The 230,686-nt window shown below is 72.5% G+C and carries 196 protein-coding genes, 6 tRNA genes and 21 pseudogenes (2 of these 223 only partly in view); 90 read left to right on the top strand and 133 right to left on the bottom strand.

Annotation, left to right across the window (positions count from 1 at the left end; all coding sequences use genetic code 11):
- Nucleotides 1-86: the 5' portion of a type II 3-dehydroquinate dehydratase gene (locus ET495_RS04950; RefSeq protein WP_129203113.1), read on the bottom strand. The gene continues 358 nt to the left of window position 1, outside the view; the window shows 86 of its 444 coding nt (coding positions 1-86); its start codon is at nt 84-86; its stop codon lies off the left edge, out of view.
- A 59-nt stretch (nt 87-145) separates the two neighbouring features.
- On the opposite strand from ET495_RS04950, the gene ET495_RS04955 reads away from it, so the two are divergent.
- Entirely contained in the window at nt 146-760 is a 615-nt protein-coding gene (locus tag ET495_RS04955) for a DJ-1/PfpI family protein (RefSeq protein ID WP_129203115.1), read from the top strand.
- A 33-nt stretch (nt 761-793) separates the two neighbouring features.
- Here ET495_RS04955 and ET495_RS04960 read toward each other — a convergent pair whose 3' ends face one another.
- Together ET495_RS04960 and ET495_RS04965 are read right to left on the bottom strand one after the other, a co-directional pair.
- Nucleotides 794-2,191, bottom strand: coding sequence for an MFS transporter (locus ET495_RS04960; RefSeq protein WP_129203117.1), 1,398 nt, complete (start codon nt 2,189-2,191; stop codon nt 794-796).
- Between the two features lie 42 nt (nt 2,192-2,233).
- Nucleotides 2,234-3,514: an alpha-hydroxy-acid oxidizing protein gene (locus tag ET495_RS04965; protein ID WP_245993316.1), complete on the bottom strand. Its 1,281-nt coding sequence runs from the start codon at nt 3,512-3,514 to the stop codon at nt 2,234-2,236.
- A gap of 48 nt (nt 3,515-3,562) precedes the next feature.
- Between ET495_RS04965 and ET495_RS04970 the strand changes: the two genes are divergently transcribed.
- Together ET495_RS04970 and ET495_RS04975 are read left to right on the top strand one after the other, a co-directional pair.
- Nucleotides 3,563-4,612, top strand: coding sequence for an alpha/beta hydrolase (locus tag ET495_RS04970; RefSeq protein WP_245993317.1), 1,050 nt, complete (start codon nt 3,563-3,565; stop codon nt 4,610-4,612).
- Entirely contained in the window at nt 4,609-5,418 is an 810-nt protein-coding gene (locus tag ET495_RS04975) for a glycerophosphodiester phosphodiesterase family protein (RefSeq protein ID WP_129203120.1), read from the top strand. The genes ET495_RS04970 and ET495_RS04975 overlap by 4 nt, the downstream gene beginning before the upstream one ends.
- Before the next feature lie 15 nt (nt 5,419-5,433).
- Here the strand turns inward: ET495_RS04975 and aroB are convergent.
- The 13 genes and pseudogenes from aroB to ET495_RS05040 all read right to left on the bottom strand — a co-directional run bounded on the left by aroB (nt 5,434) and on the right by ET495_RS05040 (nt 19,148).
- Nucleotides 5,434-6,581, bottom strand: a pseudogene (gene aroB, locus ET495_RS04980) (3-dehydroquinate synthase).
- Nucleotides 6,578-7,114 carry a shikimate kinase gene (locus ET495_RS04985; RefSeq protein WP_129203122.1) on the bottom strand — a complete coding sequence of 179 codons (537 nt, stop codon included), beginning with the start codon at nt 7,112-7,114 and terminating at the stop codon, nt 6,578-6,580. The pseudogene aroB and the gene ET495_RS04985 overlap by 4 nt, the downstream one beginning before the upstream one ends.
- Nucleotides 7,111-8,328: a chorismate synthase gene (aroC, locus tag ET495_RS04990; protein ID WP_129203125.1), complete on the bottom strand. Its 1,218-nt coding sequence runs from the start codon at nt 8,326-8,328 to the stop codon at nt 7,111-7,113. Before aroC ends, ET495_RS04985 begins: the two co-directional genes overlap by 4 nt.
- A gap of 68 nt (nt 8,329-8,396) precedes the next feature.
- Nucleotides 8,397-9,272: a shikimate dehydrogenase gene (locus tag ET495_RS04995; protein WP_129203127.1), complete on the bottom strand. Its 876-nt coding sequence runs from the start codon at nt 9,270-9,272 to the stop codon at nt 8,397-8,399.
- Nucleotides 9,273-9,276: 4 nt separating this feature from the next.
- Complete coding sequence (gene mltG, locus ET495_RS05000; RefSeq protein WP_129203129.1) at nt 9,277-10,422, bottom strand: endolytic transglycosylase MltG; 1,146 nt, start codon at nt 10,420-10,422, stop codon at nt 9,277-9,279.
- A gap of 61 nt (nt 10,423-10,483) precedes the next feature.
- A complete protein-coding gene (gene mltG / locus ET495_RS05005; protein WP_129203131.1) occupies nt 10,484-11,620 on the bottom strand; it encodes an endolytic transglycosylase MltG in 1,137 nt (378 codons plus the stop codon).
- A 25-nt stretch (nt 11,621-11,645) separates the two neighbouring features.
- Nucleotides 11,646-12,134 carry a Holliday junction resolvase RuvX gene (gene ruvX, locus ET495_RS05010; protein ID WP_245993318.1) on the bottom strand — a complete coding sequence of 163 codons (489 nt, stop codon included), beginning with the start codon at nt 12,132-12,134 and terminating at the stop codon, nt 11,646-11,648.
- A 37-nt stretch (nt 12,135-12,171) separates the two neighbouring features.
- Nucleotides 12,172-14,945: pseudogene (gene alaS / locus ET495_RS05015) on the bottom strand (alanine--tRNA ligase).
- 92 nt (nt 14,946-15,037) lie between these two features.
- The gene (locus ET495_RS05020; RefSeq protein ID WP_129203133.1) at nt 15,038-15,385 is read right to left on the bottom strand and encodes a hypothetical protein; all 348 of its coding nucleotides are present in this window, start codon (nt 15,383-15,385) and stop codon (nt 15,038-15,040) included.
- Nucleotides 15,385-15,756 (bottom strand): DUF948 domain-containing protein, encoded by a 372-nt coding sequence (locus ET495_RS05025; protein ID WP_129203135.1) that lies wholly within the window; start codon nt 15,754-15,756, stop codon nt 15,385-15,387. Before ET495_RS05025 ends, ET495_RS05020 begins: the two co-directional genes overlap by 1 nt.
- 175 nt (nt 15,757-15,931) lie before the next feature.
- Nucleotides 15,932-16,558, bottom strand: a complete 627-nt coding sequence (gene rpsD / locus ET495_RS05030; RefSeq protein ID WP_129203137.1) for a 30S ribosomal protein S4 — start codon at nt 16,556-16,558, stop codon at nt 15,932-15,934.
- 180 nt (nt 16,559-16,738) lie between these two features.
- Nucleotides 16,739-18,101 (bottom strand): annotated as a pseudogene (locus tag ET495_RS05035) (replication-associated recombination protein A).
- A 9-nt stretch (nt 18,102-18,110) separates the two neighbouring features.
- Nucleotides 18,111-19,148: a LacI family DNA-binding transcriptional regulator gene (locus ET495_RS05040; protein WP_129203139.1), complete on the bottom strand. Its 1,038-nt coding sequence runs from the start codon at nt 19,146-19,148 to the stop codon at nt 18,111-18,113.
- Nucleotides 19,149-19,304: 156 nt separating this feature from the next.
- Between ET495_RS05040 and ET495_RS05045 the strand changes: the two genes are divergently transcribed.
- The 4 genes from ET495_RS05045 to ET495_RS05060 all read left to right on the top strand — a co-directional run bounded on the left by ET495_RS05045 (nt 19,305) and on the right by ET495_RS05060 (nt 22,796).
- Nucleotides 19,305-20,342 carry a substrate-binding domain-containing protein gene (locus ET495_RS05045; protein WP_129203141.1) on the top strand — a complete coding sequence of 346 codons (1,038 nt, stop codon included), beginning with the start codon at nt 19,305-19,307 and terminating at the stop codon, nt 20,340-20,342.
- A 66-nt stretch (nt 20,343-20,408) separates the two neighbouring features.
- Complete coding sequence (locus ET495_RS05050) at nt 20,409-21,347, top strand: ABC transporter permease (protein ID WP_245993319.1); 939 nt, start codon at nt 20,409-20,411, stop codon at nt 21,345-21,347.
- On the top strand, nt 21,344-22,168 hold the full coding sequence (locus tag ET495_RS05055) for an ATP-binding cassette domain-containing protein (RefSeq protein ID WP_129203145.1): 825 nt from the start codon (nt 21,344-21,346) through the stop codon (nt 22,166-22,168). The genes ET495_RS05050 and ET495_RS05055 overlap by 4 nt, the downstream gene beginning before the upstream one ends.
- Nucleotides 22,155-22,796, top strand: coding sequence for a nucleoside/nucleotide kinase family protein (locus tag ET495_RS05060; RefSeq protein ID WP_129203147.1), 642 nt, complete (start codon nt 22,155-22,157; stop codon nt 22,794-22,796). The genes ET495_RS05055 and ET495_RS05060 overlap by 14 nt, the downstream gene beginning before the upstream one ends.
- A 5-nt stretch (nt 22,797-22,801) precedes the next feature.
- On the opposite strand, the gene ET495_RS05065 is transcribed toward ET495_RS05060, so the two are convergent.
- The 9 genes from ET495_RS05065 to ET495_RS05105 all read right to left on the bottom strand — a co-directional run bounded on the left by ET495_RS05065 (nt 22,802) and on the right by ET495_RS05105 (nt 34,512).
- Nucleotides 22,802-23,563 carry a GNAT family N-acetyltransferase gene (locus ET495_RS05065; protein ID WP_129203149.1) on the bottom strand — a complete coding sequence of 254 codons (762 nt, stop codon included), beginning with the start codon at nt 23,561-23,563 and terminating at the stop codon, nt 22,802-22,804.
- The gene (gene aspS, locus ET495_RS05070; protein ID WP_129203150.1) at nt 23,560-25,374 is read right to left on the bottom strand and encodes an aspartate--tRNA ligase; all 1,815 of its coding nucleotides are present in this window, start codon (nt 25,372-25,374) and stop codon (nt 23,560-23,562) included. The genes ET495_RS05065 and aspS overlap by 4 nt, the downstream gene beginning before the upstream one ends.
- Nucleotides 25,375-25,445: 71 nt before the next feature.
- Complete coding sequence (locus ET495_RS05075; protein ID WP_245993320.1) at nt 25,446-26,825, bottom strand: DUF1576 domain-containing protein; 1,380 nt, start codon at nt 26,823-26,825, stop codon at nt 25,446-25,448.
- Nucleotides 26,826-27,038: 213 nt separating this feature from the next.
- Nucleotides 27,039-28,400, bottom strand: a complete 1,362-nt coding sequence (gene hisS / locus ET495_RS05080; RefSeq protein ID WP_129203152.1) for a histidine--tRNA ligase — start codon at nt 28,398-28,400, stop codon at nt 27,039-27,041.
- Nucleotides 28,401-28,441: 41 nt separating this feature from the next.
- Nucleotides 28,442-29,125, bottom strand: coding sequence for an MBL fold metallo-hydrolase (locus ET495_RS05085; protein WP_129203154.1), 684 nt, complete (start codon nt 29,123-29,125; stop codon nt 28,442-28,444).
- A 36-nt stretch (nt 29,126-29,161) separates the two neighbouring features.
- A complete protein-coding gene (locus ET495_RS05090; protein ID WP_245993321.1) occupies nt 29,162-30,007 on the bottom strand; it encodes a type 1 periplasmic-binding domain-containing protein in 846 nt (281 codons plus the stop codon).
- Nucleotides 30,004-31,218: a WxL protein peptidoglycan domain-containing protein gene (locus tag ET495_RS05095; RefSeq protein WP_129203156.1), complete on the bottom strand. Its 1,215-nt coding sequence runs from the start codon at nt 31,216-31,218 to the stop codon at nt 30,004-30,006. Before ET495_RS05095 ends, ET495_RS05090 begins: the two co-directional genes overlap by 4 nt.
- Before the next feature lie 70 nt (nt 31,219-31,288).
- The gene (locus ET495_RS05100) at nt 31,289-33,109 is read right to left on the bottom strand and encodes a purple acid phosphatase family protein (protein WP_129203158.1); all 1,821 of its coding nucleotides are present in this window, start codon (nt 33,107-33,109) and stop codon (nt 31,289-31,291) included.
- 128 nt (nt 33,110-33,237) lie between these two features.
- The gene (locus ET495_RS05105; RefSeq protein WP_245993322.1) at nt 33,238-34,512 is read right to left on the bottom strand and encodes a HupE/UreJ family protein; all 1,275 of its coding nucleotides are present in this window, start codon (nt 34,510-34,512) and stop codon (nt 33,238-33,240) included.
- A gap of 227 nt (nt 34,513-34,739) precedes the next feature.
- Here ET495_RS05105 and ET495_RS05110 point away from each other — a divergent pair, with 227 nt between their 5' ends.
- From ET495_RS05110 to ET495_RS05125, 4 genes are read left to right on the top strand one after another with little or no spacing between them, the layout of a single operon-like run.
- On the top strand, nt 34,740-35,489 hold the full coding sequence (locus tag ET495_RS05110; protein WP_129203160.1) for a peptidylprolyl isomerase: 750 nt from the start codon (nt 34,740-34,742) through the stop codon (nt 35,487-35,489).
- Complete coding sequence (locus ET495_RS05115) at nt 35,486-37,102, top strand: DUF349 domain-containing protein (RefSeq protein WP_129203162.1); 1,617 nt, start codon at nt 35,486-35,488, stop codon at nt 37,100-37,102. Before ET495_RS05110 ends, ET495_RS05115 begins: the two co-directional genes overlap by 4 nt.
- 57 nt (nt 37,103-37,159) lie before the next feature.
- On the top strand, nt 37,160-37,711 hold the full coding sequence (locus tag ET495_RS05120; RefSeq protein ID WP_129203164.1) for a hypothetical protein: 552 nt from the start codon (nt 37,160-37,162) through the stop codon (nt 37,709-37,711).
- Between the two features lie 9 nt (nt 37,712-37,720).
- Nucleotides 37,721-38,800: a DNA polymerase domain-containing protein gene (locus tag ET495_RS05125; protein ID WP_129203166.1), complete on the top strand. Its 1,080-nt coding sequence runs from the start codon at nt 37,721-37,723 to the stop codon at nt 38,798-38,800.
- A gap of 7 nt (nt 38,801-38,807) precedes the next feature.
- Here the strand turns inward: ET495_RS05125 and ET495_RS05130 are convergent, their stop codons facing one another.
- From ET495_RS05130 to ET495_RS05230, 22 genes and pseudogenes are all read right to left on the bottom strand, one after another.
- Entirely contained in the window at nt 38,808-39,941 is a 1,134-nt protein-coding gene (locus tag ET495_RS05130) for an ATP-dependent DNA ligase (RefSeq protein ID WP_129203168.1), read from the bottom strand.
- Between the two features lie 57 nt (nt 39,942-39,998).
- Nucleotides 39,999-42,322: pseudogene (locus tag ET495_RS05135) on the bottom strand (RelA/SpoT family protein).
- Between the two features lie 33 nt (nt 42,323-42,355).
- On the bottom strand, nt 42,356-42,949 hold the full coding sequence (locus ET495_RS05140; protein ID WP_129203170.1) for an adenine phosphoribosyltransferase: 594 nt from the start codon (nt 42,947-42,949) through the stop codon (nt 42,356-42,358).
- Nucleotides 42,946-44,028: a protein translocase subunit SecF gene (gene secF / locus ET495_RS05145; protein ID WP_129203172.1), complete on the bottom strand. Its 1,083-nt coding sequence runs from the start codon at nt 44,026-44,028 to the stop codon at nt 42,946-42,948. The genes ET495_RS05140 and secF overlap by 4 nt, the downstream gene beginning before the upstream one ends.
- 1 nt (nt 44,029) lies before the next feature.
- On the bottom strand, nt 44,030-45,967 hold the full coding sequence (gene secD, locus ET495_RS05150; protein WP_129205893.1) for a protein translocase subunit SecD: 1,938 nt from the start codon (nt 45,965-45,967) through the stop codon (nt 44,030-44,032).
- A gap of 148 nt (nt 45,968-46,115) precedes the next feature.
- Complete coding sequence (yajC, locus tag ET495_RS05155; RefSeq protein ID WP_245993323.1) at nt 46,116-46,496, bottom strand: preprotein translocase subunit YajC; 381 nt, start codon at nt 46,494-46,496, stop codon at nt 46,116-46,118.
- 75 nt (nt 46,497-46,571) lie between these two features.
- A complete protein-coding gene (ruvB, locus tag ET495_RS05160; protein WP_129203176.1) occupies nt 46,572-47,699 on the bottom strand; it encodes a Holliday junction branch migration DNA helicase RuvB in 1,128 nt (375 codons plus the stop codon).
- Nucleotides 47,692-48,315 (bottom strand): Holliday junction branch migration protein RuvA, encoded by a 624-nt coding sequence (ruvA, locus tag ET495_RS05165; RefSeq protein ID WP_129203178.1) that lies wholly within the window; start codon nt 48,313-48,315, stop codon nt 47,692-47,694. The genes ruvB and ruvA overlap by 8 nt, the downstream gene beginning before the upstream one ends.
- A 163-nt stretch (nt 48,316-48,478) precedes the next feature.
- Nucleotides 48,479-49,066 carry a crossover junction endodeoxyribonuclease RuvC gene (ruvC, locus tag ET495_RS05170; RefSeq protein ID WP_129203180.1) on the bottom strand — a complete coding sequence of 196 codons (588 nt, stop codon included), beginning with the start codon at nt 49,064-49,066 and terminating at the stop codon, nt 48,479-48,481.
- A 59-nt stretch (nt 49,067-49,125) separates the two neighbouring features.
- On the bottom strand, nt 49,126-49,884 hold the full coding sequence (locus ET495_RS05175; protein WP_129203182.1) for a YebC/PmpR family DNA-binding transcriptional regulator: 759 nt from the start codon (nt 49,882-49,884) through the stop codon (nt 49,126-49,128).
- A 25-nt stretch (nt 49,885-49,909) separates the two neighbouring features.
- Complete coding sequence (gene pdxT / locus ET495_RS05180) at nt 49,910-50,551, bottom strand: pyridoxal 5'-phosphate synthase glutaminase subunit PdxT (RefSeq protein ID WP_129203184.1); 642 nt, start codon at nt 50,549-50,551, stop codon at nt 49,910-49,912.
- Between the two features lie 36 nt (nt 50,552-50,587).
- A complete protein-coding gene (locus ET495_RS05185; RefSeq protein WP_129203186.1) occupies nt 50,588-51,148 on the bottom strand; it encodes an NUDIX hydrolase in 561 nt (186 codons plus the stop codon).
- Nucleotides 51,149-51,157: 9 nt separating this feature from the next.
- On the bottom strand, nt 51,158-52,006 hold the full coding sequence (gene pdxS / locus ET495_RS05190; RefSeq protein ID WP_245993408.1) for a pyridoxal 5'-phosphate synthase lyase subunit PdxS: 849 nt from the start codon (nt 52,004-52,006) through the stop codon (nt 51,158-51,160).
- Nucleotides 52,007-52,090: 84 nt separating this feature from the next.
- Complete coding sequence (locus tag ET495_RS05195) at nt 52,091-52,687, bottom strand: hypothetical protein (protein ID WP_129203188.1); 597 nt, start codon at nt 52,685-52,687, stop codon at nt 52,091-52,093.
- Nucleotides 52,684-53,370, bottom strand: coding sequence for a glycosyltransferase family 4 protein (locus tag ET495_RS19355; protein ID WP_342770151.1), 687 nt, complete (start codon nt 53,368-53,370; stop codon nt 52,684-52,686). Before ET495_RS19355 ends, ET495_RS05195 begins: the two co-directional genes overlap by 4 nt.
- Nucleotides 53,259-53,888, bottom strand: coding sequence for a glycosyltransferase family 4 protein (locus ET495_RS19360; RefSeq protein ID WP_342770152.1), 630 nt, complete (start codon nt 53,886-53,888; stop codon nt 53,259-53,261). Before ET495_RS19360 ends, ET495_RS19355 begins: the two co-directional genes overlap by 112 nt.
- Complete coding sequence (locus ET495_RS05205; protein WP_129203190.1) at nt 53,885-54,901, bottom strand: phosphatidylinositol mannoside acyltransferase; 1,017 nt, start codon at nt 54,899-54,901, stop codon at nt 53,885-53,887. The genes ET495_RS19360 and ET495_RS05205 overlap by 4 nt, the downstream gene beginning before the upstream one ends.
- Nucleotides 54,894-55,526 carry a phosphatidylinositol phosphate synthase gene (pgsA, locus tag ET495_RS05210; RefSeq protein WP_129203192.1) on the bottom strand — a complete coding sequence of 211 codons (633 nt, stop codon included), beginning with the start codon at nt 55,524-55,526 and terminating at the stop codon, nt 54,894-54,896. Before pgsA ends, ET495_RS05205 begins: the two co-directional genes overlap by 8 nt.
- On the bottom strand, nt 55,526-56,125 hold the full coding sequence (locus ET495_RS05215) for an HIT family protein (protein ID WP_129203194.1): 600 nt from the start codon (nt 56,123-56,125) through the stop codon (nt 55,526-55,528). Before ET495_RS05215 ends, pgsA begins: the two co-directional genes overlap by 1 nt.
- On the bottom strand, nt 56,122-58,128 hold the full coding sequence (gene thrS / locus ET495_RS05220) for a threonine--tRNA ligase (RefSeq protein WP_129203196.1): 2,007 nt from the start codon (nt 58,126-58,128) through the stop codon (nt 56,122-56,124). The genes ET495_RS05215 and thrS overlap by 4 nt, the downstream gene beginning before the upstream one ends.
- A 195-nt stretch (nt 58,129-58,323) precedes the next feature.
- Entirely contained in the window at nt 58,324-58,590 is a 267-nt protein-coding gene (locus tag ET495_RS05225) for a YtxH domain-containing protein (RefSeq protein ID WP_129203198.1), read from the bottom strand.
- Nucleotide 58,591: 1 nt separating this feature from the next.
- Nucleotides 58,592-58,783 carry a hypothetical protein gene (locus tag ET495_RS05230; protein ID WP_129203200.1) on the bottom strand — a complete coding sequence of 64 codons (192 nt, stop codon included), beginning with the start codon at nt 58,781-58,783 and terminating at the stop codon, nt 58,592-58,594.
- A gap of 302 nt (nt 58,784-59,085) precedes the next feature.
- Between ET495_RS05230 and ET495_RS05235 the strand changes: the two genes are divergently transcribed.
- Nucleotides 59,086-59,535 carry an aromatic ring-opening dioxygenase LigA gene (locus ET495_RS05235; RefSeq protein WP_129203202.1) on the top strand — a complete coding sequence of 150 codons (450 nt, stop codon included), beginning with the start codon at nt 59,086-59,088 and terminating at the stop codon, nt 59,533-59,535.
- Nucleotides 59,536-59,917: 382 nt separating this feature from the next.
- Nucleotides 59,918-62,641, top strand: a complete 2,724-nt coding sequence (locus tag ET495_RS05240) for a cation-translocating P-type ATPase (RefSeq protein ID WP_129203204.1) — start codon at nt 59,918-59,920, stop codon at nt 62,639-62,641.
- A gap of 46 nt (nt 62,642-62,687) precedes the next feature.
- Here the strand turns inward: ET495_RS05240 and panB are convergent.
- The 5 genes and pseudogenes from panB to ET495_RS05265 form a co-directional block, all read right to left on the bottom strand.
- Nucleotides 62,688-63,517, bottom strand: a pseudogene (gene panB, locus ET495_RS05245) (3-methyl-2-oxobutanoate hydroxymethyltransferase).
- 83 nt (nt 63,518-63,600) lie between these two features.
- A complete protein-coding gene (panD, locus tag ET495_RS05250) occupies nt 63,601-63,996 on the bottom strand; it encodes an aspartate 1-decarboxylase (RefSeq protein WP_129203206.1) in 396 nt (131 codons plus the stop codon).
- A complete protein-coding gene (panC, locus tag ET495_RS05255; protein ID WP_129203208.1) occupies nt 63,996-64,856 on the bottom strand; it encodes a pantoate--beta-alanine ligase in 861 nt (286 codons plus the stop codon). Before panC ends, panD begins: the two co-directional genes overlap by 1 nt.
- A complete protein-coding gene (locus ET495_RS05260; RefSeq protein WP_129203210.1) occupies nt 64,853-65,596 on the bottom strand; it encodes a DUF2520 domain-containing protein in 744 nt (247 codons plus the stop codon). The genes panC and ET495_RS05260 overlap by 4 nt, the downstream gene beginning before the upstream one ends.
- Nucleotides 65,597-65,607: 11 nt before the next feature.
- Complete coding sequence (locus ET495_RS05265) at nt 65,608-67,080, bottom strand: MDR family MFS transporter (protein ID WP_129203212.1); 1,473 nt, start codon at nt 67,078-67,080, stop codon at nt 65,608-65,610.
- 68 nt (nt 67,081-67,148) lie between these two features.
- Between ET495_RS05265 and ET495_RS05270 the strand changes: the two genes are divergently transcribed.
- Nucleotides 67,149-67,766: a TetR/AcrR family transcriptional regulator gene (locus tag ET495_RS05270; protein WP_129203214.1), complete on the top strand. Its 618-nt coding sequence runs from the start codon at nt 67,149-67,151 to the stop codon at nt 67,764-67,766.
- Between the two features lie 365 nt (nt 67,767-68,131).
- A complete protein-coding gene (locus ET495_RS05275) occupies nt 68,132-69,475 on the top strand; it encodes a M15 family metallopeptidase (protein ID WP_245993324.1) in 1,344 nt (447 codons plus the stop codon).
- Nucleotides 69,476-69,567: 92 nt separating this feature from the next.
- Here ET495_RS05275 and ET495_RS05280 read toward each other — a convergent pair whose 3' ends face one another.
- On the bottom strand, nt 69,568-71,220 hold the full coding sequence (locus tag ET495_RS05280; protein ID WP_129205896.1) for an AMP-binding protein: 1,653 nt from the start codon (nt 71,218-71,220) through the stop codon (nt 69,568-69,570).
- Between the two features lie 236 nt (nt 71,221-71,456).
- Between ET495_RS05280 and ET495_RS05285 the strand changes: the two genes are divergently transcribed.
- Complete coding sequence (locus ET495_RS05285; protein ID WP_129203216.1) at nt 71,457-72,134, top strand: GntR family transcriptional regulator; 678 nt, start codon at nt 71,457-71,459, stop codon at nt 72,132-72,134.
- Nucleotides 72,135-72,195: 61 nt separating this feature from the next.
- Here ET495_RS05285 and ET495_RS05290 read toward each other — a convergent pair whose 3' ends face one another.
- Genes ET495_RS05290 through ET495_RS05310 form a run of 5 tightly spaced genes read right to left on the bottom strand, consistent with a single transcriptional unit; the run spans nt 72,196 to nt 77,914 of the window.
- Entirely contained in the window at nt 72,196-72,984 is a 789-nt protein-coding gene (locus ET495_RS05290; protein WP_211340917.1) for an HpcH/HpaI aldolase family protein, read from the bottom strand.
- A complete protein-coding gene (locus ET495_RS05295; RefSeq protein WP_129203218.1) occupies nt 72,969-73,754 on the bottom strand; it encodes a fumarylacetoacetate hydrolase family protein in 786 nt (261 codons plus the stop codon). The genes ET495_RS05290 and ET495_RS05295 overlap by 16 nt, the downstream gene beginning before the upstream one ends.
- 12 nt (nt 73,755-73,766) lie before the next feature.
- Entirely contained in the window at nt 73,767-74,840 is a 1,074-nt protein-coding gene (hpaD, locus tag ET495_RS05300; protein WP_129203220.1) for a 3,4-dihydroxyphenylacetate 2,3-dioxygenase, read from the bottom strand.
- A 3-nt stretch (nt 74,841-74,843) separates the two neighbouring features.
- Nucleotides 74,844-76,364, bottom strand: coding sequence for a 5-carboxymethyl-2-hydroxymuconate semialdehyde dehydrogenase (gene hpaE, locus ET495_RS05305; protein ID WP_129203222.1), 1,521 nt, complete (start codon nt 76,362-76,364; stop codon nt 74,844-74,846).
- Between the two features lie 32 nt (nt 76,365-76,396).
- On the bottom strand, nt 76,397-77,914 hold the full coding sequence (locus tag ET495_RS05310) for a fumarylacetoacetate hydrolase family protein (RefSeq protein ID WP_129203224.1): 1,518 nt from the start codon (nt 77,912-77,914) through the stop codon (nt 76,397-76,399).
- 171 nt (nt 77,915-78,085) lie between these two features.
- Between ET495_RS05310 and ET495_RS05315 the strand changes: the two genes are divergently transcribed.
- The 8 genes from ET495_RS05315 to ET495_RS05350 all read left to right on the top strand — a co-directional run bounded on the left by ET495_RS05315 (nt 78,086) and on the right by ET495_RS05350 (nt 87,444).
- On the top strand, nt 78,086-79,474 hold the full coding sequence (locus ET495_RS05315) for an MFS transporter (protein WP_129203226.1): 1,389 nt from the start codon (nt 78,086-78,088) through the stop codon (nt 79,472-79,474).
- Nucleotides 79,475-79,520: 46 nt separating this feature from the next.
- Nucleotides 79,521-81,482 carry an FAD-dependent monooxygenase gene (locus tag ET495_RS05320; RefSeq protein WP_129203227.1) on the top strand — a complete coding sequence of 654 codons (1,962 nt, stop codon included), beginning with the start codon at nt 79,521-79,523 and terminating at the stop codon, nt 81,480-81,482.
- 8 nt (nt 81,483-81,490) lie between these two features.
- Entirely contained in the window at nt 81,491-82,969 is a 1,479-nt protein-coding gene (locus ET495_RS05325; protein ID WP_129203229.1) for an NAD-dependent succinate-semialdehyde dehydrogenase, read from the top strand.
- Nucleotides 82,970-83,087: 118 nt separating this feature from the next.
- On the top strand, nt 83,088-83,999 hold the full coding sequence (locus tag ET495_RS05330) for an ABC transporter ATP-binding protein (RefSeq protein WP_129203231.1): 912 nt from the start codon (nt 83,088-83,090) through the stop codon (nt 83,997-83,999).
- Complete coding sequence (locus ET495_RS05335; RefSeq protein WP_129203233.1) at nt 83,996-84,874, top strand: ABC transporter permease subunit; 879 nt, start codon at nt 83,996-83,998, stop codon at nt 84,872-84,874. Before ET495_RS05330 ends, ET495_RS05335 begins: the two co-directional genes overlap by 4 nt.
- Nucleotides 84,871-85,782, top strand: coding sequence for an ABC transporter ATP-binding protein (locus ET495_RS05340; RefSeq protein WP_129203235.1), 912 nt, complete (start codon nt 84,871-84,873; stop codon nt 85,780-85,782). The genes ET495_RS05335 and ET495_RS05340 overlap by 4 nt, the downstream gene beginning before the upstream one ends.
- Complete coding sequence (locus ET495_RS05345) at nt 85,779-86,507, top strand: ABC transporter permease (protein WP_129203237.1); 729 nt, start codon at nt 85,779-85,781, stop codon at nt 86,505-86,507. Before ET495_RS05340 ends, ET495_RS05345 begins: the two co-directional genes overlap by 4 nt.
- A 61-nt stretch (nt 86,508-86,568) precedes the next feature.
- Nucleotides 86,569-87,444: a hypothetical protein gene (locus ET495_RS05350; RefSeq protein WP_129203239.1), complete on the top strand. Its 876-nt coding sequence runs from the start codon at nt 86,569-86,571 to the stop codon at nt 87,442-87,444.
- A gap of 107 nt (nt 87,445-87,551) precedes the next feature.
- Here ET495_RS05350 and ET495_RS05355 read toward each other — a convergent pair.
- Nucleotides 87,552-87,626, bottom strand: a tRNA-Val gene (locus ET495_RS05355).
- Nucleotides 87,627-87,670: 44 nt separating this feature from the next.
- A tRNA-Gly gene (locus ET495_RS05360) sits at nt 87,671-87,743 on the bottom strand.
- Between the two features lie 113 nt (nt 87,744-87,856).
- Here ET495_RS05360 and ET495_RS05365 point away from each other — a divergent pair.
- Nucleotides 87,857-88,369: a GNAT family N-acetyltransferase gene (locus ET495_RS05365; protein ID WP_129203241.1), complete on the top strand. Its 513-nt coding sequence runs from the start codon at nt 87,857-87,859 to the stop codon at nt 88,367-88,369.
- 177 nt (nt 88,370-88,546) lie between these two features.
- Here the strand turns inward: ET495_RS05365 and ET495_RS05370 are convergent, their stop codons facing one another.
- Nucleotides 88,547-89,377 (bottom strand): hypothetical protein, encoded by an 831-nt coding sequence (locus tag ET495_RS05370; protein WP_129203243.1) that lies wholly within the window; start codon nt 89,375-89,377, stop codon nt 88,547-88,549.
- 285 nt (nt 89,378-89,662) lie between these two features.
- Here ET495_RS05370 and ET495_RS05375 point away from each other — a divergent pair, with 285 nt between their 5' ends.
- Entirely contained in the window at nt 89,663-90,025 is a 363-nt protein-coding gene (locus tag ET495_RS05375; RefSeq protein WP_129203245.1) for a VOC family protein, read from the top strand.
- 249 nt (nt 90,026-90,274) lie between these two features.
- Nucleotides 90,275-91,408, top strand: coding sequence for an ACR3 family arsenite efflux transporter (arsB, locus tag ET495_RS05380; protein ID WP_129203247.1), 1,134 nt, complete (start codon nt 90,275-90,277; stop codon nt 91,406-91,408).
- Between the two features lie 76 nt (nt 91,409-91,484).
- Here the strand turns inward: arsB and ET495_RS05385 are convergent, their stop codons facing one another.
- From ET495_RS05385 to ET495_RS05415, 7 genes are all read right to left on the bottom strand, one after another.
- Complete coding sequence (locus ET495_RS05385; RefSeq protein ID WP_129203249.1) at nt 91,485-92,405, bottom strand: PfkB family carbohydrate kinase; 921 nt, start codon at nt 92,403-92,405, stop codon at nt 91,485-91,487.
- Nucleotides 92,402-93,655: an AGE family epimerase/isomerase gene (locus tag ET495_RS05390; RefSeq protein ID WP_129203251.1), complete on the bottom strand. Its 1,254-nt coding sequence runs from the start codon at nt 93,653-93,655 to the stop codon at nt 92,402-92,404. Before ET495_RS05390 ends, ET495_RS05385 begins: the two co-directional genes overlap by 4 nt.
- A complete protein-coding gene (locus ET495_RS05395; protein ID WP_129203253.1) occupies nt 93,652-96,207 on the bottom strand; it encodes a glycoside hydrolase family 2 protein in 2,556 nt (851 codons plus the stop codon). The genes ET495_RS05390 and ET495_RS05395 overlap by 4 nt, the downstream gene beginning before the upstream one ends.
- The gene (locus tag ET495_RS05400) at nt 96,204-97,064 is read right to left on the bottom strand and encodes a carbohydrate ABC transporter permease (protein ID WP_129203255.1); all 861 of its coding nucleotides are present in this window, start codon (nt 97,062-97,064) and stop codon (nt 96,204-96,206) included. The genes ET495_RS05395 and ET495_RS05400 overlap by 4 nt, the downstream gene beginning before the upstream one ends.
- Nucleotides 97,061-98,014: a carbohydrate ABC transporter permease gene (locus ET495_RS05405; protein ID WP_129203257.1), complete on the bottom strand. Its 954-nt coding sequence runs from the start codon at nt 98,012-98,014 to the stop codon at nt 97,061-97,063. The genes ET495_RS05400 and ET495_RS05405 overlap by 4 nt, the downstream gene beginning before the upstream one ends.
- Nucleotides 98,015-98,073: 59 nt before the next feature.
- Nucleotides 98,074-99,390: an ABC transporter substrate-binding protein gene (locus tag ET495_RS05410; protein ID WP_129203259.1), complete on the bottom strand. Its 1,317-nt coding sequence runs from the start codon at nt 99,388-99,390 to the stop codon at nt 98,074-98,076.
- A gap of 112 nt (nt 99,391-99,502) precedes the next feature.
- Complete coding sequence (locus ET495_RS05415) at nt 99,503-100,366, bottom strand: LacI family DNA-binding transcriptional regulator (RefSeq protein ID WP_129203261.1); 864 nt, start codon at nt 100,364-100,366, stop codon at nt 99,503-99,505.
- A gap of 79 nt (nt 100,367-100,445) precedes the next feature.
- Here ET495_RS05415 and ET495_RS05420 point away from each other — a divergent pair, with 79 nt between their 5' ends.
- The 4 genes and pseudogenes from ET495_RS05420 (at nt 100,446) to ET495_RS05435 (ending at nt 105,758) form a co-directional block, all read left to right on the top strand.
- On the top strand, nt 100,446-101,672 hold the full coding sequence (locus ET495_RS05420) for an ROK family transcriptional regulator (protein WP_211340918.1): 1,227 nt from the start codon (nt 100,446-100,448) through the stop codon (nt 101,670-101,672).
- A gap of 201 nt (nt 101,673-101,873) precedes the next feature.
- Nucleotides 101,874-103,568, top strand: a complete 1,695-nt coding sequence (locus tag ET495_RS05425; protein ID WP_129203265.1) for an NERD domain-containing protein — start codon at nt 101,874-101,876, stop codon at nt 103,566-103,568.
- A 64-nt stretch (nt 103,569-103,632) separates the two neighbouring features.
- Nucleotides 103,633-104,338, top strand: a pseudogene (locus tag ET495_RS05430) (IS5 family transposase); the annotation flags it as partial.
- Nucleotides 104,339-104,606: 268 nt separating this feature from the next.
- On the top strand, nt 104,607-105,758 hold the full coding sequence (locus tag ET495_RS05435) for a thermonuclease family protein (protein ID WP_162616373.1): 1,152 nt from the start codon (nt 104,607-104,609) through the stop codon (nt 105,756-105,758).
- Between the two features lie 247 nt (nt 105,759-106,005).
- Here the strand turns inward: ET495_RS05435 and ET495_RS05440 are convergent, their stop codons facing one another.
- Nucleotides 106,006-107,121: a restriction endonuclease gene (locus ET495_RS05440; RefSeq protein ID WP_129203269.1), complete on the bottom strand. Its 1,116-nt coding sequence runs from the start codon at nt 107,119-107,121 to the stop codon at nt 106,006-106,008.
- Nucleotides 107,122-107,314: 193 nt separating this feature from the next.
- Between ET495_RS05440 and ET495_RS05445 the strand changes: the two genes are divergently transcribed.
- The 6 genes and pseudogenes from ET495_RS05445 (at nt 107,315) to ET495_RS05470 (ending at nt 113,007) form a co-directional block, all read left to right on the top strand.
- Nucleotides 107,315-107,602 carry a hypothetical protein gene (locus tag ET495_RS05445; RefSeq protein WP_129203271.1) on the top strand — a complete coding sequence of 96 codons (288 nt, stop codon included), beginning with the start codon at nt 107,315-107,317 and terminating at the stop codon, nt 107,600-107,602.
- Nucleotides 107,603-108,185: 583 nt separating this feature from the next.
- Complete coding sequence (locus tag ET495_RS05450) at nt 108,186-109,289, top strand: YcjF family protein (protein ID WP_162616374.1); 1,104 nt, start codon at nt 108,186-108,188, stop codon at nt 109,287-109,289.
- A 368-nt stretch (nt 109,290-109,657) separates the two neighbouring features.
- Nucleotides 109,658-110,155, top strand: a complete 498-nt coding sequence (locus ET495_RS05455; RefSeq protein ID WP_211340919.1) for a thioesterase domain-containing protein — start codon at nt 109,658-109,660, stop codon at nt 110,153-110,155.
- A 125-nt stretch (nt 110,156-110,280) separates the two neighbouring features.
- On the top strand, nt 110,281-111,363 hold the full coding sequence (locus ET495_RS05460) for an IS110 family RNA-guided transposase (RefSeq protein WP_129203275.1): 1,083 nt from the start codon (nt 110,281-110,283) through the stop codon (nt 111,361-111,363).
- A 509-nt stretch (nt 111,364-111,872) separates the two neighbouring features.
- Nucleotides 111,873-112,575: pseudogene (locus ET495_RS05465) on the top strand (SCO6880 family protein); the annotation flags it as partial.
- 40 nt (nt 112,576-112,615) lie between these two features.
- Nucleotides 112,616-113,007, top strand: a pseudogene (locus ET495_RS05470) (VOC family protein).
- A gap of 142 nt (nt 113,008-113,149) precedes the next feature.
- Here ET495_RS05470 and ET495_RS19635 read toward each other — a convergent pair.
- Entirely contained in the window at nt 113,150-113,794 is a 645-nt protein-coding gene (locus ET495_RS19635; protein WP_425471231.1) for an alpha/beta fold hydrolase, read from the bottom strand.
- Between the two features lie 195 nt (nt 113,795-113,989).
- On the opposite strand from ET495_RS19635, the gene ET495_RS05480 reads away from it, so the two are divergent.
- The 9 genes from ET495_RS05480 to ET495_RS05520 all read left to right on the top strand — a co-directional run bounded on the left by ET495_RS05480 (nt 113,990) and on the right by ET495_RS05520 (nt 121,214).
- On the top strand, nt 113,990-114,187 hold the full coding sequence (locus ET495_RS05480) for an MmcQ/YjbR family DNA-binding protein (RefSeq protein WP_129203278.1): 198 nt from the start codon (nt 113,990-113,992) through the stop codon (nt 114,185-114,187).
- Nucleotides 114,188-114,449: 262 nt separating this feature from the next.
- On the top strand, nt 114,450-114,659 hold the full coding sequence (locus ET495_RS05485; protein ID WP_129203280.1) for a hypothetical protein: 210 nt from the start codon (nt 114,450-114,452) through the stop codon (nt 114,657-114,659).
- Nucleotides 114,660-114,670: 11 nt separating this feature from the next.
- Nucleotides 114,671-115,270 (top strand): hypothetical protein, encoded by a 600-nt coding sequence (locus ET495_RS05490; RefSeq protein WP_129203282.1) that lies wholly within the window; start codon nt 114,671-114,673, stop codon nt 115,268-115,270.
- 63 nt (nt 115,271-115,333) lie between these two features.
- Nucleotides 115,334-116,464, top strand: a complete 1,131-nt coding sequence (locus ET495_RS05495; RefSeq protein ID WP_129203284.1) for a peptidoglycan-binding domain-containing protein — start codon at nt 115,334-115,336, stop codon at nt 116,462-116,464.
- The gene (locus ET495_RS05500) at nt 116,457-118,328 is read left to right on the top strand and encodes an ABC transporter ATP-binding protein/permease (protein ID WP_129203286.1); all 1,872 of its coding nucleotides are present in this window, start codon (nt 116,457-116,459) and stop codon (nt 118,326-118,328) included. The genes ET495_RS05495 and ET495_RS05500 overlap by 8 nt, the downstream gene beginning before the upstream one ends.
- A gap of 91 nt (nt 118,329-118,419) precedes the next feature.
- Entirely contained in the window at nt 118,420-118,953 is a 534-nt protein-coding gene (locus ET495_RS05505) for an RNA polymerase sigma factor (RefSeq protein ID WP_129203288.1), read from the top strand.
- On the top strand, nt 118,950-119,732 hold the full coding sequence (locus ET495_RS05510) for a hypothetical protein (protein WP_129203290.1): 783 nt from the start codon (nt 118,950-118,952) through the stop codon (nt 119,730-119,732). The genes ET495_RS05505 and ET495_RS05510 overlap by 4 nt, the downstream gene beginning before the upstream one ends.
- 46 nt (nt 119,733-119,778) lie before the next feature.
- Nucleotides 119,779-120,198 carry a transposase gene (locus tag ET495_RS18060; protein WP_211340920.1) on the top strand — a complete coding sequence of 140 codons (420 nt, stop codon included), beginning with the start codon at nt 119,779-119,781 and terminating at the stop codon, nt 120,196-120,198.
- On the top strand, nt 120,195-121,214 hold the full coding sequence (locus ET495_RS05520) for an IS3 family transposase (protein WP_129203292.1): 1,020 nt from the start codon (nt 120,195-120,197) through the stop codon (nt 121,212-121,214). The genes ET495_RS18060 and ET495_RS05520 overlap by 4 nt, the downstream gene beginning before the upstream one ends.
- A 19-nt stretch (nt 121,215-121,233) precedes the next feature.
- Here ET495_RS05520 and ET495_RS17550 read toward each other — a convergent pair whose 3' ends face one another.
- The 3 genes from ET495_RS17550 to ET495_RS18485 are packed head-to-tail and all read right to left on the bottom strand — an operon-like array spanning nt 121,234 to nt 122,646.
- Nucleotides 121,234-121,395: a hypothetical protein gene (locus tag ET495_RS17550; protein WP_162616375.1), complete on the bottom strand. Its 162-nt coding sequence runs from the start codon at nt 121,393-121,395 to the stop codon at nt 121,234-121,236.
- Nucleotides 121,362-122,330 carry a sensor histidine kinase gene (locus ET495_RS05525; protein ID WP_129203294.1) on the bottom strand — a complete coding sequence of 323 codons (969 nt, stop codon included), beginning with the start codon at nt 122,328-122,330 and terminating at the stop codon, nt 121,362-121,364. The genes ET495_RS17550 and ET495_RS05525 overlap by 34 nt, the downstream gene beginning before the upstream one ends.
- Nucleotides 122,331-122,385: 55 nt before the next feature.
- On the bottom strand, nt 122,386-122,646 hold the full coding sequence (locus ET495_RS18485; RefSeq protein ID WP_245993325.1) for a hypothetical protein: 261 nt from the start codon (nt 122,644-122,646) through the stop codon (nt 122,386-122,388).
- Here ET495_RS18485 and ET495_RS05530 point away from each other — a divergent pair.
- The 4 genes and pseudogenes from ET495_RS05530 to ET495_RS05545 all read left to right on the top strand — a co-directional run.
- A complete protein-coding gene (locus tag ET495_RS05530; protein ID WP_245993326.1) occupies nt 122,617-123,153 on the top strand; it encodes an undecaprenyl-diphosphate phosphatase in 537 nt (178 codons plus the stop codon). The genes ET495_RS18485 and ET495_RS05530 overlap by 30 nt on opposite strands.
- Nucleotides 123,154-123,213: 60 nt before the next feature.
- Nucleotides 123,214-123,960, top strand: coding sequence for an ABC transporter permease (locus ET495_RS05535; RefSeq protein WP_129203298.1), 747 nt, complete (start codon nt 123,214-123,216; stop codon nt 123,958-123,960).
- Between the two features lie 184 nt (nt 123,961-124,144).
- A pseudogene (locus ET495_RS05540) lies at nt 124,145-124,570 on the top strand (bifunctional DNA primase/polymerase); the annotation flags it as partial.
- Nucleotides 124,571-124,754: 184 nt separating this feature from the next.
- Nucleotides 124,755-126,206: pseudogene (locus ET495_RS05545) on the top strand (ATP-binding protein); the annotation flags it as partial.
- A 407-nt stretch (nt 126,207-126,613) separates the two neighbouring features.
- Here the strand turns inward: ET495_RS05545 and ET495_RS05550 are convergent.
- From ET495_RS05550 to ET495_RS05585, 8 genes are all read right to left on the bottom strand, one after another.
- Nucleotides 126,614-127,576: an ADP-ribosylglycohydrolase family protein gene (locus tag ET495_RS05550; protein WP_129203300.1), complete on the bottom strand. Its 963-nt coding sequence runs from the start codon at nt 127,574-127,576 to the stop codon at nt 126,614-126,616.
- 93 nt (nt 127,577-127,669) lie between these two features.
- A complete protein-coding gene (locus tag ET495_RS05555) occupies nt 127,670-128,671 on the bottom strand; it encodes an ADP-ribosylglycohydrolase family protein (protein WP_129203302.1) in 1,002 nt (333 codons plus the stop codon).
- A complete protein-coding gene (locus ET495_RS05560; protein ID WP_245993328.1) occupies nt 128,668-129,540 on the bottom strand; it encodes a PfkB family carbohydrate kinase in 873 nt (290 codons plus the stop codon). The genes ET495_RS05555 and ET495_RS05560 overlap by 4 nt, the downstream gene beginning before the upstream one ends.
- A gap of 32 nt (nt 129,541-129,572) precedes the next feature.
- Nucleotides 129,573-130,496 (bottom strand): carbohydrate ABC transporter permease, encoded by a 924-nt coding sequence (locus ET495_RS05565; protein WP_129203306.1) that lies wholly within the window; start codon nt 130,494-130,496, stop codon nt 129,573-129,575.
- Nucleotides 130,493-131,425 (bottom strand): carbohydrate ABC transporter permease, encoded by a 933-nt coding sequence (locus tag ET495_RS05570; RefSeq protein ID WP_170220570.1) that lies wholly within the window; start codon nt 131,423-131,425, stop codon nt 130,493-130,495. Before ET495_RS05570 ends, ET495_RS05565 begins: the two co-directional genes overlap by 4 nt.
- Nucleotides 131,426-131,433: 8 nt before the next feature.
- Entirely contained in the window at nt 131,434-132,861 is a 1,428-nt protein-coding gene (locus tag ET495_RS05575) for an ABC transporter substrate-binding protein (RefSeq protein ID WP_129203307.1), read from the bottom strand.
- A 26-nt stretch (nt 132,862-132,887) separates the two neighbouring features.
- A complete protein-coding gene (locus ET495_RS05580; protein ID WP_211340921.1) occupies nt 132,888-134,252 on the bottom strand; it encodes an ADP-ribosylglycohydrolase family protein in 1,365 nt (454 codons plus the stop codon).
- 32 nt (nt 134,253-134,284) lie between these two features.
- Complete coding sequence (locus tag ET495_RS05585) at nt 134,285-135,265, bottom strand: LacI family DNA-binding transcriptional regulator (protein ID WP_162616532.1); 981 nt, start codon at nt 135,263-135,265, stop codon at nt 134,285-134,287.
- 702 nt (nt 135,266-135,967) lie between these two features.
- On the opposite strand from ET495_RS05585, the gene ET495_RS05590 reads away from it, so the two are divergent.
- The 4 genes from ET495_RS05590 to ET495_RS18490 all read left to right on the top strand — a co-directional run bounded on the left by ET495_RS05590 (nt 135,968) and on the right by ET495_RS18490 (nt 140,498).
- Nucleotides 135,968-137,173: an IS110 family RNA-guided transposase gene (locus tag ET495_RS05590; RefSeq protein WP_129190590.1), complete on the top strand. Its 1,206-nt coding sequence runs from the start codon at nt 135,968-135,970 to the stop codon at nt 137,171-137,173.
- A gap of 315 nt (nt 137,174-137,488) precedes the next feature.
- Complete coding sequence (locus ET495_RS05595) at nt 137,489-138,694, top strand: IS110 family RNA-guided transposase (RefSeq protein ID WP_129190590.1); 1,206 nt, start codon at nt 137,489-137,491, stop codon at nt 138,692-138,694.
- A 314-nt stretch (nt 138,695-139,008) separates the two neighbouring features.
- Complete coding sequence (locus ET495_RS05600; RefSeq protein ID WP_129190590.1) at nt 139,009-140,214, top strand: IS110 family RNA-guided transposase; 1,206 nt, start codon at nt 139,009-139,011, stop codon at nt 140,212-140,214.
- 32 nt (nt 140,215-140,246) lie between these two features.
- Entirely contained in the window at nt 140,247-140,498 is a 252-nt protein-coding gene (locus ET495_RS18490) for an SDR family oxidoreductase (RefSeq protein WP_245993329.1), read from the top strand.
- A gap of 32 nt (nt 140,499-140,530) precedes the next feature.
- Here ET495_RS18490 and ET495_RS05610 read toward each other — a convergent pair whose 3' ends face one another.
- Nucleotides 140,531-141,781, bottom strand: a complete 1,251-nt coding sequence (locus ET495_RS05610; protein WP_129205876.1) for an IS256 family transposase — start codon at nt 141,779-141,781, stop codon at nt 140,531-140,533.
- A 269-nt stretch (nt 141,782-142,050) separates the two neighbouring features.
- Here ET495_RS05610 and ET495_RS17555 point away from each other — a divergent pair, with 269 nt between their 5' ends.
- Entirely contained in the window at nt 142,051-143,445 is a 1,395-nt protein-coding gene (locus ET495_RS17555; protein ID WP_162616312.1) for a hypothetical protein, read from the top strand.
- Between the two features lie 246 nt (nt 143,446-143,691).
- Here ET495_RS17555 and ET495_RS05620 read toward each other — a convergent pair whose 3' ends face one another.
- Complete coding sequence (locus tag ET495_RS05620; RefSeq protein ID WP_129203312.1) at nt 143,692-144,909, bottom strand: tyrosine-type recombinase/integrase; 1,218 nt, start codon at nt 144,907-144,909, stop codon at nt 143,692-143,694.
- 54 nt (nt 144,910-144,963) lie between these two features.
- Here ET495_RS05620 and ET495_RS05625 point away from each other — a divergent pair, with 54 nt between their 5' ends.
- On the top strand, nt 144,964-146,214 hold the full coding sequence (locus ET495_RS05625; RefSeq protein ID WP_129205902.1) for an IS256 family transposase: 1,251 nt from the start codon (nt 144,964-144,966) through the stop codon (nt 146,212-146,214).
- A 293-nt stretch (nt 146,215-146,507) separates the two neighbouring features.
- Here ET495_RS05625 and ET495_RS05630 read toward each other — a convergent pair.
- The 4 genes from ET495_RS05630 to ET495_RS05645 form a co-directional block, all read right to left on the bottom strand.
- Nucleotides 146,508-146,579 (bottom strand) — tRNA-Val (locus ET495_RS05630).
- Nucleotides 146,580-146,711: 132 nt separating this feature from the next.
- Entirely contained in the window at nt 146,712-147,572 is an 861-nt protein-coding gene (locus tag ET495_RS05635; RefSeq protein ID WP_129203314.1) for an aminotransferase class IV, read from the bottom strand.
- Nucleotides 147,573-147,576: 4 nt separating this feature from the next.
- Nucleotides 147,577-148,191 carry a dihydrofolate reductase family protein gene (locus ET495_RS05640; protein ID WP_129203316.1) on the bottom strand — a complete coding sequence of 205 codons (615 nt, stop codon included), beginning with the start codon at nt 148,189-148,191 and terminating at the stop codon, nt 147,577-147,579.
- The gene (locus ET495_RS05645) at nt 148,188-149,327 is read right to left on the bottom strand and encodes a chorismate-binding protein (RefSeq protein WP_129203317.1); all 1,140 of its coding nucleotides are present in this window, start codon (nt 149,325-149,327) and stop codon (nt 148,188-148,190) included. Before ET495_RS05645 ends, ET495_RS05640 begins: the two co-directional genes overlap by 4 nt.
- Nucleotides 149,328-149,441: 114 nt before the next feature.
- Between ET495_RS05645 and ET495_RS05650 the strand changes: the two genes are divergently transcribed.
- From ET495_RS05650 to ET495_RS05665, 4 genes are all read left to right on the top strand, one after another.
- A tRNA-Gly gene (locus ET495_RS05650) sits at nt 149,442-149,514 on the top strand.
- 41 nt (nt 149,515-149,555) lie between these two features.
- Nucleotides 149,556-149,626, top strand: a tRNA-Cys gene (locus tag ET495_RS05655).
- Between the two features lie 22 nt (nt 149,627-149,648).
- Nucleotides 149,649-149,723: transfer RNA gene (locus ET495_RS05660), tRNA-Val, on the top strand.
- A gap of 119 nt (nt 149,724-149,842) precedes the next feature.
- Nucleotides 149,843-150,121 (top strand): hypothetical protein, encoded by a 279-nt coding sequence (locus tag ET495_RS05665; RefSeq protein WP_129203318.1) that lies wholly within the window; start codon nt 149,843-149,845, stop codon nt 150,119-150,121.
- A 3-nt stretch (nt 150,122-150,124) separates the two neighbouring features.
- Here the strand turns inward: ET495_RS05665 and ET495_RS05670 are convergent, their stop codons facing one another.
- Nucleotides 150,125-150,370, bottom strand: a complete 246-nt coding sequence (locus ET495_RS05670) for a hypothetical protein (RefSeq protein ID WP_245993330.1) — start codon at nt 150,368-150,370, stop codon at nt 150,125-150,127.
- 98 nt (nt 150,371-150,468) lie between these two features.
- On the opposite strand from ET495_RS05670, the gene glgX reads away from it, so the two are divergent.
- The 3 genes from glgX to ET495_RS05685 are packed head-to-tail and all read left to right on the top strand — an operon-like array spanning nt 150,469 to nt 155,205.
- On the top strand, nt 150,469-152,658 hold the full coding sequence (gene glgX / locus ET495_RS05675) for a glycogen debranching protein GlgX (RefSeq protein WP_129203320.1): 2,190 nt from the start codon (nt 150,469-150,471) through the stop codon (nt 152,656-152,658).
- A gap of 46 nt (nt 152,659-152,704) precedes the next feature.
- On the top strand, nt 152,705-154,276 hold the full coding sequence (locus ET495_RS05680) for a hypothetical protein (RefSeq protein ID WP_129203322.1): 1,572 nt from the start codon (nt 152,705-152,707) through the stop codon (nt 154,274-154,276).
- A gap of 14 nt (nt 154,277-154,290) precedes the next feature.
- Nucleotides 154,291-155,205: a PPK2 family polyphosphate kinase gene (locus ET495_RS05685; RefSeq protein ID WP_129203324.1), complete on the top strand. Its 915-nt coding sequence runs from the start codon at nt 154,291-154,293 to the stop codon at nt 155,203-155,205.
- A 7-nt stretch (nt 155,206-155,212) separates the two neighbouring features.
- Here ET495_RS05685 and zapE read toward each other — a convergent pair.
- Nucleotides 155,213-156,192, bottom strand: a pseudogene (zapE, locus tag ET495_RS05690) (cell division protein ZapE).
- 146 nt (nt 156,193-156,338) lie between these two features.
- Here zapE and ET495_RS05695 point away from each other — a divergent pair.
- From ET495_RS05695 to murJ, 3 genes are all read left to right on the top strand, one after another.
- Nucleotides 156,339-157,169, top strand: a complete 831-nt coding sequence (locus ET495_RS05695) for a dihydrofolate reductase family protein (RefSeq protein WP_129203326.1) — start codon at nt 156,339-156,341, stop codon at nt 157,167-157,169.
- Between the two features lie 9 nt (nt 157,170-157,178).
- Nucleotides 157,179-157,709 carry a hypothetical protein gene (locus ET495_RS05700; protein ID WP_129203328.1) on the top strand — a complete coding sequence of 177 codons (531 nt, stop codon included), beginning with the start codon at nt 157,179-157,181 and terminating at the stop codon, nt 157,707-157,709.
- Between the two features lie 243 nt (nt 157,710-157,952).
- Nucleotides 157,953-159,725 (top strand): murein biosynthesis integral membrane protein MurJ, encoded by a 1,773-nt coding sequence (gene murJ, locus ET495_RS05705; RefSeq protein WP_245993331.1) that lies wholly within the window; start codon nt 157,953-157,955, stop codon nt 159,723-159,725.
- Between the two features lie 42 nt (nt 159,726-159,767).
- Here murJ and ET495_RS05710 read toward each other — a convergent pair whose 3' ends face one another.
- The 4 genes from ET495_RS05710 to gndA are packed head-to-tail and all read right to left on the bottom strand — an operon-like array spanning nt 159,768 to nt 164,766.
- Nucleotides 159,768-160,781 carry a lipid II:glycine glycyltransferase FemX gene (locus ET495_RS05710; protein WP_245993332.1) on the bottom strand — a complete coding sequence of 338 codons (1,014 nt, stop codon included), beginning with the start codon at nt 160,779-160,781 and terminating at the stop codon, nt 159,768-159,770.
- 11 nt (nt 160,782-160,792) lie between these two features.
- The gene (locus tag ET495_RS05715) at nt 160,793-162,016 is read right to left on the bottom strand and encodes a peptidoglycan bridge formation glycyltransferase FemA/FemB family protein (protein ID WP_129203334.1); all 1,224 of its coding nucleotides are present in this window, start codon (nt 162,014-162,016) and stop codon (nt 160,793-160,795) included.
- Nucleotides 162,013-163,299, bottom strand: a complete 1,287-nt coding sequence (locus ET495_RS05720; protein ID WP_129203336.1) for a carboxylate--amine ligase — start codon at nt 163,297-163,299, stop codon at nt 162,013-162,015. The genes ET495_RS05715 and ET495_RS05720 overlap by 4 nt, the downstream gene beginning before the upstream one ends.
- 3 nt (nt 163,300-163,302) lie before the next feature.
- Nucleotides 163,303-164,766, bottom strand: a complete 1,464-nt coding sequence (gndA, locus tag ET495_RS05725) for an NADP-dependent phosphogluconate dehydrogenase (RefSeq protein ID WP_129203338.1) — start codon at nt 164,764-164,766, stop codon at nt 163,303-163,305.
- A 239-nt stretch (nt 164,767-165,005) separates the two neighbouring features.
- On the opposite strand from gndA, the gene ET495_RS05730 reads away from it, so the two are divergent.
- The 4 genes from ET495_RS05730 (at nt 165,006) to ET495_RS05745 (ending at nt 170,418) form a co-directional block, all read left to right on the top strand.
- On the top strand, nt 165,006-165,584 hold the full coding sequence (locus tag ET495_RS05730) for a DUF3000 domain-containing protein (protein WP_129203340.1): 579 nt from the start codon (nt 165,006-165,008) through the stop codon (nt 165,582-165,584).
- A 4-nt stretch (nt 165,585-165,588) separates the two neighbouring features.
- Nucleotides 165,589-166,827, top strand: a complete 1,239-nt coding sequence (locus ET495_RS05735; protein ID WP_129203342.1) for an HRDC domain-containing protein — start codon at nt 165,589-165,591, stop codon at nt 166,825-166,827.
- Nucleotides 166,828-167,026: 199 nt separating this feature from the next.
- On the top strand, nt 167,027-168,274 hold the full coding sequence (locus ET495_RS05740) for a thiolase family protein (protein WP_129203344.1): 1,248 nt from the start codon (nt 167,027-167,029) through the stop codon (nt 168,272-168,274).
- Nucleotides 168,275-168,279: 5 nt separating this feature from the next.
- Nucleotides 168,280-170,418: a 3-hydroxyacyl-CoA dehydrogenase NAD-binding domain-containing protein gene (locus tag ET495_RS05745; RefSeq protein ID WP_129203346.1), complete on the top strand. Its 2,139-nt coding sequence runs from the start codon at nt 168,280-168,282 to the stop codon at nt 170,416-170,418.
- A 111-nt stretch (nt 170,419-170,529) separates the two neighbouring features.
- Here the strand turns inward: ET495_RS05745 and pflA are convergent, their stop codons facing one another.
- The 3 genes and pseudogenes from pflA to dxs all read right to left on the bottom strand — a co-directional run bounded on the left by pflA (nt 170,530) and on the right by dxs (nt 176,005).
- Nucleotides 170,530-171,558, bottom strand: coding sequence for a pyruvate formate-lyase-activating protein (pflA, locus tag ET495_RS05750; protein WP_129203348.1), 1,029 nt, complete (start codon nt 171,556-171,558; stop codon nt 170,530-170,532).
- An 11-nt stretch (nt 171,559-171,569) separates the two neighbouring features.
- Complete coding sequence (gene pflB, locus ET495_RS05755; RefSeq protein WP_129203350.1) at nt 171,570-173,831, bottom strand: formate C-acetyltransferase; 2,262 nt, start codon at nt 173,829-173,831, stop codon at nt 171,570-171,572.
- Between the two features lie 273 nt (nt 173,832-174,104).
- Nucleotides 174,105-176,005: pseudogene (gene dxs / locus ET495_RS05760) on the bottom strand (1-deoxy-D-xylulose-5-phosphate synthase).
- A gap of 240 nt (nt 176,006-176,245) precedes the next feature.
- Between dxs and guaB1 the strand changes: the two are divergent.
- Entirely contained in the window at nt 176,246-177,694 is a 1,449-nt protein-coding gene (gene guaB1, locus ET495_RS05765) for a GMP reductase (protein WP_129203352.1), read from the top strand.
- Here guaB1 and ET495_RS05770 read toward each other — a convergent pair.
- Nucleotides 177,661-179,841 (bottom strand): HelD family protein, encoded by a 2,181-nt coding sequence (locus ET495_RS05770; protein WP_129203354.1) that lies wholly within the window; start codon nt 179,839-179,841, stop codon nt 177,661-177,663. The two genes, guaB1 and ET495_RS05770, sit on opposite strands and share 34 nt — an antisense overlap.
- Nucleotides 179,842-179,926: 85 nt before the next feature.
- On the opposite strand from ET495_RS05770, the gene ET495_RS05775 reads away from it, so the two are divergent.
- From ET495_RS05775 to ET495_RS05785, 3 genes and pseudogenes are all read left to right on the top strand, one after another.
- Complete coding sequence (locus tag ET495_RS05775; protein WP_129203356.1) at nt 179,927-180,628, top strand: NUDIX hydrolase; 702 nt, start codon at nt 179,927-179,929, stop codon at nt 180,626-180,628.
- A 228-nt stretch (nt 180,629-180,856) separates the two neighbouring features.
- A pseudogene (locus ET495_RS19370) lies at nt 180,857-180,949 on the top strand (phosphotransferase); the annotation flags it as partial.
- Nucleotides 180,950-181,181: 232 nt separating this feature from the next.
- Nucleotides 181,182-181,604, top strand: coding sequence for a DUF1801 domain-containing protein (locus ET495_RS05785; protein ID WP_129203358.1), 423 nt, complete (start codon nt 181,182-181,184; stop codon nt 181,602-181,604).
- 127 nt (nt 181,605-181,731) lie between these two features.
- Here ET495_RS05785 and ET495_RS05790 read toward each other — a convergent pair whose 3' ends face one another.
- From ET495_RS05790 to ET495_RS05825, 8 genes and pseudogenes are all read right to left on the bottom strand, one after another.
- Entirely contained in the window at nt 181,732-182,493 is a 762-nt protein-coding gene (locus tag ET495_RS05790; RefSeq protein ID WP_129203360.1) for an ABC transporter permease, read from the bottom strand.
- A complete protein-coding gene (locus ET495_RS05795; RefSeq protein WP_129203362.1) occupies nt 182,490-183,461 on the bottom strand; it encodes an ABC transporter ATP-binding protein in 972 nt (323 codons plus the stop codon). Before ET495_RS05795 ends, ET495_RS05790 begins: the two co-directional genes overlap by 4 nt.
- Nucleotides 183,462-183,649: 188 nt before the next feature.
- Entirely contained in the window at nt 183,650-186,472 is a 2,823-nt protein-coding gene (locus ET495_RS05800) for an aconitate hydratase (RefSeq protein ID WP_129203364.1), read from the bottom strand.
- A 192-nt stretch (nt 186,473-186,664) separates the two neighbouring features.
- Nucleotides 186,665-187,171 (bottom strand): P-loop nucleotide/nucleoside kinase family protein, encoded by a 507-nt coding sequence (locus tag ET495_RS05805; protein WP_129203366.1) that lies wholly within the window; start codon nt 187,169-187,171, stop codon nt 186,665-186,667.
- A 29-nt stretch (nt 187,172-187,200) separates the two neighbouring features.
- Entirely contained in the window at nt 187,201-187,416 is a 216-nt protein-coding gene (locus ET495_RS05810; protein ID WP_129203368.1) for a hypothetical protein, read from the bottom strand.
- A 100-nt stretch (nt 187,417-187,516) separates the two neighbouring features.
- Nucleotides 187,517-188,802, bottom strand: a pseudogene (locus tag ET495_RS05815) (hemolysin family protein).
- A 129-nt stretch (nt 188,803-188,931) separates the two neighbouring features.
- Nucleotides 188,932-190,266: a class I SAM-dependent RNA methyltransferase gene (locus tag ET495_RS05820; RefSeq protein WP_129203370.1), complete on the bottom strand. Its 1,335-nt coding sequence runs from the start codon at nt 190,264-190,266 to the stop codon at nt 188,932-188,934.
- A gap of 53 nt (nt 190,267-190,319) precedes the next feature.
- Nucleotides 190,320-192,323 (bottom strand): APC family permease, encoded by a 2,004-nt coding sequence (locus ET495_RS05825; RefSeq protein ID WP_129203372.1) that lies wholly within the window; start codon nt 192,321-192,323, stop codon nt 190,320-190,322.
- A gap of 91 nt (nt 192,324-192,414) precedes the next feature.
- Here ET495_RS05825 and ET495_RS05830 point away from each other — a divergent pair, with 91 nt between their 5' ends.
- On the top strand, nt 192,415-193,068 hold the full coding sequence (locus tag ET495_RS05830; protein ID WP_129205904.1) for a potassium channel family protein: 654 nt from the start codon (nt 192,415-192,417) through the stop codon (nt 193,066-193,068).
- A complete protein-coding gene (locus ET495_RS05835) occupies nt 193,068-193,742 on the top strand; it encodes a potassium channel family protein (protein ID WP_129203374.1) in 675 nt (224 codons plus the stop codon). Before ET495_RS05830 ends, ET495_RS05835 begins: the two co-directional genes overlap by 1 nt.
- Nucleotides 193,743-193,768: 26 nt before the next feature.
- On the opposite strand, the gene ET495_RS05840 is transcribed toward ET495_RS05835, so the two are convergent.
- The 4 genes and pseudogenes from ET495_RS05840 to dut form a co-directional block, all read right to left on the bottom strand.
- Nucleotides 193,769-194,521, bottom strand: coding sequence for a DUF3159 domain-containing protein (locus ET495_RS05840; protein ID WP_245993333.1), 753 nt, complete (start codon nt 194,519-194,521; stop codon nt 193,769-193,771).
- Nucleotides 194,518-194,886 (bottom strand): OB-fold nucleic acid binding domain-containing protein, encoded by a 369-nt coding sequence (locus ET495_RS05845; RefSeq protein WP_129203376.1) that lies wholly within the window; start codon nt 194,884-194,886, stop codon nt 194,518-194,520. The genes ET495_RS05840 and ET495_RS05845 overlap by 4 nt, the downstream gene beginning before the upstream one ends.
- A 17-nt stretch (nt 194,887-194,903) precedes the next feature.
- On the bottom strand, nt 194,904-195,632 hold the full coding sequence (locus tag ET495_RS05850) for a DUF3710 domain-containing protein (RefSeq protein WP_129203378.1): 729 nt from the start codon (nt 195,630-195,632) through the stop codon (nt 194,904-194,906).
- 101 nt (nt 195,633-195,733) lie between these two features.
- Nucleotides 195,734-196,275, bottom strand: a pseudogene (gene dut / locus ET495_RS05855) (dUTP diphosphatase).
- Here dut and ET495_RS05860 point away from each other — a divergent pair.
- A complete protein-coding gene (locus ET495_RS05860; protein WP_129203380.1) occupies nt 196,274-196,789 on the top strand; it encodes a DUF3093 domain-containing protein in 516 nt (171 codons plus the stop codon). The pseudogene dut and the gene ET495_RS05860 sit on opposite strands and share 2 nt — an antisense overlap.
- A 51-nt stretch (nt 196,790-196,840) precedes the next feature.
- Here ET495_RS05860 and ET495_RS05865 read toward each other — a convergent pair whose 3' ends face one another.
- The 3 genes from ET495_RS05865 to ET495_RS05875 all read right to left on the bottom strand — a co-directional run bounded on the left by ET495_RS05865 (nt 196,841) and on the right by ET495_RS05875 (nt 198,880).
- Nucleotides 196,841-197,140, bottom strand: a complete 300-nt coding sequence (locus ET495_RS05865) for a DUF4193 domain-containing protein (protein ID WP_129203382.1) — start codon at nt 197,138-197,140, stop codon at nt 196,841-196,843.
- Nucleotides 197,141-197,348: 208 nt separating this feature from the next.
- Nucleotides 197,349-198,197 (bottom strand): inositol monophosphatase family protein, encoded by an 849-nt coding sequence (locus ET495_RS05870; protein ID WP_129203384.1) that lies wholly within the window; start codon nt 198,195-198,197, stop codon nt 197,349-197,351.
- Between the two features lie 2 nt (nt 198,198-198,199).
- On the bottom strand, nt 198,200-198,880 hold the full coding sequence (locus tag ET495_RS05875; protein ID WP_245993334.1) for a trimeric intracellular cation channel family protein: 681 nt from the start codon (nt 198,878-198,880) through the stop codon (nt 198,200-198,202).
- A 142-nt stretch (nt 198,881-199,022) separates the two neighbouring features.
- Here ET495_RS05875 and sepH point away from each other — a divergent pair.
- Nucleotides 199,023-199,586 (top strand): annotated as a pseudogene (gene sepH / locus ET495_RS19640) (septation protein SepH); the annotation flags it as partial.
- 290 nt (nt 199,587-199,876) lie between these two features.
- On the top strand, nt 199,877-200,356 hold the full coding sequence (locus tag ET495_RS18500; RefSeq protein WP_245993336.1) for a hypothetical protein: 480 nt from the start codon (nt 199,877-199,879) through the stop codon (nt 200,354-200,356).
- 21 nt (nt 200,357-200,377) lie between these two features.
- Here the strand turns inward: ET495_RS18500 and ET495_RS05885 are convergent, their stop codons facing one another.
- The 4 genes from ET495_RS05885 to ET495_RS05900 all read right to left on the bottom strand — a co-directional run bounded on the left by ET495_RS05885 (nt 200,378) and on the right by ET495_RS05900 (nt 205,688).
- Complete coding sequence (locus ET495_RS05885; protein ID WP_129203390.1) at nt 200,378-201,025, bottom strand: thymidine kinase; 648 nt, start codon at nt 201,023-201,025, stop codon at nt 200,378-200,380.
- A 15-nt stretch (nt 201,026-201,040) separates the two neighbouring features.
- Nucleotides 201,041-202,273 (bottom strand): alkaline phosphatase family protein, encoded by a 1,233-nt coding sequence (locus tag ET495_RS05890; protein ID WP_129203392.1) that lies wholly within the window; start codon nt 202,271-202,273, stop codon nt 201,041-201,043.
- A gap of 1 nt (nt 202,274) precedes the next feature.
- Nucleotides 202,275-202,880, bottom strand: coding sequence for a DUF5998 family protein (locus ET495_RS05895; RefSeq protein ID WP_245993337.1), 606 nt, complete (start codon nt 202,878-202,880; stop codon nt 202,275-202,277).
- Nucleotides 202,881-202,955: 75 nt separating this feature from the next.
- Nucleotides 202,956-205,688, bottom strand: a complete 2,733-nt coding sequence (locus tag ET495_RS05900) for a bifunctional acetate--CoA ligase family protein/GNAT family N-acetyltransferase (protein WP_129203394.1) — start codon at nt 205,686-205,688, stop codon at nt 202,956-202,958.
- 140 nt (nt 205,689-205,828) lie between these two features.
- On the opposite strand from ET495_RS05900, the gene ET495_RS05905 reads away from it, so the two are divergent.
- Nucleotides 205,829-206,722, top strand: coding sequence for a DMT family transporter (locus tag ET495_RS05905; protein ID WP_129203396.1), 894 nt, complete (start codon nt 205,829-205,831; stop codon nt 206,720-206,722).
- Between the two features lie 53 nt (nt 206,723-206,775).
- A pseudogene (locus ET495_RS05910) lies at nt 206,776-209,270 on the top strand (DNA gyrase/topoisomerase IV subunit A).
- Between the two features lie 48 nt (nt 209,271-209,318).
- Here the strand turns inward: ET495_RS05910 and ET495_RS05915 are convergent.
- The 3 genes from ET495_RS05915 to ET495_RS17560 all read right to left on the bottom strand — a co-directional run bounded on the left by ET495_RS05915 (nt 209,319) and on the right by ET495_RS17560 (nt 211,869).
- Nucleotides 209,319-209,645, bottom strand: a complete 327-nt coding sequence (locus ET495_RS05915; protein ID WP_129203398.1) for a hypothetical protein — start codon at nt 209,643-209,645, stop codon at nt 209,319-209,321.
- A gap of 10 nt (nt 209,646-209,655) precedes the next feature.
- Nucleotides 209,656-210,366, bottom strand: a complete 711-nt coding sequence (locus tag ET495_RS05920; RefSeq protein ID WP_129203400.1) for an alpha/beta fold hydrolase — start codon at nt 210,364-210,366, stop codon at nt 209,656-209,658.
- Nucleotides 210,367-210,432: 66 nt separating this feature from the next.
- Nucleotides 210,433-211,869 carry an RNA-guided endonuclease TnpB family protein gene (locus ET495_RS17560; RefSeq protein WP_162616376.1) on the bottom strand — a complete coding sequence of 479 codons (1,437 nt, stop codon included), beginning with the start codon at nt 211,867-211,869 and terminating at the stop codon, nt 210,433-210,435.
- Between the two features lie 171 nt (nt 211,870-212,040).
- Here ET495_RS17560 and ET495_RS17565 point away from each other — a divergent pair, with 171 nt between their 5' ends.
- Nucleotides 212,041-212,769 (top strand): IS5 family transposase, encoded by a 729-nt coding sequence (locus ET495_RS17565; RefSeq protein ID WP_245993338.1) that lies wholly within the window; start codon nt 212,041-212,043, stop codon nt 212,767-212,769.
- A 14-nt stretch (nt 212,770-212,783) separates the two neighbouring features.
- On the opposite strand, the gene ET495_RS05930 is transcribed toward ET495_RS17565, so the two are convergent.
- From ET495_RS05930 to ET495_RS05945, 4 genes are all read right to left on the bottom strand, one after another.
- Nucleotides 212,784-213,665 carry a lysoplasmalogenase family protein gene (locus ET495_RS05930; protein WP_211340922.1) on the bottom strand — a complete coding sequence of 294 codons (882 nt, stop codon included), beginning with the start codon at nt 213,663-213,665 and terminating at the stop codon, nt 212,784-212,786.
- Nucleotides 213,666-213,791: 126 nt separating this feature from the next.
- Nucleotides 213,792-214,040: a hypothetical protein gene (locus ET495_RS05935; RefSeq protein WP_129203404.1), complete on the bottom strand. Its 249-nt coding sequence runs from the start codon at nt 214,038-214,040 to the stop codon at nt 213,792-213,794.
- Nucleotides 214,041-214,062: 22 nt separating this feature from the next.
- On the bottom strand, nt 214,063-215,973 hold the full coding sequence (gene feoB, locus ET495_RS05940) for a ferrous iron transport protein B (RefSeq protein WP_129203406.1): 1,911 nt from the start codon (nt 215,971-215,973) through the stop codon (nt 214,063-214,065).
- On the bottom strand, nt 215,970-216,218 hold the full coding sequence (locus ET495_RS05945) for a FeoA family protein (RefSeq protein ID WP_129203408.1): 249 nt from the start codon (nt 216,216-216,218) through the stop codon (nt 215,970-215,972). Before ET495_RS05945 ends, feoB begins: the two co-directional genes overlap by 4 nt.
- Nucleotides 216,219-216,372: 154 nt before the next feature.
- Between ET495_RS05945 and metH the strand changes: the two genes are divergently transcribed.
- From metH to ET495_RS05960, 3 genes are all read left to right on the top strand, one after another.
- Nucleotides 216,373-219,957 carry a methionine synthase gene (metH, locus tag ET495_RS05950; RefSeq protein WP_245993339.1) on the top strand — a complete coding sequence of 1,195 codons (3,585 nt, stop codon included), beginning with the start codon at nt 216,373-216,375 and terminating at the stop codon, nt 219,955-219,957.
- Nucleotides 219,958-220,141: 184 nt separating this feature from the next.
- Nucleotides 220,142-220,861 (top strand): type IV toxin-antitoxin system AbiEi family antitoxin, encoded by a 720-nt coding sequence (locus ET495_RS05955; protein WP_162616377.1) that lies wholly within the window; start codon nt 220,142-220,144, stop codon nt 220,859-220,861.
- Nucleotides 220,862-220,871: 10 nt separating this feature from the next.
- The gene (locus ET495_RS05960; RefSeq protein ID WP_129203412.1) at nt 220,872-221,501 is read left to right on the top strand and encodes a nucleotidyl transferase AbiEii/AbiGii toxin family protein; all 630 of its coding nucleotides are present in this window, start codon (nt 220,872-220,874) and stop codon (nt 221,499-221,501) included.
- Nucleotides 221,502-221,523: 22 nt separating this feature from the next.
- On the opposite strand, the pseudogene ET495_RS05965 reads toward ET495_RS05960, so the two are convergent.
- Nucleotides 221,524-221,766, bottom strand: a pseudogene (locus ET495_RS05965) (transposase); the annotation flags it as partial.
- 55 nt (nt 221,767-221,821) lie between these two features.
- Here ET495_RS05965 and ET495_RS05970 point away from each other — a divergent pair.
- Nucleotides 221,822-222,226, top strand: coding sequence for a hypothetical protein (locus ET495_RS05970; protein WP_129203414.1), 405 nt, complete (start codon nt 221,822-221,824; stop codon nt 222,224-222,226).
- A gap of 451 nt (nt 222,227-222,677) precedes the next feature.
- Complete coding sequence (locus ET495_RS05975; protein WP_129203417.1) at nt 222,678-223,352, top strand: integrase core domain-containing protein; 675 nt, start codon at nt 222,678-222,680, stop codon at nt 223,350-223,352.
- Between the two features lie 10 nt (nt 223,353-223,362).
- Here the strand turns inward: ET495_RS05975 and ET495_RS05980 are convergent, their stop codons facing one another.
- Both ET495_RS05980 and ET495_RS05985 read right to left on the bottom strand, forming a co-directional pair.
- Complete coding sequence (locus tag ET495_RS05980) at nt 223,363-223,782, bottom strand: type II toxin-antitoxin system PemK/MazF family toxin (protein WP_342770153.1); 420 nt, start codon at nt 223,780-223,782, stop codon at nt 223,363-223,365.
- Entirely contained in the window at nt 223,713-223,970 is a 258-nt protein-coding gene (locus ET495_RS05985) for an antitoxin (RefSeq protein WP_129203421.1), read from the bottom strand. Before ET495_RS05985 ends, ET495_RS05980 begins: the two co-directional genes overlap by 70 nt.
- A 54-nt stretch (nt 223,971-224,024) precedes the next feature.
- On the opposite strand from ET495_RS05985, the pseudogene ET495_RS18505 reads away from it, so the two are divergent.
- Both ET495_RS18505 and ET495_RS05995 read left to right on the top strand, forming a co-directional pair.
- Nucleotides 224,025-224,186, top strand: a pseudogene (locus tag ET495_RS18505) (PrgI family protein); the annotation flags it as partial.
- Between the two features lie 40 nt (nt 224,187-224,226).
- A pseudogene (locus ET495_RS05995) lies at nt 224,227-224,618 on the top strand (VOC family protein).
- 33 nt (nt 224,619-224,651) lie between these two features.
- On the opposite strand, the gene ET495_RS06000 reads toward ET495_RS05995, so the two are convergent.
- A complete protein-coding gene (locus tag ET495_RS06000; protein ID WP_162616378.1) occupies nt 224,652-225,458 on the bottom strand; it encodes a MerR family transcriptional regulator in 807 nt (268 codons plus the stop codon).
- A 130-nt stretch (nt 225,459-225,588) separates the two neighbouring features.
- Between ET495_RS06000 and ET495_RS18510 the strand changes: the two genes are divergently transcribed.
- A complete protein-coding gene (locus ET495_RS18510; protein ID WP_245993340.1) occupies nt 225,589-226,188 on the top strand; it encodes an MmcQ/YjbR family DNA-binding protein in 600 nt (199 codons plus the stop codon).
- A gap of 19 nt (nt 226,189-226,207) precedes the next feature.
- On the opposite strand, the pseudogene ET495_RS19645 reads toward ET495_RS18510, so the two are convergent.
- The 6 genes and pseudogenes from ET495_RS19645 to ET495_RS06030 all read right to left on the bottom strand — a co-directional run.
- Nucleotides 226,208-226,450, bottom strand: a pseudogene (locus ET495_RS19645) (HipA N-terminal domain-containing protein); the annotation flags it as partial.
- Nucleotides 226,443-226,694, bottom strand: coding sequence for a helix-turn-helix domain-containing protein (locus ET495_RS06010; protein ID WP_129203428.1), 252 nt, complete (start codon nt 226,692-226,694; stop codon nt 226,443-226,445). The pseudogene ET495_RS19645 and the gene ET495_RS06010, both read right to left, overlap by 8 nt.
- A 607-nt stretch (nt 226,695-227,301) precedes the next feature.
- Entirely contained in the window at nt 227,302-228,075 is a 774-nt protein-coding gene (locus ET495_RS06015) for an ABC transporter permease (protein WP_129203430.1), read from the bottom strand.
- Nucleotides 228,072-228,875: an ABC transporter ATP-binding protein gene (locus tag ET495_RS06020; RefSeq protein ID WP_129203432.1), complete on the bottom strand. Its 804-nt coding sequence runs from the start codon at nt 228,873-228,875 to the stop codon at nt 228,072-228,074. Before ET495_RS06020 ends, ET495_RS06015 begins: the two co-directional genes overlap by 4 nt.
- Before the next feature lie 579 nt (nt 228,876-229,454).
- The gene (locus ET495_RS06025) at nt 229,455-229,859 is read right to left on the bottom strand and encodes a hypothetical protein (RefSeq protein ID WP_129203434.1); all 405 of its coding nucleotides are present in this window, start codon (nt 229,857-229,859) and stop codon (nt 229,455-229,457) included.
- A 331-nt stretch (nt 229,860-230,190) separates the two neighbouring features.
- Nucleotides 230,191-230,686, bottom strand: the end of a protein-coding gene (locus ET495_RS06030) for a branched-chain amino acid ABC transporter permease (protein ID WP_129203436.1). The gene runs 659 nt beyond the window's last position; 496 of the gene's 1,155 nt are visible here — the last part of the coding sequence; its start codon lies beyond the right edge, outside the window — the gene reads right to left on this strand; the stop codon is at nt 230,191-230,193.

The following is a 230,686-nucleotide window of genomic DNA, read 5'->3' on the forward strand; positions in this document are numbered from 1 at the left end:
GCGAAGGTGTCGGCGCCGTAGATCTCGGGCTCGCGCACACCGAGCCGGCCGAGGTTGGGTCCGTTGAGGACGAGCACGCGGGTCACGGCGCCAGGGTAGCCGCGCCGCTCGCCGGACGCTCACGCCGTGCCCTACGGTGTCGCCCGTGACCACCAGGCGCATCGACGTCGTGCTCTTCGACGGGTTCGAGCTGCTCGACGTCTTCGGCCCCGTCCAGCTCTGGAGCGTGCTGGGCGACGCGGTCGACGTCGCCCTCGTCGGGCCTGCGCGCGGGCCGGTGCGCAGCTCCCAGGGCACGCGCGTCGAGGTCACGACCGCCTACGCCGACGCGCCGCCGCCCGACGTCGTGCTCGTGCCCGGCGGGGCCGGCACGCGGGCGCTCGTGCACGACGCCGGCTTCCTCGCGTGGCTCGCCCGGTGGAGCGCCGACGCATCGCTCGTGACGTCGGTGTGCACCGGCTCGGCCGTGCTCGCCGCCGCCGGACTGCTCGACGGGTACCGGGCGACGTCGAACAAGTACGCGTTCGGGTGGGCGAGCACGCACGGCGACGACGTGGCCTGGGTGCCGCAGGCGCGCTGGGTCGAGGACCGTGACCGCTGGACGTCGTCGGGCGTCGCCGCGGGCATGGACATGACCGTGGCCCTGATCCGGCACCTGTTCGGCCCGCAGGCGGCCGAGGCCGCGGCGACGTTCACCGAGCTGGACGTGCATCGCGACCCGGGCTGGGACCCGTTCGCGTCGCGCCACGGTCTCGTCTGAGCGGACCGGCCGGCCCTGCGCCCGCCGACGTCGTCAGCGCGCGTCCGACTGGTCGCCGCGCAGCGTCAGGAACAGCACCAGGCCGACGAGGATCACCAGGAGGATGCCGAGCGTGCCCCAGATGGTGCGGCCGGTGATCGTGACGAACAGCGTCCACATGGCCGGGGCCATGAACGACGCCGCCTTGCCCGTGGTCGCGTACAGCGCGAACATCTCCGACTCGTGGCCGGCCGGGATCTGGCGGGCCAGGTAGGAGCGCGACGCGGACTGCGCCGGGCCGACGGTGCAGCACAGCAGCAGGCCGCCCACCCAGAACACGACCGGGCCCAGCGGGTGCAGCGCCACGATCAGCAGCCCGGCCACGATGAGGACCGACAGCGCGCCGATGATGACGCGGCGGGCACCCAGGCGGTCGTCGACACGGCCCACGACGATCGTCGAGATGCCGGCCACGAGATTCGCCGCGATGCCGAAGATCAGCACTTCGAGGCCCGAGAACCCGAACGCCGCCGAGGCGATGATCGCCCCGAAGGTGAACACGCCGCTCAGCCCGTCGCGGAACACCGCCGAGGACACCATGAACCAGAACGTGGTGCGCGACGTCCGGAACAGGGTGCGGACGGTGTGCAGCAGCTCGACGTAGGCCTGGACGACGCCGAGGCGCGGGCGCGTCTCGACGACGACCTCCGGCACGTACCGGAACAGCGGCCACCCGAACACGACGCCCCACACGACTCCCGCGACCGCGATCCAGCGGAAGGTCATGCCGTTCGGGGCGTCGAGCGACGCCAGGCCGGTCAGGTCGCCGACGGCGATGAGGATGAGCGCGGCGACACCGCCCGAGTAGCCCAGACCCCAGCCGAGGCCCGACACCCGGCCGATCGTCGTGGGCGTGGCCACCGACACGATCATCGCGTTGTAGTTGGTCTCGGAGATCTGGTTGAGCACCACCCCCAGGGCGACGAGGCCCGCGCCCAGCCAGAAGAAGTCCGGGCTCGCCTGGACGAACCACAGCGCCGCCATCGACCCCAGCAGCGCCAGGGTGGACCAGAACAGCCACGTCTTGCGGCGGCCCGTCGTGTCCGCCCACTGCCCGAGCACGGGTGCCACGAGCGCGATGGCGATCCCGCCGATCGTCGTGGCGAGCCCCAGCCCCGACGAGAGCTGCGCGAGCGCCGCGACCTTGCCCTGCTCCGCCAGGACGACGGGATCGGCGAACGTCTCCGAGACCAGGTACATGGCCGTGAACACGAACGTCTGGATGACGGTGTTGAACGGCTGCATGGCCCAGTCGAAGGCGGCCCAGGACCACACCTTGCGCGGCGCGACGGGGCCGCCGGTCTGGAGCTCCAGCCCGGTGACCGGCCTGGCCGGCACGGCGGGGTTCTTGGCGGCCGGCGACGACCCGCTCGCGGGCGTGGGTGTGCTCATGCGTGAAGTCTGCCCGAACAAGGCGAACAACAGGAGGCGGAGTCACACCGGCGTCCGCGGCGCGGCCCCGTCCCGTGGCGCGAGGTGACCCGCTGCGATCTCGGCGACGCCCCGGACCCCGGCCAGCGCCATCGTCAGGTCGAGCTCGGCGAGCACGTGGCGGACGACGGCGCGCACGCCTGCCTCGCCGGCCAGGGCGAGCCCGTAGACCCACGGGCGGCCGAGCAGGACGGCGTCGGCGCCGAGGGCGAGCGCGACGAAGACGTCCGCTCCGGTGCGCACGCCCGAGTCGAACAGGACCGGAGCGGTGGGGGCGGTGGCGCGCACGGCGGACACGACCCCGGGCAGCGCGTCGAGCGAGGCGATCGCGTTGTCGGCCTGGCGGCCTCCGTGGTTGGACACGACGACGCCGTCGGCACCCGCGTCCAGGGCACGGCGGGCGTCGTCGGGGTGCTGGACGCCTTTGACCAAGATCGGCAGTCTGGTGCGCTCGCGCAGCCAGGCGAGGTCGCGCCAGGTGAGGGTGGGGCGCGAGAAGACGTCGAGGAAGGTCTCGACGTCGGCGCGGGTGGCGCCGCGACGGCGCATGGCGGCCAGGGCGCGCACGGCCGCGAGGGTGGGGCGCCGTCGTGCGGGTGTGCTGCGGCGCGTCGACGCCAGCCGACGGAACGCCGGGTCGCTGGTGTACTGCGCGATGCCCTCGCCGCGCGCGAACGGCAGCGAGCCGAGGTCGAGGTCGCGCGGCCGCCAGCCGAGCACGGGCGTGTCGAGCGTGACGACCACGGCCCCGGCCCCGGCGGCCTCGGCGCGCGCGACGAGCGAGGCGGCGACGTCGTCGTCGTTCGACCAGTAGAGCTGGAACCAGCGCGGGGACCCGCCGAGCTCGGCGGCGGTGGCCTCCATGGGCGTGGACGCCTGGGAGGAGATGACGACCGGGACGCCGAGCTCGCGGGCGGCACGCGCGACGAGCGGCTCGGCGCGGCCCGGTCCGCCGCGCACGGCCAGCTCGAGCGCCCCGACGGGCGCGAGCAGGAGCGGTGCGGGCAGGTCGCGGCCCAGCAGCGTCGTACGCAGGGACCGTTCACCGACGTCGGCCATGATCCGGGGCACGATGCGGTGCCGGGTGAACGCGGCGGCGTTGGCTGCGACGGTGCGCTCGGCACCGGCGCCACCCGCGACGTAGGCCCAGCCGCGGGCGCTCATGCGCCGCCGCGCGGCCGCCTCGAGCGCGGCCGGCGCGACGGGGACGACGGGTCGCGAGCCGTACACCCCGTCGCGGTAGATGTCGCTCTGCACCGAGTGGCCCACGTCGCGGAGTGTCACGGCGCCGATCGTGCCACAGCGGTGCTGGTCAGGGCATACAGTGCGAGCGTGACCGCGAACGGCGTGGGGGCGGATGCCCTGGCCTGGCGCACCGATGACCTGCTCGGTGCGCCGTTCGAGCGGGCGTCCCTGGGACCGGCGACGCTCGTGCGGCTGCCGTCCTCGCCCGCCGAGGTCGCCGCGGCGCGCGCGGTGGTGCTGCACGTGCACGGGTACAACGACTACTTCTTCCAGGCCCACCTGGCGCGGGAGCTCGCCGCGGCCGGGTACCTCTTCCACGCGGTCGACCTGCGCGCCGCCGGGCGCTCGTTGCGCCCGGGCGAGCTGCCGCACTACGTGACCGACCTGCGCGAGCAGGCGACCGACATCGCGGCGGCCGCCGCGGTGCTGCGCACCGCGTTCCCGCACCTGCCGCTCGTCGTGCACGCGCACTCCACCGGCGGGCTCACCGCGTCGCTGTGGGCGCACGCGCACCGGCACGCGACGGGGACGGCGGCCGGACCCGACGCGCTCGTGCTCAACTCGCCGTTCCTCGACCTGCCGGGCTCGGCGCTGGCGCGCGCGGTCGGCACGCCCGTGCTGGACCGCCTGGCGCTCGTGCGGCCGCAGACGACGCTGTCCCACGGCCCGTCCTGGTACGCGACGGCACTGCTGCGCGCGAACGGCGGGGCGTGGGACTTCGACACCGCGCTCAAGCGCCCGCAGGGCGTGCCCGCGCGGGCGGGCTGGCTGCGGGCCGTGCGGCGGGCGCAGGCGCGGGTCGCGAGCGGGCTGGCGATCGGGTGCCCCGTGCTGTTCGCCGCGTCGACGGCCTCCAGCCACGACGGGCCGGACAACCCGCTCGTCGGCTCGACCGACACCGTGCTCGACGCCGACCAGATCACGGCGCTCGCCCCGCGCCTGGGCCGCGACGTGACCGTGCTGCGCATCGCAGGCGGCGTCCACGACCTGTCGTTGTCGGCGGACGGGCCACGGCGCGCCTACCTCGACGGCATGCTCGACTGGCTTGCGGCGCACCTGTCGGCGCACCCGGGGGCGGGCACGGGGGCGGGCACGGGGGCGGGCAGCCGGACGGCGACCGAGGAGCGTCCCGCATGACCCACCCGTACTTCGACACGGCGCAGCCCGACGGCCGCCGCCGGATCGCCGCGCTCGCGCACCGCGGCTTCGCCCGGCCCGGCGGCGTCGACAACGGCCTGGAGAACTCGATGGCCGCCTTCGCCGCGGCCGTCGCGCTCGGGTTCCGCTACGTGGAGACCGACGCGCACGGGACGTCCGACGGCGTCGCCGTCGCCCTGCACGACGTGTCGCTCGACCGCACCACCGACGCGCACGGGCTCGTGGCCGACCTGCCGTGGTCGCAGGTGCGGCAGGCGAGGATCGGCGGCGTCGAACCCGTGCCGGCCCTGGAGGACGTGCTGGGCACGTGGCCCACGCTGCGCGTCAACATCGACGTCAAGGCCGCCTCCGGGATCGTCCCCGTCGCCGACGCCGTGGAACGCACCGCCGCGCACGAACGTGTGTGCATCACGTCGTTCTCCACGCGCCGCCGCAAGGCCACGCTCGCCCGGCTGTCGCGGCCGGTGGCCACGAGCGCCGGCACGAGCGAGGTGGCGGGCTTCCTCGCCGGGGCACGCCTGCGTGTCCCGGCCCTGGTCCGGGCCTCGCTGCGGGGCGTCGGCGCCCTGCAGGTGCCCGAAGCGCACAAGGTCGGACCGCTGCGGCTGCCCGTGGTCGACGCCCGCACCGTCGCCGCCGCGCACGCCGCCGGACGGCAGGTGCACGTGTGGACGGTCAACGATGCCGAGCAGATGCGGCACCTGCTCGACCTGGGGGTCGACGGCATCGTCACCGACCGCGCCGACCTGCTCAAGGACGTCCTCGAGGCCCGTGGGGCGTGGTGACCCCGGCGTTCGGCGTCAGCCGAGCGGGACGCTGACCCCGGGCCGGCCCGTCGGCGGCTCCTTGCTGACCTCGGCGTAGGCCGCCGCCAGCAGCGCCGGGTCGGGACCCTCGAGACGCACCGGCTTGGCCACCGCGTCCAGGACGACGAAGCGCAGCAGGTCGCCGCGGGACTTCTTGTCCCGCCGCATCGCCGCCAGGAGCTGGTCCCAGCGGTCGCCGCGGTAGGTCGTCGGCAGCCCGAGCGACGTGAGGATGTCGCGGTGCCGGGCCACGACGTCGTCGGGCAGCTTGCCCGCGAGCCGCGCGAGCTCGGCCACGAACACCATGCCGACGGCGACGGCGGCGCCGTGACGCCACTGGTAGCGCTCGACGAGCTCGACCGCGTGCCCGAAGGTGTGCCCGTAGTTGAGGATCTCTCGCAGGCCCTGCTCGGTGAGGTCCTCCCCCACGACGCGCGCCTTGACCGCGACCGACCTCTCGACGAGCTCGGCCAGGACCGCCCACGTCTGCGGGGCGGCGTCGGCGCCCTTCCAGTCGCGCAGGTCCGCGGCATGCTCCTCGACCAGCTCGAGGATGCGCGGGTCGGCGATGAACCCCGTCTTGACCACCTCGCCGAGCCCTGCGACCAGGTCCCAGCGGTCGAGCGACGCGAGCGAGGCCAGGTCGCACAGCACACCGGCCGGCGGGTGGAACGCCCCGACGAGGTTCTTACCCTCGGCCGTGTTGATGCCCGTCTTGCCGCCCACCGCGGCGTCGACCATGCCCAGCAGCGTCGTCGGGACGTGGACCACCCTGATGCCGCGCAGCCACGTCGCCGCGACGAACCCGGCCAGGTCGGTGGTGGCCCCGCCGCCCACCGCGACGATCGCGTCCGAGCGGGTGAAGTCGGCCTGCCCGAGCACCTGCCAGCAGAAGGCCGCGACCTGCGCGGTCTTCTGCTCCTCGGCGTCGGGCAGCTCGACGGCGAACGCCTCGTAGCCCTGCGCCGCCAGGTCCTCGCGCACCGCCTCACCCGTCGCGGCGAGCGACGCCGGGTGCATGACCAGCACGCGGCGCACCTTCGCCCGAGCAGGCCGGGCAGCTCGCCCAGCAGGTTGCGGCCGATGACGACGTCGTAGGGCGCGGCGCCCCGAACCGTCACACGGGTGGTCTCGACGGTCATGCGGGCAGCTCCTTGTCGATGGACTCGCGGACGGTCTCCGCGACGGCCTCGGGCTCGCGTCCGTCCGTCAGGACGTGCAGCGTCGACACCCGTTCGTAGACCGGTCGCCGCTCCTCCATGAGCGCGGCCCACCGCGCACGCGGGTTGCCGAGCAGCAGCGGCCGGGACTGGTTGAAGCCGACGCGCGGCGCGGCGTGCGCGAGGGTCACGTCCAGGAAGACGACGACGCCGCCGCGCGCCGCGTAGTCGGCCAGCAGGTCCTGCGTCGCCGGGTCGAGCACGGCCCCGCCGCCCAGGGCCAGGACACCCTCGTGCTCGGCGAGCGCCGTCGCGACGGCGGCGCTCTCCAGCGCACGGAACGCCGGCTCGCCGTCGTCGACGAAGATCTCGGTGATCGGCTTGCCCGCGACGGCCTCGACGTCCTGGTCGGTGTCGCGGAAGGCGACGCCCGCCCCGCGCGCCAGGTGCGTGCCGACCGTCGTCTTGCCGCTGCCCGGCGGCCCGACCAGGACGGCCAGAGGCCGCGCGCTCACCGCAGCGTCTCCGGGATGGCCGCCAGGTACGCCTCGGCGTTGCGCCGCACCTCGGCCACCGAGTCGCCGCCGAACTTCTCGACGACGGCCTGTGCGAGCACGAGCGCGACCATCGCCTCGGCCACCACGGCCGCCGGAGGCACCGCGCACACGTCCGAACGCTGGTGGTTCGCGGTGGCTGCCTCACCCGTCGCGGTGTCGATGGTGCGCAGCGCGCGCGGCACGGTGCTGATGGGCTTCATCGCGGCGCGCACCCGCAGCACCTCGCCGTTCGACATGCCGCCCTCGATGCCCCCCGCCCGGTTGCTCAGGCGCTCGACACGCCCGTCGGCGCCGCGCACGATCTCGTCGTGCGCCACCGAACCGCGCCGGCGGGCCGTGCGGAAGCCGTCGCCGACCTCGACGCCCTTGATCGCCTGGATGCCCATGAGCGCCCCCGCCAGGCGCGCGTCCAGGCGGCGGTCGCCCTGCACGTAGCTGCCCAGGCCGGTGGGAACGCCGTACGCGAGCACCTCGACGACGCCGCCGAGCGTGTCGCCGTCCTTGTGGGCCGCGTCGATCTCGGCGACCATCGCGCCGCTCGCCGCGGCGTCGAAGCAGCGCACCGGGTCGGCGTCGAGCCGCTCGACGTCCGACGGCGCGGGCAGCGCGGCGCCCTCGGGCACCTCGGCCTGCCCGATGGCCACGACGTGCGACACCAGCCGCACCCCGGCCACCTGCTCCAGGAACCGTGCGGCCGCCGTGCCGAGCGCGACCCGCGTGGCCGTCTCGCGGGCGCTGGCCCGCTCCAGGACGGGGCGTGCGTCGTCGAAGCTGTACTTGCGCATGCCGACCAGGTCGGCGTGCCCCGGGCGGGGCCGGGTGAGCTTCTTGTTGCGCGCCACCTCGCGTGCGTCACCGGTACCGGCGTCGACGTGCAGCGCGTCCGCTGCGACAGGGTCGGGCGCCATGACGTCGACCCACTTGGGCCACTCGGTGTTGCCGATCTCGATCGCGAGCGGCCCACCCTGCGTCACCCCGTGGCGCAGACCGCCGAGCACGCGCACCTCGTCCTGCTCGAACTTCATGCGGGCGCCGCGGCCGTAGCCGAGCCGGCGACGGGCCAGGGCGGCCTGGATGTCGGCCGTCGTCAGCTCGACCCCGGCGGGCAGACCCTCGATCACCCCCACCAGGGACGGACCGTGCGACTCCCCCGACGTCAACCAGCGCAGCATGCGGCGATTCTCGCACGGGCGCCCCGCCGGGCGGCGCGCCCGTCCACGCTCGCGCGGGCGCCGCGGCGTCAGGACACGGGGCCCGGCCGGTACCCCAGCGCCTCGCTCAGCGTGGCGTCCATCGCCGCGAGCGGTGCGTTGCGCCCCGTCATCAGCCGCACCTGCTCGGCGGCCTGGTGCAGCAGCATCCGCTCACCGCCGACCACGACACCGCCCAGCTCGCCCCACGCTCGCGCGAGCGCCGTCGGGCGCGGGTCGTAGACCACGTCGAGCAGCACCCCTGCGACCGTCCCGGCACGCCCGCGCAGCGTCGCCGCGACAGGGTCCGCAGCGTGCGCCGGAAGCGTCGAGATGACGACGTCGGCCTGCCGCAGCGCACCGAGGGCGGCGACGGCGTCGAGCACCTCGAACCGCGGGGACGCGCCCAGCCGCTGTGCGGCCTCGTGCAGCGTCGCGGTCCGCGCGATCGACCGAGCCAGGACGCGGGGCGCCACGCACCCGAGCTGCAGCAACGCTGCCACGGCCGAGGCCGCCGTCGCTCCCGCCCCGAGCACCACGGCCCGCTCCACCGCACGGCCCGCCAGGCCCTCGCGCAGCGCATGAACGAGGCCGTGCACGTCGGTGTTGTAGCCGCCCAGCGCGATCCCGCACGACGACGGTCGCACGACGACGGTGTTGACCGCCCCGGTCGCTGCGGCGACAGGGTCGATGTCGTCGAGCATCGGGATGACCGCCTGCTTGAGCGGCATGGTCAGGCTCAGGCCAGCCCAGCCCAGGTCGAGGTCACCGACGACGTCGCGCAGCGTCTCCGACGTCGTGTCGAGCGCGGAGTACTGCCAGCCCTCCAGGCCCAGCGCGTCGTACGCGGCGGTGTGCAGCACGGGCGAGAGCGAGTGCGCGATGGGGTGGCCGAGCACTGCGGCTCGGCGGGTGACGTTGGGCATGGCCTCAGCGCTGCCCGTTGGCGGCCTGCCAGGCGCGCAGCTCGGCGACGTTCGCCTGGTGCTCCTGCCACGTCACGGCGAACTTGGTCTCGCCCGTGTCGAGGTTGACGGCCGTCCAGAAGATCCAGCCGCCGTCGGCGGGGTGCATCACGGCCTCGACCGACGACGCGCCCGGGTTGGCGATCGGGGTCGGGGGCAGGCCCTTGTGCGCGTAGGTGTTGAACGGGTTGCTCGGATCCTGGGTGTCGGCGGTCGTCAGGTCGGTACCCGGCTTGTTCAGGCCATAGGCGACCGAGGCGTCGATCTGCAACGGCATGTCGGCGGCGAGCCGGTTCTCGATCGCGCGCGCCATCATCGGCCGGTCCGGGGCGTACTTGGCCTCACGCTCGACGAGCGACGCCTTCGTGAGCACGGCCTCGCGGTTCTCCGGCGCGACACCCTGTGCGTCCAGCTCGGCGACCGTCTTGCCGATCATCGTCGCCAGCAGCGTCACCGCGGTGTCCTTGGGCTGGACCGTGTAGGTCGCCGGGTAGAGCCACCCCTCGACCTGGCCGCCGGCCTCGGCGGGCAGGCCGATCGAGGCCGGGTCCGCGACGGCCGCGTCGAGGTCGTCCTTGGTGATCGTCGTGACCGACGCGATGCGCTCGAAGACCTGAGCCGCGGTGAACCCCTCGGGGATCGTCACCTTGGTCTCGACCTTCTCGTTCTTGACGAGCGCGGCCACCGCGTCGGAAGCCTTCATCTCCGTGAGCAGCGAGTAGGTGCCGGGCTGGATGCCCGCGGCTGCCGGGTTGTGCGAGAACGCGTCGGTGAACGCGCCGACCGAGGCCACAACGCCCGCGCTCACGAGGACGTTGCCCATCACGGCGCCCGTCGCACCCGCGGGGATCTCGACGTCGACTGGCTCGCCCCCGGGGCCGGGGTAGTCCGCCGACGCCCGTGAGAACGGGTTCCACGTCGACCCGGACAGCTCGCCCCAGGTGCTCCACCCGACGGCCGCGACGACGGCCAGCACGACCACCACGATGATGGCCGAGCGCACACGCCGACGCCGGCGACGCTTGGCGGCGGCTCGCAGTCGAGCAGCGGAACGGCGCCCGCTGGGCCCAGGCGGCTGTGCGAGGGCGGGGTGCTCGAAGAGGTCGGTCACGCGTGAAGCCTAATCGTCTCGGGCCGCAGGGCCTTGGATCTGCTCTGACAAGTGCTCCGGCTCAGAAGCCGTTGGCGGCGGCCCAGGTCTGGAACTGCCGTCGGTAACCGAGAAAAACGTTGTAGTCGTCGGTGAACTTTGTCTCTCCCGTGTGCAGGTCGACAGTCACAAACCATAGCCAGTCCCCCGGCGTCGGCGCGGATGCAGCCTGGATCGCGGCGACGCCCGGGTTTCCGATAGGCGTCGGGGGCAGGCCACGGTGCACGCGCGACGCGAACGGCAGATCCGGGTCGTTGAACTGCGCTCGGGTGATCAGGTGTGCCGGGATCCCGAGTCCGTAGGAGTCGATCGCGTCCATGCCCAGCGGCATGCCGATCGCGAGCCGGTTCGTGATGACGCGGGCGACCTTGCCACGATACCCCTCGGGCGCCTCACGCTCGATGATGGACGCCTCGGTGATGATCGACTGACGCCGTTCGGCCGGGACGCCCAGCCGGTCGAGCTCGCGCGTCGTCTGCGCCACCATCCGCGCGAGCAGCGACGTCGCCGTGTCGCCCTGCTCGACGGTGTACGTCGCCGGGAAGAGCCAGCCCTCGACCACGCCACCGGCCATCTCCGGCAGGCCGATCGAACCCGGATCGGCGACGGCGGCGTCGAGGTCGGAGCGGCTGATCTCGGTCTGCGCGGCAACCCGGTCGAGCACCTGCTCCAGGGTGAACCCCTCGGGAACGGTGACGCGCACCATGATCCGGTCGTTGCGCAGGAGGTGCTCGACGGCGTCGGCCGCACGCATGCCGGTCAGCAGCTCGACGGTGCCGGGCTGGATGCTCGCGGCGCCGGGGTGCCGCGCGAACGCCGTCGTGAACGCGGCGACCGACGCGACGACGTCGGCGTCGGCGAGGATGCCGCCGATCGTCGCTCCCGTCGCCCCGGCGGGGATGTCGACCAGGACGGGCTCCTCCCCCGGCCCCCCGAAGTCGGCCGCGGTCGCCCGATCCACCAGCGTCCGCACGGCGGCCACGTCGCCGGCGACCGCGCCCACCGCGACCCCTGCCACCAGCGCCACGCAGGTGGCCACCGTGAGGCAGATCCGGTGGCGGCGCCGCCTGCGGCGCGCCGCGGCCCGGTCGCGGGCACCCGCGCGGCCACGCGACGCCGTCGGCCTGGGGCGGACGCGAGGGTCGGAACGGTCAGTCACGCGCAGAAGGTCCCGTCGGTCGAGGTCAGGTCGGCGGCGGCTCCACGAGCTCGCCTGCGCGCGCCCCCGCGGACCGCTCCGCGTCGAGCGCGGACTGCAGGATGATGACGGCCGCCGCCTGGTCGATGACCGGGCGGTGACTCTTCGACGTGCGTCCTGCGGCGCGCAGCTGGCTCGTCGCGGTCACGGTGGACATGCGTTCATCCACCATACGGACCGGCACCGGGGCCACCGCCACCGCCAGGCGCATCGCGAACGCGCGCGCGTCCACAGTCGCCGCACCCTCGGCCCCCGACAGGTGGCGCGGCAGCCCCACGTAGACGACGGCCGCGGAGCGCTCGCGCGCCTCGTCGGCGATCCGCCGCACGTCGGCGCTGCCGGCCCCCGTCGCGTCCAGGACGCGCGGCACCGTCGCGACCGGCGTCGCGACGAGGCCATCCGGGTCGCAGGCGGCGAGGCCGACCCGGGCCTTGCCGACGTCGACGCCAAGGCGGGCGCCGCGAGGCAGTGCCACGCGTGCGCCCGCCGGGTCGCTCCAGCTCACGGCGGGCTCAGGCCGCGACGACCGCGCGCACGCCAGCCGTCACGCCGTCGAGCGCTGCGGGGAGGGCAGAGGCGTCCGAGCCGCCACCCTGGGCCAGGTCCGGCTTGCCGCCGCCACCGCCACCCAGGACGCCCGCGGCGGCCTTGACGAAGTCACCCGCGCGCAGCCCCGCCTCGCGCGCCGCGGCGTTGGTCGCGACGACGACGAGCGGGCGCCCGGAGGCCACGCCGCCGACGGCGACGACCGCGGGGCCCGCGTCACCGAGTCGGCCGCGCACGTCGAGCGCCAGGGCGCGCAGGTCGTCCGCCGAGGCGACCTGACCGGCGTCGTGCGCCACGACCCGGACGACGGACTCGCCGCCGCCGACCTCGATCGGTTCCGCGGCGAGCCGGCCCGCGGCGGCCAGGACCCGCGCCTGCCGCAGCGCCGCGAGCTCCTTCTCGGTCTCCTTCAGGCGCGCCAGAAGCGACCCGACGCGGTCGGAGAGCTCCTCCGGACGCGCGCCCAGCAGGCCCGTGAGCTGCCCCACGAGGGCGTGCTCCTTGGCCTGGAACCCGTACGCGCCGTCGCCCACGAGCGCGTCGACACGCCGCACGCCCGAGCCGATGGACGCCTCGCCCAGCAGCGCGACGCGGCCGATCTCGCCCGACGCCTTGACGTGGGTGCCGCCGCACAGCTCGCGCGACCAGTCGCCGCCGATCGACACGACGCGCACGATGTCGCCGTACTTCTCCCCGAACAGCGCCATCGCGCCCAGTTCGCGCGCGGCGGCGATGGGCATGAGCTCGTCGGTGACCTCGAGGTTCTCCGCGAGACGCACGTTGACGCGCTCCTCGATCTCCCGAGCGCGGAGGCCGGGACGGCCGCGGGCGAGCGGAAGTCGAAGCGCACACGGCTCGGGGCGTTCTCCGACCCGGCCTGCGTGCGGTCCTCGCCGACGAGCTCGTGCAGCGCCTTGTGGATCATGTGCGTGGCCGAGTGGGCGCGGCTGATCGCCACGCGACGCTCGACGTCGATCGTCGCCGTGCCCGGGTCCCCGAGCGCGACCGTGCCCTCGACCAGCCGGCCGCGGTGCACGTTGAGGCCCTTGATGGGCCGCTGCACGTCGTCGACCTCGATGGTCGCGCCGCCGTCGAGCACGATCGTGCCCTGGTCGGCGAGCTGACCGCCCGCCTCGGCGTAGAACGGGGTGCGGTCGAGCACGACCTCCACGTCGACGGGTGCGCCGTCGCGCACCGTCGCGGCCGGCGCGGGCACGCCGTCGACCAGCAGGCCGACGACGACCACGGCCGAGTCGGTGTGCGTGTAGCCCAGGAACTCGACGGGCGCGTCGAGCTCTCCCGCGATGGTCTCGTAGGCGCGCAGGTCGGCGTGCCCCGTCTTCTTGGCCAGCGCGTCGGCGCGCGCCCGCTGCTTCTGCTCGGCCATCAGGGCGCGGAACGCCTGCTCGTCGACCTGGACGCCCTGCTCGGCGGCCATCTCGAGCGTGAGGTCGATCGGGAAGCCGTAGGTGTCGTGGAGCGCGAACGCCTCGGCACCCGAGAGCACGGGCACCCGCAGCCCGCCCGGCGACGCCTCGCCGAGCGTGCCCCCGGCCCGCGATCCGCCGGTGCGCGCCGCGGTCTCCTTGGCCTTCCCGACGGCGGCGTCCAGGATGGTCGTGCCCGCCGCCAGCGTGCGGCGGAACGCGTCCTCCTCGCCGTAGGCGACGTCGCTGATGCGCGCGAAGCCCGTCTCCAGCTCCGGGTAGGACGCCTTCATCGCTTCCATCGAGACCGGGAGCAGCGCCGGCATCGCCTCGGCGTCGTAGCCGAGCAGGCGCACGGCGCGCACGGCCCGGCGGATCAGGCGGCGCAGCACGTAGCCGCGACCCTCGTTGGACGGGCGCACGCCGTCACCGATGACCATGAGCGAGGACCGCACGTGATCGGCGATGACCCGCATGCGCACGTCGTCCTCGGGGTCGGCGCCGTACCGCTTGCCGGTCAGCTCCTCGACCGTCGAGATGACGGGGTAGACCTCGTCGATCTCGTAGAGGTTCTCCTTGCCCTGGAGCAGGAACGCGATGCGCTCGAGGCCGGCACCCGTGTCGATGCTCTTCTTCTCGAGCTCGCCCAGCAGCGGGTAGTCCTTGCCGGTGCCCTCGCCGCGCACGAACTGGTCGAACACGAGGTTCCAGATCTCCAGGTAGCGGTCGCCGCCCGGGTCGACGTCACCGCCGACGGCGTCCGGGCCGTAGGCGGGGCCACGGTCGTAGTGCCACTCGGCGCAGGGGCCGGCCGGTCCGGGCTGGCCCGTGTCCCAGAAGTTCTCGTGCCGCGGCAGGCGCACGATGTGCTTCGGGTCGAGGCCGATGCCCTTGGTCAGCGCGTCGAACGACTCGTGGTCCTCGTTCCAGAGGGTCACCCACAGGCGGTCGCCGTCGAAGCCGTAGCCACCCTTGTCCTGGGGCGAGGTCAGCAGCTCCCACGCGAAGTCGATGGCACCCGTCTTGAAGTAGTCCCCGAACGAGAAGTTGCCGTTCATCTGGAAGAACGTGCCGTGCCGCGTCGTGCGGCCCACGTTCTCGATGTCGTTGGTGCGGATGCACTTCTGCACGCTCGCGACGCGCGGCCACGGGGCGGGCTCGGTCCCGAGGATGTAGGGGATGAACGGGACCATGCCGGCGATGGTGAACAGGATCGAGGGGTCCGGGGAGACCAGGGGCACGCTCGGGACGAGCTCATGGTCCTTCGAGCCGAAGTAGTCGAGCCATCGCTGGCGGATGTCGGCGGTGCGCATGGTGTCCTTCACAAGTCAGTGGGGTGCTCGCGCCATTGTCGCGCGCGTGGCGCGGCAGGCAGAAGCGAAAGGTCGTGGGAGCGGCACCCGGCTCAGAACGAGTAGCCGAGCTCCGCCTCGTCGTCGTCGACGTCGGGGCCGCCCGCGGCGAAGGAGCCGCGGGCGCCGCTAGCTCGGGCGGCGCGCGTCGCGGCCGGGTCGGCCTGGCCCTCCGCCAGCAGCGCCGCGGTCAGCTCGGCCTCGCGGCGCTCACGGGCCTCGGCGAACGTCGCACGGAACTCGTGCGCCGCACTGCCCGCCCGCTCACCGGCCTCGTGCGCGGCCTTCTCGGCACGCTCGGCGATCGTCGCGGGCAGGTACTGCCGCACGATCGTGCGACCTCGCCGGTACACGACCACGGTGACCGCGACGCCGACGCCGATCCAGAACAGGCGGCGCATCAGCGCGAGCCCTTGCCCTTGCGCGGGAAGGCCCCGGCGAACGCCTGACGCGTCGCGTACGAGAACGCGGCGACCTTCACGAGCGGGCGCCCGAGCGTGGCCGCGTACAGCCCGGCCAGGGCCGACACGTTCTCGCTGACCTGCGCTGCCGACGTCGTGATGGTGTCGACCTTGCTCAGCTGTGCGTTGGCGCCTGCCACGGTGCCGGCGGCCTCGTCGAGGATCGGCACCGAGTGCTCGGTGACCTCACGCAGGGAGCGCGTCGCCTCGTCGAAGACGCGGCCGAGCTTGACCAGCGGCACCGCCAGCAGGCCGACCAGCAGCACGAAGGCGATGGCGGCGATCAGGCCTGCCACGTCACCCACGGTCATCGGATTCTTCCCCTCTCGGTGCGGACGCCCTGGTCACCCTATCCGACGCGCCGCGTCGGCCCGGTGCGGCCGTCGTGCCGCATGACGCCGACGGACGACGCCCCGCCGTCCTGCGGCGGGCAGGGCGACGGGGCGTCATGACGTCGGTGGTCAGGCGGAGCCGACCACGCCTCGGTCAGCGCGCGTAGAACTCGACGACGAGCTGGACCTCGCAGGTCACGGGGACCTCGGCACGCTTGGGGCGGCGGGCGAGGGTCGCCTGGAGCTTCTCGAGCGAGACGTCGAGGTAGCCGGGGACTGCCGGCAGCACGTCGCGGTGGGCGCCGGCGGCGGCGACCTGGAACGGCGTGGTGGCCTGCGACTTGGGCTTGACCTGGAGGGTCTGGCCGGGCTTCACGCGGAACGACGGGCGGTCCACGATCTTGCCGTCCACGAGGATGTGGCGGTGCGTGACCGCCTGGCGCGCCTGCAGGATCGTGCGGGCGAACCCGGCGCGCAGCACGAGCGCGTCGAGACGGGTCTCGAGGTCCTCGACCATGACCTCACCGGTCAGGCCGGCGGTCTTGCGGGCGTTCTCGTAGACCTTGACGAGCTGCTTCTCGCGCAGCGCGTACTGGGCGCGCAGACGCTGCTTCTCGCGCAGACGCACCGCGTAGTCCGACTCGGTGCGACGGCGGGCGCGGCCGTGCTCGCCGGGCGGGTAGGGGCGCTTCTCGAAGTGCTTGACGGCCTTGGGGGTCAGGGCGATGCCCAGGGCGCGGCTCAGGCGGACCTGGCGGCGCGAACGGGTCACAGAGGTCACTGTGCTTCCTGTCCTGTTGGAGGATCTGATGAGGTCACACCCGTACCGCGGAAGGATCCACGCCGGGTGCGGGACCAGCCGATGCCCCCTCGAAGAAGGGAGACGGGGCCGAGGTCCCAGGAGTCGCCGCCGGTCTCCCGGGTAGGCAACCTGGCCATCCTACCCCAAGGCCGATTCCGCTCAGGCCTGGTCCAGGATCTCGCGGATCCTCGCGAGGCGTTCGGTCACCTGCCGCTCGTACCCGCGGTCCGCCGGCTCGTAGTAGTGCCGGCCGGCGAGCTCGTCGGGCAGGTACTGCTGCGGGGCGATCGCGTGCGGGGCGTCGTGCGCGTACTGGTAGCCCTTGCCGTGGCCGATCCGGTCGGCGCCCGCGTAGTGCGCGTCGCGCAGGTGCATCGGCACGACGCCGGCCCGCCCCGCCCGCACGTCCGCGAGCGCCGCGTCGATCGCGGTGTAGGCGCGGTTCGACTTCGGGGCGGTGGCGAGGTGGACGACGGCCTCGGCGAGCGGGATGCGCCCCTCGGGCATGCCGATCATCTGGACGGCTTGTGCGGCGGCGACGGCGGTCTGCAGCGCGGAGGGGTCGGCCATGCCGACGTCCTCGGACGCGGAGATGATGAGCCGGCGCGCGATGAACCGCGGGTCCTCCCCGCGGCGATCATGCGGGCGAGGTAGTGCAGGGCGGCGTCGACGTCGGAGCCGCGGATGGACTTGATGAAGGCGCTGATGACGTCGTAGTGCTGGTCGCCGTCGCGGTCGTAGCGGACCGCTGCGACGTCGACGGCGCGTTCGACGGTGGCCAGGTCGATGCGGGTCGCGCCCTCGGACAGGGCGGTGCCGGCTGCGGCTTCGAGGACGGTGAGCGCCTTGCGGGCGTCGCCGCCGGCCATGCGCACGAGCTGGTCCTCGGCGTCGTCGTCGAGGGTGACGGCTCCGCCGAGGCCGCGGTCGTCGGTGACGGCGCGCGTCACGAGGGTGCGTACGTGCTCGCTGGTGAGGGGCGGAGGGTGAGCAGCAGGGAGCGGGACAGCAGCGGGGAGTTGACGGAGAACGACGGGTTCTCGGTGGTGGCGGCGACGAGGGTGACCCAGCGGTTCTCGACCGACGGCAGCAGGGCGTCCTGCTGCGACTTGGAGAAGCGGTGGACCTCGTCGATGAACAGCACGGTCTCCTCGCCGCCGGTCGCCAGGCGCCGGCGGGCGTCGTCGACGACGGCGCGCACGTCCTTGACGCCGGCGGTGACGGCGGACAGCTCGACGAATCTCCGGCCCGAGACGGTCGCGACGAGGTAGGCGAGAGTCGTCTTGCCGGTGCCGGGCGGCCCCCAGAGGATCACGGACCCGGGTGCGGCGCGGCGGGCGGCGCCGTCGGCGGGTTCGACGAGGCGTCGCAGCGGCGAGCCGGGGGCGAGCAGGTGCTCCTGCCCGGCGACCTCGTCGAGCGTGGCCGGGCGCATGCGCACCGCGAGCGGGGCTCCGGGGCCGGGACGCGAGACCTCCGGGGTGCCGTGCTCACCGGTGGTGATCGCGTCGAACAGGTCCATGGGCTCACCCTACGGACGCGCGGGGACACGGGCGTCGCGTTCGGCGGCTTGTCGGCAGCCGCACGACTCGCGGTGCTGGAGGGACGGGGTGATGCGTTCGAGGACGGGCGGGTGGTCGTCGCCTGCGACTCGCCCGAGCAGCAGGCGTACGGCGCGTCGCGCCATGGTGGTCAGGTCTTGCCGCACCGCTGTCAGGCGTGGTCGGAACAGGTCGGCCCACTCGAAGTCGTCGTAGCAGACGAGGGCGACGTCGCCGGGCACGGCAAGGCCGAGCCGGTCGAGTGCGCGCAGGGTTCCGATGGTCATCGCGTTGTTGAGGACGACGACGGCGCTGGGCCGGTCCGGCCGCGCGAACGCGTGGAGCACGGCGTCCTCGGCCGCGTCGGCGCGCGAGTGCCCGGGCAGGACGAGCGCCGGGTCCTCGTCGAGGCCGCGTGCCGCGACGACGGCGCGGTACCCGTCGAGCCGTTCGGTGGTGGTGTCGAGCCCTGCCATGCCGCAGACGGCGGCGATGCGGGTGTGCCCGAGGTCCGCGAGGTGGTGGACGAGGTCCTCGACTGGCTCGCGGTTGAGGGGCACGACCTGGTCGCAGTCCGCGTCGGTGTGCCGGTCCACCAGGACGAGCGGCACCCCGTGGGCGAGCACCTGCGGGACGGTGCCCTCGCCGGCTCGTGCGCTGGGGGCCAGGAGGAGTCCGGCGACGCGCTGGTCGAGCATGCGTTCGACGACGGTCGCCTCGTGGCCGGGCTCGTCGCCGGTGTCGCCGAGGATCACGGCGTACCCGCGCGACCCGAGCTCCTCGTTGACGGCCGAGACCAGGGTGCCGAAGTACGGGTTGGTCAGCGCGGAGATCGCCACCCCGACGGTGCGCGTCTTGCGCTGGGCGAGCGAACGGGCGACGTCGTTGCGCCGGTAGGCAAGCCGCGCCATCGCGTCCTCGACGCGTGAGCGCGTGTCGGGTGCGACGGCACGCGTCGAGTTGAGCACGTGGGAGACGGTCGAGACCGACACTCCGGCGAGTCGGGCTACGTCGTCCATCGTCGCCATGGCGGACCTCCTCGGGTCGCGGTCCGGCCCGGCGTCAGCGCCGGCGAACCGTCACGGTTCAGCATCGGCGACGCGCAAGCGGTTGCGCAAGCGCTTGCGCGCTTCTAGCGTGACGTCGGTCACGTCAGTGCCAGCGATCGGACAAAGGAGTTCGCCATGCTCGCCTCGCGCAAGACCACCCCCTCGCGCCGGATCCGCGCCCTCGCGGCCGGAACCGGGGTCCTCGCCCTTCTCGGCCTGGCCGGGTGCTCGTCGCAGCCCTCCGGGGGCTCCGGCGACGGCGCCTCCCCCGGCGACGCCGTCAAGGTCGGGCTCATCACGAAGACGGACACCAACCCCTTCTTCGTCCGCATGCGTGACGCCGCGAAGGAGGCGGCCGACGCGCAGGGCGCCGAGCTCATCGCGCTCGCGGGCGCGTTCGACGGCGACAACGAGGGCCAGGTCGCCGCCATCGAGAACCTCGTGTCCCAGGGGGTGCAGGGCATCCTCATCACGCCCAACTCCTCGACCGGGATCCTGCAGGCGATCGCCGACGCGCGGGACGCGGGCGTGATCGTCATCGCGCTCGACACGGCCACCGACCCGGAGGACGCCGTCGACGCCACGTTCGCCACCGACAACCACCAGGCGGGCGTCTACCAGGGTGCCTGGGTCAAGGCGAAGCTCGGCGACTCCGAGCCCGTCGTCGCGATGCTCGACGGCACCCCCGGCGGCACCGTCGACACCTTCCGGCACGACGGCTTCCTGGAGGGGATGGGCCTGACCGAGAGCTCCCCGCAGATCGCCGCCAAGGAGAACACCAACGGCGACCAGACCAAGGCCCAGACGGCGATGGAGAACATCCTGTCCGCGCACGCGGACGTCAACGCCGTCTACACGATCAACGAGCCCGCGGCCCGCGGTGCCTTCCAGGCGATCTCCGACGCCGGGCTGGCCGACGGCGTGACCATCGGCTCGATCGACGGGTCGTGCGCCGGCGTGCAGGCGGTGGCCGACGGCCAGATCGGGGCGACGGTCATGCAGTTCCCGAACGAGATGGCCGCGCTGGGCGTCAAGGCCGTCGTGAAGTACGCCGCCGACGGCACGAAGCCGACCGGGTTCCACGACACGGGAGCGCAGCTGATCACCGACCAGCCCGTCGAGGGCCTCGACTCCCAGGACAGCGCATGGGGTCTCGAGAACTGCTGGGGCTGACCGATGGGTGCCGCATCTGACTCCCCCGCCCCGGCACGCACGCGAGGCGGAGCGACGCGGTGGGCCGTGCTGGCGAGGAGCCCGCTCGTCGGGCCCCTCGTCGCCCTCCTGGTCGCGGTCGTCGTGTTCGCCGTCATCACCGACACGTTCCTGCGGCCCACGAACCTGTCGCTCATCCTCCAGCAGTCGGTCGTCATCGGGATCCTTGCGGTGGCGCAGACGATCGTGATCCTCACGGCCGGCATCGACCTGTCGATCGGTGCCGTGGCCGTGCTCGGCACGATCGTCCTCGCCAAGGTGGGCGGTGAGCACGGCCCGCTGGTCGCCATCGTCGCGGCAGCCGCCGTGCTCGCCGTGGTCGGGCTCGTCAACGGCGCCCTGGTCGCCTGGGTGCACCTGCCACCCTTCATCGTCACGCTCGGGGTGTTCACCGCCATGTACGCCGCCACCCAGCTGTACGCCGGGTCGCAGGTGTATCCCGTGGCCAAGGGGCCCCTGACCTGGCTCGGCACCAAGCTGTCGTTCGGCGGGCTGACCATCACCACGGGCGTCCTGGCGATGCTGCTGCTGTACCTGCTCGCGTGGTACGTGCTGTCGCACACGGCCGCAGGCCGGCACCTGTACGCCGTCGGCGGTGCACCCGAGGCGGCCAGGCTGACCGGCATCCGCTCGGGTCGGGTCCTCGTGATCACCTACCTGGTCGCCGGCGTCGTCGCGGTCGTCGCGGCGTGGGCCGCGCTGGGCCGCATCCCCAACGCGGACCCGAACGCCTACCAGAACGCCAACCTCGAGACGATCACGGCCGTCGTCATCGGCGGCACCAGCCTGTTCGGCGGGCGCGGGTCGGTACTGGGCACACTGGTGGGCACCTTGATCGTCGCCGTCCTGCGCAACGGGCTCACGCAGGCGGGCGTCGACAACCTCTACCAGAACATCGCGACCGGCGCCCTCGTCATCGCGGCCGTCGCACTCGACCAGGTCTCCCGCAGGAGGGTCCAGACATGACCACCCAGGTGCCGGAACCCCCGGCCCCGACCGTGACCCCGGTGACCCCGGTGCTGGCAGCGACCGGGCTGACCAAGCGCTACGGGTCGGTCGTCGCGATGGACCGCGCCGACTTCGAGCTGCTGCCGGGCGAGGTGCTGGCCGTCATCGGGGACAACGGCGCCGGGAAGTCGACGCTCATCAAGGCGTTGTCCGGCGTCCTGACCCCCGACGCCGGCCAGATCCTCGTCGACGGCGAGCCGGTCGCCTTCCGCACCGCGCGCGACGCCCAGGCGCACGGGATCGAGACCGTCTACCAGGACCTCGCCCTCGCCCCCGCCCTGGACATCGCCTCGAACCTCTTCATGGGTCGCGAGCTGCGCCGCCCGGGGCTGCTCGGCACGGTCGCGCGCATGACCGACAAGCCCGCCATGCGGCGCCGCTCCCAGGAGTTCTTCGACGAGATGCAGATCCGCGTCACGTCGGTGACCCAGCCCGTCGAGGCGCTCTCCGGCGGGCAGCGGCAAGGGGTTGCCGTCGCCCGCGCCGCCGCGTTCGGCAAGCGCGTGATCATCATGGACGAGCCGACTGCGGCACTCGGCGTGCGCGAGTCGGGCACCGTCATCGACCTGATCAAGCGCATCCGGGCGCGCGGCATCCCCGTCGTCCTCATCAGCCACGACATGCCGCACGTGTTCGAGGTCGCCGACCGCATCCACGTCCACCGCCAGGGTCGGCGCGCGGCGGTCGTCCGTCCGGGGAACCGCACGATGGCGGAGGTCGTCGCGTTGATGACCGGCGCGCTCGAACCGACACAGGACGAGCGCCGTGGGATCGCGTGAACGCCTGGCGACGGGCGCGCTCGTCGAGCGTGCCCGTCGCCTCGCGGCTCGCCCGGGGCGCACGATCCTGGGGATCACCGGCCCGCCCGGGGCCGGCAAGTCCTGGCTCGCGCGCGCCGTCGTGGACGCGCTCGGCCCACGCCTGGCGGTGGCCGCGGGGATGGACGGGTTCCACCTGTCCAACGACGTCCTGAACGCGCTCGGACGCCGTCAGCGCAAAGGGGCGATCGACACGTTCGACGACGCCGGGTACGCCTCGCTCATCACGCGGCTGGCCCGGCAGGTGCCGGGCGACGGCGTGGTGTACGCCCCGGTGTTCCACCGGGAGATCGAGGAGCCCGTCGCCGCCGGCGTCGGCGTGGACGCCGACGTGCCGCTCGTCGTCACCGAGGGCAACTACCTGCTGGCCACGTCGGGAGCGTGGCCGCTGGCCCGCGCCCACATGGACGAGGTGTGGTTCCTCGACCCGCCCGACGACCTGCGCATGAAACGTCTCGTCGACAGGCACCACGCCTTCGGCAAGTCACGCGACGAGGCGCGCGCGTGGGCGTCGGGGACCGACCAGGTCAACGCCGACCTCATCGCGCGCACGCGGGCGAGCGCCGACCTGGTCGTCGAGATCGTCTGAGCGGCTCAGCGCGAGCTCTCGTTCGCCTGCACCACGACGAACCCGACGCGCGCGTACGTGCGGCGGGCGGCGTCGTTGTCGGCGTACATCCCGAGCGTGACGATCGGCGCCTCGGCGAGCCCGGCGCGCACCGCGACCGCCGTGGTCGCCGCGGCGACGCCGCGACGCCGCCACGCCGGGTCCGTCCCGACGGACCCCAGCACCCACGGCGCCCCGGGCACGCGCCGGTCGGCGCCGACGACGCCGCGCAGCACGCCGTCGTCGTCGCGCCAGCCCCACCAGCGGGAGCGCGGCTCACCCACGGCGAGCTCGCCCTCGGGGTGCGCGACGCCGAGCGTCGCGGCCGCCTCCCGGAGGCCGGCCCGGCCGGTGAGCTCCTCCACGCGCTCCTGCCCCGGGAGGTCGGCGGGCGCGCGATCGGTCATCAGCCAGTCCCAGTGGGCCTGCGCCGGTCGGTCGAACGGTGCGGGGACGGCGGCGGTCAGCCGGGCGAGCGCCGCACGCGTGCCGCGCGGGACCGTCGTGCGCCCCACCGGCGCGAGGTCGCCCGCGGCCAGGACGAGGCGCGCGACGGCGTCGGGCGAGCCGACGCCGTAGACCCCGTATCCGTCGGGCTCGGTGGCCGCCAGGCGGCGCAGCCGCAGCAGCAGCGCGTCGTCGTCCCACCACGCGTGCGACGCGTCCCACGCGTGGTGGGCGGACTCCGTGACGACCAGCGGGTGGGACGCCCACCGCTCGGGCAGGTCGACGCCGACCGTGGCGATCACGCCGGGTCGTCGCCCTTCTGCTGACCGCCCTTCGCACCCTTGGCGGTGGCGACGGCGTCGACGCCGGCCTCCTTGCGCTGCTCCGGCGTGATCGGGGCGGGCGCCTCGGTCAGCGGGTCGAAGCCGCCGCCCGACTTGGGGAACGCGATGACGTCGCGGATCGACGGCGACTTGGTCAGCAGGGCGACGATGCGGTCCCACCCGAAGGCGATGCCGCCGTGCGGCGGGGCGCCGAACGCGAACGCGTCGAGCAGGAAGCCGAACTTCTCCTGCGCCTCGGCCGGGCCGATGCCCATGACGTCGAAGACGCGCTCCTGCACGTCACGGCGGTGGATACGGATCGACCCGCCACCGATCTCGTTGCCGTTGCAGACGATGTCGTAGGCGTAGGCGAGCGCGTTGCCCGGGTCCTGCTCGAACGTGTCGATCCAGTCCGGGTTCGGCGAGGTGAACGCGTGGTGGACGGCGGTCCAGGCCGAGTGCCCCAGCGCGACGTCGCCCTCGTCGGCGGCCTCGCCGGTCGGCTTGAACAGGGGGGCGTCGACGATCCACACGAACGCCCAGGCGTCGTCGTCGATCGCGCCGGTCTTCCTGGCGATCTCCAGGCGTGCCGCACCCAGCAGCGCGCGCGCCTCCGACGTCTTGCCGGCGGCGAAGAACACGGCGTCGCCCGGCTGGGCGCCGGTCGCGGCCGCGAGCCCGGCACGCTCGGCGTCGGACAGGTTCTTGGCCACGGGGCCGCCGAGCGTGCCGTCCTCACCGAACGTCACGTAGGCCAGACCGCGAGCGCCGCGCTGCTTGGCCCACTCCTGCCAGGCGTCGAACTGCCGGCGCGGCTGCGAGGCCCCGCCGGTCATGACGACGGCGCCGACGTACTCGGCCTGGAACACGCGGAAGGGCGTGTCGGCGAAGTACCCGGTCAGCTCGACGAGCGGGTTGCCGAAGCGCAGGTCGGGCTTGTCGGAGCCGTACAGGCGCATCGCGTCGGCGAAGGTCATGCGCGGGATCGGCGTCGGGATGGTGTAGCCGATGAGCTCCCACAGCGCGACGAGCACCTTCTCGGCCATCGCGATGACGTCGTCCTGCTCGACGAAGCTCATCTCGACGTCGAGCTGTGTGAACTCGGGCTGCCGGTCGGCGCGGAAGTCCTCGTCGCGGTAGCAGCGCGCGATCTGGTAGTAGCGCTCCATGCCGGCGACCATGAGCAGCTGCTTGAACAGCTGGGGCGACTGCGGCAGCGCGTACCAGGACCCGGGGGCCAGGCGCGCGGGGACCAGGAAGTCTCGGGCGCCCTCGGGGGTCGAGCGGGTGAGCGTCGGGGTCTCGATCTCGACGAAGTCCTCGGCGTCGAGCACGCGGCGGGCGGCCTGGTTGACCTTGGCGCGCAGGCGCAGGGCGTGCTGGGAGGCGGGGCGGCGCAGGTCGAGGTAGCGGTGCTTGAGGCGTGCCTCCTCGCCGATGACCTCGGTGCCGGGCAGCGCGGTGGAGACCTGGAAGGGCAGCGGGGCCGACTCGTTGAGGGTGACGACGTCGGTGGCGATGACCTCGATCTCGCCGGTGGCGAGGTTGGCGTTGGCGTTGCCTTCGGGACGCCGGGCGACCTCGCCGGTGACCTGGAGCACGAACTCGGAGCGCAGCGGGTGGGCGACGGACTCGTCGCGGACGACGACCTGGGCGATGCCCGAGGCGTCACGCAGGTCGATGAAGGCCACTCCTCCGTGATCGCGGCGGCGGTCGACCCAGCCCGTGAGGGTGATGGTCTGACCGATGTGCTCGGCCCGCAGGGAGCCGGCCGTGTGGGTGCGCAGCACGGAGAGGTCCTTCCTTTCGCTGGTGGACACGCGGGTGGGGCGCGCAGAGGTGGCCGCGCCGACGCGCGATTCTACCCGGGGGTCGGTGGCGGCGGCTCCGCGACGGCGGGGCACGTGTGGTGGTCGGGCTCGGCCGTCTTGACCCCCTTGACTCCCTTGCCGCGGATGCGCAGCTTGGCGTTGAAGACGGGGAACAGCACGAACGCGACGAAGCCGGCGGAGAACCCGTTGTTGTACAGGTTGAGGCCGCCGTGCAGCAGGCCGACGTTGGCGACCAGCGCCATGTGCAGGAAGCCCGCGACCACGCCGTAGGCGCTGCCGAAGACGCCGCTGACGGGTGCGAGCGTGGTGCCGAAGAGGGCGGCGAGCAGCACGTGCGTCGAACCGATGTCGGTGTTGGTGAACGCGGTGGCGAGCGCGACGCCGACGAGGATGGGCAGGCAGTTGCGCGGGTGCTTGCCGTACGCGCCGAACCCGATCACGGTGAAGATGCCGCCCAGCACGGGGCCGTTGAGGTCGCCGCCGACGATCAGCACGTACGCGGTGGCGAGCACGCCCATCAGGCCCATGTTCATGACGGTGCGCCCGATGCCCTCGAGGGCGACGAAGTCGCTGGGCGCCTGCCCCGTGCGCCGCAGGAACCCGGCCATGCCGCGCACGGACCGCCCGTTGAGGAGGAACCCGCACACGAGCAGCGCGAGGCAGAAGGTGAACGTCAGGACGCTGAGCTCGAACGTGTAGCCGGAGGAGACGTTGTAGACCTCGACGACGTCGTACTCGAGCAGGTTCATGACGGCGACGATGACCATGCCGACGATGCCGGCGGTGAACCCCACGTTGTACAGGCTCAGGCCGTGGTGGAACTTGGCGAAGTGGCGGGCCATCGGCGGGATGACCAGGCCGATGAAGATGCCGAGTGCGTACCCGAGCAGGATCCCCTGCCACAGCGGCAGGCCCTTGCCGAACGCCATGAAGCTCACGGCCGGGGCGAGCGCGGTGCCGAACAGGCTCTCGACCTGGTAGTCGGAGAACCGCTTGCGCTCCAGCTTGGCGTACAGGAAGACGCCGAGCGTGATGGGGATCGAGTTGAACAGGTTCTTGCCGAACAGGGCGAACCCGAACACGGTGAAGAGCCCGGCGATGACGGGCCCGGAGAACTCGGTGCGTTCGAGCCGCACGAGCACGACCGACAGCAGCGTCAGCAGCCCGGCGTTGAAGAACGTGGCGCCGACGGAGGCGATGGCCATGTAGTCGGTCAGCAGGCCGCTCGGCGAGGACAGGATGGCCAGGGTGCCGCGCATCAGCTCGGCCGGGGTGTCGACGACGAACCCGAGGACGACCGCGCCGAGGCACAGGGTCACGAGCAGCCGGAACTTGACCTTCTGCAGGTCGGTCTCGACGTCGTCGCGCATGCGCCGGCCCACGGAGGTCGCGAGAGCGGTGAGCGTCACGGCGGCTCCCCTCGCTGGCCTCCTCGATCGTTGAACCGTCGACGATACCGATCGTTCCGCCGCCGATCCAGGCGGCACCGGCCCGCTGTCGCATCGTGTCGGCACCCGCGGACAATGGCGAGCGATCAGCCCCGCCGGCGCCCCGAGGAGGCCCCCGCCGGCCCGCGCCGAGCGCAGCGCGCGGGCCCGGCGGGCGGGTGTGCGCGCCCGGCCTCAGGCGCCCGGCACCACCCGGGGCCACCAGTCCTCGGCCGGCGGCGCCCACTCCCCCGCGTCCGCCGCGGCCTGCTCGCCCGAGCGGATGTCCTTGACCTGGTCGGTCTCGCCCGGGAACCACACGAACGGGATCCCACGCCGGTCGGCGACCTGGATCTGCTTGCCGAGCTTGGCCACCTTGGGGGCCACGTCCGCGGGGATGCCGCGCGCCCGCAGCGCGTCCGCGACGGCGTCGGACGCCGCCCGGTCCTCCTCGCTCATGACGGCGACCAGCACCGCCGTCGGGACCCCGCGCGTGGCGCGCACCAGGCCCGCCGACAGCAGCCGCGACACCAGCCGCGAGACCCCGATCGACAGCCCCACGCCCGGGTAGGTGCTCTTGCCGTCGGACGCGAGCGTGTCGTACCGCCCGCCCGAGCAGATCGACCCCAGCGCCTCGTGCCCCACCAGCACGGTCTCGTAGACCGATCCGGTGTAGTAGTCGAGGCCGCGTGCGATCTTCAGGTCGGCGACCACGACGCCCGGCGCGCGCACCGCGGCGGCCTCGATCAGGGCACCGAGCTCGGTCAGGCCCGTCTCCAGCAGGTCGGTGACCGCCCCGTGGGAGGCCGCGAGCGCCCGCACGGCGTCGGTCACGGACGCGTCGGAGCCGGAGATCGCCGCGAGCTCCAGGCAGGCCGTGGCCTGCTCGGTCGTGGCCCCGCACTCCTGGACGAGCAGCGCGGCGACGGCGTCGGGGCCGATCTTGTCGAGCTTGTCGATGTGGCGCAGCACGCCCTCGACGTCGTCGAGGCCCAGCCCGCGGTAGAAGCCCTCGGCGACCTTGCGGTTGTTGACGAGGATGCGCACGGGCGGAAGGCCGACGCCGGCCAGGGCGCCCAGCGCGGCGGCCATGACCAGCGGCAGCTCGACCTCGTAGTGGTAGGGCAGCTCCCCGGCGCCGACGACGTCGATGTCGGCCTGGACGAACTCGCGGAACCGGCCGTCCTGGGGGCGTTCGCCGCGCCACACCTTCTGGATCTGGTAGCGCTTGAACGGGAACGCCAGCCGGCCGGCGTTCTCCAGGACGTAGCGCGCGAACGGCACGGTCAGGTCGAAGTGCAGGCCGAGCTGCTTGTCGGCCTGGGTGTCGGGGGCCGCGGCGTCGTCCTGGGCCTGCAGGCGGCGCAGCACGTAGACCTCCTTGGAGGTCTCGCCCTTGCGCAGGAGCTGGTCGAGCGGTTCGACCGCCCGGGTCTCGATCCCGGCGAACCCGTGCAGCTCGAACGTGCGGCGCAGCGTGTCGAGGACGTGCTGCTCGACGACGCGGCCGTCGGGGAGCCATTCGGGGAAGCCGGAGAGGGGGGCGATGCGAGCCATGCGCGCGATTCTCCCAGACGGTGCGCCCGGTCCGGGCGCGCTCAGCCGCCGAGGTACGGGTTGGTCGCCAGCTCGTGGGCGACCGTCGTCGTCGGGCCGTGCCCGGGCACGACGCGAAGCCCGGGGTCCAGGCGCCCGACGACGTCGCGCAGCGTGGCGCGCATCGCGGCCGGGTCGCCGCCGGGCAGGTCGGTGCGCCCGACGCCGCCCGCGAAGAGCACGTCGCCCGCGAGCACGACGTCGCCGGCCACGTAGAGGGTTGCGCCCTCGGTGTGGCCCGGGGCGGGCAGCACGCGCAGGCGCACGGCACCGGCGACGAGCGTGCCGTCGTCGTCGGCCTCGGCGCCGAAGGGCACGACGGCGGACGGCGCCCGGTAGTCGTCGGCGTGCAGGCCCTGGGCGGTCAGCGCCTGGACGAGCGCGCCGCTCACGCCCGGCCCGGTGAGCCCGAGCGTGCCGAACGGGTCGGCGAGGCGGTAGGTGTCGGCCTCGTGGATGCGCAGCGGCACGCCGAAGGCGTCGCACAGCGCGGCCGCGTCCCACGTGTGGTCGACGTGTCCGTGGGTGGCGAGCACGGCCCGCACCGTCCACCCGTGCTCGCGCACGAGCCGCTCGACGGTCGCGGCCACTCCGGCGCCCGCGTCGACGACGACGCAGTCGCCGTCCTGCACGACGACGGTGCAGTTGGTGGCGAACACGGGCGCGACGACGAGGTGGACGTCCATGGCCCGAACGCTAGCGCGCCCGGCGGGCCGCCGAGGTCAGCGCAGGTCGAGCACGATGCCCGTGACGCCGTGCAGCACGCTCGCCACGCCGGCCCCGATCGCCTCGGCACCGCGCGCGGCCGTCACCGTGGCGGGGTCGCGGTCGCCGTCGGTCGCCAGACCCGTGCCGCGGAACGTCGCGCCGGGCCACACGACGGCCGTGACGTTGTCGGTGGGTTCGCCGAGCTGGGCGCCCAGGACGAGGAACTGCTGGTCCAGGTGCTGGGCGGTCAGCAGCGCGAAGACGTCCACGACGCCGTCACCCGCCCCGACGATCAGGTCGGGGGCGTCCGCGGCGGCGTGCTCGAGGCGGGCGGCCACCTCGTCGTCGCCGTGCGCGGTCAGCGTCGTCAGCGCGACCTCGTGCGCCGCGGCGTACCGCGTCACGGCGGCCGCGAGCGTCGTGGTGGCCGGGTCGTCGCCCTCGGTGACCAGCACCATGCGGTAGCCGGCCGCGGGCACGACGCCGTCCCACGAGCCCGGCTCGGGCGAGACCGTCGACTCGGGCGCGGGCGTGGGCGTGTCGCCCAGGAACCCCGCGCCGAGGGGGCGCGGCGACGGCCCCGGGGCGGGCCGGTCGGGCGCCGCCGACGGCGCGGGCGCCGCCCCGGACGGGTGCGAAGCCGCAACCCGGGCCACGTCAGCGGCCGCGTGCGGGGAGCAGCCGGATACCAGGCCCGTTGCCAGGCCCGACGCCACAGCGGCGGCCAGCGCCACCGTGGCCGCGCTGCGGCGCCCGGCGCGCGAGACCCGCACCTTCGCGTCGGCCCGGCGGGTGGCGGCGCGCCGTCGCCCGGCGGCAGCCGGGGCGCCGCTCGGCGCGGAGGCCCGGTCCGCGCTCATGCACCGCGCTCCGGCGTTGCGCGGGGCGCCGCCCCGGCGAGGGCGTCCACGCCCTCGGGCCCGGCCTCCGCTCCAGGCCCGGCGTCCGCTCCGGGCCCGGCGTCCGCCTCGCGTTCGGCGTCCGCCTCGCGTTCGCGCAGCGCCGCGGCGACGGCGGTCTCGACCCGTGCCGACTCCGCGCGCCGACGACGTCGGCTGCGGACCACGAGGAGCACCGCGAGCGCGGCCAGCAGCACGAGCGCCGCGAGCGCCGTCCACGGCACCGCCCACCCGGCGGCGGTCGCGCGGGCGCCGTCGACGCCGGGCGTCCGCCCTGCGACGTCGGGCAGACGCGGCGAGAGCGCGACCGTGGCCGTGACGTGGACCAGGGGCCACACGTGCGCGACCGGAACCTCGACGTGCCACGTCTCCCCCGGCAGCAGCTCGGGCACGTCGGCCGCCGCCGCGTCGGCGCGACCCAGCCCGAACGGACCGGCCACGGAGACCGCCTGCCCGGCCGACAGGCGCACGTTGCCGGTGTTGCGGACCGTGTAGGAGACGGTCGCGTCGCCCGGGACGAACGGGTCGGCGGTGCCGTCGTAGCTCACCCGTGTGTCCTCGATCGCGACGGAGGGCGCGAGGTCGCCGTGCACGCGCAGGTGGATCCGCACCCCGAGGCGCCGGTCGACCGACACGCCCTCCTCCTGGTGCGGGCGGGGCAGCGAGGTGACGATGGCGCCGACGTGGTCGCCGGGGGTCGCGTCGCCGGGCACGGTGAGGGTGAACGGGACCTCGGCGTTCGCCCCGGCCGCGATCGTCACGTGCCCGGTACCCGGGGCGACCCAGGCGCCGACGTCGGTCGACGTCTCGGCGCGGGGCAGCACGTCGAGCTGCCCGCTGGTCGTGGTGAACCCGTCGGCGGCGTACACGTCGAGATCGAGCGGCTGGTCGCCGTGGTTGGCGATCACCAGCGTGTCGGTGGCGGACGCGCCCGGGTCGAGGTCGAAGGCGAAGCTGCCGCGCTCGGCGCCGTCGGCGCCGGACGCGGTGCGCACGCCCCAGGTGACGTCGTCCTCGGGCGCGGTGCGCGCGGCGGCCGCAGGCGTCGAGCCGGCCGGCAGGAGCGCCCCGGCGGCGGGGGCGGCGGGGGCGAGGAGCGTCGCGCCGGCCAGCAGGAGCGCGGCGACGCGCGCCGCGGCGATGGTGTGACGCCGTCGAACGGGGGCGTGCATGGATGTCCTCTCGCGGTGGTGGGGTGGCCGGGGCGGTGCGCTGGTGCGCGTTCCCGCCCCGGCCGGTGCGTCAGCTCAGCGCGGTCAGCGTGAGCGTCGCGGTGTAGGTGCCGTCGGCGACGTCACCGGGGACCTTCAGGTCCAGGTCGGCGCCGAGCCGGCCCGTACCGCGGTCGTGGCCGGCCACGGCCGAGGCCAGCGTCGACGACACCGACAGGCCGGCGCCGCCGTCGTCGAAGCCGGAGACCACCTTGGCGCCCGCGGTGGCACCGCCGCCGGGCTGCGCCAGGCGCGGGGTCCAGCCGAGGTTCGAGCCGGCGAAGGTGGACTCGCCCGAGGTGAAGTCGCTCACCTGCGCCGAGACCGACCAGGCGGCGCCGGAGCGGCGCGTGTCGGTCACGGTGATCGGGTTGATCGCACCCGACGCCACGAAGTGGTCGCCGGACTCGACCGCCGTGCCGAGGTCGACCAGGCCGTTGCCGCCGTCGATGCTCCAGGCGAACTCGCCGGGCTGACCCTTCGGAACCTCGACCTGCAGGCGCTGGTCGGCCTGCTCGGCGCGACGCAGCGTCACCTGGTCGACGACGGAGTTGACGGGCTTCTCGTCGCCGTTGGCCTGCGAGCGCAGCGTCTTGACGGTGATCGCCTCGTCCTTGACCTCGACGGCGGTGTAGTTGCGCACCTTCTCCTGGTTGGAGGCCGACAGCCACCAGAAGCCCTGCGGCTGCAGGTCGTAGTACTTCGAGCCCGACGACGAGTTGCTCGTCACGTACAGCACGCCGCCCGGGCCGGCCACGACCTGGTCGGCGCCCGGCTGCTCGGCGGCGTCGGCCTTCTCGCCGTTGCGGATCAGGTACGAGCGCGCGTACGAGTGGTCGTGGCCCTGGAGCACCAGGTCGATGCCCAGGTCGGAGAAGAGCGTGGGCCACACGTTGCGGCGGTCGGCCACGTCGCTGTCGGTGGCGTGCGGGCCCGGCGAGTAGATCGAGTGGTGGAAGGCGACGACCTTCCACTTCGCCTCGTCGCCGTGCTCGGCCACGACGTCACGCACGAACTTCTCGTGCGAGGCAAAGTCGCGGCTGTTGGAGTTCAGGTCGATGAACAGCACGTCCTTGTAGGTGAAGTAGTAGTCGCCGCCCGAACTGGTGGCGTTGCCCGGGCCGGCCGCACGGTCGGTGTTGGGCGTGTTGAAGTGCTGCTCGTACGCCTTGTTGCCGACGTCGTGGTTGCCGTTGGTGGCCACGAACGGGATCTGGCGCAGGGCGTCCGGGGTGAGGAACGCGTCGTACTCGTTCTCGTTGTCGGCGTGCTCGACCTGGTCACCGGCGGAGAACAGCATCTCGGCGTCCGGGTAGGCCGTCGTCGCGACGTCGAGCGTGTCGGCCCAGCCCGCCGCGTCGCTCGCCACGTTCCCCGACGACCCGATCTGCGGGTCGCCGAAGAACAGGAAGTCGAAGTCGCCCGAGAACTCCTGGGTGCGGAACGTGTACACGTCCGACCAGCTGCCCTCGGCGCCCACACGGTAGGCGTACTGGGTGTTCGCCTTCAGGCCGGTGATGGTCGCGAAGCGGTTGTACTCGCGGCTCGTCGTCGCACCGCCGCTCGCGGTGAACGTCGTCGTGCCCTTCGCGGGGAACACGCCGTCGGCGACCGCCGCGGAGGGCGCGACCTGCACGACCTGGGAGGTGTCGGCGGGCGTGTACCAGGCGAGGTTGCGCTGCGACTGGTCGGCGCCGATCCCGAGCACCAGGTCGGAGACGTCGGGGGTCGCCGCGACGGCGGGGCCCGCCGCGAGGGTCGTGCCGCACAGGGCGGCGAGGCCCACGAATGCGGCCGCCACGCGCGGGCGTCGGTGCACAGGCCGCGGGGCCTGCGTGTCGTTTCTCTCCATGAGAGTGGTTCCTGTGCCTTTCGGTTCAGGGTGGATGCGCGATTGCGCACCCACAACCTCGCGTGCCCGGATGAACCAAGACTGAACGGTCAGCAACCGTTATCTAGACACCGTCGAAAGTCTCCTCGTCACAGTCCGAGCACCCGCTGGACGAACCAGACGAGCCCCATGACCGCCACTCCCGCCGCGACCACGCCGCCCGCCACGCGGCCGGTGCGCGGCGCACGGCGGCGCAGGAGCGTCAGCAGCGGGAAGACGATCGCGATGATGCCCAGCTGCACCACCTCGATGCCGACGTTGAACACCAGCAGCGACCACAGCAGCGTCCACGACCACGGCTCGTCGATGCCGAGCGCGCCCGCGAACCCCAGCCCGTGCACGAGCCCGAAGCAGAACACCACGCCCAGGCGCAGCCAGTCGGCGCCGTCGAGCAGCGCACGCGAGCGCTCCGGCTCGAGCCGCGCGACGACGTCGCGCCGCCGGCGCAGGTTCCACAGGTGCCAGGCCGCGACCACCGCGATCGACAGCGCGATGACAGGCTCGACGACGGCGCCCGGCGCGTGCACCGTCCCGAGGGCGGCGAGCAGGAACGTGATCGAGTGCGCGAGGGTGAACGCGGTCGCGGCCAGCACGATGTCGCGCAGCCGTCGCGAGCCCACGATGAGCGCCAGCAGGAACAGGACGTGGTCGATGCCGGTCAGCAGGTGCTCGGCGCCCAGCACGAAGAACTCGCCGAAGCGCTGGCTCCAGGTCTGCCCGGTCGAGAACTCGGGGCGCCCGGCGTCGAGCGCGGCCGACCCGCTGCGCCCGTCGATCTGGTAGGTCACGATCGTCGTCGTGCCGCGCACGTACCCTTCCCCGTCGGGGAACAGCGCACTGCGCACCACGTGCCCGCCGGGGCCGTGCGCGCCCTGCGCGGCCGGGCACGCGTGGTCCAGCGAGAGACGCACGTACGGCACGCCGTCGCGTTCGTGCACCGTCATCGCACCCACCTGCCGCGGCGCGCACGCGCGGCCGTCGGTCGTCACCTGGAACCTGCCGGCCACGTAGCCGACCACCGGCTCGGCGAAGCCGGACAGCGCGCGCGCCAGCTCGGCGTCGTCGGCCTGCGCCTCGAACGGCGCCATCGCCGCGTCGAAGAGCTCGGGCGCGTGCTGGTTCTCGGCCGCCGAGACCACCAGCAGGTCGTACTCGAGGTCCAGGTCCGTGCGCACCGTGACGTCGTCGACCGCCGTGACGTCCGCGTACACGGTCGAGGAGAAGCCGTGGGCGTGAGCCGGTGCCGCGGTCGGCACGACGGCGCCGACCACGCAGGCAAGGACGGCGGCAAGGGTGAGCAGGGGGCGCGCAGGGCGCGCGACGCCGCGAGCGCGCCGCGGCGGGCATGAGTCGGAGAGGGTCACCCGCGCACTGTGACGACACGCGGTGAACGACGCGGGTCAGCGGGGTGAAGACCGGGCGAACACGACTCTTCGGGCCCTGGCAGCCACCTCGCGCACCGGCACCCGCACCGAACGCGCTCCGTGCGCGTGTGACCTACGCCGCGGCGCCTAAACTGTGCAGCGCGCGCGTTCGCGCGCACCCGTCGGCCGCCGAGGCGGCCGGTCCACGCAGTCCGGAGGAGCACGGTTTGGCGTCCACCAAGCGCGAGCGCGAGCTCGCCCAGAAGCGACAAGCCCGCTGGGAGGCGAAACAGGCGCGCGCCCGCAGGCGTCGGCAGGTCGTCGCCGCGAGCGTGGCGGGCGCCCTGGTCCTGGCCCTGACGGGCGCGGTCATCGCGATCGGCCTGAACGACGACGACACCCCGTCGTCGGCCGCCACGACCACGCCGACGCCCGCCCCGACGCCGACGGTCGCCCCCCCGGATCCGTCTCTCGCCGAGAACCGCACCTGGACGTCGACGATCGCGACGTCGCAGGGCGACATCACGGTCGAGCTGTTCGGCCAGGAGGCCCCGCAGGCCGTGGCCAGCTTCGTGACCCTCGCGCAGCAGGGCTTCTTCGACGGGACGCCGTGCCACCGCCTGACGACGGCCGGCATCTTCGTCCTGCAGTGCGGCGATCCTACCGGCACGGGCTCTGGGGGCCCCGGCTTCGAGTTCGGGCCCATCGAGAACGCCCCGGCGGACGACGTCTACCCCGCGGGCACGCTCGCAATGGCCCGACGTGGCGGCGACGGCGCGTCGATGGGCTCCCAGTTCTTCCTCGTGTACCAGGATTCCACCATCCCGTCCGACAGTGCGGGCGGGTACACCGTGTTCGGACGGATCACGTCCGGCCTGGACGTCGTCCAGGCAGTCGCTGACGCGGGCGTGACCGGCGAGGGCTCCGACGGCCCCCCGGCCAAGCCGGTCACCATCGAAGGAGTTGACACCAAGTGAGCGATCCCGCTGCTGCCACGAACGACCTCTCGCCTGCCGAGGGCGTCGTCGAAGGCGAGGTCACCGTGACCACGGACGCGCCTGTCGCCGACGCGCCGGTCGCGGACGCGCCGGTCGCCGAAGAGCCGGTCGCCGAAGCGCCGGTCGCCGAAGCGCCGGTCGCGGACGTGCCTGCCGCGGACGTGCCTGCCGCGGACGTGCCTGCCGCGGACGTGCCTGCCGAGACTCCCGAGACCCCCAAGCCGGTGGCGCCCAAGCCGTCGGGCCTGCCCAAGCCGTCGTCGCTGCGCCGGCCCGCCCCCGTGGCCGCCGCCGAGTCGGCGCCCGTCGTCCCCCCGGCCCTCGACGCCGCCGCGGTCACGGCCGCCGAGGCGTTCGGCCGGGTCGACGACGAGGGCAACGTCTACGTCCGGGAGGCCGCCGGAGAACGCACCGTCGGCCAGTTCCCGGGCGTGACGGCGTCGGAGGCCATGAGCCTGTACGTGCGCCGCTACCTCGACCTCGCGGCCAAGGTCACGTTGTTCGAGACGCGCCTGTCGAGCGCCGACCTGTCCATCAAGGAGATCGACCAGACCCTCGCCAAGCTGGGCGAGGAGACGGCCGAGCCTGCCGCCGTCGGCGACCTGGACGGCCTGCGCTCGCACGTCGAGGCACTGCGCGCGGTCGCCGCCGAACGCCGCGCGGCCCTCGACGCGGCGCGCGCCGCGGCCAAGGCCGAGGCGATCGCCTCACGCACCGCGATCGTCGAGGCGGCCGAGAAGATCGCCGCCACCGACCCGCAGCGCATGCAGTGGCGCCCCGCCGGCGCCGAGCTGCGCTCGCTGCTCGAGACGTGGAAGGAGGCGCAGCGCACCGGCCCGCGCATCGACCGCGCCACCGAGGAGTCGCTCTGGAAGCGGTTCAGCCACGCCCGCACGGCGTTCGACCGCGAGCGCCGGCACTACTTCGCCGAGCTGGAGCAGCGCAACTCCAGCGCCAAGTCGGTCAAGGAACAGCTCGTCGCCGAGGCCGAGGCGCTGTCCTCGAGCACGGACTGGGGTGCCACGGCGGGCGCGTACCGCGACCTCATGACCCGCTGGAAGTCGGCGGGCCGGGCCGCGCGCCGCGACGACGACGCCCTGTGGGCCCGGTTCCGGGCGGCGCAGGACGCGTTCTTCGCTGCCCGCGACGCGCAGAACGCCGCCGTCGACGCCGAGTACGGCGCGAACCTCGCCGTCAAGGAGGAGATCCTCGTCGAGGCCGAGGCGCTGGTCCCGATCCGCGACCTCGCGGCGGCCAAGACGGCGCTGCGCGGCATCCAGGAGCGCTGGGAGGCCGCGGGCAAGGTGCCGCGCGGCGACGTGCAGCGGGTCGAGGGGCGTCTGCGAGCGGTCGAGCAGGCCGTGCGCGACGCCGAGCAGGCCCAGTGGGTGCGCACCAACCCTGAGACGCGGGCACGCGCCGAGGGCGCGGCGGCGCAGCTCGAGGCCGCGATCGAGGGCCTCGAGGCGGACCTCGCGCGGGCGCAGGCCGAGGGCGACAAGCGCAAGGCGGACGAGCTCGAGACGGCGCTCGCGGCACGGCGTTCGTGGCTCGAGCAGGTGGTGCGCGCGGCCGAGGAGTCGCGCGGCTGACGCACGCGTCCACAGGCGGGCTCCGTGCCCTCGGCCACGCGACTAGCGTCCGGGGGCATGGAGCCCGTCCTCGTCTCTGAGCTGCTTGCACCGCACGGCCCCCCGCCCGTCTACCGGCCCGTCGACGTCGGCGGACCCGCCGCCTGGTTCGACCTGCTGCGCCGCGGTGCGCTGCGGGCGGTGACCGACGAGGTGTCGGTGCCCGCGCTCCGGCGCGTGACGCCCCAGGTGCGCGCCCGTGCGATCGCGTCACGGGTGCCCGCCGGCCACGTCGTGTGCGACGCCTCGGCGGTGTGGGTGCACTGTGGCGGCCGCCCGCCCGCGCGTCTGGACGTCGCCCGGCGCGCCGGCACCCGGCGGCTGGCGTCGGACTCTGCCGAGATCGGGGGCGTCCTGGTCACCACGCCCGTTCGCACCGCCGTCGACGTGGCGGCGCGGCTGGAGACGGAGCAGGCGGTCGAGCTGCTGCTCGCCCTCGCGGCGGCCGGCACCGACCTCGCCGCGGTGGGCCGCCGGCTCGAGGGCCGCGCCCGCGTCGTGGGCCGGCCGGCGGCACGGGTCGCGCTGGACGCGGCGCGAAGGCTCGCCGCGGGCGGAGCAGGCGCCTAGCGTGGACGCATGGCCCCGTCTGCCGCGCCTGCCGTCGAGCTCGACGCCGGCGGTCGCACCGTTCGTGTCTCGAGCCCCGACCGCGTCGTGTTCCCCGCGCGCGGCCTGACCAAGCTTCAGGTCGTCGAGTACTTCCTCGCCGTGGGCGACGGGATCCTCGGAGCGCTGCTGCACCGCCCGACGACGCTCGAGCGTTGGCCCAAGGGGTTCTTCGACGGCGCGGTCATGGCCACGCGCGCCGACGGCCGGGGCGACGCCTTCTACCAGAAGCGGGTGCCGCAGGGCGCGCCCGGCTGGGTCGAGACGGCGACCATCGCGTTCCCGTCGGGCCGCACGGCGGACGAGGTCGCCCCGGGCGAGCTCGCCGTCGTCGCATGGGCCGCCAACCTCGGCACGCTGACGTTCCACCCGTGGCCCGTGCGCCGTGACGACGTCGAGGCGGTCGACCAGCTCCGCATCGACCTGGACCCGCAACCGGGCACCACGTTCGACGACGCGGCCCGGGTCGCGCCCGCGCTGCGTGACCTGCTCGGCGAGCTGGCGCTGACCGGGTACCCGAAGACGTCCGGCGGCCGGGGGCTGCACGTGTTCGTGCCGCTCGCGCCGCGGTGGAGCTTCGTCCAGGCCCGGCGCGCCACGATCGCCATCGGACGCGAGCTCGAACGCCGCCTGCCCGACGACGTCACGACCAGGTGGTGGAAGGAGGAACGCGGCAGCAAGATCTTCGTCGACTACAACCAGATGGCCCGCGACCGCACGATCGCGTCGGCCTACTCGGTGCGCGCCAACCCGCGGGCCAAGGTCTCCGCTCCCCTGACCTGGGACGAGGTCGGCGAGGTCCACCCCGACGACTTCGACGTCACGACGATGCCGGGCCGGTTCGCCCAGGTCGGAGACCTGTTCGCGCCGTTGCGCGCGGACCGCGACCCCGCGCTCGACTGCTCGCTCGACGCGGCGCTCGACCTCGCCCACCGCGACGAGGCCGAGCACGGGCTGGGCGACCTGCCCTACCCGCCGGAGTACCCCAAGATGGCCGGGGAACCCAAGCGGGTGCAGCCCAGCCGCGACCGCGACCGCACGAGGTCGTGAGCGCCCGTCAGGCCGTGCCCGGCGCGCCCGGCAGCAGGGTCGCCAGGTCGTAGCCCACCGGCTCCTCGAGCTGGGCGTACGTGCAGCCGTCCGGGTCGCGGTCGGGGCGCCACCGCACGAACTGGCTCGTGTGCCGGAACCGCGTGCCCTCCATGTGGTCGTAGCCGACCTCGAGGACCCGCTCGGCGCGCAGGGGCGTGAACGACAGGTCCTTGCCCGCGCTCCACCGCGACTGCATCCCCGGGCGGCGCTCCCCCGCCCCAGGCTCCTGCTCGTCCCGGTGCGGTCCCGGCCCCGCGGCACCCACCCACGGATGGTCCTCTTCCGGGGCGACCGCCAGGGGCGCCAGCTCGGCATGCAGCGCGGCACGCCGCGCCGTCGGGAACGATGCGGCGACGCCGACGAACTGAAGGACTCCGGCGTCGTCGTACAGGCCCAGCAGCAGCGACCCGACGAGCGGCCGCTGCGGCGTCGACGTCTTGTGCTCGCGGAACCCGGCGAGCACGACGTCGGCCGTGCGCGCGTGCTTCACCTTGAGCATGGCGCGCTTGCCGGGCTGGTAGGGGTCGGCGAGCGGCTTGACGACGACGCCGTCCAGGCCGGCGCCCTCGAACTCCTCGAACCAGCGGCGCGCGAGGTCCGCGTCCGCGGTGCGCGGGGTCGCGAAGATCTGCGGGCCGGCCAGGCCTAGCGCGTCGAGCGCCGCCAGGCGCTCGGTCAGCGGGCGGCCCGTGAGGTCGTCGTCGCCCAGGGCGAGCACGTCGAAGACGACCAGGCTCGCCGGGACGGCGTCGGCCAGCATCCGCACGCGCGAGGCCGCCGGATGGATGCGCTGCGACAGCAGCTCGAAGTCGAGGCGCGCGCGGCCCTGCCCCGGTCGTGCGAGAACGATCTCGCCATCGATGACGCACTGCGGCGGCAACGCGGTCCGCACGGCCTGCACCAGCTCGGGGAAGTACCGCTGCATCGGGCGCCCGGTGCGTGAGTCGATCCGCACGTCGTCGTCGTCGCGGTAGACGATCGCGCGGAACCCGTCCCATTTGGGTTCGTAGTTCCAGGCGGCGACCGCCGACTGATCGGGGACGACCGCGACAGGTCTGGCCAGCATCGGGAGCACCGGGGGGCCGATCGGGAGCGTCATGCGCTCGATCGTGCCACCAGGGGGGCACGTCGGCCCGCTGCCTGCGCGGCGTGCCCGCTACGCCACGGGCAGGTGCGGTTCCCCCGCCGCCTTCGCGCCCGTGATGCGGTAGACGTCGAACACGCCGTCGACCTTGCGCACCGCGGCGAGCACCTGCTGCAGGTGCGCCGGCTCGGCCATCTCGAACACGTACCGCGACATCGCGATGCGGTCCTGGGTCGTGGAGACCGTCGCGGACAGGATGTTGACGTGGTTGTCGGACAGCACGCGAGTGATGTCCGACAGCAGCCGGGACCTGTCGAGCGCCTCGACCTGGATCTGCACCAGGAAGGTCGTGCTCGCGCCGGTCGTCCACGACACGTCCACGATCCGCTCGGGCTGGGAGCGCAGCCCCTCGACGTTCGCGCAGTCCGCACGGTGGACGGACACGCCCGCGCCGCGCGTCACGAACCCGATGATGTCGTCACCCGGGACGGGCGTACAACACTTGGCCAGCTTGACCCAGATGTCGCCGACGCCCTTGACGACGATGCCCGGGTCGCCGCCGCGCGTGCGGCGCGGCGTGGTCGGCACGCCCGGCACGGCGGCCTCGGCCGTGTCCTCCTCCGTGCCGTCGGCACCCCCAGCGACTTGACCAGCAGCTCGACGACGTGGGGGGCCGAGACGTGCCCCTCGCCGACGGCCGCGTACAGGGCCGAGACGTCCGCGAACCGCAGCTCGGTCGCCAGCCCCACGAGCGCCTCGTGCGACAGCAGCCGCTGGATCGGCAGGTTCTGCTTGCGCATCGCCTTGGTGATGGCGTCGCGCCCCTGCTCGATGGCCTCCTCGCGCCGCTCCTTGGTGAACCAGGCGCGGATCTTGTTGCGAGCCCGGGCCGACTTGACGAACGCCAGCCAGTCGCGGCTCGGGCCCGACGACTCGGCCTTGGACGTGAGGATGTCGACGACGTCGCCGTTCTGCAGCTGCGAGTCGAGCGGCACGAGCCTGCCGTTGACGCGCGCTCCCATGGTGCGGTGGCCCACCTCGGTGTGCACCGAGTAGGCGAAGTCGACCGGCGTCGCCCCCGCCGGCAGCCCCATGACCTCGCCCTTCGGGGTGAAGACGTAGACCTCCGCGCCGCCGATCTCGTAGCGCAGCGAGTCGAGGAACTCGCTCGGGTCGGCCGTCTCCCGCTGCCAGTCCACGAGCTGGCGCAGCCACGCCATGTCGTTGGTGCGCGGGTCGTCCCCCGGTGTCGCGCCGGAGCGCCCACCGCGCGCCGTCTCCTTGTACTTCCAGTGCGCCGCGACGCCGTACTCGGCCCGCCGGTGCATGTCGTGCGTGCGGATCTGGATCTCCACGGGCTTGCCGCCCGGACCCACGACCGTCGTGTGGAGCGACTGGTACAGGTTGAACTTGGGCATCGCGATGTAGTCCTTGAACCGGCCAGGGACCGGGTTCCAGCGCGCGTGCAGCGCGCCCAGCGCCGCGTAGCAGTCGCGCACCGTGTCCACCAGGACGCGCGTGCCCACCAGGTCGTAGATCTCCGCGAAGTCGTGCCCGCGCACGATCATCTTCTGGTAGATCGAGTAGTAGTGCTTGGGCCGCCCCGTCACGGTCGCCTTGATCTTCGCGGTGCGCAGATCGGCCTGGACCTGCTCACGCACCACCGACAGGTACTCCTCGCGCGCCGGGGCCCGCTCGGCCACCAGGTGCACGATCTCGTCGTACACCTTGGGGTACAGGGCCTGGAAGGACAGGTCCTCCAGCTCCCACTTGATGGTGTTCATCCCGAGCCGGTGGGCCAGCGGCGCGTAGATCTCCAGCGTCTCGCGCGCCTTGCGCTCGGCCGACGACGAGGGGACGTACTTCCAGGTGCGGGCGTTGTGCAGCCGGTCGGCGAGCTTGATCACCAGCACCCGGATGTCCTTGGCCATCGCCACGACCATCTTGCGCACCGTCTCGGCCTGCGCCGCCGCTCCGTACGTGACCTTGTCGAGCTTGGTGACGCCGTCGACCATGAGCGCGACGTCGTCACCGAACTCGGCACGCAGCCGGTCCAGCGAGTAGTCGGTGTCCTCGACGGTGTCGTGCAGCAGGGCCGCCGCGATCGTGGTGCCCTCGAACCCGAGCTCGGCGAGGATGGTCGAGACGGCGACCGGGTGCGTGATGTAGGGGTCGCCGCTCTTGCGGACCTGGCCGCGGTGCGCCTCCTCCGCGACGGTGTAGGCACGCTCGATCACAGACAGGTCCGACTTGGGGTGCGCCGCGCGCACGGCCTGCAGCAACGGTTCCAGCGCGGGGCTGACGCCGCTGCCACCGCCCCGCACGCCGAGCCGCACCAGACGGTTGCGCACCCGCACACCGGTTCCGGGCGTGGCGGTGAAGTTCTCGTCGTTCATGCGCGCCTCCGTCCGCCGGTGAGAGGCGCCAGTCTACGACGTGGGCCGACCCCCCACGCGCAGCAGCGTCTCGACCGCCGTGCCCGCCAGCCGCGCACGGCCCCCGAGCCCGTCGAGCTCCATGAGGAACGCCGCCGCGACCACGTGGCCGCCGCACCGCTCCACCAGCTCGACCGCCGCAGCCGCCGTCCCGCCCGTCGCGAGCACGTCGTCCACCACCAGAACACGCGCACCCGCCCGTATCGTTCCCGACCGCAGCTCCAGGGCCGCCGAGCCGTACTCGAGGTCGTAGGAGACGCGATCGACCGGCGGCGGCAGCTTGCCCGCCTTGCGCAGCGGGACGAACCCGACACCCAGGCGCATCGCGAGCGGCGCCCCGAGCAGGAAGCCTCGCGCCTCCATGCCAGCGACGACGTCGACCCCGTGCCCGTCGTCCCCTTCGCACAGGCGGGCGAACGCCTCCACGACGTCAGCCAGCGCGGGCCCGTCGGCCAGCAGGGGCGTGATGTCGCGGAAGACGATCGGCTCGTGCGGGTAGCCCGGGACGTCGCGGATCAGCGACCGGATCTCCGTCGCCCTCTGCGGCCCCAGGCCGCGGAGGGCGACGAGCGAGATGTCGTCCGTCATCGACGCTTGCGCCGCGGCTGCGCCGCCTGGCCCAGGTGCTGGCCCGGGGCGAGCTGGAGGACGCCTGCCTCGACGGGCACGTCGCCCCCGGCGGCGGCCCCGGCACGGGCCGCGAGAACCTTCGCCGTGTGCGCCTTGATCTTCGGCTCACGCTCGCGCAACGCCACGTCGAGCGGCGTCGCCAGGAACAGCGAGGAGGCGGCGCCGACCGCGATGCCGACGAACAGCGACAGCGACAGGTCGCGCAGCGTGCCTGCGCCCAGCAGCAGCGCCCCGACGAACAGGATGCCGCCCACGGGCAGCAGCGCCACGACAGAGGTGTTGATCGAGCGGACCAGCGTCTGGTTGACGGCGAGGTTCGCGCGCTCGGCGTAGGTCGTGCGGGTCTGGTCGAGCACGCCGTCGGCGTTCTCGCGGACCTTGTCGAACACGACCATCTTGTCGTAGAGCGAGAAGCCCAGGATCGTCAGGAACCCGATGATCGTCGACGGCGTGACCTCCCAGCCGACCAGCGCGTACACGCCGGCGGAGATGAGCAGGTCGGCGAGCATCGAGACGATCGCGGCCAGGGACATGCGCCAGGCGCGGAAGTAGATCGCCATGAACGCGGCCGCCGCGAGGACGAAGACGACGACGCCCCACAGGGCGCGGGTCGAGACGCCCTGCCCCCACGTCGGACCCACCGACGACACCGTGACGTCGGTCGCCGGGTCGATGCCGTACGCCTCCGCGAGACGCGCCGAGATGTCGGCGACCTGCTCGGGCTCGAGCTTCTGCGTCTGGATCCGCAGCGCGCTGCTGCCCACCGACGCGACACGCGGCTCGTCACCCGGCACCACGGCCTGCACAGCCGCGATCGCCGGGCCCTGGTCGGTGCTGGTGGTGTTCTCGACGGAGATCTCCGTGCCGCCGCGGAAGTCGATGCCCAGCGACAGGCCCTTGAACCCGAGGATCGCGATCGAGGCGATCGCGAGCGCCGCGGCGACGGCGAACCACCGCTTGCGCTTGGCGACGATCGCGTAGGAACGGTGGCCCGTGTAGAGGTCGTTGCCCCAGGCGGCAAAGCTGAAACCGGCCATGTCAGCGGCCCCCCTCGTTCTCGTCGATGCCCTCGGCCGCACCGGCCGCGGCCCTGCGCTCGGCGGCACGCCGCTCCGCGATGGTCAGCCGGCGACCCGACTCGTCCGTCGCGGGCGCCGGAAGCGCCGACGACGACCTGACCGTGGACAGCGCAGGCTCCTCGCGGGGCACTGCTCCCTCGGCCTCGGCGTTCACCTCCGCCGCCGCGGCCTCGGACACCGTCGCCGGCATCGCGACGCGGCCCGCGCCGGCGTACCGCGGCCTGGCGGCCGAGATCGTCAGGCGCTCCCGGTTCAGGCCCGAGGCGATGTGCCCCTCGCGGAAGAACCGCAGCTTGGTCAGCAGCTCCATGACGGGGTGGGTGAACCAGACGACCACCATGACGTCGATGATCGTCGTCAGACCGAGCGTGAACGCGAAGCCCTGGACGCCGCCGACGGCGAGGTAGTAGAGGATGACGGCCGAGATGAGGTTGACGGCCTTGGCCGCGTAGATCGTGCGGCGCGCACGCTCCCAGCCTCGCTGCACCGCGAAGTGCAGGGTGCGCCCGTTGCGCAGCTCGTCGCGGATACGTTCGAAGTACACGATGAACGAGTCGGCGGTGAAGCCGATCGCCACGATCATGCCGGCGACGCCGGGCAGCGATAGGCGGTAGCCCATCCCCCAGCTCAGCAGAGCGATCGTCACGTACGTCATCGCGCCCGCGACGACGAGCGAGGCGACCGTGAGCAGGCCCAGCGTGCGGTACTGGAACAGCGAGTAGACGACGACGAGCAGCAGGCCGATGAGGCCGGCGATGAGGCCCTTCTCCAGCTGCTCGGAACCGAGCGTCGCCGAGATCTCCTGCTGGCTCTGCACGTCGAACTGCAACGGCAGGGCTCCGAAGCTCAGCTGGTTGGCCAGCGTCGCCGCGGTCTCGCTCGTGAACGAGCCCGAGATCTGCGCCCGGCCGTCCGTGATCGGCTCGTTGATGCCGGGAGCCGACACCACCAGGCCGTCCAGCACGATCGCGAACTGGTTCTGCGGGTTGCCGTCGCCGAAGGCGAACAGTCGCTGCGAGGTGGCCGCGAACTGCTTCGCGCCCTCGGAGTCGAGCTCGAGCGACACGCCCCAGATGTTGCTCGTGGTGTTGTTGGGGCCGGGCAGCAGGCCCGACGTCGCGCGCTTGATGTGCGTGCCCTCGACCTCGACGGGCCCGAGGACGTACTTGAGCATGCCGTCCTGCGAGCACGCCACCAGCGGCGTGGCCGGGTCGTCGCCGCCGCCCCCGCGCAGGTTCTCCGGGTCCGAGCAGTCGAGCTGGTCGAACTGCTCCTGGATCTCCGGCGTGATCTGCGCCAGGTCGCTCGGGTTGGACGCCGTCGCAGGCGTGTCGTCGGTCGCGGCCGCGTCGGTCGGCGAGTCGGTCGGCGAGTCCGTCGGCGATGCCTCGGCTCCGGCGTCCGTCGCCGGGTCGGTCGCGGCGTCCGTGGGCGCGGGAGAGGCGGCCGCGTCGTCCGCGCCTGCACCGGCAGCGGCGTCGTCGGCCGCCGGCGTGGACTCGTCCGTCGGCGAGGGGGTCTCGGTGGGCGTCGGGACGCCGTAGCTGTAGGTCAGCACCGGCCGGAAACGCATCTGGGCGGCCTGGCTCACCAGGTCGATCGTCGCCTGCGACGGCTTGCCCGGGATGCCGACGACGATGTTGCGCCCGCCCTGGCTCGTGATCTCCGCCTCGGAGACTCCGTTGGCGTCGATGCGCTGGCGGATGACGTTGATCGCCTCGGTGACGGTCGCGTCGGTCACCTGCGATCCGTCGGTCGTCGTCGGCGTCAGGATGATCTGCGTGCCGCCCTCGAGGTCGAGGGCCAGGCCTGGCGTGAGGCTCGCGCCGTCCGGGTTGTCGGTGCTGCGGCCGTCGACGATCGTGCCGGCCACGAGGCCGGCGAACGGCAGGAGCATCGTCAGGATGGCGAAGATGACGAGCGTACGTACCGGCCGCGAGCGCCGCGTGCTGGAGTTGGCCAACTTCTGTCTTCTCTCGTGTGCGCGCCGCCGGGGTGGTCGGCGCGGGTGACGCCGGCCGGGAGGGACCCGGCCGGCGCTCGCGTCACTTGCCTTCGTCGTCCTTGCGCTGCTGCTCGCGGTACTCGCGCTGGGCGGTGTCGAGACCGGAGATGTCGTCAGGCACGTCGATGGCGTCTGCGGGCGCGATCGTACTCGCCTCGGCCGCCTCGATCGTGTCGGCTGCGTCGTTAGGCGAACTGTCGACGCGTTTTGCGATGGCGGCGCGCAGCCAGATCGAGCGCGAACCGGCGGAGTCGAGGGTGATCCGGTCGTTCGCCTCGTCGATCTCGACGATGGTGCCGAACAGCCCCGACGCGGTCATGACCTCCTGGCCGGCGGCGAGCTCGTTGCGGAACTCCTGCTGGGCCTTCTGCTGCTTGCGCTGGCGTGACGACATGAAGAACATCAGGCCGAGCAGCGCCACGATGAGGATGAGGAACGTAGGGTCCACGAGGCTTCCTTGCGGTAGGGGGTCCCGCCGGGTGACGGCGAGGCCGAATCAGTCTATTCGGTCGCCCAACGGCCCGGCGCCCGCCGGGGTTCCCGCATCGTCGCCCGAGTCTTCGAAGAGCGTGCCCGCTGTCGCCCCGAGCGCGCCCGCCGGGACGGCCAGCCCGAGGTGCTCCCAGGCGAGCGGCGTGGCGACGCGACCGCGCGGCGTGCGGGCCACGAACCCTTCGCGGACCAGGTAGGGCTCGGCGACCGTCTCGACGGTGTCGGCCTCCTCGCCCACCGTCATCGCGAGCGTGGACAGGCCGACCGGGCCGCCGCCGAAGCGACGGCACAGCGCGTCGAGCACGGCCCTGTCGAGCCGGTCGAGGCCCACCGGGTCGACCTCGAAGACCTCGAGCGCCGCGTGCGCGGCGGCCAGGTCGAGCCTGCCGCTGCCGCGCACCTGCGCCCAGTCGCGCACGCGCCGCAGCAGGCGGTTGGCGATGCGGGGCGTGCCGCGCGAGCGGCCGGCGATCTCGTGTGCCGCCGCGTGCTCCAGGTCGACGCCGAGCAGCCCGGCCGAGCGGACGATGACGCGTTCCAGGTCTGCCGCGTCGTAGAAGTCCAGGTGCCCGGTGAAGCCGAACCTGTCGCGCAGCGGAGCGGGCAGCAGCCCCGAGCGTGTGGTCGCACCCACGACGGTGAACGGCGGCAGCGCGAGCGGGATCGCGCTCGCCCCCGCCCCCTTGCCGACGACGACGTCGACGCGGAAGTCCTCCATCGCGACGTACAGCAGCTCCTCGGCCGGGCGGGCGAGGCGGTGGATCTCGTCGATGAAGAGCACCTCGCCCTCCTCGAGCGAGGACAGCACGGCCGCGAGGTCGCCGGCGTGCTGGATCGCCGGGCCGCTCGTCACGCGCAGGGACGTGCCCAGCTCGCCCGCGATGATCATCGCCAGCGTCGTCTTGCCGAGGCCGGGCGGTCCGGAGAGCAGCACGTGGTCGGGTGGGGCGCCGCGCGCGATCGCGGCTTGCAGCACGAGCGAGAGCTGGTCGCGCACGACCGGCTGGCCGACGAACTCCGCGAGCCGCTTGGGGCGCAGCGCCGCCTCGGCGGCCCGCTCGACGTCGTCGGCCGACGCCGTGACGATCCGCTCGCTGGTGAACTGGGGCTCCTCGTAGCGGCCGTCAACCACGGCGGCCGCCCAGGGAGCGCAGCGTCGCGCGCAGGGTCGCGGCGACGTCGGGCTCGGCCACCGTCTCGGCGCCGGAGTCCTTCAGGGCGCGGGCGACGGCGTCCTCGGCGACCTTGCTGGGGTAGCCCAGACCGACCAGGGCCTCGACGACCTTGCCCCGCTGGTCGCCGGCAGCGGCGGGCGAGCCTGCCGTGGCGCCGTTCCCGGCCCCCGTGGGTGCGCCGAGCTTGCCGCCGAGCTCCAGCAGGATGCGCTGGGCGACCTTCGGCCCGATGCCCGGCACGCGTGTGAGCGCCTTGACGTCCTGGGTGTGCATCGCGGCGCGCACGGCGTCGGGCGTGTGGACCGCGAGGATCGCCAGCGCGATGCGCGGGCCGACGCCCGAGACGGACTGCGCGGTCTCGAACACGTCGCGCTCGTCGTCGTCGGCGAACGCGTACAGGGTCATGGACTCCTCGCGCACCACCATCGTCGTGTAGAGCATGGATGCCTCGCCGATCCGCAGCCGCGCGAGCGTGCCCGGCGTCGCATGAACGAGGTACCCGACCCCTTGGACGTTGATCACGGCCCGGTCGAGCGACACGCGCTCCACGATCCCGGTCAGCGACGCGATCACCGGCACTCCTCCTTGTCGAACACCCGTACGAGGCCCCAACCTACCAATCCTGCGCCGCCTCCCGTCGACGACACCCCCAGGACGGCACCCGGACGCGCGCGACGATGCGCACGCCGCGCGCGAACCGCGCCACCCGCCGACGGGGAGCCTCCCCGGGGCGGGGCTATCTCGGGGCGGGCCGAGCGGCGGGGCGGGGCGCGTGCCGGGCCGCGTGCTCGGCGGCGGCCCACGCACGCTGGGCCGGGGTGAGCTCGTGGCGGTCGCCGCCCTGGAGTGCGCCGGCGGGGCGCCACAGGTGGGTGATCGCGAGCGCGAGCGCGTCCGCGGCGTCGGCCGGGCGTGGCGGGTCGGCAAGACCCAGGAGCGTCTGCACCATGCGCTGCACCTGCGCCTTGCCGGCGCGACCCGAGCCGGTGACGGCGGCCTTGACCTCCGACGGCGTGTGCAGCGCCACCGGGACCCCGCGGCGCGCGGCCGCGACCATCGCCAGCCCCGCCACCTGGGCGGTGCCCATGACGGTGCCGACGTTGTGCTGGGCGAAGACCCGTTCGACGGCGACCACGTCGGGCACGTGCTCGTCGAGCCAGTCGTCGAGCTCGCGTGCGAGCGTCAGCAGCCGCAGGTCGACGCTCGCGGCCGGGTCGGAGCGGATGACGCCGACGGCGACGAGCCGCGCCCGCCGCCCGGGCAGGGAGTCGACCACGCCGACGCCGCACCGGGTCAGGCCAGGGTCGACTCCGAGGACGCGCACGCTGTCACCCTACGGAACGCGGCGCCGGACGCGGGCAGCCACGCCCCAGGGCGCGGCGATCAGTCGTCCTCGAGCTCCGCGAGCACCTCGTCGGACGCGTCGAAGTTGGCGTAGACGTTCTGCACGTCGTCGGAGTCCTCGAGCGCGTCGATGAGGCGCAGGATCTTGCGCGCACCCTCGGCGTCGACCTCGACCTGCATCGACGGGTGGAAGATGACGTCGGCGCTGTCGTAGTCGATGCCGGCGTCCTGGATCGCGGTGCGCACGGCGACCAGGTCGGTCGCCTCGCACAGCACCTCGACGGTGTCGCCCTCGTCCGTGACCTCCTCGGCGCCGGCCTCGAGCGCGGCGAGCATGACCTCGTCCTCGCCCACGCCGTCCGACTTGGGGACCACGACCAGGCCCTTGCGCGAGAACAGGTAGGACACCGAGCCCGGGTCGGCGAGGTTGCCGCCGTTGCGGGAGAACGCCAGGCGCACCTCGGAGGCGGCACGGTTCTTGTTGTCCGTGAGGCACTCGACCAGCACGGCGATGCCGTTGGTGCCGTAGCCCTCGTACATGATCGTCTGGTAGTCGACGGCGTCGGCGCCCTCGCCCGAGCCGCGCTTGACGGCGCGGTCGATGTTGTCGTTGGGGACCGACGACTTCTTGGCCTTCTGGATGGCGTCGAACAGCGTCGGGTTGCCCGCGGGGTCTCCGCCGCCGACGCGGGCCGCGACCTCGATGTTCTTGATGAGCTTCGCGAAGAGCTTGCCGCGCTTGGCGTCGATCGCGGCCTTCTTGTGCTTCGTCGTGGCCCACTTGGAGTGACCGGACATGGACTACCTGTCTCCTTCGCGATTCTTAGCCGGCGGCGACCATGCGGACGAACAGCGCGTGAACGCGCGCGTCCCCGGTGATCTCCGGGTGGAACGAGGTCGCCAGCAGCCGCCCTTGACGTGCAGCGACGATCTTACCGGCGCCCACCCGCACGGGGCTGCCGTCCGTCGCGCGTGCGGGGATACGCGCCAGAACCTCGACACCGGGGCCCGCCTGCTCGATCCACGGCGCCCGGATGAACACCGTGCGCACCGGTGCGCCGCCGGGCTGGTCGGAGATGCCGGCGACGTCGAGGTCGGCCTCGAACGAGTCGACCTGCCGGCCGAACGCGTTGCGACGCACCACCACGTCCATGCCGCCGAGGGTCCGCTGCCCCTCGATGCCCGCCTCGATGTGGTCGGCCAGCAGGATCATCCCCGCGCAGCTGCCGTAGACGGGCAGCCCGCCCGCGACGAGGGTCCGCAGCGGCTCGTCGAGCTCGAAGATGCGCAACAGCTTGTCGATCGTCGTCGACTCGCCGCCCGGCAGGACGAGGCCGTCGACCGCCGCGAGCTCACTGCGGCGGCGGACGGGGACCGCACGGGCGCCCGCCCGCTCGAGCGCGCCGGCGTGCTCGCGCACGTCGCCCTGCAGCGCGAGGACGCCGATGGTGGGGGTGGAAGTCACGCCCGGCAGTCTAGGGCGCACGGCACGCCCCCGTGCTCAGTCGTCGTGCTCCTCACCGAGGTGCAGCACCGTGCCGTCCCAGCCGGACGCCAGCCTCTCGACGACGTCGGGCAGCGCCGTCGGGAACACCTCGAGCGGCTGCTCGCGCAGCTCGACGGGCGACAGCCACGCCAGCCCCTCGAGCACCTCGCGTTCGACGTCGGTCCAGCCGGAGGCGTCGGGCTCGATGCCCGCCGGCACCCGGGCGAGGAAGAAGACCTCGTCCTGACGGCACGTCTCGGCGAAGAAGTGGAAGTAGCCCGAGCGCGTCATCACCGGCCCGGTGAGATCGGCCGGGTCGAGCGCGATGCCGGCCTCCTCGCGCAGCTCGCGCAGCGCAGCCTCGACCTCGCTCTCGCCGTCGTCGATGCCTCCGCCGACCGTGAACCACCACGCACGCTCGGGCTGGTCGGCGTCGTGCCCGCGCACGAGCAGCGCGCGGCCCGCGTCGTCGAGCACGACGACGCGGGCCGCGCGGCGGTACCGCAGGCCGTCCTCGCCGCGCACCCAGTCGGGGCCGAGCGAGGAGGCGGTGGTGGCCTCGACGGGCTCACCCACCGGGACGACTCACCAACCGCGCTCGGCGAGCCGCACCGGGGCGGGCTCGGCCTCGACGTTGATGCCGACCATGGCCTCGCCCAGCCCGCGCGAGACCTTCGCGATGACGGACGGGTCGTCGAAGAACGTCGTCGCCTGGACGATCGCCTTGGCCCGCGCGACCGGGTCGCCCGACTTGAAGATGCCCGAGCCGACGAACACGCCCTCGGCGCCGAGCTGCATCATCATCGCCGCGTCGGCCGGGGTGGCGATGCCGCCCGCGGTGAACAGCACGACGGGCAGCTTGCCGGTGCGCGCGACCTCGGCGACGAGCTCGTAGGGCGCCTGCAGCTCCTTCGCGGCGACGAACAGCTCGTCCTGGGGCAGCGACTGCAGGCGGCGGATCTCCTGGCGGATCTGTCGCATGTGGGTCGTCGCGTTCGAGACGTCGCCCGTGCCCGCCTCGCCCTTCGAGCGGATCATGGCGGCGCCCTCGGTGATGCGGCGCAGCGCCTCGCCGAGGTTGGTGGCCCCGCACACGAACGGCACCGTGAACTGCCACTTGTCGATGTGGTTGGTGTAGTCGGCCGGCGTCAGCACCTCGGACTCGTCGACGTAGTCGACGCCCAGCGCCTGGAGCACCTGCGCCTCGACGAAGTGCCCGATGCGGGCCTTGGCCATGACGGGGATCGAGACGGCTCCGATGATGCCCTCGATCATGTCGGGGTCGCTCATGCGCGCGACGCCGCCCTGGGCCCGGATGTCGGCGGGCACGCGTTCGAGGGCCATGACGGCTACCGCACCGGCGTCCTCGGCGATCTTGGCCTGCTCCGGGGTGACGACGTCCATGATGACGCCGCCCTTGAGCATCTCCGCCATGCCGCGCTTGACGCGCGCCGTGCCGACCTCGCCCGCCGCGCCCGACGGGGTGTTCACACTCTGGTTGTTCTCCACGCGGTCATCCTACGGCTGGGCCGGTGCGTCGAGCCCCGCCGGGAGCAGGTCGTCGAGCTCGACGGTCTGCGGCACGGGCGCCCGGCCGGCCAGGTGCAGCGCCCGGATGTACCAGTGCCGGCGCGCGCGCTGCGCCTGGGCGACCGCCTCGTTGTGGAACCGTCGCGCGAGCTGCGCGCGGTACCAGCCGGCGCCGAGGTTGGCCACGAGCGCGTCCCCCGCAGGCGTCGAACGCAGGTCCTCGAGCGTCCCGGCGTCGTCGAGGGCCGAGCGCAGCGTCGCCGACAGGGCGCTCTCCGCGCGCTCGCGCGCCGCGCCGAGGCCGTCCATCGCGAGCGCCTGCCCGGGTTCGGTCACCGGCCCCGCGTCGTCGACGACGGCGTAGGCGGCGTCGGCCACCAGCACCGCCGAGGCCGGGTCGAGCAGCCCGCACGTCGCCAGGTCGGCGGCGGCACTGGCCCTGCGCACGAGCTGGGCGTCCAGGGCGATGCGCGAGGCGGCGACCTTGCGGTGCAGGCGGTCCAGGCGCGAGGCCCAGATCCACGCGAGCCACAGCAGCACCCCGAACGTCACCAGCACGACGAGGGTGATCTCGGACCAGCTCATCGGTCGCCTCCTTCACCGAGCAGCCGCAGCGCGCGCGACGCCCGCCACGCGGCGTCGGGGCGCACCGGGATCGCCTCGCCCGCGGCCACGGCCATCTCGTAGACCGCCTCGACCTGGTTGGTCACGCTCGCCCAGTCGAAGTGGCGCACCCAGGTGGTCGCGTGGGCCCGCCGTGCGGCGGTCGCGGCCGGGTCCTCGAGCGCGTCGCAGACGACGCGTGCGAGGTCGGCCGGGTCCTCCGAGCGGAACACCGCGCCCGCGGCACCGTCGTCGAGCACCCGGCGGAACGCGCCGAGGTCGCTCGCGACGACGCCCGCACCGGCGCTCATGGCCTCGACCAGCACGATGCCGAAGCTCTCGCCGCCGGTCTGCGGGGCGATGTACAGGTCGACGGACGCGAGCAGGGCGGCCTTGTCCTCGTCGCTGATGCCACCGAGGAACGTCACGGCCGCGGCGTGCTCCCCGAGCGCCGCGAGGGCGTCGTCGCGCCCGGCGTCGCCGCGACCAGCGATGAGGAACCGCGCGCCCGGGTGCCGGGCGAGCACCTGCGGGATCGCGGCGGCCAGCACCATCAGGCCCTTGCGCGGCTCGTCGAGCCGGCCCAGGAACGCGATGGTCGGCGCCTGCGGCGTGCCCTGCCACGCCGGGTTGGGCTCTGCCGCGGCGAACGTGTCGACGTACACCCCGTTGGGGATGACGACCGCGTCGCCCCCACGTGGTCGATGAGCATGCGCCGCGCGTCCTCCGAGACGGCGATGCGCGCGGCGATCTTCTCCAGGCTCTGGCGCAGCAGCGGGTAGGCCACCTGGAGGGCGCGCGAACGCACCTGCGCGGTGTGGAACGTGGCGACGACGGGCCCCTCGGCGATCCACAGCGCGAGCATGGACAGGCTCGGCGTCATGGGCTCGTGCAGGTGCAGCACGTCGAACCGGCCCGCGTCGACCCAGCGCCGCACGCGGGCCGCGGCGCGCGGGCCGAACGTCAGCCGCGCGACCGACCCGTTGTAGCGCACCGCCACGGCCTTGCCCGCGGGCACGACGACGTCGGGCACGGGCGTGTCGTCGTCGGCCGGTGCCAGCACGGAGACCTCGTGGCCGCGCGACTGGAGCGCCTGGGCGAGGTCGCGCACGTGGAACTGGACGCCACCGGGGGCGTCGAAGGAGTAGGGGCAGACGATGCCCACACGCAGCGGCCGGGTCATTCCTGCACTCCCGCCGCGTGCTGTGACGGGGTTGCGGACGCCGGCTCGCCCGAGGCGGCGCGCGTGCGGGCGTACCGCGCGGGATCGAGGTCGTCGACGAAGACCCTCTGGAGCATGTGCCAGTCCTGCGTGCTCTCGCGCAGCGTGCGGGCCAGCGTGTCGACCCAGCCCTGCGTCATGGCGGCGACCTGCGTCCGGCGCCGCACGTGGCCGGGCAGCGAGGGGTCGACGTCGGGCACCGGGACGGGCGGGTGGAACGTGATCACGATGCCCCACGGCGTGCCCGCGGCCCGGCGCCGGGCGCCGTGCAGCCGTTCGTAGGTGATGCTCGTCGGGAGGAGGTCGACGCCGCCCGCGAGCGCCAGCGTCGCGGGGCCGGCGGCGACGCGCGCGCGGTGCCCGGCGAGGTCGACCTCGACGCCCGTGGCGGTCAGGTCGCGGTCGGCGAGCAGGGGCACGAGCCGGCCGCCCGCGGCGACGCCGCGCACGAGCCGGCGGAACACGTCGGCGTCGCCCAGGCCCAGCACCTCGATGCCGATCGAGCGGCGGAAGCCGACGAACTCTTCGTACAACGCCTCGGGCTGGAGCTTCTCGGCGACGGTCAGCACGGGGGCGAGGTGCGGGGTGGCCCACGCGCCCGCGAGGTCCCAGTTGCCCAGGTGTCCGAGGGCGAGCGAGGCGGCGGCGCCGTCCTCGGCGACCGCGCGCACGTTCTGCGCTCCCTGGACCCGCACGCGCGCCGCGATCTGCTCGGGGGTGGCTCCCTGGAGCGTGAACGCCTCACGGAAGTAGCGCATGTAGGAGCGCATGCCGGCGCGGGCCAGACGGCGCAGCGCCCGCGCGTCGAGCTCGGGGCGAACGCGCGCGTAGTTGGCTTCCAGGCGTCGCACGCCGGCACCGCGCCGCAACCACGCGACGTCGGCCACGAGCGTGAACGCCGCGCGCAGGACGGGTTCGGGGACGCGTGGCGCGTGACGCCACGCGAACGTGTACGCGCGGGCGACGTCAACCACGGGCGGCCTTCCGGCCCGGTGCGAGCTGGCGGTGGACCGCTGCGACGCGCTGCGCGACGGTCACCAGGCTCGCCAGGGCGAGCAGCGTGAGCACGACGACGAGCACGACGACGGGCAGCCCGAGCGGCACGAACCCGGTCGGGACCAGGGCGATGACGAGGCGGTCGGAGCGTTCGGCGATGCCGACGTGCGCGTCGGCGCCGACGGACTCGGCGCGGGCGCGCGCGTACGGCACGACGCCGCCGAGCACCAGGCACGCGAGCGCCGCGGCCGCGCCCCACCGCTGGTGGGCGACGTCGGGGTGCAGCACGAACCACAGGGTGATGCCGGCGAACACGGCCCCGTCGGAGATGCGGTCGAGCGTCGAGTCGAGGAACGCGCCCCACGGACCGGACCGCCCCGACAGGCGGGCCAGCACGCCGTCGAGCGAGTCGAACAGGGCGAACACCCCGATGAGCAGCGCCCCCAGGAACAGGTGCCCGGTGGGCAGCAGGCCCAGGGCGAGCCCGGTGACGACGACGGTGCCGGCGATCGTCACGGCGTCGGGGCTCACCCCCAGCCGCATGAGGCCCTTGGCCATCGGCGTGAACAACGCCTGCATGGTCGAGCGAAGGCGGGAGAACATCAGGAAGGCTCCTCGTCGGGGTCTTCGGCAGGGGCGGGCCACGCGGCGGCGAGCCGGGCGCGGGTGTCGGCGAGCAGCTCGGGCACGGCCTTGGTGCGGGCCACCACCGGCAGGAAGTTGGCGTCGCCCTGCCAGCGCGGGACGACGTGCTGGTGCAGGTGCGCGGCGATGCCGGCGCCGGCGACCTCGCCCTGGTTCATGCCCAGGTTGAACCCCGCCGGGTGGTAGACGGCCGTCAGGACGCGGATCGCCGTCTGCGTCATCGTCGCGACCTCGACGGTCTCGGCGGGCGTCAGGTCGACGTAGGAGGCGACGTGACGGTAGGGCACCACCATGAGGTGGCCCGGGTTGTAGGGGTACAGGTTGAGGATCGCGAGGCAGGTCGCCCCGCGTGCGACGACGAGCCGGCGCTCGTCGTCCTCGGGCGCGACCCCGCAGAACGGGCACGACGACGCGGTGGCGTCCTTCGGCTTGTCCTGTCCCCCGACGTAGACCAGGCGGTGCGGGGTCCACAGCCGCTGCAGGTCGTCGAGCGGCGGGGGGAACGCCGCGGCCGGCTCGACCGTGGCGCCCCCCTGCGCGTCGTCCGTCACGCTCACACCTGTGCCCTGTCGCGCACCGCGGCGACGATGCGCTCGATCGCCTCGGCGACCGGCACGCCGTTGTCCTGGCGGCCGTCGCGGTAGCGGAAGCTGACCGCGCCCGCCTCGGCGTCCTCGCCGCCGGCGATGAGCACGAAGGGCACCTTCTCCTTGGCGGCGTTGCGGATCTTCTTGCCGAACCGGTCGTCGGACAGGTCGATCTCGGCCCGGACGCCCAGCGCCGTGAGCTGGGCGACGACGTCCTTGAGGTAGTCGTCGAACGCCTCGGCGACGGGCACGGCGAGCACCTGCACGGGGGCGAGCCACGCGGGGAAGAGCCCCGCGTAGTGCTCGATGAGCACGCCCATGAACCGTTCGATCGAGCCGAACTTGGCCGAGTGGATCATGACGGGCTGCTGCTTGGACCCGTCGGGTGCCGTGTACTCCAGGCCGAAGCGGGCCGGCTGGTTGAAGTCGTACTGCACGGTGCCCATCTGCCAGGTGCGGCCGATCGCGTCCTTGGCCTGGACGGAGATCTTGGGGCCGTAGAACGCGGCGCCGCCCGGGTCGGCGACCAGGTCGAGGCCGGACTCGACCGCGACCTGCTCCAGGACGGCGGTCGCCTTGGCCCAGTCCTCGTCGGAACCGACGAACTTGTCCTTCTTCTTGTCGTCGCGGGTCGACAGCTCGAGGTAGAAGTCGTCGAGGCCGAAGTCCTTGAGCACGCTCAGCATGAAGCCCAGCAGGTGCTTGACCTCGTCGGGCGCCTGCTCGGGCGTGACGTAGGAGTGCGAGTCGTCCTGGGTCAGGCCGCGCACACGGGTCAGACCCTGCACCACGCCCGACTTCTCGTAGCGGTAGACGGTGCCGAACTCGAACAGCCGGATGGGCAGCTCGCGGTAGGAGCGGCCGCGGCTGGAGAAGATCAGGTTGTGCATCGGGCAGTTCATCGCCTTGAGGCGGTAGTGCCCGTGGTCTCCGACGTCCTCCAGGTCGAGCGCCGGGAACATGGTGTCCCCGTAGTAGGGCAGGTGCCCCGAGGTGTAGAAGAGCTCTTCCTTGGTGATGTGCGGGGTGCCGACGTAGGAGAAGCCCTCTTCGATGTGGCGCTGGCGGACGTAGTCCTCCATGACCCGCTTGATGACGCCGCCCTTGGGGTGGAACAGGGGCAGGCCGGAGCCGACCTCGTCGTGGAACGAGAACAGGTCCATCTCGGTGCCGATGCGGCGGTGGTCGCGCCGCTCGGCCTCGGCCAGGCGCTCGAGGTGGGCCTTGAGCTCGTCCTTGGACGGCCACGCGGTGCCGTAGACGCGCTGCAACGACGCGTTCTTCTGGTCGCCGCGCCAGTACGCCGCGGCCGAGCGCATGAGCTGCACGCCCTGCCCGATGAGCTTGGTGCTCGGCAGGTGCGGGCCGCGGCACAGGTCCTTCCACACCACGGTCTCGCTCTCGCGGCCGGCGCCGCGCACGTTGTCGTAGATCGTCAGCTCCGCGCCCCCGACCTCCACGTTCTCGCCGTTGTCGTCGCCCGCGCTCCCCTTGAGGCCGATGAGCTCGAGCTTGTAGGGCTCGTTCGCGAGCTCGGCGCGCGCCTCGGCCTCGGTGACGACGCGGCGGCGGAACGTCTGGCCCTCGCGGATGATGCGCGACATCGCCTTGTCGAGCGCCTTGAGGTCCTCGGGGGTGAACGGCGTCGCGACGTCGAAGTCGTAGTAGAAGCCGTCGCGCACCGGCGGGCCGATGCCGAGCCTGGCGTCGGGGTTGACCTGCTGCACGGCCTGGGCGAGCACGTGGGCCGCGGAGTGGCGCAGCACGTTCAGGCCGTCGGGCTCGTGGACGGTGACGGGCTCGACGGTGGCGCCCGCGGGCAGCTCCCGGTCGAGGTCCCACAGCTCGCCGTCGACGCGCACGACGACGACGTCCTTGCGGTCGGCGAAGAGCTCGGCACCCGTCGTCGGCGTCGTCTCGACCTGCTGCGGGGCTCGGGTTTCGGCGGTCGGTGACTGCGCGGCGTCGGACACGTGCTGCTCCTTCGGTTCACCGGGCGACGGACGAAGGCCGCCCGCGTGGGTGGTGGATCCCTGCGTGCGGGCGCGGTACGGCCCGGGACGCGTCAAGGGGCGCCGCCCTCGGGCGGCGCCCCTCGATCGTACCGACGCGACCGGGCTGCGCCGACGCCATCCGGCGCGGTGCGGCGGTGTGGCGCCGTGCGCGGGTCAGGCCCCGGCGGGCGGACCGCCGCGGTCGTTGAGCTGCTGGGCCTTGTCGGCGAGCGCGTCGATCTTGGCGTCGACGGCGTCGGGGGCGACGCTCTTGAGCTTCTCGGCGGCTCGCTCGATGTTCTCGTCGCTGGCCAGGTCCTTGGCCTTGTCGGCCACGTCCTCCGCGACGTCCTGCACCTTGTCGGCCACGTCCTCGGCGACGTCCTTCACCTTGTCGACCGCGTTCTCCGCGGCGTCCTTCATCCGGTCGAGAAAGCTCACGTCACTCGCCCCCGAAGTCCTTGGCCTTCTGCGCGACCTGGTCGACGATGCCGTCGACGGCGTCGGGTGCGATGTCCTTGATCTTGTCCGCGACCTTGTCGACGTTCTCGTCCGTCAGGAACGACTTGGCCTTGTCGAGGTTCTCCTCGGAGGCGAGGTCCTTCGCCTTGTCGAGGAAGTCATCCAGCCCCATGGCTGCTCCTTCTGTCTCGGGGCGCCCGTGACCGCGCCGCCTGTGAGTCACTGCCGATCGCCGGCCGTGCGGCGAACGTACCTCTCGCCCTTCGCCGCCGCGAGGGCAAGCACGACCCCCCGAACGACACCCGCTGAATCCCGGCCCCCGACGTCCGGGCGATGTCGCTGTGAGGCACGTCATGTGGCGCGGACTTGCTGTGGTCTGACCACACAGTTAACGTTTCATCTATCAGGTCGGACCACACCGGCCCGACCGCCACGAGCGCCGCCACGAGCGGCTCGTCACGAGGGGACACCACCATGAGCACCACCCACAAGCCCGTGCGCATCCTCGGCATCGTCGGCCTCGTCGCCGGCCTGGCCATGATCGTCATCGGAGGCGCCACCTGGGGCGTCGTCTCCGCCCAGCTCGACGACCAGCGCATCACCGTCGCTGCGGACGCCTCGTTCATGGCCGGCACCGCCGTCAACAACCCGCTCTCGGCGTTCGCACAGGCACAGGTCATCGACAAGCACACGCTCGACATCACCGGAGGCAAGACGTTCGCCGAGCTCGACCGCGAGGACCCGCTGCGCGCCACGGCGCAGCAGGGCGCGTTCCTGCGCGCGTCGCTGTTCACCTCGGTCATCGCCTACGGCGTCGCCGCCCTCGTCATGGGCCTCGGCGTCCTCGTCGCCGGCAACGGCTACGCCCTGACCCGCATCGCCGCCGGGGCGAAGGTCGCCCAGCCCACGCCGGTCACCGTCTGACCGCCGCCGCACCGAGCGCCTCGTCCCCCAGCGGGACGGGGCGCTCGCGCGTTCGCGCGACACGACCAGCGCACACCGCTCGCACCGCTCGCACCGCGCACACCGCGCACACCGCGCACACCGCTCGCGCCGCGCACACCGAGCGACTGCCGCGCATGCCCTTCACGTGGGCCGCGCTCGAACCCGTCGTGGCGCGGGCGCGGCCCGACGCCGCGGCCGGCACGGGGACGAGCGGCCGAGCAGGCAGATCGGTGCATCGTTGCTGGTCGAACGATCGCATCGCGCCCCGTCGTGCATGTGGTCCGGCCTCGCACATGCCCTTGCCCCCGGTCGACGGCAGGATGGGCGCGGGGAACACGTCGGATCAACGGGAGGGATGCGCATGGCCGCTCCATGGGCCCAGACGGCAAACGATGTCCTCGATGGACTCGACGCACGTCTGGAAGGACTGACCACGACGGAGGCCGAGGCTCGCCTGGCGAGCACGGGGCCCAACCGCCTTCCTCTACAACCACGCGACCCGTGGTGGAAGAAGCTCGCCGGACATCTCAACGACGTCCTGATCTTCCTGCTGCTCATCGCGGCACTCATCAAGGCCGCGATCGCGATCTACACGGGCGACGCGTCCAACTGGATCGACGTGTCCGTCATCGCGGCGGTCGCGATCATCAACGTCGCCATCGGCATGATCCAGGAGGGCCGCGCCGAGAAGGCGCTCGACGCCATCAAGGGCATGCTCTCCTCGCGCGCCCACGTGATGCGTGACGGCACGGTCAGCGACGTCGACGCCGAGACGCTCGTCCCGGGCGACGTCATCAAGGTGCGTCCCGGCGACCGCGTCCCGGCCGACGCACGCCTGCTGGACGCCTCCAACCTCCAGGTCGAGGAGGCGGCGCTGACCGGCGAGTCCGTCGCGTCGGTCAAGACGGTCGACGTCGTCGCCGAGAAGGCGAACGTCGGCGACCGCACCTCGATGCTGTTCTCCTCGACGCTCGTGGTCGCCGGGACCGGTACCGCCGTCGTCACCTCGACCGGCTCGACCACGGAGATCGGCCGCATCCAGACCATGATCTCCGAGGCCGACGAGATGGACACGCCGCTGGCCAAGACCATGGCCGTGTTCGGCAAGCGCCTCGCCGTCCTCATCCTCGGCATGGCGGCCGTCATGGTCGTCATCGGCCTCGTGCGCGACATCTCCGGGCCCGACCTCGTCTCGGCGACCATCGGCTTCGCCGTCGCCGCCATCCCCGAGGGCCTGCCCGCGCTCGTCACCATCACCCTCGCGCTGGGCGTGCAGGCCATGGCCCGCCGCAACGCCATCAGCCGCAAGATGGCGTCGGTCGAGACGCTCGGCTCGGTCTCGACCATCTGCTCGGACAAGACCGGCACGCTCACGCAGAACGAGATGACCGTGCGCCACGTCTCGACGCGCAGCGGCCAGTACGACGTCGAGGGCACCGGGTACGCGCCCGTCGGCCGTGTCGTCACCCAGGACGGCGCCCAGGCGGCGACCGCCGACCTCACCGCGGTGGCCGAGGTGATGGCGCTGTGCAACGACGCCCACCTCGAGCAGGACGGCGAGCGGTGGAAGCTCATCGGGGAACCGACCGAGGGCGCCGTGCTCGTCCTCGGGCGCAAGGCCGGCGTCACCGGCGACGGCTGGGAGCGCGTCGCCGAGCTGCCGTTCGACTCCGCGACCAAGTACATGGCGACGCTGGCGCAGGACCCCGCCGGGGCGCGGCACGTGCTGGTCAAGGGCGCGCTCGACTCGGTGCGCGCCCGCTGCACCACGCAGCTCGGCCCCGACGGGACCCCCGAACCCTTCGACGCCGGCTTCTGGGACGCCGAGATGGCGGCCCTGGCCGGCCAGGGCCTGCGCGTGCTCGCCGCCGCACGCCAGGAGGTGCCCGACACGCTGGGCGAGCTGCCCGAGGACGGCCCGCGCGGGCTGACGATGGTCGGCATCACCGGCATCGTCGACCCGCCGCGCCCCGAGGCCATCGCGGCCATCGCCGAGGCCCGCGAGGCAGGCATCGCGGTCGCGATGATCACCGGCGACCACGCCGACACCGCCAAGGCCATCGCCCTGGAGATGGGCATCATCGACTCCCCCGACGCACCCACGCTCACCGGGGCCGAGCTCCAGGCGATGTCCGACATGGACCTCGCCGAGGTTGTGCAGTCCGTCCACGTCTACGCACGCACCAGCCCCGAGCACAAGATCCGCATCGTGCGCGCGCTGCAGAAGCACGGCGAGGTCGTCGCGATGACCGGTGACGGCGTCAACGACGCCCCCGCGCTCACGCAGGCCGACGTCGGCGTGGCCATGGGCATCAAGGGCACCGAGGCGACCAAGGAGGCCGCCGACATCGTGCTGGCGGACGACAACTTCGCCACCATCGAGCGCGCGGTGGCCGAGGGCCGGCGCATCTACGACAACATCCGCAAGGCCGTGCTGTTCATGCTGCCCACCAACGGTGCGCAGTCGCTCGGCCTGCTGTTCGCGGTGCTGCTTGGGTGGACGGTCATGCCGCTGCTGCCCGTGCAGGTGCTGTGGATCAACATGGTGACCTCCGTGACGCTCGCGCTGCCGCTGGCCACCGAGCCGGCCGAGCCGGGCGTCATGCGGCGGCCCCCGCGCAACCCGAAGACGCCGCTCATCACGCCCGACTTCCTGCGGCGCATCCTGTTCGTGTCCGTGCTCATCGGCGGCGCCTCGCTGCTGGTCTTCGCGGCCGAGTTCTACGGGTTCTTCGGGATCGGCGGGCACCGCAACGGCACGCTCGCGCAGTCGGCCGGCCTGACCATGCTCGCGCTCGGGCAGGTCGCGTACCTGTTCAACTGCCGGTTCATGCACCGCTCGTCGCTGACGGTCGACGTGCTCAAGGGCAACAAGGCCGTGCTGTGGGCGGTGGCCGCGCTCGTGGCGCTGCACGTGTTCTTCCTCTACACCCCGTTCATGCAGACGCTCTTCCGCGTCACCGGGATCGGGATGCGTGAGTGGCTCATCTGCATCGGCCTCGCCGTCGTCATCTTCCTGGTGATGGAGCTCGTCAAGGCGATCGACCGCAGGCTGCACCCGGAGACGGCGCAGCAGCGGTCCTGAGCACACCGGTGCGGCGTCGGCCTCTGGCCGGCGCCGCACCGCTCGCTCATGCCGGCCGCACGCTCCGGCCGGTGCCGTCTTCGTCCTGCCGCCGCGCAAGCCCTTCGCGCACCGCGTCGAGCACGCCGTCGGGCATCGCGTAGCCGTGCTCCGGCCCGGGATAGACGCCCGTGCGGACGTCCCGCGCGTAGGCGGCGACGCCATCGGCCATCGCGTCCAGCAGCGACGCGTACCGCTTGACGAACTTGGCGGCACGTCCCTCGGTCAGCCCCAGCAGGTCGTGCATGACCAGCACCTGCCCGTCGACGGCGGGCCCGGCGCCGATGCCGATCGCCGGGATCGTCAGGCGTGGCGTGATCTCGCGCGCGAGGTCGGACGGGATCGCCTCCAGCACCAGCGAGAACGCTCCCGCCTCCTCGACCGCGAGCGCCTCGCGCAGCACGCGCGCGGCCGCGGCCGCCGTGCGGCCCTGGGCCGCGAACCCGCCGAGTGCCGTGGCCGTCTGCGGCGTGAGGCCGACGTGACCCATGACGGGGATGCCGGCGTCGGTGATCGCGCGGATGCGCGAGGCCGGCACCCGGCCTCCGCCTTCGAGCTTGACCGCGTCTGCACCTGCCTCCTTGACGAACCGGACGGCGGTGGTGACGGCCTGCTCGTCGCTGACCTCGTAGGACCCGAACGGCAGGTCGGCCACGAGGAGCGGAGCCGTGAGTCCTCGGCGCACGGCCTGGGCGAGCACGAGCATCTCCTCGACGCCGACCGGGACCGTGGAGGGGTATCCCAGCACCACCTGCGCCCCGAGTCGCCGACGAGCACCAGGTCGACGCCGGCCCGCTCGGCGGCACGCGCCGACGGGTAGTCGTACGCGGTGACCATGACGAGCTTGTCCCCCGCGGCGACCCGGGCCGCCAGGCTGGGCACCGTGACGCGTGCGCGGGGCGTGTCGCCCGGCCGGGCGCTCACGGGCGCGGCCCGTCGAGCAGCTCGGCGACGGCGTCGTCGACGCGCAGGGCACGGTTCGTGCCGCGCTCGACGTGCACCACGGTGGGCCGGTAGGACGCGAGCTCGGCGGCGTCGTACTGCGCGTAGGAGATGACGATGACGGTGTCGCCCGTGTGGACCAGGCGCGCCGCGGCGCCGTTGACCTGGACCGTGCCGCTGCCGCGCTCCCCCGCGATCGTGTACGTCTCGAAGCGTGAGCCGTTGTCGACGTCGACGACGTGCACCTGCTCGTGCTCCAGGATGTCGGCCGCGTCGAGCAGGTCGGCGTCGATCGTGATCGACCCGACGTAGTGCAGGTCGCTTCCGGTGAGGGTGGCACGGTGGATCTTCGACTTCAGCATGGTGCGCTGCATCAGAGGGCTCCGGGGGCGTCGGGGGTGACGGTCACAGTGTCGATGAGGCGGACGGGCCCGACGCGCGCGGCGACGAGCACGAGGACGGGACGGCCCGGCTCGGCGGGCTCGAGCGTGTCGGGGTCGACCAGGGCGAGGTACTCGGGATCGATGCCCTCGGTCGCGAGCTCGGTCAGGCCGGCGTCGCGCGCCGCAGGGACGTCCGCTCCGCCCCCGAGCGCGTCCTGCACGGCTCGCAGGGCGCGCGAGAGGGCGAGCGCGCGGGTGCGGTCGGCCGGGCCGAGGCGCACGTTGCGGCTCGACATGGCCAGTCCGTCGGCGTCGCGGACCGTCGGCCCGACCTCGATCCGCACGGGGATGCCGAGGTCGGCGACGACGCGTCGCACGACGACGACCTGCTGGGCGTCCTTCGCGCCGAACCACGCGGCGTCGGGCGCGACCGCGAGCAGCAGCTTGGTGACGACGGTCGCGACGCCGTCGAAGTGGGCGCGCCCGCGCTGCGCGCCCTCCAGGCTCTCGGCGAGCGGGCCGGTGACCGCGACCGTCGTCGCGTACCCGCGCGGGTACAGCTCGGCGGGCTCGGGCGCGAACACGAGGTCGGCTCCCGCGGCGGCGGCCAGGGCGACGTCGGCCGCCTCGGTGCGCGGATAGGCCGCGAGGTCGTTGGGGTCGTCGAACTGCGTGGGGTTGACGAAGACGGAGACCACGACGACGTCGCTGTCCGCGCGCGCGGCGCGCACCAGCGACAGGTGGCCCTCGTGGAGCGCGCCCATGGTGGGCACGAGCCCGATGCGCTGCCCCGCCGCGCGGTGCGGCGCGAGCGCCTCGCGCAGGGCGGCGACGGTGCGGACGGTCCTCATGCGGTGTCTCCCAGGTCTCGGGTGGCGGCGACGAGCGCGTCGAACAGCTCGAGCGCGTCGGGCGCGCGTTCGGCGACCGCCGCGCGGTGGGCGGCGACGACGTCGTCGTCACCGCGCGCGACGGGGCCCGTGAGCGCGTCCCGCGCCCCGAGCCGCGCCCAGTTCTCGACGCTCGCACGCACCAGCGGCACGAGCGCCTGGCGTCCGACGCCGGCCGTCGCGGCGAGGCGCTCGGCGAGCCCTTCGAGCGTGACCAGGAAGTTCGAGGCGACGGCGGCTGCGGCGTGGTAGGCGACGCGGTCGGCGTCGGCGACCTCGAACGGGCGCAGGCCCAGCACGGCGGCCAGGTCCAGGGCGACGCCCAGCGCGTCGTCGTCGGAGCCGGCGACGGCCGCCGGCACGCCGTCGAAGCGCGCGCCCGCCGCCGTGACGGTCGTGAGCGGGTGGAGGCTGAAGGCGCGGTGGCCCGTGAGCGGGGCGAGCGTGGTGGCCCCCGACAGGTGCCCGACGAACGCGCCCACGGCGACGCAGGAGGCGGCGTCGGCGATCGCGGCGTCGGGGACGGCCAGCAGGACGACGCGCGCACCGGCCGCGTCCGCGCCCCGCCCGAGCGGCCCGGTGACCGCGACGCCCGCCCCGCGCAGGGCTTCGGCGAGCGCGCGGCCCATGCGGCCGTCGCCCACCACGCTCACGCGCGCGAGGGCGCGCGCACGCGGGGCGGCGTCGTGCACGGTGGGCATGGGCGCTCAGGCTACCCGTTCGCGGCCGCACCCTCGGGCGCCCGAGCGCCCTGTGCCGCTGTCTGCTGCCTGCCGGGGGGCTCGGCCGGCAGCAGGAACGAGAGCGCCACGGCGAGCATCGTGAACGCGACCGCCACCCAGAACGCCTGGTCGAACCCGTCCGCCATGTCGGCGACCGTCCCGGCGCCCGCCGTCGCGCTCGCGAGGACCGTCGCCAGCACGGCCGTGCCGAACGATCCGCCGAGCTGCTGGATGAGGCGGCTGACGATCGACGCGTCGGGGACGTCGTCGTGCGCGAGCCCCGCGAACGCGTGCGCCATGAGCGGGATGATCGCGGACCCCAGCCCGAGCCCCCGGAAGAACAGCACGACCATGAGCCACGCCTGGCTCGTCGCGGCGCCCGCCAGGGCGAACGGCACGGTCGCCAGGGCGACCATGGCGAACGAGGTCAGAGTGATCCAGCGCGGCCCGACCTTGTCGATGACGCGGCCGAGCGCGACCCGGCTCGCGAGCGCCCCGACGCCCTGCGGCACGAGCAGCAGCCCCGCGCCCAGGACGTCGTGGCCGCGCACCCCCTGGAAGTACAGCGGCAGCAGGAACATCGCCCCGAACAGGCCGAACCCCGACAGCCCCATGAGCACCGACGACGTCGCGAGCGGCCGGTGCGCGAGCAGCCGCACGTTGACCAGGGCCGCGCGCCCGCGCGGCACCGCCCACAGGCAGAACGCGGCGACGAGGACCAGCCCCGCGGCGGCGGGCGCCCAGACGTCGGTCCGCGTGAACCCGCCGTCGCGCGAGACGTTGCTCAGGCCGTACAGCACGCCCACCAGGCCGGGAGCGAGCAGCGCGAGGCCGACGACGTCCAGGCGCACCCGCTGGACGGGGCCGTCGGGGGCGAGGAAGCGCCGGGCGAGCACCAGGCCCGCGACGCAGAAGGGCACGTTGACCCAGAACAGCCACGACCAGTGCAGGTTCTGCAGGATGAGCCCGCCGATGACCGGGCCGATGATGGGTCCGAGCGCGACCGGCAGGCCGATGATGACGGCCATCCGGCCGAGGTTCTGGCCGCGGGCCGCTTGCATGATGATCGTCATCATGAGCGGCATGAGGATGCCGCCGCCGAGTCCCTGCACGACCCGGAACGCGATGAGGCTGGCCGCGGACCATGCCAGCGAGCACAGCACCGACCCGAGCAGGAAGATCGCCAGCGCCGTCATCCACAGCCGTTTGGCGCCCAGGACGCGCTGCGCCCAGCCGACCAGCGGCACCGCGACGCCGAGCGCGAGCAGGTAGGCCGTGCTCACCCACTGGATCGTGGTGAGCCCGACGTGCAGGTCCGTGGCGAGCGTGCGGATCGCGACGGCGACGATGGTGGTGTCGAAGAGGACGGCGAGGCCGCCGACGAGGACGGTCCAGGCGGTGCGGGTCACCTCGGGGTCCATCCCGGTGCGGGACGGGCGCGCCTCCGCGGGTGTTGTCGTCATGCTGTGGCTCCTGTGCGATCCTTTGGATACAACCCGGATCTTATTCCGGCTCGACTGAAAGGTACACCGTGTCTCTTGGAAAGGACGAGCAACCGGTCCGGCGCCGCCGGCGCGGCCCCGCGCTGGAGTCCGCCCTGCTCGACGCCGCCTGGCAGGAGATCGTCGAGCACGGGTACGACGGGCTCACCTACGAGGGAGTGGCCGCGCGCGCGTCGACGAGCCGCGCCGTCGTCTACCGGCGCTGGCCGACCAGGCCCGAGCTCGCCCAGGCCGCCGTGCTGCACGGCGCACGCGGTGTGCCCTACCACCCCGTCGACACGGGCACGCTGCGCGGGGACCTGCGCGCGCACCTGCTGTGGGCCAACGGCGCCCGCATCAGCGTGGCCGTCATCGCCGCCACACGCCTGGGCGGGTACTTCGCCGAGACCGGCACCGGGCCGGGCGACCTGCGCGAGCTGCTGCTCGACGGCCGGGCGCCCCGCACCGACGCGCTCTACGCGAACGCCGTCGCACGGGGCGAGCTCGACCCCGCCCGCCTGACCCCGCGCGTGCGGGCGCTCGCCTTCGACCTGTTCCGCGCCGAGCTGCTCATGACGCTGAGGCCGGTCGCCGAGGAGACGATCGACGCGATCCTCGACGAGGTCGTGATGCCGCTGCTGATCCCGCCGGTCGCCGACGGCCGGTAGGTCGTAGGCTCGCAGGTCGCCGTCTCGCCGCAGCTCGCGCACACGGGCCACGAGGGCCCGCGTGCGCGAGGGAGCTGGCCTACGGCGTCACCACGTTGTGCCACCGCGACAACCCGACGTTAACGACAAGTCCGTCGAATGTGTACGTCGTGTCCACATCTGAACGCATCCGCGGCTCTCCGTCTCGCCGGGCGGGCCCAAGGCATGACGCGTCGGGCCCCGCCCGGCACCGCCGTGACGGACACCACCACCGTTCGTGGCGCACACGAGGACGCATCGTGAGCCCGCGGAGCGACAAGGCGCTCCGCGCCCTGCGACGCGCACCTAGTGTCGTCGGGTCCCGTCGTCGACCCGAGGCTCTGGCCATGCCGAAGCAGTACCCGACGCGCGCCTCGCTGCACCGGCCCGTCGCACCCGCTGCCGACCACGCGACGGCGGCGGACGAGACGGCATCCCACGCGGCGCCGTCCGGCACCCGCGCCCGGGCAGCGCACCAGATTTCCGCAGCACCCACCACGCGAGCCGAGCGCCGCACCGCCGAGCGCGGACCCGTGCGCCGCCGACCCTCGCTGCACCTGCTGACCCCGACGGGTGGCCTCGCCATGATGGCGTCCGCGTTCCTCGTCGCGACCGTCGCAGCCGACCCCGCCCACGTCCCACCCCGCAGCGAGGCTGCCGCAGCGGAGCACGCCGCCACGCCGGTGCCGCCCGCCGACCGCTCGGCCGGCGCCGGTCGCGCAGGAGACCGCACCCCGCTCGTCGTCGACGGCCATGCGCAGCCCGACGTCCACCCGGTCGACGCGGCGACAAGCGCGCTCGAGCGCGCCGCGGAGGTCGTCGTCACCGAGGCGCGTGCCACGCCGGCACAGCGCGAGGAGGTCCTGGCGGCGTCCGCGGTGCTGCGCGAGCTGGTCCAGCGGGCACACGTCGGCGAGGCTCCGGCGCCCGCCGACCCCGACCTCGCCGACGCCGTCAGGGCCGCGCTGCAGTCCGCCGCCGACCACCAGGCCGGGCTGGCCGCCGATTCCGACGGCGCGACCCTCCTCTCGGCCGCCACCGCGATCGACGTCGTCGAGGACGAGTCGGCGGCACCCGACGCAGACTCCCCTGCCACCCTCACGTTCGCCATCGAGCGGGCCACGGCCCACCTCTCCGGCCTCCTGAGCAGCATCGAGCCCGCGGCGGTCGCCGTCGAGCCCGCGCCGCTGACGCCCGACGCGATCCTCGCCCAGCAGATCGCCGAGGGCCGCGCCGACAGCGAACGCCTGCGCGCGTACGCGGGCGTCACGGCCGGTCACGCGAACGGGCGACTGCCGGCCCGCGTGCTCGCCGAGCTCTCGTGGGCGCGCGGTCATCGCCTGCGGCCCGACGCCGCCGCGCAGCTCGAACGCCTCAACACCGCCTTCCGGGCCCGTTTCGGCCACGACCTGCACATCACCGACTCCTACCGCTCGTTCGACGGGCAGGTCCGCGCCCGCGCCCTTCGTGGCCGCCTCGCCGCGACACCGGGCACCTCCAACCACGGTTGGGGCGTCGCCGTCGACCTCGGCTCGGGCGTCAACCGCTTCGGCACGGCCACCCATCGGTGGATGCGCGAGAACGCGCCGTCGTTCGGGTGGCACCTGCCAGGCTGGGCCCGGGAGAACGGCTCCAAGCCCGAACCATGGCACTGGGAGTTCGAGGGCGCACCCGAGTCCTTCGCCGACTGAGCCGGCAGGCGCATCGCGCGCGCCGGCGGTTGCCGTCGCGCGCAGCACCGGGGACAGGGCACGTCGCCGCGGGCCGGGACGTGCCCGCGACGTCAGACTGCCGGGCCCGCGAGCAGGCTCTCGCGCACCGCGCGGCGCAGCACCTTGCCGATCGCCGAGCGCGGCAGCTCGGTCATGACGACGACCGAGCGCGGCACGGCGTAGCGCGCCAGGGTGTCGCCCACCCACTCGCGCACGGTCGCCAGGTCGAGCGAGGCGACGTCGCGGGCCAGCACCACGGCCGCCACGACCCGCTCGCCGAGGTCTCCGCCCGGCATCCCGACGACGGCGACCTCCTCGATCTGCGGCATGTCCCGCAGCCGGTCCTCGACCTGCGACGGGTAGACCTTGTACCCGCCGGTGACGATGACCTCCTTGGACCGGTCCACGAGCGTGACGAACCCGTCGTCGTCGACCACGACGACATCGCCGGTGCGCAGCCAGCCGCCGGGCAGCAGCACGGCCGCCGTCTCCTGGGGGCGCTGCCAGTAGCCGGCGAACACCTGCGGGCCGGCGACCTGAAGCTCTCCGCGCTCGCCGGGCCCCACCTCGCGCTCCGGGTCGTCCGGGTCCACGACGCGCATGCGCGTGGAGGGGAACGGCACCCCGAGCGCACCGGGGCGGCGGCGGGCGTCGAGCGGGCTGCCGAGCGCGACCGGCGAGGTCTCGGTCATGCCGTAGCCCTCGATCACGAGGCCGCCCGTCGCGGCCTCCCATGCGCGCGCCGTCTCGAGCGGCAGGGCCATCGACCCGGAGATCGCGATGCGGAAGCTCGTCAGGTCGACGCCGCGCTCCTGCGCGGCCGCCGTCAGGCGCGCGAGCATCGGCGGGACGGCCGGCAGGAACGTGCCGGGCCGGCGCTTCTGGGCGGCGAGGACCGCACCGACGTCGAACTTGGGCAGCAGCACCACCGTGGCCGCGATCCGCGTGGCGTAGGCGAGGCACAGCATCATGCCGAACGCGTGGAAGAACGGCAGCACGCCGTAGACGACCTCGCTCTGGGCGGCGCTCTGGCCGGTCCACGCCTGCCCCTGCACGCAGTTGGCGACGAGGTTGCGGTGGCTGAGCATCACGGCCTTGGGCTCGCCTGTCGTGCCGCCGGTGTAGATGAGCAGCGCGAGGTCGTCGGGCGCCGCGTCCACGGCCGGGACGCCGGTGCCGGCGTCGCGCAGCAGGCGGTGCCACGGCGTCGTGGTCGGCGGTGTGCCCCGCAGCGCGCGGCGCCGACGGCGCAGCGCGGGCACGGGCAGGCGCAGCGCCCATCGCTTGGCCGCGGGCAGGTCGTGGGTGAGGTCGACCGGGACGACGGAGGCGTCCGTCGCGTCGAGCGCACCGGACAGCGCGGCCGCCGCCGCGGACCAGGCGATCACCACCCGGGCTCCGCAGTCGCCGACGAGGTGTGCCGCCTGCTGCGCGCCGAGCGTGGGGTTGAGCTCGACGACGACGGCGCCCAGCCGCAGCACGGCCCAGAAGGCGACGACGTGGCTGGGGCAGTTGGGCAGCGAGATCGCGACCCGGTCGCCCGGCCGGACGCCGAGGCTCGCGAGGGCGCTCGCGGCGCGGTCGACGTGCTGGTCGAGCTCGCCGTACGTGGTGGTCGCACCGAGAAAGTCGAGCGCGACGCGATCGCCGTGGCGCGCCGCCGCCCGGTCCAGCGCGGAGGTCAGCGGCTCGTCGGGAACCTCGACGGTTGCCGGGGTGTCCATCGGGCGCTGCGGCGCCGGTGAAGTCTTCACTACGCCACCGTAACCTACGGTGGCGTAGGTTACTGGGCGGCTCCACGACCTCTTCACGCGCCGAGCACCCCACGGCGCGCACAGAACGTCGTCCACCGACCGGACAGCGGCGATGTCGCGGCGCCCGGCGCCCCTGCGCCGCAAGCAACGTATACGATCGGGTCGATCCGTCGTACGACGGCCCGCGCAGGCATCGAGGAGGACAGGTGGACACGGCAGCCCGCTCCACGCTCTCCAAGTCCGAGCGCGTCTACCAGACGCTGCGCGGACGCATCGCCGACGGCACCTACGTCGGCGGCTTCCGCCTCGTGCTCGACAAGCTGGCACGCGAGCTCGACGTCTCGCCCGTCCCGGTCCGCGAAGCCGTGCGCCGGCTCGAGGCCGAAGGCCTGGTGACCTTCACCCGCAACGTCGGCGCGGAGGTGCGCGGCATCGACGTCCACGAGTACGTCGACGCCATGCAGACCCTCGCCTACCTCGAGGGCGCCGCGACAAGCCTGGCAAGCCCGCACCTGACGCGCGAGCACCGCCTGCGGGCACGCGAGCTCAACCGCGAGATGCTGCAGCTGCTGGCGCACGGGTTCGACCCCGTGCGCTTCACCGAGCTCAACGAGCAGTTCCACCGCACGCTGTGCGCCGCATGCCCCAACGCGCACCTCATGTCGGTGCTCGAGCGCGAGTGGCAGCGCATGTCGCTCATCCGCCGTTCGAGCTTCGCGGCGATCCCCGCCCGCACCCAGGAGTCGGTCTGCGAGCACACGCGCATCCTCGACCTCATCGAGGCGGACGCACCGGCGAACGAGGTCGAGAGCGCCGTGCGCGACCACAAGCTGCGCACGATGGCGCAGTACCTCGCGACACGCCGCGGCGTCGCAGCCTCCTGAGGTCGGGCGTCCCGAGGCCCCGGGCCACGCGCCGGCGCGCGATCCGGGACCCTGCGGAGCGTCAGGCGCGCCCCGCCACCCAGGTGTCGGCGAGCGCCTCGCTCCCGCGCGCGAGCAGCGCGACGTCGGCCCCCACGAGCACGAACGTCGCGCCCGCGTCGAGGTAGGCGCGCGCGGCGACCGGGTCGAACGCGTTGACGCCCACGGGCGTCCCCGCCGCGCGCACGGCCTCGAAGGTCGCCAGCACGGCGGCGACGACGTCGGGGTGGGTCTGCTGCCCGAGCAGCCCCATCGACGCGGCCAGGTCGGACGGGCCGACGAACACGCCGTCCACGCCGTCGACGGCGGCGATCGCGCCCGCGTTCGCCACCCCGGTCTCCGACTCGATCTGGACGACGACCGCCACGTGCGAGGCGGCGTTCGCCAGGTAGTCCTCGACGCGGCTCCAGCGCGCGCCGCGCGCGAGGGCGCTGCCCACCCCGCGGATGCCGCGGGGCGGGTAGTGCGCCGCCCGGACGGCCGCCTCGGCCTGCTCGGGCGTGTCGACCATGGGGACCACGAGCGTCTGCGCCCCCAGGTCGAGGTACTGCTTGATGGTCACCGGGTCTGCCGACGGCACCCGCACCACGGCCGTGGCCGGGTACGGGGACATCGCCTGGAGGAGCGACGTCGTCGTCTCCAGGCCCACCGGCGAGTGCTCGGCGTCGACGAGGACCCAGTCGACGCCCGAGCCGGCGCAGATCTCCGCCACGACCGGGCTGCCCGAGCAGACCCACATGCCCGCGAGGGGGCGGTCGGTGGCGGCGAGACGCTCGCGCAGCGTCGGCGGCAGTGTCAGACGAAGCGGCACGAGACGGTCCCCAGCTCTCGGTAGTCGGCCAGCACGGTGTCCCCCGGCTCGACCCACATGGGCCGGGTGAACGACCCGGCGAGCACGATCTCGCCGGGTCGCAGCACGTCGGAGTGCTGCGCGAGCTTGTTCGCCAGCCATGCCACGCCCGTCGCCGGGTGGTTGAGCACGGCGGCGGCGACGCCCGACTCCTCGATGACCTCGTTGCGGTACAGCAGGGCCGAGACCCAGCGCAGGTCCCTCTCGCCGATCGCGACCGGGTTGCCGCCGTACACCATGCCGCCCATGGCGGCGTTGTCGCTGATGGTGTCGACGATGGTGCGCCCGGCCAGCTCGATGCGCGAGGACAGGATCTCCAGCGCGGGCACGACGTACTCGGTCGCGCGCAGCACGTCGAAGACCGTCACGTCGGGCCCTTCGAGCCCGTCGCGCAGGACGAACGCGAGCTCGACCTCGATGCGGACGTTCGAGAACCGCGCGTGCTCGATGACCGAGCCGTTCTCGAACACCATGTCGGCGAAGATCGCGCCGTAGTCCGGCTCGGAGATCCCGGTGGCCGCCTGCATGACCTTCGAGGTGAGGCCGATCTTGCGGCCCACCGGCCGTCTCCCGGCCTCGATCCCCCGGTGCCGCCAGGTGGCCTGGACGGCGTAGGAGTCCTCGACGGTCATCTGCGGGTAGCGCCGGGTCAGCAGCGGCACCGTGGTGCGCTCGGCCTCCGCCCGCGCGAGCTCGTCGGCGATGGCGATGCGCGTGGCCTCGTCAAGCACGGAACCCTCCGGTCACAGCTGGTGGCCCAGCTTGTACTCGGGCTGCGCCTCGCCCTGGCGGGTGTAGGAGAACCCGTCGGCGCCGATCGTCACGGCCATCTCGCTGCTCTCGGTGCGCGCGGCGACGGGCTGCGGGTTGCCGTCCAGGTCGAGCACGAGCGACGCGTCGGTGTACCACGAGGGCACGACGGGGTTGCCCCACCAGTCGCGGCGCTGGTTGTCGTGCACGTCCCAGGTGACCTTCGGGTTGTCGGGGTCGCCCGTGTAGTAGTCCTGCGTGTAGATCTCGACGCGGTGCCCGTCGGGGTCGCGCAGGTAGAGGTAGAACGCGTTGGAGACGCCGTGGCGGCCCGGCCCGCGCTCGATGCGGTCCGACATGCGCAGCGCGCCCAGCTTGTCGCAGATCGCGAGGATGTTGTGCTTCTCGTGCGTGGCGAACGCGACGTGGTGCATGCGCGGGCCGTCGCCGCCGGTCATGGCGGTGTCGTGCACGGTGGGCTTGCGGCGCATCCAGGCGGCGTAGGTGGTGCCCTCGTCGTCCTGGATGTCCTCGGTGATGCGGAAGCCGAGGCTCTCCATGTAGCCGACGGCGCGCGGCACGTCGGGCGTGACCTGGTTGAAGTGGTCGAGCCGCACGAGCGCTCCGGGCGTGTGCAGCTCGTAGCGCCAGGTGAGCCGCTCGACGTGCTCGACGTCGTAGAAGAACTCGTAGGGGAAGCCGAGCGGGTCGGTCACGCGGACCGAGTCGCCCAGGCCCTTGACGAACCCGTCCTTGCGGCGCTCGACGCGGCAGCCCAGCTCGGTGTAGAAGGCGACGGCGTTGTCGAGCTCCTGCGGGCTGCGCACGCGGAAGGAGAACGCGGCGACGGCGGCCACCGGGCCCTTGCGCAGCACGAGGTTGTGGTGGATGAACTCCTCGAGGCTGCGCAGGTAGATCGTGTTCTCGTCCTCCTCGGTGACGACGAGGTTGAGCACCTCCACGTAGAAGCGGCGCGAGGCCTCGAGGTCGGTGACGACGAGCTCCATCGAGGCGCAGCGCAGGATGTCCGGCGGGCCGGACACGGGCGTAGGGATGGGCGTGGTCATGGTTCAAGCTCCTTTGCCGAACGTCGGGTTGTGAACCTTGCCGAGCGTGATGTGCACTGCTTGCTGGTCGGTGTAGAAGTCGATCGAGCGGTAGCCGCCCTCGTGACCGAGCCCGGAGGCCTTGACGCCGCCGAAGGGCGTCCGCAGGTCGCGCACGTTGTTGGAGTTGAGCCAGACCATCCCGGCCTCGATCGACTGCGCGAAGTTGTGGGCGCGCTTGAGGTCGTTGGTCCAGACGTACGCGGCCAGGCCGTACCGGGTGCCGTTGGTCAGCGCGAGCGCCTCGGCGTCGGTGTCGAACGGCGTGATCGCGACGACGGGGCCGAAGATCTCCTCCTGGAAGATCCGCGCGTCGGGCTTGACGTCGGCGAAGACCGTCGGCGACACGTAGTTGCCGTGCGGGAAGCCCTCGGGGCGCCCGCCGCCCGCGACGAGCCGGCCCTCGTGCTTGCCGATCTCGACGTAGCTCATGACCTTCGCGTAGTGCTCGGGGTGGACGAGCGCGCCCACCTCGGTCGCGGGGTCGGCCGGGTCGCCGACGACGACGCGCCGGGCCTGGGCCGCGTAGCGCTCCACGAACTCGTCGTACACGGACCGCTCGACCAGGATCCGCGAGCCGGCGGTGCAGCGCTCCCCGTTGAGGGAGAACACGCCGAAGATCGTCGCGTCGATCGCGGCGTCGAGGTCGGCGTCGGCGAACACGACGGCCGCCGACTTGCCGCCCAGCTCCATCGACAGCCCCTTGAGGTAGGGCGCGGCGTTGGCGAAGATGAGCTGGCCGGTGCGCGACTCGCCCGTGAACGAGATGAGCGGCACGTCGGGGTGCTTGACCAGGGCGTCCCCGGCGTCCTCGCCCAGCCCGTTGACGAGGTTGAACACACCTTCGGGCAGGCCGGCCTCCTCGAAGATGCCCGCCCACAGCGACGCCGACAGCGGCGTGAACTCGGCGGGCTTGAGCACCACCGTGTTGCCCGTGGCCAGCGCGGGGCCGAGCTTCCAGGACTCGAGCATGAAGGGCGTGTTCCAGGGCGTGATGAGCCCGGCGACGCCGATCGGCTTGCGGTTGACGTAGTTGACCTGGCGTCCCGGGACCTTGAACGTGTCGTCGGCCTGGGCGACGATCAGGTCGGCGAAGAACCGGAAGTTCTCCGCGGCGCGGCGCGCCTGTCCCAGCGCCTGCGTGATCGGCAGGCCCGTGTCGAACGTCTCGAGCTCGGCCAGGCGGGCGTCTCGCGACTCGACGATGTCGGCGACCTTGTGCAGCACGCGCGACCGCTCGCGCGGCAGCAGCCGCGGCCACGGTCCGTTCTCGAACGCCTCGGTCGCTGCGACGACGGCGGCGTCGACGTCGGCCTTCTTCCCGGCAGCGGCGTGCACGTACGTCTCGTTGGTCAGCGGGTCGAGCACGTCGAACGTCGCGCCGTCGACCGAGTCGACCAGCGTGCCGCCGATGTAGTGCTGGATCCGCTGCGGCAGGTCGGCCGGCAGGCGGCGGGCCGCCGGTGCGGTGTGCGTGTCGGTCATCGTCTCTCCCGGGGGGGTCGGGTCGGTTGCGGTCAGGACTGGCGCGCACGGCGCGCTGCTTCGTAGGCCGCACGCCAGGTCGGGTTCGGCGGGAACAGCCCGTCGACGGAGTGGCCCGCGGCGACCTGCTCGGCAACCCAGGCGTCCTCCTCCTCCTGCCGGAGCGCCGCGTCGGCCACCTCGGCCGCGAGGTGCGGCGGGATGACGACGACGCCGTCGTCGTCGCCCACGATGACGTCGCCGGGCAGGACCGTCGCGCCGCCGCACGCGACGGCGACGTCGGCCTCCCAGGGCACGTGCCGCCGGCCGAGCACGGCCGGGTGCGGCCCGGCGGAGAACACGGGCAGGCCCGTGGCGGCGACGGCCACCGAGTCGCGCACACCGCCGTCGGTGACGACGCCGGCCGCGCCGCGCACGCGGGCGCGCAGCGCGAGCACGTCGCCGAGGGTCGCCGAGCCGCGTTCGCCCCGCGCCTCGATCACGATCACCTCGCCCTCGCCGACGGTGTCGAACGCACGCTTCTGGGCGTTGTAGCCGCCGCCGTGCGTGGCGAAGAGGTCTTCCCGGTGGGGCAGGAACCGCAGCGTCTTGGCGCGGCCCAGGAGCGTGGTGCCGGGCGTGGCGGGGCGCACGCCCTCGATGACGACGCCGTTCAGGCCGCGCTTGCGCAGCTGGGCGCTGAGTCCCGCGACGGGCGCCTCGCGCAGCTTGGCGGCGAGCTCGGCGTCGAGCACGAAGGGAGCCGGCTCGGGGGCCAGCCCGGCCGCCTCTCGGCTCCCCCACGCCTCGGCGCGCTGCACGTCGTCGACCCGGGGCCCGGAGCCGACCTCGGTGAAGGGGACGTCGCCCTGGACGACGGTGGTCACCAGCCGGCCCGACGTCGGCGCCTGCCCGGTGGCGGGGTCGACGACGCCGGGCGCGTCGACCTCGACCTCGACGACGTCGCCCGGGCCGATGACCGACGAGCCGGCGGGGGTGCCGGTGAGGATCACGTCGCCGGTCTCGAGCGTGAGGTGCTGCGAGAGGTCGGCGACGATCTGGGGGAAGTCGAACAGCAGCGCGTGCCGGCCGGTCGTGTCCTGCTGCACGAGGGTGCCGTTGACCCAGGTGCGCACGCGCAGCGCGTCGGGGGCCACGCTGCGCGCGTCGATGAGGCCGGGCCCGAGCGGGGTGTAGCCGTCGCGCCCCTTGGAGCGCACGTTCGATCCCTTGTCGGCCCAGCGCAGGTCGTAGACGCCGAGGTCGTTGGCCGCGGTGACGGCGACGACGTGGTCCCATGCCGTCTCGGGCGGCACGTGGCGGGCGGGGGTGCCGATCACGAGCGCGACCTCGCCCTCGAAGGCGAGCAGCTCGGTCCCGGCGGGCCGTTCGACGACGTCGCCCGAGCCGGCGAGCGAGCTGGCGGGCTTGAGGAAGTAGGACGGTGCGGCGGGGGTGCGCCCCCGCTGGGCGGCACGCGAGGCGTACGCGAGGTGGACTGCGATGACCTTGCCGGGCGCCGGATCCACGGGAACCGGGGCCTTCGCGACCGTTCGTGCTTCGTCAGCCATGAGCTCCCTCGCTCGTCGTCCGGCGTCTTCGCCTACGCCTCTGGCGCTTCGTATGCGAGATCGTATATCTTCGGCTTGGACGATCGCAAGGGTCGCTGCACCGGAGCAGCCGCAGGCCAGATCCGCTCACCCGTTCACCGAGTTCCACCTGATGACGAAGGAGTCACGACCATGGCGCTCGAAGGAAGCACGACGGTGCTCAGCACCAAGCGCAAGGAGGACCGACGGGTCGCGCTCGCGACACTCGTGGGCACATCGATCGAGTGGTACGACTTCTTCATCTACGCGAACGCTGCCGCGCTCGTCCTCGCGCCGCTCTACTTCGACCCGTTCACCGCGTCGGGCAGCGAGGTCGCCGGGCGCATCCTCTCGTTCGCGACGGTCGGCGTGAGCTTCCTGTTCCGCCCGCTCGGCGCGATCGTCTCCGGCCACCTCGGCGACCGCGTGGGACGCAAGGCGATGCTCGTCGGCACCCTCCTGCTCATGGGCCTGAGCACGGCGCTCATCGGCCTGGTCCCCACGCACGCGCAGATCGGCGTCGCCGCGCCCGTCCTCCTCGTCCTGCTGCGCATCGTGCAGGGCTTCTCGGCGGGCGGCGAGTGGGGCGGCGCCGCCCTCATGGCCGTCGAGCACGCGCCCGCGCGGAAGCGGGGCCTGTTCGGCGGCTTCCCGCAGATCGGCGTCCCGATCGGCATGCTCGTCGCGACCGGCGTCCTCGCCATCGTCACCGCGACCACGACCGACGAGCAGTTCCTGTCCTGGGGCTGGCGCGTCCCGTTCCTGATGTCGATCGCGCTGGTCGCCGTCGGCCTGGTGATCCGGCTGGGCGTGAGCGAGTCGCCCGTCTTCAAGGAGCTCAACGAGGCCGCCGAGCAGGAGCAGGTCAAGATGCCCGTCCTCGAGGTGATGCGCTACTGCTGGCCGGCCATCCTGCTCGGCGCACTCACGTTCACCGCCAACAACGGCAACGGCTACATGATCACCGGCGGCTACATCCTGTCGTACTCGACGAACGACCTCGGCGTGAACCGCGCGTCGATCCTCGGTGCGGTCACCATCGCGGCCGCGGTCTGGGGCGTGACGACCATGGTGGGCGCCGCCTGGTCCGACAAGGTCGGGCGCACGACCGTCTACAAGGTCGGCTTCGTGTGGATGCTGCTGTGGGCGTTCCCGCTGTTCTGGATCATCGACACCACCAACCCCACGCTCATCGGCCTGTCGATGTCGGTGCTCGCCGTCGGGCTCGGGCTCACCTACGGCCCGCAGGCGGCGCTGTTCACCGAGATGTTCCCCGCCAAGGTGCGCTACTCGGGTGCAGCGCTGGCCTACGCCTTCGGCGCGATCCTGGGCGGCGCGTTCTCGCCGCTGATCGCCACGTGGCTCCAGGCGACCTTCAAGACGTCGGCCTCCGTCTCGACGTACCTCGCGATCTTGTCGGTCATCGCCCTGACGGCGACGTTCCTCATCAAGGACCGCACCGGCCGCCCGCTCGACGCGAGCGCGACCGACATCCCCGGCGCGCAGCGGCTCGAGGCCGCCCTCCAGGACGCGCCGCGCTGACCGTGATCGACCCCACCACGTCGACGTCACACTAAGGAGTGGTCCGATGCAGTTCCATCACCACGGATACGTCAGTGCCGACCCACAGGTCCAGCCCGCCGCGGGCACCGGCCTCGACCGGCCCGACGAGATCCCCGCAGAGGTCGACGTGCTCATCGTCGGCTCGGGCCCCGCAGGCGTCATCGCCGCTGCCCAGCTCGCGCAGTACCCCGGGATCACCACCCGGATCGTCGAGCGCCGCGGCGGCCGGCTCGTGCTCGGCCAGGCCGACGGCGTCCAGGCCCGCAGCGTCGAGACGTTCCACGCGTTCGGGTTCTCCGAGCGCATCATCGCCGAGGCGTACCACATCACGGAGATGGCGTTCTGGGAGCCCGACGCGACCCACCCCGAGACCATCGTGCGCAAAGCCCGGCCGCTCGACGACGACCACGGGATCAGCGAGTTCCCGCACCTCGTCGTCAACCAGGCCCGGGTGCTCGACTACTTCCTCGAGGCGGCGGCGAACGGCCCGGCCCGCATCCAGCCCGACTACGGCTGGGAGCTGGCCGACCTCGCCGTCGGCGGTCCGGGCGAGTCGCACCCGGTGACGGTCACGCTGCGCGGCACCGTCGGCCCGCAGGAGGGGACCGAGCGCACGGTGCGCGCCCGGTACGTCGTCGGCTGCGACGGCGCGCACTCCGCGGTGCGCGAGGCGCTCGGCTGCACGCCCGTCGGCGACAAGTCCAACCACGCGTGGGGCGTGCTCGACGTGCTCGCCGTCACCGACTTCCCCGACGTGCGCACCAAGTGCGCGATCCGCTCGCACGACGGCGGCAACATCCTGCTCATCCCCCGCGAGGGGGGGTTCCTGGTGCGCTGGTACGTCGACCTCGGCATGGTGCCCGACGACGACGACGGGGCGATCCGCCGCACGCCGCTCGAAGAGATCATCGCCCGCGCGAACGCGATCATCCACCCCTACACGCTCGACGTGAAGGACGTGCCCTGGCACAGCGTCTACGAGGTCGGCCACCGCGTCACCGACCGGTTCGACGACGTCCCGCTCGACCAGGTGGGCACGCGCGCCCCGCACGTGTTCATCACGGGCGACGCCTGCCACACCCACTCCGCCAAGGCCGGGCAGGGCATGAACGTGTCGATGCAGGACGGCTGGAACATCGCCTGGAAGCTCGGGCACGTCCTCACCGGGCGCGCGCCCGAGTCGCTGCTGGCCACGTACTCGGCCGAGCGGCAGGTCGTCGCGCAGAACCTCATCGACTTCGACCGCGAGTGGTCCACGCTCATGGCGACCAAGTCGGAGGACCTGCCCGACCCCGACTACCTGTCGAGCTACTACGTCAGGTCCGCGGAGTTCGCGTTCGGCTTCATGACGCAGTACACGAAGTCCGCGATCGTCGGCGGCACCGAGCACCAGCACCTGGCGCCCGGGTTCCCAGTCGGCAAGCGGTTCAAGTCCCCCGCGGTCGAGCGCGTGTGCGACGGCAACCCGGTGCACCTGGGCCACCACCACCGCGCCGACGGGCGCTGGCGCGTGTACGCGTTCGCGGACTCCCCCGCGGCCGGATCGCCGTCGGCGCTGACCGACTGGGCGCACTGGCTCGCGACCGACCCGGCGTCCCCGCTGCTGGTGCACACCCCCGCGGACGCCGAGCTCGGCTCCGTCCTCGACGTCAAGGTCGTCTACCAGCAGGACCACACGGCGATGAACAACGTCGCCGACGTCCCGGCCGTGTTCCTGCCCCGCACCGGACCGTTCGAGCTCGTCGACTACGAGAAGGTCTACGCGACCGACCCGCGCGACGACGTGTTCGCCGCGCGCGGCATCGACCGCGGCGGCGTCGTCGTGGTGGTGCGCCCCGACCAGTACGTGGCCGCCGTGCTGCCGCTGACCGCGAAGGCCGAGCTGGCCTCGTTCTTCGCCGACGCCCTGCTGCCGGCCGCCGTGCCCACGCCCGCCCAGGTTCCCGCCGCCCCGGTGGCCGCCGCACCGGCCGCCGCCGCCCTGTGAGGTCGCCCATGACTGACACCGACATCACCACCCTCCTCGACGACCCCACCCTGCTGCGGCGTGCCGCGTACGTCGGCGGCGCCTGGGTCGCCGACGGCGCCTCGGGCGCGTTCGCGATCACCAACCCGGCCACGGGCGCGACCATCGCGCACGTGCCCCGGCTCGACCGGGAGCAGGTCGCGGGCGCGATCGCGGCGGCCGACCAGGCCTTGCCCGGCTGGCGCGCACTGTCGGGCAAGCAGCGTGCGGTGATCCTGCGTCGCTGGTTCGACCTGGTCACCGAGCACACCGAGGACCTCGCCCGGCTCGTCACGCTCGAGGAAGGCAAGCCGCTCGCGGAGGCGCGCGGCGAGATCACCTACGCGGCGTCGTTCATCGAGTGGTTCGCCGAGGAGGCCAAGCGCGTGCGCGGCGACGTCTTCGGTGCGCCTCAGCCGAGCGCCCGGGTGATCGTCCTCAAGGAGCCCGTGGGCGTGTGCGTGGCCATCACGCCGTGGAACTTCCCCGCGGCGATGATCACCCGCAAGGCAGCCCCGGCCCTGGCCGCCGGGTGCACCATGGTGGTCAAGCCCGCCGAGCAGACGCCGCTGACGGCGCTCGCGCTCGCCGAGCTGGCCGCGCGAGCGGGCGTCCCGGCGGGCGTGCTCAACGTCGTCGTCGGGCAGGCACGCGAGATCGGGCCCGAGCTGACCGGCAACCCGGCGGTGCGCAAGCTGAGCTTCACCGGGTCGACCGAGGTGGGCCGCGTGCTGCTCGAGCAGGCCGCCGCCACGGTCAAGAAGGTCTCCATGGAGCTCGGCGGCAACGCGCCGGTCCTCGTGTTCGACGACGCCGACCTCGACGCCGCCGTCGACGGGGTCATCGCCGCCAAGTACCGCAACACGGGGCAGGCGTGCGTCAGCGCGAACCGGGTGTACGTCCAGTCGGGCATCTACGAGCGGTTCGCCGCCGAGCTCGCCCGGCGGGTCGGGCAGATGCCCGTGGGCGACGGGTTCGCGCCCGGCGTCATGCAGGGCCCGCTCATCGACACCAACGCCGTCGCGAAGGTCGAGGAGCACGTGCGGGACGCCACGGGCCACGGCGCGCGCGTCGTCGCCGGGGGCGGGCGACACGAGCTGGGCGGGCTGTTCTTCCAGCCGACGGTGCTGGCCGACGTCACCTCCGACATGCTCGTCACGCGCGAGGAGACCTTCGGTCCGATCACCCCGCTCATCCGGTTCGACGACGAGGCCGAGGCGGTGCGTCTGGCCAACGCGACAGAGTTCGGGCTCGCCGCCTACCTGTGGTCGCGCGACGCGGCGCGGGTGTGGCGCGTGGCCGCGGCGCTCGAGACGGGCATGCTCGGCATCAACACCGGTGCGATCTCCCACGAGATCGCACCGTTCGGGGGCGTCAAGCAGTCCGGCATCGGGCGGGAGGGGTCCGTCTACGGGATCGACGAGTACCTGGAGCTGAAGTACCTCGCCTGGGAGGGCGCCGGCGTCTGACCCCTGCCTCGCGACCCTGATCGTGGTGCCGCCCCGAAGGGCCGGCGCCACGATCAGGGTCGTTATCAGGGTGTTCACGCGTTTTCGGGGCCTCGCCCCCTGTGACAGGGTGGCGGGCATGGAACCGGCAATCGTGACGCACGGCGTCACCAAGTCGTTCGGCCGCGTGACCGCGCTGTCGGACCTGTCGGTCGAGCTTCCCCCGGGGGTGGTCGGGCTCGTCGGCGCCAACGGCGCAGGCAAGTCGACCCTCTTGAAGATCCTGCTCGGCCTGCTGCCCCCGACCTCCGGCACCGCGACGGTGCTCGGCCACGACACGCTCACCGAGGGTCTCGAGATCCGCCGCATCGTCGGCTACATGCCCGAGTCCGACTGCCTGCCCGCCGACGTCTCGGCCTCCGAGCTCATCGTCCACCTGGCCCGCATGTCAGGTCTGCCCGCGGCCGCGGCCCGCGAGCGCGCCGCCGACACCCTGCGCCACGTCGGGCTCGACGAGGAGCGGTACCGGCCCGTCGGCGGGTACTCGACGGGCATGAAGCAGCGGGTCAAGCTCGCGCAGGCCCTCGTGCACGACCCGCGGCTCGTGTTCCTCGACGAACCGACCAACGGCCTCGACCCCACGGGCCGCGACGAGATGCTCGCGCTCATCCGGCGCATCGGCACCGAGTTCGGCATCTCGGTCGTCGTCACCTCCCACCTGCTGGGCGAGCTCGAACGCATCGCCGACCACGTCGTCGTCATCGAGGGCGGCACGTTGCAGCGCTCGACCTCGACCGCCGAGGCCACCGCCGCCTCAGGCGTCGTCCTCGTCGAGGTCACCACCCGGCGCGACGCCGTCGTCGAGACCCTGCGCGCCGCCGGCATCGCCGTCGAGGCCCCCGACGGCGCCGACATCTTCACCGTCACGGTCGACGACGCGACCGTCCTCGACGCCGTGACCGCGGCCGTCGCCACGACCGGCGTCGGGCTCGTGCGCCTGCAACCGCGGCGCCACCACCTCACCGAGATGTTCACGGGGGCGAACCGATGACCGACGTCATCCACGACATCGGGTTCCGGCACTACGACGGGCCGCGGCTCGGCCGCGGCTGGATCACCCGGTCCCTGCTCGTCGACACCGTGCGCGGCGTGTTCGGGCTGGGGCGCCCCGCACGCGCCAAGGTCATGCCCTGGGTGCTGATCGTCGTCACGGCGCTGCCCGCCCTGGTCGTCACGCTCGTCGTGATCATCGCCGGCGCCGACGAGCTGCCCGTCTCCCCGACGGCCTACCTCGTGCAGGTCCAGGTGCCGATCGCGCTCTTCGCCGCGCTCGCCGCGCCCTACGCCGTCTCCCGGGACCAACGGTTCGGGGTCATGTCGCTGTACCTGTCGCGGCCCATGCTGCGATCCGACTACGTCGGCGCACGCTACCTCGGGCTCGCGGCGGCCCTGTGGGCCGTGATGGCGCTGCCCCAGACCCTCCTGCTGGCCGGCGCCCTGCTGGGCAAGCTTCCCGTGGGGCACAACCTCGTCCAGTGGGCCGGCGGCCTGCTCGCCTCGCTGCTGCTGGCGGCGGTGCTCGCTGCCCTCGCCCTGACCGTCGCCGCCTTCACCCCGCGCCGCGGGATCGGCGTCGCCTCGATCATCGCGATCCTGCTCGTCGCCAGCGGCGTCTCGCTCACGCTCACGGCCCTCGCCGCCGGCCAGGGACGCGACGACCTCGCGGCGCTGGCCGGGGTGCTCGACCCGTTCCGGCTGGTCGACACGATCGCCTCCTGGGTGCTGGGGGTCGACCCCGCGCTCGCCGAGGCGGCGCCGACCGGCGGCGGGCAGGTCGCCCTGTTCGCGCTCGTCTACGCCCTCGTCCTCGGCGCGTGCGCCCTGCTGCTGCGCCTGCGCTACCGGAAGGCGGGTGGTGCGCTGTGAGCGCGATCGTCCTCGACAAGGTCTCCCGCTGGTACGGCAACGTCGTCGCCGTCAACGACGTCAGCATGACCATCGGGCCCGGCATCACGGGCCTGCTCGGCCCCAACGGGGCCGGCAAGTCCACCCTCATCGCCATGATGGGCGGCTTCCTCGCCCCGTCCGCGGGCAGCGTCACGCTCGACGGCACCGGAGTGTGGAAGTCCCCCGCGATCTACCAGCGCATCGGCATCGTGCCCGAGGCCGAGGCCATGTACGACATGGTCACCGGCGCCCAGTTCCTGCTCGCCAACGCCCGGCTCCACGGCCTTCCCGACGCCGGCGCGGCAGCCCGCCGCGCCCTGGAGCTCGTCGACATGGTCGAGCCGAGCACCCGACCGATCGCCACCTACTCCAAGGGCATGAAGCAGCGCATCAAGATGGCGACGGCGCTGGTGCACGACCCCGAGGTGCTGCTGCTCGACGAGCCGTTCAACGGCATGGACCCCCGCCAGCGCCTCCACCTGATGGACCTGCTGCGCGGCCTCGCGGCCGAGGGCCGCACCGTGCTGTTCAGCAGCCACATCCTCGAAGAGGTCGAGCAGCTCGCCTCCACCATCGAGGTGCTCGTCTCCGGGCGGCACGCCGCCTCCGGCGACTTCCGGCGCATCCGCCGCCTCATGACGCAACGCCCGCTGCAGTACACCGTCTCCTCCAGCGACGACCGCCGCCTCGCCGCGGCCCTCGTCGCCGACGGCTCGGTCGACGGCGTCACGCTCGCCGACGGCGCGCTGGCCGTCCAGACGTCGCAGGACGGCCGGTTCGTGCTCGCCCTTCCACGCCTCGCCCGCGACGCGGGCATCCGGCTGCTCGAGGTGTCCCCCACGGACGAGTCGCTCGAGTCCGTCTTCTCCTACCTGGTGGCCCGATGAACCTCGTCGTCATGCAGCTCACGTCGCGCGCCTTGCTCGGCCGGCGCCGCTCGCTGCTGCTCCTGATCCTCCCCCTGGTGCTGCTCGCCCTCGCGGCCCTGGTCCGCTGGACCGCCGACGGCGCACCCGAGGTCTCCGCGAGCGTGACGAGCGACTTCGCCATCGGCACCGCGCTGCCGCTGCTGTGCCTCCTGATCGGCACCGGCGTCATCGGCCCCGAGATCGACGACGGCTCGATCGTCTACCTGCTGGCCAAGCCCGTGCCCCGCTGGCGCATCCTGGTCTCCAAGCTCGCCGTCGCGCTGGCGGCGACCGTCGTGCTCGCCGTCCTGCCGATCGTCGTGGGCACCGCCCTCGCCGGCGACGACGGCCTGCGGCTCACCACGGCGTTCGGCGTGGGCGCGCTCCTCGCCGGTATCGCCTACACGACGATCTTCGTGGCGCTGTCCACGGTGACGCGCAACGCCGTCGTGGTGGGCCTGCTGTACGCGCTGGTCTGGGAGTCGCTTCTCGGCGGGTTCGTGCCCGGCGTGCGCAACGTGTCGGTCCGCCAGTGGGCGCTCGCGTCCTCCGAACGGCTGCTCGGCGACGACGCCGCCCGCTTCGGCGTCGACTCCGCGGTGAGCATGACCGCCGGGTGGGTGCTGCTCGCGGTCGTGTCGGCTGGAGCCACCTGGATCGCCATCAGCCGGCTGCGGACGCTGCGCCTGACCGGTGCGGACTGAACGCCGGCCCCGCTCCGGTGAGCCCGCACGGTGCCCCACGTCGGCCGGTTAGGCTCCGGGGATGGAGCTTGCCGACGACGTCGGGCGCGGGGCATGGCTGGCCGGCCGCGCCGGCGGCTGGGGCCGGGTGGGCGGCGTCGCCGGCACCGGGTTCGAGGCGTACGCCCGCCTGCTGCATCCCGTCGACGCCTGGCGCGACGACCCCGTTCTCCTGACCGCGTGGGGAACGCCCGTCGTCGCGGAGGAGGCCCGGTGGCCGTGGGCCGAGGTCGCCGCGCGGCGCGAGAAGGTGATGCACCCGCTGGTGCAGTGGCGGCGCCTGACCGACGACGAGACCGCGCTGGACCTGCCCGGCGGGTGGCACGTCGAGCAGAGCAGGGAAGGCTGGTTCGCGCCCGACCTCCTGGCCGCCCTGACCGTTCACCTGGGAGCCGCGACCACCACGCCCGAGGGCCTCACCGCCGGCGTCTGGAACGGGTTCGGCAAGCTCACGGGCTCCTCGTTCGTGTTCGTCTTCGCCGACGGAACCGACCCGCAGGAAGCGGAGCGCACCCGCGCCGAGCTCGCGGCACAGCGTGAGCGGTCCGTCTCCCCCGCCGTCCGCGCCGCCTGCACCCGCGGGCCGTTCCTTCACTGGCCGGGACGGGACTTCCTGCTGCTGGACACCAGCCTCGACGAGCTGTCCGACCCCGGGTGGGTCCACCGCGCGGGGCTCGGCTGGGATGCCGACACCAAGGGAGTCATGCCTCAGCTCCTCTGGCCGGCCGACCACGCGTGGGTCGTGGCGAGCGAGATCGACTGGGACTCGACCATCGTCGCCGGTCCCCGCACGCTCATCGACGCCGTCCTCGGCGATCCGCTGTTCGAGGCGTACGGGGTGAGCGAGGACGCCGACCTGACCTGGGACGGCGACACCGTCAACCCGCGCATCCCGTGACGTCCGCGCCGCTGCGGCGCTGCGGGGTGCGCGCGCGGCAGCCCCCGCAGACGTCGAAAGGCCGTCTCGGATTCTCCCGAAACGGCCTTGGACCTGGCGCTACATGGTGGTGGGCGATACTGGGATCGAACCAGTGACCTCTTCCGTGTCAGGGAAGCGCGCTACCGCTGCGCCAATCGCCCGCAGGTCAGTCGCATGCCCCGAGAGGGGCAGACGACGAACCGAGAGCGGATGACGGGACTCGAACCCGCGACCCTCACCTTGGCAAGGTGATGCTCTACCAACTGAGCCACATCCGCACGGCTGGAGCGTTCGGGGAAACCCCCGCGTCCAGCGCCTCCGGAACTCTAGACGACCGGGCGCCCCAAGGTCCAATCACCTGTCCGCACCCGTGAGCCTCTACGATCGCGCGATGACTCCCCTCACCGACGGTGCCGTGCTGCGCCCCGCCGCCGCGGGCGACGAGCCCGGCATTCTCGCCTGCATCCACGCCCTCGCGGCCTACGAACGCGAGCCCGACGCGGTGGAGACGACGACGCAGGACCTCACCGCGGCGCTGTTCGGCCCGTCGCCGGCGACGTTCGCGCACGTCGTCGAGCTCGACGGGCAGATCGTCGGCATCGCCGTCTGGTTCCTGACCTACTCGACGTGGACCGGACGCCACGGCATCTGGCTCGAAGACCTCTTCGTCGTCCCCGAGCAGCGGGGCAAGGGGTTCGGGCTCGCCCTGCTGCGCGAGCTCGCGGCGCTCGCCGCCGAGCGCGGGTACCGGCGGCTCGAGTGGGCAGTCCTGAAATGGAACGCGCCGTCGATCACGCTGTACGAGGCCATCGGCGGCCGGCCCCAGGACGAGTGGGTGACCTACCGGCTGACGGGGGCCGCCCTCGACGGCTTCGCCGCCGGGGAGCGCCTGCCTGCGGTGTAGCCGGCTCCCGGGCAGCCTGGGTCGCACCCGGCTCAGTCGCCTCGTCCGTCAGGGTCACGACGTGGACGCCCTCCCCCGGCCTGGCCAGACCGAGGACGTCGTGGGCGGCGGCGAGGTCGGACGGCGACCAGTGCATGTCGGCGGGCGGTTGCGGCGTGGGAGCCGTCGTGGGCCCGGTCATCGGCGGGGGTCCCCGGGCATGCCGTGGATGCGCTGCTCAACCGGGATGCCCAGGTGCTCCGCATCCGCCCAGGAACCGGCGATCCTGCGCGCCGGCAGCGCCACGGCCTCCACACCCTCGACACCCGCCGCACCCGCCGCCCGCATCGCCTCGACAAGCACACGCACCAGCCGCTCCAAGCGGGCCTCGTTGACCACGGTGAACACCCACAACCACCCTGCCGTCGTCTCCCCGAGCACAACCGGCGTCAGCCGTGTCGCCCGCCTCCACTTCCCGGCTCCACGCACCACCTGCGGATCCGGGCCCAGAAACGAAACCGTCCAGAACGCGAACGGGAACTGCGTGTGCTCGTGACCCCGCTCCGACATCACGACGGGATCGAGCAGCCGGCCCACCTGTCGCGGCTGCGCGATCCCCCGAGCAGCACGCACCGTGCCCGCGTCGACCGCATGGAACGGCAACGCCATCGGCCTCATCCCCGGCACGAACCCACCGACCACGAGCCCCCGCTCGAACACCAGCAACTTGTACTGGGCAAAGAGCCACAAAGGGATCCAGACCACGACGCCGAACGGCAGTGCGAACGACGCCACCGACCCCAGCGTCACCGGAACTCCGCGATCGAGATCGCCGTACAGGGCGGCGGCGCACGCCGCGACCCACACCAGCCCGCCGGTCGCCCAGAATCCGGCGCCGAACCGTGCGGCCTCGACGTGCAGCAGCCGCCCGAAGTCGCCGCGCCGCTCGCTCGCGATGCGACGCACCTTCCACGTCATGCGGTCGCCGCTGATGCTCGGCGATCCGGTGTCGCGATCCTTGCGTCTCATGAGAACAACCCCTTGACGAAGCCACCGGCAGCGCCCGGCGCATCCCTGGCAGCGGAGGCGACGGCGTCCATCCCGCCGCGTACCGCGTCGGCGATTCCGGAGGCCGCTCGTGCAACTGCCAGGCCCGCCCCTTCGCGGACTTCGCCCCTCAACCGTAGCGAGGACGCGCCCGCCCCATCCATGGGCAGATCTCCCCGCCGCGGCCGCCGGACGCGACCGCGCGCCGCACCCGGCCAGGCACCTGCTCGCGAGGCAGCGGACCTCGCCGAGGGTGATGATCGAGCCATGCACCTCACCCAGGTTGGCCTGCGCGCCGAGGACCTCGACCGCGCCGCCGAATTCTGGTCCCACCTGCTGGACGCCACGCCCACCGGCCGCTTCGACCCACCCGGCCTGCTCTTCTTCGATCTTGACGGCGTGCGGCTGATGCTGACGCGAGAGGCGACGTCGTCGGTGCTCTACCTACGGTTTCCCGGTCTGCGCGAGCGCTGGGCCGGACTCGTCGCGGGCGGCGTCGTCGCCGTCGAGGAGCCGCACGTGATCTTCCATCACCGCGACAACACCCTGGGACCGGCGGGCACGGACGAGTGGCAGGCGTTCATCCATGACTGCGACGGAAACCTCGTGGGGCTGGCCGACTTCGCGTAGCCACGGCCGCCACGTCACCGTCGCGCGCAGTTGCCCTTCCCGAGGTCTTCCTGTGATCGCAGTGGGCCCTGCCATCCCGGAACCTCTGGCGGCCCCAGGGCCGATCCGGACCTGTCCCCCGCCGCGTGCGGCCTGACGCCGTCGCAGTTCCGCGCTCGCTGCACCTGACGGACGATCGCTTCGCATTGACAGATGTCGATAGGCGCCTAGAGTCACATCGACGTCGATCAATGCGAAGGGTAGCCGCACATGCCAGACCCCACCCCCGGGTCCACCACGAGCGCCCCGATCCCCCCGGCCGCACGGCGCCTGCCGACCCTCGACCGCTGGCTGCCCGCGTGGATCGGGCTTGCCATGGTCGCGGGCCTGGTGCTGGGCCGGTTCGTCCCCGGTCTCTCCCGCGTGCTCGCCGCCCTGGAGGTCGGCGGCATCTCCGTGCCCATCGCGATCGGCCTGCTCGTGATGATGTACCCGGTGCTGGCCAAGGTCCGCTATGACAAGGTCGCCGCCGTCACCGGGGACAAGCGGCTCCTGGTCACCTCGCTCACCCTCAACTGGGTCGCCGGGCCGGCCCTCATGTTCGCCCTGGCCTGGCTCCTCCTGCCCGACCTGCCGCAGTACCGCACCGGCCTGATCGTCGTCGGCCTGGCCCGGTGCATCGCGATGGTCGTGATCTGGAACGACCTCGCGTGCGGCGACCGGGAGGCCGCCGCGGTGCTCGTCGCCCTCAACTCGGTGTTCCAGGTCGTCGCCTTCGCGCTGCTCGGCTACTTCTACCTGACCGTGCTGCCCGGCTGGCTCGGCCTCGACACCCAGGGGCTCGACGTCTCCGTCGGACAGATCGCGCTCAACGTGCTCGTCTTCCTCGGCATCCCCCTCGTCGCCGGCTTCGCCTCGCGGCGGCTCGGCGAACGAACCCGGGGCCGCGCCTGGTACGAGGAACGCTTCGTCCCGCGGGTCGGCCCGTGGGCCCTGTACGGGCTGCTGTTCACGATCGTCCTGCTGTTCGCGCTCCAGGGGCAGCAAGTCACCGCCCGGCCGCTCGACGTGGCCCGCATCGCCCTGCCGCTGCTGGCCTACTTCGCCGTCATGTGGACCCTAGGGATGGCCCTCGGCCGCGCCCTGCGGCTCGGGTACGCCCGCTCGACGACCCTCGCCTTCACCGCCGCAGGCAACAACTTCGAGCTCGCCATCGCCGTCGCCATCAGCACGTTCGGCGCCACCTCGGGGCAGGCGCTGGCCGGGGTCGTCGGCCCGCTCATCGAGGTTCCCGTCCTGGTCGGGCTCGTCTACGTGTCGCTCTGGGCGGCCCGGCACTGGTTCGGCACCGACCCGTGGACCACCGCGCGGCGCGGCACGCAAACGGCCGTGGCGGCGCGCTGAGGCGGGGACCCGCGCGTCGCGGCGTGACCGGTTCGCCGCGGCGCGCGGTGCCGGGCGGCCAGCTCAGCGCGCCGCGTCAGGCGCCCAGCTCGGCGCGCGTCGGCGGGTCGGCCCCCGGCCGCGAGACCGTGACGGCGGCCGCCCGCGCGGCCCAGCGGGCCGCCTCGGCGATCCGGTCGGCACCGAGCGACACCAGCACGTCTCGCGCCCCGGGACCGACCGCGCCCAGGTCCACGAGCGCGTCCAACAGCGCCCCGGTGAACGTGTCGCCCGCCCCGATGGTGTCGGCGACGACGACGGGCACCCCGAGCACGCGAACAACGTCGGCGCCGCGCACCGCGAGCGCGCCCTCGGCGCCGAGCGTGACCACGACCAGCGCCGGACCCGTCGCCGCCCAGGCGCGCGCGACCTCCAGCAGGTCGGCACCCGGGTGGTACCACGCCAGGTCCTCGGCCGAGACCTTGACCACGTCGCTCAGCGCGACCAGTCGTTCGACGCGGGTGCGCGCGGCGTCGGCGTCCGGCGTGATCGCCGGACGTGCGTTGGGGTCGAACGAGACCAGCGCACGCCTGCGCGCCGCACGCAGTGCCGCCTCGACCGCCGTCGCCCCGGGTTCCAGGACAGTGGCGATCGAGCCCACGTGCACGACGTCGGCCGCTGCGACCACCTCGGCGAGGGCCGCGGCAGGCGGGTCCCAGGTCACGTCGAAGGCGTAGGACGCTGCGCCGTCGGGTCCCAGGGCGACGGTCGCCGAGGACGTGCGTCCCGTCGCGGGCGCGGACGCCACGACGTCGACCCCGGACGCGTGGAGCCAGCCACGCACGAGCGCGCCGCGCGCGTCGTGGGCCAGCGTGGTCATCAGGACGGCCTGCCGGCCGAGGCGGGCGAGCGTGACGGCGACGTTCGCCGGGCTGCCGCCGGGCAGGTCCCGCATGCCGCCGTCTGCGGGCACCACGTCGACCAGCGCCTCGCCGACCACCGCGATACGCGCGCTCATCGCAGCGCCCCCTCACGCAGCGCCCGCGCCAGCGTCGGGGCGAGCGGCAGACGCGGGATCAGGGTCGCCTGCAGGGCGTGGTAGACGTCCGGCTTGCCCGGCCACACGCTCGACGCGGCACGGTTGGCCTGGTCGAGCTCGTGCACCCACGACCCGCGCTCACGGTCCAGCAGGAACCGGTCGGCGTAGTCCCACCACGTCGCGTACCAGTCGGCGAACCGTGCCTCGCCGGTCCGCGCGAAGAGCGCCGACGCCGCCGCGATCGCCTCGGCCACCACCCAGTGCATCCGCGTGCGCACCACGGGAGCCCCGGACCAGTCGGTCGTGTAGACGAACCCGTCGGCCCCGTCGGCGGCCCACCCGTCGGCCACGGCCCTGTCGAAGAGCGCGACGGCGGCAGCCGTCAGGCGCGTGTCGGGCGCGACGGCGTCCAGGTGGACCAGAAGGCGCGCCCACTCCAGGCCGTGCCCGGGCGTCGCCCCGTAGGGCTTGAACGGGTCGGCGGGCCGGTCGCGGTTGAGGTCGAGGTCGGGAGACCAGTCCGGCCCGAAGTGCTCGGGCAGGCGGGCGTCATGCACGTCCGCGAGAGCGACCACGAACGCGGCGGCGCGCCCCGCGCGCGCACGCCACGCCGCGGCCTCGTCCGGCGGGGACGCGTCGGCCACGGCGAGCATCGCCTCGACCGAGTGCATGGTCGCGTTCAGCCCCCGGTACGGGTCGAGCGCCGTGAACGCGCTGTCCCACGCGTCCACCGGCCGACCGGCGGCGTCGTCCCAGAAGCGGTGCAGGTAGACGTCCGTCGCCTCGCTGAGCAGGTCGCGCGCCCCCGGCCGTCCGGCGACCGTCGCCGACGCCGCCGCGAGCATGACGAACGCGTGGTCGTAGCAGGACTTGCCGGCGGCCACGTCGGGCTCTCCCGACGCCGACACCGCGTGATGCCACCCGCCGTGCACGGCGTCCCGCAGCAGCCCCGCCAGCCCGGCGAGCGCGGCGTCGGCCACCGCGGCGCTGCCGGGAACGCCCAGCAGGTGCCCCAGCGAGTAGACGTGCGCCGTGCGCGCGGTGATCCACGTCTGCACGCCGTGCGCGGCGTCGGGCCGGCCGGTCTCGTCGAGGTAGGCGGCGCCCCCGCCCGCGAGCGCGGCCCCGGCGCCGAAGCGCAGCAGCCGCCGCGTCTCAGCGTCGAGCCACGCCCGATGGCTGGGCAGCGCCGGCCACGGCACGGGGACCGGCGTCGCACGCCGGGTCATCGGACGCCCCCCACGATCAGGTCGTTCGCGCAGCGCAGCGCCGCACGCAGCGCGCCGGCCTGCGGGAGCGTGGTCAGCGGCCGGCCCCCGCGGCACGTCACGACGACCTCGAGCACCTCCCCGGGCAGCACCGTGTCGAGCATCCGGTCCACGAACAGGTCCGCTGGCGCCACCGCCAGTGCCGCACCGAAGGTGTCGGCCAGCAGGCAGACGTCGCGCAGCACGGCGTCAGCCTCGACCCGGACCCGCAGCGCTCCCCCGTCGAGCCGCGCATGGACGCGCGGCGCCGTCCGCCGCAGACCGGAGACGCGGTCGGGGACGTAGGACCAGACCGTCCGCCCCCACGGCGAGTCGACGACGAGCAGCTCGCTCGCCCGGTCACCCGGTGCGGCGACGCGATCCGGCAGCCGCAGGCGGGCCGTCCCGTCGGGCGCGGCGGCGAGCGTGACCTCGTGTCTGGCCAGGACGACGCCGTCGACGTCGATCCGTCGCACCGTGGCCGCGACCGTGGCCGCGTCCGCCCCGTCGTTCACGAGCACCACCTCGAGCCCGTCGGGACCGCTCGGGTCGTGCACCGGCCCCGGAGTCACGGGCTGCACCGTCAGCAGCCGCTCGGCGAAGGAGCCGCGCAGGGCGTACCACAGCGGCTTCTCGATCCCGGCGTGGTCGATCGCGGCCCAGCTCGTGACGGGCCAGCAGTCGTTCAGCTGCCAGACGACGGCGCCGGAGCATCGCTCCCGCGAACGCAGCCACTCCACACCCGTCGTCATGGCGCGCGCCTGGACGAGCTGGGTCGCGAAGTGCCACGCCTCGCCGTCGGCGGGCGCGGCGACGTGTGCCTGCAGTCCGCGCGTGAGCTTGTGGACGCCGTCGATCGCACGCAGATGGTGACGTGTCAGCGGTGAGCCGGGCCCGGGCACCTCCCCCTCGACGACGCCGGCCAGGGTCGTCCATGCGGGCGGGCCGCACCAGCCCATCTCGGACACGAACGACGGGTCGTGGTCGCGGTAGTGGACGTAGTCGAGGTCGTTCCACGCGTCCCACAGATGGCTGACGCCGTGCAGGGAGTCCGTCGGATCGCTGTCGATGCTCCCGGACCAGGGCGAGTTCGGCACGTAGGGCCGGGTGGGGTCGAGGCGCGCGAGGACGCCCGGCAGGACGTCCGTGTAGTAGCGCGCTCCCCACCCACGGGTGCCGACCTGGTCCGCCCAGCCCCACTCGTGGCGGCCGAGCACCGTCTCGTTGCCGCCGCACCAGATCGCCAGGCTCGGGTGGCCGGCCATGCGCGCGACGGCCTGCTCGGCCTCGGCGGTCACGAGTGCGGCGGTCTCGTCGTCCTCGCTGTAGGCCGCGCAGGCGAACAGGAAGTCGTGCCAGACCAGCAACCCTCGCTCGTCGCACGCGTCGAGGAACGTCTCGGTGGCGAAGTACCCGCCTCCCCACACGCGCAGCAGGTTGGCGTTGCCGGCAACCGCCTGGTCGAGCCGGGCCGCGATCCGCTGCGGCGTCTCGCGGCTGGGGAAGGTGTCGTCGGGGATCCAGTTGTACCCCCGCACGCGCACGCGCCGGCCGTTGACGGCGAGCGCCCAGCGGGTGCCGCGCTCGTCGCGTTCCTCGCGCACCTCGACGTCACGCAGGCCGACGCGCCGCGAGGTCGAGTCGAGCCGCCCGTCGCGCCCGGCCAGCTCGACGTCGAGGGCGTACAGCGGTTGGCCACCCAGACCGGTCGGCCACCACAGCCGCGGCCGTTCGACCACCAGGACCACGACGGCTTCGCCGTCGGCGACCGTGGCCGTGCCCGCGGCGACGGCGAGCCCGTCGGGGTCGGTCAGGCGGGCGGTCAGGCGGGTCCCGTCCGGCGCGTCGGCCCGCACGTGGGTGTGGACCTCGGCGTGGTCGCGCTCGGCGGTCAGCCGTACGAGCGGCCGCACGTGCTCGATGCGGCCGGCGTACGTCTCCAGCCGGATCGGGCGCCAGATGCCCGCGGTCACCACGTGCGGGCCCCAGTCCCAGCCGAAGTTCGCGGCGGCCTTGCGCACGTGGGCGTACGGCTCGTCGTAGGGGCTCGGCAGCGGGCCGTGGGCGCGCTCGTGCGCGGTGGCGGCGTCCCATGCGGACGCGAACCGGACCTCGAGCGTGTTCTCCCCGTCGACCAGGACGTCCCCGACCTCCCAGCGGTAGGTGAGGTGCTGGTCGCACGCGGACCCGATCACCCGGCCGTTGACGAGCACCTCGGCGACGGTGTCGAGCCCTTCGGCCACGAGGTCGGTCCTCGTGGGGCCACCGGGCCGCGTCCACTCGAAGCGGCGGGAGTAGACCCAGGTCGATCTGCCGACCCACATCTGGCTCAGCTCTCCCCAGCCGACGTTCGGGTCGAGGATCAGCCCGGCGTGGAGCAGGGCGCCGTGGACCTCGCCGGGGACGGGCGCGTCCAGCACGGCGTCGCGCACGTCTCGCGGGGCGTCGTCCGGGCCGTCCGCCCAGCGCAGCCGCCACGTCCCTCCGAGGTCGACCCGGGTCGCCAGGACCGGGGTGGAGTCCGTGAGTGTCATCCCTTCACCGCCCCTGCCGTCAGCGCCTCCTGCATGCGCCGGCTCATCACCGTGTAGACGAGGTAGACCGGCAGCACCGTGAGGACGGTGCCGGCGGCGAGCACGCCGTAGTTCGTCGAGTCCGAGATCAGGGTCGGCAGCGCGACCTGGACCGTGCGCACGTCGGGTGCCGTGCCCGTGATCGTCAGGGAGAAGAGGTACTCGTTCCAGAACGTGAGCAGCTGCAGGATCGTCACCGTCACGACGCCGGGCATCGCGATCGGCAGGAAGATGTGCACGAGCGTGCGGAACTGCCCGACGCCGTCCATCGCGGCCGCCTCGACGAGCTCGCTGGGCACGGTGCGCATGAACTGGGTCAGCAGCAGCACCGACAGCGGCAGCGCCGATGCGGGCAGGAACAGCATCTGGAACTCGCGCGTGTAGAACAGCCCGAGGTGGATCGCGAGGATCACCGTGGGGATGAGCGCCGCGAACGGCGGGATGAGGAACCCGGCGGAGAAGGCGCCGGTGATCGCCCGGGCGACCTTGGTGTCCGAGCGGGCGAGCGCGTACGACGCCGGCACGGCCAGCACGAGGGTGACGGTGATGGCGACCAGGCAGATGAGCGCCGTGTTGGCCAGCGCCTTGCCGAGGGACGCCTGGGTCCAGGCGGTCGAGAAGTTGTCCCACAGCCACAGCGACGGCAGGTGGAAGGGGCGCGTGAAGATCTCGATGTTCGTCTTCAGCGCGCTCACCACCAGGTAGTAGAGCGGCAGGGCGAGGATCAGGGCGTAGAGCCACGACAGGGCGCCGGCGATCGGCGCGGCCTGCCGGGTGCGCGCGCTGCGGCGCAGCCGCGGGCGTGCCTGGGCGGTCATCGTTCATCCTCCAGGTCGGACCGCAGCAGGGCCCGGATCAGGAACATCCCCGCGATGCCGACGACGAGCAGCGCGACTCCCACGACCTGGCTGTAGCCGAGGTCTTGCTGAGAGAACGCCTTGGCGTAGACGAGGTAGGACAAGGTGGTGGTGGAGTTGCCGGGGCCGCCCTTGGTGAGCAGCAGGATCAGCGCCGCAGACGTGAAGAGCGTCCACAGGAACTGCAGCATCGTCAGCGTGCTGACGTACGACTTGACCATCGGGAAAGCGATCTGCCACATGACGCGGGTGCGGCTGGCGCCGTCGACCTGGGCCGCCTCGAGCACCTCGCCGGGGATGCTGGACAGCCGCGCGGCCATCAGGACGGCGGTCCATCCCACGCCTCGCCACAGGTCGATGAAGATCAGCGTCGCGAGCGCGGTGCTGGGGTCCGCGAGCCACGGGGTGACCAGCGAGTCGAGGCCCACCAGGCTGAGCAGGCCGTTGACGCCGCCGTTGGGCGACAGCACGCCGTAGAAGATCGTGGCCGTCACGGAGATGGAGATCAGCCCGGGCGAGAAGTACAGCACCGACAGCAGGCGGTAGCCGCGCGGCTTGGTGTACAGGTGGTAGCCGAGCATGTAGGCCAGCGGGATCATGACGGGGACGGCGATGCCGACCTGGATGGCGCTGTTGCGGATCGCGGCGAGGAACACCGGGTCCGCCAGGACGCGCGTGACGTTCTCGAACCCGACGAAGGTGGGCTCGTAGATCAGGCCCTTCCAGCGCAGGGTGGCGATGACGAACATGGCCGCGAGCGGGCCCACGAGGAAGACGACGAACCAGGCGAGCGCGGGGACCGTGAACCACAGGACCCGCGCCGAGCGGGGGCCGCGCCGCACACGGCGCGGGGGCTGGTCAGGCGTCGTGACGGGTGCAGGGGGTGGGGCGGTGGACAGTGGTGAAGACATGGGTGTCCCTGGGTGCGGGGTGGTGGGGGCCGCCGAGACGGCCCCCACCGACGGCGGGGTCAGGACGCGGAGGCGGTCGCGTCGTCGAGGCCCTGGCAGATCTGCTGGGCCGATGACGAGCCGTAGGCGCTGGTGAGCACCTGGATGATCGGGTCGGAGGCCGAGCCGATCCACACGTCGGGCAGCACCGCGATGCTCACGCTCTGGTCGAGCTTGAGCGACTGCGCGAGCAGCGGGTTGGCGGCGAACGCGGTGAAGTCACCGGTGACGGACGGCAGCAGGCTCGTGGTCTGGACGAAGTCGCCGACGTTGGCCTCGGTGTAGAGCGCCTCGATCAGCTGCCGGACCTTCTCGATGTGCCCGGGCTGCGCGCCTTCCTTGGTGATCATGAAGCCGACGCCGGTGAAGTCCTGGAAGGCCGTGGGCTTGTCGAACGCGGCACCGCCGGGCAGCGGGAACCCACCCAGGGTCGTGACCTTCTCGACGCCCGTGCCCGCGTCGACGGCTCCGGCGTAGGCCCACGACCCCGCCGACATGATGGCCGCCTTCTGCGAGTAGTACTGGGCGTACATGTCGTCGGAGTTGAGCCCGGCCGCGTTGTCGACGAACACGCCGCCGTCACGCAACTCGGTGAACAGCTCGATGCCTTGCATCACCGAGTCGGTCGAGCAGTAGCCGCCCTTCTGCATGACGGTCTTCATCGCGGCGGCGTCGGTGAACGACTGGGCGATCTGGTAGAAGAGCTTCTGCCCGGTCCAGTCGCTGCCCCCGACGACGAGCGGCCCGATCCCCGCGGACCGCAGCTTGGCGGCGGCGGCGATCAGGTCGTCGGTCGTCTGCGGGATCTCGTCGACGCCGGCCGACGTGAGCAGGTCCGTATTGTACCAGACCGGCCAGCTGAACCCGGAGAACGGCAGCCCCTGCAGCTCGCCGTCGTCGGTGCCGCCCACGCGCCACGCCTTGAGCGCGTCGGGCTTGAGCGTGTCCGCCAGCCCCCAGTCCTCGACGTACTGGTCGGCCGCGACGGTCACGCCGGCGTCGAGCCATCCGAGCGTCTTGTCGAAGAGGTTGACGATGACCAGGTCGGGCGACTTGCCCGCGGCGACCGCGGTCTCCACCTGGTCGTCGATGTTCTCCAGGCCCTCGGTCACGTTGAGCTTGATTCCGGTCTCCGCGGTGAACGCGTCGAACACCCGCTTCTGGACGGCGGCCTCGGGGCTGCCCGAGGCCCACCGGGTGACGACGTCGATCGAACCGCCGTCAGATGCGTCGTCCGAGCCGGAGCCCGTCGACGTCGAGCACGCCGTCAGGGCGAGCGTGGCGATGGCGATGGCGGCCGTGGCGGCGCGCGCACGCTGGGAGATGCGGTGGTGCATGGGGCTCCTTCGTCCAATCCGGCACCGAGCTCTTCGACGAGCTCGTTGCCTCATGGTGCAGCACGCACAGCACTCGCGTCAAAACATTCATTACTAATCGAAGTAATACCGATCAACGGGCGCCGTCGAGCGACTGCCGCGCGACAAGCAGCGCCGGTGCCGCCTTGATGACCCGCGGCGGATCGCCGCGCAGGACGTCCGCGAGCGCCCGCCCCGCGACCTCGCCCAGGGCCTGCACGTCGTGGCTCACCGCACTCAGCGGAGGGTCGGCGAGCTGGCACAGCGCCGAGTCGTCCCAGGCGACCAGCGAGAGCTGGTCCGGGACGCGCAGGCCGAGGCGGGCAGCCTCCTGGAGCGCGCCGAGGGCCATGACGTCGTTGTCGAAGACGAGGGCGGTCGGGCGGTCCGGCTGCCCGGCGAGCGCCGAGACGGCCCGCACGCCGGACGCCTCCGAGTAGTCGCCGTCGAAGCTCGACGTGCGCAGGCCGAGCTCGTGTGCGGCCTCGACGAACGTCTGGCGCCGGATGATCGTGTGGGCCATCTGCGTCGGACCCGTGACGTGACCGATGTGCGTGTGCCCGTACCGCGCCAGCGACCCGACGACGTCCCGCATCGCGACGTCGTCCTGGGTCCACACGCAGGGCAGGCCGTCGGCCGTCCGCGGGTCACCGATGACGACCGCCGGCAGGCCCAGGCTCGTCACCAGCCCGACGCGCTCGTCCCCCGGAACCAGGTCGATCAGCACGACACCCTGAACCTGGCGGCCCGCGCTCCACCGCCGGATCCGCTGCGCGGACTCGGCGACGGACGCCACGACCTGCATCCGCACCGACACCCCTTGCGGCACCAGGACGCGTTCCATCCCGGCGATCAGCTCGTGGAAGAACGGCTCCGCGCCCAGGACCTCGGCATCACGGACCAGCGCCAGCCCGACCGGCTTCCCCCGCACCAGGCTCCGCGTCGACGTCGTCGCCATCTGCTCTCCTTGCCCTCGGCGTCACTCCTGGTCGTCCATAATGACGCCACGGAAGACCGACCAGCGAGAGGGTGGGAACGTGGCGCGCAGGGAAGCCGCAGCAGCGGGGCCCGGAAGCCGCGCGCTCGTCGTCGACCTCATCCGATCCGCGGGTCCGATCAGCCGTGTCGAGCTCGTCGAGCAGACCGGGCTGACCCAGCCGACCATCTCCAACATCGTGCGCCGCCTCATCGCCGACGGCGTCGTCCGGGAGACCGGCGAGACGGTGGCGACCGGCGGCAAGCCCCGCGCGCTGCTCGTCATCAACTCGCAGGCACTGTTCGGCGTCGGGATGCACCTCGGACCCGACACGATCACCGCCGTCGCGACCAACGCTCGCGGCGGCACCGTCGGGCACGAGCTCGTCGCCCGGCCGGCCGACCACGACCCGAGCGTTCTCGCCGACACGCTCATCGGCCTGTACCGCAGCCTCACACAAGGACTCGACCTCGACCCCCACACGATCGCGGGCCTGACCGTCGTCGGCCCCGGCCCCGTCGACGTCGCCCGCGGGCGGCTGCTCGGTCCCGGCGAGCACGGCGAGCAGGCGGGCTTCGACCTCGGAGCCGCCCTCTCGCGCGCGCTCGCTATCCCCGCGCTGGTCGACAACGACGCCACGGCGGCCGCCATCGGCGAGTTCTGGGGACGGCAGGTCTCGCGGGACCGCACGTTTGGCTGCCTGTACCTCGGGGCGGGCATCGGGTCCGGCGTCGTCCTCGACGGAGCGCTGCACCGTGGTGCGAGCTCGAACTCCGGCGAGATCGGGCACAACACCGTCGTGCGCGACGGCGCACCGTGCGTCTGCGGGAACCGTGGCTGCCTCGAGAGGTACGCCTCCCCCTCGGTGCTCGTCGACCGCGCGCGCGCCACGCCCGGCCTCGCCGAGAGGCTCGAGATCGCCGCCGAGGACGGCTACGGCCACGCCTTCGACACCCTCGCCCGCGCGGCGGTCTACGGCGACGCCGACGCGAGCGCGCTCATCGAGGAGTCGGCACGCTGGCTCGCCGACGCGGCGGTGACGCTCGCCAACCTCTGGGACCTCGACACGCTCGTGCTCGCCGGCCCCGGGTTCGCCGTCGCCGGGTCGATCTACGTCCGCGAGATCCGCGAACGCCTCGCGGACCGGGCCTTCGCCCGCCGCCTGCACCCCGTCGCCGTCGACCTGTCGAGCAACCCGCGCGACTCGGCCGCGATCGGTGGCGCCGCGCTGATCCTCCAGGGGTCGGTCGCCCCCGGGCACGGACCCCAGGTCGCCATGCGCGCGTAGGCAGTAGCGGGCGAGCCGGACGCCGCGAGGCAGACCCCCACCCTGACGCGCGAGATCGGCGCCCCACGCCGCGCGCCCGTCCGGGATGGGAGAAGTGCCGCTTGCAGAGCGCAGGCCGCCCCTGACAGCATCTGCCGAGGCCCGGCGTTCGCGCAGAGCCCGGATCACCCACGCCGACCCCGCGGGTGGTAGGAAGGTCCGGTGCCGCACCTTTTCCCGAGCGATCCGCTGTGGCCCGACGACTCGGGAGCCGAGCGCCTCGTGTGGGAGGCACTGCGGGAGCAGCTCCCCGATGACGCGGCGCTCTTTCACGGGGTGCGGATCCAGGACGACGCCGACGAGCGTGAGATCGACCTGCTCGTCGCGTGGCCGGGGTTCGGGATCGCCGTCATCGAGGTCAAGGGCGGACTCATCACGCGCGACGGCGACGGGTGGTGGCAGGCCGACGCACAAGGACGGCACCGGATCGACCCCGTCGGCCAGGCACAGCGGGCCCGCCACGCGCTCTCGACCTACCTCGTAGGGCACGGTTCGGCCGCCGGCCACGCGCAGTTCGTCCACATGGTCGCTCTGCCCTTCGTGCGTGTCCCCCGCTCCTGGGAAGCCATCGACCTGCCCCGGGCGATGGTGATCGACCAGACCGACCTCGACTCCCCTGGGGCCGTGGCCGCGCAGGTGGAGGCCGCGATCCGCCGACACGGCAAGGGCACGCTCCGCCTCGACGTCGGCAGTCTGCTCGATCTGGCGGAGCGCGTCGCCGCACGACTCCAGCCGCACAGCGCATCGATCGCGGCGGCCGAGGCGCACGAGCGCATCATGGACGCCTTGACCGAGGACCAGGCGCACTACCTCGACCTGCTCTCCCGCCAGCAGCGGATGCGGGTCCTGGGCGCTGCAGGCTCCGGCAAGACGGTCCTCGCGCTCGAGCAGGCCCGGCGTCGCGCCAAGGCCGGCGAACGCGTCGCGCTGCTGTGCTACTCACGGGGGCTCGGCCGCCACCTCCAACGCGTCACGGGAGGTTGGAAGCCCGCCGAGCGGCCCGCGTACGTCGGGCTGTTCCACAACCTCGCCATCGAGTGGGGCGCGCCGCCACCGCCGTCGGACGACGCCCCCCTGGAGGTCCGCGCGGCCTACTACGAGACGGACCTGCCCGAGGCGCTGGGGCGGATCGCCGCCGACACGCCGACCGCGCAACGGTTCGACTCGATCGTCGTCGACGAAGCCCAGGACTTCGGCGAGATCTGGTGGCCCGCACTCGTGCAATCCCTCCGCGACCGTGAACACGGCGGGCTGTTCGTCTTCGGCGACGACGACCAGACAGTCTTCGCCCGCGTCGGCGACGCCCCCATCACCCTCGAACCATTCACCCTCACGGAGAACCTCCGCTCCACCAAACAGATCGCCCAGACCTTCGGCGCCCTCTCGACCTGGGACGTGCACGCCCGCGGCAGAGCCGGCCTGCCCGTACGCATCCTCGACGTGCCGTACGACGACGCCGTCGACGTCGCCGACGACATGGTCGACACCCTCATCGACGAAGGCTGGGACGAGAGCAAGATCGCACTGATCACCACAGGCCGCCGCCACGTCGAACAGCGCAACACCATCGATCTCGTCGGCTACGACGAGTACTGGGACGACTACTTCGACGGCACCGGCGTGTTCTACGGGCACGTCCTCAACTTCAAGGGGCTCGAACGCTCCGTCGTCGTCCTGGCCATCAACGGATTCCAAGAGACCGAGCGGGCCAGATCGATGCTGTACACCGGCATGTCCCGCGCCCGCTCACTGCTCGTCCTCGTCGGGCCGCGCGACCAGATCGAGTCCATCGGCGGCGAAGCGATCAAGCGCCGGCTCGCCGCAGCTGAAACCTGGGTCACCGGCGGCGACGGGTGACCGACATGAGGTCCAGGCCGTGTCTCCTCCCCGCAGGGTGGGTGCGCGGGGCAGACCGCGTGCCGTGAGTCGTACTGCGGTCTTGTCGGACGCCGAGTGGGAGCGGATCTGCTCGTTCATGCCCGCGGCGGGCGCGAAGGGCGGGCGCCCGTTCGCCGATCACCGGTTGATAGTCGAGGGCATCATCTACCGGTACCGGACCGGGATCCCGTGGCGGGATCTCCCGCGGGACCCGTTCGGTGTGGAAGCGGCACTACCGGTTCACGCAGGACGGGACCTGGGACAAGATCTTGGCCGCGCCGATCGCGGAGGCCGACGCGGCCGGCGAGGTCGACTGGGACGTGTCGGTCGACTCCACGATCAACCGGGCGCACCAGCACGCGACGAACACGACGCGCCCCGAGAAGGACACGGGGGCGGTGTCGATCTACACGAACCAGCGGCGCAGCGCCTTCCAGACACCTGAGCCTGCAGGTCACGCGGCCGGGAGGTCGCGAGGCGGGCTGACGACCAAGGTCCACCACGCGACCGGCGGGCGCGGCCGACCCCTCGCGGTCGTGGTCACGACCGGTCAGGCCGCGGACGGGGTCTGGCGCCGCGGAGCCCGCGGCGGGCGCCCGGTCGGCCTCGACACGATCGCCTACAAGGGACGCAACGTCGTCGAGCGATCCTTCGCCAAGTTCACGCAGTGGCGAGCACACGCGACCCGCTATGACAAGCACGCCACGATCTACCGCGCCGCCGTCGTCCTCACCGCCATCCTCGTCTGGCTACGCAGTGAGGAGACACAGCCTAGAGGCCAGCGGCGCAGTGGTGATGTCAGCATCCCGGGCATCGATGCAGGCTCGGGTGTGGGACAGGTCTCTGCGTGCCACGCCGCCAACGAACCGAACCTCGTCCTCCATCCTGTCCATCACAGACGAGAAGGCAGGTGACGATGCGCAACGGGAGCCCGCGTCCCACGGCGGCAATCGTGCCGACCACGGCAGTTGCCACCGCAGGACACTCCGCCTCGACGTCAGCACGGAGGGCAGAGTCATGCTGAGGGCAGCATTCCAGTCGAGCATCCGTCCGGCCGTAGTCGTTGCTGTCTCGGCGGTCATTGCAACTGGTGCGGGCGCCGCCATGGTCATCGCGAACACCCGGCCCGAGACAGCGACGGTTCAACGGGTCGTCGATGGCGACACGATCGACGTGCTGATTGGCGGCAAGCCCTTCAGGGTGCGGCTACTCAATGTCGATGCGCCCGAGACGGTCGACCCCGCGCGGGACGTCGAGTGTCTCGGTCCTGAGGCTTCGGCATGGATGAAGGAACGCCTACCGAGCGGCACCACCGTCAGGCTCGAACGCGACGTCGAGACGACAGACCGGTACGGCCGGGAGCTGGCCGCCGTGTTCATCGGTGACTCGATGATCAACGCCGAACTCGCACGCGCTGGGCTCGCAGAAGCTGTCGTCGTCGGCGACAACGACCGCTTCTACCCTCCCGTGGCGCAAGCGCTGGAAGAGGCCCGTATCGCTCAGCGTGGTCTCTTCGACACGACGACGGATTGCGCTCCGCTCACCCAGATCAAGGACATTGAGGCAGCAGCCAGCGCACTCTCCGAGCCCGCAGACGGCGCCACGTTGGCTGCGCTGAGCGGCTATAGCGCGGCCGTCGGGCTCCTGGTGTCCCGCGCGGCGGACGTCGACTACCGGACACATCTGAACGACCCGTCCGTGGCCATCCTGTCGGCGATCGACAGAAGCCGGATGCGCGACCGCATACGCGACCTCCGAGCCGACCTCGAGGCCCGGGCGGACGAGGCTCGGTCCGCGGTAAAGGTGGAGTCTGAACGCCTCGCCGAAGAGGCCCGTCGCGCCGCGGAGGAAGCCCGACTCGCCGAGGAAGCACGGAAGGCGGAGGAAGCCCGACTGGCCGAGGAGGCACGGTTGGCCGAGGAAGCACGCAAGGCAGAAGAGGCACGCAGGGCTGCGGAGCAACGTCAGGACGCCGAGCGGCGCGCTTCAGAACGAGGCTCCAGCAGCCAGGGTGCGGCGAAGCCCAAAGCGTCATCCGGAAGCGGCAGTAGCTCCAAGGGCTCTCCTGACACAGGATCGCCGGACTACTCGGGCGACATGAAGAACTACACCGGCTGCCGCGCGTACGCACCTGGCGGAAAGACGTGGCACCCCATCCCATGCCCGTGACGGCCGGACGTTCCCTCACGTGACCGCCAGCTCGTTGCCCTGGCATCCCCGACGGGTCAGTTCGGGACCTCCATGCGGCCCGTGCGCAGTTGCAGGCTGGGCCGCAGCGCGGTCGCATTGGGCGCGGTCCTCACGCATCCCGAGTTCCCGCATGCTCGTTTCGACGCTGGATCCTCCGAGTTGGCTGCTGGCCCGGAGTTCACGGCACCGAGGGCCTACGGCCGCCTCACTCCCCTTATGTCGCGCTTCAGAGCGCGATTCCGGCGCTCCTCATGGGCTCGACGAGCCGGTCAAACACCTTGTCGTCGAGACGGTCTTGGACCACGAGCGCACGGGCAGCCCATCCCGTCGCCTCTGCGATTGTCCGTGCGAGAGACGCACGCATCCGTTCCACGTCACCCGCCGACGACAAGGTGAACTGATCAAGCACACCGTTCACGGCCTCGATCGACAAAGCCCCGGCAACGCTCCTCGCGACACTCACGGCTGCACCAACGGCATCCTGTCGCATGTCCTCGCCGCCGATGAAGCCTGCAGCAGCGTCCAGCCCGAGTGCCGACTTGTCGAAGTCGACGGCTCGCGCGCCCTCACGCATCGAAGTGCTCTGAACCTCCTTAACGCGGGCACCCTCGATGGCGCTGGCGTTGTACGCCGCGGTCAAGGCCGACACCAACCCTTGAAGCCCATTGCCTCGACTGTTCTCGGACCAATTCTTGAGGAACGTCAACTCGTCGTACTTCAGTCGGTCGACACCCCGCGCCAGAAGTTTCTCTGCCTTCTCGTGATCAGGGTCTGGGGCAGTCGACACCAAAGCCGCCGCGAGAACATCGGTCCACTGAGTCACGGTGAGACTCTTCAGATCTGCCAGATACCGAATCACCTCGCCGGTATTGGGGCCGAACGGGTTCCGGTCCGCGCCAGCGGGCTTCGCAGCGGTCAATGCGGATCCATCGCGTCCGCTTGAGACCAGGGCGAACGCGGCACCGTTGACCGGCGCCATCGTGCCATCCGGCTCATAGGTGAACAACGCAATCGCCATCGCGTCGGCGTACTCGACCGCTTGAGCCGTGTACCCGCTGGCGGCAAAGAACAGGAGCTCGAGATGATCCTCCGCCATCCTCGCTCCGACGAGCGCTTGGAGCACTGGCCGACCAACGTCGATGGCTTCTCGCTTGACCTGGGCGATCGCAGCGGCAGACCGGATGTCGATGCCACTGTCCGTTCCAGATCCGGTCACATCCGCATCAGCAAACCCCCACCAACGCATCCAGTCGCGCGCGTTGACTTCCGCGGTCTGCCAGGAGTCAATGCGACGCGGCTCAGGCCTGCCGCCAACGTGCTCGTGATCTCTCGTCTCGATCACCTGGGTCCACCTCACTCACCATCGACTGGGACGCGGGAGACGATAGTGCGTGCGGTACCGCCCGGCCGGACCCGTGGCATCGGACTTGCTTCCACATGGCGCGACATAGACGCGCGGAGCCAGTCTCGGCAAGAAGGTCGGGTTCGCTTGCGGGATCCGCTGAACGAAGTCCGACACGGGCCACCCCGCGCGGGTGGGCCGTGTCGCCGATCTGGATCTCCGCGAGAAGGACCACCCGGTCCAACCGTTCAACCGTCGCCGTCACCCTCTCGAGATCGACGACGCCGACGGCCGACCGGCGCCCGTGATCGGCGCCCAAGCCATCGGCGAGTCCGTGCCCGATCCCGAAGCCTTGCTCACAGTAGCCGGCAGCCAGGTCGATCCCTCGCCCGCGCTCGAACCCATCGATCCTGCGGACCTCAGCCTCGCCAGCCTGAACCCCGCGACGGTCAGCGCGTGTGATCCACGCTTGGGACTCTGACAGCAACGGTCAGATCATGTTTCGTCACGGGCCGCCCGCTCATAGTCACGCGACCGCCCTCGCGCTCGTTGCTTGCTTGCTGCGCCACGTGGTCGGCCGCACAACACTCGTCGTCGCATCTCCCCGATCGACTGCGCGACGTCGGCATCGGTCACGCAGGGCGAGACGCGGGTAGATGGCCCCGTACCCCCGCAGCCTCCATGCCGCGCGCGTCGACCGCGCACGATGCTCAAGACGCTCGAGCCCGTTCGGACCGTCCTCGTTCTTGTTCGCCGCCGGTCGGCCGACGGCGAGGAGGCCAGCCAACTGGGTGAGCGGATCGCTCCCGCGAGACCCGACCCGGTGTCGAGGAACGTTCGGGTGGGAAGTCATGTCTGCCTTCCGATGCGGGACGAGCCCGCCCAACGCAGGCCTCACCCACTCATCGCGTTGAATCCGCAAACCCCGCGCGCGATTCCGCCGCAGGTCCGTCGTCTCTCTGCAGGGGTCTGCTGCGTGCCTTCCGTCCGGCGAAGCCCCGACAGCGCGGAGCACTCAGTGCCAGGCATGGGCGCCACCTGCGCGCCGAATGAACACTTGGGCCATGACAGAGCAGACGACGACGTCACAGTTCATCGAAGACGACGCACAGGACGCCTTCGCTGCTGGCTTCCACGACGCTTCTGAGGACTACGGGCGCTTGAACATCGCCGTGCTTGGGAACACTGGAGTCGGCAAGTCAACACTCGTGAACGCCATGTTCCAGAAGGATCTTTGCCCAGTCGGGTTGGGGAAGCCCGTCACTACTGAGGTGAGCCCGTACGACAACGAGAGCGGCACCCTTCGCATCTATGACTTCCCCGGATTCGAACACGGGAAGAAGCGCGACCCCGTCGAGTACATGACGAAAGAACTCAAGAAACTGCAGAAAGGACCAGAGGAAGACCGCGTCCACCTAGCCTGGTTCTGCTGGGCGCTGCCGCGCTTCGAAGACTCCCACAAGCGAGTGGTAGAAGCCCTTGCGGCGCAGGGCATCGTGACGATCGGCATCGTCGCGAAGGTAGAAGACAACGAACTTGATGATGCCCATGCATTCGCGCGTCTGCTTAGCGACTACTTCGGATCTTTGATCCATCACCGCGTCATGGTAGTGCGTGCGGGTAAGGCCCCCGTCAAGGGCCTGCGGGAACTCCTGGACGAGACACGCGAGGTCGCACCAGATGCCTTTCGTGAAGCTCTCGAAGCGGCACAGCGAGTCGATCTTGCGGCGAAGGATCGACAGGCCCGCGCGATAGTTGCCGCCGCGGCCGCGTCGGCGGGCGCGGTTGCGGCAACTCCGATTCCGGTTGCGTCCGCGACAATCCTTGCGCCCATCCAACTGGGGATGATGGGCAAACTCGCAAACCTCTACGGCCTCTCGCTCGTCGGCATGCTTGGGATGAGTGGCCTCGTTCAACTCAGCCTGCAGTTGACCGGCCGGGCTGCGGCTCAGAGCCTCGTGAAGCTGATTCCCGGACCGGGAAGTGTGGTGAACCTCGCGGTCGCGACCATCTGGACGGAAGCTGCCGGTGAGGCCTGGATACAAATCTGCAAGGGCCTCGCGACTGGCAAACTCGATCCGTCGAAGATCAGCAACGTCCTCGACATGCTTTCACCGCTAGTTGAGGCAATCCTCAGGTCGAAGATGCCGAAGGCCAAGAAGCGGTGAAGCACGACGCAGCTTGGTGGAACGATCGCGGTACGCGGCGACCGGCCGCGATCGTCTTCATCCATGGTGCGGGATGGCGCGACGCCGCGTCGAGCGAGCGAGAAAGCAAGCGGGATAAGCACCGTGCGAGCATCCAGGCGGCACTGCTGAACTCTAGTCTGGGGCGAACCGTGCGAACCGTCGAGATTCCCGAGTACGTGACGGGCGCGCCTCAAACGGCGGCGGTCGAGTTGCGTCGGGCACCATCGCAACGCCCTCGGACTCGACTGCTGCCGGGCTCCTCTGATCGAAGCTGCACGTGCTGTCCAACGCGCGCTCAAGGGGATCGACTCAAGGGCGCCAGCGCTAGAGCGGCGGCGCCACCAGACGTGGTCGATCTCGGCGCTGGCGCGTTGAAGCGAGCGGGAGTGGATATGGGCGGCTTGCAAGAGGTCTGGGATTACATCGATGACAAACGTCGGAGATCGACGACTCTAGCCGCGATTGCGTGCCAGTTGCCGCCGGTTCCCTTCATCCTGTGGGGGCACTCGCTCGGTTCGGTGATCGCCTTCGAGCTCGCCGCTCACCTCCCGGCTCGTGCGGCGCCCGCACTCCTCGTCACCTCCGGATCTCCCCTTAACCTCCGCAAGGTCAGGGCAAACCCATTGTCCGGCGTTCGAGGGTGGTCGATTCTGTCCCGCGCCTTCCCGTGGATCAACGTCTACGACGGATTCGACCACATTGCGAAGTACGGGGGCCTCTCGGAGGCTGGGTACGGGCCGATCACAGACATCCAGGTGCGGAACGGAGGTCGATTCCACTCCGGCAACCGCTACCTCGGCCACGACGACGTCTGGAGGGAAATGGACCGTCAACTGCGACGCTAGACCGTATGCAGTGACCGCAGCGGATTTGGTGGTGCGGTTGCGGGCCGGGGCCTCGCCGCAAATCCTCGTGGGTTACCGAGCGGTGGTTCCGTGCTCGGCCTATCCGACAGTTGCGGGAGGCCCCGGTGTTCAAGGAACGTACAAGCGTCGGGCTGGACGTGCACGCGCGGTCGGTCGTCGCGGCCGCGATCGACGGGCAGACCGGCGAGGTTCTCTCGCGGCGGCTGACTCCTGCGTATGCGGACGTTGTCACATGGCTGGCCGGGCTCCCGGGCCCGGTGGCGGTGACGTACGAGGCTGGACCGACGGGATTCGGCCTCTACCGTGCGCTGACCGGCGCGGGGATCGAGTGCGTGGTCGCGGCGCCCTCGAAGCTGCAGCGTCCGGCCGGGGATCGGGTCAAGACGGACGCGCGTGACGCGCTGCACCTGGCGAAGCTGCTGCGTCTGGGCGAGGTCACCGCGGTCGAGGTCCCGACGGTGGAGCGGGAGGCGGCCCGGGATCTGGTGCGTGCGCGCGAGGACGTGCGCGCAGACCTGATGCGGGCCCGGCACCGGCTCTCGAAGATGCTGCTGCGCCACGGGATCGTCTACAGCGGCGGGAGGGCATGGACCCAGGACCACGACTACTGGCTGCGCCGGCAGCGGTTCGACCAGCGGGCTGCGGCGAGCACCTTCGACGCCTACTACGACACGGTGAAGCTGATCGAGGCGCGCCGTGACGTGCTGGACAAGGAGATCGTCGCCATGGCGGGTGACGGCGAGTACACCGCCGTCACCAACAGGTTGTGCGCCCTGCGCGGGATCGCGACCCTGACCGGGTTCGCGCTGGCCGTCGAGATCGGTGACTGGCACCGGTTCTCCGGCCGCACCATTGGCGCGTTCCTCGGGCTGGTCCCGACCGAGTACTCCTCGGGCGCCAGCCGATCCCAGGGCGAGATCACCAAGACGGGCAACGCGCACGTGCGTCGCCTCCTGGTCGAGGCCGCCTGGCACCACCGCACCCGGTACGCGATCTCGGCGCACATGCTCAAGCGGTGGGAGCAGGCCTCTCCCGCGGTGCGTGCCCGCGCCGACGCGGGCAACCGGCGCCTGCACCAGCGATGGGTGACGTTCGCCGACCGCAAGAAGCGCAGCACCGTAGCCTGCGTGGGCGTGGCCCGCGAGCTCGCCGGCTGGTGCTGGTCCCTGGCCACGCTCGAGGAGTGAGCGGGCCAACCGACAAACGTCTTCGCCGACCCCAGGAGATGGTGGCAGCGCGTGGAGCGACTCGCGCCGAGGCTATGAGTACCCGAGAGGCCCCTGGTGGCTTCTCGGCCACGCTCGACATCTAGACCTGCGACGACGCTCCAGCCGAAGAACCGCCCTGCGGTACCCAACCCGCGCATATGAGAGTGACCGCGCGTCGCCAACGACACGCTCACCATCACCACGCCGACGAAGACCAGCACCGGGCGCCGCCAGACAACCACGGCCTGACGGCGCCCGGCCGCGCTCTCTTGACAAGATCGGCTACATATGAGCCTCGATGTTGGGTCTGTACGGTCTTCGGCTCTGATGCACTTCCGGTGGTCTCCCACCGTTGGCTGGTGCTCGACGGCGTTGGCGAGCAGTTTCAGACGCGGGATCACGTTCAGACGGACGAACAGTCGGCAGAATCTGGTGGAAGGCGAGAGCCCGACCACCGAAAGTGCGCCAGAGCCGAAGACCGTACAGACCCCGCCGCAGGCGGCGGGCTCCGCGGCGCCGCCACCGTCCTGCGCCAAGAGGTCACCACGCTCAGCGCGGCACTCCGGGCAGCAGACCTGGCACCGTCGGCCATGCTCGACCCAGGCGACCTCGCCCTGACCATCCGCACCGCCTATGACCCCCCGGTCGGCGCGGCCCTCGAACGCCACGGCACCATCGGGCGCGACCTCGCCACCGCCGGACCCGTCGCCGTCACCGAGACCTGGGGACACCTGCGCTCCGACTCCACCTTCCACGCGGTCCTGTGGATCTCCGAATGGCCGCGCTCCCTCGTCTACCGCTTCCTCGCCCCGCTCGTCCTCGCCCCCGGCGTGCGTCGCACCCTCGCCATCACGTTCACCCCGTGCGCGCCGACGTCGCCGCCCGCGACCTACGCCGCAAGAAGACCGAGTACATCTCCGACGCCGCCCAGCGAGCCCGCATCGGACAGATCGACGACGCCACCCAGACCGCCGAATACACCGATGTCCTCCAGCAAGAAGCCGACCTCACCGCCGGCCACGGACTCCTGCGCGCCGTCGGCCTCATCGCGGTCAGCGCCCCGACACTGGACGAGCTCGAACGGGCCGTCGCGGCCGTCGAACAGGCCGCGATCCAGGCCTCCTACGAGACCCGGCGCCTCTGGGACAGCAGGCACGCGCCTTCACGCGCGCGGCACTGCCGTTGACGTGACCGGACCTGCGGGCGCCGCTCGGCCTGGGAAGATCGACGTGTGCCGGGTCTCCATCATGTCGAGCTGTGGGTCGCCGACCTCGACCCTGCTGCCGCGCAGTGGGGCTGGTTGCTGACCCGAGTCGGCTTCCACCTCGAGCAGGAGTGGCCCTCGGGACAATCGTGGTCCGCGGGCGGGGCGTACCTGACCTTCACGACGTCGCCGACGATGACGAACCCGGTCCATGACCGCACGAACGCCGGGCTGAACCACCTCGCGTTCCATGCCGGCCCCACGACGGCGGTCGACGCGATCATGGCCGATGCCCCCGCCCACGGCTGGACCCCGCTGTACCAGGACCGCTACCCCACGCCGGCGGCCCACTGCACTACGCCGGCTGGCTGGAGAACCCGGCAGGCTTCAAGGCCGAGGTCGTCGCCGACCCCCGCTGAACGCCGTCGTCGCCTGAACCTCGGGCCTACGGCGCCGCCGCGGGTTCGCAGGCCCCGTCAAGGAAGCCCGTCAGCGCATGCGCCCACTCCTCGAAGGCATCCAGGTGGGCGTCGTGCGACCCCCGTGCAAGGTCCACGCGCGTCACGCGGCGACCACGTCCCACGAACGCAGCCTTCTGGTCCTCGCTGAACATCCCGTCAGGGGCGTAGACGACGAGAGTGGGCGCGTCCACGCTCTCCCACTCGACCCACCGCGGAACGGCCACCGCCGTGATCGTCGCCTCCATGACATCCGCGTCGAACCGCGCGAAGAGCCCTCCGGCGCGTTCCTCGAGGTCCGCAGCCCACGACCGCGCCAGCGGGCCCCCGCCCAGCACCTGCACCGCCGACTCTCGGCTCGCGAACGGCACCGGCCAGGAACGGAAGAAGTCCCCCAGCCTGGCCTGGCCAGCGGGCGTGCCACTGCCCTCGTCGCACTCCAGAAGCACAAGCCTGCGCACCAGGTCCGGCCGGGCGGCCGCCGTGAGCATCGCCGTGTGCGCCCCATCGACTGGCCCACCAGGTCCACCGGCTCGTTCGCCTCGCGCTCGATGACCCGCACGACGTCGCGCACGTACGCCTCACGGGAGAGATCCCCCGGCCGGCGGGTGCTGCGTCCGTGACCCCGCAGATCGACCAGCACCACCTTGCGGCCCTCGAGCGCCTGCGCGGTCGGGACCATCTCGCTGGCGCTACCCGCAAGCCCGTGCAGGACGACCACCGCAGGCCCTGCCCCGTCGAAGACCATGAACGAGACCGTCACGCCGTCGTCGGTGACCACCTCACGCCTCGCGAACCCCACCGCAGCACTGTACGAGGGCACGACCCCCGGCCGCAGACAGCGCCCAGCGAGCGGACCCGGGAACTCCCACCACCATCCCCAGGCTCCGGGCTCGCCGCGACGCGGGACCCTCGCCACGGCCACCTCGATAACGTTGCCGATATGACCCCAGACGAGATGTTCGACTACTGCCTCGCCATGCCGGGCGCGTACCTCGACCACCCGTTCGGCCCCGAACACTCCGCCGTCCGACTCAAGGCCCCCACGATGGACAGCGGCCGGATCTTCGCCGAGGTGTTCACCCTCAAAGGCGGCGGCTTGATCGATCTTGTCGAGGGCTTCGCGGAGGTCGTCGGGTAGCGGCTTTCTGATGGGCAGGGTCTGTTTGCCGACCTTCGCCCAGGTCGTGCGGTACAGGCGGGCGGGCGTGACGAACTTCTTGACCACCAGCCGGTCGTGGTCCAGGGCAGCGGCAAAGTCGCCCTGGTCGAACACCGGGGGAACGGGTTGGGTAAGGACTCGTCGCCGGACGAGGCACGAGGCCTCTGGACATCCTCACGCGCGTGGCGCAGGTCACATGTCTTGGGTGTTGCGATCCTCGCCCTGTCCCGACGTAGTGGGCATGAGAACTCGAGCCGTCACGTCCCTCCTCGTGCTCGCCGCGGTCGCGGCGACCGCTGCGTGCTCAAAGGCCGCACCGTCTGCCATGTCCGCCGACGCCGTCGCTGGACGCTACGGGTACCGCGTCGCCGACGCGACGCTCACGCCGGTGTACGCGCTCGTGCCTGGGTTCAAAAAGACCCGTCTGATCTCTACGCCCGCGACCTCCTGATTGAGGACTGCTTGAACGGTGTGGTGCAGTACACGCCGAAGTCTCCAGACAGCCGGTGGGACGGCGCAGACCCGCGCACCGGCCAGTGGACGCTCGACGAGGCGACCGCCCAGGCGAGCGGGTACCCGTTCCTGCGTGAGCGCCCGCCGGCCGCTGAGGGGATCCCGGCCGATGTCGTTGTGACGGACGCGCTGCAGAAGACGATGGCGTCGTGTGCGGCGAAGGCAAACGAGCGTGTTGGCAAGGCACCGGAGCGGCTGCTCAACGACATCGAGACGGCAGGCTGGAACGCGCTGGACGGGGCGCCGGAGGCGAAGAAGGCGATCGCGGACTGGCGCACGTGTATGGCTCCGGTCGGGCTCGTTGATCTTCCTGCGGACCCAAGCGACATGCCGCCGACCTCGGTGGTCGCGCGTCCCGGCCAGGCGGACAACCCTGGTGTGCCGCTGACCAACCAGGAGCGGACGGTCGCCGTCGCGGACGCCAGGTGCCGCGCACAGGTCGACTACTACGGGACCGAACTGCGGCTGCGCGCGCAGGGTGAGCTCACGGCGATCGGCGCGAATCTCAAGGAGTTCGAGGCCGCGCGCGCGGGCTACCAGGAGCACTAGAAGAACGTCGACGCCGTCGTCGCAGAGCGGGGCTGAGACGTGGCACGCAAGAAGCGCACTGGCGTGAGGGTCGTGGGCTTGGTCGTCGCGGCGGCCTTGCTCATCGGCGGCGGGTGGGCTCTGGCCCAGCAGATGGTCTCTCCGGACCAGGTCGCAGCGCGCGCCGAGCCGCCCGCTCCGGTGCCTGTCGTCGCGCCGCTGCGCGAGGGGTACCTGCACGGCGCGGTGACGATGTCGGTGACCGCCGGGCAGAGCGGCGTCCACGACGTCGTCGCCCCGGCGACGCTGACCGGTGTCGTGACGGCGAGCGACCTCGTACCGGGGGCCTCTGTGACGGCAGGAGCATCGCTGGCGCGGGTCAACGGTAGGCCCGTGATCGTCCTGACGGGCTCGTTCCCGTTGTACCGGGACCTGGTGGCGGGCGACTCGGGCGACGACGTCAGGATGCTCCAGCAAGCTCTGATCGACGCGGGCCTGCTCACCGGTCGGGCCGACGGCGTGCTTGGGGCGCGGACGCTCACCGCGGTTCGGCAGCTATACAAGCACGTCGGGTTCACCGCGCCCACTGCGGCGTCCAGCCCGACCGCCGACACCGGGAGCGCGCGGGGCGGAAACACGCCGGGCGACGGCGCGACGCCGCCTGCGCCGCCGAGCACGCAGACCTCTGTCGATGCGGCCGAGCTGGTCTTCACGCCCACGCTCCCGGCGACGGTGACGTCCGTCCTCGCGGTCGGCACGCCCGTCGAGACGGGCAAGCCCGTCGCGACGCTCGCAGCCGGGGCGACGCAGTTGACGGCGGACCTGCCGCCCGAGTCGATCGGGTCACTGGCGGCGGGTGCGACGGGCACGTTCACGGACGCCGACGGCAAGGCCGGCACCGCGGTCCTGATGTCCCTCACGTCTGGCGCCGACGGACAGATGCGCGTGCTCTGGGCACCGACCGGCGCCGTGGAGCCGGGGACGACGTACGTGCTGTCGATCGAGAACCCTGCCGCGCAGGCCGACAAGATGCTCCTCGCCCCGGTCGCTGCCGTGGTGTCACGCGGCGGTGCGGACGCGGTTCAGCTCCGTGACGGCGCCACGTTCCGCGAGGTCCAGGTCAAGGTCGTCGGCGTCGAGGGCGCCGTCGCGGCAGTTCAGCCCGTTGGAGACGAGCCCACGCTCAAGGCCGGGGTGGAGGTGCGTCTTGGCTGACGCGCCCCTGATCTCGCTGCACGGCATCACGCGCCGGTTCTCCGACGGCACCGTCGCAGTCGCCGGAGTCGACCTCGACGTCGACCCCGGTGAAGTCGTCGCGATCGTCGGCCCGTCCGGTTCGGGGAAGTCGACACTCCTCAACGTCCTCGGCCTGCTCGACAAGCCCTCGTCCGGGTCGATCATGCTCGGAGGGGTCGACGTGAGCGGCCTCGACGACGGCGCACGCTCGGACCTGCGCTCCGCCGATCTCGCGTTCGTGTTCCAGCGCGCCCACCTGCTCCCGTCGCTCACCGTCGCCGAGAACGTCGGCATTGGCATCGAGTACTCACCCGACCGGCGCGACACCGACGCCCGCGTCGGGGACGCGCTCGAGCGGTGCGGGCTCGGCCCCAAAGCCGACGCGCTCGCCCGGACGCTTTCTGGCGGCGAGATGCAGCGCGCGGCGATCGCGCGCGCCTTGGTGCGTCGGGCACAGCTCTGGCTGGCCGACGAGCCGACCGGCAATCTCGACAGCGCGCAGTCCGTCCTGATCATCGACGAGCTGCGCGCGCGCGCCGCCGACGCTGGCGCCGCCCTTATCGTCGTCACCCACGAGCCCGACATCGCCGCCCGCCTCGGCCGCACGGTTACGCTCCGCGACGGTCGCGTGGTTTCCGACCTCGGTGGAAGCAACCGCGGTATGCAGTCGCTGACGCCGCCGAACGCCCCCGCCCGCCGGACGCTCGGGCTCGTCCGGGCGCTGCGCACCTGCGCGACCATGCTCCGGGCCCGCACCCCCGGCGCCCGGGCAGGCGTCGTCGCAGCCAGCATCGCCGTCGCACTCACCGTCACCGCGCTCGGCCTCTCACAGAGCGCGGCCGCGCAGGTCACCGGCCTCTTCGACGCTCAACGCGCAGCCCAGGTCACCGCAAGCCTCAGCCGCGAAGACGCCACCATCCCCTGGAACGTCCGGGTCGCCGAGGTGCGCTCCTTCCCCGGCGTCACGGGCACCGAACTGTGGACCCTGTATCAGCAACTCCCCGTGGCGATCGGGGACTACGTCACCGGCACTGCCGACGTCGTCACCACTGCCGCCACACCCGGCGCAGCGAGCGGCACCACGATCGCGTGGGCGCCCCACACCGAGCACCGTCTCACCTCCGGTGAGGCCCTCGTCGGCTCAGCCCTCGCGCGCCGCCTCGGCCTCGCGTCGATCGACGCCGGACCCGAGATCACCGTCGCCGGCCAGCGCCTGCGTGTCGTCGGACTCCTCGACTCCGAACGAACCGGAACCGCAGCCGGGACCATTTTCGTCTCCGACGACGCCCTCTCCCACCTATCCGGATCGCTCTCCGCGACCCTCTTCGTAACCACCGTCCCCGGTGGCGCACGCCAAGTCGCTGACGTGCTCAAGCCGCTCGCCGACCCGTTCGGACAGGCACGCATCGACATCGATCCCGTGCTCGGGCCCGAGGCATTCGCCGGCGCGCTCACCGACTCCGTCGGCGTCAGCCTCCAGGTCCTCGCCGTGGTCGCCGCGCTCGCCGGGCTCGGCACCGTGGTCTTCGTCAACCTGCTCGGCATCACCTCCCGCAGAGCCGAGCTCGGCGTCAGGCGGGCGTTCGGAGCACGCCGAGGCGAGATCGCGGTCATTGTCGCGTCAGAGTGCGCCGCCCGCTCCCTTCTCGGGGCCGTCATCGGACTGCTCGTCGGGCTGGTCGCGATCCTCGCCGTGACCATCACGGCCCGTTGGGAGCCCGTCTTCGACCTGCGCCTGCTGTCGGTACCACTCGCCGGGGCGCTCTTCTTCGGCCTCGTCGGCGGGGTCGCGCCCGCGGTTCACGCCGCCCGGATCGAGCCCGCCGACGCGGTGCGCTCGTGAAGGCGCCGTCTCGCACGACTCGGAGCGCGCCGCCCGTGGGCCGCAGGACCGGGCAGGCGAAACTAAGGGCGTCACGCGAGAGGAGCGTCTGATGCCGCCCGAGGCACTGCAGAACGCGTCGTTCACGCGCTGCTTCCGCACGAACTACGACGACATTCATGCCTACCTCGCCCGGCGGGTCGACCCGCAGCTCGCCGACGACCTCACCGCCGAGGTCTTCGCGAGGGCTTGGAACGCATGGCACAACGCCCCCGAACCCGCTCGACCCTGGCTGTTCGGCATCGCCCGTCACCTCGTCGCCGACCGCTACCGCGCACAGAACCAGGAAGACGAGCTCCATGCCCGGCTCGACAACGAGCGAACCAACACCCAAGACGAGGTCGGCGGCGTCGAGACCGCTCTCGACGTGCGCGCTGCCTGGGCTCAGCTCCCCGGACGCGATCGGGAGGTCCTAGCGCTCATCGCGTGGGACGGCCTGACCGTCTCCGAAGCCGCCGCCGCCCTGCACCTCCCGCGGCCCGCGTTCTCGATGCGCCTGACACGCGCCAGACGGCGCCTCAAACACCTCCTTGAACAAGGAGAACCCGCCCCCATGATCCCGTCGCTCGAAAGGAGCCCGCGATGAACCGCCACCTCTCCGACGACGACGTGATGCGGGCACTGGCCGAGATGAACCCCGTGCCGCCCGGTTCGACCAGATCCGCAACCGAAGCGATCCGACGTGAGGCGCTGCTCGAACGCATCACGTCGACCCCTCCCACGGGGGCCGCGCCTTTCCCACGCAGGCGCCTGGGCGCACGCATCGCCGCCCTGCTCGGCGCGATCGCGGTCGCCCTCGCCGCGGTCTTCGGGGCCGCCAGCCCCGCGACAGCCGAGAGCGTCCTACGAGACACCGCCGCGGCCGCGGCGACCGTCAGCCTGGGCGACGGCCAGTACTGGCACGTTCGCTCCCAGGTCCAATACCCCAACCTGCCACAGACCACTTGGGAGCTCTGGCAGTCCGATACCCGCATGCTCATCCGCGACAGCCTCCCGGCTGCCATGGCCGCCGCCGAGAAGGGCACCGACACGCTCGACCCGAACCTCATCCGGGTCCGAGACATGACCAGCTCCGTCGAGGGTGACCTCCCGCCCCGGTTCGGCGGCGACCTGAGAATGACCGCCCAGGAGATCGCCCTGCTCCCCACAGACCCCGACGAGCTGCGCCGCCGCATCCTGCAACGCATCGATTGGCGCCCCTACGGCGACGACTACACCGTCTGGGACACCGTCCTCGGACTACTGTGGACCGACCCGCTCTCTCCAGCCCAGCGCCAGGCCGCTTGGGAAGTCCTCGCCGACATCGGGAAAGCCCGCCTCCTCGGCGAGCAGACCGACGCCGCCCTCTCTGACAGGCTTCTCTGAGACATGACGTCCGGGTCTGATGAGGCTGGGCGGGGATCGGAGAAGCATGGAGCAGTTCGGTAGCGTCTCGACCATGGTGGTCGAGGAGGAGGGCCCTCGGGCGGATCGGCCCAAGCGGCGGGTCTTCACCGCGGACTTCAAGCGGCGGATCGTCGCGGAGTACGACGCGGCCCCGCGGGGGTCGAAGGGTGCGGTGTTGCGCCGTGAGGGCTTGTACGACTCGCATGTGCTGGAGTGGAGGGCGGCGATCGCGGCGGGCACCCTGGACGCCTCGTCGGCGCGGCGGGGCCGTGCGCCGCGTGATGCGGAGCAGGCGCGGATCGTCGAGCTCGAGCGGCAGGTCAAGCGGTTGGAGGCCGAGGCTGCCGTCAAGGACAAGGTGATCGCGGATCGTGAGGCCGCGCTCGAGGTCTTGGGAAAAGGTGTCGCGTTCTTGGAGGCTCTGTCGAGCAAGAACGCCCGATGAAGGCCCAGGTCACCGCCTGGAAGACAGAGACCGTCGACGAGCTGGCCCCGCTGGTCGGTGTCGTGCGGGCGTGTGCCCTGGTGGGCAGGTCGCGGGCGACGCATCACCGGCACGCGAACCCGAAGCCGCGCATGCACGGGCCGCGGCTCAAGCAGTATCAGCCGGCCGAGCTCACGCCCGCGGAGCGGGACCGTGTCCTGGCCGTGCTGAACAGCGACAGGTACGCGAACCTCGCGGTGGCGCAGGTGTGGGCGATGGAGCTGGACGAGGGCCGCTACTACTGCTCGGCGCGCACGATGTACCGCATCCTGTCCGCCGCGGCGATGAACCGGGAACGACGCCGGCAGGCGACCCACCCGCCACGGGTGGTCCCCGAGCTGGTCGCGACCGGCGTCGGGGAGGTCTGGTCGTGGGACATCACGAGGCTGCGGGGTCCGGCCAAGGGCGTCTGGTACCACGCGTACGTCGTGATCGACATCTTCTCCCGCTACATCGTGGGGTGGCGCATCGAGACGGTCGAGGACGGGGACCTGGCCGCCGAGCTGGTCCAGGACATCGTCACCGAGCAAGGCCACCCGCCGCGGTATCTGCACGCCGACGGCGGCGCCGCGATGACGTCCAAGCCGCTGGCGTCCCTGCTCGTCGACCTCGACGTGCGCCGCTCGCACAACCGGCCCCGGACCTCGAACGACAACCCGTACTCCGAGGCCCAGTTCAAGACGATGAAGTACGACCCGCACTACCCGGCCCGGTTCGCCTCGATCGGGCACGCCCGCGCCTGGATGGACGAGTTCATCACCTGGTACAACCACGAGCACCGCCACTCGGGCATCGGGCTACTCACCCCCGCCTCCGTCCACCACGGCACCGCCGAGCAGATCCGCGTCGCCAGGCAGGCCACCCTCGACCAGGCGTACACCGCACACCCCGAGCGGTTCCACCGGCGGCCAGTGCCACCCGAGCTACCCGCCCGCGTGACGACCAACGACCCCGAGAGACAACGCCTGCCCGCGTAGAAATCAGGCAGGAAACGTCTCACTTGACTTGACAACTACCGCCGCGGGCCGACGCGGACAAGCGATCGAGGTCCAGTGGGGCCACCGACTCGGCCACGAGATCATCGTCGTCGACCCAGACCAGGGTGCGCTCCTCGAGGTCCGCGACTACGAACCCGGCCGCGACGGCAAGCTCATCCACCGCACCACGATCCTCGAATGGGGCACCGTCGACACCGCACCGAGCCCGCAGCCACCCCTGTGCGGACCCGGCTCCGTCCCGGTCAAGTCGTGCTGACCGATGGAAAACCTCGGCCGCCAGCCAGCCCAGCCGAAGTCGAGCCCGCGCACCGGTGCCGTCACCGCGTCGACGGCGGTGCCGTCGCGGCGCAGCACGGCCAGCACGGAGTGAAGCTCGCCGAGGACGGTCTTGGCCGAGGTGCGGATGTTGCGCACGGCGTCGGCGACGACCTGCTCGTCACGGCCGAGCATGTGCTCGGCCATCCCCGCCTGGACGCTGATCGCGGACACGTGGTGGGCCATGACGTCGTGCAGCTCGCGCGCGATCCGCAGCCGTTCCTCGGCGACCCGGCGCCGCGCGGCCTCCTCACGCCCCTGCTCGGCGCGCACGGCCCGGTCCGTGAGCGCGGCGACCGTGTCGCGGCGGCTACGGATCGCGATGGCGATCGCCGTCAGGGTCCACAGCCACAGCACCACGTCCTCGCGGCGCAGCAGGCCGTCGCTCGCGAACGCGGTCGCGAGGGCGAGCCCCTCGAAGATGACCGTGGCCGCGCCGGCGGCGATGATCGCCTTGCGCGGCGGCCGGGCGAGCGCGTAGCCGAAGACGGCGACGCTCATCGCGACCTGGGCGAGGTTCACGACGTGACCGCTCACGATCCCCGTGTAGGTCGCGGCGGCCGTGACCGCGAGCGTGCCCGCGGGGTGCCGCCGCAGCTGCGTCAGGGCGGTCGCACTGACGACCGTCAGGACCACGTCGACCCAGGTCGGCGACCCGATCGCCGGCGCGTACGGGCGCAGCACGAGCGGCAGCACGAGGAAGACGACGGCGAGGGCCGCGGCGAGGATCAGCTCGCCGCGGCCCGCCCGCGCCACCGCGCGCGCCGTCGTCCAGGACACGGGCCTCACGGTACGTCCCGCGTCACGGCTCGGGTCCACCGACCGGCGCCCGCCGTCACACGTCGCGCCTCTGGACCAGGACGGCGCTCGCGCCGACGACCACCACGACCCAGGCGACCAGGACGACGACGGCAACCGGGCCAGGCAGGACGTCGGCGCTGGCAGCATGCACCGTGGTGAACGCGGAAGCCGCCGAGTTCGGCAGGAACTGCAGCACGGCGTCCCAGGAGTCGGGGAGCAGGCCCTGGGCCGGCTCGCGTGGTGGGTGGTCGTCGGGTCGGTCCCGGTGGGCGTCGTCGGGCTCGCGACCCGGCACGTCGTCTCTGGACCGCTGCGCAACCTGTGGGTGGTCGTCGCGGCGCTCGCCGGCTGGAGCGTCGTCATGTGGCTGGCCGAGCGTGCGGCGACGCTGAACCGGACCGAGGGAGACCTCACGCTCACCGACGCCGTCGTGATCGGGCTGGTGCAGTGCCTGGCCCTGGTGCCGGGTGTGTCCCGCTCGGGCGCCACCATCAGTGCCGGACTCTTCCGTGGCCTGGACCGCGTGGTCGCCACACGCGTCTCGTTCTTCCTGTCGATCCCTGCGCTGGTGGCCGCCGGCGGGTACGAGGCAGCCACCAGCGCTTCAGACGTCGGCGCGTCGGTCGGCTGGGGTGCCACCGTTCTCGCGACGCTCGTGAGCTTCGCCGTCGCCTACGCGTCGATCGCGTGGCTCCTCCGGCTGGTCGTGCACCGCCTGATCAGCGTGTTCGCCGGATACCGGGTCGGTCTTGCCACCGCGGTCGCGGTGCTGCTCAGCACCGGCGCCCTCAGCGCGACATGACCCGACGCACACTCCACCCCCGGCGCACGTCGGCGTACCGACCGGCGTCAGGATGTGGCCATGACTGAGACGCTCGTCCGTGCCGTGGCCGGAGTAGCACTCCTGGTCGTGATCACGGCGACGGTGCTGTGGTGGGCGCGGGTGCCGCGACCGTGGGCGCCTGGCAAGGCCGTGCTGCGCGGCACCCTGCAGCTCGCCGCGATCAGCCTGGTGCTGCGCGGCGTCATCGGCGACGCACGCTGGGTGGCCCTGGCGATGACCGTGATGTTCGCCGTCGCGTCCATCACCGTGGCACGCCGTCTCGGACTGGGCCCGTCACGAGCCGTTCCCGTCGTCGCAGCGATGGGCGTCGGCGTGGCCGTTGCACTCGGCACGGCGTTCGGCACCGGCGCCATCGACGCGACACCCCGGTACACGCTCGCGCTCGGAGGCATCGTCATCGGCGGGTCCATGACGACGGCCACGCTCGCGGGACGCCGGCTGGCATCGAGTCTCCGCCTGCGCTGGGCCGAGGTCGAAGCCTGGCTCGCACTCGGGGCCACACGCCGACAGGCGACGGCGGTCATCGCACGCGAGTCTGTCGCCGAGGCCCTCGTCCCGGCCATCGACCAGACCCGCACCACCGGGCTGGTCACCTTGCCGGGGGCGTTCGTCGGCGCGATCTTCGGTGGCGCATCTCCGGTCGAGGCCGGACGCTTCCAGATCGTCGTGCTTGCTGCCATTCTCGCCGCAGGGGCCGTGACTGCCGTCCTGCTACTGACCGCCATCGCGCCGACCCCGACCAGACCTATGGCACCCCCGGGCTGAGCAGGCCCACTGCGATCTGGACAGCGCCTCCGCGACGCACACTCAGGTCGAGGCGCGTCCTGCGCGAGCGCCTCACGTACGGCGCCTGACCTGCACTGACGCCAGTCGCACGGACGTACGTGGTCCGTACGTGGTGCCGTACGCCGTGCGTTCGCGGTAACGGTGGCGGTCGAGCGTGGTGGGCATGTCAACACCGACCGACCTCACCTCGTCGCGGCTCTCACCGCTGCGTCGTGCCGCCGCCGCGCCGTCGCTGCCGGAGGCCGCGACCTCGCTGGCGCGGGCCGGGGTGCCGGTGTTTCCGTGCGCGCCGACGGGTAAGCAGCCGCTGACGCAGCGCGTGTTCCTGGACGCGACCACCGACGTCGACCAGGTCGCGGCGTGGTGGCGGCGTCGTCCGGACGCGAACATCGGCGTGCCGACCGGTGAGCGGTCGGGGTTCGACGTCGTCGATGTGGACCTGCACCCGGGTTCGTCGGGGTTCCCGGCGTTCGAGCGGGCCCGCCGCGGCGGCCTGGTGGCGGGGTGGTCGGTGGTGGTGCGCACGCCCTCGGGCGGGATCCACGCCTACTTCCCGCACTCTGCGGGGGTTGAACAGCGGTCGTGGCAGTCGCCGCGCACGCACGTCGACTTCCGCGGGGACGGCGGGTATGAGGCAGCCAGCGCGTCGAGCCGCATCGCCTGGCACACCGACCCACCCATCACCCACGGCGTCGACCACGGGCCGACGGCGACGATCACCCCCATGCGCCCTACCGACCGGAGGTCACGGCGGACGCGACGGGGCCCATGCCGTGACCGAGGACCGCGTCCACGCCTCCGTGCTCGTGACCCCTGCCGGAGAACGCCGTGGCCGGCGACGAGCCCGCCGGGCCGCAGCCGACGCCGTCGCAGCCCGCAGCCTCGCCGAGACGCGGGCCGCGGCGCGCACCACTCACGCGGCCGACCTGGCCGCCCGACGCGCGACCCGCTACCTGCCCGCAGCCGGCGAACCCGGACCCGCCGCGCTGCGCACCCCGGGCCGCTTGCGCCTGCCGCAGCACCAAGACACCTCCGCCACGTGGGCGGGCGCGTACCCGTTCCTCGCCGAGGGCGGCCTCGGCGCCGACGGCGTGTTCATCGGACAAGACCACAACTCCGGGTCCGCGTTCGTCTACGACCCCTGGGTCCTCTACCAGCGCGGCCTGATCACCGCCCCGAACATGGTCATCGCGGGCATCGTCGGCGCCGGGAAGTCTGCCCTCGCCAAGTCCCTGTGCACCCGCTCGCTCCCGTTCGGACGCCGCGTCTACGTCCCCGGCGACCCCAAGGGCGAGCACACGGTCGTCGCCCGCGCCGTCGGCGGCATCGCCATCGAGCTCGGCCACGGTTCCCCGAACCGCCTCAACCCCCTCGACGAAGGCCCCCGCCCCACCGGCCTCGACGACGACCAGTGGCGCATTCAGGTGGCCGCCCGCCGCCGCGACCTCGTGGGAGCCCTGACCGAGACCGTCCTCGAACGACGCCTGACCCCGCTCGAGCACACCGCCCTCGACGTCGCGCTCACCGACACCGTCGCCGCCGCGACCGTCCCGATCCTGCCCATGGTCGTCGACCGGCTCCTGACCCCCGACGACACCACCCTCACCGAAGACGGGCGCCTCGCCGGACACGCCCTGCGCCGCCTCGTGGCCGGCGACCTCGCCGGCATGTTCGATGGCCCCTCCACCGTCCGCTTCGACCCCACCGCCCCGATGGTCACCCTCGACCTGTCCGCCGTCGCCGAGAACACCACCGCCCTGTCCCTGCTCATGACGTGCGCGTCAGCCTGGATGGAGTCCGCGCTCCTCGACCCCGACGGCGGCCAACGGTGGGTCCTGTACGACGAGGCCTGGCGGCTCATGGCCCACCCCGCCCTCCTGCGCCGCATGGACGCCCACTGGCGGCTCGCCCGCCACTACGGCATCGCGAACGTCCTCGTCTTCCACAAGCTCTCCGACCTCGACAACGTCGGCGACCACGGCTCCACGGCACGCGCCCTCGCGTCCTCACTTCTCGCCAACGCCGAGACCCGCGTCATCTACCGCCAGGAGACCGACCAGCTCGGCCCCACCGCGACCACGCTCGGACTCACCCGAACCGAGCGCGGACTCCTGCCCGAACTCGCGCGCGGGCAAGCACTCTGGCGAATCCGCGACAGATCCTTCCTCGTCACCCACCAGATGGTCCCCGACGAGCTCGCACTCTTCGGCACAGATGCACGCCTCGACGTCCAGACCGGTGACGCTTCATCTCTGCCCTACCTGACCACGAAGCCCCTCCCACTTGAGGACCGGGTCCCACCGCGAGCGGACAACGCCGAGGGCTCGCGGCCAGGGGGAGCGCGGCGGCAGGGAAGGCTTCACGCGTTTCACCCGGTCTCTCGATGGCCTGGGCTCGACCGCGGGCTGTGCTGGACGCACCCGAGGTGTCTCTTCACTGCGTCTATAGCCTGCACGTCGAGTGAGATCGTGAGGATGTCCAGATTCGCGTCCAGCTTCGTGACCTTCGCGACTCAACGCGTGGTCAGCAATGCCGATTCTGGACACCCTCACCCATCTGCTCGAACACCCCACCGGCGTGCCGTGACGCCACCGCGAGAATGGGACCCGTTGGAGTCACTCGCTGCGGTCCCTTATGCCGAGATCGCCCGGTCTGAGCGCACCCGGACCAGTTCTTTGGCGACCTCGAGCAGCCGCACTCCGGCGGTTGACGGCACGCCATAGCCGCGCAGAGTCTCAACCCGCTCGCGCCAGGCGGGCGGAATCGCCTCGACACCCGCTACCGCGCCGAGGAGCGATCCGACCATCGCCGGCATGGTGTCGGCTTGCTTGGGCATCAGGTTCGCGACACCGATCGCCTCGGCGAAGGAAGCCGACTCGCGCGCGATGATCAGGGCGAGCGGGAGCGTCTCCGCCGCGATGTTCCCGAAGTTGTACTCCAGGTTCGCGACCTGGTCGTTCCAGTCGGGGATCGCGTCGATCAGCGACTCGCTCTCTCGCAGGATCGACTCGGCGAGCGCGAGCTTGCGTCCCAGCCAGGAGTCGCCGTCGATCGCGGCGATGGCTCGGGCGACCGCTTCAGCCGTCGAGCCGCCGGAGGTCGCGACGGCGATGGCCGAGGCGAAGGCCGCCGCCGCGTCCACGCCGACGCCGTCGTTCGTGACCGACGCGAGCCGGCGTGCGACTCGGGCGGCCTGGTCGGGCGTTCCGCTGTAGACGATGCCGACCGGCACGGCTCTGGCGACGGATGAGTCGTCGTAGAAGTGCGGGTTGTCGGTTCCGGTCGCCGGTGGCGTCAAGCCCTCGACGGCGTTGCGGATCGCGGAGCGGTCGGCGACCGAACCCCACAGACCGTCGGCCTGTGGCAGGACGATGGACCGCCATGCCTCAAAGATGTCGGCGATCTGCGGCTCACCGGAGCTGGCACCGATGGCCTGGAGCAGTACCGCGGCGGCGAGCGCGGCCTGCTCTGCATCGTCGGTCGCCGAGAAGGTCGCCCTGTCGAGCGGGGCCGAGAGCGTGAAGGGCAGGGGAACTTGGAGACCCGGTGCTTGTCGAGCTCGCGCGCCTGCGTCCACAGCAAGTCGCGACGCCACCCGGTGGCAACCGTCTGGTGATACCGAGCGGGGAAGCCCGAGGCGTCGCCAGCGGCGAGGCCGAGCAGGGCGCCGTGCGCGTGGGTCAGGGGTTCAAGCATGCTTCGTGGCCCTTCTTGTCTCGACGGCGTCAGAGATCCGGTCTGCCAGGTCTCCCAGGTCCACACCCGCCATCGCCGCGACGCAGCTACCGCGCAGCGGACCCAGACGGCGAGTCCACTCTCCAGGGATGGCGTCGACGCCGTGGAGCGCCCCGGCGAGCGCCCCAGCCATTGCTGCAATGGTGTCGGCGTCACGCCCGATGTTGACTCCCCCCAGCACCGAGTCGACGTACCCGCCCTCGGCGACGGCGAAGACACCCAGTGCCAGTGCGGTCGCCTCGGGAGCGGTGTCTGCCCAGGGGTAGTGGGACAGGGAGATCCGGCGCTCAAGCTCGTCGAGCCGCTCCTCGTCGGAACCAGAACCCTGAGCGATGTCGACCGCACGCACGAGCATCCTCCGCGACCACGAGTCCGCGGGGGTCGCGGCGACGGCCGCCTCGACGACCTGCGACCAGCCGTCCGCCTCGATGGCGACCGCGGTGGCTGCGGCGATCGCTTGCCCGCACCAGATGCCATCGCGCGCGTGGCTGACCGCCGCATCGACCGCCGCCAGGCGCGCGGCGAGCCCAGGGTCGCCGGCCGCGTACGCACCGATGGGCGCGACGCGCATCGCCGAGCCGTCGCTCCACTGCTCATGGCCGTCGGTTCCCGAGGCCGGGGGCCGCAGCCCTCGCTCCAGGTTATGGATGGCTTCCATCTCGGAGAACCCTCCGCCGTCGAACGGTGTGGCTTGGTCGACGAGTGCGTCGTGCCACTCGCGTGCGACGTCGGCGCTGGTCAGGTCGGTGCCGTACTTCAGCAGTGTTAGCGCTGTCAGGGCCGCGTACTCGGTGTCGTCGGTGCCGGCGGGGTCGGCGGCGAGGAAGCCACTGACGCGCCCCCAACGCTCCCGAATCTGGGCGCGCGTCATGCCTTCCGTGGGCGCACCGAGGGCGTCGCCGATGGCCTGGCCGATGACGGCGCCATGGATGCGCTTGCGAAGAGGGGGCGTCACAGGGGCATTCCTTTCTCAGTGGTCGGCGCCGCGTGGCATGGCGCGGCCATCGCGGCGTCGACGTCAGCCCGTGTCGGGATGGACGGCACGGCGCCGTGGGACTCGACGGACAGGGATGCGGCGATCGCCGCCCGCCGTGCCGCGGCCTCATACCCGGCGCCAGCGGCGACGTCGGCGGCGAAGACGCCGACGAAGGTGTCGCCGGCGCCGGTTGTGTCCACAGCCACCGTCGGACGCGCCTCGATCCGCACCGGCGCAGACCCCCGGACGTCCAGCTCGGCACCTGCCGCACCCATCGTCGTCAGGACGCATCGCACGCGCAGGTCGCGGACGCCCAGGTGCTGCGCCTCGTGCTCGTTGACGACGAGCACGTCGACGTCCGCGAGGACGACCGCGGGCACGGTGCGCACCGGCGCGGGGTTCAGCACCACCCGCGTTCCGCTCGCGCGGGCGACCGCGATCGCCTGGTGCACCACGCTGTCGGGAACCTCGAGCTGGCAGACCAGCACGTCGGCCGCCGCGATGAGCGCCCGGTCGCCGTCCGTCAGGCCGCGCAGGGCGTCGTTCGCCCCGGCCACGATGACGATGTTGTTCTCGCCCGACGCCTCGGTCGTGACGAAGGCGGTCCCGGTCGGACCCTCCTGGCGGCGCACGGCGCTGTCGTCAATCCCCTCGGCGCGGATCACTTGGGCGAGGGTCTCCCCGTGCTCGTCGGCGCCCAGCGCGGCGACGAAGACGGTGGCGGCGCCTGCACGACGCGCCGCGATAGCTTGGTTGAGCCCCTTTCCGCCAGGAAAGGCGGTGAGCGACTCCGCCGTCACGGTCTCCCCCGGTCGGGGGATGCGCGCGACACGGGTGACGACATCCATATTCGCGCTCCCTACGACCACCACCCGGCCGCTCATCCCTTGACTCCCGAGGAGGCCAGGCCGCTGATGAAGCGGCGTTGCATGAACAGGAAGAGTCCGATGACGGGCAGGACCATGACGAGACCGGCGGCGTTCTGGATGCCGTAGAGCCTGGTGAAACCCTGCTGGAACTGCAGGAACGCGGCCGAGATCGGCCAGTTGTCCGGCGAGGCCATGAAGATCACCGCGAAGAAGAGCTCACCGTAGACCGCGAGCCCCACCACGAGGCCGGCGGTGAGGAATCCCGGGCGGGCCAGCGGCAGCATGACCTTGGTGGCGACCTGCCACTCGTTGGCGCCGTCAAGGCGGGCCGCCTCGTCGAGCTCCTTGGGGATCCCCACCAGGAAGGTCTCCAGAAGCAGGGTCGCGAATGGCGTGTTGAGCGCGACGTAGATGAGGACTAGGCCGAACAGGTTGTCGTACAGGCCCAGGCGCGTCCAGAGGAAGAACAGCGGGACGAGGAACATCTGGGCGGGTAGGGAGATGCAGACCAGCAGGTACGTCGAGATGCCACGCTTGAACGGCACGTTCAGACGCGCCAACGAGTACGCCGCCATCCCCGCGCAGACCCACACCCCGACGACCGTGCCCGCGACCAGCACGGCGCTGTTGCGCAGGCCTTGGCCCAGTCGGCCAAGCGACCACGCGGTGGCGAGGTTGGACAGTTCCCAGGTGGACGGGAACCCCAGCGGGTTGGTGGCCAGCTCCGTGTCTGACTTGAACGCGTTGAAGACGAGGACCAGCACCGGCAGGATCGCGAAGAGCGCGAGCACGACCAGGAGCGTGAACGAGATCGGGGTCCGCCTCAGTCCGCCCGCCCGCTCGGCGACGCCCCCGTCGTGATCGGCGCGGCGTCGCCGACGTCGGCGACGCCCGGGGGCCGCCACGACCCCGGGTCCGGTCGTAATCGCGGTCATGACTGATCCTCCTTGCGGCGTAGCAGGCCGATGATGACGAGCAGGACTCCGCCTAGCGCCGACATCGTCAGGCCCATGAAGGCGGCGTAGCCGGCCTCGTTCGCCCCGAACGCCGTCCGGTTGACCAGCAGCGAGACGAGGTCGCTGGCCCCCGCGGGTCCGCCGCCGGTCAGGGCGTAGGCGTAGTCGAACGCAAGCAGCGACCACAGCGAGATGATGGTCAGCGCGAAGACCAGGGTCGGGCGGATGCCCGGCAGCGTGACGTGCCAGAACTCCTGCCAGGCGTTGGCCCCATCAATGCGAGCCGCCTCGTAGCGGGCGTTGTCAATATTGGTCATGGCGGCGAGGAACAGCACGACGAGGAAGCCCCAGAAGTGCCAGTTGTCGACAAACATCACGCTGCCGAGGGCGAGCCTCGTGTCACCGAAGAAATAGACGTCGTCGAGCCAGTGGACGCCGACCTGGTTGAGCGCCGCGGCCAGCCCGGCCTGCGGGTCGAGAATGTTCTTCCAGATCGCGGCGTTGACGACGCTCGCGATCAGATACGGGATGAAGAACAGGACGCGGAACAGCGCCGCGCCACGGCGAATGCGCGACAGAGCGAACGCGCCGAACAGGCCCATGCAGATCGGGACCGAGAGGAAGAACGCCATGTAGATCGCGTTGTGGCGCAGCGCGTTCCAGAACGCCTGGTCGTGGGCCAGCCGCACCGCGTTGTCCCAGCCGGTGAATGTCGCCGGACCGAAGCCGGTCCAGTCGGTGAAGGCGTAGTACAGGTTGGAGATCGACGGGCCGCCGACCACCAAAAGGTTCACCGCCAACGCCGGAGAGAGGAACAGGAGCGCGACGACGGTGCCGCGCCGTTGGCTCCGACCGCGGGCGCGACTGCGCGCCTCGCCCGCGGTCGCGGGGATGGAGCGTGCCGTCATAACCGTGCTCATCGCGCGGCGGGTTTCCCGGTCGAGAAGACCGCGGGCACGTTGCCACGCCGCAGGTCCTCCTGGAACGCGGCGTCAAGGCCCTGGAGGAACGTCTCGGTGGTCATCACGTCGCTGAGCACCTTGTCGGTGTTGTCGACGATGAACTGGTTGGACTGCGCGCCCCACGACGTCCAGGTGGTGTAGCCCACGAGCCCGGCCTCGCTCGCCTCGGAGAGCGAGGTGTACACGCGGGCAAAGCGAGGGTCGACCTCGGACGGGATGTCGGCGTCGTCGATCGTCACCGGCATCGGGTTGGCGCCGGTCGCCGCGACCTGTGCCCACATCGTCTCGGAGTCCTTGAGGATCCAGTCGAGGTAAGTCTGGGCGGCCAGGGGGTTCTTGGTGTTCGCGTTGACGGAAAGCGCCCCACCGACCGACAGCGGGAAGGTCGTCGGGACGCCATCGGCCAAGGGCGGCACCGGCGCCCAGTCGAACTCGGCGCCGGACTGGTCGAAGAACTCCGGCAGCGTGACGAACTCCCACGTCCCAGAGATGTACATGCCGGCCTCACCGCTGGCGAACTGGGCGTACTTCACCGGGTCCGTGGTCGCGAAGTACTGGCGGACGCCGCCACCGAACCACCCGGCGTCGAAGTACTCCTTGAGCAGGTCGATGGTCTGAGCGAAAGCGGGGTCGGTCCACGGAACAGTCCCGGAGAGAGCGTCGTGCACCTTCTCGGCGCCTGCGACGGAGTTGAGGAGCGCGCTCACCAGCCACTCGGTCCCGGCGGGGTAGTCAGAGTTGCCCGCGGCGAACGGCGTGACACCCGCCGCCGTCATCTGGGCGGCCAGGCGCTCCAGTTCCTGCCGGTTGGTCGGCGGGACCCAGCCGTGCTCGGCAAAGAGCGTCTTGTTGTAGAACAGCACGAGCGTCTCGTACGACTGGGGCAGCGTCACGAGCTTGCCGTCGGCGGTGGCGATCTCTTGCGCCCACGGGAGCAGATGATCACTCCACGCGTTCTCAGCGGCGAACGGGGTGAGGTCGTGAAGGAACCCGGCCTGGGCGTACGCGATCTGGTTCGTGACGCCGGGCGCGATGATCAGGTCAGGGCCCGTGCCCGCTGCAAGCGCCACCTGCAGTTGCCGGTCAAGGACGTTGAGGCCCTTCTGCACCGTCTGCAGGTCGACATCGGGGTGCAGCGCGACGAACGGGTCGACGTTGAAGCGCTTCCAGTCGGCCACTCCTTGGGCGTCAGGGGTGAACGGGGCGAACCAGTACGTCAGTGTGCCGCTCGGCTCCCCGGTCAGGTTCGCTGCCGGCGCCGGGGCGTCGTTGGAGCACGCGGTAGGGGCGAGGGCGGCCAAGGCCGCGACCGCACCGACGGCGAGCCTGCGGCGGCGGGCGCTGGCACGTCGACCAGGGCGCAGCGGGATGTGGTGCTTCATCGTGTTCACTCCTTCGTGATCAGTGGTCAGCTCAGGCCGTCGATGGCCAGGCGGGTGGTGCGCTCGGCGAGGTTGGAGATGCGCGAGTTGTCGAACCCGAAGAGCGCGGACCTGGTGCGGTCGGCGAGGGGGACGACGAGGTTGTCAGGCAGACCCGCGACGCCGGTCAGGATGCCGAGGACGGAGCCGACGGTCGCGCCGTTGGAGTCGGTGTCCCAGCCACTCATCACGATGCGACCGACCCCTGTGGTGAAGTCGTCGTCGGACCACAGCAGCGCGACGGCGACCGCTGCGGCGTTGTTGATCGTGTGAACCCACGAGTAGTGCCCGTACGCCCCCTGGACTGCGGCGAGCGCCTCCTCCCAGGTGACGTCCGCCTCTCGCAACGCCAGGACGTGGCGCAGGGCCTCGGCGAGCCGGGACTGCGGCGGGACGACGGCGATGGACTCGGTCACCGCCTCCCGCGCCGACGACGCCGAGAACGCGGCCGCGACGAGCGCGGCGGCCCACATCTCGCCGTAGATGCCGTTGCCCACGTGCGAGAGCGAGGCGTCCTGGAAGGCGAGCCGGGCGGCGGCCCAGGGGTCGCCGGCGTGGACGTAGCCGAAGACGTCGCCGCGGATCTGCGCGCCGATCCACTCGCGGTGTGGGTTGCGCCGCCGCGCGACCTGCGGCGGGGCCAGCCCTTCGATGAGGTTGACGTACGCCGCGCGCTCGGCGGTGAAGACCTGCTCGATTGGGAACAGCCGGGTCCATGCGGCGCCGACGTCCTGCGGGCGCAAGGCGGCGCCGTGGGTCTCCAGAAGGTGCAGGGCGAGGATCGCGTAGTCAATGTCGTCGTCGCGCGCTCCCCCGTCGACATTGCCTCGGGTGGTCTGCGGCCAGCAGTCGGTCAGGACGAAGCCGTCGGGCATCGGGTCGAGCCGGGGCACGTAGTCGCGCAGCGGGTAGGCGTCGGCCAGGACGAGGTAGTCGCGGATGTGGTCCGAGGTCCAGTGGAACCCCCATTCGACCGGCTTGCCCACATTGCAGCCGACGATCCGCCCGAGCCAGGCCGCGTGGATCTGGTCGCGCAGTCGCACCTCAGGGATGGCGCCGGCGCGAGGCTTGGCCACCAGCGACGCCTCGATCTGCACGATCTCGTCGGGCTCGTCGTAGGCCCAGCCTGCGAGGCGGGGGGCGGTGGCCATGCGGTCGACGATCGCAAGGACCGCGTCACGGTCGGTCGGGTCGGTCGCGTTCGCCTCGGCGACGAACGCGTCGACGTCGTAGCCGGTCTCACGGCGCTGGACGACCTCGTCGTGCAACAGCTCGTGCGGCAAGAGCGGGTTGAAGAAGTCCGACCTGTAGGCCGGGCTGAGGGCAAGATCGAGGGCCTTGGTGTCAGTCACTGCGGGTGGTTCCCTTCGGGTGGTGGACGTGGTCAGGCTGAGCCGCGCACGACAAGGTGAGTCGCCAGCGCATACCGGTCGAACGGTCGTGCCGGGTGCTCGATGCGGCGGATCAGCGCGTCGGCGCAGGCGTAGCCGATGAGCGTGGCGGGGTTGATGACGGTGGTGAGCCGTGGGCTGAGCAGCTTGGACGTCGGGATGTCGTCGAAGCCGACGATCGCGATGTCTTCCGGGATGGCGAGATCTGCGTCGCGCGCCGCCTCGATGGCCCCGATCGCGATCTGGTCGTTGGCACACATCACGGCGGCAGGGCGGTCGGCGCGCGCGAACAGGCGCTCCGCGGCGGCGAAGCCGCCGTCGATGGTGTAGCCGGTGGCGTGCTCGACCCACGCCTCAACGACGGGGGCGCCATGGTCCGCCATCGCGGCGCGGAAGTGGGCGAGCCGGTTGCTACCGGGAACGGTCGCGTCCGGTCCGCTCAGGAAGCCAATCGCACGCCTCCCACGGTCGAGCAGGTGGGCGACGGCCTCGCGCACCCCCGTCTCGTCATCGGTGCTGACCTCGTCGGCGAGGATCCGGCGGGGGGAGCCGTCGGGGCCTTCGGGCGGCTCCCCGGTCAGCAACACGAGCGGGATCGTCGGACCCAGCACGCTGCGGATGCGCTCGGCGGAGAGCGACATCGTGCTCATGATGACGCCGTCGACGCTGCGCGAGCGCATCTCCTCCAGAACACGGACCTCGGTCAGCGGATCACCGTCCGTGTTGCCGATGAACGAGACGTAGCCGTGCGAGCCGACCCGGTCATGGATCGCGCGCGCGACCGCGGGGTAATAGGGGTTGGCGATGTCCGCGACCAAGAGCGCGATCGTCCTCGTCTCCTGCCGTCGCAGACCCCGTGCGATGAGGTTGGGGTGATAGTCGAGCTCCTCCGCGACGCGGAAGACACGCTGCCGTGTGCTCTCGGCGACCGGGCGCGTGCCCGACAGCGCGTTGGACGCCGTCGCGACGCTCACACCCGCACGTCGCGCGACTTCTTTGAGGCCGACCTCCACAGCGAACTCCCTTGTCTCAAAACGAACCAAATCGTTCTATATAAAACGATCTAACTCCTTGGGCGCGCACATAATGGGGTAGGTGCGAGGCCGTGTCAACACCTCGCGACGACGTTGGCGCCGCCAATGAGGGGTGGCGCTCCGGGTCGTCCAAGGCGAGCCATGGTCCCCGTCCCTGAACAGACCGGCCGCCCGTGGCGCCGGTCACGGGCGCGAGCGGGCACCGGCCGTGAAGCGGCCATCCGACTCGCCGGAGCGGGTTCCCACCACATCCTCGCGGTGCGCGACCAGGCCCTGGATTGTGATCGGCACACGGTCGAGGTGACCGGCCCGCTGGACATCCCGGTCAACTGTGCCGGCTGGGTGCCCCCCCATTACTTCCTAGCGGGTCCTGCGAGGCTCCGGTTCTTGACCGGGTTGCCGCGTGAGGATGCGCGTGGTGGCCGCCGGGCCCGGCATGATTGCTGCCCCCTGTCGCGAGACATGATCTGGGGGGTGTTGTCACCGGGCTCGGCTGGCAGGTCGTCATCGCTGATAGGGGCAAGGCTAGAGGGGCGCGTCGGCGCCGCTCAGGTCGCTCGTAATGTGGATGCCGAGACGTCCTGCCGGTCGACCACCGCCTCGTGTCGGTTCGGCTGGGAGGATGCACAGGTGGTCTCGCAGATCGTCGGGTACGACGACATCGCGGTCTTCATCGGCCTGGACGTCGGCAAGGGTGAGCACCACGCCGTCGCCCTCGACAAGGCCGGCGAGAGGCTGTTCGACAAGCCGTTGCCGAACTCCGAGGCGAGGCTGCGGGCGCTGCTCGAGCCGCTCATGGACCGCGGCCGGGTCCTCCTCGTGGTGGACCAGCCGGCCACGATCGGCGCGCTGCCCGTCGCGGTCGCCCAAGCCCAGGGTGTGACCGTCGGCTACCTGCCGGGCCTGACGATGAGGCGTGTGGCGGACCTGCACCCCGGAGAGGCGAAGACCGACGCCCGCGACGCGCTGATCATCGCGGAGACGGCCCGCACGATGCCGCACACTCTGCGCAGCGTCGACCTCGGCGACGAGCAGGTCGCCGAGCTGACGATGCTGTGCGGCTTCGACGACGACCTGACCGGCGAGATCACGAGAGTGACCAACCGGATCCGCGGGCTGCTCACCCAGATCCACCCCGCCCTCGAACGAGCGGTCGGCCCGCACCTGGACCACCCCGCGATGGTCGACCTCCTGGCCCGCTGGGGCACACCCGCCGCGCTCCAGAAGGCCGGCAAGAGGCAGGTCGCCGACCGTCTGCGCAAGCGCGCCCCCAGGGCTGGGGCGCGGTGGGCCGAGACGGTCTTCACCGCCCTGGGCGAGCAGACCGTCGTCGTGGCGGGCACGGACGCGGCCGGGGCCGTCATCCCCCGCCTGGCCAAGCAGCTCGAGCTGCTGCGCGCACAACGTGACGACGTCGCCGAACAGGTCGAGGCCCTCGTGGAGGCCCACCCTCTTTCCCCAGTCCTGACCTCGATGCCAGCAGTCGGAGTCAGGACAGCGGCCCGCTTGCTGACCGAGGTCGTCGGCAAGACCTTCCCCACCGCCGGGCACCTGGCCGCCTACGCCGGCCTTGCCCCCGTGACCTGGCGCTCTGGGTCATCGATCCGCGGCGAGCACACCTCCCGGCGCGGCAACAAGATCCTCAAACGCGCCCTGTTCCTCTCCGCCTTCGCCGCCCTCCGCGACCCCAGGTCCCGGGCCTACTACGACCGCAAACGCGCCCAAGGCAAGACCCACACCCAAGCCCTACTCGCCCTCGCCCGCCGACGCTGCGACGTCCTGTTCGCCATGCTCCGCGACGGCGCCTTCTACGACCCGCCCACAGCCACCCGACCCGCCGCCGCTTGACACCCGAAGGAGATAGGGGCACCCCATTACTTCCTAGCGGGTCCTGCGAGGCTCCGGTTCTTGACCGGGTTGCCGCGTGAGGATGCGCGTGGTGGCCGCCGGGCCCGGCATGATTGCTGCCCCCTGTCGCGAGACATGATCTGGGGGGTGTTGTCACCGGGCTCGGCTGGCAGGTCGTCATCGCTGATAGGGGCAAGGCTAGAGGGGCGCGTCGGCGCCGCTCAGGTCGCTCGTAATGTGGATGCCGAGACGTCCTGCCGGTCGACCACCGCCTCGTGTCGGTTCGGCTGGGAGGATGCACAGGTGGTCTCGCAGATCGTCGGGTACGACGACATCGCGGTCTTCATCGGCCTGGACGTCGGCAAGGGCGAGCACCACGCCGTCGCCCTCGACAAGGCCGGCGAGAGGCTGTTCGACAAGCCGTTGCCGAACTCCGAGGCGAGGCTGCGGGCGCTGCTCGAGCCGCTCATGGACCGCGGCCGGGTCCTCCTCGTGGTGGACCAGCCGGCCACGATCGGCGCGCTGCCCGTCGCGGTCGCCCAAGCCCAGGGTGTGACCGTCGGCTACCTGCCGGGCCTGACGATGAGGCGTGTGGCGGACCTGCACCCCGGAGAGGCGAAGACCGACGCCCGCGACGCGCTGATCATCGCGGAGACGGCCCGCACGATGCCGCACACTCTGCGCAGCGTCGACCTCGGCGACGAGCAGGTCGCCGAGCTGACGATGCTGTGCGGCTTCGACGACGACCTGACCGGCGAGATCACGAGAGTGACCAACCGGATCCGCGGGCTGCTCACCCAGATCCACCCCGCCCTCGAACGAGCGGTCGGCCCGCACCTGGACCACCCCGCGATGGTCGACCTCCTGGCCCGCTGGGGCACACCCGCCGCGCTCCAGAAGGCCGGCAAGAGGCAGGTCGCCGACCGTCTGCGCAAGCGCGCCCCCAGGGCTGGGGCGCGGTGGGCCGAGACGGTCTTCACCGCCCTGGGCGAGCAGACCGTCGTCGTGGCGGGCACGGACGCGGCCGGGGCCGTCATCCCCCGCCTGGCCAAGCAGCTCGAGCTGCTGCGCGCACAACGTGACGACGTCGCCGAACAGGTCGAGGCCCTCGTGGAGGCCCACCCTCTTTCCCCAGTCCTGACCTCGATGCCAGCAGTCGGAGTCAGGACAGCGGCCCGCTTGCTGACCGAGGTCGTCGGCAAGACCTTCCCCACCGCCGGGCACCTGGCCGCCTACGCCGGCCTTGCCCCCGTGACCTGGCGCTCTGGGTCATCGATCCGCGGCGAGCACACCTCCCGGCGCGGCAACAAGATCCTCAAACGCGCCCTGTTCCTCTCCGCCTTCGCCGCCCTCCGCGACCCCAGGTCCCGGGCCTACTACGACCGCAAACGCGCCCAAGGCAAGACCCACACCCAAGCCCTACTCGCCCTCGCCCGCCGACGCTGCGACGTCCTGTTCGCCATGCTCCGCGACGGCGCCTTCTACGACCCGCCCACAGCCACCCGACCCGCCGCCGCTTGACACCCGAAGGAGATAGGGGCACCCCATTACTTCCTAGCGGGTCCTGCGAGGCTCCGGTTCTTGACCGGGTTGCCGCGTGAGGATGCGCGTGGTGGCCGCCGGGCCCGGCATGATTGCTGCCCCCTGTCGCGAGACATGATCTGGGGGTGTTGTCACCGGGCTCGGCTGGCAGGTCGTCATCGCTGATAGGGGCAAGGCTAGAGGGGCGCGTCGGCGCCGCTCAGGTCGCTCGTAATGTGGATGCCGAGACGTCCTGCCGGTCGACCACCGCCTCGTGTCGGTTCGGCTGGGAGGATGCACAGGTGGTCTCGCAGATCGTCGGGTACGACGACATCGCGGTCTTCATCGGCCTGGACGTCGGCAAGGGCGAGCACCACGCCGTCGCCCTCGACAAGGCCGGCGAGAGGCTGTTCGACAAGCCGTTGCCGAACTCCGAGGCGAGGCTGCGGGCGCTGCTCGAGCCGCTCATGGACCGCGGCCGGGTCCTCCTCGTGGTGGACCAGCCGGCCACGATCGGCGCGCTGCCCGTCGCGGTCGCCCAAGCCCAGGGTGTGACCGTCGGCTACCTGCCGGGCCTGACGATGAGGCGTGTGGCGGACCTGCACCCCGGAGAGGCGAAGACCGACGCCCGCGACGCGCTGATCATCGCGGAGACGGCCCGCACGATGCCGCACACTCTGCGCAGCGTCGACCTCGGCGACGAGCAGGTCGCCGAGCTGACGATGCTGTGCGGCTTCGACGACGACCTGACCGGCGAGATCACGAGAGTGACCAACCGGATCCGCGGGCTGCTCACCCAGATCCACCCCGCCCTCGAACGAGCGGTCGGCCCGCACCTGGACCACCCCGCGATGGTCGACCTCCTGGCCCGCTGGGGCACACCCGCCGCGCTCCAGAAGGCCGGCAAGAGGCAGGTCGCCGACCGTCTGCGCAAGCGCGCCCCCAGGGCTGGGGCGCGGTGGGCCGAGACGGTCTTCACCGCCCTGGGCGAGCAGACCGTCGTCGTGGCGGGCACGGACGCGGCCGGGGCCGTCATCCCCCGCCTGGCCAAGCAGCTCGAGCTGCTGCGCGCACAACGTGACGACGTCGCCGAACAGGTCGAGGCCCTCGTGGAGGCCCACCCTCTTTCCCCAGTCCTGACCTCGATGCCAGCAGTCGGAGTCAGGACAGCGGCCCGCTTGCTGACCGAGGTCGTCGGCAAGACCTTCCCCACCGCCGGGCACCTGGCCGCCTACGCCGGCCTTGCCCCCGTGACCTGGCGCTCTGGGTCATCGATCCGCGGCGAGCACACCTCCCGGCGCGGCAACAAGATCCTCAAACGCGCCCTGTTCCTCTCCGCCTTCGCCGCCCTCCGCGACCCCAGGTCCCGGGCCTACTACGACCGCAAACGCGCCCAAGGCAAGACCCACACCCAAGCCCTACTCGCCCTCGCCCGCCGACGCTGCGACGTCCTGTTCGCCATGCTCCGCGACGGCGCCTTCTACGACCCGCCCACAGCCACCCGACCCGCCGCCGCTTGACACCCGAAGGAGATAGGGGCACCCCCGGCAGCGTGCTGCACGTTACGCCGTCCGAGTGGCAGGCCGCCTTCGACCAGAACGTGACGTCGACGTACTGGACGATTCGGGCCGTGCTTCCCGCCATGCTCACCCGCACACCGGAAGAGATCGCTGCGGCCGCGGTCTGGCTCGCCGGTGACGAGTCAGCCTTCGTCACCGGGACAGAGGTGGTGCTCGACGGCGGGCAGTCGCTGCAGCCCCCGCGCCAGCACCACCGAGGGGTCAAGCCCCGCGGAGTGGTGTAGCGCTTTCTGATCCTTCGTAGTGCTGGGTCAGGTCAGGCGGCGGCTCCGATCGTGAGGGCCTGGGTCGGGACGACGTCGGTCGTCATGACGGTCAGCGGGGTTCGTGCCCGCTTGAGCGCGTCGAGGGAGAGGTAGCGGCGCCCTTCGGCCCATTCGTCGTGCTGCTCGGCTAGGACGGCGCCTACGAGGCGGACGATGGCGTCCCGGTTGGGGAAGATCCCCACGACGTCGGTGCGGCGGCGGATCTCCTTGTTGAGACGCTCGTTGGGATTGTTCGACCAGATCTGGCGCCAGATCTCTTTCGGGAAGCTCGTGAAGGCGAGGACGTCTGCGCGGGCGGCGTCGAGGTGGTCGTGCACGTCGGGTAGGGCGGCGGCGACCATGTCGAGGAGCTGGTCGAACTGGGCGTGGACCGCGGTCTCGGTGGGCTGGTCGTAGACCGAGTGCAGCATGGCCTTGACCGCGGGCCAGGACGCCTTGGGGCAGGCGGCCATGAGGTTCGCGGCGTAGTGGGTGCGGCAGCGCTGCCAGGTCGCGCCGGGCAGGTTCGCCGCGACGGCCTCGACCAGGCCGGCGTGCGCGTCGGAAGTGACGAGCTTGACGCCGGCCAGGCCGCGCGCGACGAGGTCGGCGAAGAACTCGTTCCACGCCGGCCCCGTCTCGCTGGTCACGACCCGGGTGCCGAGGACCTCGCGGTGCCCGTCACCATTCACACCGGTCGCCACGAGGACGACGGAGTTGATCACGCGGCCGTGCTCACGGACCTTCATCGTCAGCGCGTCCGCGGCGACGAACGTGAACGGACCCGACTCGCCCAGTGGGCGGTGGCGGAACGCGTCGACCTGGTCGTCGAGGTCTGCGGCCATGCGGGAGACCTGCGACTTCGAGAGGCCGTCGATCCCCAACGTCTTGACGAGCTTGTCCATCCGGCGGGTGCTCACACCTGCCAGGTAGCAGTCGGCCACGACGGTGGTCAGGGCGGACTCGGCGCGCTTGCGGCGCTCGAGGAGCCAGTCCGGGAAGTACGTTCCCTCGCGCAGCTTTGGGATCGCGACGTCGATCGTGCCCACCCGGGTGTCCATCTCACGGTGGCGGTAGCCGTTGCGCTGCGCCTGACGGTCTGGGGAGCGTTGGCCCCACTCCGCGCCGACGACGGCGTCGGCGTGCTCGGACAGCAGGGCGTTGATCATCGTCTGCAGCAGTGAGCGCATCAGGTCGGGTGACGACTCGGCCAGCGCACCCTTGAGCAGACGTGCGGGGTCGACAATGTAGGGAGCGGTCATCGTGTGCTTCTCCATCCAAGAGTGCTTTCGCAAGGTCTCTTGAAGGATCACGCGGTGACCGCCTCTCATCTCCCGGCTGTCACGCCGGCGACGACCACCTGGCCGACCTACACCACTCTGCGGGACTCGACTCACCGAGGTGGAGCCCAATCGCTCCTTCGCAGGAGCACACGACGATTCACCCGCCCAGAGGTTGGCCGCCCCCAGACGTGCGCCGGAGACTGAAGACACGGCGGGCGCATCAGGCACCGCGTGGTCGGGGAGCGACGATGGCACTGCTCGGACTGCCGCAAGACGGCGACGACGACCCGTTGGCCAGTCTCAAGTTCGCACTCAGCCACCCCGACGCCGCCACGCACACACCGAGCGTGGCGCTCTCGCCGGCCTCGGACGACACGCCCGGCGACGTCGAGCGATTCATCTCCGGCGGGCTCGCCCGCTGGGCGATCGTGCCGACGGACGACGCTGCCGGGCCGGTGCACGTCGTCGTGGACACAGGGATGGTCGGCGGCCTGTCCACGTTCACCGAGTCGCTGCAGGCGATCGACCCGCGCGTCGTGGTGAACCTCGCCGGGCCAGGGCCCGGCGTCTTCACCGACCTGCTCCGGGGGACGACGACGGTGCCCTTGCGCCTCTCCGACCTGCCTGTCGGCGACACCCCGCCTCGCGCGTGGCCCCGCACGACGGCGGGTAGCGGCGTCGTCGCGCAGGTGCCGGACAAGCCGCCCGCAGCACCGGACACATCCGAGCAGACGGCGCCGGCCCCGCCCGCGCCGCCCGGCGCACCCAACGCGGCGGGAAAAGGTGGGGGCGGCGCCGAGGCACAGCCGTGCTGCGGCGGCGCCGACGCCGACGTCGTCAAGGAGCTCGCCCAGGCTCGTCGGCCGCTGCCCGCCACCGTCGAGGAATGGGCGTCCGACGACGACGACCGGGTCGCGCGCGTGGCCGACGCCTTCCTGGCCGAACAGGAGCTGCTGAACCGGGCGATCGGCTGGCACACCGCGCCCGACGGGCAGTGGCTAGAGCAGGTTCCTGAGCCGGACCGCGGCGGCCTGGCCGCCGAGCTGCTCCGCGCGAAGCACGTGTGGAGTGCCGCCCCCGACGCGCACCTGTGGGCGCTCGTCGACCCCGCCGCGCGCGGCGCCCTGGCGGTGCAGGTTCTGCGCGGCCGCGCGGGCCTCGCCCCGACCGCGGAGCTGGAAGCCACACACGTCGCACTGGAACGGCAGCAGGTCGCGCTCGAGGAACAACGCGTCGCGTACTTCACGAAGGTCGTCGCCTACACGGAGGAGTACATCGAGCAGCGCAAGAAGTGGCGCACGCTCGCGACGAGCGCCCCGCGGTTCCTCGGATGGGGGCTGGGGCTGTCGACGGCGTTGTCCGTGGCCACGCTCGCACTCGTCGCGTTGGGCGAGCTCGACGGGTGGCAGGGCGCGCTCATCATCTTCGTGCTTGCCGTGGTGGCGGTCTCGCCGTCCGTGCTGCTGCTGCTCGAACGGCCGCTCGCCGGGGTGGACGCGTTCCAGCCGCCCGGGCCGGGCGGTGCCCCGGCCGGCGGCGGTAGCGGTGGCGGTAGGGGCGACGGCGGTGCCGCGGGTGGCGGTGCGGCCGGTGGCGGTGCGGAAGCTCCGGGTGCCGGGAACGGGGCGGCCAAGGGCGCCTGACGTCTGCGGACAACACCGGTACTCGCGACCGACAGCACCAGGACGACTGTGCGCGGTGGTGGCCACGCGACCGCGGCAGGCCTGACCTCGAACCGCTGGCCCCACCTGTGGGGCCTGCGGTTCGTTCGCCGTGGGGCCAGACCCCGCGGACGGCTCACAGTCGCGCAGGTCAGACGCCTCGTATGCCCGTGCCTCATGGGGCTATGGGCTTGAGCCCCGTGGGGCCGACGCCCCACGCCAAGGTACCTACCGCCCCTTCGACTTGACCGGCTCGACGGAAGGAAGCACGACATGCGCGTCGAGCGCGTCAGCGATCCGGGCGTCGGCCTCTTGGACGGCGGTCTGGTACTTCATCGCGGCGTTCGGTGTCGTGTGCCCGAGCCGCGCCATGAGTTCTGCGATGGTCGCGCCCTGGCGGGCCGCCATGGTCGCCGCAGTCGCCCGCAGGTCGTGAAGCCGCAGGTCAGGTCGCCCGATGGCGTTGCGTGCGCCGGCGAACTTGTTCCAGAGCACCGACTGGCTGATCGGTGTCCCGACTCGCGAGGGGAAGACCAGCCCGTCGGGCGCCGGCTGCGAAAACCGCGCGATGTGTCGCGCCAGCTCGTCCGCCACCGCCGTCGGCAGCGACACTACGCGCTGGGCCGCGGCTGTCTTCACGTCTCGAATGACCTTGCCCTGCCCGCGCAGGTTCTGGACCTGCACCCGCACCGTGATCTGCCGCGCCTTGAGGTCGACGTCGGCTCGGGTCAGGCGGCGCAACTCACCGGAGCGGAACCCGCCCCAGGCTGCGACCAGGATCAGAGTCCGGTACCGCTCGGGGATCGCGGCCATCAGCGCGGCCGTCTCCTTGGGGGTGGCGATGGTCTTCGCGGAAGCGCGCGGCGACTCCGACGCGCCTCGGATCGTGCACGGGTTCCGGCCGACGAGCTGGTCACGGTATGCGGCGTTGAACAGCGACGAGACGAAGCTGTAGGTCCGCGACGCCACGCCGGGTCCGGTCGACGCGCGGACCTTCTTGAGCCACTCCGCGATGTCGGCCGAGGTCACGGCCCGCAGCGGCTTGGATCCCAGCGGATCCGAGGTCACGAACCGCCGCAGGTGGCCTTCGTACTCCTCACGCGTGCGCGGGGCCAGCGTGCGCAAGGGCAGGTTGATCTCCGCGTACTCGTTGAGCGACATCGATCGCTCGGCCACGCGCAGGTTCGGCGCGACCCACTTGCCCTGCGCGACCAGCGACTCCTCGGAGTACAGCCACCGCTCTGCGTCGATCTTCGTGGTGAACGTGGCGCCGTATCGCTCCTTGTCGGGGCCGAGGTAGCGTGCCCGCCACCCGGTCGTCTTGCCGGTCTTCGCGTTCTTCCGGCGCTCGGTCTGGCCAAAGCCTCGAGTCGAGTCCCGCAGAGTGGTGTAGGTCGGCCAGGTGGTCGTCGCCGGCGTGACAGCCGGGAGATGAGAGGCGGTCACCGCGTGATCCTTCAAGAGACCTTGCGAAAGCACTCTTGGATGGAGAAGCACACGATGACCGCTCCCTACATTGTCGACCCCGCACGTCTGCTCAAGGACGCGCTGGCCGAGTCGTCACCCGACCTGATGCGCTCACTGCTGCAGACGATGATCAACGCCCTGCTGTCCGAGCACGCCGACGCCGTCGTCGGCGCGGAGTGGGGCCAACGCTCCCCAGACCGTCAGGCGCAGCGCAACGGCTACCGCCACCGTGAGATGGACACCCGGGTGGGCACGATCGACGTCGCGATCCCAAAGCTGCGCGAGGGAACGTACTTCCCGGACTGGCTCCTCGAGCGCCGCAAGCGCGCCGAGTCCGCCCTGACCACCGTCGTGGCCGACTGCTACCTGGCAGGTGTGAGCACCCGCCGGATGGACAAGCTCGTCAAGACGTTGGGGATCGACGGCCTCTCGAAGTCGCAGGTCTCCCGCATGGCCGCAGACCTCGACGACCAGGTCGACGCGTTCCGCCACCGCCCACTGGGCGAGTCGGGTCCGTTCACGTTCGTCGCCGCGGACGCGCTGACGATGAAGGTCCGTGAGCACGGCCGCGTGATCAACTCCGTCGTCCTCGTGGCGACCGGTGTGAATGGTGACGGGCACCGCGAGGTCCTCGGCACCCGGGTCGTGACCAGCGAGACGGGGCCGGCGTGGAACGAGTTCTTCGCCGACCTCGTCGCGCGCGGCCTGGCCGGCGTCAAGCTCGTCACTTCCGACGCGCACGCCGGCCTGGTCGAGGCCGTCGCGGCGAACCTGCCCGGCGCGACCTGGCAGCGCTGCCGCACCCACTACGCCGCGAACCTCATGGCCGCCTGCCCCAAGGCGTCCTGGCCCGCGGTCAAGGCCATGCTGCACTCGGTCTACGACCAGCCCACCGAGACCGCGGTCCACGCCCAGTTCGACCAGCTCCTCGACATGGTCGCCGCCGCCCTACCCGACGTGCACGACCACCTCGACGCCGCCCGCGCAGACGTCCTCGCCTTCACGAGCTTCCCGAAAGAGATCTGGCGCCAGATCTGGTCGAACAATCCCAACGAGCGTCTCAACAAGGAGATCCGCCGCCGCACCGACGTCGTGGGGATCTTCCCCAACCGGGACGCCATCGTCCGCCTCGTAGGCGCCGTCCTAGCCGAGCAGCACGACGAATGGGCCGAAGGGCGCCGCTACCTCTCCCTCGACGCGCTCAAGCGGGCACGAACCCCGCTGACCGTCATGACGACCGACGTCGTCCCGACCCAGGCCCTCACGATCGGAGCCGCCGCCTGACCTGACCCAGCACTACGAAGGATCAGAAAGCGCTACACCACTCCGCGGGGCTTGACCTGCCTGTCTTGCGGTTCGTGCGTCTTTCGACGGTGCCGAAACCGCGTCGTACTCCAGCCATGGGGGCGCCTCCTCGGGGTGCAGGTGTGCGCCGATCCCCCGCCCCTGGTGGGACGCTGGTGGGATTTCGGGTGTCCCACAGGGCCCCACAGCGGGCATTTCGGTCCACGTGGGACCGGAAAGCGAAAGACCCCCTGACCTGCGTATTCGCTGGTCAGAGGGCCTTCGGTGAAGGGTGGGCGATACTGGGTTCGAACCAGTGACCTCTTCGGTGTGAACGAAGCGCGCTACCACTGCGCCAATCGCCCGAGTGCGGGATGACAGTAGCAAGGATCCCGCCGGGCAACCAAACCCGATCCGCGTCCTGCGCCTCTTCGAGGCACCGCTCGCTCGCGCCCGCGTTCCGCAGGCCGGTTCGCGGCGCGCCGCAGGTCTCGCGCTCAGGGGTCCATCCGCTCCCGCACCCGCCGCTCGAACAGGTCTCGCGCGACCAGCGTGAGCGGTCCTGGGGCGACGCTGGCGCCGTCGAGCCAGGTCACGGGCTGGATGTTGCGCCCGGACGAGGTCAGGGCGAGCGCGGCGCGTCCTGCGGTGACGTCGTCGAGTACGGTGAACGGCAGTTCGCCGGGTTCGGCCTCGCGCACGGGGAGCCCGTCCTCGGCGCCCCACTCCAGGAACAGTGCGCGGGTGATGCCGGCGAGGCATCCGCTGGTGAGGGCGGGGGTGAGCAGTTCGCCGTCGCGTTCGACGACGACGTTGGATCCGGTTCCTTCGCACAGTTCGCCGACGGTGTTGGCGAGCAGCGCCTCGTCGCCGCCTTGGGCGACGGCGTCCGCGAGCGCCACCACGTTTTCGGCGTAGGACGTGGTCTTGAGTCCGGCGACGGCGGAGCGTTCGTTGCGGACCCAGGGTGAGCGCACGGTGCGCGACTCGGGGCGCATGGTCGAGGTGGCGGCGGCGACGATCACGGTGGCGGGTGCGTCGGCGCGGCCGGAGCCGAGGGGTCCGATGCCGGATGTGACGGTGAGGCGCAGGCGGCCGTCGATGGTTCCGGCGCGGGTGAGCACGGCGTCGATCCCGGTGCGGATGCGTGTCTCGAGGTCGGGGGCGGGGTCGAGTCCGAGGCCGCGCAGGGAGCGGTCGAGGCGTCGCAGGTGCCGGGTGAGGGCGAAGACCTGCCCGTCGACGAGGGTGCAGGTTTCGAAGGCGCCGTCTCCCACGGTGATTCCGTGGTCGACCGCGCTGAGTGCGCGCTCCGACTCTCCGACCAGTTTCCCGTCTACCCAGACGACCGTCTCCATGCGGTCAGTCTGCCGGAACCTGTCGACGGCGGTAGACCAGGTGCGTGACCTCGGGTGTCCATCGGGCGCTGACGGCGGTCCAGGAGCTGGGTCCGACGCTATCGAACACCCGTGTTCCGGTGCGGAGTCCGGCGACGGCGGGGACGACGTGCAGCCGCATCTCGTCGATCTCGCCGAGTGTCAGGTAGTGGTTGACGGTGGTTGCTCCTCCGGCGACGGCGACGCGTCCGCCGTGTGCGGCGTCGCGCGCCTGGGAGAGGGCCTGGGCTGGGCCTTCGGTGACGAAGTGGAAGGTGGTGCCGGTCAGCTCGACGGGGTCGTGGGGGTGGTGGGTGAGCACGAACACGGGGGCGCGGTAGGGCGGTTCGTCGCCCCACCATCCGGTCCAGTCGTCGGGCCACGGGCCGTCGCTGCGTGGGGCGAACATGTTGCGGCCCATGATGTAGGCGTCGGCGCCGACGATGGCGTCATGTTCGGCCTGGTGGGCGTCGATGTGCGCCAGGTGCCACGCGTGGAGGGTGTCGGCGTCGATCTCGCCGAAGGGCCGTTCGAGCGTCTGCGTGGGGCCGGCGGAGTATCCGTCGAGGGTGACGGCGAGGTCGCAGGTGACGATGCTCATGCCGGTTCCGACGACGTCGGCGGCGGCGAGTCATCGGGTGTGCTGGCCAGCGCGGTGAGCCGGGCGGCCTTGAGCTCGGTCTCGTGCCATTCGGCGTCTGGGTCGCTGCCCCAGGTGATGCCTGCGCCGGTGCCGAATCGCAGGGTGCCGCCGCCGGGGTCGCGCTCCCACCAGAAGGTGCGGATGCCGACGGCGAGCTCGGCGCGCCCGGCGTCGCCGTCGATCCATCCGACGGCCCCGCAGTAGGGGCCGCGGGGGACGGGTTCGAGCTGGCCGATGAGGCGTAGCGCGGAGCTCTTGGGCGCCCCGGACACGGACCCGGGCGGGAAGGTCGCGGCCAGCACGTCGCGCCACAGGTGGGGTGAGGCGGCGACGTCGGCGGTGAGCGTGCCGTGCACGCGGGTGACGAGGTGGACGAGGCCGGGGTGGTGCTCGACGGCGAGCAGGTCGGTGACCTCGATGCTGCCGGCGCGGCACACGCGCTGGAGGTCGTTGCGGACCAGGTCGGTGATCATGATGTTCTCGGCGCGGTCCTTGGCGGTGAGGCCGCCGGGGGTGCGGGCGGTGCCCTTGATGGGGCCGGAGGTCAGGCGGTCGCCGTCGAGGGTGAGGTACAGCTCGGGCGACGCGGAGACCACCCACACGGGGTCGATGCCGTGGCCTGCGGGGACGTGGACGGCGGCGGCGTGCGGTGCCGGGTTTCCTGCCGCGAGGACTGCGGCGAGCGCGGCGGCGTCGGGCTCGTCGCCGGTGTCGCTGACGGGCAGGGGTGCGGACAGCACGCGGCACACGTTGGCCTGGTAGACGTCGCCGTCGCGCACGTGCTCGCGCACGCGTGCGACGGCCTGCTGGTAGGCGTCGCGGTCCAGGGAGCTGCGCCACGTCCCGGCCTGCGGTCCGGTCCAGCGGGTGGGCCGCCGGTGGCGCGCATCGTCGTCGGCGACGTGGGCGAACCGCCAGGCCCGCGCGCGTCCGGGGCGTCCTGTCGCTCCCCCGCCGAGGTCGGCCTCGAAGTCGACGACGACGAACCACAGCCCGCCTCGCAGCCGTTCGGGCGCGACGGCGAGGTCTACGCACTCGACGGCTCCGGTGGCGACGCGGCCGGCGAACCGCGCCCAGGACGGGTTGTGGGGCACGGGTCGAACGCTACTGACCGCCGCTGACTGGGGGCGATTGGACGATGTCGGCGAACGTCAACTAGTGTTTGGGACGCGCCGGACGCCGGGGACCTGTCCCCCACGCCCGGCCATGCGGATGTGGCTCAGTTGGTAGAGCATCACCTTGCCAAGGTGAGGGTCGCGGGTTCGAGTCCCGTCATCCGCTCGGAGGCCCACTCTCTGCACGCCAGGGAGAGCACGTCTCAAGGTGGGTTGGCCGAGAGGCGAGGCAGCGGCCTGCAAAGCCGTACACACGGGTTCGAATCCCGTACCCACCTCGCGTCCTGAGCGATCAGGCACGGGCGATTGGCGCAGCGGTAGCGCGCTTCCCTGACACGGAAGAGGTCACTGGTTCGATCCCAGTATCGCCCACCAGCACGTAACGCCAGGTCAGAGGCCGTTCCGGGGAGATCCGGGGCGGCCTTCGCCATGTCCGCTCGCACCGGCCGCCGTGCGCCCGACGTGGGGCGCCGGGCCGGTTAGGCTCTGCGACCGTGGCACCTCACGAACCGGCGGTCTCCGCGAGCATGCACCGCGCTAAGGCGGCGGCCCGGGCGTCCCACGTCACCGTGGGCGACCTGCGCAGGCGTCCTGACGGCGGTGTCGAGATCGACTGCTCGTGCGGGATGGTGCTCACCAACGGACCCGAGTGGTCGCTCGACGAGCACATCCGGTTGCATCGGGCCGAGGCGCGCTACCTCGCCGTGAGCGAGGTGGCGCCGGCGGGGATGCCGCGCCTCATCCCTGTGGCGGCCGACCGCCGGCCGCGCTGAGGCTCACAGCTCCTCGGGGTCGTCCCACGATGTGCCGCTCGAGTCTCCCTCGATCGGGTGCAGCTCGACGGCCGACAGCGATGTCGGCGCCTTGCTGGCGTCACCGCCGGCACGCGGGTCGGCGTCGGGGTCCGGCTCGGGCTGGCGCAGGGCGATCCGGCCCGCCGAGGCCAGCGACTCGTGCAGGAGCCGGCCCGCGTGGTGCTGTGTTTCGTCGCCCCCTGCGCGGGGGTCTGGCTGGGTGCTCATGCACCCATTCTGTTCCACGCAGGCGTGTGACGTGGCAGGCGCGGCGCACTGCCTGCGCCTGCGCGACATCGGCCGGGCCGTCTGTGAGGATCGACGACATGCAGACCTGGCCAGGACGCCCCTACCCGCTCGGCGCGACCTTCGACGGCACGGGCACGAACTTCGCCCTGTTCTCGTCGGTCGCCGATCGCGTCGAGCTGTGCCTCCTGTCCGACGACGGGGCCGAGCAGCGCGTCGACCTGCGGGAGGTCGACGCGCACGTGTTCCACGTGTTCCTGCCCGGCGTCGGCCCGGGGACCCGCTACGGGTACCGGGTCCACGGTCCGTGGGAGCCGGCGTCGGGCCACCGGTGCGACCCCACCAAGCTGCTGCTCGACCCCTACGCCCGAGCGATCGACGGGCAGGCCGACGGCGACCAGTCGCTGTTCTCCTACCCGTTCTCGGACACGTCGGCGGCCGTGACCGGCAAGGCGCCGACGGGCACCGACTCGGCTCCGCACACGCTGACCTCCGTCGTCGTCAACCCGTTCTTCGACTGGGGCCACGACCGGCCGCCGCAGATCGACTACCACGACACGGTGCTCTACGAGGCGCACGTCAAAGGCATGAGCATGCGCCACCCCGACGTCCCGCCGGAGATGCGCGGCACCTACGCGGGCATGGGGCACCCCGCGGTGATCGACCACCTGCGGCGCCTGGGCGTCACCGCCGTCGAGCTGATGCCCGTGCACCAGTTCGTGCAGGACGCGACGCTGCAAGCGCGGGGGCTGGCGAACTACTGGGGCTACAACACCATCGGGTTCTTCGCCCCGCACAACGGGTACGCCTCCTACGGCACGCGCGGCGAGCAGGTGCTGGAGTTCAAGGCCATGGTCAAGGCGCTGCACGAGGCCGGCATCGAGGTCATCCTCGACGTCGTCTACAACCACACCGCCGAGGGCAACCACCTGGGGCCGACGCTCAGCTTCAAGGGCATCGACAACGCGGCCTACTACCGCCTGGTCGACGACGACGCCGCGCACTACTTCGACACCACGGGCACCGGCAACTCGCTGCTCATGCGCTCGCCGGCGGTGCTCCAGCTCATCATGGACTCGCTGCGCTACTGGACCACGGAGATGCACGTCGACGGGTTCCGGTTCGACCTCGCGGCGACGCTGGCCCGGCAGTTCCACGAGGTCGACCGGCTGAGCGCGTTCTTCGACATCGTGCACCAGGACCCGGTGATCTCCCAGGTCAAGCTCATCGCGGAACCGTGGGACCTGGGCGACGGCGGCTACCAGGTGGGCGGGTTCCCACCCCTGTGGACGGAGTGGAACGGCCGCTACCGCGACACGGTGCGCGACTTCTGGCGGGGCGAGCCGGCCACGCTGCCCGAGTTCGCCAGCCGCCTGACCGGCAGCAGCGACCTGTACGAGCACACGGGCCGCAAGCCGATCGCGAGCATCAACTTCGTCGTCGCGCACGACGGGTTCACCCTCAACGACCTCGTCGCCTACGACGACAAGCACAACGACGCCAACGGGGAGGGCGGCAAGGACGGCGAGAGCCACAACAGGTCGTGGAACTGCGGCGTCGAGGGCCCCACGACCGACCCGGAGATCCTGGCGCTGCGGGCGCGGCAGCGGCGCAACTTCCTGACCACGCTGCTGCTGAGCCAGGGCGTGCCCATGCTCGCGCACGGCGACGAGATGGGTCGCACGCAGGGCGGCAACAACAACGCCTACGCGCAGGACAACCCGACGACGTGGATGGACTGGGACCTCACGGAGGACGAGACCGAGCTGCTCGCCTTCACCCGGCGGCTCGTCCACCTGCGCCGCGAGCACCCCGTGCTGCACCGCCGCGGGTTCTTCGCCGGCACGGGGCTGGGTGCGACGTCGCCCGCCGCGGACGGCTCGGGCGACCTGCCCGAGATCGACTGGTTCGACCTGTCGGGCGAGCGCATGGACGGCACCGACTGGACCAACGGGTACGCCCGCTCCCTCATGGTCTTCCTCAACGGCGACGCGATGCCCGAGACCGACAGGCGCGGCGGCCCGCTCGTCGACGACGCGTTCCTGCTGCTGTTCAACGCGCACTCCGAGGCGCTGGACTTCGTGCTGCCGCCCAAGGCCTACGGGAGGCGGTGGAGCACCGTCCTGGCCACCGACGGCTCGACCCGCCGCGGCGCGGGCCACGCCGCGGGCACGCCGTTGCGGGTCGCCGGCCGCGCCGTGGTGGTCCTCACCCGACCCTCGCTGCGGCGTGCCGGGCACGCCCGCGGCCTGACCGGACGTGCCGTCTAGTGTGACCTCCGTCAGCACCGGCTCACCGCCGCCGCAACCGGGCCCGATGATCCCCTGGCCCGGTCCGCGGCCTATCCTCTGGGCGCCGCACGCGCGGACGGTCGACGTCGTCACGCAGGGGTCCGGCGGACTCGTCGCGAGTCCGATGCGGCTGGTCGGGGCGCACCGGCCCGGGTACTGGGGCGCGGACCACGAGCTCGACGCGGGCACGACGTTCGGCTTCTCGATCGACGGCGGCCCGCCGCTGCCCGACCCGACCGGGACGTGGTTCCCCGACGGGATCCACGCGCTGTCGCGCGTGCTGCCGCCGCTGTCCGGCTGGAGAGACGACGGGTGGCGCCCGCCCCCGATCGACAACGGCGTGCTGCTGCACCTCGATGTCGCGGCCGCGACGCCCGGGGGCACCCTCGACGACGCCGCACGCCTCCTGCCCCACGTCGCCGCCCTCGGCGTGCAGGGCGTCGAGCTCGCCCCCCTGTGCGCGTACGACCCCGCAGCGGGCCCGGCTGCGGGCGTGCGGGCGTGCTCCGTCCACGAGCCGCTCGGCGGCACCCCTGCGCTCGCGCGGTTCGTCGACGCGGCGCACGCTGCCGGGCTCGCCGTCGTGCTGACCACGGCGCACCGCTGGGCCGTGGCGCCCTCGCTCGGGCTCGAGGCGTTCGGGCCGTATGCCGTCGCCGGGCGGCTCAACCTCGACGAGTCGGGCAGCCGCGGGGTGCGGGACTTCCTGTTCGCCGACGCCGAGCACTGGTTCGGCCGGCTGCACGTCGACGGCCTGGCGCTCGACGTCGAGGCGCTCGCCGACAGGTCGGCGGTGCCCTACCTCGCCGAGCTCGCGAACGAGACGCTCGCGACGTCCCAGGAGCTCGGGCGGCAGCTCACGTTGTTCGTCGACGGCCCGGGCCGCTCGGACCGTCTCACCGAGGCGCTCGGACGCCTGCTCGGCCGGGACGCGGCGCCCAGCGCGGCCGACGTGGAGCACCTGCGCCGTCTGACCGGCTCGCTCACCCCTGCCGCCCGGCTGCCGCTGCGCGCCGACCGGTTCGTACGCAGGTCGCACCCCACGACGCGCCGCGCGGCATCGATCGTCGTCGGCGACCTCACCCGGCTGCCCGGGGCGCGCCGGGCCATGCCGTGGGTGCCGCCGGGCGAGCGGCACTCCCCCGGCGATCTGGACGCGCGCGCGACGACGCTCGCGTTCGCGATGCTCGCGGGCACCCCGCTCGTGCTGGACACCGACCACGCCCCCGTCGGCGACGGCTCGCCGGACGCTCGGCGCCTGCGTGCTTGGTGCGCCGAGCTCGCGGGCCTGCGCGGCGAGGCCACCGCGCAGCTCGACCTCGCGCTCGACCTGCGCGTCGCCGGCTCGACGCTCGCCGTGCGGCGCGGGCGCCATGCCGTCGTGCTCGCCTGGGGCGACGACGAGGCGCACGTACCCGTGGCCGCGCTGCTGGCCGGCCCGCCGAGCGCGTGGGACCTGGCGGCCGCCTGGGCGCCCGGCACGACGCTCGACGCCGGCACGCTGCATCTTCACCCGCGCACGACGGCGGTGCTGCGCGCGCGTGTGCCGCGACCTGGGGTTACGCTCACGCACCAGGCGGCATCAGCGCCACGGTGAAGAGCGAGGTCGCGATGAGTGGACGACACAGCAAGCACGACCTGGAGCGCACCCCCGACGACGACATCCTGCGCGACCTGGAGAAGCGCTGGGACGACGCGCCGTCGCGGGTGCTGCGGTGGCGCAAGGACCAGGACGTGCACGATCTGGACTGCGACGGGACGCCGGGGTGGGACGGTGACCGCGACGACGGTGAGCGGCTCGTCGCCGCGCGCGCCGCCGAGCTGTCCGAGCTGCAGGAGCGGCTGTTCGCGGACGGCCGCACGGGCGGCAACCGGTCGGTGCTGCTGGTGCTCCAGGGGCTCGACACGTCGGGCAAGGGCGGGATCGTGCGGCACGTCGTCGGGCTGGTCGACCCGCAGGGCGTGGCGCACCGCGCCTTCGGCGTCCCCACGCCCGAGGAGGCCGCGCACGGGTACCTGTGGCGCATCCGCAACGCCTTGCCCCAACCGGGGTACCTCGGTGTCTTCGACCGCTCGCACTACGAGCAGGTGCTGGTGGTCCGCGTCGACGGGCTGGAGCCCGAGGAGACGTGGCGGGCGCACTACGACGAGATCAACGCGTTCGAGGCCGAGATCGCCGCGGCCGGCACGGCGATCGTCAAGGTCGCGCTGATGGTCTCGCGCGACGAGCAGAAGGCGCGCCTCCGCGAACGGCTGGAGCGGCCCGACAAGTACTGGAAGTACAACCCAGGCGACCTCAAGACGCGCGCACGGTTCGGCGACTACCTCGACGCCTACCAGGAGGCGTTCGAGCGCACCTCGACCGACGTGGCGCCCTGGCACGTGGTGCCGGCGGACAAGAAGTGGTTCGCGCGGCTCGCCGTGACCGAGCTCGTCCTGGACGCGCTGCGCTCGTTCGACCTGGGGTGGCCGCCCGCCGGCTTCGACGTCGAGGAGCAGCTGCGCCTGCTCGACGAGACGGGCTGAGCGCGGCTCAGGCCGCGAGCGCCCGCCCCTCCTCGGCCAGCGCCCCCAGACGCGACAGCGCCCGGTAGTACTTCTTGCGGTAGCCGCCGCGCAGCATCTCGTCGGAGAACAGGACGCGTTCTCCGGCTCCGGCGAGCAGCACCGGCACGTCGCGGTCGTACAGGCGGTCGACGAGGACGACCAGGCGCAGCGCGACCTCCTGGCGCGTCACGGGCCGCACGCCGGTCAGCGCGACCAGGCCGACGTCGTCGAGCAGCGCGCCGTAGCGGCTGGGGTGCACGGTCGCGAGGTGGTCGAGCAGGCCGGCGAAGTCGTCGAGCGTGGCGTCGGGGCGCTGCGCGGCGACGGCCTCGACGACGGCGGCCGGCAGCGGCGGCGAGTCGGTCACGACGGCGCGGTGCCGGTAGTCGTCGCCGTCGACGCGCAGCACCTCGAACCGCGCGGCGAGGGCCTGGATCTCGCGCAGGAAGTCCTCGGCGGCGAACCGTCCCTCGCCGAGGGCGCCCGGCAGGGTGTTACTGGTGGCGGCGAGGGCGACTCCGCGGTCGGTGAGCTCGCGCAGCAGGCGGCTCATGAGCGTGGTGTCCCCGGCGTCGTCGAGCTCGAACTCGTCGATGCAGACCAGCTTCTTGGCGGCGAGCGCCTCGACCGTGGGCAGGAACCCGAGCGCGCCGACGAGGTTGGTGTACTCGACGAACGTGCCGTAGGCGGTGTCGGCCAGGCCGACGGCGTGGGCGAGCGAGGCGAGCAGGTGCGTCTTGCCGACGCCGAACCCGCCATCGAGGTAGACGGCGGGGCCGGGGCCACCTTGCGGGCGAAGCGGCCGCGCCGAGGCGGGTGGGCGATCTGCGCGGCGACGTTCTGGAGCCGGGACAGCGCGGCGGCTTGGCTCGGGAACGCCGGGTTGGCGCGGTAGCTGGCGAAGCGCGTCCGCGCGAAGTGTCGCGGCGGGCGCAGGTCGGCGAGAAGCCGCTGGGGTGCGGCCATGGGCCGCACGTCCGCCAGGGAACGCGTCACGGCGTCACCGGCGCCCGTCGGAGGCTCTGCCCGTCGAAACCCCGTGGTGCTCGTCACGGGCATCAAGGCTACGTGGCGTCAGCACGTGCCCGTGTGTGACGTGAAACACTGCGAGCATGTCGTCGCCGGCGCTGAACCTGCTCGTCCCCGAGGCCCGCACCCTGCCCCCGGACGCCGGTGAGGCGACGCTCGCGCGGCTGTACGCCCATGCGCCGGGGGTCGTGCGCGCCACCATGATCGCCACCGTCGACGGTGGTGCCTGGGGACCTGACCACGTGTCCGGTTCGATCAACGACGACGCCGACTGGCGGGTGTTCCGGGTGCTGCGCGCGCTCGCCGACGTCGTCGTCGTCGGTGCCGGGACCGCGCGTGCCGAGCGGTACACGCAGCTCGGGCGGCCGCGCGGGCTGGGTCACCTGCGCGCCGACTCCCTCGAGCTCGCCGTGGTGACGCGCAGCGGCGACGTCCCCCAGACCCTGCTCGAGGGCGACCGGCCCCCGCTCGTCATCACCGGCGCGCACGGGGCGCAGGCAGCGTTGGCAGCGGTGCCGCCGGAGCGCGTGATCGTCGCCCCGGTTCCCCCTGGGGGCGACGGCGCGGACGGGGGTGGGGCGTCAGCGGGCACTCCCCCGCACGACGTCGACCTGGGTGCGGGCCTGGCGGCGCTCACCGCGCGGGGCCTGAGCCGCGTGCTGTGCGAGGGCGGGCCCCACCTGCTGGCGGACCTCCTCGCCGCAGGCCTGGTCGACGAGCTGTGCCTGACCACCGCCGCGCTGCTCGTCGGCCCGGGTCCCGACCGCATCGTCGCCGGTGGCCCGCCCGGCGCCGGGCCGCCCAGCCCGGCGCGGCTGGCCCACCTGCTGCACGCCCCGGATGCCGGGACGATGCTGGCCCGCTGGCTGTTGCGCGCGCCACGTGCCCGCGCCGGGCGGCCGCAGGCACGTTAGGTTCAGCCCATGGCGAGTGTTCCCGGTGCCGACCTGTCCGACGTCGTCCTGGTGCTGACCGAGGCTCCGCTCACGGCGGCCGACGTCGAGCATCTGCTCGACATCTACCGCGACCCCGACGGCGACGGCACGCCCGACCCGGTCGCGTTCCGCGTGCTCGTGCCCGCGGAGACCGAGCGTCACCTGCTCGCCGCACTCCTGGAGCACGTCGGCACCGGTGAGCTGCGCAAGGCGTGGCAGGACCTGACGGGAGGCCGGCCCGCGCCCGCACAGGCCGCCGCAGACGCCGCCGACAAGCTCGCACGGTCGGTCACCGCGCTGCACGCCGCCGGCATGCCCGCCGAGGGCGAGGTGATGGCTGACGACCCGCTGCCTGCGCTGCGCGACGCGATCGCCGGCGGCGGGATCCGCGAGGTCGTCGTGGTGACGTATCCGCACGCGTTCGCGGACACGTTCCACGCCGACTGGGCCTCGCGGGCACGTGACGCGCTCCAGGTGCCCGTGCTCCACCTCTACGCCGGGACCTCCGAGCTCGGCTGACTCTCCCCGAAGGCGCAACCCGCACGCGCCGGACATGGCGTGGTTCACGCTGCACCTACGCGTGTGACGCCGGTCGTGCTCTTACAGTGGGACGTCAGCCGGTGGGTATCAGCGCGCGCGCCGCGCAGGGGGGCAGGGATGGCGAAGAGTCGACCGTCACGCGAGACGCCGCGACACGTGCGGCACCACGGGACGAGAACCAGGCCGTCCCCTGCACCGGTACCTGCCCCGGCGGCACCTCCCGTGCGCCGTCCGGTGGCCGCCGGATCGCGCGTCGGCTACCCGGTCCTGACCGGCCCGACCGATCCCACCGAGCTCCTGCCGATCGTCGAGTTCGCGCCGGGCGACGCCCCCGCGTCTCAGCCCTCGGGCGCCGCGGCAGGCACCGGGGCGGACCTGGGACGCAACACGCTCATCCTGACGATCGGCACCTTCCTGTCTCGCGCGTCGGGGCAGGTGCGCGCCATGCTGCTCGTCGGCGCGATCGGCATCAGCGGCACCGTCGCGAACGCGTTCGACGTCGCCAACACGCTGCCCAACATGCTGTTCGCGCTGCTCGCGGCCGGCGTCCTGCAAGCCGTGCTCATGCCGCAGATCATGCGCGCGCTCCAGGCCGACGACGGCAAGCAGCGCCTCGACAAGCTGCTGACGATCTCGCTGGCCGCGCTCGTGGGCGTGACCGCCCTGCTCGTGGCCGCGACTCCGCTGCTCATCAGGCTCTTCACCCTGGCCGGCGACTGGTCGCCCCAGGCCCGCGCACTCGCGGTGACCTTCGGGTTCTGGTGCATCCCGCAGGTGCTCTTCTACGGCCTGTTCTCGATCCTGAGCGAGACCCTCAACGCGCGCGGTCAGTTCGCCGCGAGCGGACTGGCACCCATCGCCAACAACGTCATCTCCGTCATCGGGTTCGGCGCGTTCATCATCCTGTACGGGGGAGCCGACGGGCCGCTGGACGACCTGACCCTGTGGTCGACGCGGCAGACCGTGCTGCTGGCCGGCACCGCGACCCTCGGCATCATCGCGCAGTCGGCAGTGCTGCTCGTCGCGCTACGACGCGGCGGCTACCACTGGCACCTGCGCTGGGGGCTGCACGGCATCGGGCTGCGATCCGCGAGCAGGGTGGTCGGCTGGACGCTCGGCGCCGTCGTCCTGGAGCAGATCGGGCTCATCTACCTGCGCAACGTCACCGGCGCGGCGGGCCAGGCGGCCGCCGGCGAGGCCGTCGCGACAGCCGGCAACGCCGTCTTCACGAACGCGCTGACCATCTACCTGCTCCCCCACTCGCTGGTCATCCTGTCGATCATGCAGGCGCTGTTCCCCCGCATGTCGCGCTCCGCGGCGGCCGGTGATCTCGACGACGTCCGCGACGCCATGTCGACGGGCCTGCGGTCGGCGGGCATCTTCTCCGTCATCTCGACGGCCCTGTTCGTCGTCCTTGCCGAACCCGGCATGAAGGCGCTCCTGCCCACGCTCCAGCCCTCCGCGGTCGAGCTGTCGGCGCCGGTGCTGCGTGCGCTCGCATTCGGCCTGGTGGCGCTCGGTGCCACCGCGATGATCAAGCGCATGTACTTCGCCTTCGAGGACGGACGGGGAATCTTCGTCATCCAGATCGTCGCGACCATCGCCCTCAGCGGCGTGCTGTGGCTCGCCGTGCAGACCTTGGACTCCCGGTACTGGGCGGTCGCCGCCGCCGCCGGGTACTCGCTCTCCGCATGGGTGTCGGTGCTGCTGCGCGCCGGCGGCATGAGCAAGAAGCTGGGCGGGATCGACGGTCCCCGCATCGTCCGGCTCCACCTGCGCGCGATCATCGCCGCCCTCCTGGCATCGGGTGCCGGGTACTGGGTGACACGGCTCATCGGCGGCTACGGCGACCTCACGTGGCTGCGGGCCGTCACCACGTGCGTCCTCGCGGGCGGGACGATGCTCGGCGTCTACTTCGCGGGGCTGCGGCTCATGCGGGTGCGTGAGCTGGATGCGGCGCTCAAGCCCCTGCTGCGTCGCCTCGGCCGCCGCTAGGCCGCGGCCACGGCCCGCGGCGCTCGCCGAGGACGTCGCCTCTCAGCGCGACCGCACCGCACGCACCGCCTTCTTCGCGGCAGGCAACGCGCGCTCCCACAGTGCGTACAGGGGCCGATTGAGCGGCACGTCCCAGCTGCCGACCAGCTCGTCTTCGTGCTTGGCGAAGCTGCGCTTGAACTCGCCGATGCCGTCGTTGAGCAGGCCGTTGAGGTCGTAGCGCCGCACGCCCTTCGCGCGCGCGTCCTCGATGGACGCCCAGTACACCGCTGCCGTGGCGCGCAGACGGCGGCCCGCCTCGTTCGCACCGCCGTACAGCAGGAACGCCGTCTCGCCGGATGCCACCGCCCAGGCGAAGCAGCACGGGTTTCCGTCCTCGTCGAACGCGGAGACCAGGCGCGACGCGTCCCCGAGCTCGCGGTGCACCGCGAGGTAGTACTCGTCGTCGTGCAGCACGAAGCCGGCGCGCTGCGCGGTGGTGCGGTACACGTCGAGCACCTGGCGCACCTCCTCCTGCGTGGTGATCCTGCGGATCACCAGACCGTCGCGCGCAGCCTTGCGGATCTCGTACCGCGTGGACTTGCGCATGTCGGCCAGCAGCGCGTCCGGCTCGCGCCCCAGGTCGAGGATGAGCGTCGACGGGTACAGGATCGTGTTGCGGCCCGGTCGCGCGGCCGGCAGGCCCAGTGCCGTCCCCGCGGCCCAGTCCGGCTCGAACGTGACACCGATGGCCCCGGCGTTCTGCGTGCACCAGTCGACGACGGCGTGGGCCACGGCGGCGCGGTCGTCGTCGGACCCCACGCCGTCGGGTCCGACGACGGGGCCGCGCGGCACATACGCGAGCGCCTTGAAGGGCGCGGGAAGGTGGCGCACCAGGACCTGCGCGAGGCCGACCACCGCGCCGTTCGCGTCCGCGACCTGAATGCGGCGGGCAGTCCACGGCCCGCCCTCCTTGACCGATCCCCAGCCCCAGAGCTGCAAGGGGTGGCCCCCCAGCCCGGAGACGGCACGATCCCAGGCCGCTCGGTCGCGAACCTCGGTGACGGTCACTGACATTCCCGAACTCCTCATCCGCGGCCCAGGGCGCGCTTGGTGACCTGGATCAGCCGGTGCTTCGCCTTGCTCGGGTAGTACGTGAACCGGCCGACCTTGCGCACCACATGACCCGAGAAGTGCTGCTTGAACCTCAGGACGCCGTCCGAGCCGTCGAACACGCCGTCGATGCCGAGCATGTTGTAGCGGCCGACGCCGCGCGCCACCGCGTCGCCGAGCACGTGGTCCTGGATCGCGTACGGCCCGTAGAACTGCGACAGCGTGTCGTCGGACCCGCTGAACAGGTACACCAGCTCGTCGGCGCTGTCGACGAACAGCGACGCCGCGAGCGGGAGCGGCCCGCTGCCGCGCTCGGCCGCGATCCGCGCGGACTCGGCGAGGCGCGCGCGGTGGGTGGCGATCTGTGCCGCCCACTCGTCGCGCTGGCCTTGCTTCTTGGGCGAGGCAGAAGCGGCGATCCGCGCTTCCAGGTCGGCGATCTGACGGTGCAGTCCGGATGCGTACGCCTCGAGGTCGACCTCGGCGAGCAGGAACTGCGCCTGGCGGCCGAACGCGTCGAAGAACGCCTCGTAGTAGCCCAGCGTGTGGTCGTCGTAGCCGCGGCGCGCGCTGGTCATCGCCGTGATGCGTTTGAACGTGCCGAGCTCGTCGCGGGTCAGACGCCGTACGCGCACCCCGAACGCCTGCGCGCGCTTGACCGCGTACAGGCCGTCCTTGCCGTACGACCGGCGCAGGGCGGCGGTGTCCGTGAGGCCGGAGAGGTCCTTGACGAAGTGCCAGCCGGGCTCGCCGCCCTCGTATCCGGCGGCCACGCCGCCGTGCGCGTACCCGAGCGCCGTCAGCGCCCGGACCAGGGAGGTGTCCGGTTCGGTGCGGGGCGTGCCGTCGGCCTCGTGCTCGCGGTAGTCGGCGTCGGGGAGCACCACGAGCTCGAGGGCCCCGATCCGCTTGGCGTACTCGCGCATGGCATCGAAGAAGAACGCCGCGGCCTCGGCGTCCGGACCCCCGACGGGACCGTACTGGACCTCGGCGTGCGTGCCGCCCAGCATCGGCTTGGACACCACGCGTGAGGCCAGCACGACGTCGTCGCCGCGCAGCACGGCCACGTGCCGCACCGTCCAGCCTCCGTGGCGCAGCACCGCGGCCATCGGGGCCGCCTGCAAGAAGCTCGCGTGCGCGGCGGCGCCGACGAACGCGGCAAACCGGTCCTCGCTCAGCTCCGCCAGCCGGAGCGTCATCGGGCCGCCCTCGGGCGGCTCGCGCTCTGCTCGTGCAGGCGTCGCAGCTCGTCCATCGGCAGGTACCTGCGGTACTTGCGCCAGTAGTTGACGGCCTGGGCGAGCGCGTAGACGCGCCGCTTGAGGCCGAAGTCGCGCGCGTAGCGCAGCGGGTGCACCGTGCGGCCGGACCGCATGAGCGCGACGGCGCGGGCCCGGAGCGCCGGGTCCAGCAGGTACCTGCGCAGGAGAAGGTGGGGAACCGTCGCGTAGAGCACCTCGGTGCGTGCCGTGACCGGCTCGCGCGACAGTCCCCGCACGACGTCGTCGACGAGCACCTCGGCGACGTTGGCGCCGCCGGCCGTGACGTAGTAGTTGTTCCGGCCTATCCGTGGGTTCTGCTCGAAGAACCGGAACACGCCGTCGCGCGGGTCACGCTTGACGTCGAAGTTCGCGAAACCGCGCCAGCCCGTCGCCTCGTTGATCCGCACGGCCGCGTCGACCAGGTCGGGAATGTCCTCGACGATCATCGCCGTCGGGTTGCCGCGCGTGATCGGCGTGTGCTCCTCGAGCAGCACGCGAGCCGCGGCCCGCAACGTCACGCGGCCGGCCCCGTCCGTATAGGTCGTCACCGAGCGCATCTCCGTGTCGTCACCCGGCACCGTGTCCTGCACCAGGAACCGGCCCCGGAACCCCGCGGCCCGCAACGACTCGTAGAGCGAGTCGAGCTGTGACTGCTCGGTGAGCTCGTAGATCTTCGCCTTGCCCGGGAAGACGACCCCGTAGTAGTCGGCGCTCGACGCGGGCTTGGCGATCACGGGGAACGGGAAGTGGACCGGCAGCGGCGTCCAGCCCGGCGAGTCCGCCTCCGCGAAGTCCTGCACGACGGTGGCCGGGGTCGCGATGCCGAGGCTGTCGCAGATCTGGATGAACTCGGCCTTGTCGCCGAGCCGGTCGACGAGCTCGCCCGAGGCGAGCGGGACCAGGTAGCCGGCCGCCTCGAGCTCGGTCCGCCGGTGGGCGAGCACGTTGACGACCGAGTCCATGTTCGTCAGCGCGATGAGCTGCTCCGGACCGGTGTGCGCGGCGGCGACGCTCACCAGCGTCTCGATGACGTCGTCGGACGCCAGGCTCTGGCAGATCACCAGGTCGATGATCGCCGAGCTGGCGATCGGGCCGGGCTCGGCGAGCGCGACGACGGTGGACCGCGCGCCGTAGCGCTCGTGGAAGGCGCGGGCGAGCGCGTAGACGCCGATGTCCGGCCCGACGATGACGGGCCGGACGGCCAGGGGTGAGGTGGGCACGCCTCAGGCCTCCGACTCGGTGCGGTCGCCCGACCACTCGGTGTGGAAGGTGCCGTCCCGGTCGACGCGGCGGTAGGTGTGCGCGCCGAAGAAGTCGCGCTGCGCCTGGATCAGCGCGGCGGGCAGGCGCTGCGCGCGCACGCCGTCGTAGTAGGCGAGCGACGAGGAGAACGCCGGGGTGGGCACGCCGTGGGTCGCGGCGGCTGCCACCACGCGCCGCCAGGCGGCCAGACCGCCGGCGACGGCGTCCGTGAAGTACGGGTCGGCCAGCAGCAGCGGCAGCTGCGGGTCGCGCTCGTACGCCTCGGTGATGCGGTTGAGGAACCGCGCGCGAATGATGCAGCCGCCACGCCAGATGCGGGCCATCGCACCCCGGTCGATGTCCCAGCCGTTCTCGGCCGACGCCGCCGCGATCTGGTCGAAGCCCTGCGAGTAGGCCACGACCTTCGACGCGTACAGCGCCAGGCGCACGTCCTCGACGAATGCCTCCCGGTCGGGGACCGACCACGGCTCGGCGTCGGCGGGCAGCGCGGACCGCGCGGCCTCGCGCTGCGGCACCCCGCCCGACAGGGCGCGGGCGAACGTCGCCTCCGCGATCCCGGTGATCGGCACGCCCAGGTCGAGCCCGTTCTGCACCGTCCACCGGCCGGTGCCCTTCTGCTCGGCCTGGTCCAGGACGACGTCGACGAACGCCTGGCCCGTCTTCGCGTCGACATGCCCGAGCACGTCCGCGGTGATCTCGATGAGGAACGACTCGAGGTCACCGGTGTTCCACCGCGCGAAGATCTCGCCGATCTCCTGTGCCGAGGCGCCCAGGCCCTGGCGCAGCAGGTCGTACGCCTCGGCGATGAGCTGCATGTCGGCGTACTCGATGCCGTTGTGCACCATCTTGACGAAGTGACCGGCGCCGTCGGGCCCGACGTAGGTGCAGCACGGCACGCCGTCGACCTTCGCCGCGATGTCCTCGAGGATCGGGCCCAGCCACGTGTACGACTCGCGCGTGCCGCCCGGCATGATCGACGGGCCGTTGAGCGCGCCCTCCTCGCCGCCCGACACGCCGGTGCCCACGAAGTGCAGGCCGTGGGCGCGCAGCGCCTTCTCCCGGCGGATCGTGTCGGGGAAGTGCGCGTTGCCGGCGTCGATGACGATGTCGCCCTGCTCCAGCAGCGGGACGAGCTCCTCGATCACGGCGTCCGTCGGTCCGCCCGCCTTGACCATGACGACGACCTTGCGGGGGCGGGCGAGCGACGCGACGAAGTCGGCCATCGACTCGGAGGCGACGAACGTGCCCTCGTGACCGGCCTCCTCGACGAGCGAGCGCGTCTTGGCGACGGAGCGGTTGTGCACCGCGACCGTGTAGCCGTGCCGGGCGAAGTTGCGGGCCAGGTTGCGGCCCATGACCGCCAGGCCCGTCACACCGATGTCTGCGGTGCCGCTGCCGACGCCGGGCCCCGTGGTCTCGCTCATCCGTCTGTGCTCCTCATGCTGGTTCGTCGTCTGTGGTTCATCGTCTGTGGATCATCGTCTGTGGATCACCGTTCGTGGTTCGCCACCGGCGGTGCAGGCGCCGCGCCCCAGGCGCGCACGACCGGAAACAGCCTAGTCGTGCGCGCCCACGCACGAGCGAGGTCACGATCCGGGATCGACCGCGCGACGCGTTCGGCGCGGTGTCCGCCGACGGCGGCACCGGGGCCTAGCGTGTGCTCGTGACCCCCGAACAACGGGAGATTCCCGCCCGGTTCGCCGCCGCGCTGACGTCTCTGCGCCGGCCCCGGCTACGCCCCGAGGTGCACCTGCACGAGGTGCCCGGCCCCGGACGCGTCGCGCCGTGGACGGCCGCGCTCGAGGGCGACGTCACCGTGAACGGCCTCGAGCTCGCCACGGGTCGCTTCGTCCTCCTGCACGACCCCGCGGGGCAGGAGACGTGGCGCGGAGACTTCCGTGTCGTCACCCTGGTGCGCGCGACGCTCGAGCCCGAGATGGCGGCCGACCCGCTGCTGGCCGAGGTCGCGTGGAGCTGGGTGACCGAGGCCGTCGAAGCCGCCGACGTCGACGTCGTCGCGATCGGCGGGACGGTCACGCGCGTGCTGTCCAGCAGCTTCGGGGCGCTCGCGGGAACGCCCGACGCCGTCGACCTCGAGCTGCGGGCCTCGTGGACCCCGACGGACACCGCGCTGGGGGCGCACCTGCACCTGTGGGCCGATCTCATGGCCACGGCCGGCGGGCTGCCGCCGCTGCCCGAAGGTGTCACAGCGCTGGGACCGTGGCGAACCGGCTTACGGTAGGCCCGTGACCGCACCGCCCGAGCAGACCGACCCCGCCGACCGGACCGTCGTCCCGCTGACCGACCCGGCCGACGGCGTCGGCGAGGTCGTCGCGACGGCCGCCGGCCTCGCCAGGACCGTCGCGGCGTTCGGCGGGGGCACCGGCCCCGTGGCCGCGGACGCCGAGCGCGCCTCGGGGTACCGGTACGGGCAGGCGACCTATCTCGTGCAGCTGCGCCGTGCGGGCGCGGGCACCGCGCTCATCGACCCGGTCGCGCTGCCCGACCTGGCGACGCTCGGGGACGCCGTCGGTGACGCCGAGTGGGTGCTGCACGCCGCGTCGCAGGACCTGCCCGGCCTGGCCGAGCACGGCCTGCGGCCCGCGCGCGTGTTCGACACCGAGCTGGCCGCGCGCCTGCTGGGCATGGAACGGGTGGGGCTCGCCGCGGTCGTCGCCGAGTTGCTCGGCCTGGGCCTGGCCAAGGAGCACTCGGCGGTCGACTGGTCCACACGCCCGCTCCCCGCCGACTGGCTGCGGTACGCCGCGCTCGACGTCGAGGTGCTCGTCGACCTGCGCGACGTGCTCGCGCTCCGGCTCGAGGAGGCCGGCAAGTCGGAGTGGGCGACGCAGGAGTTCGAGGCGGTGCGTACCGCCTCGCCGGCGCCGCCGCGGCAGGACCCGTGGCGGCGCGTGTCGGGCACGCACACGCTGCGCGACCGGCGGCGCCTGGCGATCGTGCGCGCCCTGTGGCACGCGCGCGACGCCTCCGCGCGGGCTCGTGACATCGCCCCCGGCCGGGTGCTGCCGGACCGCGCGATCATCGCGGCCGCCCAGGCGATGCCGCGCACCGCCGGTCAGCTCGTCCAGGTCGGCGAGTTCGCCGGGAAGGGCCAGCGGCGCCGCGCCGCCTCGTGGCAGCGGGCGATCGACCAGGCGATGGCGCTGCCCGAGTCCGACCTGCCGAGCCTGCGCGGGCCCAGCACCGACGCGCCGCCTCAGGCGCGCCTGTGGGCCGACCGCAACCCGGACGCGGCCCGCCGGCTGGCGGCGGCGCGCGACCTGGTCGCGCGCGTCGCGGCCGAGCACACCGTTCCCGTCGAGAACGTCCTGCAGCCGGACGCCCTGCGCCGCCTGTGCTGGACCCCGCCGCGTCCCGCCACGAGCGACGCCGTCGCGCAGTTCCTGCGCGGGCGCGGTGCCCGCGAGTGGCAGGTCGGGCTGCTCGCCCCGGGTCTGGCGCACGCGTTCGCCGACCTGGCCTGATCCGGGCCTCGCGCAGGACCGAACGGCCCTGGGGCGGCACTCGTGCCCCGTGGTATGAGACTGGGTATCACCAGGGGCTAGGAGATTGCCCGTACTCGCGGTAGCGTGCATTCATGTGTCCCGAGTCACACGATCGGGGCTCGTGGCGGCGTCGCCGATGACGCCGTCGTCCCGACCATCCGCCGCAGATGGAGCTGACATGACCACCACCGCCCGGCGCCCGCAGCTTCGCGACGTCGTCTTCGTCGACGGGGTTCGCACCCCCTTCGGCAAGGCCCGCCCCGACGGGCTCTACGCCGAGACACGCGCCGACGACCTCGTCGTCAAGGCAGTGCGCGAGCTGCTGCGCCGCCACCCCGAGCTGCCTCCCGAGCGCGTCGACGAGGTCGCCATCGCCGCCACCACCCAGCAGGGCGACCAAGGGATCACCCTGGGGCGCACCGTCGCCGTGCTCGCCGGGCTGCCGCAGAGCGTGCCCGGCTACGCCGTCGACCGCATGTGCGCGGGCGGCATGACGGCGGTGACGACGACGGCGGCCGGCATCGCCGCAGGCCAGCAGGACGTCGTCGTCGCCGGCGGCGTCGAGCACATGGGCCACCACCCGATGGGGTTCGACGCCGACCCCAACCCGCGGTTCGTCGCCGAGCGCCTCGTGGACGCCGAGGCCCTCAACATGGGCGTCACGGCCGAGAACATCCACGACCGGATGCCGCACCTGACCAAGGAGCGGGCCGACGCCTACGCCGTCCAGAGCCAGGCCCGCTACGCCAAGGCCGTCGCCAACGGCGACGTCGGGCCGGAGATCGTGCCGGTCGCCGTCCGCTCGGGCACGCTCGGGTGGGGACTCGCGACCGCCGACGAGCTCCCCCGCCCCGGCACGACCGTCGAGGCCATCCGCGACCTCAAGACGCCGTTCCGCCCCGGCGGCCGGGTCACCGCGGGCAACGCCTCACCGCTCACCGACGGTGCGACGGCCTCGCTCCTCGCGGCCGGCGACGTCGCCGACGAGCTCGGGCTGCCCGTGCGGATGCGCCTGGTCGCCTCCGCGTTCGCGGGCGTCGACCCGGCCGTCATGGGGCTCGGCCCCGTCCCGTCGACCGAGAAGGCGCTCGCCCGCGCCGGGCTCACGCTCGACGACATCGGGCTGTTCGAGATCAACGAGGCGTTCGCCGTACAGGTGCTCGCCTTCCTCGACCACTTCGGCCTCGCCGACGACGACGAGCGCGTCAACGCCTACGGCGGCGCGATCGCCATGGGCCACCCGCTCGCCTCCTCGGGCGTGCGCCTCATGGCGCAGCTCGCCCACCAGTTCGAGCGCAACCCGCACGTCCGCTACGGCCTGACCACCATGTGCGTGGGCCTGGGCCAAGGCGGCACGGTCATCTGGGAGAACCCGCACCACGCCGACTACAGCGGGCACACGACCGCTGCGACTCAGGAGGCCTGACACCGATGTCGGACACCACCCCTCAGGTCCGCCCCGAACGCGTCACCCACGCGCTCGTCCGCGACGTCGCGCTCCCCGGCGGTGCCGGCACGCTCGCGCTCGTCACGCTCGACAACGGGCTGGACCACACCAAGCCCAGCACGCTCGGGCCGCTCGGCATGGCCGAGCTCGCCGAGCGGCTCACCGAGCTGCGCGCCCGTGCCGACCGCGGCGAGATCGCCGCCATCGCCGTCACGGGCAAGCCCTACTTCCTCGCCGCCGGGGCCGACCTGCTGGGCATCGGCGCGGTGACCTCACGCGAGCAGGCGCTCGAACTCGGCCGCATGGGCCATGCCGCCTACGAGCTGCTGCACGACGCCCCCGTGCCGACGTTCGCGTTCGTCAACGGGCTCGCCCTGGGCGGCGGGCTCGAGGTCGCCCTCAACTGCGACTACCGCACCGTCGCGGCCGACGCGCCCGCCCTCGGCCTGCCCGAGACCGGGCTGGGCCTGGTGCCCGGCTGGGGCGGCGCCTACCTGGTGCCCCACCTGGTCGGCATCGAGAAGGCCGTCGACGTCGTCCTGACCCGGCCCGCGCAGAGCAAGCCGTTCAAGCCCGCCGAGGCGCTCGCTATCGGGCTCGTCGACGCGCTGTTCGACGCCGCGGACTTCCTCGAGCAGTCGATCGCCTGGGCCGCGCGCGTCGTGCGCGGCGACGTCGTCGTCGAGCGGCGCCCGACCGACCCGCAACCGGTGTGGGACGCCGTCGTCGCCGCGGCCCGGGACCAGCTCGACGCCGTCGTCCACGGGACCCGGCCGGCGCCCTACCGGGCGCTCGACCTGCTCGCCGCCGCACGGACCGCCACGCGCGCCGAGGCGTTCGCCGCCGAGGACGAGGCGCTGGCCGACCTCGTCATGAGCGACGAGATGCGCGCGAGCGTCTACGCGTTCTCGCTGGTCTCAGGCGGTAAGAAGCCTGCCGGAGCGCCCGACAAGGCGCTCGCGCGGCCCGTGACGCGCGTGGGCATCGTGGGCGCCGGGCTCATGGCCGCGCAGATCGCCCTGCTGGTCGCACAGCGGCTCGGCGTGCCCGTCGTCATGCGCGACCTGGACGCCGAGCGCGTCGAGAAGGGCCTGGGCTTCGTGCGCTCGACCGTCGAGAAGCTGGTCGCGCGCGGGCGGATGGGCTCCGACGCCGCCGCACGCATCGTCGCCTCGGTCCACGGCACCACCGACATCCAGGAGTTCGCGGCGTGCGACGTCGTCGTCGAGGCCGTCACCGAGGTCCTCTCGCTCAAGAAGCGCGTCTTCGCCGAGCTCGAGGACATCGTGACGCCCGAGACGATCCTCGCGACCAACACGTCCGCGCTCTCGGTCACGGCGATGGCCGCCGACCTCAGGCACCCGGAGCGGGTCGTCGGCGTCCACTTCTTCAACCCGGTCGCGCAGATGCCGCTCGTCGAGGTGGTCCAGGCCGAACGCACCTCGCCCGAGGCGCTGGCCACGGCGTTCGCGATCACCGGCAAGCTCCGCAAGACGGCGGTGCTGGTCAAGGACCGGCCCGGTTTCGTCGTCAACCGCCTGCTCGTACTCGTCATGGGCAAGGTCGTCGAGGCCATCGAGAACGGCACGCCCGTCGAGGTCGCCGACACCGCGCTCGCCCCGCTGGGCTTCCCGATGCCGACGTTCGAGCTGTTCGACCTCGTCGGGCCCGCCGTCGGACTGCACGTGCTGACCTCGCTGCGCGAGGACCTCGGCGAGCGGTTCCCCGCCTCCCCCGGACTCGAGAAGCTCGTGGCGGACGGCACGCGCGTCGTGCTCGACGCCCCCGCGCCCGGCCGCCCCAAGCCCGTCGACCCCGCCATCCAGTCGGCGTTCGGCCCCGCGCTCACGCCCGGCGAGACCGGGCGCCAGGGCACGCCCGTGCTCGACGCCGACGGCGTGCTCGACGCCGTGCGGACCGCGTTGGCGACGGAGATCGGGATCATGCTCGACGAGGGCGTCGTCGCCGGTCCGCCCCAGATCGACCTGTGCATGATCCTCGGCGCCGGATGGGGCTTCCACACCGGCGGGATCACGCCGTACCTCGACCGCACCGGCGACAGCGAACGTGTGCTCGGGCACCGCCTGCTGCCCCCGGGCGTGGCGAGCGTCCCGGCGGCCTGAGGCGACTGACCGGTACGACGACTGACCGGTACGACGACGGCGCGGAACGACGACGCGGCCGGCGGCTCGAAAGCCGCCGGCCGCGTCTGTGGAGACAGAGGCGCGGACGCCTCAGAAGGTGGCGAGCCCCCGCGAGCGGAACTGCTGACGCACCCGCTCGGTGAGCTCGACGCTCGGCGGCTCGGTGTCGCCGAGGGCATAGTCGCGGCCCAGGGCCGACCACTTGTCGCGGCCCATCTGGTGGAAGGGCAGCACCTCGACCCGGGTGACCGTGCCCGGGCGGATCTCGTTGAGCTCCGCGGTGTACGCGGCCACGAGGTCCACGTTGCGCTCGTCGTCGGTCAGGCCCGGCACGAGCACGAACCGCACCCACACCTCGACGGGCCTGGCGGACGTGACACCGCCCGGCAGCCCCGACGCCGCCAGGCGGCGGCCGAAGTCGAGCGTCGGCTGCAGCGCGCGCTTGGTGACCGCGAGGTAGGTCTCGGGGTCGCCCGACTTGACGTCCAGCAGCACCAGGTCGGTGTCGGCCAGCATCTCGTCGGTCATCGCGGCACCCAGGAACCCCGAGGTGTCCACGGCCGTGTGCACGCCGAGCTCCTTGGCGCCGCGCAGGATGCGTCCCGCGAACGCCGGCTGCTGGAGCACCTCGCCACCCGAGAGCGTGATCCCGCCCTTGGTGGCACGGAAGACCGGCACGTACCGCTTGACGCGCGCGAGCAGCTCCCGCGCGCTGACCGGTTCGCCGTCGCGCATGTTGAGCGTGTCGGGGTTGTGGCAGTACAGGCACCGCAGCGGGCAGCCGTTGAGGAAGACGGTCAGGCGCGTGCCGGGCCCGTCGACCGCGGTGACCAGCTCCCAGGAGTGCACCGAGCCGAGCTCGCCCGAGCGCATCATCGCGAGCTTCTCGCTGCGTTCGAGGTCGTCCGCGACGGTCAGGCCGGACAGCCCTGCCCCGGTGCGGCGCCGCGGGGCGACGGGAACGTCGAGGTCGACGGGGATGGAGTCCCCGAAGAGCTCGGACGCCTGGCCGGCCTCGGGCACGCCGATCACGGCAGGGGCGCCGAGGAGCGCGCCGCGCCCGGCGCCGCCACCGAGGGGTGGGGTGGCGGTGCCGGGCGTGGTGCTGTCGGTGGGCATGGGGCTCAGGCTCACACGGCGCCGTGGAAGGTCCGGCTCAGCACGTCGAGCTGCTGCTCGCGCGTGAGGCGGACGAAGTTCACGGCGTAGCCGGAGACGCGGATCGTCAGCTGCGGGTAGTTCTCGGGGTGCTCCATGGCGTCCTCGAGTGTCTCCTTGACCAGCACGTTGACGTTCATGTGGTAACCGTCGGCGCCGACCGAGGCGTCGAGCAGGCCGGCCAGGTTGGCGATCTGCTCCTCCTTGGTGCGGCCCAGACCGGTCGGCACGACCGTGTTGGTCAGCGAGATGCCGTCCTGCGCCTCGTCGTACGGGAGCTTCGCGACCGACAGGGCGGAGGCGAGCATGCCGTGGGTGTCGCGGCCGTTCATCGGGTTGGCGCCCGGGGAGAACGGCTCGCCGGCGCGGCGACCGTCGGGCGTGTTGCCCGTGGCCTTGCCGTAGACGACGTTCGACGTGATCGTCAGCACCGACTGGGTCGGCAGCGCGTCGCGGTACATCTTGTGCGAGCGGATCTTGGCCATGAACGACTCGACGAGCTCGACCGCGATCGCGTCGGCACGGTCGTCGTCGTTGCCGTAGGTCGGGAACTCGCCCACGGTCTCGTAGTCGACCACGATGCCGCGCTCGTCGAAGACGGGCGTGACCTTGGCGTACTTGATGGCCGACAGCGAGTCGGTCGCCACGGCGAGGCCGGCGATGCCGCAGGCCATGGTCCGCAGCACCTCCTTGTCGTGCAGCGCCATCTCGATGCGCTCGTACGCGTACTTGTCGTGCATATAGTGGATGACGTTGAGCGCCTCGACGTAGGTGGCGGCCAGCCAGTCCATCGTCTTCTCGAAGCGGGCGCGAACGTCGTCGTAGTCGAGGGCGACGCCGGGCTCGACGGGCGCCACGGCCGGCGAGACCTGCTTGCCGGTGACCTCGTCCTTGCCGCCGTTGATCGCGTACAGCAGCGTCTTGGCGAGGTTGACGCGAGCGCCGAAGAACTGCATCTGCTTGCCGACGGCCATCGGCGAGACGCAGCACGCGATGGCGGCGTCGTCGCCCCAGTGGTTGCGGATGGTGTCGTCGGACTCGTACTGCACGGCCGAGGTGTCGATCGAGACCTTGGCGCAGAAGTCCTTGAAGCCCTGGGGCAGCGCCGCGCTCCACAGCACGGTCATGTTGGGCTCGGGGGCCGGGCCCAGGTTGTAGAGCGTCTGGAGCATGCGGAACGAGTTCTTGGTGACCAGCGGGCGGCCGTCCTGGCCCATGCCGGCGATCGACTCGGTGACCCAGGTCGGGTCGCCGGAGAACAGCGCGTCGTACTCCGGGGTGCGCAGGAAGCGCACGATCCGCAGCTTGATCACGAAGTCGTCCATGATCTCCTGCGCCTGCTCCTCGGTGAGGAGGCCGGCGGCGATGTCACGCTCGAAGTAGATGTCGAGGAACGTCGAGACGCGGCCGAGCGACATGGCGGCGCCGTTCTGCTCCTTGACCGCGGCCAGGTAGCCGAAGTACAGCCACTGGACGGCCTCCTGGGCCGTGGTGGCCGGGCCGGAGATGTCGTAGCCGTACGAGGCGGCCATCTCCTTGAGCTCGCCGAGGGCACGGATCTGCTCGGCGTGCTCCTCGCGCTCGCGCACGACCTTCTCCGAGAAGACCTCGGTGTCCAGGCTCAGCTTGTCGATCTTCTTGGCGGCGACGAGCTGGTCGACGCCGTAGAGCGCCACGCGGCGGTAGTCGCCGATGATGCGGCCGCGGCCGTAGGCGTCGGGCAGGCCGGTGATGACGTGCGACGAGCGCGCTGCGCGGACGGCCGGCGAGTACGCGTCGAAGACGCCCTGGTTGTGCGTCTTGCGGTACTTGGTGAAGATCTCGTTGAGCGTGGGGTCGACGTCGTAGCCGTAGGTCTTGAGCGACGTCTCGACCATGCGCCAGCCACCGAACGGCATCATCGCGCGCTTGAGGGGGGCGTCGGTCTGGAGGCCGACGATGACCTCGTCGTCCTTCGAGATGTAGCCCGGGGCGTGGGCGGTGATCCCGGCGGGGATCTTGTTGTCGACGTCGTAGACGCCCTTCTCACGCTCGGCGGGGAACATCGCCGCGAGCGTCTCCCACACCTTGGTCGTGCGGGCGGTCGGGCCGGCAAGGAAGGCGTCGTCACCCTCGTACGGCGTGTAGTTCTTCTGGATGAAGTCGCGGACGTCGATCTTGTCCTGCCAAGGGCCGTTGGTGAAGCCTGCCCAGGCGGTGGTGATCGTGTCGGCGGCGGACGCTGTCGTCGTCATTCTGGCCCTCTCTCCTTCGGGGAGGGATCGTCCTCCCCTGTCTCCACGTCTGACGTTACGCCCGTGGACAGACCACAACCACACGAAACCGGTCCTCCAGGCTGTCGCCTTGCTCACAGTGTGGTCTGACCACAGCGTCTTCGCAGGTCAGTCCGGAAAACTGGCACGCCCGGCGCGCCACGGGGTGGTACGTGGAACGCCGCTCGGCGTGGCGCCACGGGCGAACCCGCCCACACACGCGAGATCGGCGCCCGCCACCGCGCCCACCTGCGTCTACAGCAGCGCCAGCGCCGCCAGCGTGTCGCGCGTCGCGTCGGCCGCCGTCAGGCGCATCGCCGTGGTGACCTGGTCGATGCTCTGGTGGTCGAGGAACTCCACGGGCAGCCCCAGATGCACCTGCGGGGTCAGCACGCCCTGCTCGCCCGCGCGCTGCGCGAGCATCGAGCCGATCCCGCCGTCGACCACGCCGTCCTCGATCGTCACCACCAGGTCGTGCTCGCCCGCCAGCTTGACGAGCGCGGCCGGCACGGGCAGCACCCACGTGGGCGAGACGACCGTGACCTCCAGGCCGTGCGCCGCGAGCGCGTCGCCCGTCGCGAGCGCGCAGCCCGCCATGGACCCCACCCCCACCACGAGCACCCGCCGCGCCCCTCGGCCACCTCGGCCACCTCGGCCGCCGGGGCGTGCCGGGCGATCACGTCGACGCCGTCCAGCTCGGCCACCGCTGGGATCGCCTCGACGAGGGCGCTCTTGGGGTAGCGCACCACGGTCGGGGCGTCGTCGACGTCGACGGCGGTGCGCAGCGCCGCGCGCAGCGTCGGCTCGTCGCGCGGGGCGGCCAGGCGCAGGCCCGGCACGATGCGCAGCATCGCCATGTCCCACATGCCGTTGTGGCTCGCACCGTCGTCGCCCGTGATGCCGGCGCGGTCGAGCACGAACGTCACGCCCGCCTTGTGCAGCGCCACGTCCATGAGCACCTGGTCGAACGCCCGGTTGAGGAACGTCGCATACACGGCCACGACCGGGTGCAGCCCGCCGAACGCCATGCCCGCAGCCGACGTCGCGGCGTGCTGCTCGGCGATCCCGACGTCGAACGTGCGCTCCGGGAACTCCTTCGCGAACGGCGCCAGGCCCACGGGCGCGAGCATCGCCGCCGTGATCGCGACGACGTCGGGCCGCCGCCGCCCGATGTGCACGATCTCGTCGGCGAACACCGACGTCCACCCGAACCGTGACGGCGCCACGGGCAGCCCCGTCTCGGGGTGGATCTGACCGACGGCGTGGAACCGGTCGGCGACGTCCTGCTCAGCCGGGGTGTAACCGCGGCCCTTCTCGGTGATGGCGTGCACGATCACGGGCGAACCGTAGTCCCGCGCGAGCTGCAGGGCCCGCTCGAGCGCTGCCTCGTCGTGCCCGTCGATGGGGCCGATGTACTTGATGCCGAGGTCCTCGAACATGCCCTGCGGGGCGACGACGTCCTTGAGGCCCTTCTTCAGGCCGTGCAGCCAGTCGTAGGCGAACCGGCCGGGCGGGCCCGAACGGAACAGGGTGCGCTTGCCCCAGCCGAGGAACTGCTCGTAGCCGCGCGTGGTGCGCAGCGTGTCGAGGTGGTGCGCGAGGCCGCCGATGGTCGGCGAGTAGGAACGGCCGTTGTCGTTGACGACGATGACCACGCGCCGGTCCTCCGACTCGGCGATATTGTTCAGCGCCTCCCAGGCCATGCCGCCCGTCAGGGCGCCGTCACCGATGACGGCGACCACGTGCCGGTCGTCCAGGCCGCGCACCTGGTTGGCCTTGGCGATGCCGTCCGCCCAGCTCAGCGCCGTCGAGGCGTGCGAGTTCTCGACGACGTCGTGCTCGGACTCGGTGCGCGACGGGTACCCCGACAACCCGCCCCGCTTGCGCAGCGCCGAGAAGTCCTGCCGGCCCGTGAGCAGCTTGTGGACGTAGGCCTGGTGCCCCGTGTCGAACACGAAGGTGTCGCGCGGCGAGTCGAAGACGCGGTGCATCGCGATGCTCAGCTCGACCACGCCGAGGTTCGGACCCAGGTGCCCGCCGGTGCGCGAGACGTTGTCGACCAGGAACCTCCGGATCTCCGCGGCGAGCGCAGGCATCTGCGCGGGCGTCAGCCGTTTGAGGTCGGCAGGCGACTCGACTGCGGCCAACAGGCCCATAGGTGCTTCCTTCCGGCGGACCGCCAGCGAGAGGTCAGGGACACGGACCGATCAAGACTAGGCCCTCCGTGCGCGAGTCACCGAAACGCCCGCAAGGCGCCAGACGGCACGCACCGCTTCTGCACGGAGCGTCCACGCGCGCTCCGTCGCGCGTAGGCTCGCTGGTGCCGACGGGAACATCCCACCGTCGGCACGCGAGCGCTCCGGCCCGTGCCGTGAGCGCCCCCTGAGGAGGAGCCGATGCGCTTTCTCGACGGGCAGCAGCCCACCACCGACCTCACCTACGGCGACGTCTTCCTCGTCCCGTCCCGCTCCGACGTCGGCTCCCGGTTCGACGTCGACCTCGCGACGAGCGACGCCACGGGCACGACGATCCCGATCGTCGTGGCGAACATGACCGCCGTCGCCGGGCGGCGCATGGCGGAGACGGTCGCGCGCCGCGGCGGCATCGCGATCATCCCGCAGGACATCCCCGTCGACGTCGTCGCCGACGTCGTCGCGGGCGTCAAGACCAAGGACCCCGTGGTCGAGACGCCCGTCGTCGTCGGCACGCACGACACCATCTCCACGACGCTCACGCTGCTGGGCAAGCGCGCGCACGGTGCCGCCGTCGTCGTCGAGGACGGGCGCCCGGTCGGCGTCGTCACCGAGGCCGAGTGCCTGGGCACCGACCGCTTCACACAGGTCGGACGCGTCATGTCGGCCGACGTCGTCACCCTCGAGGCGAGCGAGGTCGACGCCGCCGGCCTCGAAGCCGTCTACGAGAAGCTGCACGCCGCCAAGACCGACCTCGCCGTCGTCGTGCGCGACGGGGACCTGGTCGGCGTGCTCACACGCCAGGGCGCCGTGCGCTCGACCGTCTACTCCCCCGCCCTCGACGCGCAGGGGCGGCTGCGCATCGGCGCCGCCGTCGGCATCAACGGCGACGTCGCCGCCAAGACCAAGGACCTGCTCGCCGCCGGGGTCGACGTGCTCGTCGTCGACACCGCGCACGGCCACCAGACGCGCATGCTCCAGGCCCTCGACGCCGTCCGCTCGGTCGCCCCCGACGTGCCCGTCGTCGCAGGCAACGTGGTGACCGCCGCGGGTGTGCGCGACCTGGTCGCCGCCGGCGCCGACATCCTCAAGGTCGGCGTCGGGCCCGGCGCCATGTGCACCACCCGCATGATGACCGCCGTCGGGCGGCCCCAGTTCTCCGCGGTGCTCGAGTGCTCGGCCGCGGCACGCGAGCTCGGCAAGCACGTGTGGGCCGACGGCGGCGTGCGCCACCCGCGCGACGTCGCGCTGGCGCTCGCGGCGGGCGCGTCGCAGGTCATGGTCGGGTCGTGGTTCGCCGGTACGTACGAGTCGCCCGGCGACCTGCACGACGACGGCTCCGGACGGCTGTACAAGGACTCGTTCGGCATGGCCTCGGCGCGCGCGGTCGCCGCACGCACGGCCGGCTCGGGCTCGGCGTTCGCCCGGGCGCGCAAGGGGCTGTACGAGGAGGGCATCTCGACCGGGAAGATGTACCTGGACCCGGTGCGCCCCGGCGTCGAGGACCTGCTCGACATGATCACCTCGGGCCTGCGCTCGGCCTGCACGTACGCGGGCGCACGCACTCTCGGGGAGTTCGCGCAGCGAGCCGTGGTCGGCATCCAGTCGGCCGCCGGGTATCAGGAGGGCATGCCCGTCCCCACGTCGTGGTGACCGTCTCCGGTCGCCGCGGCGTCCGGCCCCACGGCGACAAGCCGCGTGGTCGGGCGGGTGAGCGCGACGTACAGGTCGCGTTCCCCACCCTCGCGCGCGACGCGGATCTGGTCGGGGTCGACGACGATCGCGGCGTCGAACTCCAGCCCGCGCACCTGTGCGACCGGCACCACCTGGACTCCGGCGACGTCGCCGAGCGCTGAGGCGAGCGTGCCCGCGGCCTGGTCGGCGGCGACGACGCCGACCAGGCCGCCGAGGGCCGCCTCGCGCACCGCCTCGGCGCGCACCACCTGGACCAGCGCGTCGTCCGCCGGCAGCCCGACCCGCCGCACCGGGGGTCCGGTGCGGATCGCCCGCGAGCGTTGCTGGGCGGGCGCGATGCGCTCCGCGAGCCCGGCCGCCTCCGCGAGCACCTGCTGCGTCGTGCGGTAGCAGACGGTCAGCGTGCGCACCTGGGCGCGCGTGGCCAGCGCGCCGAGCGCCTGCTCCCACGTGGCCGCGCCCGTCGCCGGTCCCGCCTGGGCCAGGTCGCCGACGATCGTCATGCTGCGGCTGGGGCACCGGCGCAGCACGGCCCGCCACTGCATCGGTGTCAGCTCCTGGGCCTCGTCGACCACGACGTGGCCGAACGTGCGCTCTGGCGGGCCGTCGAGCAGTGCCGCCGCCTCGTCGAGCAGCGGCAGGTGCGCATCCGTCCACCGGCGCCGCCCGTCCTCGGCCCGCGCAGCGGCCGCGTCCCCGGGCGGGCCGCCGCGCGCCGTCCGCGTCAGCGCCTGCGCGACGACGCCGCCCGGCGTCAGCCGCGGCCACGCCCGGTCGACGGCCGCCTCGACCTGCGGGTCGCCCCCGAGCGCTCGCCGCAGGGCCTCCGGGTCGAGCTCGGCGACCGCCGCCCTGTGCCCGTACCGCCCGCCCGCGTCGGCCGCGAACCCCAGCCGGGCGAGATCCGCGGCGACGGCACCCTCGATGTCGGCGCCGCCGGTGAGCACCTCCATGTCCTCGTCCATGCGCGCCAGGAACACGCGAGCCCGCGCCTCGACCTCGGCTGCGAGCGCGTCGGCGACCAGGCCACCGAACACCTCCCGCGCCTTGTTGTGCGCGAGCCCCGACGCCTGGGCCGTGGCACGCGCCTCGGCCAGCTCCGCGGGCCGCAGCGCGATCCGGTCCCCGTCGATCGTGACGGCGAGCGCGACGCCGTCGGGCGCCTGGGAGGCACGCACGACGGCGGCCAGCCGCGCGGCCCAGCGGGCGTCCCCCAGACGCCGTCGCTGCCGGTCGGAGGCGACCGCGGCCGGGCGCGGCGGCCTCTGCCTGCCGCCGCGGGCGGGCGGGGCCGCGGCGTCGGCGAGCAACGCCGTCGGCGTCGAGAGCACGACGTCGTTCTCTCCGAGCGACGGCAGCACCTGCCCGATGTAGTCGAGGAACCGGTCGCCCGGGCCGAGCACCAGCACGCCGTCGGCGCGCGCGGAGTCGAACATCGCCAGCACGTACGCCGCACGGTGCAGCGCGACGACCGTCTTGCCCGTGCCAGGTCCGCCCTCGACCACCGTCACCCCTCGGTGCGGCGAGCGCACGATCGCGTCCTGCTCGGCCTGCAACGTCGCGACGACGTCACGCATCCGTCCGGTGCGCCGGGCCCCGAGCGCCGCCGCCAGCGGGCCGTCGCCGACGACGTCGCCCGCCCCTGGCGCGCTGCCGTCGAGGATCTCGTCGCTCACGCGGGTGACCGTGCGGCCGTCGAGCGTCAGGTGCCGCCGTCGGCGCAGCCCCTCGGGCGAGGCGGGGGTAGCGGCGTAGAAGGGGCGGGCGGCGTCGGCGCGCCAGTCGACGAGGAGCGGCTCGCCGTCCGGTCCGGTGATGCCGGTGCGCCCGATGTGCAGCGCGGCGTGCGCGGCGCCGGGCGTGGCACCGTCCGCGGCGTCGATCCGCCCGAAGCACAGGTGGTGCTCGGCGGCCGCGAGCGCCGCCGCACGCCGGCCGAGCAGCGCAAGACGTGGCTCACGCAGGTCGTCGGCCGGGTCGCGCAGGATCTGGGCGGCCTCGGCCCGCAGGCGTGCAGCGTCGGCGTCCAGGCGGGTGTAGAGGGCGTCGACGTGGTGCTGCTCGGCGGCACGCTCGCGCACGGACGGGTCCTGCGGTTCGGGCACGGGTTCTCCTCGGTCGTGGCCCAGGCGCGCCGAGGGCGCTGGAGCCGGCGCGGCCCGTCAGGTTAGCGGACGCTAGTCTCGGCGGGTGACAAGTGCCGCGCGCTGCGCAGCGGCGCGAGCCCAGCTCGCCGCCCTCGCCCTCGACCCGTCGTTCCCGGGGCCGTGGCCGCACGCGCGCGGGGCGTTCGACGGCGCCGCCGCGCGCGAGGCCGCGGTCCTGGTGCTCTTCGGCGTGCTCGACGGCCTGCCCGCCGACCATGCCGCACAGGCGCAGGCCGTCTCCGACGACCTCGACGTGCTGCTGCTGCGCCGCGCCGCGACCCTGAGCTCGCACGCCGGGCAGGTGGCGTTCCCCGGCGGGCGGGTCGAGCCGGGCGAGGACTCGGTCGCTGCGGCGCTGCGCGAGGCCACCGAGGAGACCGGACTCGACGCCGCCGGGGTCGAGGTGCTCGGCGTCCTCGAGGCGCTGCCCATGCCGGTCAGCAACCACCTGGTGACACCCGTGGTCGGGTGGTGGGCGACGCCGTCGCCCGTGGGTGTGGTCGACGTCGGCGAGTCGGCGCAGGTGTTCCGCGCGCCCGTCGCGGACCTGCTCGACCCGGCCCACCGCTACACGACGGTGCTGCACCGCGGTGCGAGCACGTGGCGCGGTCCGGCGTGGCTGGTGACCGTCGACGGCGTCGAACAGCTCGTGTGGGGCTTCACGGCAGGGATCCTCGACGCGATGTTCTCTCGCCTCGGCTGGTCCGAGGACTGGGACCGCACGCGCGAGCTCAGCCTGCCCTGACCGTGCAGGCCGAGCTCGATGTCACCGCGGGCCTGGCCCGTGCGTTGCTGCGCGAACAGCACCCGGACCTGGCCGGGTTGCCGCTGCGCGTCGCCGCGAACGGCTGGGACAACGTCATGGTCCGCGCGGGCGCCGACCTCGTGCTACGCCTGCCGCGCCGTGCCGCCGCGGCACCGCTGATCGCGCACGAGCTCGCCGCCCTGCCCCTGCTCGGGCGCTACGGACCGGCTGGCGGCCGTCGTCGACTTCGGCGACGTCACCGCGGGCGACCCGGCGAGCGACCTGGGAACCGCATGGCTCACGTTCGACGCGGCCGGGCGAGCCACGTTCCGCGCGGCGCTCGCCCACGCGGGAGCGGGACCGGACGGGCGCGGCTGGGACGAGGCGACGTGGGCGCGCTCCCGCGGATGGGCGCTCGTGGTCGCTGCCGCGATGCTCGCCCACCCGGGCGAGCACCCGGCGCTCGTGCCGGTCGGCGAGCACGCGCTCGCCGCGCTCCTCGACGGACCCGCACCCCGCGCGCACCCCCGGGCGCGGCGGTTACCGTCGGTCCATGGCCACCACCTGGACCGACGCCGACCCGTACGCGTTCGTCGACGCCATCGCGCATCCGGTGCGACGCCGCGACGGATTCACGCTGATCGAGCTCATGGGGCGCGCCACCGGCGAGCGCCCGCGCATGTTCGGCACGTCGATCGTGGGCTTCGGCGAGTACCGCTACGAGTACGAGAGCGGTCGCACGGGAAGGTCGGCCGCCGCGGGCTTCGCGCCGCGCAAGGCCGCGACGGTCGTCTACCTGGGCGACGGCGTCGGCACGCACGCCGTGTCGCTCGCCGAGCTCGGCCCGCACACGACGGGGGTCGGGTGCCTCTACCTCAAGGACCTCGGCGCCGTGGACCTGGGCGTGCTCGAGGCGATCGTGCGTGCGTCGTACGCCCGGCTGACGGCGGGGACGCATCACGGGGACGAGAGCTGAGCGCGCTTGGCACGGGCCGCAACCGGACGCGCCGGGAGCGACCTGCAGCGTCACCGGCCCGCCCGGGCCGCCCGCGCCGCCCCTGACGATGCCTCCTACTGCCAGTGCCGCCTACTGCCAGTGCCGCCTACTGCCGGCGCCGCCCGCGCCGCACCGCCCACACGGCGACGGTGGCGAAGATCGCGGCCCAGACGACGACGTTGACGATCAGCCACCCCAGAGAGTCCTGCGAGGCCCCGCCGCTCGTGTCGATGACCTGCCCTCGCAGCAGCGGGTAGCGCACGAGTCCCGCAAATCCGTACATGGGCGTGAACCGCGCGACCTGCAGGATCGTCCCCGACAGCGGCACGAACAGGTTGCCGAAGAACGCCAGCAGCACCAGGCCCGCGGCGGCCACGCTGACCGCACTCTCGGACCGGAAGGTCTGAGCGATCGCCAGCCCGAAAAGGGCGAACAGCGCCGACCCGAGCCACGCGATGACGAACGTCGCCACCCAGATCCACCCGGCGTCGGCCCGGGCCCCGGTGAGCATGCCCGCGACGAACACGGCGGCCACGGCGCCCGCGGCGACCGTCAGCGCCACCACCACCTTGGTGCCGACGTACGCGGCGGGCGACATCGGCGTCAGCCCGAGCTGCCGCCCCCAGCCCTGCAGGAGCTCGATCGCAGCCATGCCCGCGATCGACGTCGTCGCGACCGACGCGCCGTAGACGGCCATCGACGTCATGACATAGAACCTCACGTTGCCGTGGCCGGCTGTCTCGCCGCCCGCGCCGAACGTCGAGCCGAAGATGATGTACATCGCCACAGGCAGCCCGATCACGAACACGATGTTGGCGACGTCGCGTAGCTGGCGTTGCAGGTCGATTCGCAGAAAGGTCGCGTTCACCGCTCGCCCGCCTCCCGGGTCTTCTCCGAGACCGGGCCCTGTGCCGGATCCTGGTGGAGCGTCTCGGTCAGGGCGAAGAACGCGGACTCGAGCGACGGCGCGGTGACTTCCAGGTCGCGCCCGCCGAGCGTTGTCAGGAGCAGCCGGGCGGCGTCGTCGGACGCGGTTCCCGTGGCGACGACGCGGTTGCCGTCCGCGCGCACCTCGCGGATGCCGTCGAGCGCCCGCAGCGCCGCGAGCGCGGCGTCCGAGGTGCCGGGCGGCACGGTGGCGGCCGCGGTGCGGTCGCCCACGAGGTTGCGCAGCTCGTCGGTGGGGCGGTCGGCGCGGATCCGGCCGTGGTCGATGAGCACGGTGCGCGGTGCAAAGGCCTGGGCCTCTTCGAGATAGTGCGTAGCAAAGACGACGGTGCGGCCCTGGTGCGTCTCGGCGCGCATCGTCTCCCAGAAGTCGCGGCGGGCGGCGGCGTCCATCCCGGCTGTCGGCTCGTCGAGCACGAGGATCTGCGGGTCGGGCAGCAGCGCGAGCGCGAACCTCAGGCGTTGCTGCTCGCCGCCCGAGCACTGGCTCACCTTGCGCGCCGCCAGCTCGGCGAGGCCCGCGCGCCGCATGACGTCCTCGACACGCCCGCCGGCGCCGTGCAGGGCCGCGATCGCCCGGACGGTCTCCCCCACGCGAAGGTCGCGCAGCAGGCCCCCGGTCTGGAGGACCGCCGAGACGTGGCCGGCGCTCACCGCCTGCCGCGGCGAGACGCCGAGCACCTCGACGCTGCCCGCCGTCGGCGGGACGAGGCCGAGCGCGATGTCGAGCGTCGTCGTCTTGCCGGCGCCGTTGGGGCCCAGGAACGCGACGATCTCGCCTGCCTCGATGTCGACATCGATACCGTCGACGGCGACGACCGGGCCGTGCCCGTCGTGACCTGGGTACTCCTTCCGCAGCCCACGGATGCGCAGTGCGGTGGAAGCCATGGCGCCATCGTCACGGACCGCCACGGCCCGGGCAACCGCGGCGCCGGCAACCGCGACGCACCACCCGCGCACGCGCCGGACGCCCGCCGGTCCCACGAGCGACGCGGGCAGCGGCAGAGCAGCGGAAGACACGCCGGAGGCTCGCCGGCACGGGTGCCGACGAGCCTCCGAAGGGTGCGGTGTGTTCGCTACGCGACCAGCGAGCGCAGCACGTACTGCAGGATGCCGCCGTTGCGGTAGTAGTCGGCCTCACCGGGGGTGTCGATGCGCACGACGGCGTCGAACTCGACCGTCTCGCCATTCGGCTTCGTCGCGGTCACCGCGACCGTCGACGGAGTCTGCCCGTCGTTGAGCGCCGTGATGCCCGCGATGTCGAACGTCTCGGTGCCGTCAAGGCCCAGACTGTCGGCAGTCGACCCGGCCGGGAACTGCAGGGGCAGCACGCCCATGCCGATGAGGTTCGAGCGGTGGATGCGCTCGAACGACTCCGTGATCACCGCGCGCACGCCCAGCAGCGCGGTCCCCTTGGCCGCCCAGTCGCGCGACGAGCCCGAGCCGTACTCCTTGCCGCCGAGCACGACCAGCGGGGTGCCGGCCGCGGCGTAGTCCTGCGCGGCGTCGTAGATGGTGTCCTGGGCGCCCTTGACGAAGTTGTACGTGAAGCCGCCCTCGACGCCGTCGAGGAGCTGGTTCTTGAGGCGGATGTTCGCGAAGGTGCCGCGGATCATGACCTCGTGGTTGCCGCGCCGCGAGCCGTAGCTGTTGAAGTCGCGGCGCTCGACGCCGTGCTCGGCCAGGTAGCGGCCGGCGGGCGAGTCCGGCTTGATCGAGCCGGCCGGGGAGATGTGGTCGGTGGTGACCGAGTCGCCCAGCTTGGCCAGGACGCGGGCACCCGTGATGTCGGCGACCGGGGCGGGCGTGGCCGCCATGCCGTCGAAGTACGGGGGCTTGCGCACGTACGTCGACCGGTCGTCCCAGGCGAAGGTCGCGCCCGTCGGCACCTCCAGCGCACGCCACCGCTCGTCGCCCTTGAAGACGTCGGCGTAGTCGGCCTCGAACATCTCGCGGTCGATCGAGGCGTCGATCGTGGCCTGGACCTCCTCGGGGGTGGGCCAGATGTCGCGCAGGAACACCGGGAGGCCGTCGACGTCCGTGCCCAGCGGCTGGGCCTCGAAGTCGAAGTCCATGGTGCCGGCCAGGGCGTAGGCGATGACCAGCGGCGGCGACGCCAGGTAGTTCATCTTGACGTCGGGGTTGATGCGGCCCTCGAAGTTGCGGTTGCCCGACAGCACCGACACGACCGACAGGTCGTGCTCGTTGACGACGGCCGAGACCTCGTCGGCCAGCGGGCCGGAGTTGCCGATGCAGGTCGCGCAGCCGTAGCCGACCAGGTGGAAGCCGAGCTTCTCCAGGTACGGCCACAGGCCGGCCTTGCCGTAGTAGCCGGTGACGACCTGCGACCCGGGGGCCATCGACGTCTTGACCCAGGGCTTGGAGGTCAGGCCCTTCTCGACGGCCTTCTTGGCCAGCAGCGCGGCGGCCAGCATGACCGACGGGTTCGACGTGTTGGTGCACGAGGTGATCGAGGCGATGACGACGTGGCCGTGGTCGAGCTGCGTCGTCGTGCCGTCCGCGAGGGTCACCGGGGTGACCTTGTGCGGGCGGCGAGCGGCGTCGCCGTGGCCGGCCGCGACCGGGGCGTCGGTGGCGTCGGCGTGCCCGAGCGCCACCGAGTCGGACGCCGGGAACGACTCGGCGGACGCCTCGTCGAGGCCCGTGAGCGACCCGTTGCGGAAGGCGGCGGCCTCGTGGGCGCCCACGTAGTCGAGGATCGAGGAGGCGAACGACTCCTTGGCCTGCGTCAGCTCGATGCGGTCCTGCGGGCGCTTCGGGCCGGCGATCGACGGCACGACCGTCGACAGGTCGAGCTCGAGGTACTCGGAGAACACCGGCTCGGGGCTGTCGGCGGAGAGCCACAGGCCCTGCTCCTTGGCGTAGGCCTCGACGAGGGCGATCTGCTCCTCGCTGCGGCCGGTCAGGCGCAGGTAGTCGACCGTGACGCCGTCGATCGGGAAGATCGCGGCCGTCGAGCCGAACTCGGGCGACATGTTGCCGATCGTGGCCCGGTTGGCCAGCGGCACCTGGGCGACGCCCGAGCCGTAGAACTCGACGAACTTGCCGACGACGCCGTGCTTGCGGAGCATCTGCGTGATCGTGAGCACGACGTCGGTGGCCGTCACGCCCGACGGGATCGAGCCCGAGAGCTTGAAGCCGACGACGCGCGGGATGAGCATCGACACCGGCTGGCCGAGCATGGCCGCCTCGGCCTCGATGCCGCCGACGCCCCAGCCCAGCACGCCCAGGCCGTTGACCATGGTGGTGTGCGAGTCGGTGCCGACGCACGTGTCGGGGTAGGCGCGCAGCACGCCGTCGACCTCGCGCGTCATGATCGTGCGCGCCAGGTACTCGATGTTGACCTGGTGCACGATGCCGGTGCCCGGCGGGACGACCTTGAAGTCGTCGAACGCCGTCTGGCCCCACCGCAGGAACTGGTAGCGCTCGTGGTTGCGCTGGTACTCCAGCTCGACGTTGCGCGCGAACGCGTCGGCGCGGCCGGCGACATCGATCTGCACGGAGTGGTCGATGACCATCTCGGCCGGGGCGAGGGGGTTGATGCGGTCGGGGTCGCCGCCGAGCGCCGCGACGGCCTCGCGCATGGTCGCGAGGTCGACGACGCACGGCACGCCCGTGAAGTCCTGCATGATCACGCGCGCGGGCGTGAACTGGATCTCCGTGTCGGGCTGGGCCTGCGGGTCCCACGCGGCGAGGGCGCGGACGTGGTCCGCGGTGATGTTCGCGCCGTCCTCGGTGCGAAGCAGGTTCTCGGCCAGGATCTTGAGCGAGTACGGGAGGCGCTCGACGCCCTCCACCGCGGACAGCCGGAAGATCTCGTAGGCCTTGCCCGCGACCTCCAGCGTCCCCTTCGCTCCGAACGTGTCCACGCTGCTCACTACGGCTCCTCCACAGGGATTCCGCGCCGCGCACGACGGCGTGCGGCGCTGGGTGTACAGGGGGCTTCGCCCGGTGTGTGCCGGGACCTGGACCCAGCATAGCCCGATATCTTGACGTCAAGATACTTAGCCTCGCCTCACCCGCCGTCGTCCGCCATCTCCCGCGACGCCGCCGCCCTCAGCACACCGCCCTCAGTACACCGCCCGCAGCGCCACCGCCCGCAGCGCCACCGCGAGCGCGGCGGCGGCGTCCGTTCCGTCCACGCGTGTGCGCACGCCGTCGCGGCGCTCGTCCCAGGGCGCGTAGTCCCACGCCGCGACGTCGTCCCACGACGGCACGCGCTGCCCCGGCAGGTCGGGCAGCCGCTGCGAGACACGCCTGCGGTGCTCGGCGACGTCGGGCAGGTACAGCTCGAGCACGACGAACGCCGCACCCGCCTCGGCCGCCGTGCTCGCCCACCAGGTGCGCGACACGGGCACCGGGCACACGGCGTCGACGACGACGTCGAGGCCGTTGCCGAGGTTGGCGGCCGCGAGCGCCCGCGCGACGTCGTAGCCCTCGGTGCGCACGGGTACGCCCAGCGCGGCCTCGATGGCGTCGATGCGCAGCCACGCGGCCCGCAGGTCGTGCGCGAGGGCGCGGGCGAGCGTGGTCTTGCCGGTGCCGGGCAGGCCGGCGGCCAGCACGAGTCGGGCCATGCGAGGACGCTACGCCCGCGCCGTGGCGGTCAGCGGGTGCCGCGGCCGCGCAGGTCGGCGCGGATCTTCGTCACGACGCCGATCGTCGCCAGCACGATGCCCGTGGGCAGCGCGAGCACCTGCAGCGGCGTCACCTCGGTGAGGACGATCGACGACAGCACCAGATAGGCGAGCAGGGCGAGCCCGACGACGAGGGTCCAGGGCCACGCGCCGCGTGACCTGACCTTGGGCTCCTGTTCCGGCATGGGGCCGACGGTAGCCAGGCGCGCCGTGAGGGCGTGCCGTGCGGCTGCGCGCGCTCCCGCGCATGGCACGCAACGAGCGGGCGAAGCGCCTCGCACGCTGTCAGGGTGAGCCGTCGGCCGGCTCCTCGACCGTGAGCCTGGTGATGCGGCGGGCCTCGACGCCACTGACCACGAGCACGCTCCCGTCGACCTCGACACGGTCGCCGACCTGGGCGAGGCGTCCGAGCCGGTGGATCACGTACCCCGCGGCGGTCTCGTAGGGGCCGTCCGCCAGCGTGACGCCGGTGACCTCGGCGAACTCCTCGATGGTGACGCGTGCGTCCACGACGCGCGGCCCGCCGGACTCCCCCAGCAGCGCAGGCTCGGGCACGTCGTACTCGTCGCGGATCTCCCCCACGAGCTCCTCGACCATGTCCTCCAGCGTCACGATCCCGTCGGTGCCGCCGTACTCGTCGACGACCACGGCGATGTGCACGCCCTGGGCACGCAGCGTCGACAGCGACGGCAGCAGCCGGTTGGTCACGGGCAGGAACGGGATCGGCCGCACGATGTCCGCGACCGTGCGCCCGCCGTCGAGCGCCCCGAGCAGGTCGCGCACGTGCAGGAACCCGACGACGTCGTCGAACCCCTCCCCCATGACGGGGTAGCGCGAGTACGGGCTGGCGGCGACGACGACGGCGGCCTCGTGCAGGGACAGGCTGCCGTCGAGGAAGACGACCTCGCCGCGCGGGCGCATGACCTCGCCGAGGGTGCGCTCGGCAGCGGCGAACACGTCGTCGAGGATGCGCCGCTCGTCCTCCGCGAAGGCGTGGTGTCCCGCGACCAGGTCGCGCAGCTCCTCCCCGGTCATCTCCTCGGTCGTCGCGCGCGGGTCGCCCCGAGCAGGCGCACGACGGCGTCCGTCGACCTCGACAGCAGCCACACGACCGGACGCATCAGCGTCGCGAACCGGTCCAGCGATGGCCCTACGGCGAGCGACACGGCCTGCGCGCGCTGCAACGCGAGCCTTTTCGGCACCAGCTCGCCCAGGACGAGCGAGAGGTAGGCGATGACAAGGGTGAGCACGACGAGCGAGACGGGCTGCGCGACGGCCTCGGCGAGGCCGAGCCCCACGAGCGCCGGGACGAAGTCCGGCGCGAGCGTCGACGCGCCGTACGCGGCCGAGAAGAACCCGGCGACCGTGACACCGATCTGGACGGCCGCGAGGAACCGGTTGGGGTCACGCGCGACGGCCGCGACGCGCGCACCCCGCCGGCTCTGCCGTTCGAGCCTGCCCAGCTGCGACTGCCGCAGCGACACCAGCGCCAGCTCCGTCCCGGCGAAGACGCCGCCGACGAGCACGAAGAGCAGCACGAGGGCCACGTTGAGGACGGTCCCCTGGTTCACCGGTCCCACCGCCGCCCACGAGGTGCGTGCCGAGGTACGGACGTCGCAGGGCGGGGCGGGCCGGGACTCCAGGGGTCATCCATGCCACCAGTACAGGATCGGGGCCCGGCCCCGTCAAGCGGGTGGCAGTCAGCGCGCCAGGACGGCGACGGCCTCGACGTGGTGCGTCATGGGGAACAGGTCGAACGCCCGCAGGCCCTCCAGCGCGTACCCGTGGCCCGCGAAGTAGGCGATGTCACGGGCGAGCGCCGCCGGGTCGCACGCGACGTAGACCACGCGCCGCGGGCCCCGCTGCGCGATCGCCTCGACCACCGTGCGTCCCGCGCCCGCCCGCGGCGGGTCGAGCACGACGACGTCGGCCGCGCCGACTCCCGCGCCCCCGGCGTCGCCGCCCTCGGCGAGCACGCGGTCGACGGCGCCCAGGTGCAGCTCGACCTGCGGCACGTCGTGGGCGTTGCGTCGCGCGTCCTTGACGGCACGCGTGTCGCCCTCGACGGCCACGACGCGCCCGTCCTCACCGGTGGCCGCGGCGAGCGGCATGGTGAACAGGCCCGCGCCGGAGTACAGGTCGAGCACCCGGGCACCCGCGATGTCGCCGACGGCGTCGAGCACCGCGCCGCTGAGCACGGCGGGGGCCTCCCGGTGGACCTGCCAGAAGCCGTCGGCCGCGACGCGGTAGTGGAACCGCGCGGCGGCGTTCGCGTCCGGACGCAGCGGCGTGACGGTCTCCGCGACGGCCCGGCGCGCGTTGGGCCGCCGGTCCGCGCGCCCACCGCGCCACACCTCGCCGTCGACCAGGAGCACGCCGTCCGCGCCGTCGGCGGGTGCCACCACCTCGAGCCGCGCCCCGGAGGTCCAGCGTCGCGCGAACACGCCCTCGGCGGCGGCGAGCTCGGCGACGGCGGGCGTGCCGAGCGGCATGTCGTCGAGCGCGACCACGTCGTGCGAGCGGAACCGGCGCATGCCGGCGCGTCCCTCCGCGTCCGCGACCAGCTCGATGCGCGTGCGGTAGTGCAGGCCGCCGAGCGCGTCGTCGCCGGGCGCGGCCTCGACGACGACGTCGCGCTCGAGGTCCGCGAGCCGGCGCAGCTGCTCGGCGACCACGGCGGCCTTCCAGCGTCGCTGCCCGTCCAGGCTCACGTGCGCGAGCTCGCCGCCGCCGACGCCGCCCGGCCCGGCCTGCGGCCACGCGGAGGGGACGCGGTCGGGCGAGGCGTCGGCAAGCACCTCGACGGCGTCGGCCCGCCAGAAGCGGTCCCCGCCCTCGGTCACGACGGCGCGCACGCGCTCGCCCGGCAGGGCGTGCCGCACGAAGACGACGCGGCCGTCGAGCCGGGCGACGGCGTGCCCCCCGTGGGCGACGGGTCCGACGGTCAGCTCGATCTCACGGCCGGCATCGGAGTCGACCGCCCGGGGACGCGGGCGGCGGGAGGCTGGGCGCGGCACGCGCGGGTTGAGGGGCACCGCCCATTCTCCCAGGAGCGGCGCCCGGCCGCGGCCACGGCCGGGGACGGCGGTCAGAATCGCGGCAGGCGGCCCTGCACGTAGGTCGCGTCCTCCAGGCCCGTGTGCCCCTGCGAGGAGGAGAGCTGCCACGGGACCGAGGCCACCACGACGCCCGGGGTGAACAGAAGCCGCCCCTTGAGCCGCAGCGCCGACTGGTTGTGCAGCAGCTGCTCCCACCAGTGCCCGACGACGTACTCGGGGATGTAGACGACCACGAGGTCGCGCGGCGACTCGCGCCGGATCGAGCGCACGTACTTCAGGATCGGGCGGCTGATCTCACGGAACGGGGAGTCGAGCACGCGCAGCGGGACGGGCAGGTCCAGCGCCTCCCACTGCCGGGTCAGGTCGGCGACGTCCTCGGGGTCGACGCCTACCGTGACCGCCTCGAGCATCGAGGGCCGCGCGGCCCGGGCGTAGGCGAGCGCCCGCATGGTCGGCTTGTGGATGCGCGACACCAGCACCAGGGCGTGGACGCGGCTGGGCAGAGCGCGTGCCGCCGCGACGTCGTCGAGCGAGAGCTCGTCCCGCACGCGCCCGTAGTGCTTGTGGATCGCGAGCATGAGGACGTACAGGGCAGCCATCGCCAGGATGGCGATGTAGGCGCCGTGCAGGAACTTGGTCAGCAGCACGATGATCAGCACGAACCCGGTGCACACGAACCCCACGACGTTGATGACGCGCGAGCGCAGCATGTTCCGGCGGGCCGCCGGGTCGGACTGGCGCCGCAGCTCGCGCGTCCAGTGCCGGACCATGCCGAGCTGCGAGAGCGTGAACGACACGAAGACGCCCACGATGTAGAGCTGGATCAGGCGGGTGACCTGGGCGTCGAACACCACGATGAGCACGATCGCAGCGACCGCGAGGGTGACGATGCCGTTGGAGAACGCGAGCCGGTCACCGCGCGTGTGCAGCTGGCGGGGCAGGTACCCGTCCTTGGCGAGGATCGAGCCGAGCACCGGGAAGCCGTTGAACGCGGTGTTGGCGGCCAGCACCAGGATGATGCCGGTGATGGCCGACACGGCGTAGAACGCCACCGGGAACCCCTGGAACACGGCGGCGGCGAGCTGGCCGATCGTGGGGTGCTGGGCGTACGACTCGGGCGGCGGGGCGCCGTTGAGCGTGAGCTGCGTGGCCGGGTCCTCGACGTACTTGACGCCCGTCGCCTGTGCGAGCAGGAGGATCGAGATGACCATGGTCGCCGAGATCGAACCGAGCAGCGCGAGCGTCACGGCCGCGTTGCGCGACTTGGGCTTGCGAAACGCCGGCACCCCGTTCGAGATCGCCTCCACACCCGTCAGCGCCGCGCATCCGGACGCGAACGCGCGCGCGAACAGGAACGCCCCGGCCACGCCCATCAGTCCCTGGTCGAACCCCGCGGCGGGCACCACCGAGAAGTCGTGGCTCTCCGCCATGGGCAGGTTCCCGGCGAAGAACCGGATGCCGCCGACGACGGCCATGAGGCCGATGAGCGCCATGAAGCAGTAGGTCGGGATCGCGAACACCGAACCCGACTCGCGCACCCCGCGCAGGTTCATGAGCGTGAGGACCACGATGGCGACCACCGCCGCCGTCGCCTCGTGCCCTCGCAGCGCGGGCACCGCGGAGGCCGCGTACTGCGCGGCCGAGCTGATGGAGACGGCCACCGTCAGCACGTAGTCGACCAGCAGGGCCGAGGCGACCGACAGGCCTGCGGGCGCACCCAGGTTGGTCGTCGCCACCTCGTAGTCCCCACCGCCCGACGGATAGGCGTGCACGTTCTGCCGGTACGACAGCACGACGACGACGAGCACGAACACGACGCCCAGGCCTGCCCACAGCGACACGGCCGAGGCGGCGAGACCCGCGAGCGCGAGCGTCAGCAGGATCTCGTCGGGCGCGTAGGCGACCGACGACAGCGCGTCCGAGGCGAAGATCGGTAGCGCGATGCGCTTCGGTAGGAGCGTGTGCCCCAGGTGCTCGCTGCGCATGGGGCGACCGAGCAGGATCCGCTTGGCGGCGTCCGCGATGTCCGACACGGCGCCCACTGTAGGCGCGTCGCGCACCGAGCGCGTACGTCCGCTTGGTCACGTCGCCGCGTGTAGCGTTTCGCACGTGCACTTCGTGATCATGGGCTGCGGCCGCGTGGGCGCCTCGCTCGCGCAGGAGATCGAGTCGCGCGGGCATTCCGTCGCGGTGATCGACCAGAACCCCGACGCGTTCCGGCGGCTGGCCGGCGACTTCGGCGGACAGAAGGTGACAGGCATCGGGTTCGATCGCGACACCCTCGTGCAGGCCGGGATCGAGGACACGTACGCGTTCGCCGCCGTCTCCGACGGCGACAACTCCAACGTCCTCGCCGCCCGCGTCGCGCGCGAGACGTTCGGCGTCGGGAACGTCGTGGCGCGCATCTACGACCCCAAGCGCGCGGAGATCTACCAGCGCCTGGGCATCCCGACCGTCGCGACCGTCCGGTGGACCGCAGACCAGGTGCTGCGGCGCATGCTGCCGCTGGGCGCGACGGACGAGTACCGCGACCCGTCGGGCGAGGTCCGCCTGGCGCAGGTCGACTACCACCCGGCCTGGACCGGCCGCTCCGTGCGCCGCATCGAGGCCGCGAGCGGCGCGCGCGTCGCGTTCCTCTCGCGCTACACCGACGGCGTCATGGTCACGGGCGACACGGTGCTGCAGGAGAACGACGTGCTGCACATGCTCATGCGCTGCGACGACTCCGACGCCGTCGAGCGGACGATGACGCACGCCCCCGACCCGAAGGAGGACTGATGCGCGTCGTCATCGCCGGCGCAGGTTCGGTGGGGCGTTCGATCGCCCGCGAGCTGCTGAGCCACGACCACGAGGTCGCTCTCATCGACAAGAGCCCCGCGGCCATGCGCGTGGCCCAGGTGCCCGAGGCCGACTGGCTGCTCGCCGACGCGTGCGAGCTGCCGACGCTCGAGAACGCCCAGGTCGCGGAGGCCGACGTCGTCGTGGGCGCGACAGGTGACGACAAGGCCAACCTGGTCTTCTCGCTGCTGTGCAAGACGGAGTTCGGCGTGCCGCGCACGGTCGCGCGCGTCAACAACCCCCGCAACGAGTGGATGTTCGACCAGTCGTGGGGCGTGGACGTCGCGGTGTCGACGCCGCGCATCATGACGGCGATGGTCGAGGAGGCCGTCGCGGTCGGCGACGTCGTGAAGATCTTCACGTTCCACCAGTCCGGGGCGGACATCCTGGAGCTCACGCTCCCTCCGTCGTCGCCGCTCGTGGGCACCCGCGTGGGGGCGATCGCGTGGCCCGCCGACACGGTGCTGGCGGCGATCGTGCGCGGCCCGCTGCCGATCGCGCCGTCGATCGACGACACGCTCGAGGCAGGCGACGAGCTGCTGCTGGTCACCGGCCGCGACGTCGACACGGCGGCGTTGCAGAAGCTGCTCGTCGAGCCGCCCAGCAGGGCCTGAGGGCGGCCGACGCTGCTGGCCCGACGCTACTGCGGGGCCGAGGGTTCCTGAGGGGCTCTGTCCTCGGCGCGCGCCTCGTGGTGCGCGGTGTGCGCGCCGTGGACCAGCGTCCACGTCAGCCACAGCACCAGACCCCACAGCGGCACGCCGAGCACGAGGCGCGCGGTGCCGAGCCACCCCACCGAGTTGTCGAGGTACAGCGGCAGCTGCACGGCCAGGCGCAGCGCGAACATGCCGACCCACAGCCAGGTCGCGATCGTGTACCGGCGCATCAGCGTCCGGTCGGCACGCCAGGCCGACAGGCCCGCGAACGGGTTGGCACCCTCGGCGCCCTGCTCACGCGCCCGCTCGGCGGTGAAGCCGGTGCGCAGCGCCTCGACGACGAACCCGACGGCCGGCCAGCGCAGCAGGATCGAGGCGAGCACGGCCACGAGGTACGCCCCGTTGGTCCACAGCCCCACCGCGAAGAAGTTCTGCGCCTCGCCCGAGCGCCACGCCCAGAACACGCCCACGGCGATCCCGAGCAGACCGCCCAGCGCCTGGGTCACGGGCGTGCGTTGCGCGAGCCGCAGCCCGACCGCACCCAGCGCAGCCACCCCGGCCGCACCGAGCGACCAGCCGAGGTTCGTCGTCGCGACGTACACCACGACGAACAGCGTGCCGGGCAGCACCGCCTCGACGACACCGCGCACCCCGCCCACGGCGTCCGCGAACGAGAAGGTCTCACCCGTGACGGTCTGCAGCCCGCGCCGTGAGGCAGCCCGCTGCTCGCCGCTCACTCGCCCGCCCTCGGCCGCAGCTCGTAGCGCGGGTTGAACATCGTGCGCCGCCCCTCGGTCTCGCACACCATGCCCTCGACCCGCACGCGCCGCCCGGGCTCGACGCCCGCGATGGTGCGCCGGCCCAGCCAGACGAGGTCGAGCGCACCCGAGCCGTCGAACAGCTCGGCCTCGACCGACGGAACGCCGTCGCGCGGCCGCAGCACGACCGAGCGCAGCACGCCCGCGGCCCTGCCACGCGTGCGCGGCGTCAACGTCGAGACGGCCGCGCAGCCCTGGTTCTTGGCGGCGTCCTCGCGCTCTTCGTCCGCGGCCACCGACTCGGCGGACGCGAACACCTGCCGGACGGCGGTTCGCAGCGACATTCTGGAGTCCACGTCCCTCAGCGGATCTCGGTGATCTCGGGCCCCCGGGTGAGGGGGTCGAAGCTGGGCTTCGCGGGCGCTTCCGCCGCCGCCGCCGGGCCGCCGCCGTCAGGCAGCGTGAGGGTCAGCAGGTCGCGCGGGGGGCGCGGGCTGTCGTCGCGGACGACGACGACGTTGGCGAAGACCGACTCGAGGGCGCGCGCCGCCTCGGCGTCCACGGCCGCGGCCCCTGTCAGCACGCCGCGCAGGAACCAGCGTGGACCGTCGACGCCGATGAACCGCGCGGGACGCACGCCCTGGCGGCCGTCGGGACCCTGCGCGGGGACCCGCGCGATGAGCTCGCGCCCGAACGGCCCCGGCACGTCGTCGACGGTGCCGCCCTGCGCCGTGACCGACGCCGCGATCTCGGCCCGGACCTCGTCCCAGATGCCCCACGTGCGGGGCGCGGCGAAGGCCTGGACCTGAAGGCCCGAGGCGGCGAGGGTCGCCGAGACGCCGGTGACCTTCTGGGTGCGCTTGTCGACCTCCATGCGCAGCTCCAGGCCCGGCAGCACGGGCAGCCAGATCGCGCCGAGATCGACGCGCGGACCCATGGTCCCCACGTCGGCCGCGTCGAACGGGCCGCGCGCCGGCGTCTCGCTCTCCGGCGTGTCGGCGGCCTCGGCCGCGGCGTCCACCGTGTCGACGGTCTCTGGCTGAGGCTCGGCGGCCTCGCTCTTCGACGCGTTGCGCCGGAACAGACCCACTGGGGGCTCCTTCACTCGATCGCGGGCGCGCCGCATCGCGGCGACCTGTCCAGCCCACATTAGCCCGGATGCGCGGTGGCCTCGTCACCGCGTCCGGAGAGTCACTGCCCGGCGGCCGACCAGCCACCGCTCGAACCGAACCCGCCCTCGCCGCGGTGCGAACCGGGCAGCGTCTGCGCCCGCAGGAACCGCGCCCGCTCGACCCTCTGGATCACGAGCTGGGCGACGCGGTCGCCGCGCTCGAGCCGGACGGGCTCGGCGACGTCCGTGTTGAGCAGCGTCACCCGCAGCTCGCCGCGATAGCCGGCGTCGACCGTGCCCGGCGCGTTGACGATGGTCAGGCCGTGCCGGGCCGCGAGTCCCGACCGCGGGTGGACGAACGCCGCATACCCGTCCGGCAGGGCGATCGCGACCCCCGTGGGCACGGTCACGCGCCCCTGCGGGGGATCTCGACCGCGACGGTCGTCACCAGGTCGGCGCCCGCGTCGCCCGGGTGGGCGTAGGAAGGCACCGGGACGCCGTCGTCGAGCAGGCGGATGAGGACGTCGACGGTCGAACCGTCAGCGCCGTGGGGCTGCGGGTGCGAGGTCACGGGCCGTAAGCGTACGCGGACACCGCGCCCGACGCGGCAGGATGAGCGCATGAGCCGCGTCTCCCCCGCCCCCGACTTCCGCGAGCGCCTGGTCCCCGGCCCGGGTCTGCTGGCCGTGTGCGCGGGTGCCGGGCTGCTGGTCCTGATCGTGCTGCTGCCGGTGGCGCCTGCGCTCGCCTGGGTGGGCGGCGTCGTGGCCGGCGCCGGGTGCGTCGCGGCGGCCGTGCTCGCGGCGCCGCGGGTCGAGGTCGGCGACGGCGTGCTGCGCGCGGGGCGCGCCCGCGTGCCGGTGCGTCTGCTGGGCGAGTCCGTCGTGCTGGCCACGCGCGAGCAGCGGGACGCGCAGCTGGGCGCCCGGCTCGACGCTCGCGCCCACGTCGTCCTGGTGTCCTCGGTGGCGACGGCGGTGCGCGTCGTGCTCGACGACCCGCAGGACCCGACGCCCTACTGGCTCGTCTCGACGCGGCGGCCGCACGACCTCGCCGCGGCGCTGCGCGCGAGTGCCGGCGCCCACGGCGCACAGGGGGACGCGGGCACGGCAAAGGCCGTCACGCCTGATGCGTGACGGCCCTGCGCGGACGGTGTCGCCGAGTGCTGCTCGCCGCAGTCGCCTGTGTCAGGCAGCGCACTCCGAGCAGATCATCTGGCCGTTCTTCTCGTAGGCCAGCTGGCTGCGGTGGTGGACGAGGAAGCAGGACGTGCAGGTGAACTCGTCGGCCTGCCGGGGCAGCACGCGCACGGCGAGCTCCTCGCCCGAGAGGTCGGCGCCGGGGAGCTCGAAGCCCTCGGCCGCTTCCGTCTCGTCCTCGTCGACGACACCCGACGACTTGTCTGAACGACGTGCCTGGAGCTCCTGGATCGAGTCCTGCTCCACGTCCTCGTCATTCTTGCGGGGGGCGTCGTAGTCGGTTGCCATCGCTGGGTCACGCTCCGTGGGTCGGTTTCGATACGCGCTGATAATGCTCGGGCGCCGGGATTTGTTCCCGATCGGCCACCGGATTGTGCCCTATGCGGACGGCCGACGCGAGGCGATCCGCGCCTCGTGTCGCAGCACCGCCCACGACCTGCGCAAACACCACGCCGTCACGGCCCCCTCCGCAACGATCGCGCCAGCACGGCAAGCATCAGGCGCCGTCGGGCGCATCGGCCTGCGCAGCCTCCAGAAGGCTCACAAACTGGTCCAGAGCGGGCCCCCGCCCGGCGACCGTCATCGTCGCGCCGGGGGCGTGGCCACGCAGTCCGACCACCCGCGCTCCGGCCTCGGACGCGACGAGCGCGCCCGCCGCGAGGTCCCACGGGTTGAGGCCGCGCTCGTAGTACAGGTCCAGGGACCCCTGGGCGAGCAGGCACAGGTCGATGGCCGCCGAGCCGAGCCGGCGGATGTCGCGCACCCGAGGCAGCACCTCGGCCAGGACGCGCGCCTGGGCCGCACGGCGCGATGCCGCATACCCGAAGCCGGTGCCGACGAGGCTGCGGCCCAGCGGGGCGTGCTCGACCGCAGGCAGCGGCACGCCGTCGGCGGTCGCGCCCTCCCCGAGCCCCGCCGACCAGGTGCGGCCGGTCACCACGTCATGCACGCACCCGGCGAGGATCGTCCACCGTTCCGGGTCCGCAGGTCCGGCCACCACCGCGACCGAGACCGCGAACGACGAGACGCCGTACAGGTAGTTGACGGTGCCGTCGATCGGGTCGACCACCCAGGTGAGCCCGCTCGTGCCGGGCACGTCGTCGCCCTCCTCGCCGAGGATCGCGTCCTGCGGACGCTCGGTCGCCAGGCGCGCCACGAGCAGCTCCTCGACGGCGCGGTCCATCGCGGTGACGGGGTCGACGTCCGAGGACTTGGTGGCGGCGACGGTGACGTGCTCGGGGCGCCGGGCGCGCACGGCCGCGCCCGCCTCGGTGGCGAGGGACAGCGCGAGCGCGCGCAGGCCGGCGATGCTGACGCCGTCGGGGAGAACGGGAGCGGTGTTCATGATCACGTGCCCATCCTGCCCTCCGCGCCCCATCGTCCGCTCCAGCCCGAGCCGGGAGCGGGCACGACCCAGCCCCGGCGCAAGGAGAGCAGGCGGATCCCGCTGACCAGCAGGACGACGAGCACCTGCGTCCACACGCTCAACCAGCCGGTCCACCACAGGGCGACGGTCACGCCCGCGCCCAGGAACGCGGGGATCGCGTAGAGCTGACGGTCGGCGAGCACGAGGGGAACCTCGCCGACCAGCACGTCGCGCATGATCCCGCCGCCGATGCCCGTCAGCACCCCCACCATGACCGCCGCGAGCGGCCCGGCACCCAGCGCGAGGCCCTTGGTGGTGCCGAGCAGCACGAAGAAGGCGAGCGCCCACGCGTCCAGGACGATCACCGTGCGGCGCATGCGCTCGACGCTCGGGTGCAGGAAGAAGATCACCACGCCGGCCGCGAGGGCGGTCACGACGAACTTCCAGTTGGAGATGCCGACCGGCGGCGTCGCGCCGATCAGCACGTCGCGCAGCACGCCGCCGCCCAGACCCGCGGCCCACGCCAGGACCAGGACGCCGAAGACGTCGAAGTTCTTGCGCACGCCGGCCAGGCCACCCGAGAGCGCGGCGAAGAACACACCGGCGAGCTCGAGCAGGGTGTCGGCGTGCAGGGAGTCGAGCCAGGTGAGCAATGCGGTCACAAGAGACATCCTGCCGGGAGTCGGGGCGCCCGGATCGGCGGCACACCGGCGCGGTTGCCGGGTCCACCGGTTGCGCGGTGGCACGCTCGATCCGTCAGTACGTCGGCGCGGGGCCGCGTCCTGGCCCTGCCGAGGAGGAAGCATGGCCGAGCTCGAGCTCGTGAGGGTGCACGGGGATGGTGCCCACCTCGTCCTGCGCGCCCCCGACGGCACGGAACACGCCCTGCCCGTCACCGACGCGTTGCGTGCCGCGATCCGTTCCGTGCCGCGCGCAGGCGCGACGTCGTCGTCCCCGTCCGCCGACACGCCCACCGAGCCGACACTGCGCCCGCGGGACCTGCAGGCCCGCATGCGCGCGGGCGCGACCGCCGAGGAGCTCGCGGCCCAGGCGGGACTGCCCGTCGAGCACGTGCGCCGCTACGAGTGGCCCGTCATCACCGAGCGCGACCACGTCATCGCGATGGTGCGCGCCCACGAGGTCCAGGGCACCGGCACCAGCGCACCGCTCGGCGAGATCGCCGACTCCCGCCTCGCGGCGCGCGGCGTCCCCGCCGACGAGGCGGTCTGGTCGGCCCGGCGCGAAGGCGCGGCCCCCTGGCTCGTGGAGGTGTGCTTCGCCGCGGGCGACCGCGAGCGCCGCGCCCGCTGGACGTTCGACGTGCGCGGGCGCGTGGTCACGCCGCTCGACGACGAGGCGCGCTGGCTCGGCCAGCCGGACGAACCGCTCACGCCCGAGATGCGTGGCGTGCCCTCGCTGGCCGCGCGCCGCGGTCTGCCGCCAGGCGACCCGGCCGTCTCGGAGCGCGGGGGCTCGTGGGGCGACGACGAGACCGACCTGCTGCTCGACGACCTGGCGGGGCGGCGCGGGCACCGTCCGCCTGCCCGCGCACAGCGCCCCCGACGACGGCGTCCCCCGCCGTTCCCACGGCCGGCGGCCCGGAGGCGGACGGCGGGGTCATCCCGCTGGGAACCGTGCCGGTGCGCGAACGTGCGCCCGTGCGCGACCCCGACCCGGAGCCGGTCGCGCAGGCGGACGGTGCGGGGGCGAGCGTGGTGGATCTCGGACGGTGGAACCCTCGCCGCTCCCGTGACCGGTCGGTGTCACCGGCGGCTGGACCGGGTGCGGCTGAGCCGGCGCTGCGCCCGGCGACCGCGCCCGAGCCTGCCCCGCCGCAGCCGGGGGCCGCGCAGGCGGGCCCGGCGGCCGCCGACGTCACCCCCGACGCTGCCGGCGCTCCCGCGGGCGAGGTGCCCGTGCGCGGCGAGGCCGACGCCCGAGCCGGTGCCGACGGCTCCGAGCGTCGCGCCGCCCGCGGCTCGGAGAAGCCCGACGCCGCGCGCGCGGCGGACGCCGGCGGCGCACGGCCGGGGACGGCCGCTCGCGGCGTGCCGGCGACACGGCGTGCGGGACGCAAGGGGCGCGCCCAGGTGCCGAGCTGGGACGAGATCGTCTTCGGGGCTCGCCCGGACGCCTGAGCGTCCGGCCCTGCGCCGCCGTCAGGGCAGGTCGAGCCGCGACTCCCCCGCCGACGCGCGCTGACGTGCCGCGTCCGCCGTCATGCGTCGCATGTGGTGGCGGCGGCACAGCACCTCGTAGGCGACGACGGCCTCGGACGTCGCGGTGTCCCCCACGACGACCTGCTCCCCCTCGACGACCATCGCCCCGCCGACCGTGCGCGCGTTGTGCGTGGCACGCCGCCCGCACCAGCACAGGGCCTGGACCTGGAGGATCTCGGTGCGGTCCGCGAGCTCGATGAGGCGTGCCGATCCGGGGAACAGCCGCGTGCGGAAGTCGGACGTGATCCCGAAGGCGAAGACGTCGATCTCGACCTCGTCGACCAGCCGCGCGAGCTGCTCGACCTGCTCGGGCGAGTAGAACTGCGCCTCGTCGCACACGATGTAGTCGACCAGCCGGCCCCCGTGACGCTCCTGCGCGACGACCTGCCAGAAGTCCGTCTCGTCGTCGACCTCGCGCGCCCCGGTCTCTAGGCCGAGGCGCGAGGAGATGCGGGCGGCGCCGGCGCGGTCGTGGCGTGTGAACACCAGCCCGGTGCGCCCGCGCGCGGCGTGGTTGTAGTCGGTCTGCAGCGCGAGGGTCGACTTGCCGGAGTCCATGGTGCCGCTGAAGAAGACGAGCTCGGCCATGTGGGTCCTTCGGGTTCAGGCGCTCGCGACCACGAGCGGGATCGTCATCTCTTCGGGCGTGAACGACCCGTGCACGCCCCGCAGGTCGAGCGACTCCGGGGTCTGCGTGTGCGAGTCCACGATGGTCAGCCGCCCGCGCGGGGCGACGACGACGTCACCCACCCAGGGCAGCACGTGATCGGCGACGGGGCCGAACCACCCGGAGGCGACGGCCTCGGCGCGCGAGGCGACGACGGCTCGCTCCCCCAGCACGTCCCGCCACCGGTCGGCGACGGCCTCGGCCTGCTCCGGCCGCTCGGCGTACACGTGGACCGCACGCGGCTCACCGCCCACGAGGGCGACGCCGTCCGCGAGCGCGGGCGTTCGCGCGACGTCGAACCGGTCGGCCTGGTCGACCTCGACCTGGCCGTGGTCGGCCGTCACCAGCACGAGCGTGCCCGCCGGGACGGACCGCACGAGCCGGGCGAGCTCCCGGTCGAACGCCTCGAGCTCGTCGCCCCACTGCCACGACTGCCAGCCGTGGTGGTGCCCCGTCTTGTCGACGTCCCCCCAGTAGAGGTATGCGAGGCCCGGTTCGCGCAGCGCGCGCACGACGCCGTCGACCCGCGCCTCGAGGGACTCGGCGGCCAGGTGCTGGGCCCCGCGCAGCGCGGCGCGCGTCATGCCCGAGCCGGCGAACCGCGACGGCCCCACGGAGGTGACGCGCACGCCCGCACCGACGAGCGCCTCGAAGACGGTGGGCTCCTGCTGGAGCGTCTCGGCGGGCACGGGCAGCGTGGAGGCACGTGCCTGCCCGCCCGGCCGCGAGACCAGGGTCGGATCGGACTGCTCGGTCCACGACACCATGTTCGCGAGCCCACCCGTGGCCGGGTTGCGCTGCGTGTAGCCGAGCATGCCGGTGCGTCCCGGGGCGGTGCCCGTGCCGAACGTGCTGATCGCTGCCGCCGTCGTCGACGGGAACGTCGAGCGCAGCGCGCGCGTCTCGGGCAGGCGGGCGCGCAGGAACGGGGCGTGGCCGGCACGCTCGGCCACGTTGAGCAGCCCCAGGCCGTCGCACAGCACGACGACGACGCGCCGCGCCGCGGGCAGCCCCAGGGCCGCGGCGCACACGGCCGAGCGGAGACCGGTCACGGTCGTCAGGTCGACGCCCAGCGCACCGGCCGCCCCGGGCAGCACCGCCGCGAGCGAGTCCGTGCCGTAGGTCGGGGCGAGCAGGCCGTCGGGAAGCGCGAGCGCCAGATCGTCCACCTCAGGCCCGCCGCGTCGTCGCGGCGGAGAGCCGGTGCGCGAACGCGAGCGCCCTGCGCACGGCGTCCGGTCCTTCGGCGGCGCTCGACACGCGCACCACGACGTCGTCCGGCATGAGCTGGCCGGTCAGCCCGTGGTCGGCCTCGCACTGCGGGTCGCCGCAGGTCGCGGGCTCGAGCTCCAGCCGGGAGACCGAGCCCCAGCCGATGGCGAGGTTCAGCTCGGACGTGTGCTCGCCGCCGTGGCCGGACCGGTACGCGGCCGGCTCGGCCACCACGTGCGTGAGCGAGACCGACTTGATCTCGGCCAGCGGGACGGCCTCGGTGGTCGCTGCGGCCGACGACGGGTGCGCGTGGTCGCCCTCGTGGTCGTCGACGTGCGCGGAGACCAGACGCGTGCCGGTCAGCGCGAGCACGGTCAGGTGGCGGCGCACCTCGGAGTCGAACGTCGTCTCGGCCTGCACGAGGTGGCTGACCACCGACTCGCCCCCGAGCGCCACGTCGAGCACGTCGACGACGAGCTGCGGGTAGTAGCCGGCGCGCACGATCTCGGCGTGCAGGTCGGCGGGCAGGGTCGAGGACGCGGCAGGACGGTCGGCGTGTGGCACCGGCCCATTGTTCCACCCCGGCGACCGTCGGCGGCGGTCGTCCCCCGATGGATCACGAGCGGCGACGCCGATTGATCACGCGGGCAGGACGCGCCGCAGCGGGTCGCGCCGCTCGGTCGCGCGCCGCACCCGCACCGCCGCGTGCAGCGTCGAGGCGCCGCGCTCGGCCACGACCACCGGGTACAGCTCGAGCGACGCCAGCTCCGGCAGGTCGTCGGCCATGACCGCGACGCGCGCCACGACGTCCTCGACCGCGTCGACGTCCGCGAGCGGGGCGCCCTGGTAGCCGAACAGGCGCGGAGCCGCGCGCACGGCCCGCACCAGGTCGCGCACGTCGACGTCGGTCAGGGGTGCGACGGCCGACGCGACGTCGCCCAGCAGGTCCACGGCGTCGCCGGCGAGCCCGAACGAGACGACGGGCCCGAACAGCGGGTCCTCGACGGAGCGCACGACGACGGCGACGCCCGCCGGTGCCATCGACTGGACCTCGAGGACCGGCTCGATCCCGGTCGCGACCGCCACGGCCGTCATGCGCTCGACGGCGTCGCGCAGCTCGTCGGCGTCGCCCAGGTCGAGGCGCACGCCGCCCAGGTCGGTGCGGTGCCGCAGCACCTGGTCGGCCGTCTTGAGCGCCACGGGCCAGCCGAGCTCCTGGGCCGCCGCCACGGCCTCGTCGGCGGTGCGGACGCTCGCCGCACGCCACGGGTGCAGGCCGTAGCAGCCCAGCAGCTCCGCGGCCGTGGCGTCGTCGAGCAGCGCTCCGTCGTCGGGCGTCCCGCCCGACGCGAGCACCTGCTCGACGATCCTGCGCGCGCGGGTGCGGTCGACCCCGGACGGCCGCACGGGCGCGCCGTGGTCCTGCTCGCGCCAGCGTGCGTAGCCGACCACCTTGCCGAGCGCGGCCACGGCGTCCTCGGGCGTCGAGTAGGCGGGCACCCGCACGGTCGACCCGTCGGGCGCGGTCGCGGCCAGCTCGTCGGGCAGGCCGTGCAGGCCCACGACCGACACGACGGTGGTGCGCCCGGTACGCGCGGCCGCCTGCGCGACGGTGCGCGCCACGACGTCGCCGCGCGGCATCACCACGGGCACGTCGACCACGACGACGACGTCGCACGCGTCGTCGGCGTACAGCGCCTCGACGCTGCGGCGCACGTCGTCGGCCGACCGTTCGGGGGCGAGGAAGTCGCTCGACGCGGCGACCACGAGGCCGTTCGCCGCCGCGGCCTCGGCGACGAGGGCGGCGAGAGCGGCCGAGCTCGCGAGGATCCCGACCCGCCCGCCGCGCGGCAGCGGCTGGTGCGCCAGCACCTGCGCGATGTCGATGAGCTGGTGGGTGTTCTCGGCGCGGATCACCCCGGCCTGGCGCAGCATCGCGTCGAGCATGGCCCGCGGCGCGCTCGTGGCGCGCACGGCGTGACCGGGCGGGACCACCTGGCCGGACCTGCCCGCGACCACCACGACGACGGGTTTCTCGGCCGCGAGCCGCCGCGCGACGCGCGTGAACTTGCGCGGGTTGCCGATCGACTCGAGGTACAGGCAGGCGACCTGCGTGGCGGGGTCGGTGAGCCAGTACTGCATGAGGTCGTTGCCCGACACGTCCGCGCGGTGCCCCGCGGACACGAGCGCCGAGACCCCCAGGCCACGCCGTTCGAGCGTCGCCGCCAGCGTCACCGCCGCGGGCGAGGACTGGCAGAACAGCCCCACGACGCCCGGCGCCGGCGCGCGGTCGGCGAGGCTCGCGCGCAGCCGGGCGCCCGGCACGGTGGTGACGATGCCGTACGACGCCGGTCCCACGACGCGCATGCCCAGCCCGTGCGCCGCGCGCAGCAGCTCACGCTGGCGTTCCAGGCCGCCGGGCCCGGTCTCGGCGAACCCGGCCGACAGGACGACGACGCCGCGCGCGCCCGTCCCGGCCAGGCGCCGGACCGCGGCGACGGCGTGCACCGCGGGCAGCGACAGCAGCACGAGGTCGACGGGTGGCACGTCGTCCCAGGTCGCGACGGCGTGCAGCGCGGGCGCGTCCGGCAGCACCGCGCACGGCGCGTCGAGCACGAACAGCTCGGTGTCGCCCGGGTCGGCGACGGCCGCGTCGATCACCCGCTGGGCCAGCAGCGCCGCGCTCTGCGCCCCGGGGGCGTCGCCGCCGTCGTCCTGCGGCAGGCCGGGGCCCACGAGCAGCACGCGCCGCGCCGACAGCAGCGCCTGCATGCTGCGCGCCTCGGCGCGGTGCTCGCGGTCGGCCATGACCTCGCGCGAGCGCTCGGTCGGATCGAGGTCGACCGACACCGTCACCACGCCGTCGTCGATCTGCTGGCGCACCCCGTAGCCGGCGTCGCGGAACACCGCGAGCATCGTGCCGTTCTGCGGCAGGACGTCGGCCGTGAACCGCCGCACCCCGCGCTCGCGCGCGGCCGCGGCCAGGTGCTCCAGCAGCACCGAGCCCAGGCCCATGCCCTGCACGGAGTCGGCGACGTTGAACGCGACCTCGGCCAGCCCGGGCTCGACCACGTCGTAGCGGGCGACGCCGATGATGTCCTCGACGCTCGGCTCGTCTGGCCCGGGCCGCACGGCGACCAGCGCGGCACGGTCGGTGTGGTCGACGTTCGTGAACTTCTCCAGCTCGCGGTCGGTCAGGCTGCGCACGGGCGCGAAGAACCGGTAGTAGGACGACCGCTCCGACTGGTGCATCTGGAAGCGCTGCAGCGCGTCCGCATCGTCCGGCACGATCGGGCGCACGTGCGTCGTGGTGCCGTCACGCAGCACGACGTCGGCCTCCCAGGCCACGGGGTATGCCGGCGTCTCGTTCACCCGCCCAGGCTATCGGGGCCGCCCCGCGCTTCACCCGGTGGCGTCGGACACGCCGTGTCGCACCTGCGGTCTACGCTTCCCCCGCTGCCCGGTGCGGCGCCCGCCGGGAGCCCGGCCGGCGGCCCGGCGAGGAGGAAAGCATGACCACGCGCGGCGCCGTGCTCTTCGGGTCCCTCGGGCTCATCTGGGGCATCCCGTACCTGTTCATCCGGATCGCGGTCGCCGACCTGTCGCCCGCCGTCGTCGTGCTGGGGCGATGCGTCATCGGCGCGCTCGTGCTGCTGCCGTTCGCCGTGCGCTCGGGCGACCTGCGCGCCGTGCTGCGCCGCTGGCCCGTGGTGCTGGCGTACGCGAGCGTGGAGATCGCGACGGCGTGGTGGCTGCTGACCGACGCGGAACGTCACATCACCTCGTCGCTCGCGGGGCTCCTCGTGGCCGCGGTGCCGATCTTCGCGACCGCGCTCGCCCTGGTGCTGCGCATCGAACGCCGCCTGCCCGTCCGGCGGGTGGCCGGGCTCCTGGTCGGGCTCGCGGGCGTCGCCGCGCTCGCCGGGGTCGACGCCGCGCAGGGCGCCGCGCTGCGCCCCGTGCTCCAGGTGCTCGCCACGGCGCTGTGCTACGCCGTCGGGCCGATGATCGTGGCGCGCTCGCTCGGCGGGGTGTCCCCCGTGGCGGTCAACGCCGTCTCCCTGACCTTCTGCTCGCTGGTGTACGCGCCGTTCGCGATCGCGACGTGGCCTGCGACGGCACCCTCGGGCGGGGCCGTCGCGTCCGTCGTCGTGCTCGGGCTCGTGCCGACGGCGCTCGCGTTCGTGCTGCTGTTCGCGCTCATCGCCGAGGTGGGTCCCGCCCCGGCGACCGTCATCACCTACCTCAACCAGGCGGTCGCCCTCGTCGCGGGCGTGCTGTTCCTCGGCGAGCCGATCACGGCCGGAATCCTCGTGGGCTTCCCGCTCGTGCTCGTCGGCGCGTTCCTCGCGACGTGGCGGCCACGCCGCGCGCTTATCGCGGAGGCCACGGCCCGGGCGGGCTAGCATGCGGTCGAACGTCCGTCCGAACCCGCCGACCCCGCAGGAGCCGCACTCCGATGGCGCGCAAGCCCGCCGCACCCCCCGTCGAGCCGTTCGACGAGAAGATCGTCGACATCGACGTCGCCTCGGAGATGGAGACGTCGTTCCTCGAGTACGCGTACTCGGTCATCTACGCCCGGGCCCTGCCCGACGCGCGCGACGGCCTCAAGCCCGTCCAGCGCCGCATCCTGTACATGATGGCCGACATGGGCCTGCGGCCCGACCGCCCGCACGTCAAGTCCTCGCGCGTGGTCGGCGAGGTCATGGGCAAGCTGCACCCGCACGGCGACGCCGCGATCTACGACGCGCTCGTGCGGCTCGCGCAGGACTTCTCGCTGCGGCTGCCCCTGGTGGACGGGCACGGCAACTTCGGCTCGCTCGACGACGGCCCCGCCGCCCCGCGCTACACCGAGGCGCGGCTGGCCCCGCCCTCGACGGCCATGACGGCCGGGCTCGACGAGGACGTCGTCGACTACGTGCCGAACTACGACAACAAGCTCACCCAGCCCGAGGTGCTGCCCTCGGCCATCCCCAACCTGCTGGTCAACGGCGCCAGCGGCATCGCCGTCGGCATGGCCACCAACATGGCGCCGCACAACCTCGTCGAGGTCGTCGCCGCGGGACGGCACCTGCTGGCCCACCCCGACGCCACACTCGAGGACGTCATGCGGTTCGTCCCCGGCCCCGACCTGCCGACGGGCGGCAAGATCGTCGGCCTCGACGGCGTGCGTGACGCCTACCGCACCGGCCGCGGCACGTTCCGCACGCGGGCCACGGCACGCGTCGAGAGCATCACCCCCCGCCGGCGCGGCATCGTCATCACCGAGCTGCCGTACCTGGTGGGCCCGGAGAAGGTCGTCGAGAAGATCGCCGACGGCGTCAAGGCCAAGAAGATCCAGGGCGTCGCCAACGTCCAGGACCTCACCGACCGGCAGCACGGGCTGCGCCTGGTGGTCGAGGTCAAGACGGGCTTCGACCCCGACGCCGTGCTCGAGCAGCTCTACCGCACGACGCCGCTCGAGGACTCGTTCGGCATCAACAACGTCGCGCTCGTCGAGGGTCAGCCCCGCACGCTGGGCCTGCTCGAGCTGCTGCGGGTGTGGGTCGACCACCGCATCGACGTCGTGCGCCGCCGCACCACCTACCGGCTCGGCCGCCGCAAGGAACGCCTGCACCTGGTCGAGGGCCTGCTGCTGGCGATCGTCGACATCGACGAGGTCATCCAGGTCATCAGGTCCTCCGACGACGCCGGCATCGCGCGCGACCGCCTCATGAGCGTGTTCGAGCTCTCCGAGCCGCAGGCGACGTACATCCTCGACCTGCAGCTGCGCCGCCTGACCAAGTTCTCGCGCATCGAGCTCGAGAAGGAGCAGTCGGAGCTGGAACGCGAGATCGCGACGCTCGAGGAGATCCTCGGGTCGGACGAGGTGCTGCGGCGCGTCGTCTCGGGCGAGATGGCCGATGTCGCCGCGACCTACGGCACGCCACGACGCACGGTGCTGCTCGACTCCGCGGGCGCCGCCGCGACGTCGGCGGCGGCCGCGCCCGGCGCGGGCTCCGCGCGCGGCCGCGGAACGCCGGCCATCTCGCTGGAGATCGCCGACTCCCCCACACGGGTGCTCCTGTCGGCGACGGGTCTGCTGGCCCGCACGTCGGGCGAGGACGCCGAGGCGGCCGTCACGCGTGCCGGGCGCCGCCACGCGCACGACGCCCTGCGCGGCGACGTCGCGACCACGACGCGCGCCGACATCGGGCTCGTGACCTCGGCCGGGCGCCTGCTGCGCGTCTCCGCGCTCGACCTGCCCGCCATCCCCCAGACCGACGGCGCCCCGTCGCTGTCGGGCGGCATCCCCGTCACCGAGCTGGCCGAGCTCGCCGCAGGCGAGGAGGCGCTGGCCGTCGTGTCGCTCGCCGACGACGCGCCCACGCTCGCGCTCGGCACCGCGGGCGGCGTCGTCAAGCGCGTCGCCGCGGGCGACGTGCCGAGCAACAAGGACGAGTGGGAGGTCATCGCCCTCAAGGACGGTGACACCGTCGTCGGGGCGGCCCCGGTCGGCGACGACGACGAGCTCGTCTTCATCGCCTCCGACGCAAGCCTGCTGCACTTCGACGCCGCCGCCGTCCGGCCCCAGGGCCGCGCCGCGGGGGCATGGCCGGCATCAAGCTCGCGCCCGGGCAGTCGGTCGTGTTCTTCGGCGTCGCACGCGCGGCCGTCCGGCCCGAGCTGACGGTCGTGACGGTCGCCGGGTCGAGCGCCCAGCTTCCCGGCGTGGGCAGCGGCTCGGTCAAGGTGACCCCGTACGAGCTCTACCCCGGCAAGGGGCGCGCCACGGGCGGCGTGCGGTCGCACCGCTTCCTCAAGGGCGAGGACCGGCTGGTTCTCGCGTGGGTCGGCGAGGCGCCGGCGCGGGCGGTCGGCAGTGGCGGCCAGCCCGTCGATCTCCCCGCACCGGACCACCGCCGCGACGGGTCGGGCACGCCGCTGGCGGGCCCGGTCGCCGCGCTCGGCTGAGTCGCGACCGCGTCGGGCCGGCGTCGCCCGTCGGGGCGTGAGCCGGCCTCAGCGCACGCCCCGGCGGGCGCGCCAGGAGTCGGTGAGGATCTCGGCGAGCTCCTGCTCGTCCAGGCGGTCGAGCCACGCCCAGACGCTCGCCTTCACCGCGAACGTGTCGACGCGGAAGAACACGTCGTGCTCGGCGGCGAGCGCCGAACCGGCGTCGAGGTCGAGCGACCAGAACTGCACCGCCTCGCGCCCCTCGTCGCCGAGCCGCAGCCGCGCGAACGGGTGCCTGCCGACGACGACGGTCGGCGCGCCGTCGGGCGCCGAGCCGCGCCGCGCGCCCGCGAGCCGCAGGGCGATCCGCTCGACGTCGCCCCACGTCGACATCAGCTCGGCCTCAGTCTCGCTCGACGGCCGCCAGGATCGCCGCCGCGAGCTCGGCCGGCTTGGTGAGCATGGGCCAGTGACCTGTCGGCAGGTCGACGATCTCGACGTCGTCCACGTGGGCGAGCTCGCGCACGTACGGGTGGTCCTGCGCCATGAGGGCGCGGATCTGCGCGGCCGGGAACTCGCAGGCGATGACCGTGGCGGGCACCGCGCGCCGCGCGGCAGGGTCCCCGGGGTGGTGGTGCCCTTCGCGCACGGTGTGCCCGGGCTGCGGCAGCGCCCTCTCGCGGAACGCGGCCCGCAGGTCGTCCGTCAGGTCGACCAGGTCGGCCGGTTCGAACTCGTCCCATGGCGGCAGCTCGTGGTCGATGACCGCCGGGTCGAGGTCGCTCCCCACGGCCTGACCCTCGCCCATCGGCCCGGAGTCCACGTACACGACGCGCGCGACCCGCTCGGGGCGCCGACCGGCCGCGTTGTAGGCGAGTCCGCCGCCTGCGGAGTGGCCGACGAGGACGACCTTCCGCTCGCCGGGCACGTCGTCTACGGCCGCGACCACGGCCTCGACGTGATCCTCGAGGTGGACGCGTGAGCGGTCCTCGCCCGGCGCCAGGCCCGGCAGGGTGAGGGCGTGGACGTCATGGCCGGCGGCCACGACCAGGGGGGCGACGTCGTCCCACGCCGAGGCGTCGAGCCAGAACCCTGGGACCAGGATGATGTCCATCACACGACACTAAAGCCTGTCGAACAACCTCGGTGAGGTGTACGGCAGCGTCCTTCTCGGACGTCCTTATGCCGCGGTGGCGGTGAGGGTTCCCACGTCATCCCGGCTGGTTTCGTCTGCGCGTGTGCGCGGGCCAGAGCCGTCTGGTCGGTGGGCGTTGGTGACCTGGCCTCGTGCTTCGGGGTCCAGGACCTGGGTGGTGTGGTGCTGTTCGCCCCAGGTGGCGAGGTTGATCGCGGCGTTGCGGTCGCGATCGATCGTCAGCCCGCAGTCCTCGTTCTCACAGGTGAAGACGCGGTCGCCGAGGGTGAGCGTGGTCTTCACATCACCGCAGGCCGAGCAGGTCTTCGACGAGGGGAACCACCGGTCCGCTGTGACGACTTGCCCGCCGCGCCAGGCCATCTTGTAGCGCAGTTGGCGGGCGAGCTCACCCCAGGCCGCATCGGAGATCGCTGCGGCGAGCCGGTGGTTGGCGAGCATGCCGGTGATGTTGAGGTCTTCGATGACGAGCCGGTCGTGGGTCTGGACCAACGAGTTCGAGACCTGGTGCAGGAAGTGGTGACGGCGGGCACGGACCCGCTCGTGGTGACGGGCGAGGCGGCGCACGGCGGCACGCCGGCTGGCGGAGCCCTTGACCTTGCGAGACACCGACTTCTGGAGTCGCCGGGTGACCGGTTGCGCGGTAAGCAACGCTTTGGGTGCCGTGGCCACACGCAGCACCTCGCTGCCATCGCGGGTAGCGGCGACGACGGGTGCGTGCAGCCCGCGGTCCACACCGGCCCACCCAGCGTGATCGGCGTCGTCACGGGCGGGGTGCTGGGCGGCGGGGTGCAGGTCGGCGGCTTCGACGTTCAAGCTGATGCGCCACCGGCCGCCACGCCGCGAGACGGTTGCGAACACGATCCGTGCCCGGCCCTTGGCGAGCATGCGCCGCAGGCGGCGGGTGTCGTCGTGGACCTTGATGGCGCCGATCCCGGGCAGCGTGACCGAGCGGGGACCGGCCTCGCCGAGACGGATCGTGGTCCGCTGGCCGGTCCTCGTCTTGGAGGTCTTGTTGCGCAGGCGGAATGAGCCGCGCTCGTAGTTCTTCTTCTTGAACCGTGGGTGCCCGACCGGCCGGCCGGCGCGCTTGCCGCGCCGGGAGCTGGTCCACGCCCCCAGTGCTTTGCCGAGGTCGACGACGGCTTCCTCGAAGACCTGCGCGGATACCTCCGAGCGCCACGCAAGACCTGTGACCTCCAGATCAGCAGTCCCGTCGGCGGCGACGACGAAGCGGCGGCCGGCGTCCTCGGTCTTCTTCCACGCGTTGAACGCGTTGATGAGGTCGAACCCCGTCCACGGGACCAACACCGCGTCGGGGTCGTCGCCGGTGAGCACCTCGGTGGCGTTCTTGGATGCCTGGCGGGCGTTCAGGTGCAGTCGCAGGCCCTGGTTGAACGCGAACCGTGCGGCGCCCTCGTGCCGGGCCAGGGCACGCGCCTGCTTCGCGGTGGGGTCAGCCACCAGTTGGAACGTCGTATGCCGGGCCACGACCAGGACGCTACCGGCGGGCACCGACACGACCAGGGATGTCAGGCCTGACGGCGACGATGCCGTGGGTGTGACCGCTCCCGCCCGCGCCGCCAGTACCCGTCCGACCTGACCGGCACCGCATGGTCGCGGATCAGCGCGCTCGTGATCCCAGCCCACACCCGTGGCGGGCGGCCGTGCCGTGAGCACCGGTGGCGTGAGTACGTCGACGCGCTGCTGTTCGTCGTGACCACGGGCATCCCGTGGCGGGCGCTCCCGCACGACTTCACCATCACCTGGTCCGCGACGCACAAGCACTTCACCAGATGGACGAACAGACGGCTGTGGGAGCAGGTCCTCGCTGTCCTGCGCGCCGAGGACCGCGTCCAAGACGGCCGCGACCAGCGGCCGACGGCGGCCGTTGTCGACTCCTCGTCCGTCAAGTCCACCCCGGTGCCCGGCGAGCGCGGCTTCGACAGCGCGAAGAAGGTCGACGGGATCAAACGCCACATCCTCGTCGACACCGCCGGACGGCTCCTGGCCGCCCACGTGACCGCAGCGAACGACCAGGACCGGGTCGCGTTCGCCGACCTCCTCGCAAAGAACCCCTGCCCCCCCGTAGCGCACGTGTGGGCCGACAAGGGCTACACCGGCCAGGCGCCCGCTGACGCTGCGGCAAAGGCTGGGATCCAGTTCCAGATCGTCTCCGGCCCCAAGCCTGCCAGCGGTTTCACCGTTCAACCACACCGGCGGGTGGTCGAGCGGACGAACGGGCGGATCAACCGGCATCGCCGCCTCGTACGGCAGCACGAAGCCACCCCCACCGCCCACGAAGCATTCGCCATCCTGTCCCAGATCCAGCTACTCCTGCGCCGGCTCGACCGCTGCAGGTAGTTGTTCGACAGGCTCTAGACGCGAGCCCCGACACTCCGCCGCCGGACGCCCGCGACCAGCAGCGCCTGCGCCGCCACGTACGTGACCATCACCGCCGCCCCGTGGACGCCGGGCGGGAGCACGGCCAGCACCTCGGGCGGCAGCACCTGCGCGGCCCCGATCAGCCCGTCGGAGACGAGGAACAGTGCGCCGCCGATGCCCGCGAGCGGGTCGACGCCCGTCGCGAGCACCGCCATCGTCACGAGTGCCGCCCCGTACACGACCAGCCCGGCGACGAACGGCACGGCGGCGCCACCCAACGGGGCGACCCTCACCCCGGCCGCCACGACGACGGCCCCGTAGACGATGCCGTACCCGACGACGACGGCGCGCCGCCGGTGCAGCACGCTGGCCTCGCGGTACGGCGCGAACGCCACGACGTAGGCGACCTGCGCGACCAGGAACAACGCCATGAGCACGACGAACGAGATGGACGGGGGGACGAACGACGGCACCACGTCCCCCGCCCACGACCACAGCAGAGCGACGAGGGCGAGGCGCACCAGCCGCGGCCTCGGCGGCGCCGACGCCAGCCACAGCGCCGCGGCAAGCAGCGGCATCAGCAGCCACTGCGTCGTCCGGGCGACGCCCGGCAGGTCGTGCCCGAGCACGTACAGGGGCAGATGGGCCGCCACGTTCACGACGGTCACGGCCACGAGCGCGATGAAGCACGCACGGGCGCCCGGGCTCGGCAGCCACGGCTCCAGCCGCCGGGCGACCGGCTCGAAGAAGCCTGCCGGCAGGAGCCCGCCAGGGACGGGGACAGGACGCGGATCGACCCCCTCGCCGAGGCGATCACCGCCCGCGCCCTCGACAGACCGGGTGCCGCCGTCGGAGGTGTGACCTACGTCGCTCACGACGCCCAACCTAGCGGCAGCAGCGATCCGCCGCGCACCACGGCAACGAGCACCCGCCGCGCGGTGCCGTTCCCCGCCGTGCCGCCGCAGCGGAGCGGCCTCGGCAGGCGACCGCGCGGGACGAGGTCAGCGCGAGAAGGGGCACCCCCCGCACCCGGGCGGGCGCTGCGTGGGCTGCGTGCCGGCCGTGCCGGTCAGGCCCGAGCACGCCGTGCAACCCAGGTGCAGGTCCCCCGCCGGGGTCACGATCCCCAGTCGCACCCAGTGGTCGAGCGCGAGCTCGGCGAGACCGTCGTCGACGCCGAGGTACGCGCCGAGCCGCTCCCCCGGGACGCCGCGCCGGACGGCGTCGAGCACGTCGGTCAGCACGCTCACGGCGTCACACCCGCGCCCGGTCTCACGTGAGCACCCGCCCCACCTGGAACACGGCCACGGCCAGCAGCCACGCGACGGCGAGCTGGACGCCGACGGCGCCCACCGCCCAGCGGGCACCGAACACGCGCCGCTGCTCGGCGACCGTCGCCAGGCACGGGGTGTAGGCGAGCACGAACACGAGGAACGCGAGCGCCGCCGCGGTCGCGTGCCCTCCCGAGGACTCCCCGAGGGTGTCGCGCAGCCGGTCGCCGAGCGCTCCCGACGGTGACGCGGCGCTCGCGTCGGCCGCGTCGAGCGAGTACGACTGCGCGAGCGCCCCGACCACGACCTCCTTGGCGACGAACCCGGTGGTCAGGGCCGACGCGACGTGCCAGTCGTCGAGACCCGCGGGCGCGAGCACCGGGGCGATGCCGTCGGCGAGGCGCCCGTACGCGGACTCGTGCACGGGCACGTCGCCGACGGCGTGCCCTCCCGTCACGGGGATCGCGCTGAGCAGCCAGACGACGACGAGGGTGCCGGCGATGATGCCGCCGGCGCCGCGCACGAACGCGGCCACGCGCGTCCACGTCGACAGCAGCAGCGACCGCAGGCGCGGCACGTGGTAGGCGGGCAGCGCGAGCACGAGCGGGCGGGTGCGGCGCAGGTCGCGGAACGCCGTCGTACGCAGCGCGAGCCCGCCGAGCACCACCAGCAGCCCGGACAGCACGTACAGCCCGAACACGACGGTGCCGGCCGCGCGGGGGAAGAACGTGCCGGCCACGAGCACGTACACCGTCAGGCGCGCGGGGCACGAGGTCAGGGGCACGAGCAGCCCGGTCAGCAGCCGGCGGCGTGCGTCGGGCATGGTGCGCGTGGCGCCCATGGCGGGCACGTTGCAGCCGAACCCGATGACGAGCGGCACCATCGCCCGCCCGTCGAGCCCGATGGTCCGCAGCGCGCGGTCGGCCACGAACGCGGCCCTGGCGAGGTACCCCGAGTCCTCCAGCAGCCCGATGGCGACGAACACGAGCGCCAGCAGCGGCACGAACGACAGGACGGTCCCCACGCCGCTGAGCACCCCGTCGACCACGAGTCCCGAGACCCAGGCGGGCCCGGGCAGCGCGCCTCGCAGCCAGGTGGCGAGCGGCCCGTCGAAGAACCCTCCGACGGCGCCGACCAGCGGCGACGCCACCGCCGTCGTGAGCTGGAAGACCGCCCACATGACCGCGAGGAACACCGGGACGCCGAGCAGGGGATGCAGCAGCAGGCGGTCGATGCGGTCCGAGACCGAACGCACCGGCACCGCCGGCGGCGCGGGCACGGCCGCCGCGTGCACGCGCTGGGTCCACGCGAACCGGTCGTCGTCGTCACGCGGGTGCGGCGCGTCGGCCTCGCAGCGGCAGTCGGCGAGCATCCTCTCGACGGCGCCGCCGAGCGCCTCCAGGCCCGTGCCCGACCGCGGGTCGAGAGCGACGACGGGCACCTGGGCCGCGTCGGCGAGGGCCTCGAGGTCGGGTCGCACGCCGCGCGCGGTGGCGACGTCGAGCATGGTGACGGCCGCGACGGTCGGTGTGCCCGTCTCGCGCACCTGGGCGAGCAGGTACAGCGAGCGGGCGAGCGCTGCCCCGTCGAGCACGACGACGGCGAGGTCGGGACGCCCGAGCGCGGACGCGCCGTGGACGTAGTCCACGGCAACCTGCTCGTCGGGCGAGCGGGGCACGAGGCTGTACGTGCCGGGCAGGTCGACCACGGCGATGCGCTGCGCTCCGCGGCGCCAGGACCCGGTCTGGAGTTCGACGGTGGTGCCGGGCGCGTTCATCACCGTCTGGCGCGCGCCGGTGAGGGCGTTGAAGAGCGTGGACTTGCCCGAGTTCGGGTTGCCGACCAGGGCGATCGCCGGGGTGCCCGCGGCGATGACGTCGCCGGGACTCGGGGCGGCGTCGTGGCAGCTCACGCGGGCGCCCTGGAGAGCTGCGGCACCAGCGGGTCGACGCCGATGCACGCGCACGTGCGCCCGTCGATCGCGAACCTGTCGGCCCCGACGGCGACCACACGGCTGCCGAACGCCCCGCAGTGCACGACATGGACGACGGCACCCTCGCGCAGGCCGAGCTCGCGCAGCCGGGTGCGCTCCTCGTCGTCGAGGTCGACCCACCGCACCTCCGCCGAGGTGCCCGCGGGGCACAGTCTCAGGTCCACGGTCGGCACCGTACGCCTGAGGTAAGGCTTGCCTGTAGGGCCGGTGGCACTGTGTGATCACTCTCACGCCCGGCAGTGGCATGCGAACCCGGCAGAAGCGCCGAGAAATCGGGCCTCTCCCCACTGATGCGGCGTGCGACCGTACGCTTCCCCCGTGACACCTGTGGACTCATCCCCTCGCGACACCACCCCCGCCGACGCCCGTGCCGCCGCCCTCCTGGAGGCGGTGCGCACGCGGGTGGTCGTGGCCGACGGCGCCATGGGGACGATGATCCAGGCGGCCGACCCGACCCTCGAGGACTACGAAGGCCACGAAGGCTGCAACGAGGTGCTGAACGCCTCGCGGCCCGACATCATCGCGGCCGTCCACGACGCGTACCTCGCGGCCGGGGTCGACGCGATCGAGACCAACACGTTCGGCGCGAACTGGTCCAACCTCAGCGACTACGGCATCGACGACCGCATCCGCGAGCTCGCGCGCGCCGGCGCCGCGATCGCTCGCGAACGCGCCGACGCCGCCGCCACGCCGGAGCGTCCGCGCTGGGTGCTGGGCTCGATGGGCCCGGGCACCAAGCTGCCGTCCCTGGGCCACACCACGTACGCGCACCTGCGCGAGACGTTCGCCGAGCAGGCCACGGGCCTGCTCGAGGGCGGCGCGGACGCGCTGCTCATCGAGACGTCGCAGGACCTGCTCCAGGCCAAGGCCGCCGTCACCGGCTCGCACGACGCCATGACCGCCGCCGGGCGCACCGTGCCCGTCATGGTGTCCGTGACCGTCGAGACGACGGGCACCATGCTCATGGGCTCCGAGATCGGCGCGGCGCTGACCGCCCTGCAGTCCCTCGGCGTCGACACCCTCGGCCTCAACTGCGCGACCGGCCCCGACAAGATGAGCGAGCACCTGCGCTACCTGTCGCAGCACAGCGAGCTGCCGGTCACGTGCATGCCCAACGCCGGCCTGCCCGAGCTCGGCCCGCACGGCGCGACGTACCCGCTCACGCCCGAGGAGCTCGCGGTCGCGCACACGCAGTTCGTGCGCGAGTTCGGGCTGGGCCTGGTGGGCGGCTGTTGCGGCACGACGCCGGAGCACCTGCGCCAGGTCGTCGACGCCGTCCGCGCAGCAGCGCTGCCGACGCGCGCCGTGCAGCGCGAGAACGCCGTCGCCTCGCTGTACTCCCCCACCGACCTCACGCAGGAGCTCAGCTACCTGGCGATCGGTGAGCGCACCAACGCCAACGGGTCCAAGGCCTTCCGCGAGGCGATGCTCGAAGGCCGCTGGGACGACATCGTCGACCTCGCCCGCGCGCAGACCCGCGAGGGCGCGCACCTGCTCGACGTGTGCGTCGACTACGTCGGGCGCGACGGCGTCGCCGACGTGCGCGAGGTCGTGTCCCGCCTCGCGTCGGCCTCGACGCTGCCGCTCGTGATCGACTCGACCGAGCCCGCCGTGCTGCAGGCCGGGCTCGAGCTCGTCGGCGGGCGCGCCGTCGTCAACTCCGTGAACTTCGAGGACGGCGAAGGGCCGGGCTCGCGGTTCGACCGGATCATGCCGCTCGTCAAGGAGCACGGCACCGCCGTCGTCGCCCTGACCATCGACGAGCAGGGGCAGGCGCGCACTACCGAGACCAAGGTCGCCATCGCCTCGCGCCTCATCGACACGCTCGTGCAGGTGTGGGGGATGCGGGTCGACGACATCATCGTCGACGCCCTGACCTTCCCCATCGCGACCGGCCAGGAGGAGACGCGACGCGACGCCATCGAGACCATCGAGGCGATCCGCCAGATCACCGCGAAGTACCCCGGCGTGCACACCACCCTCGGCGTGTCCAACGTGTCGTTCGGGCTCAACCCGGCAGCCCGCACCGTGCTCAACTCGGTGTTCCTGCACGAGGCGGTCGCCGCCGGCCTCGACTCCGCCATCGTGCACGCGGCCAAGATCCTGCCGCGCACCGCCATCCCGGACGAGCAGTGGGAGGCCGCGCTCGACCTCGTGTGGGACCGCCGTCGGTACGACGCCGCCGGAGAGCTCGTCCACGACCCGCTGGCCCACCTGCTCGAGCTGTTCTCCGGCGTCGACTCCGCGGCGCTGCGCGACGCGCGCGAGGCCGAGCTCGCCGCGCTGCCCGTGGGCGAACGCCTCGCCCGCCGCATCGTGGACGGCAACAAGAAGGGCCTCGACGACGACGTGGCCGAAGCGCTGGCCGCCGGCATGAAGGCGCTCGACATCGTCAACGACCACCTGCTCGGCGGCATGCAGGTGGTCGGCGAGCTGTTCGGCTCGGGCCAGATGCAGCTCCCGTTCGTGCTGCAGAGCGCCGAGGTGATGAAGACGGCGGTCGCGCTGCTCGAACCGCACATGGAGAAGGTCGAAGGATCGTCCGGCACCAAGGGCACGATCGTGCTCGCCACGGTGCGCGGCGACGTCCACGACATCGGGAAGAACCTCGTCGACATCATCCTCACCAACAACGGCTACAAGGTCGTCAACATCGGCATCAAACAGCCGGTCAGCGCCATGATCGACGCCGCCGAGGAGCACGACGCCGACGTCATCGGCATGTCGGGCCTGCTGGTCAAGTCGACGGTCGTCATGAAGGAGAACCTCGAAGAACTCGCCGCGCGCGGGCTCGCCGACCGCTGGCCCGTGCTGCTCGGCGGAGCCGCGCTCACGCGGACCTTCGTCGAGGACGACCTCGCCTCCGCCTACCCCGGCACCGTCCGGTACGCGCGCGACGCGTTCGAAGGCCTGCGCCTCATGGAACCCCTGGTCCGCGTCGCACGAGGAGCCGCCCCCGACGCCGTCGGCCTGCCACCCCTCAAGAAGCGGCGCCACGCCCGCGTCGAGCTCGTCGAGACGCCCGACGCGGAGATGCCCGCACGCTCCGACGTCGCGACAGACAACCCCGTCCCCGAACCGCCCTTCTGGGGCACGCGCATCGTCAAAGGCATCCCGCTCGGCGACTACGCCGCATTCCTCGACGAACGCGCCACGTTCATGGGCCAGTGGGGGCTCAAGCCCGGACGCGGGTCCAACGAGGCCACCTACGAGGATCTCGTCGAGACCGAGGGCCGGCCACGGCTCGCGGCCTGGCTCGACCGGGCCCGCACCGAGCACATCTTCGACCCCACCGTCGTCTACGGGTACTTCCCCGCATGGTCCGAGGGCGACGACGTCGTCGTCGCCCACCACGCCGGACCCGACGGCGGCTCAGGCGGCCCGGTCGGCACCGAACGGCTGCGGTTCCACTTCCCGCGGCAGAAGCGCGACCGGCACCTGTGCCTCGCCGACTTCTTCCGGCCACGCGCCTGGGTCGAGAAGACCGGGCAGTTCGACGTGCTGCCCGTCCAGCTCGTCACCATGGGCGAGACGGTCTCCGAGCACACCGCCCGGCTCTTCGAGGCCAACGCCTACCGCGAGTACGTCGAGCTGCACGGGCTGTCCGTCCAGCTCACCGAAGCGCTCGCCGAGTACTGGCACTCACGGGTCCGAGCAGAGCTCGGGTTCGCCTCCGAAGAGCCGGCAAACGTCGACGGCCTGTTCAAGCTCGACTACCGCGGGGCGCGGTTCTCGCTCGGCTACCCCGCCTGCCCCGACATGGAGGACCGGCGCAAGGTCGTGGAGCTGCTGAGGGCCGAGAGGGCTGGGGTGGTGCTCAGCGAGGAGCTGCAGCTGCACCCGGAGCAGAGCACGGATGCGTTCGTGGTGCATCATCCGGAGGCCAAGTACTTCAGTGTCTGAAACAACAGATTCGTTTCTGTTGCCGAAACATCTGCGGACCCGTTGACACTGCTCGCTCCGGCGATCTAGCCTCACCTCTCAGGTGCACATCCGTCCCTGTGATGAGGTGATCTCCGTGTCTCGCACGCTCTCGCGCTCGCTCGCGCCCGTCGTCGAGGACCTCGAACTCGAGCAGCCCGTCGCCGTGACGGCTGCCCAGATCGCGGAGATAGCGACCCGGCACGGGATCAGGACCGAACCGCGGTTGATCGCTCACCGCCTCCGCGAAGCCGGCTGGCTGCTCCCGACAGGCACACGCGGGGTGTGGGAGTTCGCACCAGGAGCGCATGCTGGGCCGTTCGGCCACGGCGATCCGACGACGCCGCTGCGCGCCGCGCTCGACCGTGACCCTTCACTGGACGCCGCCCTGTGCCTGCACACGGCAGCCTGGGCGCACAGCCTCGCCGACCGTGTGCCCGCCAAGCTCGACATCGCCGTCCCGATCGGTTCCCGGCTCCCCGCCGGGCTGGCCCGGCAGACGACCGCAGTGCGTTTCGACGCCCGGCTCCCTCGTACACGACTCAAGGGCGTGCCGGTGCACGCCGTCGAGTCGATCGTCGTCCACCTGGCCGCCGCGCCATCAGTCGTCCGTTGGGCCTCGGTCGGCGAGTGGTTCGGGGAGCTCGCCGCATTGGCGGACGGATCGAACCTTCAGGCTGAGGTCGATGGCCGCCCCGAGGCCGTTCAACGTCGGGTCGGCTATCTCCTCAGCGGATCGCGCCCCGATCTCGCTGAGCCATTCGTCCCGGCACGCAGTGCAGGGAAGGTCTGGTTCGGCCCGAGGGCAAGAACCATTCGTAACAGCGCGCCCTGGCTGATCGCCGACACGATCCTGCCCTTCGATCCGACGATGCTTCCAGGGTGACGCGACAGCCATGAGCGACTACGAGCCGCACATCACCGTCGGTCACATCGTCCGCCACGCCGGCCAATCAGGTTCGGCCGGGCGCGAGGCCGCCATCATGGACGTCGCGCAGGACCTCCTCCTGCGACACCTGCACGACCTCGGACTGCTCGACGAGCTCGCGTTCAAGGGCGGCACGTCACTGCGCAAGTTCTACGCGGGCCAGGCCGGACGGTTCTCGATCGACCTCGACTTCTCCGTCGCAGACATCGGCACGCCGACCGAGAGCGTCGTCGACCTGCTCCGCGAGGCAATAGAGGGCCTTCGCCTCGGCGTGTTCAGCTACGCCATAACGGAACGCCGCGGCAAGCCGTCGCTTGTCGTCGAGAGCACCTTCGGAACCACGGGCACGCTCGATGCCAAGCTCGATGTCAACCCGCCACCCTGGCTCGAGCCTGAAGCGCGGCCCTGGGTGCCGCTCCCGATCCATTCGACCTACGGCGGTCCACTCCCCCTCATCAAGTCGGTCCGGATCGAAGAGAACGTCGCCGAGAAGATCGCCCGCCTCAACCGCACGACGACGGCACGCGACGTCTACGACCTCGTCTGGATCCGCGAGCACTTCCGGTCAAGCCCCGCGGAGTGGTGTAGCGCTTTCTGATCCTTCGTAGTGCTGGGTCAGGTCAGGCGGCGGCTCCGATCGTGAGGGCCTGGGTCGGGACGACGTCGGTCGTCATGACGGTCAGTGGGGTTCGTGCCCGCTTGAGCGCGTCGAGGGAGAGGTAGCGGCGCCCTTCGGCCCATTCGTCGTGCTGCTCGGCCAGGACGGCGCCTACGAGGCGGACGATGGCGTCCCGGTTGGGGAAGATCCCCACGACGTCGGTGCGGCGGCGGATCTCCTTGTTGAGACGCTCGTTGGGATTGTTCCCTCTCCGCCAGGCTGGTTGTGAGTCAGTTCGCGATCAGCGAGGGAGTTGCCTGGTGTCGATCAGTGCGGGGTTCACGGCGGAGGAGATCCGTGAGTTCGTCTGCGCGTACGCGGCGCAGCCGTTCGGGCGTAAGGCCCGGTGGCTGGCGGAGCAGGGGGTGTCGTATGACCGGCTGCGGCGGTGGCGGCTGGCGGTGTTCGACGGTGATCTCGACCGGGGCCTGATCCCGCGAGACAGTGGGGCGGTGAAGACCACCCCTGGCCAGCGCGCGGCCGTGGAGCGCCACCATCTCAAGGAACGTGCCGGGCACGAGGCCGAGGTCGCGCGTCTGACCGCGCGCATCCGCGAGCTGGAGGAGACGAACGGTGCGCTGGGAAAAGCTATCGGGCTCTTGCACTCGATGAACGAGCAAGAGCCCGGCGCGCGCCCGACGACGCCCGATCGGTCCGGTTCCTGACGGCGGAGAACGCGCTGGTCGCCGAGCTCACCACCATGACCGGGTCGCAGCGCACGGCGTTGCGTCTGGCTGGGCTGTCTCGTTCGACATGGCATTACCGCCGCCACCCGCGCGCCCGGGTGGCCACCCCGGTTCCACATGCCGAGCGCGTGTATCCGTCGCGGATCAGCACGGCCGAGCGGGCGCAGGTCGCGGCGCGGATCACCGCGGGCTGGGCGGCAGGGCTGTCGGTCGACCACGCCTTCGCCAGCGCATGGGACGACGGGGTGATGCTGGCCTCGCGCCGCTCCTGGTGGCGGATCGCGGCGGCACTGCCCGATCAGACGTCCCGGCCGGTGGCCCCGACCCGCCGGCAGGCCCGCACGCCCCGGGCCGCGCCCGTGCTCGAGGCCACTGCCCCGGGCAGGTGTGGTCCTGGGACATCACCGACCTGCGCTCACCGTGACGCGGTGTGGCGTTCAAGGCGTACTCGATCATCGACATCTTCTCCCGCAAGCTCGTCGGTCACCGGGTCGAGGACCGTGAGGCCGACCACCTCGCCGTGGAGATGTTCACCGCCGCGTTCGCCGCCCACGGGGCACCCCAGGTGGTGCACGCGGACTCCGGGCCGGCGATGCGCTCGACAGCACTGGCAGACCTGCTCGGACCCCTGGGAGTCACCCAGACGCACAACCGCCCCCGGGTCTCGAACGACAACCCGTTCTCCGAGTCGGAGTTCCGCACGATGAAGTACCGCCCGAACTACCCCGGCGCGTTCGACAGCCTCGACCAGGCCCGTGCCCACGTCGACGCCTACGTGCCCTGGTACAACGCGAACCACAAGCACTCCGGCATCGCCTTGTTCTCGCCGGACGGGTCCACGACGGCACCTGGCGGCAGCGCTGGACCGAACGCTCACACGTCCACCGCGCCTACTACGACTCCCACCCCGAACGGTTCCGCAGGCCCCCGCGCACACCCGCCCCGGCCGGGTACGTCGGAATCAACCTGCCCGAGGAACGCAAGAAAGAACTCGAACGACTCCAGACAGGTTGACAACGCGCGGTTTCACCAGTCGTTCAAACAATTGACGCCATTCTGTCGGGCGCCCGCAGGAGCCACCAGGAGCGCAACCGAGATCGTCTGATCCGGTGCGATCAGTCCAGGCCCAGGTGAGTGATCAGCGCGTCGTCCACCGCACCCACATGCTCGGAGCGAAGCGTCCCGACGCGGGCCACCAGCCGCGACACATCCACGGAGCGGACCTGTTCGGCCTGAGCCTTCGAGTCGTGGTCGAGTCCATTCCCCGGCTCCGCAGGGATCAGCGCCTGGAAGGGAAGAACTCGAGCAACGGACGACGTCAACGGAACCACCGTGATGACGCCCCTCCCGTGCGTCTCGACGGCCTTGTTGCTCGCGTCGCGCGAGACGATCACGCACCGCCTTGTCTTGGATGCCTCCGAGCCTCGCGCAGGGTCAAGCTCGACCGCCCAGACCTCGCCACGCCTCACGCGACCGGCTCGATCCCGTCGGCAGCAGTCGCGTCCCAGATCGCCGCCTCTCCGGACTCCTCCCACTCGCGATACGCCTCCGCGTACTGCGTTTCGAGCTCGCGTTCGCGAAGGGCCTGTACCGCGGCGTGCAGTGTGGCCGATCGCGACGGCAGTCGGTGGCGCCTTGCGTAGCGCTCCAGGTACGCCACGTCTGCGGCCGGCAGGCTCGCACTGAGCTTGACGGTCTCCCGACCCATCGCACCAGCGGTCATACCGACGATCCTACTTCGCTTCTGCGAAGGTCCCACGCTGAGAGGTCAGCTCAGCGCGACTCCGGCCTCATCGCGGTCAGCGCCCCGACGCGGGACGAGCTCGATCGCGCCGTCGCCGCCGTCGAACAGGTCGCGATCCAAGCCTCCTGCGCGACACGGCGGCTCTGGGGGCAGCAGACACGGACGTTCGCGCGCGCGGCGCTGCCGTTGACGTGACCGGCCCAGCGGGCGCCGCTCGGCCTGGGAAGATCGACGTGTGCCGGGTATCCATCACGTCGAGCTGTGGGTCGCTGACCTCGACTCCGCTGCCGCGCAGTGGGGCTGGTTGCTGACCCGAGTCGGCTTCCACCTTCACCAGGAGTGGCCCTCGGGACAATCGTGGTCCGCGGGCGGCGCGTACCTGACCATCACGACGTCACGACCATGACGAGCCCGGTCCATGACCGCAGAACCGCGGGGCTGAACCACCTCGCGTTCCACGCCGGCTCCACGACGGCGGTGGACGCGATCATGGCCGACGCCCCCGCCCACGGCTGGACCCCGCTGTACCAGGACCGCTACCCCCACGCCGGCGGCGCGGCGCACTACGCCGGCTGGCTGGAGAACCCGGCAGGCTTCAAAGCCGAGGTCGTCGCCGACCACTGCTGAGCAAGCCGCACGGTCGGGGAGGGCGTGCGGAACTCACGGCACCTGACGTGCGACGGGAACCGCGACCTCCATGACAGGTCCCAGTTCACCCGCGCCCCACGCCGGGAGGTAGACCTCGCGATTGTCGCCCACGACCTCCGCGACTCCCGAACCAGACGACAGATAGTCGTGGACCAGGACGAGGAACGTCTGATCCCCGGCAGTCTCCTGGTCGAGCTCGACGTAGCGCTCGGCGTGAGCGGGGTCGGTGGCCAGCACGAGCCCTGCCGGTGGGCGCAGCACGTCCGCGACGGGCGCGCAGACGCTGATCCGCGCGGCGAACCCCTCAGTCGCCCGCTCGTGGTACTCGACGAACGGAGACCCGGCAAGCGTGCTCGACGTCGCCCGCAGCACGTCGAACAGGGCATCCGTCGCCTCCGGGAGCACCGACGCCAGCTCGGCGAGTCTGGCACGCCGGCCGGTGCGCAGGACGAGCCGCTCGGGGACGTCGCGCGTCAGCACGGCAACGTCCAGGCGGGGCGGACCCGCCAGGGCAGAACGCACGTACTCACCGGCGCGCGCCGCCTGCGCCGCGCCGGACCGCCGCTCGGTCCAGATCTCGTCGAAGCGGGCCACCCTGTCGCTCCCGTCGAGCACGTCCTCGACCTCGGCCAGCGTGAGGTCGACGCCGCGCAGCAGGCGCACCCACCGCGCCCGCTCGACCTGGTCGACGCCGAACAGCCGCCGGCCGTCCGCAGCACCACGGCGCGCGTCGAGCAGCCCACGGTCGGCGTACATCCGCACCGCCTTCTCGCTCAGACCCGCCGAATGAGCAACCTGACCAGTCGTGAGTTCATCCATGCCCGCGACGGTAAGAGCTGCCCCTGGGTAAGGCGCAAGCGACGTAGCGCTCGTCGCACCACGCCGTGCACCGCGTACTGCGCGGATGTGACCGTCACCTGCCCACCGCGACCTGGGTGGCGTTGCCGGCATGACCCCCGACGAGATGCTCGACTACTGCCTCGCCATGCCGGGCGCCTACCTCAACCACCCGTTCGACCCCGACCACTCCGCCGTCCGGCTCAAGGCCCCCACGATGGACAAGGGCCGCATCTTCGCCGAGGTCTTCACCTTCCAGGGCATCAACGTCGTCACCCTGCGCTGCGACGCCGAGGCCGCGCTCGTCTACCGCGACATGTACCCGGCGTCGTCGTGCGCGGCTACCACTGCCCGCCCGCCGAAGCCCAGTACGCGAACACCATGCCGCTCGACGGCGACGTGCCCGCCGCCCACCTCCTCGAGATGGCCAACGAGTCCTATGTGCGTGGACGGGTATCCGTCGAGCGCCCGGGACCAGCCGTCCGCCGTCCGGACCAGGACGATCTTCTCCTGCACGCCGGCGAGCGAGGTCTTTCCGCCGGACGGCTTGTTCGCGAGCGGGAACGTCGCGACATCTCGGAGGAGCGGGGCAACCTCGGACTCACCGAGCGGCTCGAGGGACGGCGTCCTCGGCTCACCAGGAACCTCCGGGTCCCAGATCTGCAGCGCACACCCGCGACATCACGGCCGTAGGCACGCAGCATGCCCATGACGTCGTGCTCGGCGACGCCGGCCACCTGCGCCAGCCGCGTGCGTATCCTTCCCTCGGGCAGGAGCTCGGCGAAGTAGTTCTGCCGACGCGCACGTCTGGATCCGACGGCGACCGGCGAGAGCGGCACCGCGAGCGAGAGCACCGTGCTGTCCAGCCCGAACCGCTCGATCGCTTCCGGTTCAGCCATGAAGTCGAAACGCGATCCGGTGCCCGCGAGAGTGCCGATCCGAGCGTCGTAGAGCTCGACGACGAGGTCACGCATCAGCGTCGGTCGCGGCCGCACGCGCGTCGATCGTCGCCGTGAGCTGTGTGCCCGTCTCCCGCATCAGCGCGAACAGGCGGGTCACGAAGATCGACGGCTTTCCCGCCTCGATCTCCCAGATGTACCGCTGGCTGGTGCCGATCCGGTCTGCCAGCTCGCGCTGGCTCCAGCCGTTGAGCAGGCGCGCCTGCTGAAGGATCCGCCCCAGGGACTCCGGGCTCGTCACGTTGCCCGTGTAAGCCATGGCAGTGCTCGCATTCCTCGACGACGAATTCGTAGTCATCATGCGTGACTACGAATTGGTAGTCACGTGCGGCGACTACCGATTCGTAGTCACACCGAACCGGGTCGCGCGGCGTCGCGAGCCGGGCTCGGTCGGTGACGTGTGTCGGCCGGTCAGCACACAGGCTCGCAGAGCTCGACGTCGACCTCCGGGAGGCGGGCGAAGGTCGTTCGGATAAGCGGGCGCACATCCGACCCGCGCGGACCGCCGTGGCCGCAGCCCAGCGTTGGAACGGCGATGTGGTCGATCCTCATCTGCCGTACAAGCAGAGCAAGGTCGTCGAGCCCAGGCTGGATCCATCCGAGATCGGAGCGGTTGCGTCAGTGCTGTTTCGTCGGGGAGTTCAGCACGAACCGGACACCGTGGGTGTCGACCTGGCCGATCCTTGTCGCGCGTCAGACGACGCGACCCGTGTGCCACGAGCCCGCAGGCGCACTGCGCGGATCGCACGACGATCCTCCTGGTACCCCACGGGCCGATCGTGGCCGCACTCGCCCGGAAGCAGAGGGCTCGCGAGATGAGGCGAAGCAGCATCGACGGCCGGACCCGAGGACCGGGCAGGGCAGCCTCAGGCGACACTCGTGATCCTCCGACTGGGGAAGGTGAGGAGCAGTGTGGCGAGCGTGCCGAGCGCCAGCGCCCAGCCCCCGAGGATGAGCCACGACACCATCGGCTCGAAGTCGGCCAGGGAGTCCAGCCCGTAGTAGCGACGCAGCAGGTCGGCCGCGTACCACGACGGCAGCCATTTCTGAGCGCTGACCAACCACGGTTCCAGGTTCCCCGAGGGGAAACTGATCGGCGTGTAGAGGAGCGTGAACAGAAGGCAGGCGTTCGCTACGACGTTCGTGATCGCGAGCGATGGTGCGAGCAGGCCGAGCAGGTATCCGCTGCAGACCGCCACCATGATCGTGGCGACCCCGGCGACGATGACCAGCGGGCTGGGCGACAGCTCGACGTCGAAGTGCCACGCCGCGAGCACCACGCTCGCAACTGCACCGGGCGTCGCGACGAACGTCCAGATGAGCAGGTCCGCGAGCAGCAGGTAGGGCCGCGGGAACTGCTGCAGCAGGAGGTACTCGAGCGCGCCGTTCTCCCGGGCGCGGAAGACCAGGCTGGGTACGAGCACGAGTCCGGTCGCGAGCAGCACCGTTGTCGCGACCCCGCTCACCAGGTACTGGCGACCGGCGACGTCGTCGGCCACCAGCAGGTTGCCCAGGCCGAACGCGACGCCGATACCTACCACGAGCTGGAAGGCGACCAACGTGACGATCCACCGTCGCATGCGGAGCAGCTGCCAGCGCAGCACCGGCCCGAACATCCGGCCAGGAGTCCTCGCGATCATCGCCTGGACCCGCTCTCCGCGGACACCTCGGCAACGGGACCGTGGTACGGCAGGTAGAGGTCTCCGTGAGCGCCTGTCCGGAGCGAGGTCCCGGGCTCGTACGTCGCACGCGCCGCCGTGACGACGCGCTGCGCGTCGGGAGGTTCGACCAGGGTGCCGCCAGGGAGTTGTGCCGGGCCGAGCCGCCCCTCGGCCATCTCGTAGCACGTGTCCGCGTAGGCAACGGCCTCGTGCACGTTGTGGGTGATGACGACGACGGCGGCTCGTTCGGATCGCCGTCGGAGCGCCTGCCACATCAGCCGACGGCGTTCCGGGTCGACGTCGTTGGTCGGCTCGTCGAGCACGACGAGCTCCGGGCGGGAGTTCATCGTCATCGCGAACGCGACCAGCCGGCGCAGCCCACCCGAGAGCCGGTGACCCGCGACCTGCGACCAGTCACCGATCTGGAGCTCGGCGAGCAGGCCCGTCGTCGCATCCGCCGATGCCGGAGCTGTCAGACCGCGCAGCATGCCGGCGATGTGGATCGACTCACGGACCGTCAGGCTCTCGAGCGCGATCTGCGCCTGAGGCTGGTACGCGACCTTCCGGGCCATCTGCCGCGGTGCCCGGAGTTCGGCGCCGATCCGAATCGTGCCGGTGTTCGGTCGCAGCAGTCCGACGATCTGCCGGACGAGCGTCGTCTTGCCCGCCCCGTTCGGTCCGAAGACCGCGGCGATCTCGCCCGGGCGCACCGTGAGCGACACACCATGGTTGACCACCTTGCGGCCGTACGCCTTGGTGACCTCGTCGACGATCAGCATCGGCTACCTCCGTCCCAGCAGACGCACGCGCGCCCGATGCTCCGCGTCGTCACCCGGTCGTCCCTTCTCCCCCAGCACGGCCTCTCCACGCGGATACCCAGAGTCGACGTACTTCTCCATGTGACGCGGCGGCGCGGACACCGCTGGTCCGCGCCGCCGCGTCCTCACACGCCCGCGAGGTGGGGCTGCTGCCAGACCCGGGCATCTCGAACACCTTTGCCCATCGGCCGAGTGCCTTGCCGAACAGCCATGCGGTGCCGGCGCCGATGACGACAGCAGCGCCGACCGACTGGAGAATCGCCGCGCTGGAACCACCCGGTCGAGCACGCGGCGTCGACGTCGCGACCCGTCGGGACCAGGTCCCGCAAGTCGGCCTCGACGAGGTCGGTCCTGTCCCGGGCGGTCACCTTCCCACGCGGTCACCTTCCCACGCAGGATAGCGAGCATGTCCGGCGAGTTGTCGACTCCGGAGAACGACCTCGTCGGCGGAACGAGCGGGACGGCCACCCGCCCCGGACCGGGCCGTGCGGTGCGCCGCTCGGTCCAGTGCCCGGTCCAGTGCCCGGTTCAGTGCTCGGTTCAGTGCGCCGTGGTGCCGCACCGCGCGCAGCGTCCGTCCCGGCCGAGCAAGACCTCGCACTGTGGGCACAGCAGGGGCCCCGCCCCGGCTGCCCTGGGGACCGGACGCGCGGACCGCTGGGCTCGGGTCTTCGACGGAAGCCTGACTGCGACGTACAGGCCGGCACCCGCGATGACTCCCCCGACGTACGCGCCGCTCTGGCCTCCGCCGCCGTGGGTGCTCACCGCCACGACGATCCCGATCAGGAGCACGGCGACCCCGATGCCGACGGCGACCGACGTCTCGTTCGCATTGCGGGGAAGCACCCTGGACAGGATCCAGACGACCCCGTCGGCAAGGTACCCGCCGACCCAGACCCAGCACAGCAAGAAGAGAATGGCGGCTGTTCCCAGAAACTCACCCATCACACAGCTCCTTTCAGCGCCGTCTCGACGTCCGGACCCCCGGGAGGCTTTGGTGCCACCGCTTCAGGAACCAGGCTCACCCGAGCCGATCCTGTGAGTGCCGCCCGCCGAGAGGATCTCCTGGCCCACATGCGGTCGTTCTGCTCGCGCGACGCTGGCCATTGCGATCCACCTGGCTGACCGCGACGGGGTCCTTCGCCGATGCCGGCATTCCCGTTGCGAGCAGAAACTACCGGTGCCGCCGTTCACGCCCAGGAGGATCTGGGACTCGTTCCTTCAGTCCGGACTTCACCGAACGTCAGGGCCTTTGACGTGCGGTTTCACTACGGCTTCAACCGCGTTCTGGAGAGTCGCCACGAGGCGATCGATCATCGCGCGCCGCGCCATCGCTCGGTGCGCGCCGGGGGGCTCCCTCGTGCGGGCCGCGCGCCCGGGCCCTGCCTCCCGGCAACCGGAACTCCCTGCCTTGCGTGAGGCCCTGCGGCCGCCACAGCAGCATCGCGACGAACGCCAGCGGGATGAGGGCACCGCGCACGCCGGTCGGGAGCGTGATGACAAGGTCGCCCAGATGCAACCCTTGCTCCATCCTGAGGAGGGCTTCGGAGATTGCGGTGACGACAAGGGTGCCGACGACCGCGCCCCACACGCTGCCGGCGCCCCCGATGATGAGCATCGCGAGCGTCAGGAAGGTGAAGTCGAGGTAGTAGTCGCGCACGCTGATCGCCGCTGCCTGGTGCGCGTACATCGCGCCCGCGAGCGCCGCGAGCCCGCCGGACGCCGCGAAGAACGCGACGCGCAACCGCCAGACGGACGTGCCGAGCGCCCGC

Source organism: Xylanimonas allomyrinae (assembly GCF_004135345.1).
GTDB classification, from domain to species: Bacteria; Actinomycetota; Actinomycetes; order Actinomycetales; family Cellulomonadaceae; genus Xylanimonas; species Xylanimonas allomyrinae.

What these genes read in the sequence shown, in the direction of transcription:
- ET495_RS05905 (WP_129203396.1), top strand. Translation starts at nt 205,829, where the DNA reads ATGACCACGCGCGGCGCCGTGCTCTTCGGGTCCCTCGGGCTCATCTGG.
- ET495_RS05055 (WP_129203145.1), top strand. Translation starts at nt 21,344, where the DNA reads ATGACCACCCAGGTGCCGGAACCCCCGGCCCCGACCGTGACCCCGGTG.
- ET495_RS05810 (WP_129203368.1), bottom strand. Translation starts at nt 187,416, where the DNA reads ATGCCGGAACAGGAGCCCAAGGTCAGGTCACGCGGCGCGTGGCCCTGG.
- ET495_RS05865 (WP_129203382.1), bottom strand. Translation starts at nt 197,140, where the DNA reads ATGGCAACCGACTACGACGCCCCCCGCAAGAATGACGAGGACGTGGAG.
- ET495_RS05985 (WP_129203421.1), bottom strand. Translation starts at nt 223,970, where the DNA reads ATGACCGCTGGTGCGATGGGTCGGGAGACCGTCAAGCTCAGTGCGAGC.
- hisS (WP_129203152.1), bottom strand. Translation starts at nt 28,400, where the DNA reads ATGGCTCGCATCGCCCCCCTCTCCGGCTTCCCCGAATGGCTCCCCGAC.
- ET495_RS05685 (WP_129203324.1), top strand. Translation starts at nt 154,291, where the DNA reads ATGAGTGGACGACACAGCAAGCACGACCTGGAGCGCACCCCCGACGAC.
- ET495_RS04995 (WP_129203127.1), bottom strand. Translation starts at nt 9,272, where the DNA reads ATGCCCAACGTCACCCGCCGAGCCGCAGTGCTCGGCCACCCCATCGCG.
- ET495_RS18510 (WP_245993340.1), top strand. Translation starts at nt 225,589, where the DNA reads ATGACCCCCGACGAGATGCTCGACTACTGCCTCGCCATGCCGGGCGCC.
- ET495_RS05370 (WP_129203243.1), bottom strand. Translation starts at nt 89,377, where the DNA reads ATGAGACGCAAGGATCGCGACACCGGATCGCCGAGCATCAGCGGCGAC.
- ET495_RS05125 (WP_129203166.1), top strand. Translation starts at nt 37,721, where the DNA reads ATGGCCCCGTCTGCCGCGCCTGCCGTCGAGCTCGACGCCGGCGGTCGC.
- ET495_RS05395 (WP_129203253.1), bottom strand. Translation starts at nt 96,207, where the DNA reads ATGACACTCACGGACTCCACCCCGGTCCTGGCGACCCGGGTCGACCTC.
- ET495_RS05090 (WP_245993321.1), bottom strand. Translation starts at nt 30,007, where the DNA reads ATGAGCGCGGACCGGGCCTCCGCGCCGAGCGGCGCCCCGGCTGCCGCC.
- arsB (WP_129203247.1), top strand. Translation starts at nt 90,275, where the DNA reads ATGCCAGACCCCACCCCCGGGTCCACCACGAGCGCCCCGATCCCCCCG.
- ET495_RS06000 (WP_162616378.1), bottom strand. Translation starts at nt 225,458, where the DNA reads ATGGATGAACTCACGACTGGTCAGGTTGCTCATTCGGCGGGTCTGAGC.
- ET495_RS05960 (WP_129203412.1), top strand. Translation starts at nt 220,872, where the DNA reads ATGAGCGACTACGAGCCGCACATCACCGTCGGTCACATCGTCCGCCAC.
- ET495_RS05325 (WP_129203229.1), top strand. Translation starts at nt 81,491, where the DNA reads ATGACTGACACCGACATCACCACCCTCCTCGACGACCCCACCCTGCTG.
- panD (WP_129203206.1), bottom strand. Translation starts at nt 63,996, where the DNA reads ATGCAGCGCACCATGCTGAAGTCGAAGATCCACCGTGCCACCCTCACC.
- ET495_RS05520 (WP_129203292.1), top strand. Translation starts at nt 120,195, where the DNA reads ATGAAGGCCCAGGTCACCGCCTGGAAGACAGAGACCGTCGACGAGCTG.
- ET495_RS05635 (WP_129203314.1), bottom strand. Translation starts at nt 147,572, where the DNA reads ATGGAGACGGTCGTCTGGGTAGACGGGAAACTGGTCGGAGAGTCGGAG.
- ET495_RS05410 (WP_129203259.1), bottom strand. Translation starts at nt 99,390, where the DNA reads ATGCACCACCGCATCTCCCAGCGTGCGCGCGCCGCCACGGCCGCCATC.
- ET495_RS05920 (WP_129203400.1), bottom strand. Translation starts at nt 210,366, where the DNA reads ATGGACATCATCCTGGTCCCAGGGTTCTGGCTCGACGCCTCGGCGTGG.
- ET495_RS05510 (WP_129203290.1), top strand. Translation starts at nt 118,950, where the DNA reads ATGAACCGCCACCTCTCCGACGACGACGTGATGCGGGCACTGGCCGAG.
- ET495_RS05275 (WP_245993324.1), top strand. Translation starts at nt 68,132, where the DNA reads ATGCCGAAGCAGTACCCGACGCGCGCCTCGCTGCACCGGCCCGTCGCA.
- ET495_RS05025 (WP_129203135.1), bottom strand. Translation starts at nt 15,756, where the DNA reads ATGACCGTGGGTGACGTGGCAGGCCTGATCGCCGCCATCGCCTTCGTG.
- ET495_RS05375 (WP_129203245.1), top strand. Translation starts at nt 89,663, where the DNA reads ATGCACCTCACCCAGGTTGGCCTGCGCGCCGAGGACCTCGACCGCGCC.
- ET495_RS05915 (WP_129203398.1), bottom strand. Translation starts at nt 209,645, where the DNA reads ATGTCGACGTGGGGCGACGTCGAGCGGATCGCCCTGCGGCTCGCGGGC.
- ET495_RS05130 (WP_129203168.1), bottom strand. Translation starts at nt 39,941, where the DNA reads ATGACGCTCCCGATCGGCCCCCCGGTGCTCCCGATGCTGGCCAGACCT.
- ET495_RS06015 (WP_129203430.1), bottom strand. Translation starts at nt 228,075, where the DNA reads ATGATCGCGAGGACTCCTGGCCGGATGTTCGGGCCGGTGCTGCGCTGG.
- ET495_RS05505 (WP_129203288.1), top strand. Translation starts at nt 118,420, where the DNA reads ATGCCGCCCGAGGCACTGCAGAACGCGTCGTTCACGCGCTGCTTCCGC.
- ET495_RS05390 (WP_129203251.1), bottom strand. Translation starts at nt 93,655, where the DNA reads ATGACCCGGCGTGCGACGCCGGTCCCCGTGCCGTGGCCGGCGCTGCCC.
- ET495_RS05400 (WP_129203255.1), bottom strand. Translation starts at nt 97,064, where the DNA reads ATGACCGCCCAGGCACGCCCGCGGCTGCGCCGCAGCGCGCGCACCCGG.
- ET495_RS05535 (WP_129203298.1), top strand. Translation starts at nt 123,214, where the DNA reads ATGACTGAGACGCTCGTCCGTGCCGTGGCCGGAGTAGCACTCCTGGTC.
- ET495_RS05260 (WP_129203210.1), bottom strand. Translation starts at nt 65,596, where the DNA reads ATGCCCACCGTGCACGACGCCGCCCCGCGTGCGCGCGCCCTCGCGCGC.
- ET495_RS05435 (WP_162616373.1), top strand. Translation starts at nt 104,607, where the DNA reads ATGCTGAGGGCAGCATTCCAGTCGAGCATCCGTCCGGCCGTAGTCGTT.
- ET495_RS05860 (WP_129203380.1), top strand. Translation starts at nt 196,274, where the DNA reads ATGAGCCGCGTCTCCCCCGCCCCCGACTTCCGCGAGCGCCTGGTCCCC.
- pdxS (WP_245993408.1), bottom strand. Translation starts at nt 52,006, where the DNA reads ATGGCGGAGATGCTCAAGGGCGGCGTCATCATGGACGTCGTCACCCCG.
- ET495_RS19360 (WP_342770152.1), bottom strand. Translation starts at nt 53,888, where the DNA reads ATGACCCGGCCGCTGCGTGTGGGCATCGTCTGCCCCTACTCCTTCGAC.
- ET495_RS05625 (WP_129205902.1), top strand. Translation starts at nt 144,964, where the DNA reads ATGACCGCTCCCTACATTGTCGACCCCGCACGTCTGCTCAAGGACGCG.
- ET495_RS19635 (WP_425471231.1), bottom strand. Translation starts at nt 113,794, where the DNA reads ATGGTCTTCGACGGGGCAGGGCCTGCGGTGGTCGTCCTGCACGGGCTT.
- ET495_RS05195 (WP_129203188.1), bottom strand. Translation starts at nt 52,687, where the DNA reads ATGAGCTGGTCCGAGATCACCCTCGTCGTGCTGGTGACGTTCGGGGTG.
- ET495_RS05610 (WP_129205876.1), bottom strand. Translation starts at nt 141,781, where the DNA reads ATGACCGCTCCCTACATTGTCGACCCCGCACGTCTGCTCAAGGGTGCG.
- secD (WP_129205893.1), bottom strand. Translation starts at nt 45,967, where the DNA reads ATGCTCCTGCCGTTCGCCGGCCTCGTGGCCGGCACGATCGTCGACGGC.
- hpaE (WP_129203222.1), bottom strand. Translation starts at nt 76,364, where the DNA reads ATGACCGACACGCACACCGCACCGGCGGCCCGCCGCCTGCCGGCCGAC.
- ET495_RS05450 (WP_162616374.1), top strand. Translation starts at nt 108,186, where the DNA reads ATGACAGAGCAGACGACGACGTCACAGTTCATCGAAGACGACGCACAG.
- ET495_RS05315 (WP_129203226.1), top strand. Translation starts at nt 78,086, where the DNA reads ATGGCGCTCGAAGGAAGCACGACGGTGCTCAGCACCAAGCGCAAGGAG.
- ET495_RS05745 (WP_129203346.1), top strand. Translation starts at nt 168,280, where the DNA reads ATGTCGGACACCACCCCTCAGGTCCGCCCCGAACGCGTCACCCACGCG.
- ET495_RS04960 (WP_129203117.1), bottom strand. Translation starts at nt 2,191, where the DNA reads ATGAGCACACCCACGCCCGCGAGCGGGTCGTCGCCGGCCGCCAAGAAC.
- ET495_RS04975 (WP_129203120.1), top strand. Translation starts at nt 4,609, where the DNA reads ATGACCCACCCGTACTTCGACACGGCGCAGCCCGACGGCCGCCGCCGG.
- pflB (WP_129203350.1), bottom strand. Translation starts at nt 173,831, where the DNA reads ATGACGACGACAGCGTCCGCCGCCGACACGATCACCACCGCCTGGGCA.
- ET495_RS05695 (WP_129203326.1), top strand. Translation starts at nt 156,339, where the DNA reads ATGTCGTCGCCGGCGCTGAACCTGCTCGTCCCCGAGGCCCGCACCCTG.
- ET495_RS05235 (WP_129203202.1), top strand. Translation starts at nt 59,086, where the DNA reads ATGAGCACCACCCACAAGCCCGTGCGCATCCTCGGCATCGTCGGCCTC.
- ET495_RS05100 (WP_129203158.1), bottom strand. Translation starts at nt 33,109, where the DNA reads ATGGAGAGAAACGACACGCAGGCCCCGCGGCCTGTGCACCGACGCCCG.
- ET495_RS06025 (WP_129203434.1), bottom strand. Translation starts at nt 229,859, where the DNA reads ATGGGTGAGTTTCTGGGAACAGCCGCCATTCTCTTCTTGCTGTGCTGG.
- ET495_RS05280 (WP_129205896.1), bottom strand. Translation starts at nt 71,220, where the DNA reads ATGGACACCCCGGCAACCGTCGAGGTTCCCGACGAGCCGCTGACCTCC.
- ET495_RS05575 (WP_129203307.1), bottom strand. Translation starts at nt 132,861, where the DNA reads ATGAAGCACCACATCCCGCTGCGCCCTGGTCGACGTGCCAGCGCCCGC.
- ET495_RS05405 (WP_129203257.1), bottom strand. Translation starts at nt 98,014, where the DNA reads ATGTCTTCACCACTGTCCACCGCCCCACCCCCTGCACCCGTCACGACG.
- ET495_RS05845 (WP_129203376.1), bottom strand. Translation starts at nt 194,886, where the DNA reads ATGTCGCTGCGAACCGCCGTCCGGCAGGTGTTCGCGTCCGCCGAGTCG.
- ET495_RS05085 (WP_129203154.1), bottom strand. Translation starts at nt 29,125, where the DNA reads ATGGACGTCCACCTCGTCGTCGCGCCCGTGTTCGCCACCAACTGCACC.
- ET495_RS05335 (WP_129203233.1), top strand. Translation starts at nt 83,996, where the DNA reads ATGACCGACGTCATCCACGACATCGGGTTCCGGCACTACGACGGGCCG.
- ET495_RS05680 (WP_129203322.1), top strand. Translation starts at nt 152,705, where the DNA reads ATGATCCCCTGGCCCGGTCCGCGGCCTATCCTCTGGGCGCCGCACGCG.
- pgsA (WP_129203192.1), bottom strand. Translation starts at nt 55,526, where the DNA reads ATGTTCTCCCGCCTTCGCTCGACCATGCAGGCGTTGTTCACGCCGATG.
- ET495_RS05385 (WP_129203249.1), bottom strand. Translation starts at nt 92,405, where the DNA reads ATGAGCGCGCGTATCGCGGTGGTCGGCGAGGCGCTGGTCGACGTGGTG.
- secF (WP_129203172.1), bottom strand. Translation starts at nt 44,028, where the DNA reads ATGGCCGGTTTCAGCTTTGCCGCCTGGGGCAACGACCTCTACACGGGC.
- ET495_RS05240 (WP_129203204.1), top strand. Translation starts at nt 59,918, where the DNA reads ATGGCCGCTCCATGGGCCCAGACGGCAAACGATGTCCTCGATGGACTC.
- ET495_RS05835 (WP_129203374.1), top strand. Translation starts at nt 193,068, where the DNA reads ATGCGCGTCGTCATCGCCGGCGCAGGTTCGGTGGGGCGTTCGATCGCC.
- ET495_RS05640 (WP_129203316.1), bottom strand. Translation starts at nt 148,191, where the DNA reads ATGAGCATCGTCACCTGCGACCTCGCCGTCACCCTCGACGGATACTCC.
- ET495_RS05415 (WP_129203261.1), bottom strand. Translation starts at nt 100,366, where the DNA reads ATGGCGACGACGTCGACGCGGAGCCTGGTGCGGGGGAAGCCGGTCGGG.
- ET495_RS05350 (WP_129203239.1), top strand. Translation starts at nt 86,569, where the DNA reads ATGGAGCTTGCCGACGACGTCGGGCGCGGGGCATGGCTGGCCGGCCGC.
- ET495_RS05120 (WP_129203164.1), top strand. Translation starts at nt 37,160, where the DNA reads ATGGAGCCCGTCCTCGTCTCTGAGCTGCTTGCACCGCACGGCCCCCCG.
- ET495_RS05480 (WP_129203278.1), top strand. Translation starts at nt 113,990, where the DNA reads ATGACCCCAGACGAGATGTTCGACTACTGCCTCGCCATGCCGGGCGCG.
- ET495_RS05330 (WP_129203231.1), top strand. Translation starts at nt 83,088, where the DNA reads ATGGAACCGGCAATCGTGACGCACGGCGTCACCAAGTCGTTCGGCCGC.
- guaB1 (WP_129203352.1), top strand. Translation starts at nt 176,246, where the DNA reads ATGCGCTTTCTCGACGGGCAGCAGCCCACCACCGACCTCACCTACGGC.
- ET495_RS05740 (WP_129203344.1), top strand. Translation starts at nt 167,027, where the DNA reads ATGACCACCACCGCCCGGCGCCCGCAGCTTCGCGACGTCGTCTTCGTC.
- ET495_RS05670 (WP_245993330.1), bottom strand. Translation starts at nt 150,370, where the DNA reads ATGAGCACCCAGCCAGACCCCCGCGCAGGGGGCGACGAAACACAGCAC.
- gndA (WP_129203338.1), bottom strand. Translation starts at nt 164,766, where the DNA reads ATGAGCGAGACCACGGGGCCCGGCGTCGGCAGCGGCACCGCAGACATC.
- ET495_RS05870 (WP_129203384.1), bottom strand. Translation starts at nt 198,197, where the DNA reads ATGAACACCGCTCCCGTTCTCCCCGACGGCGTCAGCATCGCCGGCCTG.
- ET495_RS05485 (WP_129203280.1), top strand. Translation starts at nt 114,450, where the DNA reads ATGAGAACTCGAGCCGTCACGTCCCTCCTCGTGCTCGCCGCGGTCGCG.
- ET495_RS18060 (WP_211340920.1), top strand. Translation starts at nt 119,779, where the DNA reads ATGGAGCAGTTCGGTAGCGTCTCGACCATGGTGGTCGAGGAGGAGGGC.
- ET495_RS05560 (WP_245993328.1), bottom strand. Translation starts at nt 129,540, where the DNA reads ATGGATGTCGTCACCCGTGTCGCGCGCATCCCCCGACCGGGGGAGACC.
- ET495_RS05365 (WP_129203241.1), top strand. Translation starts at nt 87,857, where the DNA reads ATGACTCCCCTCACCGACGGTGCCGTGCTGCGCCCCGCCGCCGCGGGC.
- ET495_RS05885 (WP_129203390.1), bottom strand. Translation starts at nt 201,025, where the DNA reads ATGGCCGAGCTCGTCTTCTTCAGCGGCACCATGGACTCCGGCAAGTCG.
- ET495_RS05045 (WP_129203141.1), top strand. Translation starts at nt 19,305, where the DNA reads ATGCTCGCCTCGCGCAAGACCACCCCCTCGCGCCGGATCCGCGCCCTC.
- ET495_RS05310 (WP_129203224.1), bottom strand. Translation starts at nt 77,914, where the DNA reads ATGGCTGACGAAGCACGAACGGTCGCGAAGGCCCCGGTTCCCGTGGAT.
- pflA (WP_129203348.1), bottom strand. Translation starts at nt 171,558, where the DNA reads ATGCCCACCGACAGCACCACGCCCGGCACCGCCACCCCACCCCTCGGT.
- ET495_RS05320 (WP_129203227.1), top strand. Translation starts at nt 79,521, where the DNA reads ATGCAGTTCCATCACCACGGATACGTCAGTGCCGACCCACAGGTCCAG.
- ET495_RS05805 (WP_129203366.1), bottom strand. Translation starts at nt 187,171, where the DNA reads ATGGCCCGACTCGTGCTGGCCGCCGGCCTGCCCGGCACCGGCAAGACC.
- ET495_RS05830 (WP_129205904.1), top strand. Translation starts at nt 192,415, where the DNA reads ATGGGCTGCGGCCGCGTGGGCGCCTCGCTCGCGCAGGAGATCGAGTCG.
- aroC (WP_129203125.1), bottom strand. Translation starts at nt 8,328, where the DNA reads ATGCTGCGCTGGTTGACGTCGGGGGAGTCGCACGGTCCGTCCCTGGTG.
- ET495_RS05785 (WP_129203358.1), top strand. Translation starts at nt 181,182, where the DNA reads ATGGCCACCACCTGGACCGACGCCGACCCGTACGCGTTCGTCGACGCC.
- ET495_RS05570 (WP_170220570.1), bottom strand. Translation starts at nt 131,425, where the DNA reads ATGACGGCACGCTCCATCCCCGCGACCGCGGGCGAGGCGCGCAGTCGC.
- ET495_RS05565 (WP_129203306.1), bottom strand. Translation starts at nt 130,496, where the DNA reads ATGACCGCGATTACGACCGGACCCGGGGTCGTGGCGGCCCCCGGGCGT.
- glgX (WP_129203320.1), top strand. Translation starts at nt 150,469, where the DNA reads ATGCAGACCTGGCCAGGACGCCCCTACCCGCTCGGCGCGACCTTCGAC.
- ET495_RS05345 (WP_129203237.1), top strand. Translation starts at nt 85,779, where the DNA reads ATGAACCTCGTCGTCATGCAGCTCACGTCGCGCGCCTTGCTCGGCCGG.
- hpaD (WP_129203220.1), bottom strand. Translation starts at nt 74,840, where the DNA reads ATGACCACGCCCATCCCTACGCCCGTGTCCGGCCCGCCGGACATCCTG.
- ET495_RS05175 (WP_129203182.1), bottom strand. Translation starts at nt 49,884, where the DNA reads ATGTCCGGTCACTCCAAGTGGGCCACGACGAAGCACAAGAAGGCCGCG.
- ET495_RS05700 (WP_129203328.1), top strand. Translation starts at nt 157,179, where the DNA reads ATGGCGAGTGTTCCCGGTGCCGACCTGTCCGACGTCGTCCTGGTGCTG.
- ET495_RS05020 (WP_129203133.1), bottom strand. Translation starts at nt 15,385, where the DNA reads ATGCGCCGCCTGTTCTGGATCGGCGTCGGCGTCGCGGTCACCGTGGTC.
- ET495_RS05715 (WP_129203334.1), bottom strand. Translation starts at nt 162,016, where the DNA reads ATGACGCTCCGGCTGGCGGAGCTGAGCGAGGACCGGTTTGCCGCGTTC.
- ET495_RS05040 (WP_129203139.1), bottom strand. Translation starts at nt 19,148, where the DNA reads ATGGCGACGATGGACGACGTAGCCCGACTCGCCGGAGTGTCGGTCTCG.
- ET495_RS05795 (WP_129203362.1), bottom strand. Translation starts at nt 183,461, where the DNA reads ATGGCTTCCACCGCACTGCGCATCCGTGGGCTGCGGAAGGAGTACCCA.
- ET495_RS05095 (WP_129203156.1), bottom strand. Translation starts at nt 31,218, where the DNA reads ATGCACGCCCCCGTTCGACGGCGTCACACCATCGCCGCGGCGCGCGTC.
- ET495_RS17555 (WP_162616312.1), top strand. Translation starts at nt 142,051, where the DNA reads ATGGCACTGCTCGGACTGCCGCAAGACGGCGACGACGACCCGTTGGCC.
- ET495_RS05230 (WP_129203200.1), bottom strand. Translation starts at nt 58,783, where the DNA reads ATGGGGCTGGATGACTTCCTCGACAAGGCGAAGGACCTCGCCTCCGAG.
- ET495_RS06020 (WP_129203432.1), bottom strand. Translation starts at nt 228,875, where the DNA reads ATGCTGATCGTCGACGAGGTCACCAAGGCGTACGGCCGCAAGGTGGTC.
- ET495_RS05265 (WP_129203212.1), bottom strand. Translation starts at nt 67,080, where the DNA reads ATGACGACAACACCCGCGGAGGCGCGCCCGTCCCGCACCGGGATGGAC.
- ET495_RS06010 (WP_129203428.1), bottom strand. Translation starts at nt 226,694, where the DNA reads ATGGCTTACACGGGCAACGTGACGAGCCCGGAGTCCCTGGGGCGGATC.
- ET495_RS05140 (WP_129203170.1), bottom strand. Translation starts at nt 42,949, where the DNA reads ATGACGGACGACATCTCGCTCGTCGCCCTCCGCGGCCTGGGGCCGCAG.
- panC (WP_129203208.1), bottom strand. Translation starts at nt 64,856, where the DNA reads ATGAGGACCGTCCGCACCGTCGCCGCCCTGCGCGAGGCGCTCGCGCCG.
- ET495_RS05710 (WP_245993332.1), bottom strand. Translation starts at nt 160,781, where the DNA reads ATGTCAGTGACCGTCACCGAGGTTCGCGACCGAGCGGCCTGGGATCGT.